Source organism: Aurantibacter crassamenti (genome assembly GCF_016811105.1).
In the GTDB taxonomy this organism is placed as follows: Bacteria; Bacteroidota; Bacteroidia; order Flavobacteriales; family Flavobacteriaceae; genus Aurantibacter_A; species Aurantibacter_A crassamenti.
In genome coordinates this window covers 887,126-1,117,811 of the sequence record NZ_JAFBGM010000001.1, presented here as the reverse complement: position 1 = coordinate 1,117,811, position 230,686 = coordinate 887,126, and the positions used below count along the sequence as shown (strand labels likewise).

The 230,686-nt window shown below is 34.6% G+C and carries 206 protein-coding genes (1 of these 206 only partly in view); 82 read left to right on the top strand and 124 right to left on the bottom strand.

Annotation, left to right across the window (positions count from 1 at the left end; genetic code table 11):
• Both JQC67_RS04650 and JQC67_RS04645 read left to right on the top strand, forming a co-directional pair.
• Nucleotides 1–132, top strand: the final stretch of a protein-coding gene (locus JQC67_RS04650; RefSeq protein WP_203251691.1) for a 1-deoxy-D-xylulose-5-phosphate synthase. 1,641 nt of this gene lie to the left of the window's left edge; only the last 132 of its 1,773 coding nucleotides appear in the window; its start codon lies off the left edge, out of view; the stop codon is at nt 130–132.
• Nucleotide 133: 1 nt separating this feature from the next.
• Complete coding sequence (locus JQC67_RS04645) at nt 134–1,261, top strand: DUF3078 domain-containing protein (protein WP_203251690.1); 1,128 nt, start codon at nt 134–136, stop codon at nt 1,259–1,261.
• 28 nt (nt 1,262–1,289) lie between these two features.
• Here the strand turns inward: JQC67_RS04645 and dgt are convergent, their stop codons facing one another.
• Complete coding sequence (gene dgt, locus JQC67_RS04640) at nt 1,290–2,633, bottom strand: dGTP triphosphohydrolase (RefSeq protein ID WP_203251689.1); 1,344 nt, start codon at nt 2,631–2,633, stop codon at nt 1,290–1,292.
• Between the two features lie 197 nt (nt 2,634–2,830).
• Between dgt and JQC67_RS04635 the strand changes: the two genes are divergently transcribed.
• From JQC67_RS04635 to JQC67_RS04625, 3 genes are all read left to right on the top strand, one after another.
• The gene (locus JQC67_RS04635) at nt 2,831–5,671 is read left to right on the top strand and encodes a TonB-dependent receptor (protein ID WP_203251688.1); all 2,841 of its coding nucleotides are present in this window, start codon (nt 2,831–2,833) and stop codon (nt 5,669–5,671) included.
• Nucleotides 5,672–5,710: 39 nt separating this feature from the next.
• Nucleotides 5,711–7,762 carry an MDR/zinc-dependent alcohol dehydrogenase-like family protein gene (locus JQC67_RS04630; protein WP_238934472.1) on the top strand — a complete coding sequence of 684 codons (2,052 nt, stop codon included), beginning with the start codon at nt 5,711–5,713 and terminating at the stop codon, nt 7,760–7,762.
• A 174-nt stretch (nt 7,763–7,936) separates the two neighbouring features.
• Nucleotides 7,937–8,332, top strand: coding sequence for a carboxypeptidase-like regulatory domain-containing protein (locus JQC67_RS04625; RefSeq protein ID WP_203251687.1), 396 nt, complete (start codon nt 7,937–7,939; stop codon nt 8,330–8,332).
• Nucleotides 8,333–8,402: 70 nt separating this feature from the next.
• Here JQC67_RS04625 and JQC67_RS04620 read toward each other — a convergent pair whose 3' ends face one another.
• Nucleotides 8,403–8,759: a toxin-antitoxin system YwqK family antitoxin gene (locus JQC67_RS04620; RefSeq protein WP_203251686.1), complete on the bottom strand. Its 357-nt coding sequence runs from the start codon at nt 8,757–8,759 to the stop codon at nt 8,403–8,405.
• A 353-nt stretch (nt 8,760–9,112) separates the two neighbouring features.
• On the opposite strand from JQC67_RS04620, the gene JQC67_RS04615 reads away from it, so the two are divergent.
• From JQC67_RS04615 to JQC67_RS04595, 5 genes are all read left to right on the top strand, one after another.
• Entirely contained in the window at nt 9,113–10,309 is a 1,197-nt protein-coding gene (locus JQC67_RS04615; protein WP_203251685.1) for a porin, read from the top strand.
• Between the two features lie 70 nt (nt 10,310–10,379).
• Complete coding sequence (locus JQC67_RS04610; RefSeq protein WP_203251684.1) at nt 10,380–12,680, top strand: inorganic phosphate transporter; 2,301 nt, start codon at nt 10,380–10,382, stop codon at nt 12,678–12,680.
• A gap of 136 nt (nt 12,681–12,816) precedes the next feature.
• Nucleotides 12,817–13,758, top strand: a complete 942-nt coding sequence (locus JQC67_RS04605; RefSeq protein WP_203251683.1) for a CAP domain-containing protein — start codon at nt 12,817–12,819, stop codon at nt 13,756–13,758.
• Between the two features lie 97 nt (nt 13,759–13,855).
• Entirely contained in the window at nt 13,856–14,305 is a 450-nt protein-coding gene (locus JQC67_RS04600; protein WP_203251682.1) for an STAS/SEC14 domain-containing protein, read from the top strand.
• Nucleotides 14,306–14,390: 85 nt separating this feature from the next.
• Nucleotides 14,391–15,560, top strand: a complete 1,170-nt coding sequence (locus JQC67_RS04595; protein ID WP_203251681.1) for a sialidase family protein — start codon at nt 14,391–14,393, stop codon at nt 15,558–15,560.
• 20 nt (nt 15,561–15,580) lie between these two features.
• On the opposite strand, the gene nadD is transcribed toward JQC67_RS04595, so the two are convergent.
• The 5 genes from nadD to JQC67_RS04570 all read right to left on the bottom strand — a co-directional run bounded on the left by nadD (nt 15,581) and on the right by JQC67_RS04570 (nt 19,701).
• On the bottom strand, nt 15,581–16,171 hold the full coding sequence (gene nadD, locus JQC67_RS04590) for a nicotinate (nicotinamide) nucleotide adenylyltransferase (protein ID WP_203251680.1): 591 nt from the start codon (nt 16,169–16,171) through the stop codon (nt 15,581–15,583).
• Nucleotides 16,171–16,764 (bottom strand): guanylate kinase, encoded by a 594-nt coding sequence (gene gmk / locus JQC67_RS04585; protein WP_203251679.1) that lies wholly within the window; start codon nt 16,762–16,764, stop codon nt 16,171–16,173. The genes nadD and gmk overlap by 1 nt, the downstream gene beginning before the upstream one ends.
• Nucleotides 16,764–17,621, bottom strand: coding sequence for a YicC/YloC family endoribonuclease (locus JQC67_RS04580; RefSeq protein ID WP_203251678.1), 858 nt, complete (start codon nt 17,619–17,621; stop codon nt 16,764–16,766). Before JQC67_RS04580 ends, gmk begins: the two co-directional genes overlap by 1 nt.
• Before the next feature lie 243 nt (nt 17,622–17,864).
• Nucleotides 17,865–18,635, bottom strand: coding sequence for a 3-keto-disaccharide hydrolase (locus JQC67_RS04575; protein WP_203251677.1), 771 nt, complete (start codon nt 18,633–18,635; stop codon nt 17,865–17,867).
• Nucleotides 18,636–18,648: 13 nt separating this feature from the next.
• Nucleotides 18,649–19,701, bottom strand: a complete 1,053-nt coding sequence (locus tag JQC67_RS04570) for a sugar phosphate isomerase/epimerase family protein (RefSeq protein ID WP_203251676.1) — start codon at nt 19,699–19,701, stop codon at nt 18,649–18,651.
• Nucleotides 19,702–19,854: 153 nt separating this feature from the next.
• On the opposite strand from JQC67_RS04570, the gene JQC67_RS04565 reads away from it, so the two are divergent.
• Both JQC67_RS04565 and JQC67_RS04560 read left to right on the top strand, forming a co-directional pair.
• Entirely contained in the window at nt 19,855–21,558 is a 1,704-nt protein-coding gene (locus JQC67_RS04565; RefSeq protein ID WP_203251675.1) for a GMC oxidoreductase, read from the top strand.
• Between the two features lie 71 nt (nt 21,559–21,629).
• The gene (locus JQC67_RS04560; RefSeq protein ID WP_203251674.1) at nt 21,630–22,100 is read left to right on the top strand and encodes an ASCH domain-containing protein; all 471 of its coding nucleotides are present in this window, start codon (nt 21,630–21,632) and stop codon (nt 22,098–22,100) included.
• Between the two features lie 78 nt (nt 22,101–22,178).
• On the opposite strand, the gene JQC67_RS04555 is transcribed toward JQC67_RS04560, so the two are convergent.
• The 4 genes from JQC67_RS04555 to JQC67_RS04540 all read right to left on the bottom strand — a co-directional run bounded on the left by JQC67_RS04555 (nt 22,179) and on the right by JQC67_RS04540 (nt 26,129).
• Complete coding sequence (locus JQC67_RS04555; protein WP_203251673.1) at nt 22,179–23,318, bottom strand: Gfo/Idh/MocA family protein; 1,140 nt, start codon at nt 23,316–23,318, stop codon at nt 22,179–22,181.
• Nucleotides 23,319–23,371: 53 nt separating this feature from the next.
• Nucleotides 23,372–24,601 carry a nucleoside permease gene (locus JQC67_RS04550; RefSeq protein ID WP_203251672.1) on the bottom strand — a complete coding sequence of 410 codons (1,230 nt, stop codon included), beginning with the start codon at nt 24,599–24,601 and terminating at the stop codon, nt 23,372–23,374.
• A 10-nt stretch (nt 24,602–24,611) separates the two neighbouring features.
• Nucleotides 24,612–25,055, bottom strand: coding sequence for a DinB family protein (locus JQC67_RS04545; protein WP_203251671.1), 444 nt, complete (start codon nt 25,053–25,055; stop codon nt 24,612–24,614).
• Nucleotides 25,056–25,133: 78 nt separating this feature from the next.
• Nucleotides 25,134–26,129 carry a sugar phosphate isomerase/epimerase family protein gene (locus JQC67_RS04540; protein WP_203251670.1) on the bottom strand — a complete coding sequence of 332 codons (996 nt, stop codon included), beginning with the start codon at nt 26,127–26,129 and terminating at the stop codon, nt 25,134–25,136.
• Nucleotides 26,130–26,339: 210 nt separating this feature from the next.
• Between JQC67_RS04540 and JQC67_RS04535 the strand changes: the two genes are divergently transcribed.
• Genes JQC67_RS04535 through JQC67_RS04525 form a run of 3 tightly spaced genes read left to right on the top strand, consistent with a single transcriptional unit; the run spans nt 26,340 to nt 29,635 of the window.
• Nucleotides 26,340–28,058 carry a GMC oxidoreductase gene (locus JQC67_RS04535; RefSeq protein WP_203251669.1) on the top strand — a complete coding sequence of 573 codons (1,719 nt, stop codon included), beginning with the start codon at nt 26,340–26,342 and terminating at the stop codon, nt 28,056–28,058.
• Nucleotides 28,058–28,705 carry a gluconate 2-dehydrogenase subunit 3 family protein gene (locus JQC67_RS04530; protein WP_203251668.1) on the top strand — a complete coding sequence of 216 codons (648 nt, stop codon included), beginning with the start codon at nt 28,058–28,060 and terminating at the stop codon, nt 28,703–28,705. The genes JQC67_RS04535 and JQC67_RS04530 overlap by 1 nt, the downstream gene beginning before the upstream one ends.
• Before the next feature lie 12 nt (nt 28,706–28,717).
• Complete coding sequence (locus JQC67_RS04525) at nt 28,718–29,635, top strand: hydroxypyruvate isomerase family protein (RefSeq protein WP_203251667.1); 918 nt, start codon at nt 28,718–28,720, stop codon at nt 29,633–29,635.
• A gap of 70 nt (nt 29,636–29,705) precedes the next feature.
• Here the strand turns inward: JQC67_RS04525 and JQC67_RS04520 are convergent, their stop codons facing one another.
• Nucleotides 29,706–31,190, bottom strand: a complete 1,485-nt coding sequence (locus JQC67_RS04520) for a vanadium-dependent haloperoxidase (protein ID WP_203251666.1) — start codon at nt 31,188–31,190, stop codon at nt 29,706–29,708.
• Nucleotides 31,191–31,419: 229 nt separating this feature from the next.
• On the opposite strand from JQC67_RS04520, the gene JQC67_RS04515 reads away from it, so the two are divergent.
• Entirely contained in the window at nt 31,420–32,100 is a 681-nt protein-coding gene (locus tag JQC67_RS04515; protein WP_203251665.1) for a LytR/AlgR family response regulator transcription factor, read from the top strand.
• Here JQC67_RS04515 and JQC67_RS04510 read toward each other — a convergent pair.
• Nucleotides 32,075–34,717, bottom strand: a complete 2,643-nt coding sequence (locus JQC67_RS04510; protein ID WP_203251664.1) for an ATP-binding protein — start codon at nt 34,715–34,717, stop codon at nt 32,075–32,077. The genes JQC67_RS04515 and JQC67_RS04510 overlap by 26 nt on opposite strands.
• A gap of 203 nt (nt 34,718–34,920) precedes the next feature.
• On the opposite strand from JQC67_RS04510, the gene JQC67_RS04505 reads away from it, so the two are divergent.
• The gene (locus JQC67_RS04505; RefSeq protein WP_203251663.1) at nt 34,921–36,078 is read left to right on the top strand and encodes a hypothetical protein; all 1,158 of its coding nucleotides are present in this window, start codon (nt 34,921–34,923) and stop codon (nt 36,076–36,078) included.
• A 7-nt stretch (nt 36,079–36,085) separates the two neighbouring features.
• Here JQC67_RS04505 and JQC67_RS04500 read toward each other — a convergent pair whose 3' ends face one another.
• The 10 genes from JQC67_RS04500 to JQC67_RS04455 form a co-directional block, all read right to left on the bottom strand.
• Nucleotides 36,086–36,757 (bottom strand): GNAT family N-acetyltransferase, encoded by a 672-nt coding sequence (locus tag JQC67_RS04500; protein ID WP_203251662.1) that lies wholly within the window; start codon nt 36,755–36,757, stop codon nt 36,086–36,088.
• Entirely contained in the window at nt 36,754–37,107 is a 354-nt protein-coding gene (locus JQC67_RS04495; protein WP_203251661.1) for a hypothetical protein, read from the bottom strand. Before JQC67_RS04495 ends, JQC67_RS04500 begins: the two co-directional genes overlap by 4 nt.
• A gap of 106 nt (nt 37,108–37,213) precedes the next feature.
• Entirely contained in the window at nt 37,214–38,581 is a 1,368-nt protein-coding gene (locus JQC67_RS04490; RefSeq protein WP_203251660.1) for a TrpB-like pyridoxal phosphate-dependent enzyme, read from the bottom strand.
• Nucleotides 38,582–39,270: 689 nt separating this feature from the next.
• Entirely contained in the window at nt 39,271–41,220 is a 1,950-nt protein-coding gene (locus JQC67_RS04485; RefSeq protein ID WP_203251659.1) for an autotransporter outer membrane beta-barrel domain-containing protein, read from the bottom strand.
• A gap of 56 nt (nt 41,221–41,276) precedes the next feature.
• Nucleotides 41,277–41,756, bottom strand: a complete 480-nt coding sequence (locus tag JQC67_RS04480) for a T9SS type A sorting domain-containing protein (RefSeq protein ID WP_203251658.1) — start codon at nt 41,754–41,756, stop codon at nt 41,277–41,279.
• Nucleotides 41,757–41,952: 196 nt separating this feature from the next.
• The gene (locus JQC67_RS04475) at nt 41,953–42,876 is read right to left on the bottom strand and encodes a class I SAM-dependent methyltransferase (protein WP_203251657.1); all 924 of its coding nucleotides are present in this window, start codon (nt 42,874–42,876) and stop codon (nt 41,953–41,955) included.
• Nucleotides 42,877–42,886: 10 nt separating this feature from the next.
• The gene (locus JQC67_RS04470) at nt 42,887–43,111 is read right to left on the bottom strand and encodes a hypothetical protein (protein ID WP_203251656.1); all 225 of its coding nucleotides are present in this window, start codon (nt 43,109–43,111) and stop codon (nt 42,887–42,889) included.
• A 348-nt stretch (nt 43,112–43,459) separates the two neighbouring features.
• The gene (locus JQC67_RS04465) at nt 43,460–43,675 is read right to left on the bottom strand and encodes a hypothetical protein (protein ID WP_203251655.1); all 216 of its coding nucleotides are present in this window, start codon (nt 43,673–43,675) and stop codon (nt 43,460–43,462) included.
• Between the two features lie 308 nt (nt 43,676–43,983).
• Nucleotides 43,984–44,328: a hypothetical protein gene (locus tag JQC67_RS04460; protein ID WP_203251654.1), complete on the bottom strand. Its 345-nt coding sequence runs from the start codon at nt 44,326–44,328 to the stop codon at nt 43,984–43,986.
• A 590-nt stretch (nt 44,329–44,918) separates the two neighbouring features.
• Nucleotides 44,919–45,062 carry a hypothetical protein gene (locus JQC67_RS04455; RefSeq protein ID WP_203251653.1) on the bottom strand — a complete coding sequence of 48 codons (144 nt, stop codon included), beginning with the start codon at nt 45,060–45,062 and terminating at the stop codon, nt 44,919–44,921.
• A gap of 344 nt (nt 45,063–45,406) precedes the next feature.
• On the opposite strand from JQC67_RS04455, the gene JQC67_RS04450 reads away from it, so the two are divergent.
• Nucleotides 45,407–46,141, top strand: a complete 735-nt coding sequence (locus JQC67_RS04450; protein WP_203251652.1) for a LytR/AlgR family response regulator transcription factor — start codon at nt 45,407–45,409, stop codon at nt 46,139–46,141.
• A gap of 54 nt (nt 46,142–46,195) precedes the next feature.
• Complete coding sequence (locus JQC67_RS04445) at nt 46,196–48,124, top strand: tetratricopeptide repeat-containing sensor histidine kinase (RefSeq protein ID WP_238934471.1); 1,929 nt, start codon at nt 46,196–46,198, stop codon at nt 48,122–48,124.
• 6 nt (nt 48,125–48,130) lie between these two features.
• Here JQC67_RS04445 and JQC67_RS04440 read toward each other — a convergent pair whose 3' ends face one another.
• Nucleotides 48,131–48,700 carry a DUF3109 family protein gene (locus JQC67_RS04440; protein WP_203251650.1) on the bottom strand — a complete coding sequence of 190 codons (570 nt, stop codon included), beginning with the start codon at nt 48,698–48,700 and terminating at the stop codon, nt 48,131–48,133.
• A 120-nt stretch (nt 48,701–48,820) separates the two neighbouring features.
• Between JQC67_RS04440 and JQC67_RS04435 the strand changes: the two genes are divergently transcribed.
• Together JQC67_RS04435 and JQC67_RS04430 are read left to right on the top strand one after the other, a co-directional pair.
• Nucleotides 48,821–49,393, top strand: a complete 573-nt coding sequence (locus tag JQC67_RS04435) for a MarC family protein (RefSeq protein ID WP_203251649.1) — start codon at nt 48,821–48,823, stop codon at nt 49,391–49,393.
• Nucleotides 49,394–49,411: 18 nt separating this feature from the next.
• Complete coding sequence (locus JQC67_RS04430; RefSeq protein ID WP_203251648.1) at nt 49,412–49,615, top strand: hypothetical protein; 204 nt, start codon at nt 49,412–49,414, stop codon at nt 49,613–49,615.
• Here JQC67_RS04430 and JQC67_RS04425 read toward each other — a convergent pair.
• The 4 genes from JQC67_RS04425 to JQC67_RS04410 all read right to left on the bottom strand — a co-directional run bounded on the left by JQC67_RS04425 (nt 49,612) and on the right by JQC67_RS04410 (nt 53,189).
• A complete protein-coding gene (locus JQC67_RS04425) occupies nt 49,612–51,237 on the bottom strand; it encodes a S41 family peptidase (protein WP_203251647.1) in 1,626 nt (541 codons plus the stop codon). The genes JQC67_RS04430 and JQC67_RS04425 overlap by 4 nt on opposite strands.
• Nucleotides 51,234–51,677, bottom strand: coding sequence for a deoxycytidylate deaminase (locus JQC67_RS04420; RefSeq protein ID WP_203251646.1), 444 nt, complete (start codon nt 51,675–51,677; stop codon nt 51,234–51,236). The genes JQC67_RS04425 and JQC67_RS04420 overlap by 4 nt, the downstream gene beginning before the upstream one ends.
• An 83-nt stretch (nt 51,678–51,760) precedes the next feature.
• Nucleotides 51,761–52,345, bottom strand: coding sequence for a HupE/UreJ family protein (locus tag JQC67_RS04415; protein WP_203251645.1), 585 nt, complete (start codon nt 52,343–52,345; stop codon nt 51,761–51,763).
• Between the two features lie 109 nt (nt 52,346–52,454).
• Complete coding sequence (locus JQC67_RS04410; RefSeq protein WP_203251644.1) at nt 52,455–53,189, bottom strand: TerB family tellurite resistance protein; 735 nt, start codon at nt 53,187–53,189, stop codon at nt 52,455–52,457.
• 140 nt (nt 53,190–53,329) lie between these two features.
• Here JQC67_RS04410 and JQC67_RS04405 point away from each other — a divergent pair, with 140 nt between their 5' ends.
• The 3 genes from JQC67_RS04405 to JQC67_RS04395 all read left to right on the top strand — a co-directional run bounded on the left by JQC67_RS04405 (nt 53,330) and on the right by JQC67_RS04395 (nt 55,222).
• A complete protein-coding gene (locus JQC67_RS04405) occupies nt 53,330–53,740 on the top strand; it encodes a BrxA/BrxB family bacilliredoxin (protein WP_203253184.1) in 411 nt (136 codons plus the stop codon).
• Nucleotides 53,741–53,818: 78 nt separating this feature from the next.
• A complete protein-coding gene (locus JQC67_RS04400) occupies nt 53,819–54,547 on the top strand; it encodes a lysophospholipid acyltransferase family protein (RefSeq protein ID WP_203253183.1) in 729 nt (242 codons plus the stop codon).
• 9 nt (nt 54,548–54,556) lie between these two features.
• Entirely contained in the window at nt 54,557–55,222 is a 666-nt protein-coding gene (locus JQC67_RS04395) for an HD domain-containing protein (RefSeq protein WP_203251643.1), read from the top strand.
• Nucleotides 55,223–55,245: 23 nt separating this feature from the next.
• Here the strand turns inward: JQC67_RS04395 and JQC67_RS04390 are convergent, their stop codons facing one another.
• The 5 genes from JQC67_RS04390 to JQC67_RS04370 form a co-directional block, all read right to left on the bottom strand.
• Nucleotides 55,246–55,806 (bottom strand): porin family protein, encoded by a 561-nt coding sequence (locus JQC67_RS04390; RefSeq protein WP_203251642.1) that lies wholly within the window; start codon nt 55,804–55,806, stop codon nt 55,246–55,248.
• Between the two features lie 110 nt (nt 55,807–55,916).
• Nucleotides 55,917–57,497, bottom strand: a complete 1,581-nt coding sequence (locus tag JQC67_RS04385) for a hypothetical protein (RefSeq protein WP_203251641.1) — start codon at nt 57,495–57,497, stop codon at nt 55,917–55,919.
• A 21-nt stretch (nt 57,498–57,518) separates the two neighbouring features.
• A complete protein-coding gene (locus JQC67_RS04380; RefSeq protein WP_203251640.1) occupies nt 57,519–58,301 on the bottom strand; it encodes an enoyl-CoA hydratase/isomerase family protein in 783 nt (260 codons plus the stop codon).
• Between the two features lie 16 nt (nt 58,302–58,317).
• Nucleotides 58,318–59,733 (bottom strand): sensor histidine kinase, encoded by a 1,416-nt coding sequence (locus tag JQC67_RS04375; protein ID WP_203253182.1) that lies wholly within the window; start codon nt 59,731–59,733, stop codon nt 58,318–58,320.
• Nucleotides 59,734–59,882: 149 nt separating this feature from the next.
• A complete protein-coding gene (locus JQC67_RS04370; RefSeq protein ID WP_203251639.1) occupies nt 59,883–60,431 on the bottom strand; it encodes a CopD family protein in 549 nt (182 codons plus the stop codon).
• 151 nt (nt 60,432–60,582) lie between these two features.
• Here JQC67_RS04370 and JQC67_RS04365 point away from each other — a divergent pair, with 151 nt between their 5' ends.
• The gene (locus JQC67_RS04365) at nt 60,583–61,083 is read left to right on the top strand and encodes a DinB family protein (protein ID WP_203251638.1); all 501 of its coding nucleotides are present in this window, start codon (nt 60,583–60,585) and stop codon (nt 61,081–61,083) included.
• Here JQC67_RS04365 and JQC67_RS04360 read toward each other — a convergent pair whose 3' ends face one another.
• Nucleotides 61,084–61,653, bottom strand: a complete 570-nt coding sequence (locus JQC67_RS04360) for a TlpA family protein disulfide reductase (protein WP_203251637.1) — start codon at nt 61,651–61,653, stop codon at nt 61,084–61,086.
• Between the two features lie 85 nt (nt 61,654–61,738).
• Here JQC67_RS04360 and JQC67_RS04355 point away from each other — a divergent pair, with 85 nt between their 5' ends.
• The gene (locus tag JQC67_RS04355) at nt 61,739–62,662 is read left to right on the top strand and encodes an aldo/keto reductase (RefSeq protein ID WP_203251636.1); all 924 of its coding nucleotides are present in this window, start codon (nt 61,739–61,741) and stop codon (nt 62,660–62,662) included.
• Nucleotides 62,663–62,792: 130 nt separating this feature from the next.
• Here the strand turns inward: JQC67_RS04355 and JQC67_RS04350 are convergent, their stop codons facing one another.
• Nucleotides 62,793–64,169, bottom strand: a complete 1,377-nt coding sequence (locus JQC67_RS04350) for an MATE family efflux transporter (RefSeq protein ID WP_203251635.1) — start codon at nt 64,167–64,169, stop codon at nt 62,793–62,795.
• A 65-nt stretch (nt 64,170–64,234) separates the two neighbouring features.
• Nucleotides 64,235–65,266: a ferrochelatase gene (gene hemH / locus JQC67_RS04345; RefSeq protein WP_203251634.1), complete on the bottom strand. Its 1,032-nt coding sequence runs from the start codon at nt 65,264–65,266 to the stop codon at nt 64,235–64,237.
• A gap of 185 nt (nt 65,267–65,451) precedes the next feature.
• On the opposite strand from hemH, the gene JQC67_RS04340 reads away from it, so the two are divergent.
• Together JQC67_RS04340 and JQC67_RS04335 are read left to right on the top strand one after the other, a co-directional pair.
• Entirely contained in the window at nt 65,452–68,988 is a 3,537-nt protein-coding gene (locus JQC67_RS04340) for a TraB/GumN family protein (protein ID WP_203251633.1), read from the top strand.
• Nucleotides 68,989–69,015: 27 nt separating this feature from the next.
• Complete coding sequence (locus JQC67_RS04335) at nt 69,016–69,858, top strand: N-acetylmuramoyl-L-alanine amidase-like domain-containing protein (protein WP_203251632.1); 843 nt, start codon at nt 69,016–69,018, stop codon at nt 69,856–69,858.
• A gap of 4 nt (nt 69,859–69,862) precedes the next feature.
• On the opposite strand, the gene JQC67_RS04330 is transcribed toward JQC67_RS04335, so the two are convergent.
• Both JQC67_RS04330 and JQC67_RS04325 read right to left on the bottom strand, forming a co-directional pair.
• The gene (locus JQC67_RS04330) at nt 69,863–70,666 is read right to left on the bottom strand and encodes a ThuA domain-containing protein (RefSeq protein ID WP_203251631.1); all 804 of its coding nucleotides are present in this window, start codon (nt 70,664–70,666) and stop codon (nt 69,863–69,865) included.
• Nucleotides 70,667–70,737: 71 nt separating this feature from the next.
• Entirely contained in the window at nt 70,738–71,640 is a 903-nt protein-coding gene (locus tag JQC67_RS04325; protein WP_203251630.1) for an AraC family transcriptional regulator, read from the bottom strand.
• A 183-nt stretch (nt 71,641–71,823) separates the two neighbouring features.
• Here JQC67_RS04325 and hemA point away from each other — a divergent pair, with 183 nt between their 5' ends.
• The 16 genes from hemA to JQC67_RS04250 all read left to right on the top strand — a co-directional run bounded on the left by hemA (nt 71,824) and on the right by JQC67_RS04250 (nt 84,390).
• On the top strand, nt 71,824–73,089 hold the full coding sequence (hemA, locus tag JQC67_RS04320) for a glutamyl-tRNA reductase (protein ID WP_203253181.1): 1,266 nt from the start codon (nt 71,824–71,826) through the stop codon (nt 73,087–73,089).
• Entirely contained in the window at nt 73,086–74,684 is a 1,599-nt protein-coding gene (hemC, locus tag JQC67_RS04315; protein ID WP_203251629.1) for a hydroxymethylbilane synthase, read from the top strand. The genes hemA and hemC overlap by 4 nt, the downstream gene beginning before the upstream one ends.
• Before the next feature lie 30 nt (nt 74,685–74,714).
• Nucleotides 74,715–74,993 carry a four helix bundle protein gene (locus tag JQC67_RS04310; RefSeq protein ID WP_317198355.1) on the top strand — a complete coding sequence of 93 codons (279 nt, stop codon included), beginning with the start codon at nt 74,715–74,717 and terminating at the stop codon, nt 74,991–74,993.
• On the top strand, nt 74,977–75,078 hold the full coding sequence (locus tag JQC67_RS19230; RefSeq protein ID WP_394369444.1) for a hypothetical protein: 102 nt from the start codon (nt 74,977–74,979) through the stop codon (nt 75,076–75,078). The genes JQC67_RS04310 and JQC67_RS19230 overlap by 17 nt, the downstream gene beginning before the upstream one ends.
• 51 nt (nt 75,079–75,129) lie before the next feature.
• The gene (gene hemE / locus JQC67_RS04305; protein ID WP_203251628.1) at nt 75,130–76,161 is read left to right on the top strand and encodes a uroporphyrinogen decarboxylase; all 1,032 of its coding nucleotides are present in this window, start codon (nt 75,130–75,132) and stop codon (nt 76,159–76,161) included.
• A 36-nt stretch (nt 76,162–76,197) separates the two neighbouring features.
• Nucleotides 76,198–76,731 carry a GNAT family N-acetyltransferase gene (locus tag JQC67_RS04300; RefSeq protein ID WP_317198354.1) on the top strand — a complete coding sequence of 178 codons (534 nt, stop codon included), beginning with the start codon at nt 76,198–76,200 and terminating at the stop codon, nt 76,729–76,731.
• Entirely contained in the window at nt 76,728–77,633 is a 906-nt protein-coding gene (hemF, locus tag JQC67_RS04295; RefSeq protein WP_203251627.1) for an oxygen-dependent coproporphyrinogen oxidase, read from the top strand. The genes JQC67_RS04300 and hemF overlap by 4 nt, the downstream gene beginning before the upstream one ends.
• A 6-nt stretch (nt 77,634–77,639) precedes the next feature.
• Complete coding sequence (locus tag JQC67_RS04290) at nt 77,640–77,798, top strand: hypothetical protein (RefSeq protein WP_203251626.1); 159 nt, start codon at nt 77,640–77,642, stop codon at nt 77,796–77,798.
• Nucleotides 77,795–78,190 carry a YchJ family protein gene (locus JQC67_RS04285; protein ID WP_238934470.1) on the top strand — a complete coding sequence of 132 codons (396 nt, stop codon included), beginning with the start codon at nt 77,795–77,797 and terminating at the stop codon, nt 78,188–78,190. The genes JQC67_RS04290 and JQC67_RS04285 overlap by 4 nt, the downstream gene beginning before the upstream one ends.
• On the top strand, nt 78,187–78,825 hold the full coding sequence (locus JQC67_RS04280) for a hypothetical protein (protein WP_203251625.1): 639 nt from the start codon (nt 78,187–78,189) through the stop codon (nt 78,823–78,825). Before JQC67_RS04285 ends, JQC67_RS04280 begins: the two co-directional genes overlap by 4 nt.
• Before the next feature lie 21 nt (nt 78,826–78,846).
• Nucleotides 78,847–79,836 (top strand): porphobilinogen synthase, encoded by a 990-nt coding sequence (hemB, locus tag JQC67_RS04275; protein ID WP_203251624.1) that lies wholly within the window; start codon nt 78,847–78,849, stop codon nt 79,834–79,836.
• Nucleotides 79,837–79,880: 44 nt separating this feature from the next.
• Entirely contained in the window at nt 79,881–81,215 is a 1,335-nt protein-coding gene (locus JQC67_RS04270) for a serine hydrolase domain-containing protein (protein WP_203251623.1), read from the top strand.
• Nucleotides 81,216–81,252: 37 nt separating this feature from the next.
• A complete protein-coding gene (locus JQC67_RS04265) occupies nt 81,253–82,374 on the top strand; it encodes a CNNM domain-containing protein (protein ID WP_203251622.1) in 1,122 nt (373 codons plus the stop codon).
• Nucleotides 82,374–82,847, top strand: a complete 474-nt coding sequence (locus JQC67_RS04260) for a methylated-DNA--[protein]-cysteine S-methyltransferase (protein WP_203251621.1) — start codon at nt 82,374–82,376, stop codon at nt 82,845–82,847. The genes JQC67_RS04265 and JQC67_RS04260 overlap by 1 nt, the downstream gene beginning before the upstream one ends.
• Nucleotides 82,848–83,136: 289 nt before the next feature.
• A complete protein-coding gene (locus JQC67_RS04255; RefSeq protein WP_203251620.1) occupies nt 83,137–83,850 on the top strand; it encodes a 3'-5' exonuclease in 714 nt (237 codons plus the stop codon).
• A gap of 81 nt (nt 83,851–83,931) precedes the next feature.
• A complete protein-coding gene (locus JQC67_RS04250; RefSeq protein ID WP_203251619.1) occupies nt 83,932–84,390 on the top strand; it encodes an FKBP-type peptidyl-prolyl cis-trans isomerase in 459 nt (152 codons plus the stop codon).
• Between the two features lie 12 nt (nt 84,391–84,402).
• Here the strand turns inward: JQC67_RS04250 and JQC67_RS04245 are convergent, their stop codons facing one another.
• Entirely contained in the window at nt 84,403–85,377 is a 975-nt protein-coding gene (locus tag JQC67_RS04245) for an endonuclease/exonuclease/phosphatase family protein (protein WP_203251618.1), read from the bottom strand.
• A gap of 76 nt (nt 85,378–85,453) precedes the next feature.
• Here JQC67_RS04245 and hflX point away from each other — a divergent pair, with 76 nt between their 5' ends.
• Nucleotides 85,454–86,668 (top strand): GTPase HflX, encoded by a 1,215-nt coding sequence (gene hflX, locus JQC67_RS04240; RefSeq protein WP_203251617.1) that lies wholly within the window; start codon nt 85,454–85,456, stop codon nt 86,666–86,668.
• 755 nt (nt 86,669–87,423) lie between these two features.
• On the opposite strand, the gene JQC67_RS04235 is transcribed toward hflX, so the two are convergent.
• The 11 genes from JQC67_RS04235 to JQC67_RS04185 form a co-directional block, all read right to left on the bottom strand.
• A complete protein-coding gene (locus tag JQC67_RS04235) occupies nt 87,424–88,356 on the bottom strand; it encodes a DUF3078 domain-containing protein (RefSeq protein ID WP_203251616.1) in 933 nt (310 codons plus the stop codon).
• Between the two features lie 78 nt (nt 88,357–88,434).
• Entirely contained in the window at nt 88,435–88,941 is a 507-nt protein-coding gene (locus tag JQC67_RS04230) for a DUF2480 family protein (protein ID WP_203251615.1), read from the bottom strand.
• A gap of 23 nt (nt 88,942–88,964) precedes the next feature.
• Complete coding sequence (locus tag JQC67_RS04225) at nt 88,965–89,297, bottom strand: DUF59 domain-containing protein (RefSeq protein WP_203251614.1); 333 nt, start codon at nt 89,295–89,297, stop codon at nt 88,965–88,967.
• Nucleotides 89,298–89,381: 84 nt separating this feature from the next.
• Nucleotides 89,382–89,804 (bottom strand): SufE family protein, encoded by a 423-nt coding sequence (locus JQC67_RS04220; RefSeq protein ID WP_203251613.1) that lies wholly within the window; start codon nt 89,802–89,804, stop codon nt 89,382–89,384.
• A 71-nt stretch (nt 89,805–89,875) separates the two neighbouring features.
• Nucleotides 89,876–91,090 (bottom strand): aminotransferase class V-fold PLP-dependent enzyme, encoded by a 1,215-nt coding sequence (locus tag JQC67_RS04215; RefSeq protein WP_203251612.1) that lies wholly within the window; start codon nt 91,088–91,090, stop codon nt 89,876–89,878.
• Between the two features lie 96 nt (nt 91,091–91,186).
• Nucleotides 91,187–91,873: a porin family protein gene (locus JQC67_RS04210; RefSeq protein ID WP_203251611.1), complete on the bottom strand. Its 687-nt coding sequence runs from the start codon at nt 91,871–91,873 to the stop codon at nt 91,187–91,189.
• The gene (gene sufD / locus JQC67_RS04205) at nt 91,857–93,173 is read right to left on the bottom strand and encodes a Fe-S cluster assembly protein SufD (RefSeq protein WP_203251610.1); all 1,317 of its coding nucleotides are present in this window, start codon (nt 93,171–93,173) and stop codon (nt 91,857–91,859) included. The genes JQC67_RS04210 and sufD overlap by 17 nt, the downstream gene beginning before the upstream one ends.
• A gap of 96 nt (nt 93,174–93,269) precedes the next feature.
• The gene (gene sufC, locus JQC67_RS04200) at nt 93,270–94,022 is read right to left on the bottom strand and encodes a Fe-S cluster assembly ATPase SufC (RefSeq protein ID WP_203251609.1); all 753 of its coding nucleotides are present in this window, start codon (nt 94,020–94,022) and stop codon (nt 93,270–93,272) included.
• A gap of 6 nt (nt 94,023–94,028) precedes the next feature.
• Entirely contained in the window at nt 94,029–94,898 is an 870-nt protein-coding gene (locus tag JQC67_RS04195) for an N-acyl homoserine lactonase family protein (RefSeq protein ID WP_203251608.1), read from the bottom strand.
• Between the two features lie 13 nt (nt 94,899–94,911).
• A complete protein-coding gene (gene sufB / locus JQC67_RS04190) occupies nt 94,912–96,357 on the bottom strand; it encodes a Fe-S cluster assembly protein SufB (RefSeq protein ID WP_203251607.1) in 1,446 nt (481 codons plus the stop codon).
• Between the two features lie 40 nt (nt 96,358–96,397).
• Nucleotides 96,398–96,727, bottom strand: a complete 330-nt coding sequence (locus JQC67_RS04185) for a HesB/IscA family protein (protein WP_203251606.1) — start codon at nt 96,725–96,727, stop codon at nt 96,398–96,400.
• 229 nt (nt 96,728–96,956) lie between these two features.
• Here JQC67_RS04185 and JQC67_RS04180 point away from each other — a divergent pair, with 229 nt between their 5' ends.
• The gene (locus tag JQC67_RS04180) at nt 96,957–97,838 is read left to right on the top strand and encodes a glycosyltransferase family protein (RefSeq protein WP_203251605.1); all 882 of its coding nucleotides are present in this window, start codon (nt 96,957–96,959) and stop codon (nt 97,836–97,838) included.
• A 4-nt stretch (nt 97,839–97,842) separates the two neighbouring features.
• On the opposite strand, the gene JQC67_RS04175 is transcribed toward JQC67_RS04180, so the two are convergent.
• Together JQC67_RS04175 and JQC67_RS04170 are read right to left on the bottom strand one after the other, a co-directional pair.
• The gene (locus JQC67_RS04175) at nt 97,843–99,189 is read right to left on the bottom strand and encodes a hypothetical protein (protein ID WP_203251604.1); all 1,347 of its coding nucleotides are present in this window, start codon (nt 99,187–99,189) and stop codon (nt 97,843–97,845) included.
• Nucleotides 99,189–100,418 carry a choice-of-anchor B family protein gene (locus tag JQC67_RS04170; RefSeq protein WP_203251603.1) on the bottom strand — a complete coding sequence of 410 codons (1,230 nt, stop codon included), beginning with the start codon at nt 100,416–100,418 and terminating at the stop codon, nt 99,189–99,191. Before JQC67_RS04170 ends, JQC67_RS04175 begins: the two co-directional genes overlap by 1 nt.
• Before the next feature lie 199 nt (nt 100,419–100,617).
• On the opposite strand from JQC67_RS04170, the gene JQC67_RS04165 reads away from it, so the two are divergent.
• Nucleotides 100,618–102,075, top strand: a complete 1,458-nt coding sequence (locus JQC67_RS04165; RefSeq protein ID WP_203251602.1) for a Gfo/Idh/MocA family protein — start codon at nt 100,618–100,620, stop codon at nt 102,073–102,075.
• A 91-nt stretch (nt 102,076–102,166) separates the two neighbouring features.
• Entirely contained in the window at nt 102,167–103,216 is a 1,050-nt protein-coding gene (gene thiL, locus JQC67_RS04160; RefSeq protein WP_203251601.1) for a thiamine-phosphate kinase, read from the top strand.
• Nucleotides 103,217–104,324: 1,108 nt separating this feature from the next.
• Here the strand turns inward: thiL and JQC67_RS04150 are convergent.
• The 3 genes from JQC67_RS04150 to JQC67_RS04140 all read right to left on the bottom strand — a co-directional run bounded on the left by JQC67_RS04150 (nt 104,325) and on the right by JQC67_RS04140 (nt 106,670).
• Nucleotides 104,325–105,623, bottom strand: a complete 1,299-nt coding sequence (locus tag JQC67_RS04150; RefSeq protein WP_203251599.1) for an aminopeptidase P family protein — start codon at nt 105,621–105,623, stop codon at nt 104,325–104,327.
• A gap of 68 nt (nt 105,624–105,691) precedes the next feature.
• Entirely contained in the window at nt 105,692–106,270 is a 579-nt protein-coding gene (locus tag JQC67_RS04145) for a peptidylprolyl isomerase (RefSeq protein ID WP_238934468.1), read from the bottom strand.
• A gap of 100 nt (nt 106,271–106,370) precedes the next feature.
• Entirely contained in the window at nt 106,371–106,670 is a 300-nt protein-coding gene (locus tag JQC67_RS04140) for a hypothetical protein (RefSeq protein ID WP_203251598.1), read from the bottom strand.
• A 557-nt stretch (nt 106,671–107,227) separates the two neighbouring features.
• Between JQC67_RS04140 and JQC67_RS04135 the strand changes: the two genes are divergently transcribed.
• Together JQC67_RS04135 and JQC67_RS04130 are read left to right on the top strand one after the other, a co-directional pair.
• A complete protein-coding gene (locus JQC67_RS04135) occupies nt 107,228–108,184 on the top strand; it encodes a ThuA domain-containing protein (RefSeq protein ID WP_203251597.1) in 957 nt (318 codons plus the stop codon).
• 7 nt (nt 108,185–108,191) lie between these two features.
• The gene (locus JQC67_RS04130) at nt 108,192–108,578 is read left to right on the top strand and encodes a DUF2721 domain-containing protein (RefSeq protein ID WP_203251596.1); all 387 of its coding nucleotides are present in this window, start codon (nt 108,192–108,194) and stop codon (nt 108,576–108,578) included.
• Nucleotides 108,579–108,787: 209 nt separating this feature from the next.
• Here the strand turns inward: JQC67_RS04130 and JQC67_RS04125 are convergent, their stop codons facing one another.
• Both JQC67_RS04125 and JQC67_RS04120 read right to left on the bottom strand, forming a co-directional pair.
• Nucleotides 108,788–109,762, bottom strand: a complete 975-nt coding sequence (locus JQC67_RS04125; protein WP_203251595.1) for a succinylglutamate desuccinylase/aspartoacylase family protein — start codon at nt 109,760–109,762, stop codon at nt 108,788–108,790.
• Nucleotides 109,740–110,630 carry a RimK family alpha-L-glutamate ligase gene (locus tag JQC67_RS04120; protein WP_203251594.1) on the bottom strand — a complete coding sequence of 297 codons (891 nt, stop codon included), beginning with the start codon at nt 110,628–110,630 and terminating at the stop codon, nt 109,740–109,742. Before JQC67_RS04120 ends, JQC67_RS04125 begins: the two co-directional genes overlap by 23 nt.
• 178 nt (nt 110,631–110,808) lie before the next feature.
• On the opposite strand from JQC67_RS04120, the gene JQC67_RS04115 reads away from it, so the two are divergent.
• From JQC67_RS04115 to JQC67_RS04100, 4 genes are all read left to right on the top strand, one after another.
• The gene (locus tag JQC67_RS04115) at nt 110,809–111,471 is read left to right on the top strand and encodes a succinate dehydrogenase cytochrome b subunit (RefSeq protein WP_203251593.1); all 663 of its coding nucleotides are present in this window, start codon (nt 110,809–110,811) and stop codon (nt 111,469–111,471) included.
• A gap of 9 nt (nt 111,472–111,480) precedes the next feature.
• Nucleotides 111,481–113,493, top strand: a complete 2,013-nt coding sequence (locus JQC67_RS04110; RefSeq protein ID WP_203251592.1) for a fumarate reductase/succinate dehydrogenase flavoprotein subunit — start codon at nt 111,481–111,483, stop codon at nt 113,491–113,493.
• Between the two features lie 12 nt (nt 113,494–113,505).
• Nucleotides 113,506–114,252, top strand: coding sequence for a succinate dehydrogenase/fumarate reductase iron-sulfur subunit (locus tag JQC67_RS04105; protein WP_203251591.1), 747 nt, complete (start codon nt 113,506–113,508; stop codon nt 114,250–114,252).
• Nucleotides 114,253–114,363: 111 nt separating this feature from the next.
• Nucleotides 114,364–115,521 (top strand): methionine aminotransferase, encoded by a 1,158-nt coding sequence (locus tag JQC67_RS04100; protein ID WP_203251590.1) that lies wholly within the window; start codon nt 114,364–114,366, stop codon nt 115,519–115,521.
• Nucleotides 115,522–115,921: 400 nt separating this feature from the next.
• Here the strand turns inward: JQC67_RS04100 and JQC67_RS04095 are convergent, their stop codons facing one another.
• From JQC67_RS04095 to trhO, 6 genes are all read right to left on the bottom strand, one after another.
• A complete protein-coding gene (locus JQC67_RS04095) occupies nt 115,922–116,575 on the bottom strand; it encodes a CoA transferase subunit B (protein ID WP_203251589.1) in 654 nt (217 codons plus the stop codon).
• Nucleotides 116,576–116,610: 35 nt separating this feature from the next.
• Nucleotides 116,611–117,312: a CoA transferase subunit A gene (locus JQC67_RS04090; RefSeq protein ID WP_203251588.1), complete on the bottom strand. Its 702-nt coding sequence runs from the start codon at nt 117,310–117,312 to the stop codon at nt 116,611–116,613.
• A 62-nt stretch (nt 117,313–117,374) separates the two neighbouring features.
• Entirely contained in the window at nt 117,375–119,720 is a 2,346-nt protein-coding gene (locus JQC67_RS04085; protein WP_203251587.1) for a penicillin-binding protein 1A, read from the bottom strand.
• A gap of 1 nt (nt 119,721) precedes the next feature.
• Nucleotides 119,722–120,177 carry a gliding motility lipoprotein GldH gene (locus JQC67_RS04080; RefSeq protein ID WP_317198353.1) on the bottom strand — a complete coding sequence of 152 codons (456 nt, stop codon included), beginning with the start codon at nt 120,175–120,177 and terminating at the stop codon, nt 119,722–119,724.
• 25 nt (nt 120,178–120,202) lie between these two features.
• The gene (locus JQC67_RS04075; protein ID WP_203251585.1) at nt 120,203–121,492 is read right to left on the bottom strand and encodes a PSP1 domain-containing protein; all 1,290 of its coding nucleotides are present in this window, start codon (nt 121,490–121,492) and stop codon (nt 120,203–120,205) included.
• A gap of 178 nt (nt 121,493–121,670) precedes the next feature.
• Complete coding sequence (gene trhO, locus JQC67_RS04070) at nt 121,671–122,702, bottom strand: oxygen-dependent tRNA uridine(34) hydroxylase TrhO (protein ID WP_203251584.1); 1,032 nt, start codon at nt 122,700–122,702, stop codon at nt 121,671–121,673.
• A gap of 513 nt (nt 122,703–123,215) precedes the next feature.
• On the opposite strand from trhO, the gene recA reads away from it, so the two are divergent.
• From recA to JQC67_RS04045, 5 genes are all read left to right on the top strand, one after another.
• Complete coding sequence (gene recA / locus JQC67_RS04065; RefSeq protein ID WP_203251583.1) at nt 123,216–124,220, top strand: recombinase RecA; 1,005 nt, start codon at nt 123,216–123,218, stop codon at nt 124,218–124,220.
• Between the two features lie 120 nt (nt 124,221–124,340).
• Nucleotides 124,341–124,754 (top strand): hypothetical protein, encoded by a 414-nt coding sequence (locus tag JQC67_RS04060; protein WP_238934466.1) that lies wholly within the window; start codon nt 124,341–124,343, stop codon nt 124,752–124,754.
• A 45-nt stretch (nt 124,755–124,799) separates the two neighbouring features.
• Nucleotides 124,800–125,351, top strand: coding sequence for an RNA polymerase sigma factor (locus JQC67_RS04055; RefSeq protein ID WP_203251582.1), 552 nt, complete (start codon nt 124,800–124,802; stop codon nt 125,349–125,351).
• Nucleotides 125,352–125,420: 69 nt separating this feature from the next.
• Entirely contained in the window at nt 125,421–126,941 is a 1,521-nt protein-coding gene (locus tag JQC67_RS04050; RefSeq protein ID WP_203251581.1) for an outer membrane beta-barrel protein, read from the top strand.
• 132 nt (nt 126,942–127,073) lie between these two features.
• The gene (locus JQC67_RS04045) at nt 127,074–127,979 is read left to right on the top strand and encodes a class I SAM-dependent methyltransferase (RefSeq protein WP_203251580.1); all 906 of its coding nucleotides are present in this window, start codon (nt 127,074–127,076) and stop codon (nt 127,977–127,979) included.
• A 20-nt stretch (nt 127,980–127,999) separates the two neighbouring features.
• Here the strand turns inward: JQC67_RS04045 and JQC67_RS04040 are convergent, their stop codons facing one another.
• A complete protein-coding gene (locus JQC67_RS04040; RefSeq protein ID WP_203251579.1) occupies nt 128,000–128,740 on the bottom strand; it encodes a lysophospholipid acyltransferase family protein in 741 nt (246 codons plus the stop codon).
• A gap of 73 nt (nt 128,741–128,813) precedes the next feature.
• Here JQC67_RS04040 and trpS point away from each other — a divergent pair, with 73 nt between their 5' ends.
• Nucleotides 128,814–129,782, top strand: coding sequence for a tryptophan--tRNA ligase (trpS, locus tag JQC67_RS04035; RefSeq protein WP_203251578.1), 969 nt, complete (start codon nt 128,814–128,816; stop codon nt 129,780–129,782).
• A 12-nt stretch (nt 129,783–129,794) separates the two neighbouring features.
• On the opposite strand, the gene JQC67_RS19130 is transcribed toward trpS, so the two are convergent.
• Both JQC67_RS19130 and dprA read right to left on the bottom strand, forming a co-directional pair.
• Nucleotides 129,795–130,541 (bottom strand): FKBP-type peptidyl-prolyl cis-trans isomerase, encoded by a 747-nt coding sequence (locus tag JQC67_RS19130; RefSeq protein ID WP_203251577.1) that lies wholly within the window; start codon nt 130,539–130,541, stop codon nt 129,795–129,797.
• A 257-nt stretch (nt 130,542–130,798) separates the two neighbouring features.
• Nucleotides 130,799–131,902: a DNA-processing protein DprA gene (dprA, locus tag JQC67_RS04025; protein WP_203251576.1), complete on the bottom strand. Its 1,104-nt coding sequence runs from the start codon at nt 131,900–131,902 to the stop codon at nt 130,799–130,801.
• A gap of 116 nt (nt 131,903–132,018) precedes the next feature.
• Between dprA and JQC67_RS04020 the strand changes: the two genes are divergently transcribed.
• Both JQC67_RS04020 and JQC67_RS04015 read left to right on the top strand, forming a co-directional pair.
• The gene (locus tag JQC67_RS04020) at nt 132,019–132,990 is read left to right on the top strand and encodes an HU domain-containing protein (RefSeq protein ID WP_203251575.1); all 972 of its coding nucleotides are present in this window, start codon (nt 132,019–132,021) and stop codon (nt 132,988–132,990) included.
• 143 nt (nt 132,991–133,133) lie between these two features.
• The gene (locus JQC67_RS04015) at nt 133,134–133,649 is read left to right on the top strand and encodes an acyl-CoA thioesterase (protein ID WP_203251574.1); all 516 of its coding nucleotides are present in this window, start codon (nt 133,134–133,136) and stop codon (nt 133,647–133,649) included.
• Here the strand turns inward: JQC67_RS04015 and JQC67_RS04010 are convergent.
• From JQC67_RS04010 to JQC67_RS03895, 24 genes are all read right to left on the bottom strand, one after another.
• Nucleotides 133,646–134,482, bottom strand: coding sequence for an aldo/keto reductase (locus tag JQC67_RS04010; protein WP_203251573.1), 837 nt, complete (start codon nt 134,480–134,482; stop codon nt 133,646–133,648). The two genes, JQC67_RS04015 and JQC67_RS04010, sit on opposite strands and share 4 nt — an antisense overlap.
• 12 nt (nt 134,483–134,494) lie before the next feature.
• Nucleotides 134,495–135,679, bottom strand: a complete 1,185-nt coding sequence (locus tag JQC67_RS04005; protein WP_238934464.1) for a murein hydrolase activator EnvC family protein — start codon at nt 135,677–135,679, stop codon at nt 134,495–134,497.
• A gap of 40 nt (nt 135,680–135,719) precedes the next feature.
• Nucleotides 135,720–136,508 (bottom strand): DUF4292 domain-containing protein, encoded by a 789-nt coding sequence (locus tag JQC67_RS04000; protein WP_203251571.1) that lies wholly within the window; start codon nt 136,506–136,508, stop codon nt 135,720–135,722.
• A 14-nt stretch (nt 136,509–136,522) separates the two neighbouring features.
• Nucleotides 136,523–137,461, bottom strand: a complete 939-nt coding sequence (locus tag JQC67_RS03995; RefSeq protein ID WP_203251570.1) for a tetratricopeptide repeat protein — start codon at nt 137,459–137,461, stop codon at nt 136,523–136,525.
• Between the two features lie 52 nt (nt 137,462–137,513).
• Complete coding sequence (dut, locus tag JQC67_RS03990) at nt 137,514–137,948, bottom strand: dUTP diphosphatase (RefSeq protein WP_203251569.1); 435 nt, start codon at nt 137,946–137,948, stop codon at nt 137,514–137,516.
• 56 nt (nt 137,949–138,004) lie between these two features.
• Nucleotides 138,005–139,465, bottom strand: coding sequence for a lipopolysaccharide biosynthesis protein (locus JQC67_RS03985; RefSeq protein WP_203251568.1), 1,461 nt, complete (start codon nt 139,463–139,465; stop codon nt 138,005–138,007).
• Nucleotides 139,466–139,553: 88 nt separating this feature from the next.
• The gene (locus JQC67_RS03980) at nt 139,554–140,789 is read right to left on the bottom strand and encodes a TCR/Tet family MFS transporter (protein WP_203251567.1); all 1,236 of its coding nucleotides are present in this window, start codon (nt 140,787–140,789) and stop codon (nt 139,554–139,556) included.
• Nucleotides 140,790–140,955: 166 nt separating this feature from the next.
• A complete protein-coding gene (gene atpG, locus JQC67_RS03975) occupies nt 140,956–141,810 on the bottom strand; it encodes an ATP synthase F1 subunit gamma (protein ID WP_203251566.1) in 855 nt (284 codons plus the stop codon).
• A 70-nt stretch (nt 141,811–141,880) separates the two neighbouring features.
• Complete coding sequence (atpA, locus tag JQC67_RS03970) at nt 141,881–143,461, bottom strand: F0F1 ATP synthase subunit alpha (RefSeq protein WP_203251565.1); 1,581 nt, start codon at nt 143,459–143,461, stop codon at nt 141,881–141,883.
• 39 nt (nt 143,462–143,500) lie between these two features.
• Nucleotides 143,501–144,040, bottom strand: coding sequence for an ATP synthase F1 subunit delta (gene atpH, locus JQC67_RS03965; RefSeq protein ID WP_203251564.1), 540 nt, complete (start codon nt 144,038–144,040; stop codon nt 143,501–143,503).
• Between the two features lie 2 nt (nt 144,041–144,042).
• Entirely contained in the window at nt 144,043–144,543 is a 501-nt protein-coding gene (locus tag JQC67_RS03960) for a F0F1 ATP synthase subunit B (RefSeq protein ID WP_203251563.1), read from the bottom strand.
• 86 nt (nt 144,544–144,629) lie between these two features.
• Complete coding sequence (gene atpE, locus JQC67_RS03955) at nt 144,630–144,821, bottom strand: ATP synthase F0 subunit C (protein ID WP_091865249.1); 192 nt, start codon at nt 144,819–144,821, stop codon at nt 144,630–144,632.
• A 68-nt stretch (nt 144,822–144,889) separates the two neighbouring features.
• Nucleotides 144,890–146,017: a F0F1 ATP synthase subunit A gene (gene atpB, locus JQC67_RS03950; RefSeq protein ID WP_203251562.1), complete on the bottom strand. Its 1,128-nt coding sequence runs from the start codon at nt 146,015–146,017 to the stop codon at nt 144,890–144,892.
• A 119-nt stretch (nt 146,018–146,136) separates the two neighbouring features.
• Nucleotides 146,137–146,529, bottom strand: a complete 393-nt coding sequence (locus JQC67_RS03945) for a DUF6168 family protein (RefSeq protein WP_203251561.1) — start codon at nt 146,527–146,529, stop codon at nt 146,137–146,139.
• Entirely contained in the window at nt 146,529–146,759 is a 231-nt protein-coding gene (locus JQC67_RS03940; protein WP_317198352.1) for an AtpZ/AtpI family protein, read from the bottom strand. The genes JQC67_RS03945 and JQC67_RS03940 overlap by 1 nt, the downstream gene beginning before the upstream one ends.
• Entirely contained in the window at nt 146,737–147,213 is a 477-nt protein-coding gene (locus JQC67_RS03935; protein ID WP_203251560.1) for a bactofilin family protein, read from the bottom strand. Before JQC67_RS03935 ends, JQC67_RS03940 begins: the two co-directional genes overlap by 23 nt.
• 3 nt (nt 147,214–147,216) lie before the next feature.
• On the bottom strand, nt 147,217–149,772 hold the full coding sequence (gene porW, locus JQC67_RS03930; RefSeq protein ID WP_203251559.1) for a type IX secretion system periplasmic lipoprotein PorW/SprE: 2,556 nt from the start codon (nt 149,770–149,772) through the stop codon (nt 147,217–147,219).
• A 302-nt stretch (nt 149,773–150,074) separates the two neighbouring features.
• Nucleotides 150,075–150,812 (bottom strand): ABC transporter ATP-binding protein, encoded by a 738-nt coding sequence (locus tag JQC67_RS03925; protein WP_203251558.1) that lies wholly within the window; start codon nt 150,810–150,812, stop codon nt 150,075–150,077.
• Between the two features lie 26 nt (nt 150,813–150,838).
• Nucleotides 150,839–152,305, bottom strand: coding sequence for a DUF5687 family protein (locus JQC67_RS03920; RefSeq protein WP_203251557.1), 1,467 nt, complete (start codon nt 152,303–152,305; stop codon nt 150,839–150,841).
• Nucleotides 152,306–152,361: 56 nt separating this feature from the next.
• Entirely contained in the window at nt 152,362–153,063 is a 702-nt protein-coding gene (locus tag JQC67_RS03915; protein WP_203251556.1) for a hypothetical protein, read from the bottom strand.
• A complete protein-coding gene (locus JQC67_RS03910) occupies nt 153,060–153,707 on the bottom strand; it encodes a hypothetical protein (RefSeq protein WP_203251555.1) in 648 nt (215 codons plus the stop codon). The genes JQC67_RS03915 and JQC67_RS03910 overlap by 4 nt, the downstream gene beginning before the upstream one ends.
• Nucleotides 153,708–153,712: 5 nt before the next feature.
• Nucleotides 153,713–154,051: a PadR family transcriptional regulator gene (locus JQC67_RS03905; protein ID WP_203251554.1), complete on the bottom strand. Its 339-nt coding sequence runs from the start codon at nt 154,049–154,051 to the stop codon at nt 153,713–153,715.
• A gap of 150 nt (nt 154,052–154,201) precedes the next feature.
• Nucleotides 154,202–155,446 (bottom strand): RNA polymerase sigma factor, encoded by a 1,245-nt coding sequence (locus JQC67_RS03900; protein ID WP_203251553.1) that lies wholly within the window; start codon nt 155,444–155,446, stop codon nt 154,202–154,204.
• 4 nt (nt 155,447–155,450) lie between these two features.
• Nucleotides 155,451–155,798, bottom strand: a complete 348-nt coding sequence (locus tag JQC67_RS03895) for a YciI family protein (protein ID WP_203251552.1) — start codon at nt 155,796–155,798, stop codon at nt 155,451–155,453.
• 210 nt (nt 155,799–156,008) lie between these two features.
• Between JQC67_RS03895 and JQC67_RS03890 the strand changes: the two genes are divergently transcribed.
• The 6 genes from JQC67_RS03890 (at nt 156,009) to JQC67_RS03865 (ending at nt 161,455) form a co-directional block, all read left to right on the top strand.
• Entirely contained in the window at nt 156,009–157,058 is a 1,050-nt protein-coding gene (locus JQC67_RS03890; RefSeq protein ID WP_203251551.1) for a ferredoxin--NADP reductase, read from the top strand.
• A 237-nt stretch (nt 157,059–157,295) separates the two neighbouring features.
• Nucleotides 157,296–157,982, top strand: coding sequence for a TIGR04282 family arsenosugar biosynthesis glycosyltransferase (locus JQC67_RS03885; protein ID WP_203251550.1), 687 nt, complete (start codon nt 157,296–157,298; stop codon nt 157,980–157,982).
• Nucleotides 157,983–158,061: 79 nt separating this feature from the next.
• Entirely contained in the window at nt 158,062–158,397 is a 336-nt protein-coding gene (locus JQC67_RS03880) for an arsenosugar biosynthesis-associated peroxidase-like protein (RefSeq protein ID WP_203251549.1), read from the top strand.
• A 74-nt stretch (nt 158,398–158,471) separates the two neighbouring features.
• Complete coding sequence (gene arsS / locus JQC67_RS03875; protein WP_203251548.1) at nt 158,472–159,527, top strand: arsenosugar biosynthesis radical SAM (seleno)protein ArsS; 1,056 nt, start codon at nt 158,472–158,474, stop codon at nt 159,525–159,527.
• Between the two features lie 60 nt (nt 159,528–159,587).
• Nucleotides 159,588–160,556, top strand: a complete 969-nt coding sequence (arsM, locus tag JQC67_RS03870) for an arsenosugar biosynthesis arsenite methyltransferase ArsM (RefSeq protein WP_203251547.1) — start codon at nt 159,588–159,590, stop codon at nt 160,554–160,556.
• A 278-nt stretch (nt 160,557–160,834) separates the two neighbouring features.
• Nucleotides 160,835–161,455: a TetR/AcrR family transcriptional regulator gene (locus tag JQC67_RS03865; protein WP_238934462.1), complete on the top strand. Its 621-nt coding sequence runs from the start codon at nt 160,835–160,837 to the stop codon at nt 161,453–161,455.
• Between the two features lie 13 nt (nt 161,456–161,468).
• Here the strand turns inward: JQC67_RS03865 and JQC67_RS03860 are convergent, their stop codons facing one another.
• The 3 genes from JQC67_RS03860 to JQC67_RS03850 are packed head-to-tail and all read right to left on the bottom strand — an operon-like array spanning nt 161,469 to nt 164,080.
• On the bottom strand, nt 161,469–162,512 hold the full coding sequence (locus tag JQC67_RS03860) for a glycosyltransferase family 9 protein (protein ID WP_317198351.1): 1,044 nt from the start codon (nt 162,510–162,512) through the stop codon (nt 161,469–161,471).
• The gene (locus tag JQC67_RS03855; RefSeq protein WP_203251546.1) at nt 162,509–163,111 is read right to left on the bottom strand and encodes a DUF4254 domain-containing protein; all 603 of its coding nucleotides are present in this window, start codon (nt 163,109–163,111) and stop codon (nt 162,509–162,511) included. The genes JQC67_RS03860 and JQC67_RS03855 overlap by 4 nt, the downstream gene beginning before the upstream one ends.
• A 27-nt stretch (nt 163,112–163,138) precedes the next feature.
• Nucleotides 163,139–164,080 carry a DUF6427 family protein gene (locus JQC67_RS03850; protein ID WP_203251545.1) on the bottom strand — a complete coding sequence of 314 codons (942 nt, stop codon included), beginning with the start codon at nt 164,078–164,080 and terminating at the stop codon, nt 163,139–163,141.
• A gap of 80 nt (nt 164,081–164,160) precedes the next feature.
• Here JQC67_RS03850 and JQC67_RS03845 point away from each other — a divergent pair, with 80 nt between their 5' ends.
• Nucleotides 164,161–164,385: a DUF6341 family protein gene (locus JQC67_RS03845; protein ID WP_203251544.1), complete on the top strand. Its 225-nt coding sequence runs from the start codon at nt 164,161–164,163 to the stop codon at nt 164,383–164,385.
• Here the strand turns inward: JQC67_RS03845 and purD are convergent.
• The 4 genes from purD to JQC67_RS03825 all read right to left on the bottom strand — a co-directional run bounded on the left by purD (nt 164,380) and on the right by JQC67_RS03825 (nt 169,587).
• Nucleotides 164,380–165,651: a phosphoribosylamine--glycine ligase gene (purD, locus tag JQC67_RS03840; RefSeq protein ID WP_203251543.1), complete on the bottom strand. Its 1,272-nt coding sequence runs from the start codon at nt 165,649–165,651 to the stop codon at nt 164,380–164,382. The two genes, JQC67_RS03845 and purD, sit on opposite strands and share 6 nt — an antisense overlap.
• Nucleotides 165,652–166,010: 359 nt before the next feature.
• Complete coding sequence (locus JQC67_RS03835) at nt 166,011–166,997, bottom strand: UDP-glucuronic acid decarboxylase family protein (RefSeq protein ID WP_203251542.1); 987 nt, start codon at nt 166,995–166,997, stop codon at nt 166,011–166,013.
• 128 nt (nt 166,998–167,125) lie between these two features.
• Entirely contained in the window at nt 167,126–168,346 is a 1,221-nt protein-coding gene (locus tag JQC67_RS03830) for a glycosyltransferase family 4 protein (RefSeq protein WP_203251541.1), read from the bottom strand.
• Between the two features lie 161 nt (nt 168,347–168,507).
• Nucleotides 168,508–169,587, bottom strand: a complete 1,080-nt coding sequence (locus JQC67_RS03825; protein WP_238934460.1) for a DUF1972 domain-containing protein — start codon at nt 169,585–169,587, stop codon at nt 168,508–168,510.
• Nucleotides 169,588–169,751: 164 nt separating this feature from the next.
• Between JQC67_RS03825 and JQC67_RS19000 the strand changes: the two genes are divergently transcribed.
• The 3 genes from JQC67_RS19000 to JQC67_RS03810 all read left to right on the top strand — a co-directional run bounded on the left by JQC67_RS19000 (nt 169,752) and on the right by JQC67_RS03810 (nt 174,123).
• A complete protein-coding gene (locus JQC67_RS19000) occupies nt 169,752–170,948 on the top strand; it encodes an O-antigen ligase family protein (RefSeq protein WP_238934459.1) in 1,197 nt (398 codons plus the stop codon).
• Nucleotides 170,949–171,089: 141 nt separating this feature from the next.
• The gene (locus JQC67_RS03815) at nt 171,090–172,412 is read left to right on the top strand and encodes an MBOAT family O-acyltransferase (protein ID WP_238934458.1); all 1,323 of its coding nucleotides are present in this window, start codon (nt 171,090–171,092) and stop codon (nt 172,410–172,412) included.
• Nucleotides 172,413–172,431: 19 nt separating this feature from the next.
• Nucleotides 172,432–174,123: an alginate O-acetyltransferase AlgX-related protein gene (locus JQC67_RS03810; protein WP_203251538.1), complete on the top strand. Its 1,692-nt coding sequence runs from the start codon at nt 172,432–172,434 to the stop codon at nt 174,121–174,123.
• An 8-nt stretch (nt 174,124–174,131) separates the two neighbouring features.
• Here the strand turns inward: JQC67_RS03810 and JQC67_RS03805 are convergent, their stop codons facing one another.
• The 16 genes from JQC67_RS03805 to JQC67_RS03730 all read right to left on the bottom strand — a co-directional run bounded on the left by JQC67_RS03805 (nt 174,132) and on the right by JQC67_RS03730 (nt 192,164).
• Nucleotides 174,132–175,235 carry a glycosyltransferase family 4 protein gene (locus tag JQC67_RS03805; RefSeq protein ID WP_203251537.1) on the bottom strand — a complete coding sequence of 368 codons (1,104 nt, stop codon included), beginning with the start codon at nt 175,233–175,235 and terminating at the stop codon, nt 174,132–174,134.
• A 2-nt stretch (nt 175,236–175,237) separates the two neighbouring features.
• Nucleotides 175,238–176,425 (bottom strand): O-antigen polymerase, encoded by a 1,188-nt coding sequence (locus tag JQC67_RS03800; protein WP_203251536.1) that lies wholly within the window; start codon nt 176,423–176,425, stop codon nt 175,238–175,240.
• Nucleotides 176,426–176,445: 20 nt separating this feature from the next.
• Entirely contained in the window at nt 176,446–177,618 is a 1,173-nt protein-coding gene (locus JQC67_RS03795) for a hypothetical protein (RefSeq protein WP_203251535.1), read from the bottom strand.
• Nucleotides 177,619–177,776: 158 nt separating this feature from the next.
• Nucleotides 177,777–178,925, bottom strand: a complete 1,149-nt coding sequence (locus JQC67_RS03790; protein WP_203251534.1) for a CDP-glycerol glycerophosphotransferase family protein — start codon at nt 178,923–178,925, stop codon at nt 177,777–177,779.
• Between the two features lie 35 nt (nt 178,926–178,960).
• Complete coding sequence (locus JQC67_RS03785) at nt 178,961–180,232, bottom strand: flippase (protein WP_262896945.1); 1,272 nt, start codon at nt 180,230–180,232, stop codon at nt 178,961–178,963.
• A 16-nt stretch (nt 180,233–180,248) separates the two neighbouring features.
• Complete coding sequence (gene wecB, locus JQC67_RS03780) at nt 180,249–181,379, bottom strand: non-hydrolyzing UDP-N-acetylglucosamine 2-epimerase (RefSeq protein WP_203251532.1); 1,131 nt, start codon at nt 181,377–181,379, stop codon at nt 180,249–180,251.
• A gap of 19 nt (nt 181,380–181,398) precedes the next feature.
• On the bottom strand, nt 181,399–181,836 hold the full coding sequence (locus JQC67_RS03775) for an adenylyltransferase/cytidyltransferase family protein (protein ID WP_203251531.1): 438 nt from the start codon (nt 181,834–181,836) through the stop codon (nt 181,399–181,401).
• 15 nt (nt 181,837–181,851) lie between these two features.
• Nucleotides 181,852–183,669: an asparagine synthase (glutamine-hydrolyzing) gene (gene asnB / locus JQC67_RS03770; protein ID WP_203251530.1), complete on the bottom strand. Its 1,818-nt coding sequence runs from the start codon at nt 183,667–183,669 to the stop codon at nt 181,852–181,854.
• A gap of 5 nt (nt 183,670–183,674) precedes the next feature.
• Nucleotides 183,675–184,538, bottom strand: a complete 864-nt coding sequence (gene rfbD, locus JQC67_RS03765) for a dTDP-4-dehydrorhamnose reductase (RefSeq protein ID WP_203251529.1) — start codon at nt 184,536–184,538, stop codon at nt 183,675–183,677.
• Nucleotides 184,535–185,080 (bottom strand): dTDP-4-dehydrorhamnose 3,5-epimerase, encoded by a 546-nt coding sequence (gene rfbC / locus JQC67_RS03760; RefSeq protein WP_203251528.1) that lies wholly within the window; start codon nt 185,078–185,080, stop codon nt 184,535–184,537. Before rfbC ends, rfbD begins: the two co-directional genes overlap by 4 nt.
• On the bottom strand, nt 185,077–185,946 hold the full coding sequence (gene rfbA / locus JQC67_RS03755; RefSeq protein WP_203251527.1) for a glucose-1-phosphate thymidylyltransferase RfbA: 870 nt from the start codon (nt 185,944–185,946) through the stop codon (nt 185,077–185,079). Before rfbA ends, rfbC begins: the two co-directional genes overlap by 4 nt.
• Nucleotides 185,947–186,001: 55 nt before the next feature.
• Entirely contained in the window at nt 186,002–187,045 is a 1,044-nt protein-coding gene (gene rfbB / locus JQC67_RS03750) for a dTDP-glucose 4,6-dehydratase (protein WP_203251526.1), read from the bottom strand.
• Between the two features lie 16 nt (nt 187,046–187,061).
• Nucleotides 187,062–188,063: a hypothetical protein gene (locus JQC67_RS03745; protein ID WP_203251525.1), complete on the bottom strand. Its 1,002-nt coding sequence runs from the start codon at nt 188,061–188,063 to the stop codon at nt 187,062–187,064.
• Between the two features lie 12 nt (nt 188,064–188,075).
• Nucleotides 188,076–189,758 (bottom strand): DUF6909 family protein, encoded by a 1,683-nt coding sequence (locus JQC67_RS03740; RefSeq protein ID WP_203251524.1) that lies wholly within the window; start codon nt 189,756–189,758, stop codon nt 188,076–188,078.
• 28 nt (nt 189,759–189,786) lie between these two features.
• Nucleotides 189,787–191,289: a GH3 auxin-responsive promoter family protein gene (locus tag JQC67_RS03735; protein ID WP_203251523.1), complete on the bottom strand. Its 1,503-nt coding sequence runs from the start codon at nt 191,287–191,289 to the stop codon at nt 189,787–189,789.
• A 5-nt stretch (nt 191,290–191,294) separates the two neighbouring features.
• Nucleotides 191,295–192,164 carry a M23 family metallopeptidase gene (locus JQC67_RS03730; RefSeq protein ID WP_203251522.1) on the bottom strand — a complete coding sequence of 290 codons (870 nt, stop codon included), beginning with the start codon at nt 192,162–192,164 and terminating at the stop codon, nt 191,295–191,297.
• A gap of 212 nt (nt 192,165–192,376) precedes the next feature.
• Here JQC67_RS03730 and tatA point away from each other — a divergent pair, with 212 nt between their 5' ends.
• The 3 genes from tatA to JQC67_RS19225 all read left to right on the top strand — a co-directional run bounded on the left by tatA (nt 192,377) and on the right by JQC67_RS19225 (nt 195,854).
• Nucleotides 192,377–192,559 (top strand): twin-arginine translocase TatA/TatE family subunit, encoded by a 183-nt coding sequence (gene tatA / locus JQC67_RS03725; protein ID WP_203251521.1) that lies wholly within the window; start codon nt 192,377–192,379, stop codon nt 192,557–192,559.
• A 438-nt stretch (nt 192,560–192,997) separates the two neighbouring features.
• Complete coding sequence (locus JQC67_RS03720; RefSeq protein WP_238934457.1) at nt 192,998–195,529, top strand: OmpA family protein; 2,532 nt, start codon at nt 192,998–193,000, stop codon at nt 195,527–195,529.
• Between the two features lie 205 nt (nt 195,530–195,734).
• Nucleotides 195,735–195,854 carry a DUF6747 family protein gene (locus tag JQC67_RS19225; RefSeq protein ID WP_394369443.1) on the top strand — a complete coding sequence of 40 codons (120 nt, stop codon included), beginning with the start codon at nt 195,735–195,737 and terminating at the stop codon, nt 195,852–195,854.
• Between the two features lie 78 nt (nt 195,855–195,932).
• Here the strand turns inward: JQC67_RS19225 and JQC67_RS03715 are convergent, their stop codons facing one another.
• The 3 genes from JQC67_RS03715 to JQC67_RS03705 form a co-directional block, all read right to left on the bottom strand.
• A complete protein-coding gene (locus JQC67_RS03715) occupies nt 195,933–196,913 on the bottom strand; it encodes a DUF4837 family protein (protein ID WP_203251520.1) in 981 nt (326 codons plus the stop codon).
• A gap of 117 nt (nt 196,914–197,030) precedes the next feature.
• Nucleotides 197,031–198,722, bottom strand: coding sequence for a LysM peptidoglycan-binding domain-containing protein (locus JQC67_RS03710; RefSeq protein WP_203251519.1), 1,692 nt, complete (start codon nt 198,720–198,722; stop codon nt 197,031–197,033).
• Between the two features lie 153 nt (nt 198,723–198,875).
• Complete coding sequence (locus tag JQC67_RS03705) at nt 198,876–200,066, bottom strand: phosphoglycerate kinase (RefSeq protein WP_203251518.1); 1,191 nt, start codon at nt 200,064–200,066, stop codon at nt 198,876–198,878.
• Nucleotides 200,067–200,210: 144 nt separating this feature from the next.
• Here JQC67_RS03705 and JQC67_RS03700 point away from each other — a divergent pair, with 144 nt between their 5' ends.
• The gene (locus JQC67_RS03700) at nt 200,211–201,386 is read left to right on the top strand and encodes a DNA polymerase III subunit (protein WP_203251517.1); all 1,176 of its coding nucleotides are present in this window, start codon (nt 200,211–200,213) and stop codon (nt 201,384–201,386) included.
• 3 nt (nt 201,387–201,389) lie between these two features.
• Entirely contained in the window at nt 201,390–201,788 is a 399-nt protein-coding gene (locus JQC67_RS03695; protein WP_203251516.1) for a DoxX family protein, read from the top strand.
• Between the two features lie 73 nt (nt 201,789–201,861).
• Here the strand turns inward: JQC67_RS03695 and JQC67_RS03690 are convergent, their stop codons facing one another.
• The 7 genes from JQC67_RS03690 to JQC67_RS03660 form a co-directional block, all read right to left on the bottom strand.
• On the bottom strand, nt 201,862–202,368 hold the full coding sequence (locus JQC67_RS03690; RefSeq protein ID WP_203251515.1) for an OmpH family outer membrane protein: 507 nt from the start codon (nt 202,366–202,368) through the stop codon (nt 201,862–201,864).
• Nucleotides 202,369–202,674: 306 nt separating this feature from the next.
• Nucleotides 202,675–203,502, bottom strand: coding sequence for a class I SAM-dependent methyltransferase (locus JQC67_RS03685; protein ID WP_203251514.1), 828 nt, complete (start codon nt 203,500–203,502; stop codon nt 202,675–202,677).
• Nucleotides 203,480–204,028, bottom strand: coding sequence for a hypothetical protein (locus tag JQC67_RS03680; RefSeq protein ID WP_203251513.1), 549 nt, complete (start codon nt 204,026–204,028; stop codon nt 203,480–203,482). The genes JQC67_RS03685 and JQC67_RS03680 overlap by 23 nt, the downstream gene beginning before the upstream one ends.
• Before the next feature lie 78 nt (nt 204,029–204,106).
• Nucleotides 204,107–204,577 (bottom strand): hypothetical protein, encoded by a 471-nt coding sequence (locus JQC67_RS03675; protein ID WP_203251512.1) that lies wholly within the window; start codon nt 204,575–204,577, stop codon nt 204,107–204,109.
• Nucleotides 204,574–206,442, bottom strand: a complete 1,869-nt coding sequence (gene mnmG / locus JQC67_RS03670; protein ID WP_203251511.1) for a tRNA uridine-5-carboxymethylaminomethyl(34) synthesis enzyme MnmG — start codon at nt 206,440–206,442, stop codon at nt 204,574–204,576. The genes JQC67_RS03675 and mnmG overlap by 4 nt, the downstream gene beginning before the upstream one ends.
• A 3-nt stretch (nt 206,443–206,445) precedes the next feature.
• Nucleotides 206,446–206,865, bottom strand: a complete 420-nt coding sequence (gene ybeY, locus JQC67_RS03665; RefSeq protein WP_203251510.1) for an rRNA maturation RNase YbeY — start codon at nt 206,863–206,865, stop codon at nt 206,446–206,448.
• Nucleotides 206,858–210,331 (bottom strand): DUF4175 family protein, encoded by a 3,474-nt coding sequence (locus JQC67_RS03660; RefSeq protein WP_203251509.1) that lies wholly within the window; start codon nt 210,329–210,331, stop codon nt 206,858–206,860. Before JQC67_RS03660 ends, ybeY begins: the two co-directional genes overlap by 8 nt.
• A gap of 125 nt (nt 210,332–210,456) precedes the next feature.
• Between JQC67_RS03660 and gltX the strand changes: the two genes are divergently transcribed.
• Together gltX and JQC67_RS03650 are read left to right on the top strand one after the other, a co-directional pair.
• A complete protein-coding gene (gene gltX / locus JQC67_RS03655) occupies nt 210,457–211,959 on the top strand; it encodes a glutamate--tRNA ligase (RefSeq protein ID WP_203251508.1) in 1,503 nt (500 codons plus the stop codon).
• A gap of 130 nt (nt 211,960–212,089) precedes the next feature.
• Nucleotides 212,090–213,016 (top strand): SPFH domain-containing protein, encoded by a 927-nt coding sequence (locus tag JQC67_RS03650; protein WP_203251507.1) that lies wholly within the window; start codon nt 212,090–212,092, stop codon nt 213,014–213,016.
• Nucleotides 213,017–213,223: 207 nt separating this feature from the next.
• On the opposite strand, the gene JQC67_RS03645 is transcribed toward JQC67_RS03650, so the two are convergent.
• Entirely contained in the window at nt 213,224–214,909 is a 1,686-nt protein-coding gene (locus tag JQC67_RS03645) for a glutamine--tRNA ligase/YqeY domain fusion protein (RefSeq protein ID WP_203251506.1), read from the bottom strand.
• Nucleotides 214,910–215,180: 271 nt separating this feature from the next.
• Here JQC67_RS03645 and JQC67_RS03640 point away from each other — a divergent pair, with 271 nt between their 5' ends.
• The 3 genes from JQC67_RS03640 to JQC67_RS03630 all read left to right on the top strand — a co-directional run.
• Nucleotides 215,181–217,439, top strand: a complete 2,259-nt coding sequence (locus JQC67_RS03640; protein ID WP_203251505.1) for a T9SS type B sorting domain-containing protein — start codon at nt 215,181–215,183, stop codon at nt 217,437–217,439.
• A gap of 6 nt (nt 217,440–217,445) precedes the next feature.
• Nucleotides 217,446–219,533: a PorP/SprF family type IX secretion system membrane protein gene (locus JQC67_RS03635; RefSeq protein ID WP_203251504.1), complete on the top strand. Its 2,088-nt coding sequence runs from the start codon at nt 217,446–217,448 to the stop codon at nt 219,531–219,533.
• A 23-nt stretch (nt 219,534–219,556) separates the two neighbouring features.
• The coding region (locus JQC67_RS03630) for a SprB repeat-containing protein (protein ID WP_203251503.1) at nt 219,557–230,686 on the top strand (11,130 nt) is incomplete at its 3' end.

The window sequence follows — 230,686 nt, the reverse complement described above, 5'->3', positions numbered from 1 at the left end:
AATAATATTCACATTCTTGGCATAGAAGATGCGGTCTTTGAACACGGCACAACTGAACAACTTTATAAACTTGCTAAAATTGATAAAGCATCAATTAATCAATGTTTATTAGAACTACGAGAAACACTATAATATGTTGAAAAAACTTGCACCCATTTTTGTTTTATTACTTTGTCTTTCACAACTAACAGCACAAGAAACCCTTCCAGAAGATCAAAAAACAGATTCATTAAAGACAGCTCCATTTGCTATGGATACTACTTTAATTGACACAATAGTCATTAGAAGAATGCAATCTAGAATAAAGCAAAGGGCTGAAAGCGTTAACCTTCAAAATACCACCATATCATTCAAGAAAACAGAACCACTAAAAGAAGGCTACAAAAAATTTCAAGTCCCCACATTTTGGCAAAGTGTCAATCTCATTGGTTTAAATTTTAGTCAAGCTGCTTTTGTAAATTGGAATGCTGGTGGTAACAATTCTATTTCGGCACAAACCAATGCTCGTTTTGAGCGCAATTACAAGTTTAGATATTTTCAATGGGAAAATATTCTAGAAACTCGATATGGTATTAACCTACAAGAAGGTCAGAAAATCAGAAAAACAGATGATGCCATTAGAGTTAGTTCTACAGTAGGGTATCGCCGTGATACAATTAGTAATTGGTACTACTCTATGAAAGCTAATTTCAACACACAATATACCGATGGTTATAAATATCCTGACAGAGAAACTCCCATATCTAGGGTTATGAGCCCAGGTTACTTCTTCTTAGGTGCGGGTACATCTTATATTTCTGAGGATAGAAAATTCAACTTTTATGTTTCGCCCCTTACGGTAAAATCTACTTTTGTATTCGACCAAGATTTAGCTGACAAAGGTGCTTTTGGAGTCGAAAAAGCAGTGCTTGATGCCGATGGAAATATTTTGGAAGATGGTAAAAACATTTTTCTAGAAGTTGGTTTTTTAATTACTAATAATTGGGAAACACAAATTATGGATAATGTAGGTTTAAAACATAGATTGAATGCATATACTGATTATCTACAAAGTTTTGGGAATATTGATATTGATTGGGAATTGAACTTGAGCCTTAAAGTCAATAAATATATTGTAACAAGTTTAGGCACGCATGTTATCTATGATGATGATATTCTATTTGACCCCGTAAAAAACGACGCAGGTATCGTCATAAACGAAGGAAAACCTAAGTTACAGTTTAAACAACTTCTAGGGGTAGGTGTAGCTTACAACTTTTAAATTGGCCTAAATACTTTGAACAATTCAATTAAATTTCTAAGCCAGATATTTTTCTATGGATGTGCACAGCAGCACTATCAGACAAACTAGCTACGTAACAACAACAATTTAATAGTATGTTATAGATAGAAGCGTCTTCATTATGATACTGCTTCGGGAAGGTTTGCAGCATTAATTTATCATAATTAGAGGCCTGATTTTCTTTTTCTCTTATGAGTGCACCTGTGTAAACATTCAAAATATCTGAGATAATTTTGTATCCCGCTATTTCCTTTTCTAAAACTTCAGATGAACGATAAATCTTTTCAACGCTTAAAGAAATAATATCTCTTATCTGTGCCTCATATGTACTTTTATCTAGCAAGGAAACATCAAAATCTCCATTTAAGATTGCCTCTTCATTTTCTATAAAAATATTTACGGCATCGCCAATTAATGTACTTATGGCTAAAGCCCGTAAATAGCTTAAACGATCTGCTTTGAATTTAAGTGAATGATACTTTTTAGTATTGATGTTATTCTTTACTAGTTTAATCAAATACTCTAAAGCATATTCCTCAGAAATTAATCCAAGATTAATACCATCTTCAAAATCAATAATAGTATAACAAATATCATCAGCAGCCTCAACCAAAAAAGTTAATGGATGTCTCGCATAAGAAACATCTGCTCCATTTCTAGTTTGTTTTAAACCAAGCTCACTAGCGATATTTTTAAATGTGTCTTTTTCTGATTGAAAAAAGCCAAATTTTTTGTCGGCAATATGTTTGGTGGGCTTTTTCGGCAACGATTCTTTAGGATACTTCATAAACGCACCCAATGTAGCATAGCTCAATCGTAATCCACCAGCAACACCTTCTCTAGACTCAGTAAGCAACTTAAACCCATTAGCATTACCTTCAAAATCAATTAAATCTTGATACTCTTTATCAGATAAGACTGATTGGTATTTTTGACCATTTCCATTTTTAAAAAATTCACCAATTGCCTGTTCGCCACTATGGCCAAAAGGTGGATTGCCAATATCATGTGACAAAGCTGCAGCCGCAACAATGGCTCCAAAATCATTGAATCTATACCCGTGAACTTCACTTAAATGTGGATGCTTTTCTAGAATTTTTTTTCCAGCAATTCTTCCTAAACTTCTACCTACAACTGAAACCTCAAGACTATGTGTCAATCGAGTGTGAACAAAATCGGTTTTTGAAAGTGGAATTACTTGTGTCTTGTCTTGTAAACTACGAAAGGCAGAAGAAAATATAATGCGATCATAATCTACCTCGAAACCTAAACGAGTTTCATCTTGTTCTTTACGTAGTCTTTTATTGGTATCGCCTTGGCGCTTTAGAGAGAGTAACTCTTCCCAGTTCATTGAGAATAATTTGTATGCAAGATACATCTTTTTGCAGGTGTGCTAAAAAATTAAAAGCAACTACTTAACATTTTATTAATGTACTAACCTTTAGCTAACATAAATGCAATACACATTTAATACACACATCACACCACTTTTACAATACATGAGTTCTTTTGCCCCGGTATTTAATAACAAACGTAGTAAAAAACAAAATGAAGAAAATTTTAATTGGCCTGATATTTCTGGCCTTCGTCCATGTTACAGGACAAGAAACAGGTAGTATAGTAGGCACCATTACCGATAAAGAATATAATAACGAGCCCTTGCCATTTGCAAATGTGCTCATAAAAAGCACTACCATAGGCACAACTTCAGACTTTGATGGCTTGTATGAGCTGGCTAATATTGAGCCAGGCACTTACATTGTAGTTTACAGCTTTTTAGGTTATGAAACTGTAGAGGTTCCTGATGTAAACGTTGAAGCTGGTAAAGTAACAACCATTGACATACCTATGTCTGCTAATGAAGGTTTAGCATTAGATGAGGTAGTGGTTACTACAGTTGCTCGTAAAGATTCAGAAACCGCACTTTTACTTGATCAGAAAAGAGCTATTGAAATTAAAGAGAGTATTGGAGCACAAGAACTAGGTAAAATAGGTGTTTCAGATGCGGCAGCCGCCACTACAAAAATTTCTGGAGTAACTAGCAGCGAAGCTTCAGGCGATGTTTTTGTGCGTGGTTTAGGGGATAGATATTTGTTTACAACATTAAATGGCTTAACTGTGCCTTCAGACGATATCGATAAAAAAAATATCGATTTGTCGCTGTTCCCAACTAGAGTATTACAAAATGTAAGTATTAGCAAAACCTACTCTGCAACTGGTTCGGCCGATGAAGCTTCTGGGACTATAAATATTGCATCAAGAGAACTTAGCGGTTCAAGTGAATTAAGCATTGGTGTTTCAGGTGGCGTAAACAGTAACGTAGCTAAAAGTGGTGTTTGGAATAATTTTAAAGTGTCTCCGAATTCAAGAAATACTGATTACGGATTTTACGCTCAAAGCTTAAACACCCAAGACCTTATTACACAGCAAGGCTGGAATACGCTGCAACAAGAGACCCCAATGAACTATTCCTATTCTATAGCCGCTGGAAAAAAAATCAAAGAAAAATTGGCTGTATTCTTTACAGCATCACATTCGCAATCGCACGATTATAAAGAAGGATTATTTCGTCAATTCAGATCAAACTCTATTGATGACACCATTACTGATGCAACTACATACAGTAGAAAGGTGGTTAATACTGCTCTTTTAGACTTAGCTTTTTTCGCTAATGATAAAAACAAGATTAAGTCAAGTACATTCTTCGTTAACAAACTTGATGAAATTGTTTTTGAAGGTGGTCGTAACGGAGAAGCTACCATTTTTGAAGAAACTGCACCAGCTGAAGGTTTATTTCAATTCATACGTGATCAGAATACAAAACAAACACGTCTTATTGTTACGCAACTTTTAGGTACACACCGTTTCGGTGAAAAAAACACTTTAGACTGGGCTGGAGGATACAACCTACTTAATGCGGATGAACCAAACCGTATCAGAAATGAAGTAAACTGGGACCCTAATAATTCGGAGCCTGATTTTGATGTGCAATTGGCGCGAAATGGCGGATTTCAACAGCGAAAGTCTAGTCAAGAAATACAAGACAATGAATTCAATGGTTTCATCAAAGATGTTCATCAGTTTATTGATGAAGAGGATAAAACATTCAAAGTTGAACTAGGTGCATCGTATCGTACAAAAGAAAGAGATTTTAGTTCTCAATTTGTTGGTGTAGAAGAAAGAAGAACAAATACCATACACCCCAATTCAATCGATAATCTTGGCAGCATTTTTAGACAATCAAATTTCGATGCAGGACTTTTAGAAATAAACCTTTTAGGAAGTAATGCGAACGGAGAACGAAAAGATATCTACCTCGGTAATTTAAATTCTACAGGCGCATATGTTGATTTTAATTATGGTATCAAAAAATGGAATTTCGATTTAGGCCTGCGTTATCAAATTGATGATATCAGTGTAAACTATGACATCGGTAACTTAAACCCAAGAACTGGCGTAAGCGAACAAGATTACAACAATTTATATCCTAGTTTAAACATCAAATACTCGCTGAACGAATTGAATGCTTTACGTTTCGCTTTTAGCAAAACGATTACACTACCTGAATTTAAAGAGATAGCACCTTTTAACTATGTATCGCCTACGGGTCAAATAACACGTGGTAACACAGATTTGATTGCATCAACCAATATCAACCTCGATTTAAAATATGAATATTTTCCTTCGGCAGGTCAATTGGTATCATTTGCAGCATTTTACAAGGATATTGCTGACCCAATCAACCGCGTAAGAGAAAGAGGTTCTGCTGGTATATTCTCTTATTTCAATTCTGCTGAAAAAGCTGAAATTTTTGGACTTGAAGCGGAAACGAAATTAGACTTGATTAGCCCAATTACTAATGACGAAACTGGTGATATTTCGGGTTCTAATTTAAACTTGGTATTTAATGTTACAAGAATGTGGCACACACAAGACTTAAAAGAAGTTTATGACGATACTGGTCGACTTTTAAGAAGTTTTCAATACAAAGGCATTACCAAAACCGATTTACAAGGCGCATCTGATTGGATTTTCAATACAAGTCTAAATTTTGAATCTGCTAATGAAAATCCTTTTGCAGCATCATTAACAGCAAACTATGCTTCTGATAAAATTTATGCATTAGGGGTACCTACTGATCAAACTAACAGAGATATATTTTATGACGATGCTATCATAGAAAACGGCTTTGTAGTTGTGAATGCTTTGATTAGTAAAGAGCTTGGTGAACACTGGAAATTATCCTTAAAAGGTCAAAACTTATCGAATCCTGAAATCAAACAAACACAACTTATTAAGAATATCAATTCTGGTATTGAAAGGAATGAAACGGTTCTTTCATACAAATCAGGCATGGGAATCAGTTTAGGAGTCAACTATAAATTTTAAATACTAAAACAACAATTAAACCTTTAAAAATCAATTATTATGAAAATGAAAATCACAAAAATTTCCAAGGTTTTTATTATGGCCTTTGCAATTGCTCTTGCAAGCTGTAGTAGCGATGATAACGTTGTAGATCCAGGTCCAGACGCGGTAGACCCAACTTGTACTGATGGTATTAAAAACGGTGATGAAACAGGTATTGACTGCGGTGGTTCTTGTACCGCTTGCGAAGAAGAACCAACAGAGAATACAACCTTAAATGGTACGCTTACTGAAGATAGAACTTTAGATGCTTCTAAAACATACACATTAGACAAGAGTTTTAGTGTTGAAGCGGGTGCAACATTAACAATACCTGCAGGTACAACCATTAATGCATTGGTAGAAACTGGTGATGAGACTTCTACCTATATCGTAGTTCAAAAAGGTGGAAAAATTGATATTCAAGGTTCTGCTGCAGCACCAGTAACTATGCAATCTTCAGGTGGAAATTCTGGTGATTGGGGTGGTTTAGTTTTATTAGGTGATGCAACTACTACAGAAGGTATTGATGCTACTGCTGAAGTAGGTGACTTTAAATATGGTGGATCAACTGATAATGACAATTCAGGTTCAATTTCGTACTTAATTATCAAACACGCTGGTGCTCAAATTGATGCTGAATCGCAATACAATGGTTTAACATTATACGCTGTTGGTTCTGAAACTACAATTGAAAATGTTGCCATGATTGATGGTGACGATGATGGTGTTGAATTTTTTGGGGGAACAGTTTCTGCATCTAACCTTTATTTTGAAAACAACCAAGACGATTCTATCGATTGGACAGAAGGATGGAATGGTACTGTAACTGATGCCTATATTATTCACACAGAAGAAGGTTTCTCTACCGCTCTTGAAGGTGATAAGGCAAATGGAAATCCAATGTTTGTTAATTTAACAGCAATATCTTCAGTTGACGGTACAGCATTACAATTTAAAGCTACTTCAGGTGCAACTATTACTAATCTTTACTTAGAAGGTTATGCCACTTTAATAGACATGAAAGATGATGGTCCGTTAGCAAATGTTCAAATTGATGGCGCTGATGCTACTGTTGAAGGACCTTACACTTCTGGAACTAAAGTTGATATCGCAAAGTTTGATTGGGTTAACTCTGATACTGTAGTTGAACCACAATCAATCACTTTAACTGGAACTATTACTAGCGACATGACTTTAGATGCTGCTAATGAATACATTCTTGATAAAAGCCTTAGCATTGAATCTGGTGCTAAATTAACTATACCTGCTGGAACTACTATTAATGCATTGGTTGAAACTGGTGATGAAACTTCAACATATATCGTAGTACAAAAAGGTGCTCAAATTGATATTCAAGGTACTGCTTCAGCACCTGTTACTTTACAATCTTCTGGTGGAGAATCAGGAGACTGGGGTGGATTGGTATTATTAGGTGATGCCACTACCACAGAAGGTATAGATGCTACTGCGGAAGTTGGGAATTTTAAATACGGCGGTTCGAATGATACCGATAATTCTGGTTCTATTTCGTATTTAATTATCAAACATGCGGGTGCTCAAATTGATGCTGAATCGCAATACAATGGTTTAACATTATACGCTGTTGGTTCTGAAACTACAATTGACAATGTTGCAATGATTGATGGTGACGATGATGGTGTTGAATTTTTTGGAGGAACAGTTTCTGCTTCTAACCTTTATTTTGAAAACAACCAAGACGATTCTATCGACTGGACAGAAGGATGGAATGGTACTGTTACCAATGCATATATCTCACATACTGCTGAAGGTTTCTCAACTGCTCTTGAAGGCGATAAGGCAAACGGAAATCCTAAATTCGTTAACCTAACAGCAATTTCATCTGTTGATGGTACAGCTTTACAATTCAAAGCTACCTCAGGTGCAACAATAACAAACCTTTATTTAGAAGGCTATGCTACTTTAATTGATATGAAAGATAATGGGCCTTTGGCTAATGTTCAAATAGACGGAGCCGACGCTACCGTAGAAGGACCATATACTTCTGGAACTAAAGTTGACCTTACTACGTTTGATTGGGCTATAAACTAGTCGCAATTAAATACCACTGAAAGCCCTGCTGTAAAGCGGGGTTTTCTTTTTTATACCACGAAATTTTAATCTCTTAAACCAAACTTCTTAACCTTTTTACAACCTACTAGTAACTTACACCTAACTTTATCTTTACACTAGTACGTTTTCTTTGCAGCTTTAAATTTCAATGCAATGAAAATTTTATTAGTCTTCGCAACTCTTCTTTTCGCCACGAGTGTTTTTGCACAAAATGGAGCAATTAGAGGTACTGTACTTGATCAAGAAATGAATAATGAACCTCTTTTGTTCGCTAATATTTCATTAAAAGGAGCTAAATCTGCCGAACAAACTAACTTATTCGGAAATTTTGAAATTAATGATGTTGTTCCAGGCGAATATACTATTCAAATCAGCTTTGCAGGTTATGACACAAAAGAGATTCTGATTCGTGTTAAAGCAGACGAAACTACTGAAATACAAGAAACATTAACCGCTATTACGTTTGATTATGATGAAGTTTCGATGGAAACTACTATAAAAAACGAAGATAAAATTGTTGCTCTTTCAACTATTGCTGACAGAAAGTAACTTTAATAAAAACAAGGCATAAAAAAATCCGCTGCGAAACAGCGGATTTTTTTATGCCTTGATACTAAATTTAATTTTTACTAACTCGTGCAGAATTTTCTTTATTTATAACACTAGCAATTGCATTATCACTAAACTCAACTTCTTTCATAGAACCATCGTTCCAAAATTGCCATTTACCTGTTTTAACTCCGTTTACATAAGCTCCTTGTGAAACTTTATCTCCCTTATCATTATAACTAATCCAATCGCCATGTAATTTTTTGTCCAGATTAAATGTTCCTTGCTGACTAATTTCACCATTTTCATGATAATATGTAGCTTCAATTAAATTGGTTTCATTATTTAATTTCATCTCTTTTGCTTTTTGAGAAAAAGCTGAACTAGACACCAATACTATAGCAAGAATTAAAAGTATTTTTTTCATCACAATCTGATTTTTAATTTCAATATTATTTAAAGATAAGAATTAGATAATGTTCACACAACATTTTAGTAACATTAAATTTACATTGAAAACGCTAATATTTGATTATTAGTATATTACGAAAAAACTTAATCCATTAAATAATGATGATTAGCAATCAATCATACTAAAAAATTTAAGTATTCATAAATTAAAAGCATTGCTTAAATCAAATAAAATCTACTTATAAAGCACTTTTAGCAGCTATGTATAGCTGTATCTTGTAGCACATTCCATATTTATTTGACATATAATTTTAAATCGTAACATTTTGTAAACATTAATTTAACTTTGACAAAATGCAAAATTCGCGAATGAAGCTCAAGTATTTTTTCTTAGGAATTTTTCTGTCTTTTAATTTTTTGCTGCTTGCTCAAGAAACAAATGCACCTTCTTTCGGAAAGGGTTTATTTAGTTTAGTAGGCAAAGACAGTACTTGGACGATGAAAATTGGCACAAGAATGCAGTTTTTGACGGTTTCTAATTGGAGCGAAGGTAACAACGGAGGTTTAGTTGATCCGCAACAAAATTTTTCAATACGTAGAGCGAGATTAAAATTCGATGGTTTTGCATATTCACCAAAATTAAAATATAAAATAGAGCTAGGTCTTTCAAACAGAGACATTTCAGGCGCCTCAGCTTTCACTAGCAATTCTCCTAGATACATTTTAGATGGCGTTCTTATTTGGAACTTTCATGGCAATTTTGAGTTTTGGATGGGGCAAACTAAACTTCCGGGGAATATTGAACGTGTTATTTCGTCAGGCAATCTGCAACAGGTTGATCGCTCACTATTAAATAGCAGATTTACTTTAGATCGAGATCAAGGAATTCAAATAAGACATCATTTTAAAATAGGTGAGCAATTTATGATTCGTGAAAAATTAGCAATTTCGCAGGGTGAAGGCCGAAATATTACAAGTGGTAATCTTGGGGGTATTCAACACACTGCTCGCTTAGAACTTTTTCCGTTCGGAAATTTCAAAGCTTACTTAAGTAGTGATCACGCCAGAGTAACCACGCCAAAATTAATGTTAGCAGCTACTTTTGATCATAATAGAAATGCTGTAAAAACACGTAGCAATCAAGGTAGTTATATGGCAAATGATATTGGTTTCTACGAAACTGATATTAATACTATTTTTATCGATGCTATGTTTAAATACCAAGGATATTCTTTTATGGCTGAATATGCGTATCGAAATGCAGCTGACCCTATTGCCAAAAATTCAGATGGCACCCCAACCGGAGACATTGTACTAATAGGCAATGGTTTAAACTTACAAACTGGATATTTATTTTCTAACAACTGGGAAGTTTCAGGTAGATTTACCAATATAAACTTAGACGAAGATGTTACTGGGTTAAATCTTCAAAATCAATATACTCTCGGACTTTCTAAGTATATTGTTGGGCATAAATTAAAAGTTCAAACTGATGTCAGCCATTTATCTGAAAAGGATAGTACCAATGAACTTATGTGGAGATTACAAGTAGATATCCACTTTTAAATAATAACCTTTAGATAACATTGTACAACAAACAGTTATAGATATTTGCCAACATTTTTTCGACGTACCTATGGATAATTTTTACTTGTTGATGATAGTGGCTCTTGCAGTTCTTGCGATTGCCGATTTAGTTGTTGGAGTTAGTAATGATGCAGTGAATTTCTTAAACTCCGCTATTGGGTCAAAAGCAATTTCATTTAGAACCATAATGATTGTCGCTAGTTTAGGTATTGGCTTCGGAGCTATATTTTCTAGTGGTATGATGGAAGTTGCTCGTAAAGGTATTTTCAACCCTGGCGAGTTCTATTTTGATGAAATCATGTTCATCTTTATGGCAGTAATGATTACAGACATATTACTCCTTGATTTTTTCAACACCATAGGCATGCCAACCTCAACTACTGTGTCTATTGTATTTGAACTACTAGGTGCTGCAGTGGCTATGGCTTTAATAAAAATAGGAGCCGATAATGGTAGCTTTGCTGATGTAGTAAATTATATAAACACTACTAAGGCTACAGAAATAATTCTCGGTATTTTGCTCTCTGTGGTAGTAGCATTTTCAGTGGGTGCTCTGGTTCAGTGGGCCTCTAGACTTTTATTATCGTTCAATTATGAGAAAAAACCTAAATGGGTAGGTGCATTATTTGGTGGAGCTGCCTTAGCTGCAATAACCTATTTCATTTTAATGAAAGGTATAAAAGGTACTGCTATTGCAAATGAAAGCCTTGACATACTCAACGGACTTACAATTAAAGACTTTATTGAATCACATTGGATGTCTATATCAGCAGCAAGTTTTGTGCTATGGTCTGCTGTTTCTTATGCACTAGTAGAATATTTCAAAACCAATATTTACAAATTAATTATTGGCGTGGGCACCTTTGCTCTTGCTTTAGCATTTGCTGGCAATGATTTGGTAAACTTTATTGGTGTTCCTATTGCAGCTTGGCAATCATATGAGGCATGGCTTGCTTCTGGTGTTGATGCAACTGAATTTAGCATGGGCATTCTCGCCTCTAAAGTGCCAACACCCAACTTAATGTTATTCTTTGCAGGTGTTGTAATGGTCGTAACACTTTGGTTCTCAAACAAAGCTAAAGGAGTGGTAAAAACCTCAATTGACCTTTCAAGCCAGAGCGAAACTAAAGAACGTTTTCAACCCAACTTTCTTTCAAGAGGGCTAGTGCGATCTGCGATTGCGATTTCTAAATACACTGGCACTTTAGTACCAAATACATGGAAAGCACCCATAGATAAACAATTTGAAAAGCCTGTAATTGCTTTATCTAAAGATAGAGTTCATGAATTACCAGCTTTTGATATGGTACGTGCTGCTGTAAATTTAATGGTAGCAGGTATTTTAATTTCTATTGCTACATCATACAAATTACCACTCTCTACTACGTATGTAACTTTTATGGTTGCAATGGGTACATCACTTGCAGATAGAGCTTGGGGAGCAGAAAGCGCAGTTTACCGTGTTGCTGGTGTACTTAATGTTATTGGCGGATGGTTTATGACAGCCATAATTGCTTTTGTGGCTTCAGGGGTTATATTGACCTTAATTAGCTTTGGTAAAGGTGCTGCAATTGCCATATTATTATTTGTGGCTATTCTATTACTGGCAAGAAACTATATTAACTACAACAAGAAATCTAAAGAAATTAAAGAGGAGGATCAGTTACAAAGAGCTGAAAGTAGTTCTATACAAGGTGTAATTGAAGAAAGTGCAAGTAATATTTCTACAGTTATTAAACGTGCAAACAAAATTTATACGAATTCAATTAACGGACTTGCGACACAAGACTTAAACCTGCTTAAAAAGAACAAAAAACAAGGCGCTAAGCTTGCTAATGAAATTGACGGGCTACGCGACCATATTTTCTATTTTATTAAAAACTTAGATGAAGCCAGTGTAGGTGCAAGTAATTTCTATATAAATGCTTTGGCACATTTGACCGATATATCGCAATCACTTGAATATATTGGTAAGGTAAGTCACAAGCACGTAGACAATAACCACAAAAAATTAAAATACAATCAAATAAAAGAATTAAAGGAAATTGATCAAAAGCTAGAGGATATTTTTAATAATACTCAAGCTGCTTTTGATGCTCATTCTTTTGAACAAATCGGTGTTATTTTAGGCGGAAAACAAGAGCTTTTTGACCTTGTTTCACAAAAAATAGAAAAACAAATTGCACGTACTAGAACTGAAGAATCTAGTCCTAAAAACACAACTTTGTATTTTTCAATACTATTAGAAACTAAAGATTTATTAACAGCAACAACTAATCTGTTAGAGCAGTATTTTCAAGAACATGATAGTTCTATCACACCTGCTAAACCCGTATTACCAGAAGAATAGTTTACAAACTACCTTTTTAAATTCTAACGCTGTACCGAAAAAATTGAAGTTTTTGAGTATAAGGCCAGTTGCCCATTCATCGAAAAAATATCACTTTTTATAGATTAAACCGTTACCATAGCAAATCAATATCGCTATGTACCGCAATTTTCAAAGCTCTTTTTATATTCTATTTTTAGCTTTTGTTCTTACTTCATGTAGTAAAGATGAAGAAACAATAAATCCGCCAGAAATTGAAACTGATAATGTTGCTAGAGCAACGGCTAAACAACTTTATCAAGACCATTATATAGCTTCAAAAACTACTGCTTCAGACCCACAGTGGAATGGGGATTCTAACCATTGCAATGCAGGTACATTGGCTCAAAATACAATGTCAAAAATATTTCAACGTGTTCATTATTACAGAATGGCTGTTGGCCTGAATAATACTTTAACCGAAAATCAAGATCAAAGCGCTAAGGCGCAAGAGGCAGCTTTGATGATGAAAAGTAACCAGCAACTTGACCACTTTCCACCATCTAGTTGGTCATGCTACACTGAAGCAGGCAGTGAAGCAGCAGGTAAGTCAAACTTAGCAATGGCGAAAAACGCAGAAGCAGTTGATCTTTATATAAGCGAACCGGGTAGTTCAAATGGACCAGTAGGCCATAGAAGATGGCTACTTTGGCCAAGACTTAATTCGATGGGTGTTGGTAATTCTGACAATTCAAATGTTTTATGGGTTGTTGGCAATTCAGGATCCGCTCCAGCAGACGCCCCTGATTTTATCTCATGGCCACCAGCAGACTATGTACCAAGTGATTTAATATATCCTAGATGGTCTTTTTCTATAACCGGAGCAGATTTTAGTCAAACAACTGTTTCAATGGTTGATGAAATAGGTAATGCTATTGCTATAAACATGGAAGATTTAAATACATTATATGGCGACCCTACAATTGTTTGGCAACCACAAGGCATCAGCACTAATATTAGCGAAGACACCGCATACGTGGTAACCTTGAATAATGTTGAAATAAATGGTGAACTTGAAGATTTCGAGTATACAGTCATATTATTTGACCCTAACCGTTAATCTGTATTCAACCTTATTTCATCTATTATTTTTGCCCTTTCCCTTAGCTACATTTAGCTTGTAAGATTCATTTTAAGAAATATCAAACTTCCCTCGTTTGAGTGGATTATTGTATATTTCGGTGGGCATTAATATGACGATGGAAATAACAGCGAGCACAACTCAAGAACTTATTGCTGAGCACAATTTAGAAATAGGAAAATTCCTTTTTTATACGAACATTATAGTCGGAGAATTTCGCGAAGGTGTTCATGTAACTAAAGAAAATGCAATTGAACCTATTTATATTTCTCAAAAAATTTATGGTGAATACAAACCCATAGTTTATATCTCGCATCGGAAAAATTCTTATTCGATGGACCCAGTAGAATACAAAGAAGTTGTCGATTTATTTCCGAACTTTAAGGGTTTTGCTATTGTTTCTCAAAACAAATATCGTCGCATGATTGCATCCTTAGAAAAATTATTTATTAAAAAACCAATTGAAGTATTTGAAAATATGGACAGTGCTTTAATCTGGGCTGAAAAGCTTTTGAAAAAAGCTTAAGAAAGCAATTAATAGACTTAGTTTTTTTACCTTCAGGTTTTAGTTTTGACACATCTAGTATTTTGAATTTCCAATATTTCTTAAAATGAAAAATAAAAAATTGAGTACTACAGTGCTTTTTTCTACTTTACTACTTTTCATATACACGTCTAATTGTTTTTCGCAATCTGATAATAATTCAATTGTTCAAGATATTTCAAAAGACACTCTATCCCTTTCAACCCCGTTTTATTCGGGTATGAATGGGTACCATGCTTTTAGAATTCCAACCGTAATACAAACAAAGAATACTTTAATCGCTTTTGCTGAAGGACGTAAAAATTCTACCAGCGATTTCGGAGATATTGATATTGTTTACAGAAGATCTACTAATCAAGGTAAAACTTGGCAACCAATGCAAGTGCTATATGATTTAGATACAATGGCAGTTCAAAACCCAGTGCCTATTTATGTGAAAAAAGAAAATAAAGTAGTATTTCTCTTTAACACCACATCAATGAGTGAACACGATATATTGAATACGGATTATGAGCTAAAGGATGAACGAATGGCCTATATGACCGCTAGTTCTGACGAAGGAAAATCATGGGCACCAGTACAAAATATTACGCGGTCAGTTAAGCGAAAAGATTGGCGGTGGCATGCCATAGGCCCTGTACACGGTATTGAACTAAAGCACAGCGCTAATAAAGGTAGATTAGTAGTGCCAATTGCCATGAGCATTGCTAAAGGAAATAAAGCCTATTGTATGGCACTAGTCTATTCTGATGACAGTGGTAACACTTGGCAAATTGGTGCGGTAGATGAAAACTTAAAAGACGCTGTTCAAGCCAATGAAACAACAATAGCAGAATTACCTGATGGAAGAATATATATAAATACTAGAGACCAAAATGGCGGCTCAAAAGAAAAAAATAGAGGTGAAACTTTTAGTTTAGATGGCGGACTAACTTTTCAAGAACCTATTGTTGAATCTGATAAATTTCCAAGTCCGGTTGTGCAAGCGGCGCTTTTAAGTTGGAATGGGGACAAAAATCAAATTCTATTCTCAACGCCTTCCTCAAAAAATAAACGTGAGAACCTAGTAATTATGACTAGTAGTGATAACGTAAAAACTTGGAACACACTTTTCAAAGTGCACGAAGGTTATTCTGCCTACTCAGATTTAGTGCAAATGGATGAAAATACTTTAGGTGTTATTTACGAAACAGACGATTATAAAAAAATACGTTTTAAAAGAATTTCTATGAAGTAATAACTTCTTATTTTAAATTTTTAGGACCTATAAAAATTCATTTCGTCTAAATATTTCCAAACAGCTTCAGGCAATAACGGTCTTATATTTTTTCCTTCCTTATGATTTTTACGGATAAAAGTCGATGAGATTTCCATAATTGGTGCATTGACTTTATGAATCTTAGAATGCCCTTCAAAACGATGTTCTATTTTTCCTTCTGATATTCTAGGATAAACATATAGCTCATGATTTTCTAATATAACTTCATGGTTTTTCCATTTATGAAAACTCTTCAAATTATCTTCACCCATAATAAGACTAAACTCATAGGTGTCATCATAATTTTCAATAAGATGCGCTAAGGTATGTACCGTATAATTCGGTTGTGGTAAATCAAATTCAATTTTTGAAGGTTTTAATTTAGGATAGCCCTCAGTAGCCTCTAAAACCATCTGATAGCGATGATTGTCTTTTAAAAGTGATTGCTTGACTTTAAAAGGACTTTGAGGTGTTATTACAAACCACACCTCATTTAGATCAGAAAACTCTACCATGTGATTGGCAATAGCTAAATGACCTATGTGAATTGGATTAAAAGTTCCGAAATATAGTCCAACTTTCTTAGCCATTAATCGGTTGTTTCGGTCGTAGGCTCTTTAATAAAATCTAACACCAATTGCTTTGCTTCACTTAATGCGGTATCAAGGTCGTAGTTCTTTATAATTTTATCAAATTGTGGTGCCGTTGCTAGTTCAACTGAAGCCTTTGCAATGCGCATATTGATTTTATCTTCACTTTCGGTGCTGCGTTTCTTTAATCTTATTTTGAGCTCATCAACACTTGGTGGCTTAACAAATACAGCTAAAGTTTGATCCGGAAATTTCTTTTTTATTCGCAAACCACCGACTACATCAATATCAAAAATTACATTTTTGCCTTCTGCCCATAAGCGTTCAACTTCCGTTTTTAGAGTTCCATAAAAATTATCTCTATAAACCTCTTCCCACTCTAAAAATTCGTCATTTTTTATGTGATTCTTAAATTGAGAAATAGAAATGAAATAATAATGTTCACCGTGTTTTTCTTTCACCCGTCGCGCTCTAGAAGTGGCGGAAACTGAAAATGCCAAATTAAGTTCAGGTTGTTCTAACAAGTGCCTAACAATAGTAGTTTTACCACTACCTGAAGGCGCAGAAAACACTATAAGTTTACCCCCTTTCATTACAGTACGTTTAACATTTGTTCTTTTATTTTCTCAAGTTCGTCTTTCATTTGCACAACCACTTGTTGCAAAGGTGCAAAATTAGCCTTTGAACCAATTGTGTTAATTTCACGACCAATTTCTTGACAAATAAAACCTAGTTTTTTACCATTAGAATCAGCTGAATTAATGGTAGTCGAAAAATAATCTAAATGATTGGCTAACCGAACTTTCTCTTCAGTAATATCATACTTTTCAAGATAGTAAATCAATTCTTGCTCAAACCTGTTTGCATCAACATCAGCTTTTAAATCAACCATTGCCTTTTCTAATCGTTCACGAATTGAATCTATACGACCTACATCAATAGTAATTACTTCTTGTAATAGCAATTCAATGTTTTTAATTCGATGTATAAAATCATCTTCTAACACCTTACCCTCTTCTGATCTGAATTTATTTATCTCAGAAAGTGCTTCTTTCAATGAGGCTTGAATAACTTCATACTCTTCTTCATCAAGATCCTCACGTTCAGTTTTCATCGCCTCAGGTAAACGCAATGCCATTTCTAACAAGTGTATGTCATCACCGTCTGCGATAGCACTTAGCTGTTGCATATACTGCTTAACAACAGCTTCATTTACCACTGCTGAAGTTTCTGTTCCTGTTGATTCAACATACAATCCGAAATCAACCTTACCACGCTCTAAAGAACTTGCTATTACTTTACGTAATTCTAATTCTTTAGCTCGATAAGCTTGTGGCATTCGAGCATTTAAATCGAGGTTTTTACTATTCAAAGATTTAAGCTCAACGGTAATTTTTTTTGTAGGAAGTTGGGTAACATGTTTCCCAAAACCAGTCATAGATTGAATCATAGACAGTTATTAATTTTTAACAAAGATAGCTAAAATAGACACTTTACGCAGTAAACATAGGCGAATCAGGCAATATAGCTAAACCGTACTTCTAATAAATATTAAGGGTGAGATTTACAATTCTCTCACCCTTAAATTATGGTAATTATCATCAGGACACGAAACATCTAAAGATTTCGTATCATGCATCAATTTTTTAGTCTATTATATGATGTATTGAAATAATTTTGTGGGTGTTCAAAATTATAGCTCTTTAATTTTAATATTTCTAAACGCAACAACATCACCGTGATCTTGCAAGCCAATTTTACCAGTCTTTGCTTTTGCAAATCCATCCCAACCATCAAATTTTGAACCTTTTAACAAGGCATCTAATTCTTCTCCGTGAACAGGAAAAGTGGCTACTTCTACTCCGTTTAAAACCGAAGTACCCTTATTTGTATTGTGGTCAATTGTTATTACTGCAGTATTCCATTCGCCTACAGGTTTTGTAACGTCTTCAGATGGCGAAACCAAATCATATAACGCACCTGCCTGATGCGAAGTACCATTTTTACCATCGGGGTGTTTATCATTATCTAATACCTGAATTTCTAATGCAGAATGATAGGGTTGTTTATACTTAGCATCTTCAACTATTCCCCAAAATATACCACCATTACCTGTGTCCGAAATTTTCCATTCTAATGATAAAACAAAACTGGTAAATTCTTGTTTTGTGACAATATTAAAACTTTGCTTTTTTCCATCTGCATCTTTGCGTTCTTCGTCTGTTGGTGGATCAAAAACCATATTACCATCTATAATCTTCCAACTTTCAGGAGCATCACCACCCATATAGGCTTGCCATGCATCTAAAGAGCTCCCGTCAAATAAAGATATCCACTCTGAAGTTGCTTCTGCACTATCGCCCTCGTGTACTTCTTCAATTGCCTTATCAGCAGCTTTTTCTACTTTTTCTTTACAAGCCATACTAGTCAAAACTACCAAAGCAACTATCATTAATTTTTTCATGTATCGTATTTAATTATGTTCCTAAAATCTTTTTAAGCATTTCTTTATCTACTGCTGCACCTGCAAAATCATCAAAGGTTTTTTCTGTTGCCTCAATAATATGATCTTGAATAAAAATCGCGCCTTCACGAGCGCCTTGCTCCGGACTCTTTATACAACACTCCCATTCCATAACGGCCCAAACATCACAGCCGTACTGGGTTAACTTTGAGAAAATAGTTTTAAAATCTATTTGCCCATCACCTAATGAACGGTATCTTCCTGCTCTATCACCCCAATCATTATAACCACCAAAAGCTCCTTTTTTTCCTGTCGGATTGAATTCAGAATCTTTTACGTGAAACGACTTTATAAACTCATGATAATGGTCAATGTATTCGATATAATCTAATTGTTGTAAAACAAAATGGCTTGGATCATACAATATATTTACTCGTTTATGATTTCCGGTAGCTGCTAAAAATCGCTCAAAAGTATCACCGTCATGTAAATCTTCACCTGGGTGAATTTCATAACAAACATCAACACCTTCTTCATCAAAATGATTTAAAATTGGCATCCAACGTTTTGCTAATTCTTCAAAACCCATTTCTACCAAACCAGCTGGCCGCTGTGGCCACGGGTGCCATGTATGCCAAAGCAATGCGCCCGAAAAGGTAGCGTGAGCTTTAAGCCCCAATCTTCTACTTGCTGTTGCAGCTTTTTTAACTACATCTACTGCCCATTCAGTTCTAGCCTTCGGATTATTTTTCACCTTATCTGGCGCAAAATTATCAAACATTAAATCATAAGCTGGGTGAACCGCCACCAATTGCCCTTGTAAATGTGTTGATAGTTCGGTAATTTCTAAGCCATATGAATTTACCTTTCCTTTAAGCTCATCGCAATAGTCTTGACTTTCTGCAGCCTTATCAATATCTATGAGAAAACTCTCCCAAGTAGGTATCTGAATACCTTTATAACCTAGATCTGATGCCCATTTACACATACCATCCAACGTATTGAATGGTGCCTTACTATCTACGAATTGCGCCAGAAAAACGGCAGGTCCTTTAATTGTCTTCATTTTTAGTTACTTCTATTTATTAGTTGTAATCGAATTATAGTTGTGATGTTTTTAGGAATAAACCCTATATTTAGTTCTGAAAAATCCCCTAACTACTTTTTCTTTGGGAAGATATAAATATAGAAAAACCATAAGAAATAATACAATAAATTTATGATTCAAGATGAGCAGTATGATGCCATTGTGGTAGGAACTGGAATAAGTGGCGGATGGGCAGCCAAAGAATTATGCGAAAAAGGACTTAAAACTTTAGTGTTAGAGCGCGGTAGAATGGTAGAACATATTAAAGACTACCCTACTATGAATGATGACCCATGGGATGACCCGCTAAGAACTCGTTTTTCTTTAGAAGATGAAAAAAAATATCACATTCAACGGCGATTAAATTGGGCGCCTGATAATACTGATAAACACTTTTTTGTAAACGACCTTGAACATCCTTATGTACAAACCAAACGTTTTGACTGGATACGTGGCTACCATGTAGGCGGGCGTTCTCTAACTTGGGGCAGACAAAGTTATAGATGGAGTGACACTGACTTTGAAGCTAATAAAAAAGAAGGTGTTAGTATTGACTGGCCTGTTCGTTATAAAGATATTTCGCCTTGGTATGATAAAGTTGAAGAGTATATTGGTGTAAGTGGCCAAAAATTAGGACTCAAACATTTACCTGATGGTAAATTTCAACCACCCATGAAACTTAATTGTGTGGAAGAAGATTTTAAAGAGTCTGTTTCTGAAAAATTTGAAGACGGTCGAGTTATTACAATTGGTAGAACTGCACATATTACTGATCCTGATGCTAAAATAGAAGGTAGAACTATCTGCCAAAACAGAAATAGATGTAGACGCGGATGCCCGTTCGGGGGTTATTTTAGTAGTAATTCTTCTACGCTTCCAGCAGCTGAACGAACTGGAAACATGACGCTAAGACCTAATTCTATTGTACATGAGGTTATCTATGATGACAAAACAAAACTTGCTACCGGTGTTCGAGTGATTGACACCGAGACTCATGAAAAATTAGAATTCAAAGCAAAAATTATTTTCTTATGCGCGTCTTCAATGGCCTCTGTTGGTATTTTACTACAGTCGAAATCTGAGCGTTTCCCCAATGGGTTAGGTAACGATTCTGATGCATTAGGGCGTGGACTTATGGATCATCATTACAAACTTGGTGCGCGAGCTAAAGTAGATGGCTATTTAGACAAATACTATAAAGGTAGAAGAGCCAATGGTTTTTATATTCCGCGATTCGCAAACTTAGATGAGAAAACTAAAAGAAAGGGGTATTTGCGTGGATTTGGATACCAAGGTTCTGCAAGTAGAGCCGATTGGACAGAATCAGTAGCTGAAATGGGCTATGGCAAAGACCTAAAAGGTGAAATATTAAAACCCGGTAAATGGCAAATCGGAGTTACAGGTTTTGGTGAGTTTTTACCTTATGATGATAACAGAGTTACTTTAAGCGAAACCGAAAAAGACCAATGGGGTTTGCCACAATTAGATTTTGATGTTGAGTTTAAAGAAAATGAATACAACATGAGAAAAGACATGGTTTCTGATATTGTAGAAATGTTCAAAGCTGCCGGTTTTAAAGATATTGAGCCCTATGAAGAATCTTCATATCCGGGACTCGGAATTCATGAAATGGGAGGAGCCAGAATGGGTCACAGCGCTAAAACTTCTATCGTTAATAAGCATAATCAGGTGCACTTGGTGCCTAATGTTTATGTTACCGATGGTGCTTTTATGACATCGTCAAGTTGTGTGAATCCGTCTTTAACCTATATGGCCTTTACGGCTAGGGCAGCACAACATGCTGCCGAACAATTAAAAACTGGAAAATTCTCATAATAGCTAACTAACGCATACGTAATACCATTAAAAATTAACAATATTAATTAAACACAATACGTTTAGAATTCATGGAAAACACATCAGCCAACAATATGTGGGGGGATTATTTAAAAAATCACCTTGAAGACGTCTTTCATGAGGCTCCTAAAACCATACATTTTTGTGATAATGAAGAGGATGCTAATCAATGTGCTGAATTAGTAAAAAAAGGTATAAAAAGAGCAACTACAGATTCATTGCTTGGTCTTCAAAATCGTAAAGAAAGATTACCAAAAATTGGAGACTATGCTGTTGTTACAAATTGGGATGGAGAAGCACAGTGCATAATAGAAACCACGAAAGTTGTACTAAAGCCACTATTTAGCATAGACGAAGAATATGCTCAACTTGAAGGTGAAGGCGACAAATCATTAGCATACTGGAAAAAAACACATTGGGACTATTATACACGTGAACTAGCTCAATTTGGACGTCTACCTAGAGAAAGTATGATTGTGGTCTGTCAACAATTTAAAAAAGTTTTTGAACGTAAAAAATAACTTTATACATCTTGGACAAAAAAAGAAAGCCCTGCTAATTATATAATTAGCAGGGCTTTTAATTTATTAAATATTATTTTATTTAATAAGTTTTACCCAAGCATTGTTATTCTTGTTTGACTCAACTGTAGCTTCAATAAAGTTCATTCCACGAACACCATCTTCCATTGTTGGAAATTCACCATCGTCATACTTTTTACCTCTTATTGCTTTGGCTACGCCTAAATAAATATTGGCCATAGAATCAAAAATTCCTTCAGGGTGACCCGCTGGTAATTTTGTGCCTTCTAAAGACAATTTAGAGTTGTATGCATGACCAGGCTTATAAACTTGCATAGGCTGCGTATCGCTTTTCACATACAAGAAATTCGGATCTTCTTGATCCCAATGTAAAGACGCTTTAGAACCATAAATTGAAATTCCTAGTCCATTTTCATCACCTGTTGCTACTTGACTACTTCTTATCACACCTTTTACATGGTCATCCATACGAATCAATACTGTTCCGTCAACGTCCATTTTATTATCCTTATATAAATAATTAAAATCACAAAGAATTGACTTTATTTTAAGTCCGGTTGTGTATTCTACCAAATTAAAAGCGTGCACGCCTATATCACCCATGCAAGAACTGATACCTGCTTTTTTAGGATCCAGTCTCCAAACTGAAGAACGTTTCTTCTTATCATGAATAATTGTATTTATCCAACCTTGATAATACTTCGCATCAATCTTATGGATCTTACCTATAGCACCTGATTTTATCATTTCACGCATTTGACGCACCATTGGGTACCCAGTATATGTATGCGTTAAAGCAAAAACTTTACCCGACTTCTTATGTGCCTTTTGTAAAATTTTTGCCTCCTCTAACGATGTGGTCATTGGCTTTTCACAAATAACACTAAAACCATTATCTAATAATTTTTTAGCCATTGGAAAGTGCAAGAAATTTGGAGTAAGAACTGAACAAACCTGAATTCTTTCATCTTCTGGCAATTTCAACTCTTCTTCAACTAAGGTGTCAAAATCTTCATAAATTCTTTTTAGCGGCACATCTATTTCGCGTGCAAATGCCTTATTCGCCTTAAAATCGGGATTAAAACAAGCGCCAACTATTTCATAATTATCATTAATTTGAGAAGCTACTCTATGTAAAACTCCGATGAGGGAATCTCCGCCTCCTCCTAAAACTCCTAATCTTATTTTTTTTGGCATAGTACTAAAATATTTATGTTATTTAAATTGTCTGTTTAATTTGAAACCCAAGTTTATGAATTGTATTGTATCTCTTCGTCTTTAAAGAAAAACAAAAATATCATAAAAACGGCAGCTGCGAAAATTGCAGGAAAAATCCAGATTTCTTGCCAGCTATGTACATTGTCAGAAAGCAAGTATTTATCTGAAATTTTACCAGCAATCCAATATCCAATTAACATTCCTACCCCATAGGTAGCTAAAGTGATTAAACCTTGTGCAGCGCTTTTAACTTTCTCACCTGCCTTTGAATCAGTATAAATTTGACCCGAAACAAAGAAAAAATCATAACAAATACCGTGTAAAGCAATACCCATTACGATCATAAAAAACAAATCACCAGCATCACCAAAGGCAAATAAAATATATCGTATACCCCAGGCTAACATTCCGAAAAGTATTGTCTTTTTAAATCCATATTTCTTGAAGAAAAAAGGCAGAAGTAACATAAACATGACTTCTGAAATTTGCCCTAATGTTGCCCAAGTAGTAGAATTCTCTACTTTGTATTCTGTTAGAAAAAGACTGAGGTTTTGATAATAAAATGCTAGTGGAATACAGATTAAAACTGATGAAATAAAGAAGATCAAAAAATTTCGATCTTTTAATAATTTAAGCGCATCTAAACCCAAAATATCAGAGATACTGGCTTTTTCACCTTCCTTAGCAGTAGGTGGTGTTTTGGGTAATGTAAAACTAAACACGCCAAGAATAGCTGAAGCTACAGCAACCATTAAGAACGTATTTGATAAGGCTCCCTGACCAATATTCTCAATGGAATCCCACTTAAAACCAAAACTAATAACCCATCCAGCAATTATCCATCCGCCAGTACCAAATACCCGAACAAATGGGAATTCTTTAGCCGGATCTTTTAATTGTCTGAAAGAAATTGAATTTACCAAAGCCAAAGTTGGCATATAAACAATCATATAACCTAAAACAAAAGGATAAAAATGATCAAACTCAGTAACACATGACATTTGATACATGAGTATTGCACCGATAATATGCAATACGCCTAATATTCGCTCGGCATTGAAATATCTATCTGCAATTAACCCGACAATAAATGGTGCAATAATAGCTCCCCAAGATTGCGTAGAAAATGCCATACCCGTTTCAACACCTGTGGCATTTAAATTATGACTCAAAAAAGAACCTAAGGTCACAAACCAACCTCCCCAAATAAAAAATTCAAGGAACATCATTACCGAAAGTTGCGCCCTGATTTTTGGGATCATTTAATTTTATTTAGCGTTTATAAAAAACATAATCAAGGGGCAATGGCTCAATATCACTTTGCCGTAAACTCATCATTATTTGACCTCTATGATGCGTTGAATGATTAATAATATGGAATAAAATGTCTTGTAGCGTACTTGTAAATAAACGCCCTTGCGAATTTTCATAGTCAATTCTTACATCAAAATTATCTGCATTCGACGTAATATCAAAAGAGCTACGCTGATTCTCATAATGAATATCACTCCAATCTGAAATATCATGAATTTGCCATACATCAAACTCACTTTTTAAGCCTAGTGCTCTAACATTCCATATGTGATGTGCATTCAATAAATGTGAAAACAATTCATGGCTTTTTTCAGGCACATTTTCTTCACTAGAGCATAACTCAATGAGTTTTTTATTGCAATAAAAGTTATAATCGAAAAGCTGATTAAAAAAGGTTTTCATTTATAACTTCTATTTTTTTTACAATAAACCATTTCATAAAACAATCAATAACTCTTTGAGAATTCTATGCAAAATATATTAATTAACTTCTTTGGCTGCCTTAAGCAAAAGATCTCTTGTTGCAATAATACCAGCCTCTTCACTTAATTCTTTGCCTTCATATTCAACACCAATATAACCTGTATACCCAGCGTCTTTTACAATTTGCAGCATTTTTTTGTAATCAATATTAACTTCATTTCCTTCAGCATCAAATACGTTCGATTTAGCACTTACAGCCATTGCATGAGGCATCAATTCAGTAACACCCTTATATATATCATACATCTCTTCACAGTCCCAACTATCTTTTTTTCGAGTGATGCAAAAATTACCAAAGTCGGGTAAAGTGCCACAATTGTCCATATTTACCTCTTTCATAACAGCTGCATGCATTGCTCCATTTGAAGAAAGTCCACCATGGTTTTCTACCAAAATTTCAATATTTTTCTCTTTGGCGTACGTTGCCAATTGTGTTAAGCCATCTACAGAATTAGCATGCCACCTTGCTGGATCAGATTCACCGTTAAGATTTACACGTATTGCGTGACAACCCATAGCTGCAGCCGCATCAACCCACTTATAATGTCTTTCAACAGCAGCTTTTCGCTCAGCTTCATCACTTACGGCAAGATCACCTTGCCTATCAATCATGATTAAAACATTTTGCATGCCATGCTTTTTAGCTTCGGCATTTGATTTTTCAACAAACGCAGCCATAGCCTCTGGTGAATATTCATTATTTTCTAAATCAGCAGGATAAAGTTGACTTACATATTCCAAACCTGTAAAACCCCATTCTTTAGCCTTTTCAGCAAAAGTGTACGGATCTACTTTTTTATCATTAATCATATTATGAATTGACCATTGCGCTAAAGAGAGTTTGAAAAAAGGCTCAGCAGATTCATTGGCTACTGCTTCAACAGCTGTATTTTCAGCATCTTTCTTTTTCGCTTCTTTACATGAATATGTAATTGTTGCTATGAACGCTATTGCAATAATCGATTTAAACTTAAAAATGTTTCTTACTTGCATAATTGATTTAAAATGAGATTTAATTCTACCTCTTTGTGAGGCTATTTCTTTTTTTGAACTATTGATTTACAACACCGACTTATTTATTTTAAAGTACCTTTCTATGCTTGACATGCATTTAACGGTTTGTCGACTATTCAAAAGAGTTCAGGTTTAAATGTAGAAATTTAATTTAATATTTAATAAATTTAGACGATAAACAATTTATACATGAGTAAATTCTATTATAACGAAGAACAGGAGTCTTACGATGCAATTGTTGTTGGAACTGGAATTAGTGGTGGCTGGGCTGCGAAAGAATTGTGTGAGAACGGTTTAAAAACGTTAGTCTTAGAACGGGGCCGAATGGTTAAACATCGTGATGACTATGAAACCGCCAACAAAGACCCATGGGATTTTCCTAATGCCGGGCAGCCAACGAAAGAAATTATTGCAAAGCAACCAAAACAAAATAGAACGGGCTATACCACAAGTCAAGCGAACCACATGTGGTTCGTTAATGATTTAGAGCACCCTTATAATGAAATAAAACGTTTCGATTGGATGCGTGGTTATCACCTTGGTGGCCGCTCATTACAGTGGGGTAGACATAGCTATCGCTGGAGCGATATTGACTTCACTGCAAATAAAAACGATGGTATTGCCGTAGATTGGCCAGTACGTTATAAAGATATCGCGCCTTGGTACGATAAAGTAGAAACCTATATTGGAGTAACAGGTGAAAAACTCGGGCTAAAGCAGTTGCCAGATGGCCAATTCGAACCCATGATGCCTCATAATTGTGTTGAAAAACATTTTAGAGAGCATGTTAGTGAAAAATTAGATGGTCGAGTTGTCACTGTTGGGCGTACCGCTCATATTAATAGTGACAAACAATTTGATGGTGATGGTAGAACAAGGTGTCAATATCGAAACAGATGCATAAGAGGTTGTCCTTTCGGGGCGTACTTCAGCAGTTTGTCATCTACCTTACCAGCAGCTGAAGCAACCGGCAATATGACTCTTCGACCTGATTCTATCGTTCACGAAGTTATTTATGATGCCGACACCAAAAAAGCAACAGGCGTCAAAGTTATCGATAGGCTAACTAAAGAAACCTTTGAATTCAAGGCGAAAGTTATTTTTTTATGTGCATCGGCAATCGCTTCAACTTCAATTTTGATGCAATCGAAATCTGATCGCTTTCCGAATGGTATGGGCAATGATTCAGGGCAACTTGGTCAAAATTTAATGGATCATCATTTCCGAGTAGGAGCCAGTGGTAAATTCGATGGTTTCCACGACAAATATTATTCGGGCAGAAAACCAAACGGCGTTTATATTCCACGTTTTAGAAATATTGGCGGAAAAAGCAATCGAAAGGATTACATCCGTGGATTTGGATATCAAGGTGCTGCCAATAGAGGTAACTGGGAAGACTCGGTTGCTGAATTAGGTTACGGATCAGATTTGAAAAAAGCAATTCTTGAACCTGGTGGATGGAGTTTGGGACTAACTGGTTTTGGTGAGGTACTACCTTATGAAGACAATCGCTTTACATTAGATTATGACAAGAAAGATCAATGGGGACTGCCAACTGTTACATTCGATGCCGAGTTCAAAGAAAATGAATGGAATATGCGTAAAGACATGAAACAGTCTGCTGTAGACATGTTAGAGGCAGCTGGTTTCAAAGACATTACGCCATACGATAATCCTGGTGCACTTGGTCTTGGTATTCATGAAATGGGTACTGCACGAATGGGTCGCAATAGAAAAACCTCAGTTTTAAATGGCAATAATGCCGTACATGATGTACCGAATGTTTATGTCACCGATGGATCATTTATGACTTCAGCGGCATGTGTAAACCCATCATTGACATATATGGCTTTCACCGCCAGAGCTGCTAACCACGCAGTCGAACAACTTAAAAAAGGAAATATATAATGGATAGAAGAAAAGCACTCAAAAATATGGGCGCGGCTTTAGGTTATACCGTCGCCACCCCTACTTTATTAAGCCTAGTTCAAAGCTGTAAAGGTGAAAATGCTGTTACTTGGACACCTGATTTTTTATCAGCAGAGCAAGGTTCAGCAGTGACCAAATTGGTTGATATAATTCTTCCGGCTACAGACACTCCTTCTGCATCAGAACTGCAAGTTCATATTTTTATCGATAAATTTTCGAATGAAGTATTAGATAAAGAAGAGCAAGATTTCTTCAGAATGTCTATGGATAAATTTCTAGCTAAAGCTTTAAATAATTCTGGTAAAGAAAAAGCTAGCAATTTAGGCTCCGAAGATTTAGAAGCAATATTAGCTAGTTCTTTAAAAATATCTAAGGAACAACTAACTCAGAACGAAGAAGCTATTTCAGAATACAAAAAGACTGTATCCGAAGGTGGTAGCGCCGAATTAAATGATGATACAGCTGCATATGCTTTTGCAAGCAATTTACGAGGAACCACTATATGGGGTTATAAAACGTCTGAATATGTTGGTGAAAAAGTATTAAAATATCTTCCAATTCCAGGTGGGTATGTTGCCTGCGGAGATCTTCAAGAATTAACAGGCGGTAAAGCTTGGTCATTATAACCCTAACTAAAAATGAAAAGAAGAAGCTTTATTCAAAAAACTGCACTTACTACTGGTGCTATTTCCGTTAGTAGTGGAGTTTTTGCAAATCCTCATAGCGCAGAAACTATTGCTCCGCACAAATTCAATTTAAAATATGCGCCACATTTAGGCATGTTTAAAAATCTAGCTGGTGAAGACCCTATTGATCAAATTAATTTCATGGCTGATCAAGGGTTCACTGCTTTTGAAGATAATGGAATGATGAAACGCGATATTGCTATGCAAACCAAAATGGGTGAGACTTTAGCAAAACGCGGAATGACAATGGGTGTTTTTGTAATTGATAAAGGCGGTAATATGGCAAATACGCTTGCTGCCGGAAAACAAGAATATATTGATATCTTTTTAGATGGATGCAAAAAAGCTGTTGAAACTGCCAAACGTGTAAATGCTAAATGGATGACTGTTGTGCCAGGAGGTTTTGAAAGAAAACTACCTATTGGCGTACAAGATGGTAATGTAATTGAAGCTTTAAAAAGAGGAGCTGAAATACTAGAACCGCACGGTTTGGTGATGGTACTTGAACCGCTTTCAGATTCACCTGATTTATACTTACAAAATTCGGATCAGACGTATATGATTTGCAAAGGTGTAGACAGCCCATCATGCAAAATTCTTTTTGACATCTATCATATGCAAAAAACCGAGGGACATTTAATTCATAATATGGATTTAACTTGGGACGAAGTTGCATACATACAAATTGGCGATAACCCAGGTAGAAAAGAACCTACCACGGGTGAAATCAATTACAAGAATGTTTTCAAGTGGATTCATGAAAAAGGTTTCAATGGTGTTCTAGGTATGGAGCATGGAAACTCTAAAGAAGGTAAAAAAGGTGAACAGGCAGTTATTGATGCGTATAAGCATGAAGACGCTTTTATGTAAATAAATTTAAATTTCTATTAATAAGGAAACAGCTTCAATAAGAAGCTGTTTCCTTATTAATATTATGATTTTAATTACCGGTTTCCCCCAATAGTTTTAAATATTTTTTATAGTTATGATGAGCTATTTTACGGCCAAGTTCTAAACCTTCTAAATTATCAGCCTGTATATGATAACCACCCATAACTCTCGATATTCCTGCCATTTCAGCTGTTTGAGTAAATGTAGGAAACTTAAGCACTACTGGTTTACCTAAGTTTTTAGGCTCTGTAAGCGCGCCAGGAATTAGCTCTACTTCTACACCAAACTCTTCTGCACCAGTAAACAATTTCAAGGCTTCGGCGCAGCCTCCACTTATTGTACTATGACCAGATACATAACTCGGAAATGGAGGACATAAAAAAGAATCAGGAGAATAAGGTCTCCACTCTTCCCCTTTCATTTGTACCATTCCACTTTCAGGGCCACCCCAAGCATATATAACCTGATCTTGATAATATTTATGAACAAGAGCATAAGGTCGCGCGAAATCATAAAACATTTTAGAATCCCAACATGCTATAAATCCATCCATTGCTACGGATTCTACTAAAAAATACATTTTTACGTCTTGATCCAATGTATGTTCATCTCTTAATGAAACGTCTTGAGCAAATTTAAGCCAATGCCCGGCCTGCTGTACGGATTTCGGCCCGTCTCTCATAAATTCTACTAAAGCTTTATTTTCTGGTGTAAGAGTGGTTTGTAAATCAATTACTTGCTTCACCTCTTTTTCCAATTGTTCAGAACCAATCATTGGTGGTGGTCCGGGTCTAAACTGATTGGCAGATTCTAAAAAAAGTGGTTGTACTTCTTGCCAATAAGGTGTCAAACAACCAGGATCATATTTAGAACCATTCTCGTCGATAAAGTATTTTGGCTGCCATCTATTGATATCGATATTGGTATCAACGTCATTAACTGGTGTATAGCCACTATAATCAAAATAGGGCTGACCATTAGAACCAGGCACCTCTCCATATTGATTTGAACCATCATTTTTGCGTATGTTGATAACCCATTGTGCTGCCAAATTTCCGATACCTTCTGGTGTGTTAGGATTTATCGAAGTATTATCTGGATCAAGACCCAGTGCTAACATCTTATTCTTAAACATTGTGCTGTCCGAAAAATAGTATTCTCTCAATGCTCCGTATGCAGCATAACTAATAGCAATTTCCTTATTTTTTAATGTCATTTCACTTTTGGGGCGGCGTTCGACCTCTTTAAGATAAACTGGAGTGGCATTTTCATCAAATCGCGTCCAGGCATCGAATATAGCCGTGAAGATTAATGCTAGATAGCGCGAAGTTATTGTTGGTCTAGGCTTAAACCTATCGGTATCATTAGCCGTTGCCTCTAATGCAATATAGCCCCATTGATAAGCAACGTTATCTTTTCCTTTAGGCTCTACTTTTGTAGCTATATTTAATTGTTTTCGATTAACTTCCCTAGCCGATATAGGAAGAATATAAAATAATGAGCAAAAAAACAATACTATAATATTTATTTTCATTACAACTATAATTTAGTTTTCAATGATATACATTTATACTATAATAAAGTCAGGCATTACATGAAATTATCTTATGGGTTGATGAAACGTTTATTTTGTTAGATGAACCAATAAATTTAGATAAAAACTTAACCAAAAGATTGTGCTCATTAAAACACTTTCTAAAGGTATTTTTAAATAGATGTCCTTATTGTAAAAAATAAATTATAGTTGTAATGAACATAAAAAGATGAATTGCCTTATTGTAGATGATGACCCTTTAATTTGTGATTTGTTGGAGCACTTTTGTAGTAAAGTCGACGGAGTGAACAACGTTACTATTGCTATGTCTGGTTTTGAAGCTGTAAACTTTATTAATAGTGCTCGTTATGATATTGTGCTTCTTGATTTTGATCTTCCAGACATCACAGGTAAAGATATTTTAAACGTTATTACCACACATTCAGCTGTAATTATGGTGACTTCTCACAGCGATTTTGCTTCAGATTCTTATAATTATGAACAAGTGGTAGACTACTTAGTTAAACCCATTGATTTTTCCCGATTTTTTAAAGGAATTCAAAAAGCCCAAAATTATCTTTCCAAAAGTGTTCAATTTGAATCTAGGTTATTTGTTAAAGAGGGTAATAAGTTGGTAAAAATAAAATTTGAAGAGGTAAAGTATTTCAAATCTGAAGCCAATTACATTGCAATTGTAACAGAATATAAAAAATTACTTACGTTAATGACATTGAAAGATCTTGAACCTCAATTACCTAGTTTTTTTCAAAAAGTTCATCGCTCTTACATTGTTAACCTAAACAAAGTTGATGTAATAAATAATCGTTCAATTGAAATTGATAAAGACCATATTCCTGTAAGCCAGCGTTACGAAAATGAACTGTTTAAAAAGATTGACCGGTTGAATTGAAATATTTCTCACTTCGAATACAACAAAGATAATATGAGAAAATATTGATTATTGCTTGCTGATCTTCAATTTTTAGAGCGTTTATGTTATTCGGTAATATTTCCCCGAGTTCTGTCAATTTCATAATCTTGATATGCGCAATCAACTTGTGCAAGATAGCATCCCATTCTTTTTGATCTTTTGACGAAATGGCATTCTTAATACGATAAAGATATGTAGTGAACTCTTCTTGAAGTAATAAAAGCACCTTACCAATCTTATCTTGATTTTTATCATAATTTTTGTAAATCATTGAAAATACAGGAGCATTATACTCATTACTTCCCAAAATTCTATATACCGTATCTTTAAAAACGTCTATATCAAAAGGTTTTTGAAAATGAATAGTGCTAATTGGATCCATTATTTCTGACTCTAATGCAGAAACCAAAATAAGCGGACATTTAATTTTCTTTAACTCTATAAATTCAGTAAGTATAGGCAATATGCTCCCCCCTTCTAACATTAAGTCACTTATTATAAGATCTGGAGGGTCATTCTCTACCACACGTATAGCTTTTTCCACATTATTTGTGTGATTTAATGAAATACAATCATCATTTAAAACGTAACTCATTAGATCAATGGTTGATGAATCATCTTCAATGTATAAAACGCTATACACAGTTTTCAATTGCGGAAAATAAGTTTTGCTCGCAATTTTAAAATCGACTTTTGATTCTTTAGAAATTATTAAAGGGATTAGTACTTCAAAAGTAGAGCCTTCATTTTTTCTACTTAAAGCTTTTAAGGTTCCTCCAAATAACTCTGTTAATTGTTTTACTATCGAAAGTCCTAATCCGTAACTTCCATATCTTCCAGAAAGGTCTTCTTTTTCACGAAAAAATCTTTCATTTATTCTTGCAAGGTTATCTGAATGTACTCCAATACCAGTATCTACTACTTTAATCTGCAATGCTTCGGTTTTATGTAAAACTATTTTAGCCTGTAAACTAATACTACCTACTTTAGTATATTTAATAGCATTTACAACCAGATTAGTAACAATTTGCGATAATCTTAAGGGATCTGTCATGTAACTTTTTGCACTAATTTCTTTATCTACCTCAAGATTGAAGATCAGACCTTTCTGTATTGCCTCATATTCATAACTAGCATGAACATCTTTTAAAAGTTCTTTTATATTAGTAGATTGATACGATATTTGTAGTTTACCCTCTACTAACTTTTGATGATCCAATACGTCATACACTAATCCAGCTAAATTATTTGCACTTCTTTCAAGCGAATTGATAATGGGCGACTCAAGTTCTTTGGGCGATTGTTTTTTAAGTAATTGTGTAAGTCCTAAAATGGTGTTAAGTGGTGTTCGCATTTCATGACTCATGTTCTGTAAAAACTCCTCTCGTTGATTTTTAGCATATTGTTCTTTCTGCAGAGCAGTATTTAATGCCGAAACATTCATATCAATTTTCGATTTCATTCTCGAAAATGTATTTGCCAAAATTCCTATTTCATCTTTACGATTTACCGGTAACCCTATATCTTCAGAGCCCCCCTTGTCATAATTATCAATGGCCTTAGTTACCTGTTTAATTTTCTTTGAAAAAATATTTGTAAACAAATATGAAACTATTAGTGAAAAGATACAGACTAAAAATAAGGTCTTCAAACTATAGATACGAACGGCCTTGGCACTTTGTAGTAGTACGTTTTGCTCAATTAATGAAATTAAATAGATGTTTCTTTTACCTTGAAAATATTTTAATTGTTTTACATTACTTAAATAGACATTACCAATTGTGTTTTTAATATCTCCAAAATAATTTTCTGAAGAAAATATTTTTTTTTTGGATATGGTAAAATCCTTAAAAAAATTATGTCCAGTTTTGGTCTGTAGACCAAATCGTATTTTAGTCTCTGGTGCATATAAATATTGCCCTGTACCATCTACAAGTAATTGTTGAGATTCTGTTCCTGATATTTTCTCTAACGTATTAAATAGTGAGCTTAAATCGACATTGATAATTAAAATGCCCATAATCTTTCCATCGATATCAAAAACAGGACTTGCAGTTCTTAAGGTTGGAGTTGGTGGATTACTAATAACCCCATATTCTTCGTTTAGATTTATCTTAGAGAAATACAGTTCACCTTTGTTTATTTTAATGGTTTCCTTAAAATAAACAAGATTTCCTTTCTGTTGTAATGTTTTGGGTTCGAATATTTCTCCATTTTTTTTATCGAAGCGGATAATTTCTTGACCGTTATTTTTAACACCTATCAATCGTATCTGAAAATATGACTTCTTATTTTCAAGTGTATTACGAAAAAGTTCATTGATGTCTGCAATTGTTTTTACGGAAGGAGAATGTATATAATTTTTTAGCGTAGGACTAGATGCTAAAATTCCCATATCGTTAGAAACTTCACTTAACAAAGCAAAAAACGCCTGTTCAGCAAGCTCAGACGCATTCATGACTCGGTCTTGGGCATAAGAAACAATGACACTAGAAGCTTTTCTAAATACTAAATATCCAGTCAAAAGAATGCAAAATACGAGCAAACCTGTGAAGAAAAGTGCGAAACGACTAACTATGGAATACCTAAATTTCATTGGTCAACAACTAGTAATAGAAAAATATACCAATTTAGGTTTTATTTGAACCGTAAGCAAAAGAAGTAAAAAGTGTACTGTAAGAAAGAATACCCATCAATCAAAATTTAGATTTCATCAGTTAGTGCCCATCATTCGTGGATTAAATAATTTTTATGTCTGGTTAATGAATAGTATTGTGAAACTCAAAATCATACCGATATATGCTCCACTCCAAATTCAAATTTTTAATAGTAGTAGTTCTATTTGCATTATTTTTCTTAAACCAAGTCACAGCTCAAGGCTGTGTTGCAATTCGACATTTTTCATCATGTGTTGGCAATAGTCTTGAAAATAATCTTTTAAATACTGGGGACATACAAATTGGTATGAACTACAGGTATTTTAAGTCTTTTCGACATTTTAGAGGTTCAGAAGAAGAACCCGATAGAATTACTAACAACAGTGAAGTAATCAATAATTCGCACGCTTGGGATTATTTTATAACTTATGGTATTACTAATAGGGTTTACACTAGTGTGACGATACCTACAGTTATAAATACAAGGTCTTCGCTTTATGAGCACGGTAGAGAAGAACGTAATACTACTTTTTCTAGAGGACTGGGTGATGTTCGTTTGGGAGTAGGTTATTGGTTGTTAGACTTGGAAAATCATCCTAACGGGAATTTAGCTTTAGGATTAGGAGTAAAATTACCTACAGGTAACTTTAATGCTTCGGATATATTCTACAATGTAGGCCCAAATGAAGAACCACAAGTACGGCCTGTAGACCAATCAATTCAACCAGGTGATGGTGGTTTTGGACTAACTTTAGACTTACAGTTCTACCATAAAATAGTCTCCAACTTATTTGTCTATAGTAGTGGTTTCTACTTAATAAATCCAAGAGAAACAAATGGCATTCGAACCTTTCGAGAAACGCTCAACCCTATTCTACAAAATGAGGCTATAATGGCCGTACCTGACCAATATTCTGTACGACTAGGATTAAGTTATAGTTTGTCTAATACGATATCAACTTCTTTAGGGTCTCGTTTCGACTGTGTTCCAGTTAAAGATTTAATAGGAGGTAATGAAGGCTTTAGAAGACCAGGAAACGTAATTTCAATTGACCCAGGTATTGGATATATGAAAGGAAATTTATCATTAAATTTAAACATCCCTTTAGCATTTCATAGAAATAGACCTCAAAGCATTACAGACAGGCAGACCGAATTACTTACAGGAGAACCTAGAAACGGTGATGCTGCTTTTGCTGATTATGTAATAAATTTTGCGGTTTCTTACCGAATCTCTAACAACAAAATAAAAATAGACCCATCTCTACAAGAACAATTTAAAAAGAAAGTACAAAAATAAACCTTTCTTATCCCTTCGTTATTTTGGCTAATTTTTTCTTTGAAAACGAAATAACCTTTCTAGGCGTAACACCTTTTAAAAAATCTACAGTTTTTCGGGTTTTATGCTTGGTTCTTTCCCAGTTTAGACTCTCTCCTTTTCTCAGTAAATCATAAGAATACAATAAACTTTTCTCTCCTTTGAATTGATACTTATAATCATACTCTCCCCATAAAAGATGAAACTTTTTACCTCCTTTTTCAAGAAAATGTTTGATGGTCAAATAAAGGTTTACTTGACCCAAGCGATAATAATCATATGCAGGGTCATGTGATATGATATGAAAATACAATTGAGTACCTACTACTGTATTAATAATAACAGAAGCCACCTTGTTTTCTACAATTATTCGAGAAACAAAACCATGTGCTTTAACACGTTCAATCATTCGTCTATTCATTTCAGCATTCAAAAGTGAGACCTTACCTTTTTTCTTCATTCTTTGTTGATTCAAATCAAAAGCCTTTTCTATTATCTCTACAGGTACATTTTCTTTCTCATAGAAACTGACATTAAAATCAGAGAAATCTCTTTTTAACCTATTTATAGAACTATTTATATTTCGCTTAATGTTCTTACCAAGAACGGCACGGTATGAAGGTAAATCTTGGGGTAAATCAATAATATAATCATCATTCATTTCTGTAGTATACGAACTAAACTCCTTTGAATTAATATTAGAGTATTGCTTTTGAAATGAAATTTTACGAAGACAGTTTTACTGAACAAGTTTATCACCGAATCATCAATATCACATAATTGATTAATTACCTCAATCTTGTTCTTATTCGTGCCAAACAAAATAACATCGGTAACTTCTTCTTTTTCATTTAGAACTGAGAAAGTGAATTTTTTCTGTTCCCCATAACTTATATTACCAAAATCAGCAACAGCATAAGAACTCTCATAAAGCCTTTCTAATTCAGGTAATGATTGATTTACTTGATAAGGTTCAAGTAAATATTTTGATGTTTTTAAATAATTCCCCATAATACATATCAAGTTTTAATTAATATCACGGGGAACTATCTTAAGGGGAACTATATCATACGGGGAACAATTTTATTAATACTTTTTTATTTACACTACGCTTGTTCTAACTCGGAATTTCAGGTGTATTTAATCGTGCGATTGACGCATTAATTTCTTCTTGTGATAATTCGTGTTTTACAATTTTACCATCAAAATAATCATCATATGCTTTCATATCAAAATTACCATGACCGCATAAGTTGAAAAGAATTGTTTTAGAAACACCTTCTTCTTTACATTTTTTGGCTTCAGCAATGACAGTTGCGATACCATGAGTTGCTTCTGGGGCAGGTATAATGCCTTCCGTTCTAGCAAAAAGCACCCCCGCTTCAAAAACTTCTAAATTATCATGCGCTACAGCTTCTATTAATTTATCCTTTAATAATTGACTAACAATTACCCCTGCACCATGATAGCGTAATCCACCTGCATGTATAGGCGCCGGAACAAAATCATGACCTAAAGTATACATAGGTAATAAAGGTGTCATGCCACCTGTATCGCCAAAATCATATCTAAATACACCTCTTGTCAGTTTTGGGCACGAAGTGGGTTCACTGGCAATACAACGAATGTTTTTGCCTTCTTCTAAATTCATTCGCAAAAACGGAAACGCTAGGCCAGCAAAATTTGAACCACCACCAAAAGGAGCAATTACAATATCAGGCATATCGCCTGCCTTTTCCATTTGCTTTATTGCTTCTTGACCAATAATGGTCTGATGCAATTTTACATGGTTTAAAACACTGCCCAGAGCGTACTTCGTATCTTCTCTTTGTGCAGCCATTTCTACAGCCTCTGATATAGCAATACCTAATGAACCAGGACTATCAGGATTTTCAGCTAATATTTTTCTACCTGCTTCAGTTAAATTAGTCGGAGAAGCAAAAACATTTGCACCCCATGCATTCATCATTGATTTTCGATATGGTTTATGGTGATATGAAAGTTTCACCATATAAACATCGCATTCTATTCCAAAATGCTGACAAGCAAAACTCAAAGCACTACCCCATTGCCCAGCACCAGTTTCTGTTGTAATACGTTTTACGCCTTCTTGCTTGCTGTAAAACGCTTGCGGAACTGCTGTATTCGGTTTATGAGAACCTGACGGACTTACACCTTCATATTTGTAATAAATCTTAGCAGGTGTGTCTAACGCCTTTTCTAGTCCATAAGCTCTATACAAAGGAGTGGGTCGCCATAGTGAATATAAATGTCGAACCTCATCTGGAATAGTTATCCACTTTTCAGTACTGACTTCTTGTTCAATTAACGCCATAGGAAACAATGGCGCTAATGCTTCTGGCCCTATTGGTTCAAGCGTACCCGGATTTAAAGGAGGTAATGGCTTGTTGGGCATGTCAGCAACTATATTATACCAATTCTCAGGAATATCATGTTCTTCAAGGATAAACTTTCTTGTTTTCATTTTTCTTCTATTAAATAAGTAATTCAGATATAAATGGTTCTGATAGTAATTTACCTCAAAAAATAAAAAAATATGCAATTCAACGAGTGATTTTTACATCAAAATACCTTTTATCGAATTTATTGACCGTTTTCGACATACGACATACTAACGAGATAAGATACATCTGAAATCGTCCGTTGTGTATCTGTAACCTCTTATACTATTCGATATGACCCCTTATCTATTATTAACCGTTTATGTATTATTACTTTTTGTTGGAAGAATGTATTACCGTAATTTTTCGAAATCCCAATCGAAAAATAACTCGCAATTACGAGAAGCTTAAAAACATAAAATATCGTTAAAAAGCACATTTTTCCGTTTTAGTGTAATTTTGATAAACTATTTTCGTTACTTATACGTATATAGTTTATCAAATTACACCTAAACATGGACAATTATCTAGTTATTTTAATGATTTACATCGCTGCCTATATGTTTTCTTTAGTGCTGCGCCCTTACCTTAAAAAGTAATTTTAAGGCTTAAATCATTTATTATTGTTCTTAAATACACTAAATATTTAAGAAAATTTATTTGTTTACCACTACTTGCATGAAGTTTGTCCGCTTCAATTTTTATTTGCCTCCTCTATTTTTTATTATTTTTTTAATCAAGCTTATTTAGAAAGGCGCTGCTCTTTTACTTGTTACTCTTTATATATTACAAAAGAAAAATGTTTGCCTAATGGTGCAGCATTAGTGTCAAAAGTAAATACTGCCATATAGCCGCTATTTATACCAGAAGTAATAAAGCCTGGTTCTCCACCAAGTATTGTAGCCACCGCTGTGGTTGCATTTGCAAAACTTTCCCCAGGTATGCTTAACGCATATTGCCCATTCCCAAATACTTGTACCGTAAAATTACCGCTACCACTACTAATGGCACCTGAAGCTCTTATAACACCATACGCCAAAGGAATCATATTAGCATTTCCAGTACTGGAACTATGTAGCTCTCCAGAAGTTTTTACATCACCATTTACATCTAATTTAGCACTTGGATTTACAGTACCAATGCCTACATCACCATTAGCCACTACAGTTAATTTCGGTGTAGCTGCTGTAACCAGGTGCACTTTGCCAGTACTATTTGAAGTGCCAGTACCAAAATCCATATCCTTATTTCCTGAGTAAACTCCAGAATACCCAATATATCCTTCAGATGTATAGTAACTTAACCAATTTCTTGCGCCTGCACTTTCTAGTTTTAATAAATTATTTTGGCCATTACTATTTACATGCAAATTCACATCTGGATTATCTGTACCTATTCCTACATTACCGCCATTAAAATAAATATCTCCACCATTGTCATTCCAAAGCGCACCGCCCCCACCACCAGTTTCATCTGTACCTGCAACCCAATTACCTAGGGCAGCATCCCATTTTGCTACTTGTCCGTCTACTGTGCCAACAAGACCATCAACAATACCATCATCGCCCACTAACAGTCCGTGCCGGGTTGTTCTATTAAAATAATCTTTTAAATCAACGCTTCCCGTTCCATTTTCTATAGTCAAAACATCATCGGTAAGCACAAGATTCTGATTGTCGGTACCACCCGGTGGAACGATAGGTGCTAAATCTATGGTTGAGCCATCACTTATCGTCAATTCTGTGCCACTCAAGCTTATATCTTGTATTTCGTTATTCGGATCCGCATCTGCATCATCACCTGCATATGCACTCAAATCAACAGAACCAATACCATTTTCAATAGTCAAGACATCACCGGTTAATATCAGATTTTGATTATCTGTACCGCCCGGTGATACAATTGGTGCTAAATCAATTGTAGATCCATTACTTAAACTTAATTCCGTCCCACTTAAACTAATATCCTGTATTTCATTTGTTGGGTCAGCATCAGCATCAATTACACCGCCTGTTGACAGTTCATCAATTGCAGCTTGAGCTGTAGTTGCTGCCAAACCTGAAGTAGAATTATCATAGGCAACCTCAGCTGCATTTTGGTCATCGGTACCTCCTCCGCTTTCGCCAAGTTTACCATCAACATATGTTTTTATTGCTTTTTGAGTAGGCACAATATTATCACTGTTACCACCTAAAGTAATATCTGTAGAAAACTCATTTATTGCTGCGCCATTTAATAATGAAAAATCTTTTGAGGCATAAAGCGACCCCGTTATAAAAACATTACCCTCATTTTTATTCTCTATATCATTACCTGCAATATGCCACTGATTATCAGCAGAACTTAACGCATGTGGTACGGCCATCAATTCGGTGGTTCCAATTTCATTGCCGTTAATAGAAACAGTTGCATAAGTTGCAAATGCACCCCAAGGTAAATCACTATAATTACCGATGAGGGTGTTTCCATTACCAATCAATAAACTAAAAACACCATTAGCATCTGTTGTTAAACTATGAGACTCTTCATATGAGGTCTCTGACGTTTCTCCAAATTTTAACTTGACCCCAATAATCATTGGTTCACCACTCATTAAGGCGCCATCGGCATTTCGAGCAACACCCTGGTAGTTGATAAATTTCTTTTGGGCTTCTTGACCGATAGCCATCGCACCAAAAAGCATTGTAATTAATAAAATAATTGAAGTGTAGACTTGTTTCATGATTCTTAGCTTTTACCCCTTCTGACTTCCGTATTTAGAAGAACTCATTTGGGCGGTTATCTTTTTATGACTTTAAATAATTTTTCTTCTAGTTCGTTTTCGATGGTCAACTTTAGTATATACACGCCTTGAGCCAAATGGCTAACATCAATTTTATGCTGAATTTGGGTTGATTCTACTTTTTTCTTGAGTGCCATTTTACCATTAACAGCAAACATTGTTATGCCGTAAACAGCATTATTATTTGTTTGAATATTTAGCTCATTTATCATAGGATTCGGATAAATCACTATTCCGGCGAGTTCTTCAACAGCAGTTATAGGTTCAACAAATAATGAGCCTGCCCAAAAACCTTGATCTATTGATTCGTTTTTGCTGACAAACCCTACTATTGGTTCGCCTATTGTAAAACTGATTGTATAATTGTTGTTCGATAATTCAATACCACCATTACTGGCTGTACTCTTTGCCATTGTCTGCGCAATAATCAAATTGGTAGTTATTAAAAAGACGAAAGTGAGTAGTAGTTTCATCATAATGTGTATTTATTTTCTCTTTCATGTTAGAAAAGAAAAAAGGTTAACACTATATAAAAAAATGATTCTGATAATAAAGATTGACCTTAATTTATTGCCATTAAAAAAGCCAAAAAGAAGTAAAACACCCTCCTTTTTGGCTTAGCGAACGAACCAATTAATTTTTCTAATTTACCATGTATATGGTTCCGTTATATTATTCAATTTTAAGATGTAAAAACAAATTTACAGCTAGTTTTTCCTGACCAACTTTTATTTGGCTATTTAAAAAACCTGCTTCTTTGGCTAATTCTTTTAATTGCTTTTCTGTTCTGTGGATAAGATGCCAATCACCCATAATTTCCATATAATTTCTACTCGGATTATTATCAAGATTGAAATTCCCAACGATTATTTCGCCACCAGGCAACAACCAGTTTTTGAATCGACTTAGCAAAAGTAAAAATGCACGATCATTCATATAATCAAAAAGCCCGGCTGTCCATATTACATCAAACTTCTGGCTATTTTCATATCTAAAAATATTGCTATGCACAAATTCAAGAGAATCTAAATAATCTGTATTCAAACCTCTTGAATAGGCTATTGCGTAATCATCAATTTCAACACAGGTAGTTTGAACGGATTTGCCATTAGGAAGATTCATATACATCTCTAACAGTTCCCTTCCCGGACCGCTCACAACATTGAGTAGTTTTAGATTTGAATTTTCAGCACTCTTACTAGTCATGAACTTTTTAAAATATTCTTTTCGATTTCTAACAGCACATGGTGCCGATTGCTTTTGAAAATAATCGTCCCATATTCGATACCTAGTATTTCGTGTTTTGTAACCTGTATAAATTTTATCAAGCAACATAAAGTCACCAGGGTAACCATACGGTTTTCGAAGGCCATGGCCCTGTAATGTTTCTGCCAAAAAATTCTTATCAAAACAGGTGCTAATTTCTAAAATATCTGAATTTTGAATGGTACCATTTTGTAATTCTTGACCTACTTCTAACAATAAATCATTTAGCTTATCAAAGCGGTCGTTGCTCCAGTTTCCTTTTTTTACGAAACGTTTTAAAGTTTCCAAAAGAATTTCCGATCTATCTTTTTTATGTAGTATTGCTAGCATGACTTAGAGTTTAATTATTATTAAAATTTTTAAATCTGAAAATCTCTATTGCGTCAATTTCAAATGCCTTTTTTAAATCACGTACCATTTTATGTGTAACATAGCCAATAAGTAGCACAACTTCAGTACTCGCAAAAAACCAAGAATTTATGCCTGCTGTAATTTTAGCTAAGGGTTCAACAAATAATAGTGTAGTATTTAATAGTAATATTACAAGTATAACAGATGTTTTCATAGCTTTAGAATTAAGGTTATTTATTAGTTTTATTTCAATTCAAAATCAAATTTAGGCAGGTTAAAAAGCTTAAAAACGCAATAGATGATAATACGGCGTACACAAAAAAAGTCTTCATTTTCACCATGATTTATGAATTAATGTTCTCAATTAAAAAAGGTTAACACTCGGGGGAAAGAATTTAAAAATACCTTGTAACAATACAGACACAAAGTAAATACAAGATGCTCTTTTATGCTCTTAATTTGTATGAATGGTAATAGATATTGTATTGTTGGTTTAACAAAACCTTCACACTTTACCAATACATCAATTTTAAGAACAATTGACTGTTCGTTTTATTTAAAATCACTTATTACGAACTGGTAATTTAGAAACTGCCAAAATTGAATCGGATTCAACTTCATTATAAATTTCGTCTATATCAAAACAAACTTCTGGGTTGGTAACACATGTTGCCAAACATAATTCCGGGTTTCTCTCGCAACCTTCAGGATCATTACATGCTATTAAATTTGACAATAAGCCGGTAACAAAAAATGTTAGAATAATTCTTGTTTTCATAATTGAATAATTTAGATTAATATTTAATTTAACTTAAGACCATCAAACGTTAATACTTGTTATTACTAAAGTGCACTCTTACTAAATGCGCTCAATCACATGTTTTTTATAATTCGCAGTTTCTAATTGACTGCACTTTAATCGTAGGGCACAGTTTGGAGGAAAGAATCTAAATTTAGCTTTTAACTATACATAAACAATTTAAATACAAGGTTTTAGAAGACAACTCTAAATTGTATGAATGGATAATAAAATTGTATCGTCGGCAAGCGAACAGTTGTAAAAATGCTAAAACTAAAGCACACGCATTAGCTATTACAATCTTCACTATCAATTTCAGCTTTTGCCTCATTTATCTCTTGATCAAATTCACTTCTATTGGCTGTAGGTACACAATCATAGATATTTTCTAAAGCATCTAAATACGCTTTAGCTGCATTTTTATAATCTGCGCAAGTTGACACATTAGGATTTTCGTTATATGCTGTTGCGGCGGCTGACCATACTTGCAATTCATTTGTATATTGTGCAGCCCAATTGCCATCGTAACAATTGCCAAGTGGATTTAATGGATTGTCCTTACTACAACCAAATGTTAACATTAAAGCTAATGTACACCCAACAAGTAGCGTTTGTCTTTTGATACCTTTCATGATTATTATTATTTAGTTAAACAATTAATTTTAATAGTATTTCTTTCTCAGAAAGACTTAACAAACATTAATGTTAGAAAACTATAATTAGGTTAACATTTTAAATAAATAATTTTTCACTATAAAAATGGGTATCCCGAAAAATTAGAGAATTAAAAGTTTAATTGGAGTTTGAAACTATTGATTTGTAGTTCGATAATGAACAAAAAAAAGTCGAATTTAAAATTCGACTACCTATTAAATAAGTTGATTTTTTAAATGATACCGCCAAGCCGTACGGCCTTTCTGATGCATCGATTTCGATATACCTCAAATGGTGCTGACTTAGGTAGTTCCCCCGAAACCTATAATCGAACAAACACCAAAACAAACAAGTTTGGTTTGGCGCCCATAATGTGGCAATTCATCAGATGGTCAAACACATGTTCTTAATCATAACATGATTCTAGACCGTACCTAGTTGGATTGGCAGTTCCATAAATATCTTACAAAAGTGCAATACCCCATCATGCTACTCATGGGGAACTCAACTTTCTAGTTTCTCTAAATTACCGGGGGGAATTTCAAAAATACATATTTTTAAAAATGTATTAATCTTTAAAATCACCCATTTCGTCATTAATTTCATTAATAGCCATCATACTTTCGGTCATTGCTACTTCTCTATTTTCAATAAACATTGATAATATCAAGGCTACTACAAGCACTGCTAACATTATTATGCATTTCTTCATTAGACCATTTATTAGTTCTTAAAAACTAAAATTTAGTAACACAACCAGTGTCAAAACCAACAACTTACATTAGTACTAAGTTAAAAGAAGCTAATTCGCACACTATTTTATATTGTGTAAATGGGTCTTTTTTCTGTATGAATGACACAAATCATTACCCAAATTTGAACATTATTATAAACCGAACAATTCGATTATAATACTTTGTAAGTAAAGGACTACTTTTTTTCCAATTTTAGCTGTTTTTCTACCAACTATACCAAAATCACCTCAATTGGTACATCTTTTAAAAATATGAAAAAAGGTAACTTTATTTTTGTTTATCTTTCTCTAAAGTATATCAGATGATAAACGCGGTAATCGTTGATGATGAAATAAAGGCCCTACAAAGCCTTACTTGGGAGCTCACCAATTTTAGCGATGAAATTAATGTGAGCGCGTCGTTTACAAATCCGCATGAAGCACTAGATTATTTAGATAGAAATACACCTGATTGCTTATTCTTAGATATTGAAATGCCAAAAATGGATGGTTTTCAATTCATTCAAAAATTAAGAAATAAAGAATTTCCAGTAGTCATTACCACCGCTTATAATCAATACGCAATTAAAGCATTGAAAAATGAAGCCATTGATTATCTATTAAAGCCCATTGATACAGATGATTTAAAAGACACCATAATTAAAATAAAAAAGTACAACAAGAAGAATTTCACTGTTGAAAAACTCGATGAGATTTTAGTGAATTTTAATGCGAATACCATTCATAAGAAGATTACTATAAATACAGATGGTAAATTACTATTCTTAGAAAGTGAAGAAATACTTTATGCTGAATCTGACGGAAATTATAGTACAATTTACTTAGTAGATGGTCATAAAATTGTACTAACTAAAAAATTGAAAGAGGTAAACGATTTGTTACCTCTAGATTCATTTTTTAGAATCCATAATTCATATATAATTAATCTTCAAAAGGTTAAAGAATTTCTCAAGACTGATGGTTATGTTGTACTAACTTCAAATCACAAAATACCTGTTTCACGACAAAAAAAATCAGATTTTCTTGATATGATATAATTGCCATTGGCTAATTAAACAAAACCTATGGTAGTAAAATCAAAACCGTTTCAAATGTTTCCCTTTAAAAATCTCTTATTTTTCTTAGTACTCCTTGTTTATATAAAAGGGCATTCGCAGCTGATACCTGAAACATTTCAAAAAACGGTCGATAGTGTTATTTCAATACAACCTCAAACTTATTTAGATCTTGAACACATTCTAGGATCGCATCAGAAAGACACCATTCTTATGCGCTATTTAGCGAATACAGCTGCTAAAAAAAAATATCTAATAGGTCAAGCCTATGCCCTAAACCATCTTGGTAGAAGGTATCGAAATTTATCAGAATATTCGAAAGCATTGGTTCTTCATAAAGAAGCGTTAGAAGTGGCAACCGAAGCGAATAGTCTTGAATTCAAGGTATATAGCTTAAATATGCAAAGCGTTGTTTTTCGCAGAACAGATGCTATAAAATCGGCTTTAGATTACAGCCAAGAAGCACTAGAATTGGCTGAATCAGTTAAAGAACCTTCGGTAGGAATCAGAAGAAGCATTAATGTTTCATTGAACAATATTGGCAACATTTATAGAACTTTAGAGCAATATGATCTCGCTATTGAAAATTTTCAAAGATCATTAGAATTAGATGAAGAGTTGGGTAACAAGCTAGGTTTGGCAATAAACCATCAGAACATTGGGGAATGTTATGAGGCTCAGGGCAAATTGGAAGAGGCACTAATGCATCATCGAACTTCTTTAGCCTATAACGAAGAAATTGATTCAGATAGAGGCAGAATAATCTGCAAGTACAGCATTGCCCATATTTATGTGCATGAGGGTAATCCTCAAAAAGGTCTTGATTTACTTGAGCCGCTGCTTCCTGGCGCGAAGAAATTGGGAGACATTGAAATACTTACTGCTTTACAAATAAATATTGGCTGGACATTAATATACCTCGATCGACATGAAGAGGCCAAAACTTACCTTTTAAGGAGTATAGCGTTGGCGCATAAACATAATATACCAAGTGCATTGTCTGAAGCAAATGCATATCTATCAAGCTTATGGATAGAATTAGGTGATTTTGAAAAAGGTCTCAATTACTTTAAAATTTACAAGCAGTACGATGAGCAAATATCTAATGATCGAAACTTACGCTACGTCACCGATGTAATCACACGTTATGATTCTGAAAAAAAGAGTAGCCAAATACAACTTTTAGCTCAAGAAAATGAACTAGTAAAATTAGAACTCAAAAAAAATAAAACTGTTCTTCTTATTAGTGGAATTGCCTTAGCACTGCTTGCTGGTATTTTTTATATTCTCTACCGACAATATCAGCTTAACAATGAAAAGAAAGTATTGACCTTAGAACAAAGTATGTTGCGAAGTCAAATGAATCCACATTTTTTATTCAATTCGTTGAATTCAATTAAGCTTTATATTATAAATAATGAACAAAAAAATGCCGTTTATTATCTCAATAAATTTTCAAAACTTATTCGTAAAATTTTAGAATCTTCTTCTTTAAAAGAAATTCCTTTAGCAGAAGAACTAGAAACGGTTGAATTATATATGAACATTGAAAACATTAGATTTTCTAATGAAATTAATTTTGTAATCACAATAGATGAAGCTGTTGACCCTCATTTAATTAAAATTCCTTCTATGATTTTACAGCCTTTTTTAGAAAATGCGCTTTGGCACGGACTTTCTTCTAAAGACGGAGAAAAAAATATAATATTAGTTGTAACAAAAGAAGAAAACGAATACATCAACATTTCAATCACTGATAACGGAATTGGCCGTGAGGCTGCTGAAAAACTAAAAGAAAGTAAAGTTCTAAAGCGAAAATCAGTCGGTATTGATATTACTAAAGAACGACTGGCAAATTTCTCAAGAGATTACCAAAATTCATTTAATGTAGAAATGATTGACTTATACGATGATGATGGAATAGCTTCAGGCACAAAGGTGGTGTTGCATTTACCAACGGTATAATACGAATTACGAATTCAACTCTTCAGCTACCTTTTCAAGTTCAGCATACCATACTTTGCCAAACTTACGTATCAACGCCTCTTTTACAAATTTAAATATTGGCACTTTTAGCTCTGCCCCTAATGAGCATGCCGGATCACAGATTTCCCATTTGTGATAATTAACAGCAGTTAGCTCAGTATATTCACGTACCCGTACCGGATACATATGACATGATACTGGCTTTTTCCACGGTATGGCGCCTTGATTATATGCCTCTTCTATGCCACATTTTGTAATGTTCTTTTCATCAAAAATGACATAAGCACATTCACTTTCGTTAACCAAGGGTGTTTCCCATTCGCCATCGTCTCCTTTTACAAAAGCTCCTTGATCTTCAATAGCAGCTATTCCTTCAGGTCTTAAAAAAGGCTTAACACGAGAATAAATATCTACAAGAATCTCGGTTTCTTTGTCTTCTAATGGGGCTCCTGCATTACCATCTATACAACAAGCACCTTTGCATGCATTAAGATTACAAACAAAATCTTTCTCTATAATTTCTTCCGAAACAATGGTTTTTCCTATCTGGAACATATTCATGTAATAAGAAAACAAATATACTTTTTTATAAAGTTAACGCCAGTAAAAGATTTCTGTGAACTGCTAATCTACGTTTAGTTTATAACGTAAATTTGCAGCGTTAAAAATAGTGTTATGCGTTTTGATTTTAAAGAGGTAATTACGGCGAGTATGGTGCTTTTTGCGGTCATTGATATTTTAGGAAGTATACCTATTATCATCGGACTTAGAGAAAAAGTTGGGCATATAAAATCTGAAAGAGCATCTCTTGTTTCTGCAATAATTATGATTGCTTTTCTATTTGTGGGTGAACGAATTCTCAACCTTATTGGTATTGACGTTAATAGCTTCGCCGTTGCAGGTTCATTAATTATTTTCTTTTTAGCACTAGAAATGATTTTAGGTATATCGCTTTACAGAGATAGTGAACCTGAATCAGCATCAATTGTACCGATAGCTTTTCCGTTAGTAGCTGGCGCTGGTACTTTGACCTCAATTCTTTCATTACGTGCTGAATTTCAAGTTCAAAATATTATTCTAGCCATTTTACTGAATACAATCTTTGTTTATCTGGTACTAAAATCTTCAGGTAGAATTGCTAAATTGTTAGGAACAGGTGGTGTAAATATTATTCGAAAAGTTTTTGGTGTTATTTTATTAGCAATAGCTGTTAAGTTATTTGCTGCAAATATTAACGAGTTATTTTAATCTCAAAAATCTAGTGATATGAGTAAAATCTTGTCAATTGTTTTAATTGTATTAGCCTTTGCATTAATTATCTACAATGTAACAATGGTTAATTTTGAAAGTCCATTAGAAGGTAATAGTATCATTGCAATAATTGGCATTGTGGCATCGCTTTGCGCTATAGTTTTGCTTTTGATATACATGACATCAAAAAAAATAGAAAAGAAAATTAATGAGAATTAATTATTAGCTTCAATTAATGCTGCATCACCTTGCTGAACCGTTGGGTTATCAAGTTCTAAAACCTTTTGCAACATTGAATCTTCAGCACTTTTAATTTTAGCGTGTAGGTTTTCATCAAACAATTGTTCAGCTAAGGCTGCCTTTAAATATAGTTTGATGCTATCTTCAAAATCATAGAAATTCATATTTAAATTTCTAGAAATTGAATATTGAACAAACTCATTGAAGAGTATGTCATCTATTTTAAAATCATTAATATATTCTGCTTTTGAAAAACTACTGTAATCTTGACGATGCGTATCTAAATGCTCAAAAATAAAGAAGGATAAAAACCCTAGGTTATCCATGCTTTCTACTGCTTCTTCTTCATTAGTACCAATAGACACAAATACATCAGGGATTATTCCACCCCCACCATAAACCACTTTACCCTTTGGAGTAGTGAATTTTAATGAATCAGCAACTTTTATACTATCCGCAGAAATCATTTCACCATTGCTGTAACGCTCATTAAAGTTCATATGATAATCTTTATTCCCTTTGGCATAATCTCTTTGTATGCTTCTTCCTGTTGGCGTGTAATACCTAGATACTGTAAGTCTCACAGCAGAACCATCACCTAAATCCATTTCACGTTGCACAAGACCTTTACCAAATGAACGTCTTCCTACAATAGTACCTATATCATTATCTTGTAAAGCACCTGCTATAATTTCACTTGCAGAGGCTGATCTTTCATTAATTAATACATAAACGGGTTTATCTTCAAAGCTACCATCATCAGTTGCATGAATTTTATTGATTTTTCCTTTCTTATTCTTAGTAAAGAGAATCAACTTCCCATCTTTTAAAAACTCATCAGCCATTTGTTCAGCTATGCCTAAATAACCGCCAGGATTATCTCTCAAGTCTAACGTTAACTTTTTAGCGCCTTGCTTTGTCAGCTTTTTAAGCGCCGCTTTAAATTCTCTAAAGGTAGATTCTGCAAAACGATTGATTTTTATATAACCAATATCATCAGTGAGCATAAAATAAGAATCAACACTTTTTATAGGTACGATATCTCGCGTAACTTTTACATCAAAAATTTTGTCTTCATCTTTACGATATACTTTCAAATTTACCGCTGTACCTTTCTTACCTTTTAAGCGTTGAATGATCATGTCATTCGGCAAATTCTTTCCATAAAGTGTATCTTCATCGGCCATTAAAATTCGATCACCAGCCTTGATTCCCCTTAGAGAACTAGGACCATTTGCAATAGTTCTAATAACTGAAATGGTATCTTTATATGTATAAAAATTAACCCCAATACCAACAAAATCTCCTTTCATATTTTCAGAGACTTTAGTCATGTCTTTTTCTGAAATATAAACAGAGTGTGGATCTAATTTTTCTAGTATTTGATTTACAGTAACATCTACAATACTATCCGTATTAATCTCATCAACATATTCATAGTCGATGTAATCAATAAGTCGATTGAGTTTATCTTTTTTTGAATTGGTGGTAAAAAGTTTTTCTGGAGTATCAGTGAAATGCAATTTTCCACCAACAAATATACCGATTGCAAGAGCTGCAGCGATAACAGTTGGCCAAATGTAATTGTTTTTATTACTCATGTTTTTTCAACACTATCAATTACCGGAACATAATCTAACTGTACGCCCGCTTTTTCTAAAAATTGTAATCCTGAATTATCTTTATATGCTTTATGATATACTACACGTTTTATGCCAGATTGATGAATCAACTTACTACATTCTCTACACGGAGATAATGTAATATAAAGCGTAGCACCTGCGCAAGATTGCGTTGAAGCTGCAACTTTACTAATAGCATTTGCCTCAGCATGCAATACATACCACTTGGTATAACCCTCTTCATCTTCACAATGATTCTCGAAGCCTGTTGGTGTACCGTTATAACCATCTGAAATAATCATTCGGTCACGTACAATTATTGCTCCTACTTGCTTTCTATGACAAAAGGATAGTTTACCCCATTCTTTAGCCATGCGTAAATAGGCCCTGTCATATTTTACTTGTTTGTCAATTCTCATTTGTATGTGCTGTAAAGCATTAGACTAAGATACCGGCTTTGAATTAGCCTTACAACCATATTCAAATAATATTAAGTGAACTACTACCAAGGAAACGTTTCAAATAGCATTGGTATTGTAACTAGAAACAATAAAATTGAGGCACCAATGATATAAAATGACCGTTCTACTAACAATAGTGTTTGTACAATGTGTGCCAGCTCTAAAACAGCTAGAATTATGATTATTTGAGAAAACTCAATACCTGTAGCAAAACCAAGCAACGAAGTTAATTTGTCAGTCTCCTCAGCCATTAACATTCTAAAATAGTTTGAAAAACCAAAACCATGAATCAAACCAAAGAAACCTGCTGCTAAAAAATGAAGTACAAAAGTGCCATTTTCATTAGTAGATTTGGCAAAAATGATATTAAATACTGCGGTTAAACAAATTGTCACCGGAATTAAGAATTCTATTAATGTGGTATCCATAGTAACAATGCCATAAACTGACAATGCCAATGATGTACAATGAGCTACCGTAAATAATGTCGCGAGCAGCAATACTGACTTCCAATTCTTAAAAACAAATGGTACGGTTAAGGCAGCCAAGAACAAAATATGATCATATGCCGAAAAATCGAGCACGTGCCAAAATCCTAATTCTATGTAAAACCAAAAATTTTCCATCCTCGTTCACTGTTTAACACAAGACTGTGCATAGAACACCTAAATTACGGCAGTAAAGAATTCAATAAAAATAAATACTTTGAACGACGTACTTGTCACTGTGAAATACTTACAAACCTCTTTCTGCCTGAATGGTTTCGTAGGCTTTCTGTACTTCTTTAAACTTCTCTTCTGCTCCTTTTTTAATAGCCTCATCTTGCGTATTTACGCGGTCTGGGTGATATTTCTTGGCCATTGTTCGGTATGCCTTCTTAACTTCAGCATCAGTAGCTGATTTTTGAATGTCTAATATTTTATATGAATTGTTGGCCGATTTAATAAACATAGCCTTTATACTCTCGAAATCACGTAACGATACACGTAAATAACCAGCAATCTCACGTATTTTATTAACCTCAGGTGTACTTACACTACCATCAGCCTGGGCGATGCCAAACAAAAAATGCAATAATTGCAAACGAACTTCATAACGCGTGCGTTGCGTCATAAAAGCACAAATACGTTGTGCAGATATTTCTCTCTTTTTGTTTACTTCGTTGAAAGTTCTAAAAATGGCATTGGACTTTTCTTTGCCGTAGGTGCTCACAAAATATTGTCGCACGTAATCCATTTCACTCTGACTAACCTTACCATCAGCCTTAATAACTATTGAACACAAAGACAACAAGTTCAATTCAAAATCAGCTGGCGACACACTTTGCCGAGTCATATCACTAAAAATAGACTTAGCACCGCCTCCACTAGAACTCATGTTATCAAAAAAACTACCCAATAGATACCCCACAATTGCGCCTGGAAAACGAAAAACAAAGTAACCCAATATAGCTGCAAACCACTTAATCATTAAAATAAAATTTGACCAAAGATAAGCCCGATACAACTCCCTCACAAGAGACAATTTATAATTGAGAATGAAATGTTAAGGTTCACCCATGTAATACGACAAATTAAGTATCTTTGAAATCGCTTATAAAAACAAAACATATGTATCCTGCAGAATTAGTAAAACCAATGAGAGAAGATTTGGCCTCAGCCGGATTTGAAGAATTATATACGGCCGATGCGGTCAAAAGTGCAATCAATCAAGATGGTACTATTTTAGTTGTTGTCAATTCAGTTTGTGGCTGTGCTGCTGCTAACGCTAGACCAGGAGCTAAAATAAGCCTTCAGAATGCTAAAAAACCTAACAATCTTGTTACCGTTTTTGCTGGCGTTGATACTGAGGCGGTTGATATGGCAAGAAGTATGATGTTGCCTTTTCCTCCGTCATCACCAAGCATGGCGTTGTTTAAAGATGGTGAATTAGTTCACATGATTGAACGTCACCACATTGAAGGTAGACCAGCTGAAATGATAGCTGAGAACTTAATGGAAGCTTATAACGAATTCTGTTAAGACTCAATCACACTCAAGATGAGTGTAGAAAAATTATACAAAAACCGTTTCTCTCGAAGCGGTTTTTTATTTTTGGGTATGCAAAAAGTATTAGCCTACATTTTAACACCTATATTCATTTTTTTCTTCGGATTAATACTTTTAGTGTTTCATCCGATACAAATGTTTTGCCACAAACTTATTGGTTATAAAGCTCATGGTTTTTCAGTAGCGCTTATGAATCGCTGCCTTATGCTATGCACAAATCTACTAGGTACTAGCTATTCTTTTAAAAATAACAATAACCTACCCACTGACAGACCACTGATTATTGTTGCCAACCACCAGAGTATGTTTGATATTCCTCCGATAATTTGGCACATGCGAAAACATCATCCCAAATTTGTAAGCAAACAAGAACTTGGTAAAGGCATACCTAGTGTTTCGTATAATTTGCGTCATGCAGGATCAGTTTTAATAGATCGAAATAATAACAAACAAGCCCTAAGAGAGATTGCCAAACTCGGCCAGTATATAGAAAAACACAAAAGAAGTGCGGTAATATTTCCTGAAGGTACCAGAAGTAGAGATGGCCAGCCACAAAACTTTCGCCCTACCGGACTCAAAATTCTCATGAAAACAGCTCCATCTGCATTAATAGTACCCATTAGTATTAATAATTCGTGGAAATTATTACGTTATGGCAAATTTCCCATGGGCATTGGTAATCACTTAAAGTTTAAAGTTCACCCTCCTTTAGAAAGGTCTGAAGACCTTGATGATTTCATAATTCAAATTGAACGTAAAGTGGTTTCTAGCATTGAATAAAATCTTAAAATGAGCGATTCTGACATTATAGATCAAACTATACTCTTTGTAAAAGAAACCTTAAAGAATGCTGAAGGTGGGCATGACTGGTTTCATATTCAGAGAGTCTACAACAATTCATTACTTATTGCAAAGGATGAAAATGTAGATATTTTAGTAGTAGGCTTAGGCGCGTTATTACATGATATTGCCGATGCAAAATTCTATAATGGTGATGAAACTATTGCCCCCAAAATGGCCAAAGATTTCCTAAAGTCTTTAAATGTACCTAAGAAAACCATTGACCATGTTGTAAAAATTATTGAAAATTGCTCTTTTAAAAATAGTCTTACCAAGTCAAAAAAACCATTCAGTTCAAATGAACTGTTTGTAATTCAAGATGCTGATCGTCTTGATGCTATTGGTGCAATTGGAATTGCTAGAGCCTTTAATTATGGTGGATTTAAAAACAGGAAACTCTATGATCCTGACATAGCACCAAACCTCAACATGACTAAAGAAGAATACAAGAAATCTTCAGCGCCTACCATTAATCATTTCTACGAAAAACTGCTTCTTTTAAAAGACAGTTTAAAAACGCATGCTGGAAGAAAACTTGCCGAAAAGAGGCATCAATTTATGTTGGATTACCTTGAACAGTTCTATGGCGAATGGAATGGCAAACCTGGATTCTAAGCAAACCCTGACACAATCGAATTTTAAAAAGCATATCCTGCAAAAACTTGAAAAACATTGTTTTGATTGGTGCCGTTATACGTTGCATCATTATTGACGTTCATAATACCTTTATTGTAACGCAAGCCCGCGAAAAGATTGTCACCAATTTTATAGGAAGCGCCTATACCAAATGCAATGTCTAAACTTTTAAAATCTTCTTTAGCAGCATTTGTTGAAAGTAATAGTCCAACCAATGGCCCTGCTTCAGCACTAAGACCTTTAATTACATAATATTTAGCCAGAACTGGCAAATTGACGTAATCTAAGTTTAAATTGTTGCCTGAGCCGTAATAAGACCATTTACTACCTTGTGAAGAATAGAGAAGTTCAGGCTGAACGGCCATTTTTTCTGAAATAGGAATTTCAACAACACCGCCGATATGAAAGCCAACTTTAGAACTTATGCCGCCAAGACTTGCATATGAATTTCCGCCAATAGATGCAAGATTTAGTCCTCCTTTAACGCCAAAAGCAAAATCTTGTGCTGATACAGATACAATAGTCAAAAAGGTGAATGCCACCAAAATAGATAGTTTTCTCATAATTCTAGTTTTAATATTTTATTTGACTGTTAGTGTTTAAACTTCTAAAAGGTTAACACTACAGTGAAAATAAAATCTAGAATACTTACTATGACGTATTAGAGATACAACTATTTTGAAGCTCCAATAGCGGAAGGCTTAAACCCTACTTTTACTAGTTGCTTTTTTGTACCACGTTTTGCGTAGAAAAGCAACTGATCTTTATCAGTATTAATTAATGGTATGTTGACCATTAGCGGCAATCTTGCTTCTTTGTCATCAATTAGTTTTTCAAAACTGATTTTTCCGTTTTCATCAAGTTGAATAGTGAATATATTGCGGTTTCTACTTAACCCTTGTTTGAATAACAAACGTTCACCTGACATTAACTGCGGATTTTCAGCTGAAGTTGCGATAAAGAAATAGGTCTTACCTTCTTTTACATATGAACTGTATGATGCATAAGCACCATCACCTTGAGTTACTTCTGCCTTATTTATATTTCGAACCCAAACTATATCACCTGAGGCATTTAATTTAGCCGAAACAATATCATTATGATGAAAGCGCTCAACTTTTACTCGGCCACCACTAGAATTAGATTGCACGCTATTGGTAACAAAAAACTCTTCAGCATTAAACAGTATTGAGCCATCATTAGTAATACTTAAGTTTTTAAAAACGAGATTCTTAATTTCCTTATCCCCTTCACGACCAAACTTGTCATTCATAAATTGATCTGAAAACGGATTGTATTTTTTTGTTTTAAGTTCAAGTGTTAATGGGTTCATTTCAAAATAAGACAGCCCATTATAACGATCATCTTTTCTGTCGGCATAGAAACCAACACAAAATAATTTTCCGTTTTTCATGATGGGTTTTAAACCTTCAGAAAACCTACTAAAATCATCAAAAGACTGAGTTAAGGCACCGTTTCTGGTGATTTGTATCATCTCATATTGAAACTTACGTTCTTTAGCAGTAAAACGTCTTTTCTTAAAATATGCCTTACCAACAATATATACCTCATCTAAATCTTGCGAAAAAACAACGTTCTCAAAAGAATAGTTCTTTTCTTCAGCGGTTTCAGAGAAATCGTACGTCATTAATTTATCAAGACTGGCATTGTATAGATGAATTAAATGCTGATCAATTTTACCTTTCTTAAAATGGGTACTGATAACAAAAGCTGATTTTTCATCATTAAATAATACCGATGACGTAAAACCTGATGTAAATTTTCGATTGTAATAATTTCTACCTAAAGGCTCTCTAACTGGGTCTGATTTTATTGATAATATTGTTTCTTCAGTAAAATTAAATTCATCCATCGGACTTCTATGCACTACATAATCATAAGATTCAGTACCGATATTATAATCTAAAAACAATAAATAAATTTGACCATTTCGCACATAACCTTCTACAAAATTAGAATTCTTGAGTTTATAATTAAACTCCGAAACTAAGTTAAGATCTTTGTCATAGTTTTCAATAAAATAACCTTTTGGTCGCAATACCATGCCGGTATAATAGGCTCGCACTAAAAGAGTACCACCTGACTCGTTATCGCCTATAGTTAAAAGGTTAGAGTATTTATACCTGTCGTTATATTTTTCGCCAAAAGTATATTCTAAAGGGATTTCTTGTGCATTAGAAACACAATAAATTGCAAGTAAAAGTATCAGGGCAATGCCTTTTCGTAATTTCATAAGTAGGTGCTTTGGTTGTTATTATTCTCCGGGAAATTCTGCTTTTCGCTTTTCTAAAAATGCAGTAGTACCTTCTTCAAAATCAGCGGTACCAAAACATTCTCCAAAGGCTTCAATCTCAGATTTATAACCGTTCACATTAGTTTTAAAACCAGCATTTACTACTTTTATTGCATGCGAAATGGCAACTGGAGAATTATTTGCAATTTTTTCAGCAATTTCTATACAATGAGGCAACAAATCTTCTTGTGAAACAACATGATTAACTAGACCATAATCAAGCGCGCTGTTTGCATCAATCATGCTAGCTGTCATAATCAATTCCATTGCTCTACCCTTGCCAATTAATTGTGGCAAACGTTGCGTACCTCCGTACCCAGGTATTAAGCCTAACGAAACTTCGGGTAGCCCCATTCTTGCATTATCACTAGCAATTCTAAAATGACATGCCATTGCTAATTCAAGTCCACCACCAAGTGCGAAACCATTTACGGCTGCAATAACCGGAGTAGAAAGATTTTCAATAAAATCGAATAATATCTTATGTCCGTTAGCGGCCAACTCAGCACCTTCATCAATTGAAAAATCTGAGAACTCAGAAATATCAGCACCTGCCACAAATGCCTTTTCTCCACTACCCGTTAAAATAATTACTAAGGTATCTTTCTCGGCATCTAATTCTTCAAAGGCTTCATGCAATTCTTGAATAGTTTCACTATTTAATGCATTTAATTTCTTTGGACGATTAATAGTCACAATTGCGGTAGTATCATCGTATTCTACTGACAAATTTTTATAGCTCATCTGAAAAATTTTCTAATTAAACTTTAGGTGATTTTGGAAAACGCACTGTAAAAATAGTTTCAATTCCCTCTCGTGATTCTACTTTAATATCACCTTTATAGGTTTCAACAATATTTTTAACCATACCCAAGCCAAGACCCATGCCACTTGATTTTGTGGTGAATTTAGGTTCAAATATTTTTTCTTTTAATTCTTCGGCAATACCAATTCCGTTATCGGCCACAGCAATTTTTACCATTTCATCTTCTGATGAAACAGTTACTGTGATGTTAGGGTTTTCAACTTCTGGCATAGCCTGAATAGCATTTTTAACCAAATTAGTTACAACTCTAATAAGCTGAGTACGGTCTAATTTGGCAATAATTTCGTCCTCTTCAGAATGAAAATTTATATAATTCTCATTAAAAATATCCAACGCAAGTTTTATAATTTTAACCACATTTAGCGTTTCATTTTGCTGTGCTGGCATTTCAGCAAAATTTGAAAATGCAGAAGCTATATTACTCATTATATCTATCTGTTGAATCAGTGTTTTAGAATACTCTGCAACTTTAGATTCAACATCTGGATCGTTAGGGTCAAATTTTCGCTCAAAACTCTGAACGCTTAAACGCATAGGTGTGAGTGGATTTTTTATTTCATGTGCCACTTGCTTTGCCATTTCACGCCAAGCTTGTTCACGTTCACCTCGCGCTAATTTGGCTGCACTTTGTTCAAGCTCATCAATCATGGCGTTGTATGACGTAATTAAATTACCAATTTCTTCACTTGGGTTCTCTACAAATATCTTTTGATTATGCGCTGTTAAGTCCGTATTCGTTAACATATCTGACACGGTTTGCAAAGACCTTGTAATATATTTTGAAACAAAATAAGCCGAACCAATGGCAATTATCATCATTAACAAATACACCCAAGCCAAGCGTATTAAAAACTCTCTTAGTTCTTTATCGTTAAAAGAATTGTCTTCAAAGTATGGTAAATTTAAAATACCAATAGGCTTGAATTTTAAATCATTGATATAAATATAAGAGGCTTGGTAACGATCACCAACAGCAGTATTATGCTCAACATATCTTTTGTCAACGCTAGTTTCAAGGTTATTTAACACCTCTGGATTTAAGCAAGTAGAAATGGAATCATTTTCAAACTGTGTCTTAGAACTTTTTATCAGTTGACCATCTAAGTCGTAAATATTGAAATTTACATTTTGCACATCGGCAATGCGGTAAATTTCATCTCTAAAAATATGATTCAAATTCTCAGTAGTAACAGGGTAGGTAGTTTGCTGTAAAGTATAGCTTACACTTTGCTTGATTTGATTTTCCTTTTTAACCAAACGAACCTTATGATAATCAATGTTTATCTCACGAAACTGGTAAATAGTAATGCCCAAAATCAAAACAGAAGCAATGACCACCAACAAAATCATGGTAACAAATATGCGCGATCGAAGTGAGAATTTTTTGAACAAGCTAAGGACTATTTGAACTCAAAGGTAGCAAATATCAAGCCATTATAAGTTCAAACCTAAGCATCACATATACCTTCAAATAGCAATAACTACAAATGATGAACTTTCTAAGCCTCAGGATTTTTTTCGCGAATTCTCTTGTAGAGCTTAATGGCCAACATCAAAATAACAGCAAAAACAAATATACCAATAACACCATAAATCCAATTAAGAGCACTTCGCAATGTCACCAAGAATATTATTGCGAAAAGAATAAGTGTAGCGCCTTCGTTCCAGATACGCATGAAATTAGAAGTGTATTTAATTTCATTGTGTTGTAATTGTCCAAAAATTTGGTGTGTTTTTAAATGGTAAATAAGTAATAATACCACGAAAGCCAGTTTCACATGCATCCAAGGTTGTTCTAATAATTGTGGCATTAAAATTAGAAGACAAACGGCAAACAGAATTGCCAAAATAGCCGAGGGCCACGTAATAATGTACCACAAGCGCTTAGACATTAATTGCAACTGCTTTGATAAAATTTCTTTTTCTGGGGATGGTTTCTCTGAGGCCTCAATATGATAAATAAATAATCGTGGAATATAGAACAAGCCTGCAAACCACGTTATCACGAAAATTAAATGCAGAGCTTTTATATAATTATAGTATTCCATTAATATGCTACACCAGCTGATTGAAACTGAAACACAAAGGTAAGAAATGATTTGGGGCGTTTTTAATAGAATTCATTTGCCAGAATTACACCTATTGTAAATTGTTATTTGCCTGATTATTTTTAATTTAGAGGAAATAGTCAAAAATTAAATGTCGCAACAAGAAATTTGGCTTAGTGGCCCCATTCCAGAAATACCAGCACTTTTACAACCAGCAGCGCATGCATTATTACAATCGGTTCGTGAAGTTAAAGAATACCTACTTGACTTTCCGGAAGATAAACTTTGGGAAACTCCTTTTAATAGAGCTGCTGTTGGGTTTCATTTGCAACATTTAACAGGTGTTTTGGATCGTATGCTAACCTATGCTCAAGAAAAATCCCTTTCTGAAGAACAATTCAATTTTTTGAAAATTGAGAAAAATTCAAAAGTTAAAAAAACTTCTACCGAAATGATTACTGCATTTGAGCTCAAAGTAGACGAAGCATTAAATTATTTCAAATCGATACCCGAAAATACACTAACAGAACTCCGTACTATTGGCCGCAAAAAATTACCATCTACGTTAATCGGATTACTTTTTCACGCAGCTGAGCACAGTCAAAGGCACGTAGGGCAATTATTAGTAACAGTAAGTGCGCTAAAAGCGTAATTATTTACTTTCTTTAGCCGCATTTAAAACTGCTCGTACATTCGTGCTATTCCAATCCGCGGCTCCAGTTTCTTTAATAAGTATTTTACCTTTTTTATCAATTATATAATTTGTGGGTATGCTACGACTAATTAATTTATCTGGCGCCTCCATTTTTGGAATATAAACTGGCAAATCATAGGCTTTTTTTTCTAAAAATGCACGTACTTTTTCAGGATTTTCATTGGTCAAAAGAAGAAAATTAACTTTGTCGCCATAATCTTCATGCAATTCTACAATACTTGGTAATTCTGCAATACATGGAGGGCACCATGTAGCCCAATAGCTAATAAAAGTAACCTCACCTTGCCCTACTTCAACCGCATTTGCATCACCATTAAGTTTAGTCAATTGATATGTAAAGGGTGGTAATTGGGCCTGATCTTCTTGATTTAATACAGATGGTGAGAAAACAAAAACTCTAACTTTATTTACAGCGACTTGTAAAGCTACCCGTGTTTGCGGAATAATAAGCAAGACAATAAAAATGGCAAAAATAATATTGCTGACTGTCAGGTGTTTCTTTTTCATTAACTTTTATAATTAGCACAAAAATACGATACGTTTTTTCAAAAATCTGATTATTTTAAGGGACTGAAATACAAACCATTACATTATGAACTTTTCACGAAGAGAAATAATACAACTATACGGACTAGCAGGATTAGGTTTAATTGCTGCACCCACATTACTCTCATTTTCACCACAAGAGAAAATGCAACAACGAAGTATTCCAAGTTCTGGGGAAAAAATACCCATGGTTGGTTTAGGCACTTGGCTCACATTTGATATTGGAAATTCGATTGATGAGTTAGAAATAAGAAAACTAGTATTGGCTGAAATGTACAACTTGGGTGGCACTGTCATAGATTCTTCGCCGATGTACGGTAGTTCTGAAACCGTAGTTGGCAAAACTTCAAGTCAACTCGATAGTCAAAACCAATTATTTTATGCTACAAAGGTTTGGACATCAGGCAAACAATCTGGCATTGACCAAATGAATTCATCCATGAGAAAAATGCAGCGTCAGAAAATGGACTTGATGCAGATACATAACCTAGTAGATTGGAAAACCCATGTAAATACATTACGTGCTTGGAAAGATGAAGGAAAAATTCGCTATTGGGGCTTAACACATTATGTAGATTCAGCACACCCAACTTTAGAGCGTATTATAAAATCTGATAAGCCTGATTTTGTCCAATTCAATTACTCCATAAATTCTAGAAATGCCGAGAAATCACTGTTTGATACATGTAAAAAAAATGGCACCGCAGTCATAATCAATCAGCCTTATGATAGCGGTAATTTGTTTTCAAAAATTAAAGGAAAACCATTACCAAGTTGGGCTTCAGAATATGCAATCTCTAGTTGGGGCCAATACTTCCTTAAATTTATTTTATCAAATGAAGATGTTACTTGTGTTATTCCGGGCACCTCAAACCTAAAACATCTAATAGACAATATGGGTGCGGGTTATGGAGCTTTACCCAACAATTCAGCAAGAGAAAAAATGGCGAATTATCTTAAAAATTTGTAACCGTAAATTAATTTGACAATAATTAAAAAATCTTAAATTTTGTTTCATACTTATTTTCACATCTGCACTATTACGTGACAATAATGCATCACAACATTAACTTATGCATTATAAACAACTGAAAAGCACGTCATACCAACGTCTTATCAATTTCACGCTTCAAGTAAAAACCTGTAACAATGGTAGATAATACATCTGAAAGCGGGAAAGAAATCCATATTCCGATTTCGCCATAAATATTAGGCAAGGTCAAGATTAATGGTATAAAAAAGATTCCCTGTCTTGTTAAAGTGAGAAATAACGCAGGTTTGGCTTTTCCGATTGCTTGAAAATAGGCGGCACCAATTAATTGAATAGCAATTATAGGTGTAGCAGCGAAAACTAAACGCATTGCACTTGGCATATGTTCAAAAACATAGGCGTTAATTTCCAATTCAACCGCAGGTAGACCTTCTTTAGTACTCAAAAAAAGCGCTGCTATTTCTACGGGAAAAATAAATAAACCTATAAAAACTATAGTTCCTAAAATTGATGCATACTTTATTGACGTATAAATACTTTCTTTGACTCGGTCATATTTATTAGCTCCATAATTAAAACCTGCAATAGGCAAAAAACCCTGTGTAATTCCGAAAACCGGAAACAATGCGAACATTAGCATTCTGCCAATTATTGCATATACGGTTACCATTGCTTCACCGCCCAAACCAAACAGTATATTATTTAATATTAAGTAAACAACACTTACTGCAGCCTGTCTGGCAAGGGTAACAACACCTAATGCACTAATTTCTTTTAAAATAACACCACTGAGCTTAAAGTGCGAAAAATCAATTTTGAGTTCAGAGTTTTTCGATAGAAAGAAATAAAATATATAGCAAAATGAACACAAATAAGCCCCTGTAGTTGCCCAAGCTGCACCTGCCATGCCCCAATCAAAAACATTTATGAACAGAAAATCCATTAGTATGTTTCCTATGGATGGAATAATCATCGCAATCATGGCAAACTTTGGTTTTCCTTCAGCCCTGATTACTGTATTACCCATCATGGTCAATGCCAATAAGGGAACACCATATAATACAATCTTGTAATAAACCTTAGCGAGGTCAAATATTTCGCCTTTCCCTCCAAATGCAGGAATAAGAGTGTCAACAAAATAGAGACCTAAACTGACCATTACTACAGTAACCAAAATGGTCAATGTAATTTGATTACCAAAGGTTAATAAGGCCTTTTTAGTGTCATTAGCCCCTAAAGCGCGTGAAATTATACTAGAGCCACCAACACCAATTGCCATACCTAATGCAGCAATAAAAAAGGATACAGGTAAAACTACGTTAATCGCCGCAATTGCAATTGGGCCAATCCAATTTCCAACAAAAATTGAATCTACAAGAATGTTCAACGACATTACAAGGATACCAATAGCTGCTGGTATTGATTGTCGTATTAGTAATTTGCTGATTGGCTGTGAACCTAATTCGTCTGAAGTTGTATTTGACATTTAAGTTCGACTTTTACGGCTAACTCGTTACTATTTGAAATTGAAAACTGGTTTTGGCTAGAAAACTAAACTGGCAAAACACCTTCTTTTTCCCAATCATTCACCCACTTAGCCATAACCTCAACCCATGCATCACCGTCATTCAAACATGCAATATGTCTATATTGACCACCACCGGCTTCTTGAAATTGCTCTTTACCTTCCATAGCTATTTCTTCTAATGTTTCTAAACAATCTGAAACAAAAGCGGGAGTAATTACTGCTAAATTTTTCTTTCCTTCTTCAGCTAAACGCACAAATTCAAAGTCAGTGTATGGCTTTAACCATGGGTCGTTAGGCAATCGTGATTGAAAAGAATTACTAATTTTATCATCAGGCAAACCTAAATAGGCTTGTACCTTTTTTGTAGTTTCAAAGCATTGATGACGGTAACATGTATTATGCGCAACAGAATTTGTATTGCAGCAACTGCCGTCAATTTTGCAATGAAAACGTGTTGGATCACTTTTGCGAATATGTCTTTCAGGAATGCCATGATAAGAAAACAATACGTGATCATAATCAAAACCTTCTAAGCCTTCTTTAATGCGCTCTGAAAGCACTTTAATAAAACCTTCATTCTTGTAAAAAGCGGGCAAGGTCGTCAAGTTCATTTCTGGAAAATGTGCTTGTTGCACCTCCATGGTTTTAACAACCACTGTTTCAAAACTAGACATTGCATAATGTGGATATAAAGGCACCAACAAAACCTCATCAACGCCTTTATTTTGGAGTTCTTGTAAGGCTTTTTGTATGGTCATAGTTCCATATCGCATACCCAATGCTACTGGCATTGTCGTTTGCTTTTGAACTTTTTCTGTAAATCGTTCAGAAATTACAACTAAGGGCGAACCTTCTTTCCACCAAATTTTAGCATAGGCTGCCGCTGATTTTTTGGGTCGTGTTCTTAAAATTATACCGCGAACGATAATATTTCTAAGCCAATTTGGTACATCAATCACCCTTTCATCCATTAGAAATTCATCTAAATAGGGTTTTACATCTTTCGCTGTTGGACTCTCGGGAGATCCTAAATTTACAAGTAGTACGCCTTTCACAATTATATCGCTTCTTTTACGGGTGTAAAAATACTACTTGTAGCCAAATTCCGTTAAAATAATTCGAAGCATTATTGATAGCATAATAAGAAATGGTTATAATAGATTTATTTGACCATCGTTTATTAATTAACTATCTGTTGTAATAAGCAACAAAACCGTCTTTTTACCTCGGGAAAATCTATATGCAAAAGAAGATTACACTAGTACTGTTGTTATTTGTGGCCGGACTTTCGGCACAATCAAATGACTCTAATGGTTACAATTCAGCCAATAGTCTTCTTTGGGAAATTTCTGGTAATGGGTTAACGCAATCTTCATATCTGTACGGCACAATGCATGTAAGCAAACGTATTGCCTTTAGATTGGATGATGTTTTTTATGAAGCCTTAAACAAAAGTGAGGTGGTGGCTCTTGAATCTGACCCAGACACATGGCTAGAAAAATCTGATAATTATGGTGGAATGGGTGTTGGCTTTAACTCTAGCGGATTTTACACCTATCCGTTTGTAATAAAAAATCCGAAGAAAGAAGAAATAGGGGCGTACCTGTCATTTGAAGATCGACGAGTTAACAACATTCTGTACCGAACAAATGAGAATTCTCAAAATTTTGAAGAAGAAACGTATCTTGATATGTTCATTTATCAAGCTGGTAAAAAATTTGACAAACCTGTAGTTGCCTTAGAAGACCTTGAAGAATCAGCAGCTCTAGTTGGCAGAGCTAGTCTCAATGCCATGAAGCAAAAGCCTGACGAGTGGCTGCAGAAAAAAATGCAAGAACAGGACCCGATGAGCCTGTTACAAGACGCGTATAGAAATAGAAATATCAACTTACTTGATTCTATTGACAATGCGATGTACACCAAGCATTATTTAAAAAACATGCTGTATACAAGAAATAGAAATATGGCCAACCGGCTTGATTCGGTAATGCGTATTTCTAAAGTATTTACTGGTATTGGTGCCGCACACCTACCTGGCGAAAGTGGTGTAATTTCTATGCTACAAAAAATGGGTTACACTGTAAAGCCTTTAACCTCTAAAGCCACTCAAAAAGGAAAACGCTTAAAAGAGATGTTTGAGACGAAAATCAAACAAAATGGATACAAACCAACTGGCCCTGATGATGATTTTTTCACAATAGACTTACCTAACAAACTATACCCGGTTGCTGAATATTCGAGCACCACCTATATTTCACCTGACCTAGCCAACGGAAGCTTTGTGATGGTAAATAGAATTCCAACCTTTAAATATCTGAAACAAGACGATGTTTTTTCACTTGATGCAATAGATAAATTATTATTTGAGAGTATTCCAGGGAAAATAGAGAACAAAACTCGAATTAAAAAAAATGGATTTGAAGGTCTTGACATTAAGAATAAATTAAAAAATGGAGACCACCAGCGTTATCAAATCTTTATGACTCCACTTGAGATTATTATCTTTAAAATGGGTGGAGATGGTGATTTTGTATTGCAACATTCAGATACCATTTTTAACAGCATAAAATTTAGAAAACCCAATAAAAAACAAAGCACAGTAGCATCTGCATTCAAAGATTTTGAAGTCACACTACCTTCATTATATAATTTTAAAAACCGCTTAAGAAACGGCGACCGTTTTATTGAAGGTTATGATTCAATTTCAAAATCGTACTATTTTCTTCGAAAAACTACACTAAACGATTTCAATTTTATTGAAGAAGATTCATTTGAATTAAAACAAATTCAAAAACGTTTTTATCAAGATTTAAAACTGAAACCCAAGTATAATGAAATTCATGAAAATTCGCTTACTTCAAAAGCAGCCATTGATTCAGTTGAACAAATAAACATCTATTTAAAAACAACATTTAATCGTGGTGATTATTATCTCATGGGTCTAGTATCCCAAAATGAAAAGGAAGTTGAACCTTACTTCAATTCACTAAAAATTAAAGAACCCATTTATCTTGATGAATTTCAAACCGTTCAAGATACTGCAATGCTTTTTAGTACAGTATCAAATGTAAAGCCACCAAAGTTTGTAGAGAATTCGAACAACTATTACACTGGCATTGAGAAGCCAAAGCACTACGAATCTTTCAATAAAAAATCAATCTATCAAAATAAGAATAATGAAGCTATAACGGTTGAATTAAATAAGGCTCATGATTTAATGATGCTACCCTCAATAGATTCACTTTGGTCGATTCGAAAAAAAGTACATACCTATAATAAGTTCAACATCTATAAAGAAAAAGATACGACTTATGCTGACGGCTATCATGAACTGCAATTAACATTAATAGACACAGCAAGTTCAAGGGGTATATTGATTAAAAATATAATAAAAAACGGACTCGCATATGAGCTTAAAGCACAGGTAGATACACTTCAAAAACCAAGTAAATTTGTTTCTGAATTTTTTGACAATTTCAAGCCAATTGACACATTAATTGGTAAGTCTATTTTTGCAGATAAGACCGAAACATTCTTTAAAGCATTACGTGAAAACGATAGTATAATTTTTGAAGCTTATGATTTAATTTCATTTAAAAACAAAGATGTTGACTCTTTAAAATATTATATCGAGAATTTTAAATTTAAAGACGACATAAAACACATACAATCTTTTCTTATTCAAAAACTTGGAAAACTAAACGACCCTGAAGGAATTGATTTCTTTAAAAAATTCTACGCCAAATCATATAATAACGCTGATGCACAAACCAAAATATTAAAATCGGTCACTAAAAATGCCGATGCCAATTCTGTTAAGGTTTTACTGGCTTTATTATCGCAAGATTTACCATTAACAAACAACAGACATGAAATAACCCAAATATTTAGGCCATATATGGATAGCCTACCTATGGCCAAAAAGTTATATCCTGAATTATTAGATTACAGCACTATTGAAGAATACAAGTCTCCGATCTTCTCACTTTTAGCACGATTAGTAGAAAAGGAAATTATTAAACCTAAGAGCTATAAAAAGTTTCGCAAACAAATTTTAAACGACGCCAAAATACAATTGAAACGTCAATTGGGTAAAACCAACAACTTTGGAAACACTAGTGTTTCTTATGCAGAATCTAGAAATGTGCCAAATACGATTTTAGAAGATTATGCTGTATTGCTCTTCCCTTTTATTGACGAAAAGGATATGACGCAATTCTACAACCGCTTGCTTTTAGTGCAGAATCTACGCATTAAAACAACCTTCTTAGCACTATTAGCTAAAGAAGAATTAGAAATGCCTGCAGGTATGCTAAATGATATAGCACAAGATATAAATGGCCGTTTATTTCTATTCAACAAACTGAAAAAAATAAATAAACTTAACCTATTTCCTAAAGCTTATAGAAATGAGCAAGCTATGGCAGAGGCAAGTATTTATGAATATGCTTATTTTGACAAAAAACAAGATTCTATAGTTTTTGTAGATGAAAAACCACTCACATATCGTGGAAAAGCATACACAGGATACTTCTTTAAAACACGTAACAATCAGGAATACGATAAAAATTTTAGCATGAATTTGGTGGTTTTTGAGAAAGGAAAACCGCTATCAACAAAACCGTTCTATAAAAATTCTGCAATGCGAATTGAAGATACTGAAACCGTAAAAGAATCTGTCGGGTTTGTGATTGAAGAGTTTCAGCTGAAAGACCGAAACCGAGCAGAAGTTTATCGTCCGAATGGATATGGATTGTACGGGTATCATGGGTATTAATTCATTATTTTTATGCAATTCAAAACCATGAAAAATATTACAGCTTCTTTCTTCTTCCTTATTTTCTCAGCAATTTGTTTCGCCCAACAAATAACATGCTCTCCTGCTGACAAAGAAGCTTTCGAAAATAAAACCATCGAAATTGATGGGTTTTTAGAAAATGACTTTGGAAAAACTATAGTAGCAATTGGAAAAACTTTTATAGGCACACCCTATGTGGCAAAAACATTGGAAATAGGGAAAACCGAATCGCTAGTAATTAATTTGCATGGCCTCGATTGCACCACTTTTGTTGAAAATGTTTTGGCTTTTGGTTTACTTTTAAAGGAAGGGAAATCGAACTTTAATTCATTTACAAAACTATTAGAAACCATACGGTATAAAAATGGCACACTCGATGGTTACGGCTCTAGACTACATTATTTTTCAGAATGGATTGAAAACAATCAGGCAAAAGGACTTGTTAAAAACATTACCAATGAAATTGGCGGTACCGAATTAAAAAAAGACATTAATTTTATGGGTACCCATCGTGAGCTCTACCCATTTTTAAAAGATGATTCCAATTTTGAAAAGATTTTAGCGACTGAAAAAGAGCTTGCAAAAAGAACATTTTGTTATGTGCCACAGGATCAAATTGCAGCCAATGAACATTTGATACAAACTGGAGATATTATTGCATTAGCTACTTCAATAAACGGTCTCGACGTAACCCATACCGGAATCGCTACCCGTGAAAAAGATGGTCGTATTCATCTTTTACACGCCTCTACGGGTTCAATGGAAGTTGAAGTTTCCAAATTACCGCTAGCAGAATATTTAAAAGGTATCAAAAAGAATATTGGAATTTTGGTGGCACGACCGCTTTAAAAATCTATTCCCGACCAAGGCAATAGGTAATCCCTCCTAGCAAGTGTGTTCTAAATTCTGATAAATCATATACCGCCTCTTCATGGCCTAAACCTGTGTAAAAAGAACGTCCACCATCAAATTCATGATACCATGCGATTGGGTGATTTGTGCCATTGCTTCCACCAGAATAGGTAGATTCATCTAAATTCAATAAAACATTAATATTAGAGTTGAAATCCTTGAAATTATACCATTCATCAGTAACCATCCATGAAGTATTTAAATGGTTTGTGGCTACATGTGTTAGGTCTTTTAGTGCTATTGTAGCTTGCTGTACTTCCGGATGATCTAAAAAGTAGGCACCAACCAATTGACCGTACCATGGCCATTCAAATTCTGTATCAGTAGCAGCATGTATACCCATAAAACTTCCGCCGGCTTGAATATAATTTTCAAATACTTCTTGTTGTACATCATTCAAAACATCCCCTGTTGTATTTAAGAAAATTACAAGTCCATATTTATTAAGATTAGAGGCTGTAAAAAGTGAATTGTCTTCTGTGTTTTCAATAACTAAGTTATTGTCTAAAGCAATTGATTCTATGGTTTCAATACCCTTTTCGATAGAAGAATGTCTGAAGCCAGTAGTTTTATGAAATACTAGTATAGAATCTATAGCTACGGAAACATCTAAAGAATCGATTTTTCCAATATTAGCTTTCTCTAATACCGATTCTGTAATTAGCAATAAGTCATTGTCTTTTTGGCAACCAATTGTAGAAAAAAGCACTACAAATAGTACTAAAAAATGTTTAAGGGGGAACATAGATATGATTTCAGGTGTGCAAAAATATACTACCCGAATGAACAAGTCTACTATAACACGTCAATATTATGTTAATTCGAAGACATCACATACTTCTTAGGCGTTGTACCATATTTCTTTTTAAAAGCCGAAATAAAATGACTTGCCGTGCTATAACCAACGCGCAACCCTACCTCATTTACATTGTGCTGCCCTGTTTCAAGCATTTTTCGGGCGTATTCCATTTTGTAATCAAACAAAAAGCTATAGACCGAATCGCCATAAATTTGCTTAAATCCTTCTTTGAGCTTTTTAAGACTAAGACCAATTTCTTCAGAAAGTTCTGCCAAGGTTGGTGGCTCTGCCATTCTTGAAATCATAATTTCTTTTGCCTGGCGGATGCGACGAACATTATCTTCATCTACAAGAAACGGACATTGCTCAATATCAGCATCATCACTTTTATTAAAATACAATGAGATTAGTTCATACACCTTTCCCTTGATATATAAAGTTTTGATTGAAGGATGCAAATTATAATTTATCAACTGACTTAGAATCACTGCAATTGCAGGTGAAACTTTTTCTTGCGCATAATATTTCTTCTCTTTATTATCGGCACTTAAAAAAGGGATATAATCAGCTTCAGAAGAAAACAATGAATGAAATTTTCTTATCGTCATTACCACTGAAACCAACCATGAATTTGCATTTAATTCTAAATTTAAGGGCAAATCTACTTGGGTATTATAAAGCAATAATGAATTCTCTTCAGAAACCTCTAAGGCGTATCTATTATCATTGAAAATGAACTTAGCACTACCTTTTAAACAAAAGTGAAACTGTATAAATGAGCTGTCTATTTCACGCGTAACCTTTTGAATACTAGACTCATCGTTTTGTAATTTTAAAACAAAAAAACCATCATCTATCAATACTTCTTGAAACGAACCTTGAGCGACATTTTTAACATCGAGTAAGCCTTCTTTCTTCATGACATTTATTTAGAAACGTTCTAAATAGGAATAGTCCAAAACGTTGTATTTCCTACAAAAATAAAGGATTTCAACGTATTTTTATCCAAATACAACTAAAAAAACCCATATCGATACTTATTGTTCCTCTAGCGTTATTTTTAAAAGATGAATGCATCTATTTTTGCTTCCGTTCACAACTACATGAAAGCGTACCACATTTCAAAACATAGTTCATTCTATACCATCGGCCTTAACTATAAAAAAGCCGATGCAGCCATTCGTGGTAAATTCAGCCTAAATGATACTGCCACAAATAATTTGTTGGTTCAAGCCAAAGAATTAGGTTTAGATGGCATTTTAGCTACCTCAACTTGCAACCGTACTGAGCTTCATGGTTTTGCGCAGCATCCGTTTCAGCTTATAAAACTACTTTGTGATAATACAAAAGGTTCGGTTGAAGAGTTTCAAGAGGTTGCTTATGTTTTTAAAAATAATGATGCCATAAGTCATTTATTTAGAGTTGGGACCGGACTTGACAGTCAGATTTTAGGTGATTTTGAAATTATTAGTCAATTACGATCAAGTTTTAATCGATCTAAAAAACACGGACTCGCAAATCCATTTATAGAAAGACTTTGCAATTCAGTTATTCAAGCCAGTAAACGTATTAAAAATGAAACGGAAATATCTTCGGGTGCAACTTCTGTAGCATTTGCTTCGGTGCAATACATTCTTAAAAACGTTCCGGATATATCTGAGAAAAATATTCTTTTATTTGGTACTGGAAAAATTGGCAGAAACACTTGTGAAAACCTAATAAAACACACTAAGAACAATCATATCACCTTAATCAACAGAACTAAAGGCAAGGCTGAAAAAATAGCTGGAAAATTTAATTTAGTGGTGAAAGATCACGGTGACTTACAAACAGAAATTCGCAATTCAGATGTGTTGATTGTTGCCACAGGCGCGCAATCACCAACTATTTCAAAAGAATTAATTCATACAAACAAGCCACTTTTAATTCTTGACCTTTCTATACCGAAAAATGTTTCTGATGACGTTTCAGAATTAGAAAATGTTAATTTGATACACCTAGATCATCTTTCTCAAATGACCGATGATACCCTAGAGCGAAGAAAACAATTTGTACCTCATGCTGAAACAATTATTGATGAAGTCAAAGGTGATTTTAGTCAATGGCTTGAAACTAGAAAATTTGCGCCGGTCATCAAAGCTTTGAAACAAAAGCTAAACACAATGAAAGACGAAGAGCTTGATTATCAATCGAAAAAAAGCTCTGATTTTGACCATCAACAGGCTGATGTTATCTCTGCTCGTATAATTCAAAAAATTACAAAGCAATTCGCAAATCATCTTAAAGGCGATAATGTTGATGCTGATACAAGCTTAGAACTTATTCAAAAAGTATTTCAACTAGAACTTGATCCAGTTACCAGCAAATGAGTAAAACCATACGCATAGGCACTCGCGATAGCGAATTAGCCTTATGGCAAGCAAACACCGTTAAAAACCAACTAAAAAAACTTGGCTTTCTCACCAAAATAATAAAGGTGAAATCTACAGGTGATTTAATTCTTGATAAGCCACTACACGAACTTGGTATAACGGGCGTTTTCACAAAAACTTTAGATGTTGCCATGCTTAATGGTGATATTGATATTGCGGTACACTCCATGAAAGATGTGCCTACGGTTTTACCTGAAGGAATTGTACAGGCTGCCGTTCTAGAAAGAGGAAATCATTTTGATATTCTTGTTTTTAAAAACAACGAAGAATTCTTAGGACATCGTGATGCAGTTATTGCTACCGGAAGTCTTCGCAGAAGAGCACAATGGCTCAATAGATACCCAACCCATTCGCTGGTAGATTTGCGCGGCAATGTAAATTCACGCATGCAAAAACTAACCGACAATGATTGGAACGGTGCTATTTTTGCAGCAGCTGGCTTAGAACGAATTGGCATTGAACCCGAAAACACTATTGGTTTAGGTTGGATGCTTCCTGCACCGGCACAAGGAGCCATTATGGTAGTTGCCATGCAAGACGATGAATACGTGCGAGAAGCATGTGCTGCGTTAAATCACGAACCAACTGAAATTTGTACGCGATTAGAGCGTCAATTTTTAAACAAATTAGAAGGTGGTTGCACCGCCCCTATTGGTGCCTTAGCTAAAATTTCAGAAGAACAAGAAATTACACTTCAAGGTGTTTTGTTAAGTGTTGATGGCGGCAAAAAACTAGAAGCTGAACTATCTGCACCTTTAGGCAAACATCAAAATCTTGGATTTGATTGTGCTAATAGTATTTTGAGCAGAGGCGGAAAACGTCTCATGAGTGAAATGCAAAAAGCTGACTTAAAAAATAATGCTGAAAAAGCAGGTATTTTTTCAACCAAAAAATTAACGCATGACCAGTTGAGTCGGGTTAATGATGGTTTACATATAGATTCTGAAGATTTTATAAAAATTAGTCTTAATCGTATTTCTGCGGCTACCTTAAAGCAAGAATATAAAAATGTGGTCATCACCAGTCAAAATGCTGTTGATGCTTTATTAAAGAATATTTCTGCCGAAGAATTACAGTTCAAAAATATTTATTGTGTTGGCAGAAAAACAAAGCGTTTAATAGAAAAACGTATTGGCCCTGTAAAACACAGTGAAAGAAATGCTAAAAAATTAGCTGCTCACTTGGTCGATTTCTTAGAGGGAATTGAAATAACCTACTTCTGCAGTAATATCAGAAGAGATGATTTGTCTGAAATATTAACGGCAAATAATATTCAGGTTAATGAACATGCTATTTATGAAACAAAACATTCAGCCCAACTTCTTGACGACAATGTAAAAGCTGTTATTTTCTGTAGCCCTTCAGCAATTGAAAGTTACTTATCCAAAAATAAAGCGGACAAGATTGCCTACTGTATTGGCGAAACAACTGCTGCTGAGGCGCGAAAAAGTTTTGATGATGTTCGCGTGGCAAAGATTCCAACTGTTGAAAGTCTTATTGACTTGATTAATGAGGATTCTGTTGGCCATTAGCTGTTAGCTGTTAGCTGTTAAATAAAAATTATGAGAGATTTTAGAAAACTAGATATCTGGAATAATGGAATTGAAATAGTAAAACAGATTTACATAATTTCTGAAAAATTACCTGCTGTGGAAAAATTTGGCTTAAAAAGTCAAATAACGAGAGCAGCCATCTCAATACCTTCGAATATCGCAGAAGGTTGTAGTAGAAATAGCGAACTAGAATTTAAACGTTTTTTTAGAGATAGCTATTGGGTCACTTTTCGAAGTAGAAACGCAGTTAATTATTATAACAGAATTAAAATTGATTTCTTCGACTGAAGCAGAATTGGAAAGCGTTTTTAAACTTTTAAGGAAAGAAGGAAAAATGATTAATAGTTTAATTTCAAAAATAAAAAACAGCTAAGACACAATGGCTAATTGCCAAAGACTAAAAGCAAAATGCTATTTATACGATATGATAAAAAACGATTTATTTCTTAGAGCATTAAAAGGTGAAACCGTTGAAAGGCCACCTGTTTGGATGATGCGTCAAGCTGGGCGATATCTTCCTGAGTTTATGGAAATCAAAGCGAAATATGATTTCTTTACAAGATGCCAAACTCCAGAATTAGCATCGGAAATTACAGTTCAACCTATCCGAAGATATGGTATGGATGCTGCTATTTTATTTTCTGATATTTTGGTGATTCCTCAAGCAATGAATATTGAGGTTGAAATGAAACCAAATTTTGGTCCGTATTTACCTAATCCTGTTCGTTCACAAAAAGATGTTGATCAAGTTATCATTCCAGACGTGCATGAATCATTAGATTATGTTATGCAGGCTATAAAGGCTACCAAAGAAAAATTAGAAGATGAAGTACCTCTAATTGGTTTTGCAGGATCACCATGGACAATTCTTTGCTATTGTGTACAAGGCCAAGGCAGTAAAACCTTTGATAAGGCTAAAGAATTCTGTTTTACACAGCCGGATGCCGCACATCAATTATTACAAAAAATTACAGATACGACAATAGCTTACTTAAAAGCAAAAGTAAAAGCCGGTGTTAATGCTGTACAGGTTTTTGACTCCTGGGGAGGAATGCTTTCTCCTATTGATTATCAAGAGTTTTCTTGGAAATATATACAACAGATTGTTGATGCATTAAAAGAGGAAGCACCCGTAATTGTTTTCGGGAAAGGTTGTTGGTTCGCATTAGGCGATATGGCAAAATCTGGTGCTTCTGCATTGGGTGTCGATTGGACATGCTCAGCTAGAAATGCAAGATATTTAACTGGTGGAAATATTACATTGCAGGGTAATTTTGATCCTTCTAGATTACTTTCACCTCCTGCAGAAATCAAGAAAATGGTCACTCAAATGATTCATGAATTTGGTAAAGACAAATACATTGTCAATTTAGGCCATGGTATTTTACCTAACATTCCGGTTGAAAATGCTAAAGCATTTATTGATGCGGTAAAAGAGTACCAGCCCCTATCTTAATTAGCAAAATACTATTTGGTATAAAATTAAAATATAGTGATTGTTCAATTTCAAGAGTACGGAATAGATAGCATACACGAAAAATACGCCTGGCGAATTTGTGATTTGATGGTGACAAACGCTGAACGTTTCAAACGGTACTTTCCGAAAACTTTAGAACAAAATCGCACTCCTGATTTATCAAAATATTTTGTTGAGAAAAAGCTTAAACAATTCAACAAAAAAGAGGAATTTCTTTTTGTGCTGAAAGAAATAAAAGATCGCAAAGTCATCGGTTTAGTCTATATCAAAGAAATTGATTGGATCACAAAACAAGCAGAACTAGCGTATTGTATCGACTATAAATACAACGGAAAAGGCATCACCACTGAAGCAGTGAAATATCTTTCTAATTTTGCTTTAAAGAATCTTGAACTCTTATCGCTTCAAATAATCGTTCACGAATCTAATTTAGCCAGCATAAAAGTGGCTGAAAAATGTGGATATATTTGGACTAAAAAATTACCAAAAGAACATACTACACCTAATGAAAAACCATTAGATATGGAACTTTATGAACTATACAAATGAAAGATAAATTCTACGCATATATTCAAAACCTTCAAAATCAAATTACTTCAAAACTTGAAGAAATTGATGGAGAAGCAACTTTCAAAGAAGATAAATGGACACGTGCCGAAGGCGGTGGTGGTCATTCTCGTGTAATCGAAAATGGAGCCGTTTTTGAAAAAGGTGGTGTAAATATTTCTGCAGTCCATGGAGCTTTACCTGAAAGTATGCAAAATTATTTCGGAGTTAAAGATGCTGATTTTTTCGCATGCGGATTGAGTTTAGTTATTCACCCTAAAAACCCAATGGTTCCAACAGTTCATGCTAATTGGCGCTATTTTGAAATGTATGATAAAGCTGGCAATATCGTGGATCAATGGTTTGGTGGTGGACAAGATTTAACCCCGTATTATTTGTTTGAAGAAGATGCTACTCATTTTCACTCAATTTGCAAAAAAGCCTGTGACGCACATAATTCAGATTTCTACAAAACATACAAAAAGAAATGTGACGAATATTTCTATAACGCGCACAGAAATGAAGGTCGTGGTGTAGGTGGCCTATTTTTTGATTATTGCAAGGCTACTGATGATATGTCGATGCAAAATTGGTTCGAATTTGTATCAGAGGTTGGTGATAGTTTTATAGATGCCTACGCGCCAATTGTTGAAAAAAGAAAAGAATTAGAATACACTTCTGTACAACGAGATTGGCAAGAAATACGACGTGGGCGTTATGTAGAATTTAACTTAGTACATGACAAGGGCACCTTATTTGGCCTTAAAACCAATGGGCGAATTGAGAGCATCTTAATGAGTCTTCCATCTCATGTACAATGGCGTTATAATTATCATCCTGAAAAAGATAGCGAAGAAGCTAAATTAATTGAAGTGCTTCAAAATCCGAAAGAATGGGTTAAATAGGTTAGCATGGCTAAAAAAGGGAAAGCAAAAAATACGGTAAACAAAGCGAAGCATACAAAGCTTTTGAACAGAAAAAAGGCCAAACTTAAAAAAGAACAGGAAACAAGAAAAGAGCGATTAAAGGCAATTGCTCAAATGAAACTGCCAAAAAATGAAAACTCTTGAGTACTTCTAATTGTTTCTGTGGTTCGCCATCTAACTATGCTAGTTGCTGCGGTAAAGTGCATTCAAATATCAACAATGCAGTAACAGCTGAACAATTAATGCGCTCGAGGTATTCGGCTTTTGTACTTGCAGATGGCAACTATTTAATGAAAAGCCATCATTCTTCAACACGGCCTTTAAAAGATAAAAAAGCAATAGTAAATTGGGCTAAATCGGTTACTTGGGTTAAACTTGAGGTTATTGCTAAAACAAAAGGCAAAGCTGAAGATGATGAAGGTACTGTTACGTTTGATGCCTATTACTATGAAAATGGTAAATTAGAGGTCATTCACGAAAAATCAGCTTTTAAAAAAGAAAACGAACATTGGACATATTTAGGCTTGGCAAAATGAAATTTTTTAAAAGTGTTTTAGTTCTTGCTTTCACTGGCATATTCTTAATTGGATGCCAACCGAAATACGGTAAAAGTGAAATTGAAATAATCTTCACCCCAGACACTTTAAATGTTGGCTATACCTATTGGTGGCCAGAATCTGGACCATTTATTGGCAATTGCGGCGAAGAACTCTCTCTGGTATTTACAGGTATTGTTAAAAAAATAGACGCCACAACCGATGAAGCTGGCCCATTATACACTTCTCAAAATGGTATTGTTGAAATTGACAAAATATTTAAAATCAAAGAAATTGGCCAAAACACCTATGCCAATCAAAAGTTTTTTACATCAGATTGTTTTAATGAATCAGGATTGAAAATAGGTGACAGAGTTCTGGTTGTCTGTTATGATTATGAAAATGATTACAGTATTCCTGGCGGAAAATCAATTCTAAAAGTCGCGTCATTAGATGACCCATTAATCACTTCAATAAGAAAATATATTGATGCTGATGAGAACCCTTTGGACTTGAAAAATGACACTGGTCTCTGGGCTACATATAGCCTTGGACGTTCATTAGAACGAATTATTGCATGTACAAATGAAACAGAAAAAGCAAATGTCGTGAGCGAAACAGAAGGGAATGAGTAACTTTATAAGATAATATTGATTATGTATCCATTACGAAGAAATAGAAGACTAAGAGCGAATAGTTCAATTCGAAACCTTGTTCGTGAAACAACAATAACTCCCAATGATTTTTTGGTGCCACTTTTTGTTGTTGAAGGCAAAGGAGTACGCGAAGAAATCGCCTCAATGCCCGATTATTATCGATTAAGTCTTGACAATTTAGAAAAAGAAGTCAAAGAGCTATGGAATATGGGGCTTTGTGCTGTTTTACTTTTTGTAAAAGTACCCGACAATCTAAAGGATAATTTTGGCAAAGAAGCTTTAAATGCCAACGGATTAATGCAATTAGCCATTAAAACGGTGAAAAATGCTTGTCCGGATATGTTAGTAATGACAGATGTTGCCTTAGATCCTTATTCTATATATGGTCATGACGGAATTATTGAAAGTGGTAAAGTACTAAATGATGAATCTGCTGAATTTTTAGCAAAAATGAGTGTTTCTCATGCACTTGCTGGTGCTGATTTTGTTGCCCCTAGTGATATGATGGATGGTCGAATTCAAATTATTCGAGAATCTTTAGAAACAGAAGGTTTATTAGACACTGGAATAATGAGCTATAGCGCAAAATATGCGAGTGCTTTTTATGGCCCTTTTCGAGACGCTTTAGATTCTGCTCCAGTAGATATGGTTGATATTCCAAAGGATAAAAAAACATATCAGATGGATTTTGCCAATCGTGAAGAAGCAATTCGCGAAACTAGAATGGATATTGAAGAAGGTGCAGATATTGTAATGGTTAAACCAGGACTGTGCTATTTAGATATTGTAAGAGATATTAAAAATACGTTTGATGTACCCGTAGCTGTGTATCAAGTTTCAGGGGAATATGCAATGCTGAAAGCTGCTGCCGAAAAAGGATGGCTTGATCATGACGCTGTAATGATGGAACAGATTACAGCAATTAAAAGAGCTGGCGCAAATATTATTGCAAGCTATTTTGCAAAAGACGTTGTGAAATTGATTGGGTAAGATTATTAAAAATTCATAAATATCTTTACCGAAATGTTATTAAAATGAACAAAATACTATTTATACTAATTGGTTTATTATCAATAAGCCTACTTGCTCAAGAAGGGGCAAAAACCCAATTAAATATTGGCGTATCCGATGAACTCGCACCAGGATTTATTTCCGAGGTAGGATTAGATTCGACCTATATCTATCAAAAGGTAGATTCAATAATGACTTTAGGTATTCAAAAAGAGGCCTTCCCCGGAGCACAATTATTGGTAGCTAAAAACGGCAAAATTATCTTTCATGAAGCTTATGGTTATCATACCTATGATAGTATTCAACCTGTTGCCTTAAATGATATTTATGATTTGGCATCGGTGACAAAAGTTACTGCGGCTTTACCTGCATTGATGAAACTACATGGCGAAGGAAAACTAGATTTAGACAAACCTTTTAGCACGTATTGGAAACCTTGGCAAAAGAAAGCAGACAAAAAAGATTTGACAGTAAGAGAAATTCTCGCCCACCAAGCGGGGTTAACTCCATATATTATCTTTTTAAATGAAATAATTAAAAAGAATGGCAAACTCAAAAAACGATGGGTTCGTAATCGTCAAAATTCTAAATACAATAGTCTTGCCTATGAAAATTTATACATCAGCAAACGCTTTAAAAAGAAAATTTATCGTGAAATAAGCAAATCTACTGTTGCCAATGAGAAAAAGTACAAATATTCTGGACTCACGTTTTTGCTTTATCCGCAAATCGTTGAAAACATAACAGGTGTTGAATATTCGAAATATTTGCGAACTAATTTCTATGACCCATTAGGCAACACTACCATGGGATTTAATCCGAAAACGAAAGGATTTTCCAACAAAATTGTTCCCACTGAAGTTGATACTATTTTCAGACATACTTTAACTAAAGATTGGGTACATGATGAAAATGCAGCATTGATGGGTGGTGTTTCTGGTAATGCAGGATTGTTTGCAACTGCAAAAGACTTAGCTCGTTTGATGCAAATGTACATGAATTATGGTGTTTACGGAGGTAAAAGATATCTTGAAGAAGCCACCGTTAAGGAATTCATTCGAGTACAATACCCTGAAAACGAAAATAGAAGAGGTCTTGGATTTGACAAACCACTTTTAAACAATTCAGAACTACTACTTAAAGACTCATATCCAGCACCTCAGGCTAGTGCCGATAGTTTTGGTCATTCTGGTTTTACAGGTACTTTTATTTGGGCGGATCCAAAGAATGAAATGGTCTTTATTTTTCTCTCAAACCGAGTAAATCCATCAAGAGATCATCGAAATATTTATAGGCTAAACATCAGAACCGCACTAAATTCGGTTTTTTATGAAGCTGAAGAAGCTATCCCAAATTAGTATTTTTCTTAGTACATTCGTGTTATAAAACCACCGCATGGGTCTGCTGATTTTTTTCGCAATAGTTTCTGTCTTTTTTTCTTTTCTGTGTTCTATATTAGAAGCAGTGCTACTAACTGTAAATCCAACCTTTATCAATATCAAGAAAAAGGAAGGTAAAGAATATGCTACCACACTTGAAACACTTAAAAAAGATGTAGATAAACCCTTAATCGCCATATTAACACTAAATACCGTAGCACATACAGTAGGCGCAATTCTTGTGGGCGTACAGGCAAAAGTTGCCTATGTAGAAATATACGGTAGTGTCACAAAATCTTTTTTTGGAATAGAATTTACTGAAGACCTCATGGTTGGTGTAGTATCTACCATTATGACTATTTTAATCTTAGTAGCTTCTGAGATAATTCCTAAAACCATCGGCGCAACGTATTGGAGACAATTGGCCAATTTCACTGCAAAGACGCTTAAAATAATGGTCTTAATTTTAAAATGGACAGGTTTACTTTGGATTTTACAGCTTTTTACAAAATTAGTAGGTGGCAAAGGCCATCATGGTAGTGTTTTAAGTAGAGATGATTTTAGTGCAATGGCTGATATCGCGCATGAAGAAGGAGTATTTGAAAAATCAGAATCTACCATTATAAAAAACCTATTGCGTTTTGATGAAGTGATGGTAAAAGACATTATGACACCGCGTACGGTTATGAAGATTACCTCAGAAACGAAAAATATACGCGATTTTTTTGATGAAAACCCAAAAATGCGCCATTCTAGAATTCCTGTATACCATGAAAAAGTAGATAACATTACTGGCTATGTACTTAAAGACAATATACTTGAAGAATTAGTTCAAAATAATGATGATATCGCTTTGTCTGAAATTAGGCGAGAATTATTGATTACTAATAGAAATACACCTATACCTGAATTATTTGGCACCCTAATCTCTAAACGAGAACACATAGCGCTTGTTGTTGATGAGTTTGGTTCGGTTAGCGGTTTAGTTACTATGGAAGATGTCATTGAGACCCTCTTAGGACTTGAAATAATGGATGAGAGCGATAATGTTGCCGATTTGCAGCAGTTAGCTCGTAAAAATTGGGAAATAAGAGCTGAACGTGCTGGCATCGTTCATAAAAGCACTAAAAAAGAGTAATGGAAACCGCTTATATTAAAACTCCCTTGGGTATTGCAAAAATTCTTGGTGATGCTGACGGACTTCAATCCATTATCGTTTTAAATAATGAAGAAACCGTAACAAAGGTTATTCCTGAAGAATTAGAAGAAGCTGTTTATCAACTTAATGAATATTTTGAAGGAAACAGACAGCAGTTCGATTTAGATTTAAATCCGCAAGGAACCGATTTTCAACAAAAGGTGTGGCAAGCACTTTTAGATATTCCCTTCGGAAAAACAACTTCTTACTTAAATCTATCAAAAACTTTAGGTGACGTAAAAGCTATTCGTGCAGTTGCATCGGCAAATGGAAAAAACCCGCTATGGATTGTTGTACCCTGTCACAGAGTAATTGGCAGCGATGGATCTTTAACGGGCTACGCCGGTGGTTTGCATCGCAAAAAATGGCTTTTAGAACATGAAAGTCCCGCCAAACAGCAATCACTCTTCTAAATTTTACAAACTGCTTGGTTTGTTCATTGTATACTTACTCGTAAAATATTCCACAACAAACTGTTCGTCGATAAAACCCCATAATACATAGCCTTTTTCAATATTTTTTCACAAGAAAAACAACTTAAAACCGACCAGCCAGTCGGTAATCTATCTTTAGTCATAATTGATTAATGACATGAGAAACATCTAATAAAGGTGAACTAAAAAATAGCTTTTTACATATCACAGCACATATTTTGTATCTTGTTTTGCATAAAATTTCCTAAAAAAGACGCTACATTAAGCCATGATTCAAAAACTGAATTTAGAACATATTCTATTTCTTGATATTGAAACCGTTCCTGAAAAAGAAGGTTTTGATGAGCTCGATGATGAGCTAAAATCACTGTGGGAACATAAAACCAAATTCCAACGAAAGGATGAATTTACAGCTGAAGAGTTTTATGACAGAGCGGGTATTTGGGCTGAGTTTGGTAAGATAATTTGTATTTCAGTGGGGTATTTTAAAATGGAAGGAGACACAAGAAGCTTCAGGGTGACTACTTTTCATGGAACGGAAATCAAACTGCTTAAAGAATTCAAAAATCTGATAATTACGCATTTCAGTGCTGCTCGGCACCTTTTATGTGCCCACAATGGTAAAGAGTTTGACTTTCCATATATCGCAAGGCGAATGATTATAAATGGTATTGATTTGCCTTATAAACTAGATTTATTTGGTAAAAAACCATGGGAAGTAGCTCATTTAGACACTATGGATTTATGGAAATTTGGTGATTATAAAAATTACACTTCGTTAAAATTAATGACTAAAGTACTCGGTATTCCATCTCCAAAAGATGATATTGATGGCAGCCAAGTGCGTGATGTTTTTTATGAAGAGAACGGCACTGACCGTATTATAGATTATTGTGAAAAAGACACCATTGCTGTCGCACAAGTACTTCTTCGTCTACGTAATGAACCCCTATTATCTGCTGATGAGATTAAGCGGGTTTAATTTTAACAACTTTCAATTAACAACTTATTCATTTTTAAAGTTTTGCTTTATCTATATTTGTCTTCCAAAAAAAACACTGTTATGAAATATGCTGTTTCCCTCCTAGTAATTATTTTAAGCTTCTCTTGTGCCAATGACAAGAAAACGGAACAAATTGATTACACTGAACAAAACGAAAAAGAAATTATCGCTTATATTGCTGAGAATAATTTAACTGCCCAAAGAAGTAATAGCGGTCTTTATTATGTTATTAATAACCCGGGCGCAGGTGAACAACCTACCGCAAATTCAACTGTAACTGTTGCCTACAAGGGTTACTTTCTAGACAAAACGGTATTTGATCAAAGTAGTGCAGAAGGTGCCACTTTCAGCTTACAAAGAGTCATTAGAGGTTGGACTGAGGGAATAACCTATTTTAAAGAAGGTGGTAACGGTATTCTTTTAGTACCATCTCATTTAGGGTATGGCAGTTCTAACAGTAATGGAATTCCGGGTGGTTCAGTACTTGTTTTTGATGTAAGCTTACTCGCAGCAAATTAAAGACTATTCTGCCTATTTATTGTATTTCAGCTGAATGTATACTGGAAAGTGGTCACTATAACCGCCTACGTATTTACGACCAACATATGTGCGATACGGTGAACCAGTGTATTTCCCTTTTATTTCTTTTAAATATTTTTCATCAAAAATATTGGCATGCGCAAAACTGTGGGTTCCTTTTTCATAATTGAAAAAATTATGCGAAAACAGAATCTGATCAAATAACAACCATGATCTTTTATAATTGGCACTACCCCGTTCTCCGGTCAATAACTTTTCCATTGGGTTATATAAAGTACTTTCTGCCATTAAGGTCTTTATACTATCTTCAAATGGACCGTCATTAAAATCACCCATAATGATATAATTCGGGTCTACTATTTCACTTTCTATTCGTGCCATGAACTCTCGTATTGTTTCAGCAGCTTTAACCCGCTTAAAACTTGTTTCTCGGTCACCATCGCGTCTAGAAGGCCAATGATTTACAAAAACATGTAACTCTTCTCCATTAAGCTCTCCTTTTACATACAATATGTCTCGTGTAGTATCTCGAACCCCATTTTCTTCATAAATGAGTAATGTAATTGGTTCTGAATGCAAAACCTTAAAACTTGGTTTATGATAAATTAGTGCTGTATCAATACCACGTTCATCCGGCGAATCGTAATGAACAAAACCATAATCTATAGCTCGCAAGGGCTCAGCATCAATCAAATCTTGCATCACCATTTCATTCTCAACCTCAGCTACACCTACTAAAACAGGTGCACTATCAGAAGAATTCTTGCCAATCTCTGATATTGTTTTTGCCAATTTATAAAGCTTACTTTTGTATCTCTTCTCTGACCATTTTTTGAAGCCTTTAGGTGTGAAATCATCGTCTAAAGTATTAGGGTCGTCTTTTGTATCAAAAAGATTCTCGAGATTATAAAAAGCAATAGTACTAAGCGAATTAACCTTCTTTCGCTTTAGAAAAGATAAAAACATTTACTGATTTGTATTTGATGGCTGTCAAAAGTACGAAATCCAAGGTATTGATTAGATTTGTAGTAGATAAATAGGTATGCTAGAAAAGAAAACAATAGAATATGAAAGGGCTATATTGATAGGTGTTATCAATAGAGAACAAAGTGAAGAAAAAGTTAGTGAGTATTTAGACGAACTTGAATTCTTAACTTTTACTGCCGGTGGCGAAGTTACCAAGCGTTTTGTACAACGTGTTGATGTACCAAATCCTAAGACTTTAATAGGAAGCGGTAAAATGATAGAAGTTGAAAACTACGTAAAAGAGAATGATATTGGTTCAGTAATCTTTGATGATGAACTTACGCCAGCACAGCAAAAGAACATTGAAAAGATATTAAAGTGTAAGATTCTGGATCGAACAACATTAATTCTTGACATTTTTGCGCAACGTGCACAGACTAGTTATGCGCGTACCCAAGTAGAACTTGCGCAATACGAATATCTTTTACCTAGACTGGCAGGACTTTGGACACACTTAGAACGGCAAAAAGGTGGAATTGGAATGCGTGGCCCAGGGGAAACTGAAATAGAAACAGATAGACGTATTGTTCGTGATCGAATTTCATTATTAAAGCAAAAATTAAAGAAAATCGATAGGCAAATGGAGACCCAACGTGGCAATCGAGGATCCTTGGTTCGTGTTGCTTTAGTAGGATATACTAATGTTGGCAAATCAACACTAATGAATGTAATTAGCAAAAGTGATGTGTTCGCTGAAAACAAGCTTTTTGCTACTCTAGATACGACTGTAAGAAAAGTGGTAATCGGCAATCTTCCTTTCTTATTAAGTGACACTGTAGGATTTATTCGCAAACTACCCACTCAATTGGTAGAGAGCTTTAAAAGCACCTTAGATGAAGTTCGTGAAGCTGATTTATTATTACATGTTGTTGATATATCACACCCGCAGTTTGAAGAACATATTGAATCTGTAAATAAAATTCTTGCAGAAATTAAAAGTGCTGACAAGAAAACGATAATGGTCTTTAACAAAATAGACATGTACGAGCATGAAACTATTGATGAAGATGATTTAATTACAGATAGAACCAACAAACACTTTACCATTGAAGAATGGAAAAAGACTTGGATGGAGAAAATTGGTGATCGTGCACTTTTTATATCCGCTTTAAACAAAGAAAATTTAGATGAGTTTAGAACGCGAGTGTATCAAGAGGTAAGAGATATACATGTTACACGTTTTCCGTATAATAATTTTCTTTACCCTGAGCATTTAGATCAATATGAGTAGCAACATTTTAAACATTTAAGTGCGTTTCAACGAAGAAATTTACCGTTCATATTTTTCACAACATTGAGGGCCTAGTTCACAACAATAATTTAGTGCAACTCAAAAACTGACATATATTTACAGTGTAATTAAGTGATAGTGTTTACCCCAAATCAAACCTTGAACTTAACCTATTAAAAAAAATGATGGTTTCCCCAAAACCTGACTTTTAACCTACTGAAAGTAAGACCCAATCTTACGAAAACCTACTTAACTAAAAAAAACGCCCCTTTACTGGGGCTTTTTTTATGCTTGATTATATTTTTTAATTAGAATGACACTTATTATTACTACAAATTAAATCAAGCGATATAGCACTTTATAGGTAGTTCATCGAAGAAAATTACCCTTCATAAATTACACAACATTATACGTTTGTTTCACAACAATAATTTAGTCACATTCCAAAACCACCATACATTTACAAAGTAATTAAGCACTAGGCTTTACCCCAAATAAAGTCAAAACCTTAAAACGAAATTCAAAGCGCCTTTTTCCCCAAATCGGAACTTTACAATAATACAAACCAACTTTATCCAAACCTACTTGAAGAAAACCCCGACCAACCATCGGGGTTTTTTTATACCTAAAAATAGATGGCCACATTATACTTGAATCGTTTTATGGTAGCGTCAAGTTTAAAGCGTTTCTATAAAACAAAAACGTCCTGCATATTGCAAGACGTTTTTCATTTTTGATACTATTTTCTATTGGTCTTAGAAAGCATAGTTGATACCAAACAACCAATACGATTGTATCTCATTATCAATACTTTCAAAAGTTGCTGTTGGATCTAAAACTGGCGCTTTGTTCACAGCGTAGTCAAGTGCTTCTTGCTTGTTGTTTCTTAAACCAAACTCAAAACCTAGTCCTATACCGTTCCATAAAGTATATCCTAAAGAGTTAATCCATGTCCAGTTAGAAAGGTCACTACTCTTATAACTTTGAAAGGTTGAAAAATTGGTCTTGAAATTAACCGCACCAATTTGTCTTGTATAATCAGCTACTATTTTAGCACCTAAAGAAGATTCATAAATTGCATCATTCTTGCTAAAAACAAAGTTGTAGTTCAAAGGGTGAATAACAACTACTAAATCAGTAATTGGTGTCCAAGTAGCACCTAAACCAAGGTCTAAATAACCAGGATCATTGAAGTTGTTTAAAACTGTTGTTCTGTATTCACCAAGACCTGAAATAGCAAAATTCTTACTTAATTTTCTACCATAAAGCGAGCTGATGGTAAAAACGTCAGTTGTTCCACTGAAACTATCGTCATCAGTAGCAACATCTTTGTTATCTAACTTAACCCATTGTAAGTTAATGTTTCCTGAATTTCTCCAGAAGAATTTCTCGCGATCTAAGTTTGCGAAACCGTTTACAGTAACACCTATGTTTCCTGCTGAGTTATTTGGTTTTCCTTGAGAGTACCAATTACTAAAACCTGATAAGTTTGCACCTATAGTACCAAATGCACCTTTTTTCCATCCTGGAAAAGCATCTATTTGACCTTGTAAGGCATCAACTCTACTTTGAATATCAGCTACAGAATCTTTTTTAGTTGCCTGTTCTGATTTAAGCTCTTCTATTGTTTGACCAGAGACTGTAATAAAAGTCAAAGCGGTAATTAGGGTAAATACTACTTTTTTCATTTTTTAATGTTTAGTGTTCTTGTATAGATTAAGACCCGCAAAAATACAAATTGTCACTATTTCACACACAAAAAGCTATTATTTTCTTTTAAAAAGTGGCACAGAAGAACATGCTTCACCATACATAATTGATTTTGCAAACTCTTGAAGAAGTGCTGTAACAAGCAAATAGGCATTTGCAGGAACTGGCTTATTACTACAACCTTTTATAATGACAGGTTTGTCTCTAAACTCTGAAAAATCAAGGTTTTGAAGTACATCTTGATACAAAGAAGTCTCTAATGATTCTAAGCTACCTTGTGTAATTTTTTTAGCAAATGGTTGAAGGTGCGTAGTAATTAACATATAAGCCCAGCCCGGTACTATTGCATCTGTAGAACAATAAAGCGCTACATACGAATCTTGATATTGTTGCCAATTGTGTTCAGAGATGTACGTTCTAAACTCTTTTTCTTTAACAATTATTCCTTCGTACAGCCAGTCTTTGATATCTAGGTGCACCCTTTTACCTTCAAGATAATAATCTTCAAGGTTAAAAGTAATCAGCTTACTTTGTGCTACGCGATTAATTATTTCTTCAGCCATTTTATGGAAGAGTTACAAATTAATTAAAGGAAACCAAGCTCTAGTTTGGCCTCTTCACTCATTAATTCTTGTGTCCATGGTGGGTCAAAGGTAATTTCAACATGAGCATCATTCACCAAATCTAACGACTTAACTTTTTCTTCAACCTCTGCTGGAAGTGATTCTGCTACCGGACAATTCGGAGATGTTAAGGTCATCAATATTTTCACTTCGTTATCTTCATTTACCATAACATCATATATCAGCCCTAGCTCATACACATCAACAGGTATTTCAGGGTCATAGATAGTCTTGAGCACCCGCACTATCTTCTCGCCTAATTCTTCTGTATCTACGGTTGTTGTTTCTTCGCTCATCTTTCTTAAATTTAATTTTTACGTGTCAATTCAATCATTCCAATTACATAAAAATGAAACAGAATTGTCAACTCTAAATCTACTTTAATTTAGTTGTGTTTGATATGCAATAGCATATAATTTTAATTGCTTAATCATACTTACCAAACCATTCGCTCTTGTTGGTGACAAGTGTTCTTTCAAGCCAATTTCATCAATAAACGCAGTATCTGCATCAATTATGTCTTGCGGCTTTTGATTGCTATACGAACGTATTAATATTGCTATTATACCTTTTGTAATTATGGCATCGCTATCTGCTGTGAAAATCAATTTATCATCATCAAGTTTTGCATGTACCCAAACTTTACTTTGACAACCTTTAATAATATGATCTTCAGTTTTATATTTCTCATCAATTAAGGGCAATGATTTACCCAAATCAATCATATATTCATAGCGCTGCATCCAATCTTCGAACATAGCAAACTCGTCTATAATATCATTCTGAATATCTTTAATCTTCATGCGTTAATTTTCTACAAAAATACGATAAGAATAAGTGGTAATCAATTCTTTAAGTTAAGGATAACATAAAGCTACTGCAGCATGTTTTTAGCTCTTTGCACACCTTCAACTAAGACATCAATTTCTTCTTTGGTATTGTAAAAACTAAAACTAGCTCTTACCGTACCTGGAATTTTATAGAAGTCCATTATTGGTTGCGCACAATGATGACCGGTACGAACTGCAATTCCTAGTTTGTCTAAAATTGAACCAATATCGTACGGATGCAATCCATCTATATTAAAAGAAATTACACCTGTTTTGTTTTTAGCTGTTCCGTAAATTTTAAGGCCTTCAATTTCTAACAACTTCTCTGTCGCATACTGCAAAAGCTCATTTTCATAGGTTGCAATTGCATCAAAACCAATAGCATTCATATAATCTAAAGCAGCACCAAAAGCAATTCCTCCGCAAATATTTGGTGTTCCCGCTTCAAACTTATGCGGTAAATCTGCATAGGTTGTTTTCTCAAATGTTACTTCTGCAATCATTTCACCACCACCTTGATATGGAGGTAACTTTTTTAACCAATCTTCTTTACCATACAATATGCCTACACCTGTAGGGCCACAAATCTTATGTGCTGAAACTGTATAAAAATCTACATTTAATGCCTGCACATCAGCAACCAAATGTGGTGCTGCTTGAGCACCATCAACTAATACTGCGGCGCCAACTTTATGCGCCATATCAATAATTTCTTGAATAGGATTTATAGTACCCAATGCATTAGAAACATGATTGCAAAAAACCACTTTTGTTTTCTCAGAAAGTAATTCTTGATATACATTCATCAACAATTCACCTTCTTGATTCATTGGAATCACCTTTAGAATAGCTCCAGTTTTTTCAGCAATCATTTGCCAAGGAACAATATTTGAATGATGCTCCATTGCAGAAACAATGATTTCATCTCCTTTTTTCAATAGCGAGGCAAAACCATTTGCAACTAAATTAATGGCATCAGTGGTACCCGATGTAAATATGATTTCATGCGCATGAGCGGCATTGAAATGCTTTTGTATTTTCTGTCTTGCTTGTTCGTATTTGTCAGTTGCCTCTTGTGATAAAGAATGCACCCCTCTATGAATGTTAGCATTGTAATTTGAATAATAATCAACAATACAATTAATCACCTGAATTGGCGTCTGTGAAGTTGCTGCATTATCAAAATACACCAAGGGTTTATTATTAACCTCTCTTGATAATATTGGAAAATCGTTACGAATTTTTTGCACATTGAACATAGCAAACTTTTTGGAGTGTAAAGATACTTACAAAGCAGTAAAAATTTGGTAAAATAGGGTTAAGATCCCCTTTAAATCACATAAAACATTGTGAATTTAAAGAAACAAATAATTAACAGAAAGTTGAATTGATGCGTTATAATTCTGAAGATTACCTTCAATACCATTAAGCCGATTTCTTAGACCAACATAAAACCTAGGTGATATTGAAAGTTGGTCACTTAATACAAAACCTACACCTACAGCAACACCATAATCTAATTGATAATCACCTGAAATTTTACTTTTAGATGTAGCATTTGCACCATCTAATTCATCTAGATTCTTGATTTTTGTTACTTGATTTAAGAGAAAACCAAACTGTGGACCAAATTCAAGCCAATAACTTTCACCAACTTCAAATTTTCCTAAAATTGGTACAGTCAAAAAATTCAATTGCACATTAGTTCGGTAATCATTTTCATTACCACTAGAGCCTTGATTTTGAATGGAGCTTAAATCTGTACTAAATTGAAAACCTTGTGAAGAATAAAGTAATTCTGGTCTAAAGGAAAACTTATTTGAAAAATCAACTTCAAGATAAACACCACCATGACCTGAAAGCCTAAACTTCATGCCATTAGTTAAATCACCAACAATTGAAGAATAGTTCAAACCGCCTTTTACACCAAATTTAGCCTCTTGAGCACCTGTTACATTCGGAATTAATGTCAACAAAGTGAACAACAAAAAGGCATTTAAAATCTTGCCCTTGTATTTGGTGTTCTTAAATATCAAACCCAAGATTTACGCCTAATTTTTTGGCGATTAACTTGTTGATTCTTGCCTTCAATTCAGGTATACGTACACTTTCAAGTACATTGTTTGCAAAGGCATACATTAGAAGTGCCCTTGCTTCTTTCTCAGGAATACCCCTTGACTGCAAGTAAAAAAGCGCATCTTCATCTAACTGCCCAATAGTACAGCCGTGTGAACATTTTACATCATCTGCAAAAATCTCTAACTGAGGTTTTGAATTGATAGTTGCCTTATCACTAATTAGAACATTATTATTCTTTTGAAAAGCATTTGTCTTCTGAGCAATTTTATCTACTATAATTTTACCATTGAAGACACCTGTTGATTGCTCACCATAAATACCTTTATAATCTTGATGACTTTCACAATTTGGCTGAATATGGTGCACCAAAGTATGGTGGTCAACATGTTGCTTTTCACCTAAAATGGTAACACCTTTCATGGTAGAGTCAATATACTCGCCGTTTTGGTAAAAATTCAAATTGTTTCGAGTCAATTTTCCACCGAAGGAAAAAGTATGCAATTTGACTACACTTTTATCTTTTTGATCGATATACGTATTATCAATCATTGAAGCTGTACTCACATTATTCTGTACTTTGTAAAAATCAATAATTGCATTTTTAGCTGCAAAAATTTCAGTAACTGAATTGGTTAGCACTTCATTTGAAGTTAAGCTCTGATGTCTCTCAATAACTTGAAGCTCTGCATTTTCTTCAACTATAATTAAGTTTCTAGGTTGCAGCATTAAAGTTGCTTCATTACCTGTTGCAAAATGTAAAATTTCTACAGGTTTTTTTGGCATTTTATTTTTGGGGATGTAAATATAGGCTCCCTCTCTACTAAATGCAGTATTCAATGAAGTTAACGATTCGTCTTTGGCTGCAATTTTATTGAAATACACATCAATAACTGCCTTATACATTGGCTTTGTTAAAGCCGAGCTCATCAAACAGATATCTACACCATCATGTGTGGTTTCTGATAAATAAGAGCTATAAATACCATCAATGAATACAATCTTATAGGTATCTATCTCATGAATAAAATACTTCTTGACATCTTTATATTCAATCGTATTTTCTTCTTTCGGAAAAATACTGAAATCTACTTTTTGTAAACTATTTAATGAAGTGTATTTCCACGCTTCATTCTTTTTGGTTGGAAAACCTTTTTCCTCAAAATTCTTTATCGCAGATGAACGAATATCATGTACCGGATGATCTACATCAACATTGTTCTCAAACGCCATAAATGACGATATCAACTTCTCTTTTAAATCCATAATTCTCTCAATGTCATTTCCGTCACAAAGACGAAAATCTTTTTAATTTACTCAAAGGTTATTTTTGGTTTTCCGCTTTCACGAAATAGCAAATTGCTAAACTGCTTGCTCCTGTTTCAACCAATCATATCCTTTTTCTTCAAGCTCATGAGCTAATTCTTTACCACCAGACTTTACAATTTTACCATTATGTAATACATGAACAAAATCAGGTACTATATGTTCAAGTAAACGCTGGTAATGTGTAATTACAATTACTGCATTGTCTTTGCTTTTTAATTTATTAACTCCATTTGCTACAATACGCAATGCATCAATATCTAAACCAGAATCGGTTTCATCTAAAATGGCCAATTTAGGTTCTAACATTGCCATTTGAAAAATCTCATTTCTCTTCTTCTCACCACCTGAAAAACCTTCATTCAAAGAACGCGACAAAAACTTGCGATCTATTTCTAACAACTCTGATTTCTCACGAATTAGTTTCAACATTTCATTTGCCGGCATATCTTCTAAACCTCTAGCTTTTCTAGATTCATTAATAGCCGTTTTCATGAAATTAGTAACAGAAACACCAGGAATTTCTACGGGATACTGAAACGATAGAAATATACCTTTGTGAGCTCTTTCTTCTGGTGCATCATCTTCAAGGTCTTCACCATCTAGTTCTACAGAACCTTTAGTAACCTCAAACTCTTCTTTACCTGCAATTACAGACGCTAATGTACTTTTACCTGAACCGTTAGGCCCCATTATGGCATGTACCTCACCGGCATTTACAGTTAAGTTGATACCTCTTAAAATTTCTTTATCATCTACACTTGCATGCAAGTCATTAATTTTCAACATCTTACTTTAGTTTAAATATTTTGGTGCCACTGGCATTTTTTCAAAATCTTCTTTTTGGTGCTGTAAATAAACTTTTGCGCCTTGTTCTTTGGCAAAGGTTTCAAAAGCATCCATACTTTTTAAGGTTTGATCTACATCAGAATTAAAAACAGGCACACGTTTGTGTTCTCTGCTCTCATATAAGTGATACAAATCACCACTCAATAAAATCGGTCCGTTTTTGGCTAAATCAAGAAACAATACCTGATGCCCTGGTGTATGCCCTGGCATTGATTTTATAACAACGGTGCCATCACCAAAAACATCATGATCACCATTGAGTTTTTGAACCTTAGTTAATTCTTTTATGGCATTATAGTTATCTGCATTGTTCTTCTGGCTTTCATCGCTAGTTATAAAATCATATTCTGATTCTTGAACTAACCATTTAGAATTTTTAAGCACATTAGCATGACCACTGTGATCAAAATGTGTGTGCGAAAGCGCGATAAAATCAATATCATCAACAGTCATATCAATCGATTTTAGCTGATTTACTAGTGAATCATTTCTTGACACCGTAAATACACCACTAGGATCTGTAAAGTCTGGTTGACCCACTAACATTTCTGGTAAACCGGCATCCCACATTAAATTACCTTTTGGATGCTGAATTACATAAAAGGCATCTGAAAATTCTTTCGTCTGACCTTTATAAGCTGTGTCTTGGGCAAAAACCTCAAGATTATTTACGAATACGGTACCGCCACTAAAAGTGTATAATTTTACTTCAGTCTTTTTTACTTCTTTTGCAACTGCCTCGGTGTTTTCCTTTTTTGCATTCTTGCAGGAAAAAGCCAGTGCAACTACAAGTATGAATAACAAGTACTTTTTCATTATCATCAATTTGCTAGCCTACAGAACCTTCTAAGCTTATTTCTAATAATTTTTGCGCCTCAACAGCAAACTCCATCGGTAATTTATTTAGTACTTCCTTACTAAAACCATTAACTATTAATGCGATTGCTTTTTCAGTCTCTATACCTCTTTGATTACAATAGAAAATCTGGTCTTCACCAATTTTACTGGTAGTAGCCTCATGCTCAATTTGCGCTGTTTTGTTTTTCACTTCAATGTATGGAAAAGTATGTGCGCCGCACTCATTACCCATTAACAAAGAATCACATTGCGAAAAATTTCTAGCATTTTCAGCCCTACTGTTGATTTGCACCAAACCACGATAGCTGTTTTGAGATTTACCAGCAGAAATACCTTTTGAGATTATAGTGCTTCTTGTATTCTTACCAAGATGTACCATTTTAGTACCTGTATCTGCTTGTTGATAATTATTGGTGACTGCAATTGAATAGAATTCCCCAATAGAGTTATCGCCTTTCAAAATACATGAAGGATATTTCCAAGTAACAGCAGATCCAGTTTCAACCTGCGTCCAAGAAATTTTAGCATTATTCTCGCACAAACCTCTTTTCGTTACAAAATTATAAACTCCACCTTTACCCTCTTTATTACCAGGGTACCAATTCTGTACCGTTGAGTATTTTATTTCAGCATCATCTAAAGCAATTAACTCTACTACGGCAGCATGTAATTGATTTTCATCTCTAGAGGGCGCCGTGCATCCTTCTAAATAACTTACATAACTACCTTTATCTGCTACAACAAGCGTACGCTCAAATTGACCCGTACCACCTTCATTAATTCTAAAGTACGTAGAAAGCTCCATTGGGCAACGCACTCCTTTAGGAATATAACAGAAAGACCCATCTGTAAATACAGCCGAATTAAGTGCTGCATAAAAGTTGTCTTTCTTAGGCACTATGGTACCCATATATTTCTTTACTAAATCTGGATGCTTTTGAATTGCCTCAGAAATAGGCATAAAAATAATGCCCTTTTCTGCTAGTGTTTTTTGAAAAGTAGTTGCAACAGAAACAGAATCTACTACTATATCTACAGCAACGTTTTGCAACTTCTTTTGCTCATCTACAGAAATACCCAGTTTACGATACATCTCAAGCAATTCTGGATCTACATCGTTTAAAGTTTTGTTAGGGTCTGCCTTTTTTGGAGCAGAATAATAACTTATGGCCTGAAAATCTGGTTTTTCATAGTGAACATTAGCCCATTCTGGTTCTTCCATTTCTTGCCAAGCACGAAACGCATCAATACGCCAATCGGTCATCCATTGCGGTTCATTCTTTTTCTTAGAAATAGCAACTACAATATCCTCGTTCAGACCTTTTGGTAAAGTATCTGACTTTAAATCAGTGTAGAAACCATATTCATATTCTTTAGTCTCTAATTCTTTTTTTAATTCCTCTTCAGTATACGCCATAAATTTTCAATACGTTAATTGACAATTAGCAATTAACAATTTATAATGAAAAACTCTCACCACATCCGCAGGTTCGCTGCGCATTTGGGTTATTAAATACAAAGCCTTTACCATTAAGCCCACCTGAATAATCTAAAGTGGTACCCACTAGGTATAAAAAGCTTTTTTTATCTACTACTATGCGCACGTCATTGTCTTCAAAAACTTTATCAGTTTCATTCAGTTGTTTGTCAAAATCTAACTCATATGACAAACCACTACAACCGCCGCTTTTAACGCCAACTCGCACATAGTCTTTTGAAGCATCATAACCACCTTCGGTCATAAGACTTACTACTCTATTTTTTGCTGTTTCTGAAACTTGTATCATTATCTGGTATGATTCTAAATAGCTTACAAATATAGTTTATTAGTAGGGTTTTACCGCATTTACTTACATTATAATAATGCATGTGATTATAGACTTTCTCTATATAAATAACTTGTGTTTTAATTCCCTGAACCAGTAGCTGTATTTTACTCTTACTAATGACCATCTACTACCCCTTCAAATTCAAGTAAATTTGAGTATTTTTGAGCACTCTCATTAATAATTCTCCATGAAAATAGCTGGATTCTCTTTTGTTAAAAACGCAGTTCTATACCAATACCCTATTGTTGAAGCTATTCGTTCAATTCTTCCATTATGTGATGAATTTGTTATTGCTGTAGGGGAATGCGAAGACGGCACACTTGAGTTAATACAAAACATGAATGAACCTAAGCTCAAAATCATTGAAACCGTTTGGGATGAAAATATAAATAACGAAGTACATGTTTTAGCTGCTGAAACAAACAAAGCTTTTGAACAAATTTCAGAAGATATGGATTGGGCGTTCTACATACAAGGTGATGAGGTTGTTCATGAAAAATACCTTGACACCATTAAGGCTAACATGTTAAAATACAAGGATAATACTAAGGTCGACGGACTACTTTTCAACTATTTACATTTTTATGGTTCTTATGATTATGTGGGCACTTCATCTAATTGGTACTCACATGAAATAAGAGTAGTGAAGAACAAACCAAATATTTATTCGCATGGCGATGCGCAGGGTTTTCGAAAAAACGATAATGAAAAACTAAAAGTTAAACCTATTGACGCCTACATTTATCATTATGGGTGGACCCGCGAACCTGAAGCCTTAAAAAGAAAACAAACCAATTTTTACTCACTTTATAAAGGTGAGTTTGGAAAGCCTAAAGATTTTGATAAATCTTCAGTAGTATTTGAATACGAACATTTTGTGAATGCGGTTGAGCGTTTTCAAGGCACACACCCAAAAGCGGTAGCCAAATTGATAGAAAAAAGAAATTGGCAGTTTGACTATGATATTACAATGAGTAGAAAAAGCTTAAAAGACAAGACTAAAGAATTTCTAAAAAAGTATTTGGGTATCAATGCCTATTATACTAATTACATTATTTCAAAAGATTAGTGTGTTACTTTATTTTAATAAGTACCGCATCAGTCATACCTTTATTTGATACGCCAGGAAAATCTTGACTTAATGTTTCACCAACAAGCATTATACTACCATCTTGATTTTCAATTACATCAAAACCATAATCTAAGTCAGTACCGCCTATTGATTTTTGCCATTCTAGCTGACCATTCGCATCAGTACGAATAGCCCAAATATCATTTTCGCCAGCATTTTCAATAGCATCACCATCTGTACTTTTAGAATTTCCAATAATCATAAATCCGTTATCCGCTGTTAAACACAACTCTTCAGCCAATTCAAAACGAGAACCTCCAAATGAATTTTCCCATTGTAGCTCCCCTTCATCATTTAATTTAATCATCCAAATATCAGATTCGCCATTGTTCTTACCAACATCTAAATCTGCACTTATGGTTTGCCCCGTAATAGCATATCCACCATCATGGGTATTCACAATGTCATAAGCACGATCAATGCCGCTACCGCCATACGCATGCTCCCAAATAAAACCTCCATTTTGGTCAATTTTTACTATCCAAAAATCATAACTACCCCTGTTAATTGTAATATCAAAATCATTACTCTCAGTGAAACCCGCTAAAACAAAACCACCGTCATTTGATTTTACCACACCGTAAGACCTATCATTATTACTTCCCCCAAAATACTTACGCCATTCAACATTACCATTTGCATCAAGTTTGGTTCCCCAAAATTCACCAACACCATGCCTTGTGAGTAGTTCGCCCTTTTCTGCATAACCATCTTCTCGAGCAGCAGTAATATCTAAAAATCCTGTAAAAAACAACCCGCCATCATCGGTCTGAATTATATCATAAGAATGATCGTGACCTGAAAAACCAAAACTCTTTTCCCATAAAATAGTCCCTTGACTATCTAGGCGAATAATCCAATTATCATGAAAACCTTCGTTATTACTGCCATCACCGTCAGCGCTTTGAGCATAACCAGTTAGCACATATCCGCCATCGCTAGTTTGCATAATACTTTGACCAATGTCTTCACCACTTCCGCCATAGGTTTTACTCCATTGTAAGTCCCCTAATGCATCTAATTTTAATACCCAATAATCTACAACAGGATTGGTTTTATCGGAGATATCACCATCGGTACTATTGCTAAAGCCTAGAATAGCAAATCCTCCATCATTTGTTGAAATTATTGATCTTGCGGTATCTGTACCTGAGCCACCATAACTCTTAATAAACTCTATTTCCCCTAAAAAAATAGGTTCAGAAGAATTTATATCTTCATTGAATTCAGCATCTTTTGAACATGAAAACAGTACCAAAAATAAAAAGGAGTAAAGGAGTTTTTTCATCAATTCGATTTCTTGACTACAAACAAACCTCGGTCTATATCACTTATCAGAATCTTACCACTTGAGAAGTACGGATAAACACTCCACACCCCATTAAAAGCAGCATTGTCAGTATTTGGATGCGAATCGAAATAACCTACTTCAACAATATTTTTATCTTCAATATTCGAAATATCAAGTACGCGTAAACCCGCAGTGTAATTGGCTAGAAAAAATTCATTTCCCAAAACATACCCGTTATGATCTATTGCCGCAGTAGGACCTAAATATGTGTCATGCAAAACTGGGTTGTCTAAATCTGAAAAGTCAAAAATTAAGGTGCGAGAATTAAATCCGAAATTTGTCTCATCAGTTTCATCACCTAAAATAAAATACTTTTGATCTTCAGTAAACCAACCTTGATGGGTATAGCTAAAATTATCATAAGTAATAGTGCTAATCTCTTGAGGATTATCTTTATCGGTAACATCAATAATTGCTACTCGATCTTCATTGGCACCTATATAAATTTCTTTACCCGTATAATCTGAATCTGGCCCAATATAACTTATAACCTGAGCATCATGAGTATACCCATTTACTGCATGACCACCTGCAGCCATTGGCTGTTTTGGATTCTGAATATTTACAAAATGCCCTCCACCGCCAAAAGTTGAGGTTCCAACCGCATAGGCAAAACCAGATTCTTCATTAATAACAATATTATGTGCATTTCCGAATTCTGTATAATTGACATCAGCATCAAATGTCTGAGGCGGACTTGTTACATCCCGTAGACGTGTGAGATCAAAAACTTGCATGCCGTGATTTCTTGCTTCAGATACTATGAACGCATGATTCTGATAAACTTTTACATCTCGCCAAGAAATAGCAACAGTGGCAGTAGGCAATTTGCCGATATAGACTAAATTCTCATCATCGGTAATATCTACAAATGCAGTACCGTTATCAAGGCCCATTATAGCATATTCTTTTCCGGTATCGGGATCCGTCCAACCCCAACAATCATTTCCCTTTGCTGCATCAAAATTTGCAAGGGTAATGTTGCCTACCTGATCATAACCATCGCAAGGGTAAACTCCGGCAAGTCCGTTTTCACAAGGCACCATACCTGTTTGCTCAACGGGAATAATATCATTTTCGTTTTCTGATTCTAAAATGATAGCATCATCATTTGAACAGCCCACAATTATTTGAACAAAAAACGCAAGTAACATACATTTTTTCATAGCGTAAATATTTCTTTTTCATTATAAAGATACTGTTTTAACAAGTTTAAATACCTTATAATCTTGTCAAGATTCTATCATATTAGTAGTAAATAGCACAAAAATCTATCACATATTTAAACTATTTTAGCAATTGTGAGAATTCAAACTAATAATATACCTTAATCTTTACTGATTAAATCAACTAACAAATTGCATTATGAGTAAGAAGTATAGCAAATTAAAAAATGATTCGCGCCGTAAATTTTTGAAAAATACCGGATTGGCGTCAGCCGGATTTATGATTGTACCTCGGCATGTATTAGGTGGCCCAGGTTTTGTTGCCCCTAGTGACACTTTAAATATCGCTAGTATTGGTGCAGGAGGAAAAGGAAGAAGTGACATGAATTCCTTTGCCGAAAGCCCAAACGTGCGTATCGTATCAATGTGTGATGTTGACGACAGACAGGCTATAGAATCAAGAAAAAATTTCCCAAAAGCTAGTTATTACAAAGACTTTAGAACAATGCTCGATGCTGAAAAAGACAATATCGATGCTGTTTCTGTATCTACTCCAGATCATAATCATGCTGTTGCTGCATATAAAGCAATGGAAATGGGTAAGCATGTTTATGTACAAAAACCCTTAACTCATGATATTTGGGAAGCAAGAATGCTTACCGAAGCCGCTGCAAAATTTAAAGTAGTAACCCAAATGGGTAACCAAGGTGGGTCTGGTGATGGGGTTCGAAAAATGAAAGAGATTTATGATACCGGAATTATTGGTGATGTACATACTGTAAAATGCTGGACTAACCGTGCTATCTGGCCACAGGCGTTAGAAACACCAACAAAAAAGAATAAAATACCGAAAGGTCTTGATTGGAATTTATGGCTAGGCACAGCAGAAATGCGTGATTATAATGATGCTTACTTACCATTTGATTGGCGTGGCTGGTCTGACTTTGGCACAGGTGCCTTAGGTGATATGGCTTGCCATATTATGGATCCAATTTATAGAATCCTTCCTATATTATATCCAAGCTCTGTTGAATGCAGCGTATCAGATTCATTTAAAGGTAAATTTGAAACTGCTAATTATCCAAAGAGTTTTCCTAATTCAAGTAAAATACATTTAAACTACCAAAGAACTGATGGTATGGGTAATGTAAAAGTTACTTGGATGGATGGTGGATTAATAGCCGAACGACCAGAAGAAATGGGCGATGATGAGCCTATGGGCAACTGGGATGGTGGCGTTCTATTTATTGGTGATAAAGGAAAATTATTAGCTGATTGTTATGGTGCCAACCCAAGGTTACTTCCATTAACCTTAAATGAGCAATTTGAAGTAGAAGAAACTATTAAACGTGTACCGGAAGGCCATTATTTACAATGGGTAAATGCATGTATGGCAGGTTACGGAAACGCAGAAACTAGTTCTTCTTTTGATTATGCTGGTCCGTTTACTGAAAGTATTTTGATCGGAAACTTAGCATTAAAATCATATTTTGAAATTGACCCAACAGCTGAAAACAAAGGCTTCTGGGGTGGCGGATCAATGTATCACGGTAGAAAACGTTTACTTTGGGATGCTGAAAATATGAAAGTTACCAATTTTGAACCTGCTAATAAATATGTAAAACGTACTTACAGGGATGGTTATTCTGTAGGATAGAAATTAACAATATCATTTCTAAAAAACCGAGACTTTAAAGTCCCGGTTTTTTTATGCTCATTATTTTGCATATACTGCTTACTTTTGCCAAATGTTAGAAGATAAAAATCAAGAGCGTACTTCATTGGAGCAATTAGGTGAATTCGGACTAATAGAACACCTGACCCAACATTTTTCAATTGAACAAAAATCTACTATTAAAGGTATTGGTGATGATGCCGCTGTTCTTGACTTTGGAACAAAAAAAGCAATAATTAGTACTGATTTACTTGTTGAAGGCATACATTTTGACCTCAGCTATATGCCACTAAAACATCTGGGCTATAAAGCAGTGATGGTAAACCTTTCTGATATTTATGCCATGAATGCTGAAGCTACTCAAATTACAGTTTCTATTGCAGCATCAAATCGATTTCCAGCAGAAGCACTTGAAGAATTGTATGCCGGAATTCATCAAGCTTGTAAAACTTTCGGAGTTGATTTGATTGGCGGTGACACTACTTCTTCACTTACTGGTTTACTGATTAGCATTACCGCAATTGGTGAAGCATCCGAAGAAAAAATAACCTATAGAGATAAAGCAAAACCAAATGATTTACTTGTAGTTTCTGGTGATCTTGGTGGTGCTTATATGGGCCTACAAGTTTTAGATAGAGAAAAAGAAGTGTTTAAGGTAAACCCCAACAATCAGCCTGATTTAGAACCGTATACTTACATTGTTGAGAGGCAATTGAAACCTGAGGCTCGAAAAGATATTGTCAAACTTCTAAATGAGCTAGAGGTTTTACCGACAGCAATGATTGATATAAGTGACGGACTCTCTTCAGAGATTCTTCATTTATGTAAAAACAGTGCAGTTGGTTGTAATTTATTTGAAGAAAAAATTCCGCTTGACCCAACTGTTATTGCTGCTTGCGAAGAATTTCAAGTAGACAGTACTATGATTGCTCTCAGCGGAGGTGAAGATTACGAATTGCTCTTCACAATTGACCAGAATGATTTTAATAAAATAAAAGGAAACCCAAGTTTAACTGTTATTGGCCATATGACTGAACCTTCTGAAGGGTCTCATTTAATAACTAGAGCCAATACTAAAATACCACTATCTGCGCAGGGTTGGAATTCATTTAATAAGTCTTAAAATATATCTTGTAAAAACAAAAACCTCGACTTTAGAAGTCGAGGTTTAACTGCTGTTAGGCAGTTGCAAAATAACCAGATAATTGAACTTTAGTTACTGCATAAAAATGCAGTATTCGGTAAAAATATTCCCGAAAATCAAGGGCATTTCCCATATATGACGGTTGTGGGGCGAACGACGGTCAAGAAGAAGGGCGCTTACTTAAATTTCCAGGAATATAACTAGAATCTTCTCTAAAAATAGATGAGATTATTATTGCCATAACATAACTAGGCTACCTGTTGCTGTGAAGCCTGATGTCTTTTTCTGTAAATACTTTCTAAGGTGTGATTAATGTCTTGAAGTTCTGGTGTAAGGGTTGATAAATTACCACTTACATCTGTAGTGACTTCTCTTTCACAGTGAATGCATTTGTACTCTTTAATGTGCAGTGTAACTTTTTTGGAGACAGAGTAGTGATGTCCAAAAATGCTGCAAAATAACTTTTTCATGCTAAGTAGGTTTTGGTTACTAATTCATCATTGGGGATGCTAAACTAGTTGCTTAAAAATGTATTAAACCTTTCGATTTTGAAATACTTTTATAGAACGCATGTATACTTCTTTTTATTGGCTCTAGAAGTTCAATATTGTTGCTTTTTCGATGAACGACATTTTATTCGATGAACAACTCATTTTTAGGGGTAAAATAGACAGATAAAATGATTTTTGTAAATCAACTGGTAAATCAGTCACATAAACTCTGTTCTTGGACGATGAAATTTTGCGTTATCGTTCAATCAACGATGCATTTCACTCCATACTTTTAATTCTGAAGAAAAAAAGCTTCACTTTCAAGGTAGATTCTGGTTCTAATTAAAACTTGCAATTAGCTTATACCTATTTATCGTTTTCACTAATGAAAGACATCAAAAGGATTGACATATAATAAGGTTGTGTTATGAATGTAGATATTCTGAAAAATGTTCTTGTTTTAAAAGCTCCCAATCTTTCACTAGACTATATATCATATCAGTCTTCTCCGCTTGCAGCTATATAATTGTTTCTAACTACGCCTTCTTTAAGTGCATATAATTTTTCAATTGCAGCAATTCGATATTCATTAGCAATTAATTTGCACTATTCATCAACTGTTCAATCTCATCAGCTTCTATTGGAATATTCGCCATTAAATTGAAAGGCTCACCTTGCTCTTGAATCACAACGTCATCTTCAAGTCGAACACCCATTTGCTCATCAGGAATATAAATACCTGGCTCAACAGTAAAAACCATATTGGCTTTCATTGGCGTTTTTAGCTCACCGTAATCGTGTGTATTTAAACCAATATGATGACTTGTACCGTGCATGAAGTATTTCTTGTAGGCAGGCCATTCTGCATTTTCATTTTGAACATCAGCTTTATCAAGTAAACCTAAACCTAACAATTCAGAAGTCATTATTTTACCACATTCTTTATGGTAATCTGCCCAAATAGTACCGGGCACTAACATCTTTGTTGCCTCATTTTTTACACGAAGCACTGCGTTATACACATCTTTTTGGCGCTTGGTAAAAGTACCATTGACGGGTATGGTTCGTGTTAAGTCACTTGAGTAGTTCGCGTACTCTGCTGCAACGTCCATTAAGAGTAAATCACCATCTTTACATTGTTTGTTATTTTCAAGATAATGTAGCACATTGGCATTAGCTCCAGAAGCTATAATAGGTGAATAAGCAAAACCTTTTGAACGGTTTCGAATAAACTCGTGTAGCAATTCAGCCTCTATTTCGTATTCCCAAACGCCTGGTTTTACAAAACCTAGTAATCTTCGAAACCCCTTTTCAGTAATGTTACAAGCAGTTTGCATCAGTTCAATTTCCTCGGGTTCTTTTACGCCTCTAATTTTTTGTAAAATAGGATTGCTTCTAGCAACTTGATGTGCAGGAAAACCGCTCTTCACTTTTTCAATAAAACGGGCTTCTCTTGTTTGTGTTTCTACCGCCTGTCGATAATGCTCGTTTGTATTTAAATAAATGGTTTCTGCTTCGGTCATTAAGTCAAAGAAGATTTTATCAAAATCAGATAACCAATAAATTGTTTCAATACCTGAGACCTCAGTAGCTTTTTCTTTAGTCAATTTTTCGCCTTCCCAAATAGCAATATGCTCGTTTGTCTCTCGAACAAAAAGCACCTCTCTATGTTTCGTTGTATTCGCCTCAGGAAAAATCACCAAAATAGTTTCTTCTTGATCCGCACCACTCAAATAAAATATATCTCTATGCTGTTCAAACGGCAATGTGCTGTCTGCACTAATCGGATAAATATCATTTGAATTAAATACCGCAATGCTCTTCGGCTTCATTTGTGACATGAATTTTTTGCGATTCTTTTTGAAAAGGCTGTTCGAGATTATATCGTATTTCATAGTGCTATATTCTTAACTCCAAAATTAAGAAAACAAAAGCGCTCTATAGAATTATATGTTAGGTAGAATTAATTCTTAAAATCAGGATACAACTTACTGAGTTCAACCTCATCAAGCAAGATGATATTTATATCTAAGGATATTGGAACCATTGGTTCATCTTTTGGGTCACGATTTACAGCAACAATCGTATCAACTATATCCATACCTTTTATAACTTTTCCGAATACCGTGTAATCTCCATCTAAACGATGTTCACCTTCTTTATTTTGTACGATATAAAATTGACAACGGGCAGAAAGCTTACCTGGATTATCATCTCTACCTGCACCCAGAGCACCATAAGCATGCCGAAGCTTATCATTAAATTCAGGTTCTAATAAATACTTGGGATCCTTAAATCCGTCAGGTGTATCTGGGCAACCACCTTGCGCCACGAAATCAGGAATTACACGATTGAAAGTCAAAGAATCCCAATATCCATCTTTTGCTAATTGTATAAAACTAGCTTTGTGATTTGGTGTTTCATCATGCAACCAAACTAAAACCTCACCAAACGATGTTTTTATTTGTCCTATTTCATATGTATTCTGAGCTACACAAGAGCCTAATACTGATATCATTAAAAGTGAAAATAAAGCTCTCATAGAAGTACTATTTATATAATTCAAATATAGTTTTTTCAGAAAAGGCATAAAAAAACCCCAACATTACAGATGGGGTTTCTTTAATTATATTATAATTAGGTTATTTAGCCATCGCATTTTTAATTGCTCCGACAATAGCCATTACTACACCACCACCAACACCACCACCTGCGACGCTACCAAGCAAACTAGCAACATCTAAACCTCCTTCAGCACCAGCCGCAGCCGCACCTCCTACGCCAAGCATTCCTAAAAGTGAACCGCCTACTCCGCCGCCCAGAATACCTGCGATAGAATTACCAACTGTGCCCAGTGATAAATTCTTTAGTAATTTTCCGGCTACGTTTCCGCCTAAAGCACCGGAAACTAATTGAATGATTAATGGTAAATACTCTTCCATTTTTTAGTTATTTAATTGGTTAATGTTGAATAATTTAACACTTTTTTGATCAATATGCCAATATTGATAATATAATTTTATCAACTTGAAAATTTTAGGAGTTATAATTATGAGGGCTGAGTAGTTGATAATTATGCAAACCCAGAAAAACCGATTTACTAAAAGGATATTATGTTGCTGAAATATTTGGCAATGGAAAAACAAAACCAATAACCTTTGAAATCGAATAAATTTGGAGATTGGTTCGCATAATAATACACCAAATAGTTTCTTCTAATTAAAAATTAAATCACGCCTCTACGTGGTATTCACCCCTAAAGGATTAGCGAGCTTATTTTTTAAAACTGCTGAATACATTTATAGCAAATGGCCTTCGAATTCAAATTAGATTATTGCTACATTTTGAAGTTTTGGGTGAAAAATATAAAAACAACGATTCTCGCTCAGAAGAAGAGGTCTGGATTCCTATTAAACCACTTTAATTGTGTTTATAAGGAATAAACCCTAAATTAGAAATTCCTTTTAAATATTTTACGTTTAAAAATCTAAAGAACAGAATGAAAAATAAGATTAAAATATTAGTGCTGAGTCTTACTGTTTTAGCCACTATGGTTGTGACCGCTCAAGAGAAAAAACAGATAATTAAAACATTAATTGTAGATGGTCAAAACAACCATGTACAATGGCCAAAAATTACCCATTTACTTAAAGAACAAATGGAAGCTACGGGTTTATTTACTGTTGATGTAGCTCGATCAGCCTATACATGGCAAGGCAAAGAATTTATTTCTGAGTATCCAATTGACGGATTACCAACTACTATTGCCTTAGAAAAACCTAAAACTGATCAAGATTTTAATCCAGATTTTTCAAAATATGACCTAGTTATTTCAAACTTTGGATGGAACGCTGCACCTTGGCCAGAGGCAACTCAAAAGAACTTTGAGAAATTCATTGCTGAAGGTGGTGGCTTAGTTGTTTTTCATGCAGCAGATAATTCATTTCCAAAATGGGAAGCATATAATAAAATGATTGGCTTAGGCGGATGGGGTGATCGCACTGAAAAGGATGGCCCTTATGTTTATTACAACGATGCTGGTGAATTGATTAGAGATAATTCTCCAGGTAAGGGAGGTTCACACGGCCCTGAATTAGAATATCAAATTAAAATACGAAATACAGAGCACCCAATTACAAAAGGCATGCCCGAAGTTTGGATGCATACAAAGGACGAGCTTTATAACAGCTTAAGAGGGCCAGCGGAAAACATGGAAATTATTGCGACCGCCTATGCCGAACCTACAAGCAGACATGAACCTGCTTTAATGGTTTTAAACTATGGCGATGGTCGTGTTTTTCATAATATTATGGGTCACATTGATTACTCTGTAGCCTGTGTTGGGTTTTTAACTTCAATGCTACGTGGTGCTGAATGGGCGGCTACTGGTGAGGTAACTCAGGCTATTCCGGACGATTTCCCTACGGCTAATAAGTCTAGTTCAAAAAAGTTTTAAACCAGAAATGGAATTAACACTTAGCATTCCTGCTTTACTATTTCCGGCTATTTCATTAACGATGTTGGCGTACAATGCCCGTTACTTGGCAATAGCAGCGCTTATTCGTCAATTACACCAAAAGTATCAAGAAACAGAATCTGCCTCAATACGCCTACAAGTCAAAAAACTCAACAGACGATTAACCATAATTAAGAATATGCAGGCTAGCGCTATTGCAAGCTTTTTGCTTGCCGTAATCACAATGGCGTTAATTTATTTGCAGTTTTCATATTGGGCTAATTTAGTTTTTGGAGTTAGCCTTTTAGCGCTAATGATATCTTTAGTTTTAAGCTTAATAGAAGTGCAAATTTCCACAAAAGCTCTGGCTATTCAATTAAAGGATATGGAATAGTGCGTAAAAACCACAACCGACCGAACAGTTTGTTTTTGTATTTCTTTTAAAGAGGTTGCTATTTCATAATTCGGTTTTGAAACCCCAAAAAATCGGTTAAAAGCATAAAACAGGGTAGTCTACTTTTAAAAGCTAAAGTTACAAACTAGATGGTCTAAAAATAGTAGAACTATACATTCATAAATGGTACTTTATTTTATAAATAAGCTCTACAAAGAGGCCATACCTACATGAAAAAGAGCCTCGCCTTGATTGACAACAGCTTGATGGTTCACACAACAGATAAAACCATTAAAAGGCGCTTTAATTTGTTTCGTTCTTTTAGCAAAAGTATCAGTAACAATGCCTAATACTTGCCCTTTTCTAATTTCACTTCCGTTGGTGATTTTAGGAATAAACATTCCCGCAGTTGGCGCACGAAGCCATTTTCTATTGGTTAAGTGAATTGTTTTATTTCGCTCAACTTTTGCGGGCTCTACACTTAAAATCATTTCCATATGCTTCATCACATTAAGAACACCTTGTATACCCTCAAGAATTGAATATTCATCAAAACGCATGCTCTCACCTGCTTCAAAAACAATAGTAGGTTTGTTCGATCGATACGTAGCATTTCGAAATGACCCTTTAATTAATTTGGATGAGAATGAAATTGGAGCATTAAAAATTTCCGCAAGCTCTGCGCTTTGAGCATCTTCTGCAGTATATCGTATTTGCGGAAAATTGTGTCGCTGCCCTCCACCTGTGTGCAAATCAATTCCAAAATCGATTTGATGCATAACCTCAGCAACATAGTGATACGCAATACGGCTTGCCATAGAACCTGTTTTGGTACCGGGAAAACTGCGATTAACATCTTTACCATCTGGCACATCTCGTGAATAATGAATAAATCCGAAAATATTGAGAATTGGCACTGCAATTACTGCTCCTTTCACCACATTAAACCGCTTTTCGGCCAACATACGACGTACTATTTCAATGCCATTAATTTCATCACCATGTAAACCGGCTTGAACTAGAAGTGTAGGACCAGGTTTTTTACTGTTGAATACGTAAACGGGAATATCAATCAAAGTTCCGGTAGGAAGGCGATCAATGGTGATTTTTAATAGTTTACTTTCTCCTGGTGATACATTTTCTCCACCTATGGTAATTGTTTTATTTTCCTCTTTTACGTCCATTTCGCTCTACGTAGTATATTATCTCTTTTGCAATATTGACTCCTGTTGCCGCCTCAATACCCTGTAAACCTGGAGAAGCATTTACCTCAATAAGTAGAGGCCCGTTTTTTGACCGTATCAAATCAACACCTGCTACGCCCAAATCCAACTGCTTAACAGCTTTTAATGCAATTAATTGTTCTTCTCTTGTTGGTTTTATCTCCTCTGCATCACCACCGCGGTGCACATTAGATCGAAATTCACCAACAGCACTCAAACGCTTCATACTGGCAACTATTTTATCACCAACCACAAAAATTCTAATATCTTCACCGTTACTTTCGGCTATATATTTTTGGATGAGAATACTAGTATCTAACTTATAAAAAGTGTCTATAATTGATTTGGCTGATTTTTCAGTTTCCGCCAAAATCACACCCAAACCATGAGTGCCTTCTTGTAATTTTATTATAACCGGAGCGCCTCCTAAAAATCTAATTTGCTCTTCAATATTATCAGGATTAATTGAAAATAAGGTTTCAGGTATCGGAATTCCATTTTTGGCCATTATCTGCAGCGTGCGAACTTTGTTTCTAGCACGATTAATACCTAAGGCACCTGCAGTACTAAAAACACCATTCATCTCAAACTGCTCAACTATAGAAGCTCCGTGTTTGGTAACTTTTGCACCAATTCTGGGTATTATAGCATCAAACTCTTCTGAAATGTTCTCTTCGCGTAAATATATATGAGGTTTGCCATCCCCTAATTTCACGGAACATTTTGTGTGATCTATCTGCTCAATATAATGACCACGATTCTCTGCTTCATCAGCAATTCTCTTCGTAGAATACACATTCATACTGACGGAAAGTAGTCCGATATCCATGGAAAAATAGATTTGTATTTAGCTGATGTTTTAAAATATGAAGATCGTTCAAAAATATTACAAAGCCAATATCCGATACTTTATTCTTTAAACTCCTTCTAAATACTGCACTAAAAGTGATTAAAACTTGGTAATAACTTACCCTTGACTTACTTTTGATAAGCTAAAATTTTAACAAATGAGTGGATTGATAAAATCTTCAATAGCCCGCAAAGTAGTGATGGCACTTTCCGGACTTTTTCTGGTCTTCTTTTTAGGTCAACATTTATTCATCAATTTAACCGCAATTATTGACCCCGACACGTTTAACACCTTGTCGCATTTTATGGGATACAACCCATTGGTTCAATTTATTTTACAGCCCGTGCTTATTGCTGGCGTGGTTATACATTTTATTATGGGTTTTGTGTTAGAACTACAAAACAAAAAAGCTAGAGGCGTAAAGTATGCAAAATATGGTGGTAGCACCAATGCGTCTTGGGCTTCAAGAAATATGCTTATTTCAGGTGCGGTTATACTTGCCTTTCTTGGATTGCATTTATATGATTTTTGGTTTCCAGAAATGGCATATAAATACATTGAAAGCAACCCAGAAGATGCTACACGCTATTTTCCAGAACTAGCTCACAAATTTCATAGCCCTGTAAGAACTGGTGTATATTGTTTAGCATTTGTTTTACTTATGCTACACTTATGGCATGGTTTCTCATCAGCTTTTCAAAGCATGGGAGTGAACAACAAATACTCAACAGGACTTAGAAAATTTACACAGATATACGCAATAGTCATTCCATTAGGGTTTATTGTAATTGCTTTATGCCTTCATTTCAGTCACTTATAAAAAATACGCATGGCTTTAGATTCTAAAATACCAAAGGGTCCATTAAAAGATAAATGGACAGATTATAAAAATCATATCGACCTAGTAAATCCGGCAAACAAGCGTAATATAGATGTTATTGTTGTTGGTACTGGGTTAGCTGGTGGTTCTGCTTGTGCAACATTAGCAGAATTAGGCTATAACGTAAAAGCATTTGCTTATCAAGATTCACCACGTAGAGCGCATTCAATTGCAGCACAAGGTGGAATTAATGCCGCAAAAAATTATCAAGGAGACGGCGATTCTTCATATCGTTTATTTTATGACACCGTAAAAGGTGGTGATTACCGTTCTCGTGAGGCTAACGTTTATCGTTTAGCTGAGGTTTCTTCTAATATTATTGACCAATGTGTAGCACAGGGGGTTCCCTTTGCACGTGATTACGGTGGGCTACTTGATAACCGTTCTTTTGGCGGGGTTTTAGTTTCTAGAACGTTTTATGCTAAAGGACAAACAGGCCAACAATTATTATTAGGTGCATATTCTGCTATGAACCGTCAAATTGCACGTGGTAAGATTGAAATGTTCAATCGTCATGAAATGTTAGACGTTGTAAAAGTAGATGGTAAAGCAAGAGGAATTATTGCTCGTAATTTAATTACTGGTGAAATTGAACGCCATTCAGCACATGCTGTAGTAATTGCTTCAGGCGGATACGGAAATGTTTATTTCTTATCTACTAATGCCATGGGATCTAATGCAACTGCTGCATGGAAAATTCATAAAAAAGGAGCGTATTTCGCAAATCCTTGTTATACTCAAATTCATCCTACTTGCATACCACGTTCAGGTGATTATCAGTCTAAATTAACATTGATGTCAGAATCATTGCGTAATGACGGACGTATTTGGGTACCTAAGAACATAGAAGATGTAATGGCAATTAGAGAGGGTCGTAAAAAACCCACTGATTTGTCTGAAGAAGAAAGAGATTATTACTTAGAAAGACGTTACCCAGCTTTTGGAAACTTAGTGCCACGTGACGTTGCTTCAAGAGCTGCTAAAGAACGTTGTGATGCAGGTTACGGTGTAAACGCTACTGGTGAAGCTGTATACTTAGATTTTAAATCAGCTATTGCTCGTTACGGAAAAGAGCAGGCAAAATTAAATCATATTACAAATCCTTCGGAAGCAAAAATATACGAATTAGGGCAAGCTATAGTAGAAGCAAAATATGGCAACCTATTTCAAATGTATGAGAAAATTGTAGATGAAGACCCCTATAAAACTCCGATGATGATTTATCCAGCAACACACTATACTATGGGTGGTGTTTGGGTAGATTATAACTTAATGACAACAGTTGATGGCTTATACTGTATTGGCGAAGCCAATTTCTCAGATCATGGTGCAAATAGACTTGGCGCCTCTGCTTTAATGCAAGGTTTAGCTGATGGATATTTTGTATTGCCTTATACTATTGGTAATTACTTATCTAATGATATTAGAACTGGTAAAATACCAACCGATACTAAGGAGTTTGAAGAAGCTGAAAATGAAGTAAAAGAACGCATCAACTTTTTTATAAATAATAAGGGAGAACATTCTGTTGACTACTACCACAAGAAATTAGGTAAAATTATGTGGGAGAAATGTGGAATGTCTAGAAACGCTGAAGGCTTGAAAGAAGCGATGGCAGAAATTAAAGCTTTACGTGAAGATTTCTGGAAGAATGTTAAGGTACCTGGTACTGAAAACGAAATGAACCCTGAACTAGAAAAAGCTGGCAGAGTAGCTGATTTCTTAGAACTAGGTGAATTGTTTGCCAAGGATGCTTTAAACAGAAATGAATCTTGTGGAGGGCATTTTAGAGAAGAGTCTGTTGAATTAGATGGCTTACAAAAAGGTGAAGCAAAACGTAATGATAAAGATTATGCATACGTAGCTGCTTGGGAATACAAAGGAGAACCTGCTGCAGCTGTTTTACACAAAGAAGAGCTAGAGTTTAACGATATTGAATTAAAACAACGTTCATACAAATAAAGGAAAGACATCATGAACTTAACGTTAAAAATATGGCGACAAAAAGACGCCAACGCTAAAGGAAAAATGGTTGACTATAAAGTAACCGATATTTCTGAACATATGTCATTTCTAGAGATGATGGATGTTTTAAACGAACAGTTAGTTAATACCGGCGAAGAACCTGTAGCTTTTGATCACGATTGTAGGGAAGGTATTTGCGGTATGTGCTCAATGTATATAAACGGAAAACCACATGGCCCAGACAAAGGCGTAACTACTTGTCAGTTACACATGCGAATGTTTAAAGATGGCGATACTATAGTTATAGAACCTTTTAGAGCTGTAGCCTTTCCTGTAATTAAAGATTTAGTAGTAGACAGAAGTTCTTTTGAACGTATACAACAGTCTGGCGGTTTTATCTCAGTAAACACTTCTGGGAATACTCAAGATGCAAATGCAATTCCTATTGCAAAAGAAGCAGCAGATAAAGCGATGGATGCTGCTACTTGTATTGGATGTGGCGCTTGTGTTGCTGCATGTAAAAATGCCAGCGCAATGCTATTTACTTCTGCAAAAGTTTCACAATACGCCTTATTACCACAAGGCCAGGTAGAAGCTGTAGAGCGTGTACAAAATATGGTACGTCAAATGGATTTAGAAGGTTTTGGAAACTGTACCAATACCGGTGCTTGCGAAGTTGAATGCCCAAAAGGTATTTCATTAGAAAATATAGCAAGAATGAATCGTGAATATTTAAGCGCTAGCGTTAAAGGATAATTTATCCAATCAAACTTTTATATAAATCCCAAACTCATTAAGAAGTTTGGGATTTTTTTATTCTGAAAAACTAGTAACTTTAAGCGTCTTTCTAATAGCAGATTTAAAATAATGGATTCGATAAAAAACACTTCTCCTTCTAAATTACCAAATGTAAAAACCACCATCTTCACTACCGTAGGCAATCTTGCTAGAAAACATAATGCAACTGATTTATCACAAGGATTTCCGAACTTTCCTGCTGACCCGGTTTTACTAAACCTTGTATCAAAGGCAATGAAAGAAGGACACAATCAATACGCGCCAATGGAAGGTCATTATCGGCTGCGTGAAATAATTTCTTCTAAAATTGAAACACTACATAACAAAAAATACGACCCCATTAGTGAGATAACCGTAACCGTAGGTGCTACACAAGCAATTTACACGGCAATTACAGCATTTGTTCACAAAGGAGATGAAGTTATAGTTATTAAGCCCGCTTACGATTGCTATGAGCCTGCCATCGAAATTAATGGAGGTATTCCTGTATATGTGCAATTAGAAAGTCCTAATTACACCATTGATTGGCAACTTTTTAAAAAGAAGATAACCAACAAAACTAGAATGGTTATCATTAATACTCCGCATAATCCAACGGGGCGAATTTTTACCAAGGATGACATGCTACAACTACAAGAGATTCTTAAAAATACGAATATCATAGTTGTGAGTGATGAGGTATATGAGCACATAGTTTTTGACGGTCAAGAACATCAAAGTGCTTCTCGTTTTGATAATTTGGCTTCAAGAAGTTTCGTATGCGCCTCTTTTGGAAAAACTTTTCACGTTACTGGCTGGAAAATGGGCTATTGTGCAGCCCCTGCAGAATTAATGCATGAATTTAGAAAAACACACCAATTTGCTGTGTTTTGCGTAGATCATCCTGCACAAAGAGGTATTACAGAATATTTAAAAAATGAACAAAATTACCTTAGCCTAAATAACTTTTATCAAGAGAAACGAGATTACTTTTTATCACGATTAGAAGATTCTAAATTTAAATTTACTCCGTCTCAAGGCACCTATTTTCAACTTTTAGATTATACAGAAATAACTAATGAAACTGATGAAGATTTAGCCAAAAGACTAATAATAAATCAAAAATTGGCAAGTATTGCTATTTCATCATTTAATGAAAACAATCGTCAAGATGGTGTTTTGCGTTTTTGTTTTGCTAAGAAAAAAGAAACCCTAGAGAAAGCATGTGACATATTATGTCAGCTTTGACCATTTCCAAAACTAGATTACTTTTTGCAAATTCATACACTTTAGAGCATTTATAAAACAAAAAAAAGCCATGCTTTGGGGAACATGGCTTTTTTTGTTTAAATTTTGTATTTAAAGCATAAATAGTTTTCGAGTCAATGTTAATAGTCCACTAAAAAAATCATTTTTGTAAACTTGTATTTCTTTCTCTGCACTAACTCGGTTCAATTTAGATCTCATAACGGTAAGTAGGTTTTTTTAAGTCTTCTGATGGTTCAGTTTGGGGATCGACTTTTAATTAATTACAATGTAAATCTACTTTAATATAACCTTACAACTAAATTTATGTTGTCAAATACACCGTAAATGTTGTGAAAAATATGAACGGTAAATTTCTTCGATAACCCGCATCGATGAAAAGCTATATTGCCATTTCTGGCACTTCTGAATCAATAGTCAAATCACCTTCAGTTGCGGCCTTAATCTCATCAACTGATACCCCTGGTGCTCGTTCTAATAGCAAAAACCCATTTTCAGTCACTTCTAATACCGCTAAATTAGTAACTATCTTAGTTACACAACCAACACCAGTTAAGGGCAACGTACATCTCTTAAGAAGTTTTGACACACCTGCCTTATTGGTATGCATCATTGCTACAATAATATTTTCTGCAGACGCAACTAAATCCATAGCACCACCCATACCTTTTACCATTTTTCCTGGAATTTTCCAGTTCGCTATATCACCATTCTCAGCGACCTCCATAGCGCCTAAAATGGTTAAATCAACATGCTTACCTCTAATCATGCCAAAACTAGTAGCTGAATCAAAAAATGAAGCTCCGGGCATTGTTGTAATTGTTTGTTTACCTGCATTAATTATATCAGCATCTTCTTCACCTTCAAAAGGAAAAGGTCCCATACCTAAAACCCCATTTTCACTTTGAAACTCAACATCAATATCATCTTGAACAAAATTAGCAACAAGCGTAGGTATGCCAATACCTAAATTTACATAGTAGCCATCTTTTACTTCTTTTGCTATGCGTTTTGCAATTCCGTTTTTATCTAACATAATTTGAAAATTGTAAGTGTAAAGAATGTTAATTATTACCCTCTTGTTCTAACAGTGCGCTGTTCAATTCTTTTTTCATAATTACTGCCTTGAAAAATACGCTGTACAAATATTCCTGGCACATGAATATTATTTGGATCCAATTCACCTACCGGAACCAATTCTTCAACCTCAGCAACCGTTATCTTTGCCGCACCGCACATGCACGGATTAAAATTTCTTGCTGTACCCTTAAAAACAAGATTACCTGCTGCATCGCCTTTCCAAGCTTTTACAAATGCAAAATCGGCCTTAAAAGCCTCTTCTAAGATGTACATTTTACCATTAAATTCTCTTGATTCTTTACCTTCCGCTACTTCGGTCCCGTATCCTGCAGGTGTATAAAATGCTGGAAAACCTGCTTGTGCCGCTCTACACTTTTCCGCCAACGTGCCTTGAGGAGTTAATTCTACTTCAAGCTCACCACTCAACATTTGGCGTTCAAATTCATCATTCTCGCCAACATAAGAAGAAATCATTTTTTTTATTTGATGCTTTTGCAAAAGCAAACCCAAACCAAAATCATCAACCCCTGCATTATTAGAAATACAGGTAATGTTTTCAATTCCCAATCGCACCAACTCAGTGATTGCATTCTCAGGTATTCCGCACAAACCGAAACCACCCAACATAAATGTCATACCATTTTTGACCCCAGATAGCGCCACTTGAACATTATCTACTTTTTTTGATATCATATCTCAACAATATTGAGATATTAAGGTACGTGTTATTTACTAAAACGGGAAATCTTTTTTAACTAGAAATCTAAATCTTCTAGCTCTTCATCGGGTTGATTATCTTCTGTTTGCTCATTAACTACTTTTGAACAGTCAACCTCAATAGAAAGATTGTCTGGCCTTTCAAAATCTTCTTCAGAAATGCCTAAATCTTTATTCTTATAGTTCTCTTTCATGTATAAACCCCAAATCGGAAGTGCCATTGAAGCCCCCTGACCATAGGTAATAGTTTTGAAATGTATTGATCGATCGTCACCACCAACCCATACACCAGTAACTAAGTTGGGAACCATGCCCATAAACCAACCATCGCTATTGTTTTGCGTAGTTCCTGTTTTACCAGCAATTGGATTTGTAAATGCGTATGGATATCCAGTTATGATTTCATCATACTCTTTTTTCCATTTATTTACTCCGGTAGTACGCAAACGGGTTCCTGATCCACCTTGGGTAACACCCTTCATTAAATCAACCATCGCATAAGCCACATCTTTACTTAAAACATCTTTTGTTTCAGGCACATATTCATAAAGTACAGTTCCGTTTTTATCTTCAATACGTGTAACCATCACAGGCTTCACATAAACACCTTGATTTGCAAACGCACCATAAGCCCCTACCATTTCATATACATTTACCTCAGCTGTACCTAACGCAATTGCAGGTACTTCAAGAATATCTCTTGTTACACCCAAATTCTTAACTATAGACACTACAGATTTAGGACCTACTCTATCCATCAATTGAGCCGTAATGGTATTCTTAGAATTAGCTAAACCTTCTTTAAGCGTATACATATTACCTGAATACCTTCCTTCAGAATTTTTAGGACACCAAGCCTCCATATTACCATGCTTACCCGCTTCAATACAATATTGTGTATCTGGCAACTCATAACAAGGTGACAAACGTAATTGATCTATTGCGGCTGCATAAACAAATGGTTTAAAAGTTGATCCCGCTTGACGTGTACCTTGTATGACATTATCATATTGAAAATGTTTGTAATCAATACCACCTACCCATGCTTTTACATGACCAGTTTGTGGCTCCATTGACATCATTGCCGTTCGTAAAAATGCTTTGTAATAACGGATAGAATCCATCGGAGTCAAAATGGTATCTTTCTCGCGTGTCTCACTCTTCCAATCAAAAACGGTCATTTCAGTTTTTACATCAAACGATGCTCTAATATCTGCTTCAGATTTACCAGCGTCTTTCATCATACGCCATCTATCTGAAGTTTTCATTGCTTGATTCAAAATTTTATCAATCTCTTCTTCTTCTACATCTAAAAATGGAGCTGTTTTATTTCGATCTGGTGTATTCTGATGAAAGAATTCGGCTTGTAGTTTTGCCATGTGAGCTGAAACAGCGTCTTCTGCGTTTTGTTGCATTCTAGAATCTATGGTGGTATAGATTTTTAAACCATCTAAATACAAATTCCACTTGTCTCGCTCACCTTCCATTGCTGGCTTAGGGTTTTTAGCTATCCAACGATTCATAAATCGTTGTAAATTCATTCTGAAATATGTAGCAATTCCTGCACTATGTGATTCAGGATTGTAATTGATATTCATTTCAAGAGCCTGAAGCGAATCTTTCTGACTCTCTGTAATAAAATCATATCGTGCTAATTGAGATATAACTATATTTCTTTTGTTAAGCGTCTGTTCTGGCCGCCTTAATGGATTAAAATAAGATGAGTTCTGTAACATACCTACGAGCATGGCAGATTCCTCAATTTTCAATTGCATTGGCTCTTTACCAAAATATATTCTAGATGCAGAACGAATTCCGTCTGCATTATTTCCGAAATCATAGTTATTCAAATACATTTTTATGATTTCTTCTTTGGTGTAGCTTGTTTCTAAACGAGTTGCTAAAACCCACTCTTTAGCTTTCTGCTTTAATGTTTCAAACTTATTTCTCGACCGTACACCTACAAAAAGTTGACGTGCCAATTGTTGTGATATAGTACTTGCGCCTCCCCTTTTTCCTAGAAAAAATGCCGCCCTCAAAGTTCCGTACCAATCAATACCTGAATGTTCTCTAAACCGAATATCTTCACTTGATAATAATGTATTTACCAAATTCTCAGGCAAATCTTCATAATTTACTGGGGTTCTATTATCGTCTAAATAGAATTTACCCAATAAGTCGCCATCGGAAGAAATAATTTGAGATGCTAAATTTGTTTGTGGATTTTCTAAATACTGGTAGTCTGGCATATCACCAAAAAAGCCCCATGAGGCACTAAGAAAAACAAGTGCGACTAATGCGACACCTGAAATAAACAAAATCCAAAACCACTTGATGAATTTGAAAAAATTGTTGGGCTGTTTTTTTTTAGCTGCTTTTGCCATGTTAATTCGATATACTTTTTTCTATTTCAAAACCTACATCTGTGATACCCTCAAGATTGACAACCCCTTCAACTGCACCATTGGCTCTCATTGCATGTGATAACTGTAAGGTATATACGCCTGAAGTTGGAAAAACGATGTCTTCTTTATACCATAATTTATTTTCTTTTATGCTACCATAACCTTTACCTAGCCATGTACCATCAGGCATTGTCATTTCATATTCTAAAGTATCTCTAACACTTTCACCACTAGGAAAATTCAATTCTGCTATCAAAAACAAATTATTATAGGCAAATGTCTGATCGTTTCTAATATTGATAAACATATTGTATTGCGCTGTAGAATCTAGGCCTGAAAAAGTATACTCAACAATACTATCTTTCGGCCAACTACCATTTTGGGTGCTCTTAAAATCTGATTTAACCGTAGCCGTATTACAAGAATGTAATATCACGAAAATAAAACTAAAGACTAGCAACCTAAGCATCTTTTGGCCTTCTTTTTTTGTTATTTCTTCTTTTCTTATTGTTGGCATTGGGGGTAGAACTCTTGTTAGCATTATCACCTTGCTTAGCGCTATTGTTTCGTTGACCTTTGTTGGATTGTGGCTTGTTAGCATGCTGATTTTTATTCGCAGGCTTTCTTTTTCGGTTCTTATTTCGATTGCCAGATTTTTTCGGCCTATCAAAACGAGTAAGACTATCTTGCCCAACCACATTTTCAAATACCACTTTTTCTTCAACGATATTTTCTACAGCATATTCTTCTAGGCTTGCAACTTTTTCTTTCTTCTTATTCTTCTCCAAAATCTCAATTACTTGATCTTTTGAAAGTGTATGCCAATTGGCTGGTTCGTCCTTATACGAAAACCATAATGTCTCCTTAAAAATATCTGTTTTTTGACAAAAGGCAATTCCTTTTTCGGTTTGCAACTTGGTATCTTGAGAAGGGAAATCTTTTAATGCATCTAGATACAAATCAAGTTCATAATTCAAACAACATTTTAACTTTCCACATTGGCCAGCTAATTTTTGCGGATTCAATGAAAGCTGCTGAAAACGAGCTGCAGAAGTACTTACCGACCTAAAATCTGTAAGCCATGTTGAGCAACAAAGTTCACGGCCACAAGACCCAATACCACCTAAACGTTGTGCTTCTTGTCGATATCCTATTTGGCGCATTTCAATACGAATACCGAAAGCTTTAGCCATATCTTTTATCAATTGACGAAAATCTACGCGTTCATCAGCCGTATAATAAAACGTTGCTTTAGAACCATCACCTTGAAATTCAACATCTGAAATTTTCATCTGAAGCTTTAAGATAATTGCCATTTCACGGGCTCTTTTCTTAATCTCTTCTTCACGGTCACGGCATTTTTGCCATTTATCAATATCGCCTTGAGAGGCTTTTCTATATACTTTAGGAAGCTCTTTGTCTTTGTGGTCTACCTTTTTACGTTTCATTTGAACTTTTACAAGTTCACCAACCAAAGTAACCATTCCAATATCATGACCTGATTCGGCCTGAGAAGCAACAATATCACCAATTGATAATGAAAGATTTTCAGTATTACGGAAGAATTCTTTTCTACTGTTTTTAAAACGTACTTCTACACAATCAAACAATTTAGTTCCGCCTGCGGGCGCCATGTTTGAAAGCCAATCAAATACTGTCAATTTATTACAACCATCAGAGCCGCAAGTACCATTGTTCTTGCATCCACGAGGTTGCCCGTCGCTACCGGTCGCACAACTACTACAACCCATATTTTATATCTTGATTGCGAAAAATCGAAAGATTTTTTCGCGCAAAGGTTCATACTTTATCTCAAACGTAAAGGTAATGATTTTTTAACGCGCTATGAAGTAAGTTAATTTGTGCGAATTGCTGTTTGCCCAAATATTTTAGCAAACGACATATTAAGTTCTATTTTTATTCTATTGACTATTTTTTAAATTTTAGAACTTCTGACCTTCCTTTTTTAAATATTTTATTACTAGCTCCTTTACCCTTTCTTAATTTTTTCTGCTCTTCAAAAGGTAAAGCATGCACCTCTTTACATTGATCTGAACAACATTCATTCATCTTATTTGCACAAGAATCACACTGAATAAACAAGAGATGACAGGCCTCGTTTGCACAATTCACATGGGTGTCACAAGAAGCTCCACATTGATGACATTTTGATATAACATCATCAGAAATACGCTCGCCCCGACGATGATCAAAAACAAAATTCTTTCCTATAAATTTATTTTCTAATCCCTTATTATTTACCTGCCTTGTATAATCAATGATACCGCCTTCTAACTGATAAACTTGCTTAAAACCCTTATGTTTATAGTAGGCACTGGCTTTTTCACATCGAATACCACCAGTACAATACATTACTAGTTTTTTATCTTCTTTATGTTCTGCTAAATCATTTTCAATTTCATCTAATGAATCACGAAAAGTATCAACATCAGGAGTAATGGCATTTTTAAAATGACCTATTTCGCTTTCATAATGATTTCTCATATCAACCAAAATAGTATCTGGGTCTTCAATTAATTCATTGAACTGTTCTGCACCTACATGAATACCTTTATTGGTAACATCAAAAGTATTGTCGTTCAATCCGTCAGCAACAATTTTATTGCGCACTTTAACCTTCAACTTTAAAAAAGATTTGTTGTCTTGTTCGATAGCAATATTCAAACGAACATTTTCTAAAAATGAAATGCTATCTAAATGTTTTTTAAAAGACTCAAAATTAGTAGCTGGTACCGAAAGCTGAGCGTTAATACCCTCATGAGCAACATAAATTCGGCCTAAAACATCAAGTGCATTCCATTGAATAAATAGATGATCTCTGAAGATCGACGTGTTGCCGATGTGTGCATATTGATAGAAAGAGATTGTAAGACGCTCTAAACCCGCCTCTTCAATAAGCGTTGCTCTTTCTTTTGCACTTAACGTATTGTACAGTTGCATGCTATACTAATTTATTAAGTTAAAGAATATATTTTTGCCGTTAAGACTCGTCAAAGATAAAATAAGCGTAAGAAAACCCTAAATTTTAAGCCTGAAATTGGTTGAATAAAAAAAGAGCCTTGATATTATCAAGACTCTTTTTGGTCACCCCTTTTAATGTTTTCTTTTTCATATACTAAATTGCAAAAGGGAAAATGACCACCATTGCTCATTGTACGTACATATCGATTCTGGCTTTAGCTATTTGACCTCTTTTAAAGCCAACTAAATAGAAATTAAGACATCTATCAATACAATGAAAGTTTGAGTTAGTTCAAATTATAGATACCATAATATAGAAAAGGTTGCGTCAAAATGAATTAATTGATTTAATTCTACTTCAATTGCCTATAAAAAAAATTGAAAATCGAAGTAAAACACAAAAGAGGTGAATAACTTTTTAGATAATGCCTTCTATGCGGTAGCATTGTGCCAAAAGATGTAGTATTTTAGCCTTCCACAAAATGAAAATCTATGAGCAACGAGAAAGAAGCAAAACTAAAAGCCCTAAAACTAACATTAGACAAACTTGACAAAACCTACGGAAAAGGTGCTGTCATGAAAATGGGAGATAAAGTTGTTGAAGACGTAGAGGTGATTTCATCTGGCTCTTTAGGTTTAGATATAGCTCTCGGAGTAGGTGGTTACCCACGCGGAAGAGTTATAGAAATTTACGGTCCTGAATCATCAGGTAAAACAACCTTGACTTTACACGCAATTGCTGAAGCTCAAAAAAATGGTGGCATCGCTGCTTTTATTGATGCAGAACATGCCTTCGATCGTTTTTATGCACAAAATCTAGGTGTAGATATAGATAATCTAATTATATCTCAACCAGATAATGGTGAACAGGCATTAGAAATTGCTGACAACCTAATTCGGTCAGGCGCAATTGATATTGTAATTATTGATTCTGTTGCGGCTTTAACACCTAAAAGTGAAATTGAAGGTGAAATGGGAGATTCAAAAATGGGCTTGCATGCGCGTTTAATGTCTCAAGCATTAAGAAAATTAACGGGTTCAATAAGCAAAACAAATTGCACAGTTATATTCATTAACCAATTGCGTGAAAAAATTGGTGTAATGTTCGGTAACCCTGAAACAACAACTGGTGGTAATGCTTTAAAATTTTACGCATCAGTTCGTTTAGACATCAGAAGATCTACACAAATTAAGAATACTGACGGTGGAGTATTAGGTAACAAGACTAGAGTAAAGGTTGTTAAAAATAAAATTGCGCCTCCTTTTAAAACTACTGAGTTTGACATCATGTATGGTAAAGGAATTTCTAAACTAGGTGAAATAATTGACCTTGGGGTGGAATTCGAAATTGTCAAGAAAAGTGGTTCTTGGTTTAGCTATGGCGACACCAAACTAGGTCAAGGCCGTGATGCTGTTAAGGCTTTATTAGGCGATAATCCTGAACTTATGGATGAGCTTGAAGGAAAAATAAAAGAAGCTATTAGCGCACTTGCCTAATACAATTTACTACACATAATTAATACTAAGCACTCTTAATTAAAAAAGAGTGCTTAGAAATTCTATTCAAAACGCAACCAAACACTTATATTTTCATCTTATAACATAAAATACTATGTTATGAAGAAGATGTATGTATTCATCTTGCTGGTTGCAATAGGCTTAACTACTGCTTCATGTTCTAAGGATGAAAATGACACCATTGAATTTAAGGCTTTACAAATATCAGAAGTAGAATTGCCAGAATCATTTTCACTTGGCAACACTTATGAAGTAAAAGTTATATATTCAGCTCCGGATGGCTGTACTTATTTTGAAGGCTTTGATGTTACTCAAAAAGACACAACCATAAGAGAAGTTTTTGCAATTGGCTCAAGAAATATTGACAAACAATGTGATCAGGCCGTTACAAATCACGAAGAGAGCTTTTTATTTAAAGTAGTTCATGACCAAGACTACCTTTTTAAATTTTGGCAAGGCCAAAACACCGAAGGTGAAGCGCAATTTTTAGAAATTGAGGTTCCTGTAAATTAGTCGGAAAACATTTCGACGAATACGACCTTACCAATACTAGCAAATTTGAGTCTGAAAGTACTCATAGATAATTGTAAAAAAGGCAACAGACAAGCCCAAGAGCAATTATACCGGCAATACTCTGGTATACTGTTCGGTATATGTCTTAAGTATTCGCGTAATAAAACAGAGGCTGAAGACAATTTACACGACAGCTTTATGACTATTTATGAAAAAATTGGGCAATTCAAAGCTCAGGGCTCATTTGAAGGATGGCTGAAAAGGATAACTGTAAATACTGTACTTCAGAAATACCGAAAAGAAGAACATTTAAATATTGTTTCTGATAATGCAGAAGAAGTTGTTGAAGTTGACTCTGAGTATTCAAATATACCGCTTGAAACGCTATTGCAGTACATACAAGAGTTGCCCAATAAATATAGATTAACATTCAATCTTTATGTATTAGACGGATACTCACATAAAGAAATAAGTTCATTATTAGGCACATCAACCGGAACATCAAAATCAAACCTTGCGAGAGCAAGAGTGATATTAAAAGAAAGAATAGAAACAGAAATTGCAAAGGCAATTATCGGAATTTTGATAATTGGCTAGTTCAAATTGTATTGAAATGTTCTCAACCGGCATTTCAATTAAGAAAAACACAAACTAATTCATTGCAAAATGAGCAAAAAAAATATTGATAATCTATTTCAAAAGAAGTTGAAAGACTTTAATGAAATACCCGAAAATCGTGTCTGGAATTCAATTTCAGATTCGTTAGACAAGAAAAAATCACGCAAAGTAATTCCGTTTTGGTGGAAACTATCTGGCGCTGCAGCCCTAATTGCTGTGCTTTTTACAGTATTTAATTCATTGGATGATAAAAATACAGTTACGCCAGTTATTACTGATACAGAAAATGTTAATCCTCAAAATACTACAAAAGAAGAGGCTACAAAAACAATTCAATTTGAAGAGTCAAAAGAAGACCAAATTGAAATTGTAAACACTGATGCTTCAGAAATAAAGTCAGAGACTTATTCTGATGAAAATCAAGAATCTGACAATACAATTGCAAGTCAGAATACTAAACAACAAGATTTTATTACAACAAAAGAGTCAGAAGCTAAAGCCTCACAATTTGCAACGGCAAATTCAGAAAAAACAAGTGATCAAAATGCATCTATTGATAGAACTAGCACTAAAAACACTTACGCCAATAACATTGATTCAAACGATGCAATTGCAAAAAATAATATGGTCGATAAATCAGAAGAAAACTTAAAAACTGAAGCAAAAAAGAATTCATCTAATGAACTTTTGAACGGCAGCAGTTCTATTGAAGAAGGTGTAGCAAGTTTGCCTGAAGACGACAAACAAGAGGAAAATTCTATTGATGGTCAGAAGAAATCAATTTTTGACGAAATTGAGAAACAAACTGAAGATGAAGAAGAAGCTCTGGCTGAGAATTCTACAAGCAAATGGTCAGTTGGTGCAAACTTAGCTCCCGTTTACTTTAACTCTTTTGGTGAAGGATCTTCAATCGACCCTTCTTTTAATTCAAACTCTAAATCGGGCGCAGTTAACATGAGTTATGGCCTTTCTGTTGCTTACAACGTCTCTCATAAATTGAGTGTTCGTACCGGAGTGAATAAAGTAAATTATGGTTACAACACCAATGAAGTAGAATTTTCAGCATCATTACAAGGCTCATTGTCTAGCCGTCTGAACAATGTGAATTATACCCAATCAGCAGAAAATGTTGTAGTGGGAAATAAGTCAGAGAATATTTCAAGTTTAGCAAACAGATCTTCAGACGTTATTGCGAATAACATCTCAAGAAATGGAGTAATGGCTCAAGAATTTGGGTATATAGAGGTTCCTGTTGAACTAGATTATGCAATCATTGAAAATCGTTTTGGCGTAAACGTAATAGGCGGTGTAAGCACCTTGTTTTTGACTAATAATTCTGTTGCCTTAAATGGTTCAGATGAAATTATTGAATTGGGCGAAGCCAACAACTTGAACAACATGAATTTTAGTACTAATGTCGGTTTCGGTCTTAACTACAAATTCACGCCAAAAGTAAGATTCAACGTAGAACCTGTTTTTAAATATCAGTTGGGTACTTTTTCTGACACTTCAGGTAATTTTAATCCGTTTTCTATTGGTGTTTATAGCGGACTTAATTTTAAGTTCTAACAAATAATGGCCGATTCTTGATAACAGCTACTTTAAACAAAGTAGCTCGACCAATGACACCTACTTCCTAGAACATTTATTTTTTCTGAATTTAATTATTGTATTTTCCATCACCTTAAAACCAACAAGTTGATGAAAAGCAGAAAACCAATCTTCTCTAACTTTCTATTAAATAGCACCCGTACACTCCTTAAATTCAGAAAGCTAAAACCAATAAACAAATTTCGATTGGGTCATTTTTATTCACCAGTTGTTTCCAAAATCGATTTAGACAGTTACGAAGACAATATTTGGCCTAAGAATCTACCCGAAGACATACAAGGAATTGAGTTACAACCAGAACAACAAAAAACGCTACTAGCTGATTTATCAAAATATTACAACGACATTCCATTTACAGTAGAAAAGTCTGACAAGTACCGTTATTACTACAAAAATGGCACATACTCATATACGGATGCAATTGTATTGCACTCTATGATTCGATATTATAAACCCAATCAAATTATAGAAATAGGATCAGGGTTTTCATCTTCTGTCATGCTAGACACTAGAGAACAATTTGCTCCAGAAATAGATTTGACTTTTATTGAGCCCTACCCGCAATTGCTTTACAGTCTTTTTAAGGAAAACGATAAAAAAAACTGTACTATTTTTGATTCTGGAGTGCAATCTGTACCACTAAAAGAATTTAAAAAACTACAGGCCAACGATATTCTTTTTATTGATAGTAGTCACATTTCTAAAACCGGAAGTGATGTAAATTACGAGCTATTTGAAATTTTACCTAGCCTTGCTTCCGGTGTAATAATTCACGTTCATGACATGTTCTACCCTTTTGAATATCCGAAAGAATGGGTTTACGAAGGTCGAAATTGGAATGAACTATACCTCATCCGCGCATTTTTAAGCTACAATCAAGATTTTGAAATTCTTTTGTTTTCGCATTATATGCACACCATGCACCAATCAGCCTTTGAAAAAATGCCTTTGAGCTATAAAAATAAAGGTGGGAATTTATGGTTGCGGAAAAAGTAAAATCTAATAAGCATCCCTATCTACATACTTTTGAGCTCATTTAAAATAACCGTTCGCACCTGTTCTCGAAGCATTACTTTATCAGATTCATCCAAAATTCCGGTTTCAACAAAGCGATGAATTTTTGCTCTGATTCGCCCAGGACCACCACTTAAAAAGGTAAATGAAAATCGTTTTTTATTGTCGTAAAAGGTGATGGGTACTATTGGAATTTTATGCGCAATTGCCATTTTAAAAGCACCATCTTTAAAAGTATCTAACACTATACTTTCATCTTCTGGAACACCACCTTCCGGAAAAATACAAATACTAAGACCTTGTGCTAAACGTTTTTGAGCTCTTCGGTAAACCCCTGTTCTACTACCACTATTATTGCGATCTACCATTATACATACTCTTTTGAAGAAAAAACCGAAAAGTGGAATTTTAGCCAACTCTTTTTTACCAACAAAAACAAATGGATTTCTACTCAAATGCAACATCAACATAATATCAAGCATACTTGTATGATTCGCTACAAGCATATAACTTTTACCTTTCACTAATTTTTCCTCTTTAGCAACCTGTGGCGGGCAACCCATGCCGTACAAAATAGGACGTGCCCACAAATTTCGAGCCATCCAAAAAAATTGCGGATATGTGCTTTCACTCAAAGTAAAGAACAGCAAAAAAGGAAAGAAAAGTATAATTGGTACTGCCACTAAAATATAAAACCAAATACGGTAAAGCGAATAGCCAATAATTTTGATTAACTGAAGCATGAAATCAAAAGTAGCAAATTCATAGAGTTATTTGCGATTTGTTTTACCTTTGTCTCTATCTCAAAATTAACTGATGGCACGCATTTTAACTGGAATTCAAAGTACCGGAACACCACATTTAGGAAATATACTTGGCGCAATTATGCCTGCAATTGAAATGGCAGCAGCACCCAATACTGAATCTTTCTTATTTATTGCAGATATGCATTCAATGACCCAAATTAAAGATGGTGAACAATTGCGCAATAACACCTATGCAACCGCTGCAACATGGTTAGCTTTCGGCCTCGACATTGAAAATACTGTTTTCTACCGCCAAAGTGATGTTCCACAAGTTGCAGAGTTATCATGGTATCTTAGCTGTTTTTTTCCATATCAAAGATTAACACTTGCTCATTCTTTTAAAGATAAAGCAGGCCGCTTAGAAGATGTAAACGCTGGTTTATTTATGTATCCAATGTTAATGGCCGCAGATATTCTTATTTATGATGCGGAAATAGTTCCTGTAGGGAAAGATCAATTACAACATATTGAAATCACCAGAGATGTAGCTTCTCGTTTTCATGCACAAATGGGTGAAACGTTTGTTTTGCCAGAAGGCGAAGTTCATAAAGAGAACAAATATATACCCGGTACCGATGGGCAAAAAATGAGCAAGAGCAAAGGCAATCTTATCAATCTTTTTCAGTCTGACAAAAAACTGAGGAAACAGATTATGGGAATCAAAACAGATAGCACTCCCATGGAAGACCCAAAGGATCCTGAAAACGACAATGTATTTGCCTTGTATAAACTATTAGCCAACGAGACACAAATTGAAGAAATGCGACAAAATTACTTGAATGGCAATTATGGTTATGGTCATGCCAAACAAGCTCTTTACGAGGTTATTATGGATAAATTTGGTGCCGCACGTGAAAAGTTTGATTACTACATGAATAATAAAAATGAAATAGACGAGGCTCTTGCACTGGGAGCGGCAAAAGCTAGAACTGTTGCTGATGGCGTACTCTCAAGAGTTCGAACTAAAATTGGCTATTAAATTTATAGCATTTTAATCAATACTTAATAACTCCACTTCAAAAATCAATGTAGAATAAGGAGGTATCTCACCGCCACCTGCACCTCTAGCGCCATAACCTAATTCTTGAGGTATAAACAATTTCCATTTTGAACCAACTGGCATTAACAACAAGGCCTCTGTCCAACCTTTAATTACTCCGTTTACACCAATACTTAGGGGCTCGCCACGCTCTACAGAGCTATCAAATACTTTTCCATCAATCAACATACCCGTGTAGTGCACTTGAACCCCATCTGTTGCTACAGGAATTTGCCCATCACCATTCTTTATGATTTCATATTGTAGACCACTTGCCGTTGTAACTATATTCGCATTTTTTTTATTTTCAGATAAAAACAGCTCCCCTTCAGCAGCCTTTGCCTTTGTTGCCTTTTCTATAGCTTCTTGAATTAATCCTTGAGCAGCTTCAGGTGTCATTTTTTCTTGCCCTAACATAATATCTTCAACAGCACTTGTAAATGAATTATATGACAACGAATCAAAGCCAAGGTTTTTTAATGTACCACCCATACTTACACCAAAAGCGTAACTAAAATTCTGAAATTCATCAGTCAGGTCTACTACTTTTTCGGCTTTCATTTGATCAACTTCTTGCTGCATTTCTAGTGCTTTAGCTTTCAATTGCGCTACTTGTGCTATCAATTCTTTTTTCTTTTGAGAAAACCCTAAAGTACTTACCAATAGTGATACAATTATTAAGTATACTGCCTTATTCATTTGATATTATTTTCGTGCGAAAATAGTTAAAATTGAGCTATTTCAAGTGAAAGTATAATTTTGTTAAAACCAACCAATCGGTCTGTTATAGAAGAAGATTTTCGCTTGAAAATCAATAATTACGACGATTCAAGCCAATCTTTCATCGTCTAAATACACTAATTACTTTGAGAAAAGTATAAAATAAAAAACTACAGACTCAGTGGTATGTATGAAAATTGTCTTGCTTCATTAAAAACATGTTACTATGACGAAATTTATATCGCCTCAAAGAGTTTTCCGGGTAGTGGTCTAACAACACCTTTCATTTCCATATTTAAAAGTGTTGATGAGACTCTAAAAACTGGCATTTTGCAATCAAGTGAAATTACATCTAACAGTTGTTTTCCTTCTTTCTGTAAATAGGAATAGATTAATTTCTCTTCTGGATCTAATTCAACGAATAACTGTTTTTGAACTACGTTTGATTTTTTGTTCTCTAGCTGCCATCCTAAATTATAAATTAAGTCAGCCGCAGAAGTCAACATTTGAGCTTTTTGTTGTTTAATTAGATTATTACAACCAACACTAAACTTATCATGGGTTCGTCCCGGAACTGCAAAAACATCTCTATTGTAGCTATTTGCAATATCAGCTGTTACCAAACTACCTCCTTTTTCTGCAGATTCTATTACTATTGTTGCTTCACTCATGCCTGCAATAATTCTATTGCGCTTTAAAAAATTTTCTCTTTCTGGGTTACTTGTGCTCCAAAATTCAGTAAAAAACCCGCCGTTTCTCTCAACATCAGCCATATACCTAGCATGCGCCTTCGGATAAATTTGATTTAACCCATGCGCTAAACACCCAATAGTTTGCAAACCATGCTTTACCGCAGCTCGCTGGGCACAAATATCTACTCCATACGCAAAACCACTAACAATAATTGGATTTAAGGGTGCAATTGCCGCGATAAACTCTTCGCAAAAAGCCATCCCATAACTCGTAATTTTTCTAGTGCCAACAATACTAATTAGTTTTTGCTGTTTTAAATCAATGTTTCCACGCTTAAAAAGCATAATCGGCCCATCAATGCAGTGCTTTAAATATGTCGGAAAATTAGGCTCCATAAAGTACACACACCCTATTTCATTCTTTTTAATAAACTCATATTCCGCTTGGGCTGCCTCAAGGTGTTCTGTATCAAAAAGACCTTTTAATTTATAGTTTCCTACGCCATCAATTTTCTGAAGTTTGTGCAACTTTTCGTCAAAAACTGCCCCCGCACTTCCACAAAAAGAAATCAACTTTTTAGCAGTAACATCACCAATATTTGGTACGTGTTGTAACCGTAGTAACGCTATAATTTCTTTTTCTTTCATCAAAAAATCGCTAAACTATTGGCAATTAGTTATCCACAAAATACACCTTTTTTAATGTTAATAAAAAGCAAATTTGAGTGACGAGAGGCGCAATAATTTTTCGATATTTGCAATATATGGTACTAGAACACTATATTTCTGAACTTTTATATCGTTACAATTGCGTAGTGGTACCTGAATTTGGCGCTTTTCTTACCCAAAGAAAATCAGCTGGACTTCATAAGACTTCAAATACCTTTTATCCGCCTTCTAAAACTCTTTCATTCAATAATCAATTGACTTCAAATGACGGTTTATTGGTTTCTTATATGGCGAATGCCGAAAACGTGAGTTATGAAGCCATGTTAAAAAAGGTGACAGAAACTGCCAATGAATGGAAAGCTAGTTTATTACAAGGCAATCGAATTACATTAGAAAATATTGGCGTTATTTGGTTGAATAGCGAACAGAAAATGCAGTTTCAGCCTTCTGATAAAATAAACTATCTCACTTCTTCTTTCGGTTTATCAACTTTTGTTGCCGCACCTGTTACTCGAGAAGTTTTAAAAGAAGAAGTTCAAGAATTAGAAGAAAGAATACCTTTTATCATCACACCAGAACAACGTGAAACGGTTTCTTTTAGACCTTATTTAAAATATGCCGCTATATTTTTGTTAGCTCTTTCTGTTGGATTTACAGGTTACCGTACGTTCAATGAAATGAAATACAATAAGCAGGTTGCCTTTGAAGAAGCACAAGTACAAGTTTCTAAAACTATTCAAGAAGCAACATTTTTTGATACTTCACCTCTTGAATTACCAGTTTTAGAATTGGAAGCTGAATCTGTAATAAATCCGAGTTTTGATCCAAAATCTCCTGAGAAAACCCATCATATTATTGCGGGTGCATTTCGATTTGAGAAAAACGCGCAACGAAAAATTCGTCAATTAAAGCGCAGGGGTTATAACGCTGCCTATCTTGGCACAAATGACTTCGGTTTACACATTGTTACTTATGAAAGCTTCAAAAACCCGCAAGAAGCTTTAAATCATCTTCAGCAAATTAGACGAACGCAATCAAAAGATGCGTGGTTAAAGTCTGTTAAGTAATTAATTGGTTGAAAATTATCTTTTCAAGAGTTAGCTTTCTTTAAAAAATGCAATCCTAATCATTAAATCTATAGCTCTTAAAAGCCAAGCTATTTAGCTGCTTTCTATTTTAAGCCATTATCTTTGCCTTTAAAATTAATCACATGGAATCTAAGAATCCTAGCCAATCACGTACAACCATGACCGATATGGTTTTACCAAGTGAAACAAATCCTTTAAATAATTTATTTGGAGGTGAATTGTTGGCACGTATGGATCGCGCGGCTAGTATTGCAGCACGTCGTCATAGTAGACGAATTACTGTAACTGCCTCAGTAAATCATGTGGCGTTTAATCAATCTGTACCTGTAGGAAGTGTTCTTACCGTTGATGCAGCCGTCTCCAGAGCATTTAGAACTTCTATGGAAGTTTATATTGATGTTTGGATGGAAGACCGGTTCACAGGCGAACGCTCAAAAGCCAATGAAGCTATTTATACGTTTGTTGCCGTTGATGAAGCCGGTAAGCCCACAGAAGTGCCCGTACTAGTGCCTGAAACTGCATTAGAAATAGAACGTTTTGAAGGCGCTTTACGCAGAAAGCAATTAAGCCTTGTACTAGCCAATAAAATGAAACCCAATGAAGCTACCGAATTGAAAGCACTATTTACAGCTGACTAAAAATCAAAATTGTCAGGATCCGGACCAATGCGTTCGTTTCTATCAAAATTATCTAACTGTGCAATATCTTCTTTGCTCAGTTCAAAATCGAAAATATCTGCATTTGAAATAATTCGTTCTTCATGAACGGACTTAGGAATAGTCACAACTCCCTTTTGCAAATTCCATCGTAAAACGATTTGAGCAGGAGATTTTCCATACTTTTCAGATAATTCTTTGCAAATATCTAGCTTAAAAAGCTTCCCTTGCATGAATGGTGACCAGGCTTCATATCGAATACCTTTAGAAGTACAAAAATCTACCAAATCTTGATTTACCAAATATGGATGAAATTCTACCTGATTAACCATTGGGGTAATCTCTGAATCTTGCATAAGATCTTCTAAATGATGTTTCATAAAATTACTAACACCAATTGCGCGAATTCGTTTCTCACGATATAATTTTTCGAGCGCTCGCCACGTATCTTTATACTTTCCTTTTACAGGCCAATGAATTAAATATAAATCAAGATATTCTACATCTAATCTTTGAAGCGTTGCCTCAAAAGCCTCTAAGGTACTTTCATAACCTTGATCATTATTCCACACCTTACTAACAACGAAAATATCTTCTCGAGCTACAGAACTCGCCTTAATTCCTTTTCCTACTCCCTCTTCATTCGCGTAAACTGATGCCGTATCAAGATGACGATAACCGAAATCTAACGCACATTTAACTGCATTAATAACCTCATTATCATTATCAGCCTGATATGTGCCTAAGCCCAAATATGGTATTTTGACCCCATTATTCAGTTCAAAAGTGCCCTGTAAATCTGTGATATTTTCCATTTCTACTCGAATTTATAGTTGATACACCCAATCTTCTGGGTTTAGTTTTTCAGTGTCTTGATAAAGATAAAACTTTAATCGCGTTTGACCATTTAAACGATTGGTTGCAACTTTACCCAATTCTGTCTTAGCTGCAACAACATCACCTTTCTTTACAAATAAAACCGAAAGATTGTAATACGTGCTGATATAATTGCCGTGTTTAAGCGTTACGCCGTTATTTCCGCCCGGAACGCTCATTATAGCAATTACTTCACCTTGAAATATTGCTCGCGCCCTTGTGCCTTCTTCTGTGGTAATAATTACACCGTTACTTTCGTGCTTAATTTCAGGATAAACCGCATCTTCATAAATTCCGAAACCCTGACTTTTAATACCTTTATCTACAGGCCAAATCAACTTTCCTTTGTTGGCTGCAAAATTATCAGCTACTAAAGAAGCTTCTGGTGTTAGCACAAATTTATTAGAGATAACCGATTTCTTCCCTTCTTTTTCATTTTTTGCATTTGATGATACAATAGCTGCACGAATTAAAGCCTCTATTTGTTGGTCTATTTTCTTTGTTTCCTTTTTCTTTTTCTGAACCTCAGCCGCATACTGACTTTCATTTTTTCGAATACTCGCCAAAAGTTCTTTTTGAACTTTTATCTCTTTCATAATCTCACCTTTGGCTTTTTTGTTGGCAGCAATCAATCGATCTGCTTTTTTTCGCTGTTCGGTAAGAGCAAGATTTCTTTCTGACAACTCATCGGTTTTTGACAAAATAGCCAAACCTTGTGATTTACGATAATCAGTGTACTGCTTTATATACTGCAGCCGCTTCATAGCTTGTACAAAGTTCTCTGATGATAATAAAAACATTAAGCGACTCTGTTGCGTTTTGCTCTGATACGACTTTTGAATAAGTGAAGCGTATTCGTCTTTTCGCTCTTGTAGCTCTTTCTTTAGTATAGAAATACTTTCAATATTCTCATTAATCTCAATATTCAAAGCCTTACTTTGCTTGTTTGTTACATCAATAAGTTCTTGACGTACTTTTATTTTTTTGTCAAGCGCTTCCATCTGATCTAGAACATTACCACGTTCTTTTTTTTCCGCAAAAAGCAAACGATTAATATCTTCTATTTCTTTTTGAAGTGCCTCACGCTTTGCTTCTAAATTTTGTTGATCAGTAGATTGCGCATGAGCGCCTGCCATAATAAACAGCACTAAAAAACAAAAAATAATATTGCTTTTTTTAGAAGTCATTCTTAGTTAAGACGATTTCTTTAAATCCATCTGGAATTTTATATGGAAAGCGTAATTCTTGGTCAAACTCTATATTACGGTATGCAATATCAATTACGTTTCTATTATCTTTTTCAATGGCAACAATTTTTATTTCGTTGGGTAAAATCCATTTGTTGATTTTCTGATAATTTTTGTAATTGATATCTAGCAGCCTTTTACGAAGCGGTTGTGATATTTGTTGCGCCGACATTTTAAAATTCTTGGGCTCAATTTGAAAAAGTGTTTTAAAAAGAGTACCCACATCTTTTGGCTTTAACTGATAATTTTCATCAGCTACAGATACCATATATGTTTCGGCCTTTAAATTGAAAAGTGCTTGCCCCAAGAGCAAGTTTTGTACTTTATCAAAATCAAGCTCTGTTCCTAGAATATTACTTAAATAAGAAAAATCACCATCAAAATATTCATTATCTAGCTTATTATAAAAACTAACCCGATTTGGCGTTATATAAGCTTTAACAATTCCTAAAGGTGCACTAATCCAAATGGCTTTATCTTTTTCTATTCTTAAGCTAACGGTAAGACCCTGAGAACCATCGCCATCTGAATAATCTATTTTCAATTTTCCGGCCAAGGTTTTGAAATCAAGCTGATTCAAATAATGCTGTCTAATTACATTTTTAGCAGACATTTTACTATTTAAAGTGCCATCAGTAGCTAATTTATTGGTTCCGCATGAGCTCACTATAATTAGTAGAATAAATAGTACAACTCTATTTTTCAATTCAATTACCATACATCACTTAAAAATTAAAATCTGGGTTTTACTTTGCTAAGATACATATTCGCCTTTACTGAATTACCTATTGCAGTATATGCTTCAGCCAATTGAGAATAGATTTTATTTGCTAGTTCATCATCATCTAACAAATAATCAATCCCTGCTTCAAGCACATCAATAGCCTCTTTATGCTTCCCTATTTTGATTAAGGAAAATCCGTTAGCATAATAAAAATAAGGTTGTAAAGGATAATTGTCTAGAGCTTCTTTACTTAAGCTTAATAACTGCGTATTACTATCCGCAAGAATTAAACTTTCAATTTCAGATTTATAAGCTATTGAAACATTCTTATCATCTGTGTTTTTACTTTTTATTTCTGAAGATTTTGGCTTTGAACCTACTCTTTTAATAGCACTATTAATTTTAGATTCAAGTTCTTCTGTAAAAGTTGAAGCATCTAACGGACCTAGTATTTCAAGTGCCTTTTCATATTTTTTCTGCTTGTAATAAATCAAAGCTAGATTCTCTTTTAAATTTTTATCTGAAAAAGACAATTGAGATTTGATGCTTTCAATAGTGTTGCCTTGCTTTTGCACCAACGTAACTAAAGTATTTAAATACCACAGATTATCAGGCTCTGAATTTACTGCGATGATTGCATATTCTTGACCTGCAACAAATTCAATGTTTAAGAGATAAGCTTTTGCTAATTCATAATCAACCACACTATTATTGGGCTGTAACTGTTTGCATTCTAAAAGCAAATTAATTGCCCTATCGTAGTTTTCGATTCCCTTTTGTTTTAAGGCTTCGAAAAAATTCTCTTGAAAAGCATCTGAATACTCTTCTAAAAAAACTTCAGCACTTTCTTCTACATCAATATCAGGCGATTCTTCTTGGGCATAGATAAGCTGTGGAATCGAGATGAATCCGAAAACACATATTAAATAAAAAGTTGCCTTTTTCATTATGACTAATTAAAATCTTTCAATCATATTAGTTTACCGAAACTAAGATTCTCTACTTCACACCAGTACTACCAAAACCACCTTCACCTCTAGCCGTTTCAGAAAGTTCTTCAACTTCGATAAACTCGGCACGTTCATGCTTTGCAATAACTAATTGCGCAATGCGTTCTCCATTTTCAATAGTAAAAGGTTCGTTTGATAAATTAACTAAAATTACCCCAATTTCTCCTCTATAATCAGCATCAACGGTTCCTGGCGCATTAAGCACCGTAATTCCCTTTTTCGCAGCCAAACCACTTCTAGGACGTACTTGTGCTTCAAAGCCCACAGGAAGCTCTATGAACAACCCTGTTTTAATGATAGCACGCTCTAAAGGTTGTAACGTTTGTGCAGTAGTAATATTGGCTCGTAAATCCATACCCGCAGATGCACCAGTTTCGTAATGTGGTAAAGCGTGAGCAGACTTATTTATTATTCTAATATTCATTTGTTCGTATTTATATATCATCGGTTATGCCAAATTGAATTTAAGGCATCGTTAATTTATTTTTTCAAAAACACTTTTCGTAGCATTTCATTTTCCATTTTATAAACTAAAGCTAGAAACAATCCTAAGAATAGTGTGCCCACAATCATATTTCGATTGAAAACATAAAATGACAATGCTGAAAACAATATTGAAACGCCTAGATAAAATAGTATTTTTCTGAAATTATATGGAATAGGATAATGTGATTTTCCGATATAATATGATAAAACCATCATGCTTCCATACGCTAAAACAGTAGCAATTGCAGAAGCCATATAACCTAGCGCTGGAATTAATGCAAAATTTATACCTATTGTTATAATCGCCCCTATAACCGAAATGAAAGCGCCATATCGCGTTTTATCAGTAATCTTATACCACACTGATAAATTATGATAGATGCCCAGAAAAAAACCACCTAAAAGAATAAGGGGTGTAACTTTCATAGCATCCCAATAATCAGAATTAGGAATAAACATAACTTTTAGTAAATCAGCATAAACAATTACGGCAAGTAAAATAATACTCCCCAGAACCACAAAATAGTTAGTAATCTGCGCATAGGCCCGTTGTGGATTTTCAGTGCCAGCATGACTGAAAAAGAATGGCTCAATTCCCATTCTAAAAGCCGTTGCAAATAAGGTCATAAACATGCCTAATTTGTAACAGGCCGCGTACATACCGGTTTCACTGTCTGCAACATCTTCTGGAAGCAACCTTTCTAGCAAAATTTTATCAAATACTTCATTGATGGTAAATGCAATACCAGCAACCAAAACTGGCCAAGCATATTTGAACATTTGTTTCCAAAGCGAAATATCGAAATTATAGTTACTTTTTAAATATAGTGGCAGCATTAATGCTAATGTAATTGCACTAGCTACTAGATTAGAAATAAATATATACGATATTTCATAATCTGGAATGTATATCGCACTTAAGAAACCAGTAGAATTATCTTCTGCAATACTTGGCAGCATTAGCAAAAAGAAAACATTTAAACCCAAATTAATTACCACATTAACTATCTTAATAATGGCGTATTTCATGGGGCGCTCATTAGCTCTTAACCAAGCAAAAGGTATGATTACAAATGCATCTAAGGCGATAATTGCAATTGCATAGCGAACAAACCGAACATCAAAATTAGCAGCGCTTGCCATGGAATTTTGGAAAAGAAGTGCAATTACGATGAATAGTATTGTTGTTGCTAAAATTGAAATTAAGGAAGTTGACACAACCTTTTCTTTATCATCCGCTTTGTTATAAAACCTAAAAAAAGCGGTTTCCATGCCGTAAGCCAAGAAAACGTTGAAAATAGCAATCCAAGAAAAAATTACACTTATTCTACCGTAACTAGTTGTTTCTAAAACACCCGTATACAGCGGTAATAATAAAACATTGAGCACACGCGGAAGCACAGTTGCTAAGCCATAAATGGCAGTTTGCTTAAAGAGTTTTTTAAGTGGATTCAAAAGTGCTTTTGTTTACAGTTTCAAAAGTACCGAATTAGGGACTGTTTTTACACACTTGAAACAAAGTTTCTATAAGACAGTATTATTGTCATGCTTCAATTTCTGTTGCTGGCTCTACATCAATTTTTCGCATAGCACTAATAGCAAAAACAAATGCAGCTAATAGTAATATAGCTGCCAACGCATACGGTGCCCCTGGAAAATAAATATCTGTATCAGGTCGAATAAAATAATAAAACACAGGTGAAAATATCAATTGTCCGAAAATTGCAGTTAAACTTACTAAGCCTGTGATAGCCCCTTGCAAATTACCCTGTTCTTTTTCTGAAACTTCATTTGAAATAACTCCTTGTACTGTTGGACCCGCTATTCCACCAAAAGCATATGGAATTAAAAAAGCATAAAGCATCCATGGTTCTTTTGCAAAAGCAAATAGAAACATGCCAACGGTCCAGAAGAAGAAGCCGATGATTATAACCTTACACTTACCAAATCTTTTAGTTAAAACGCCCACTAGAAAACCTTGAACTATAGCAACCAATAGGCCCACAACCATTAATGAAATTCCAATTTCCTTCGGACTCCAATCATATCGCTCAATGCCATAATACGCCCATGTAGATGGCAATGCTTGCCCTGCTAAGTTTGCCAAGAAAAACGCAAGTATTAATAGCAATACACCCTTATAATTTCTAAGACTAACCAATGAAACACCAGGAATCATTTTAGTAAAATTAATTGGCCTTCTATTTTCAAGAGCTAAAGATTCAGGCACCAAAAACCATCCGAAGACAAAATTTAAAAACGTTAACCCAGCCGCAATATAAAATGGTAATCTGATATCTATCTCACCAAAAAAACCACCGATACCCGGACCAATAATAAATCCCAAACCGAAAGCAGCACCAATTAACCCGAAATTCTTTGCCTTATTTTCTTTTGTACTTACATCAGCAATATAAGCTGATGCTACCGTAAAACTTGCACCAGTAATACCTGCCAGAAATCTTCCTAAAAACAACCAAGCTATAGTTGGTGCCCATGCATGAATTAAATAATCGATACTCAAACCCAATAAAGCAATTAACAATATTGGTCGTCTACCATATTTATCTGAAAACTCACCTAATACAGGTGAGAATAAAAACTGCATACCGGCATATGCTGTAGTTAACCACATGCCATAAATTATGGCCATATGGGTGCCTTCTCCCGTCAACTCCATAATTAAATCAGGAATAATTGGTAGAATGATGCCGATACCTATTACGTCTACTAGAACCGTAATAAAAATAAATAGCAAGGCTGTTTTGCTTGACTTCATGGTGATGATAAAAGTCGATTAAAAACGACTTTTAGATTAATTTACTTTTACTAATTTAATGTACTAAAAAACAAAAAACCTCACTTTTCAGTGAGGTTTTATTTTGGCTTCACTATTGTTCTGCCTAATTATTTTGTGCTTTTACTATTATATAATTTGACTACGTCTAATTATTTAATGCTTCAGCCCCTCCAACAATTTCTAATATTTCATTAGTAATTGCCGCTTGTCTTGCTTTGTTATAAGTCAATTTTAACTGATCTCTAAGCTCTGTTGCGTTATCCGTTGCCTTGTGCATTGCTGTCATACGTGCTCCGTGCTCACTAGCAAATGAATCACGAATACCTTTATACAACATTGTCTTTAACGACTTTGGAATCAACTGCTCAACAATTTCAGGTTTTGAAGGTTCAAAAATGTAATCTTTACTTGAAGCTTCACCACCTGCCATTGGTACAATTGGCAAAAATTGCTCTGTCATTATGATTTGAGTGGCAGCATTCTTAAACTTGTTATAAACGATGTCAATCTTGTCATAAGAACCATTGGTGAACTTTTCCATTAGTTCTTCAGCAATACTAGCTACATTTTCAAAGTTCAAATCTTCATAAACTGCACTGTGGTTGGCTATAACACTATACTTTTTACCCAAAATATCATTTGCCTTCTTACCTATAGCAACAATATCAACTTGCTTACCAGCATATGTTTCTTCAACCAATTTGGAACTTTGCTTGATGATATTAGTATTAAAAGCACCACATAAACCTCTATTTGAAGTAATGGCCACTACTAATACTTTTTTCACCTCGCGTTGATCAGAAAATTTGTTACCCGCCTCAAGACTACTGCTTAAGTTTTGTAACAATTCTGTCAATTTATTTGAATAAGGACGCATTGCAGTAATAGCATCTTGAGCCTTTTTCAATTTGGCTGCAGATACCATTTTCATGGCACTAGTAATCTGCATGGTTGATGAAACCGATGCTATCCTATTCCGTATTTCCTTTAAATTTGCCATCCTTTGTTAGTCTATAGTAATTAGCCCTTCGTGTTTAAAAATTCTTTTGCTTCTTACTTTTTGCGCAATACTAATTTCTATACTTTCCTGAAAGATCCTTTGCAACAGCTGTTAATGTATCGATAACCTCATCAGTCAGTTTTCCTGATTTCAAAGTATCCAATACATCTCTGTGCTTCGCATTCAAGAACTCGATATAATCGCGTTCAAATTCTTTTACTTTTTCAACTGGCACATCACGTAACAAGTTTTTTGAACCTGCATAAATGATAGCAACTTGATCTTCAACAGTAAATGGATCGTTTTGTGCTTGCTTTAAGATTTCAACGTTTCTACGTCCTTTTTCAATTACATTCAACGTAGCAGCATCTAAATCAGAACCAAACTTAGCAAAAGCTTCCAATTCACGGAATTGTGCTTGATCCAGTTTCAATGTACCTGCAACTTTCTTCATTGATTTAATCTGCGCATTACCACCAACACGAGATACAGAAATACCTACGTTAATTGCAGGTCTTACACCTTGGTTGAATAAATCTTGCTCTAAGAAAATCTGACCATCCGTAATCGAAATTACATTGGTTGGAATATAAGCCGAAACGTCACCTGCTTGCGTTTCAATAATCGGAAGTGCTGTTAAAGAACCACCACCTTTTACCATTGGTTTTAAAACTTCTGGCAAATCGTTCATGTTCTTTGCAATTTCATCATCATTGATAACTTTTGCAGCACGCTCTAATAATCTAGAGTGAAGGTAGAATACATCACCAGGGTACGCTTCACGACCCGGTGGTCTTCTTAATAAAAGTGATACTTCACGATAAGCTACTGCTTGCTTTGATAAATCATCATAGATAATTAATGCTGGGCGACCAGTATCACGGAAGTACTCACCAATAGAAGCACCTGCCATTGGAGCATATACCTGCATAGGAGCAGGATCAGATGCGTTGGCAGCAACTATAGTTGTATAAGCTAAAGCGCCTTTATCTTCCAATACTTTTGCAATACCTGCAACAGTAGAAGCTTTTTGACCAATAGCTACATATATACAATAAACAGGCTCACCTGCATCGTAAAATTCTTTTTGATTTAATATGGTATCAATACAAACTGTTGTTTTACCAGTTTGACGGTCACCAATAACAAGTTCACGCTGACCTCTACCTACAGGAATCATCGCATCAATTGCCTTAATACCAGTTTGTAATGGCTCGGTTACAGGCTCACGGAAAATTACACCTGGCGCTTTACGCTCTAGTGGCATTTCATAAGTTTCACCAGCAATGGGTCCTTTACCATCGATTGGAATACCTAATGTATCTACAACACGACCAACAATACCTTCACCCACTTTAAGTGAAGCAATACGCTGTGTACGTTTTACAACATCACCTTCGCTTACACCACGAGATGGGCCTAACAATACAACACCAACGTTATCCTCTTCTAAGTTCAAAACGATACCTTCTAGGCCGCCTTCGAATTCAACAAGTTCGCCATATTGCACGTTTGAAAGTCCGTATACACGAGCGATACCATCACCTATTTGCAATACAGTACCCACTTCGTCTAAAGAGGCCTCAGCTTTGAAACCTGATAATTGTTTTTTTAAGATTGCTGATACCTCAGCGGCTTTTACTCCTGCCATTTTTCTAGATATAAGTCTTAGGCGTCTTTGCCTTAATTATTATAAACTCGTTGCGAATTCTCGCTTTAAATTACTCAATTTGTTTGCTATACTAGCATCATATTGTAAATCGCCTACTCTAAGAATAAAACCACCAACAATACTCTCGTCAATTTTATTTTCAAGCACTACCTTATTACCAGTCATGCTTTCAACTTTCTTTAATATTTTCTTTTCCATATCAGCAGTTAAAGCTACTGCGGTGGTAACAAAAGCTACACCCTCGCCTTTTAACTGCTCATTTAAGATGATATACTTTTCAGCAACTTCATTTAATAATGAAACTCGCTTGTTGTCTATTAACATGCTGATTAAACCTTCTGAAATAGCATGACTTCCTTTAAAAACTTCTAAAAGAACTTGCTTTTTATCAGAACCCTTAATTACAGGACTTGCCAACATCTCACGCAATTCAGCACTGTCTGAAACAGTTGCGATAATTGAGCGCATATCTTTTTCAATAGCATCAGTTGCCTTGTTATCAACTGCAAGATCTAAAATCGCTTTTGCGTAACGTATTGCCGCTCTTGAATTGCTCATTCTTAGTTCAATTTGATATCACCCAACATTTCATCAACCAATTTCAATTGCTTGTCTTTGTTTGAAAGTTGTTCTTTAATCACTTTTTCAGCAATCTCTACTGATAGATTAGCTACTTGACTTTTAATTTCAGCTACTGCAGCTTTCTTTTCACTTTCAATTGTAGCTTGTGCTTGCTTGATCATTTTATCAGCCTCAACATTTGCAGCATCTTTTGCGTCTTCTACAATTTTATTCTTCATGTCACGCGCATCTTTCATCATTGCTTCGCGCTCTGCTCTAGCTTCTTTTAATAGCTTTTCGCTATCAGCCGTAACATTTTGCATTTCTTTTTTAGCCTCTTCAGCTGCAGCTAAAGCATCCTTGATACCATCTTCACGCTCATTAACTGCGCTCAATATTGGTTTCCATGCAAATTTCCACAATAAGAAAAGCAAAAGGCCAAACAATAATGTTTGCCAAAAAAACAGTCCAAATGAAAACTCTTCTATTAATTTTTCCATTTCAAATTACTTTTTAAAACTTTTAATTTTTAAATAAAGCAACAGCTACAACCAACCGTTGAAGCTGTTACTTAAAAACATTAGAATTATACTGCGAATAATGCAGCAAATCCAATACCTTCAATAAGTGCAGCAGCAATTAACATTGCAGTCTGAATCTTACCATAAGCTTCTGGCTGACGTGCTATAGCATCCATTGCTGAACCACCAATTTTACCGATACCGATACCTACACCGATTACCACTAAACCTGCACCTACCATTACTGGAATTTCCATAATATATATAGTTTAAAAATTAAAAATTCAATTTTACTTCTGGCAATACTATTGCCATTTTATTCACATTATAAATGTTGAATCTCACCTTCATGCTCTTCAGCATGCGCGTGTGATTCACTAGCAAAACCAAAATATAATGCTGACAACATTGTAAAAATATATGCTTGTAATAAGGCTACTAAAATCTCAATCAAAGATATAGCAAACGCTAAACCAAATGACAGTGAACTTCCTAACCAGCTTTTAAATATAAACATCAATCCTATTAAACTCATTAATACAATATGACCAGCCTGCATATTTGCATACAAACGTATCAATAATGAAAATGGCTTAATGAATATACCTAGTACTTCAATTGGTATTAAAATTGGATATAAAAGCAGTTTACCATACCAAGGAAGTGTATCTCCTAAAGGGTCAAAAATATGTTTCCAATAATCTTTTGTACCTGTAAAATTGGTGAAAAGGAAAGTTAACAAAGCCAATGCAAATGTTATTGCTATATTACCCGTAACGTTAACGCCCAATGGTGTTAAACCAAAAATATTCAGAAACCAAATAAAGAAAAATATAGACAACAAATACGGCATGTACTTCTTGTACTTTTCTTCGCCAATATTTGGCCTTGCAATGTCATCTCTAATATAAAGTATAATAGGCTCAAAAAAGCGACCAGCTCCTGTTGGTATTCCGCTATTTTTCGCATAAGACTTAGCCAAACCACTAAACAAAAAGAACATTAACAAACATGTGATAAAAATCATCACCACACTTTTCGTAATCGAAAAATCAATTGGCTTTTCATTTACCGGGTGATGCGCCTCATCATAATTGATAGTTCCCTCAGCATCTGTCTTGTAAATTTTACTATGATACAACTTATAGTGACTACCATCAACCTCAACTATTTCTTCACCGTGATGAAATTTGGAAGATGAAAAGACTTTTAAACCATTGTCCCATAAGATTACAGGCAATGGAAATCCAACATATACGTGCTCGTGTTGTTCGTTTGTATAAGAATACAAAGAAAAGTCATGTGAATCTTTAAGGTGATGCTGAACGTACTCCTTAATTTCGGTTTTAAGGTCTTTTTTTGGCTCGTCAGAAGCAGTGGCTTCTTTAGCAAACGAACTTGCACAGAAAAGCAGTGCAGCTACCAAAAGGAATTTTGTAAAGTCTATACGCATATTGCTCAAAAATAACGGTCCCTAAAAATCGCTGCAAATGTACGGCATTCTTCTAAAAATAAAAAAGCATTTTGAAATGTTTATTTTTCTGCTATTAGAAGTGGTCAGAATACAGCAAATTAATCCAATTTTCGAAGCATTTTGGCCATATAAACGGTTTCAAAAAACAGACATATAACATATGGCACAAAAAAAGCTGCAAACTCTATTCGGCTCATATCGCCATCCAATTTATAGGAAGGGTAAAAAATCGTAAAAAAGAATATGAATTTTAAAAAACTACCTGCCATAAATAGAAAACCTATGTAGTCTTTTAATCGGAATCTATATTTATATAAAGAAAGATAAATAATAAGTGCTAGCCCAACATTAGTGATATAGGATAAAACTATTTTACTGCCAAAAACCGGTAACTCAGCATTATCTAGAACGTAGATATGAATAAGAAAGACTAAACTTAAAGTCAGTATTAATAGAAGAACAAACTGAACTACGTGATTTAATTTTGGCATCAATACTTTATTCGTTTTAATTGACGCAAAACTACCCAAATTGCAATTGCCACACCAGCTAGTGTGGCAAAAGCCGTAAAAATTCTTTTTTCATTTTGATAATGCGAGTCTAACCAAAGCCCACCTTTAGCTGCCAAAAAGATTATGGCACCCATTTCAATGCCAATACCAGAAAGCATTGCCACATTTTTCAGATTTGATCTTTTCTTAAGAGGCTTTTGCTTTTTCACTTCCTGAATTTGAACTACCAAAAGAAGACTTAAAGCCACTTGAGGCTGAACTGCTAGAACTTGAGGCAGTAGTTGATGCTGTAGACGAGCCACCTCTACCTTTCATAGAACACGAAGCATTAAATGCAGCACCTGGTTCTACAGCCAATTTTGTAACTGTTACAGTACCTTCAATTACCGCTGAAGACTTTAATGATAACAAATCAGACACAATCAATTCACCGTTGAAGCTACCATCAATATCGGCATTTACGCATTCAACTTTACCTTTGATTAAGCCATCTTTACCAATCACTACCTTACCGGTGGTTTTTAGATTTCCATCTAATTTACCGTCAATTCTGAAATCAGCTTCAGAAACGATATCACCTTTAATTCTTGTATTCTTTTCTATTCTGTTGGGTTGTCCTCCTATTTCGTTCATAGTTCTAGGTTTTTGTTTATCTGAAAACATTATTTATTGTTTTGGGGTTAAATTGTAAGCCTTATATTCAAGTAGGTTTTTATGTACCTGTATTATTTTATAGTGAGCCGATAAAATAACGAAATTCTCTTCATTTATCTTGTATTTCTTGTTAATTTTTAGCAATTCATCAAAGCCTAGTGCGAAGTCTTTTGACTTAAATCCGTGCACTATTATAAATTGATTTTCTAAATCATAAATATCTTTTGAAACTATGTTGCTATAATTTACATCTTTTAAAGCAAATTCTAATTTCTCTTTCAGGGCTAAAGCACTTTCATTGTCATGTCTTTTATATGGATAAACCACTTTCCAATTTCCAGCACCTGGCACTTCTTTTACTGCTGAGAAATCTTTTTCTGCTAGCTTTGGTAGTTGCTCAGAAATCATTTCTTCTGCTTTTTTACCTTCTGGATTATTCGGATAGGTCAGTGCCACATAATTTAAGGCCTCTTTAAACGATTCATATCCATTTAACCTACCCAAAGCATTTGCTTTTAGCATTTCAAATTTTGGCACTATTGGGTCTCCAGTATACTTATTTATATTTTCTTCAGCACCAGTTATCGTAGCCAAAAACTGCTGATCTTTATACTTTTTATAAAGCGCATCATATCGTGCATCAGGACTATCACTATTATCAGCTAAAACTGCCTGCGGATTCAATAATATTTCAGCATACCGTGAATCGGCATGATTGGTAATGATGTTATTTTTCATTTCAGCAGCCAACGGACTTCCTTCTTCTTCATATATTTTATAAAGATTGTATTTTGACGGAAGCACCAATCGCTCTTCTGGTTCTGATTTTAAAACATCTTCAAGCTTTCCGGAAGCTAAAAGGTTTTCTTTAAACTTTTCTTTATAAATCAAACCTAGTTGATAATTGGCAAAATTTCTACCTGTATGTAGACTGTCAATTACCTTCCCATCCATAGGTATTTGATTTAAATAATATTCAACTGAATATATTTCATCATTTGAAGGTGCTGCAGAAATACTATCATTAGCTACTAGCGCTGCATCATCTGCTACCGTAGGAGCAATTTTACTTTTGTTTGACCAACGCCAATCATCTTCTAATTCACGTTCACCCCATCGACCTCTAAAATCAGTTTGACCATAACCCAAACTAGTAATGTTATAGAAATAGAACTTTCCCTTATTTTCTTTACCACCTTTAGTTTCACCAAATGCAGCAAACCCCGCATTTCTAATTTTTTCTTCTTTTTTAGCAGCTTCTTCAGCCTTTTGTTTTAATTCTGCAATATGTTTTTCAAAATATGTAAACTGCTCACCGTCTGACATGTTATAAAGTCCAATAACACTATCGGCATATTGCACAATATCTTCATACTTTATAACATCTTCTAAATTATCAAACTTCTTCTTTGTTGCTCGATACTTTTTAGTATTCTCAGTTAGGTTTGTCAATACACTATCATAATATGCACCGGCAGCCTTATATTCATTATTATCAAAATTATATTCTGCTAAATTCTCATAATTAAGCGCGTTTAGTTTTGGCTGGTTTTGTGTTGCACGCAATGATTTATTAAAATATGCAATTGCTAAATTATCCGTTTTATTCTCAAGATGGTATTCAGCAATTTGTCGAAAAATTATATCTAAAAATGGTCTATTCTCACGATTCTCTTCTAACTCTGTTAGGTATTCTAACAATTCTAATTCGTTTTCAGATGTCAATTCAGTATTCTTGATTTTCTGAAGATGCGCATTAATCATATAAACCCTAGGTGATTTTCTATTTAAATCTATCACCTTATCAAAAGCATAGTTGGCACTATCTTTATGACCCATTTGATTATACAACTGACCAATGATATAATAATATCTGCCTTTCTCAGGATTCTTCTTCGTGTAATACGAAGCAGTTTTCAAGTTCTGTATTGCAGTGTCTATCACCTGTAAGTTGATATATGCTTGCGCCATCATTGCTCTAGCATCTGCATAATCTTGATCTTTTAAAGATTCAAACTTAAAAAGTCGTTTAAAATTCTTTATGGCGAGCTCTTCATTTTCTAGGCGAATATTTACTTTTTCACGCCAAATATGAGCTTCGTTTAGCTTATCGCTGTAATTATATTTATTAAGGATGTAATTAAAAGATTCTAGCGCCGGAATATACCTTTGGTCAAAATAACGCGCTTTACCTAACAATAGAAAAGCTTCATCAGTCTGCGGATTTCGCTCTTCGTCTTTTATATCCATACTATGTTTTTGTATGGCTTTAGTAGCTTTCTCTTCCGCTATTATAAAATTCGGATTGTTATCTTCTGAGTCTAATTTTATTTCTTCAGTAACCTCTAATCGCTCTACAGGCAAGACCTCCCAATAATCATCTTTATACTCTAGATTTAATTGTTCACGGCCTTCTTCAAAAGCAATATTACCATTATACAATACATTGTATTTGGTATTTAGCGCATGCCAATTTCGGTTAATAAATGCGTCTTTTTTTGTAGAACACGCGTTAAAAGCGAGTCCTGCAAAAATACAGAGCAACAATAATTTATTTCGAAGGTTCAAAGTTGTACAATTTCGTATAATAGCTAAACTAAAAAACAACGGGAATATTATGTATTTGGTCGATAAAATGTTGAACTACTTGACACTTGTAATATTCTAACATGATTCGGCAACAGGCTTTTTACCGACTAGCTGGTCTTTAGTATTTCTTTATGGATGGACAAATACCCTGAAAAGACACTTTCAATAGCTAAATTTCACTTTTCATCGAAGATTGTTTAATTCAAGCATCGTGACAATAACACGATAAAAACTACATGGTCTAAAAGTGAACTATTTTTGAATTGTGGTGAATAGAAAAATTACTCTTCTTCAGAAGTTGCTAATATCTCTTTTGATTCAGCTGAGCCGCCAAAAAAGCTTTCGAGCTCATGTAATGTTTCTGCAGATGTTTGAATGTCTTTTACAACCTCACCTTTATTCAAAACTACAATTCGATCACAAACTTCAGTTACATGAATTAAGTCGTGACTTGAAACTAGTACTGTAACTCCTTTTTTATCAGCCAAGTCTTTAATTATTGCCTTCAATCGTATTTGTGTGGTAGGATCTAGATTAGCAAAAGGTTCATCTAAAATTACGACTTCAGGACCCCCAATAAATGAGGCGACAATGCCTGCCTTCTTTTGATTCCCCTTTGATAAATCACGTAGATATTTCTTTTGACCTAGAATTTCATCATGAAAAAAATCTTTGAAATTTGCCAAGAGCGCATCAATATCGGCCTTATTACACCCGCGCAATTCTCCAATAAAATAGAAATACTCTTCAGGTGTGAGGTAACTGATCAAAAAAGACTCATCAATAAAAGAAGAGGTAAAGGTTTTCCAATCTTCACTTTCACTTACTAAAATACCATTGCTTTCAATGCTACCAGAGGTTGGTTGAATTAAATCAAGCAACAAACTAAAAAATGTAGTTTTACCAGCACCATTATTACCTACCAGACCAAAGCTTTGCCCTTTCAGAATTTCTAAATGTGGAATATTTAAAACTTCTTTGTTTCCGTATTTCTTGGTGAGTTGCTGTACTGTTATCATAAAAATATATGTTGAAAAATCGCTTACTAATTATTTTCGCTAAAACCGGCAATCATGCCATATTTCTTACTTCTATATATCGATGTAATTTTATCTAACAGTTTATTTCTAAAAGCTAATCCTATCAATCCTAAAACAGCTAAAGCAGCAGTTGCAACCTCAAAGGAAATAAAGAAATCAAACAAAAAATAGATTAAACAAGGCAGCACCATTAATGGTAGTATTACTAAAAACTGTGTTGCGCTTGCACCCTGCATATTACCCAAAGCGCTTTTTTGTAAATCAATTCGCTTTTTATTTCTTGATCCAAAAAATAAAACGACTGGTACATTTACTCCTAAATTGTAAATAGCACAAGCAAAATTTATGGCTAATGCTTGCCAACCGAAATAAACATAGGGTATTGACAATAAAAACATAACTACGATACTCACATAAATAAGACCTGCTTTTGAATCTAAGTATTTGCGCATTGGTATATTTTGAGCCATTAACATGGTATAATATTCGCTATCCCATGCGGGAATAAATTGCCCAAAATTCACCATAAAAATTCCCGTGATAAAAATTCCGACAAAGGCAAATATTGCTGAAGTGCTACCGTAAACATCTTGGCTATAAAAAAACAAGCCATATAAAATCATTAAAAGCGACATAAAGACTTGCGTCTTAGTTCGTTTATTTCGCCAAATGAGTTTTAAATCTAATTGTAGAAATGGTGCAATGCTGCCAAAACGTTTCGTCCAACCTAATTCTGCTGTTTCTGCTTCTTTAACTTGTTCTTTTACAGCTGAATCGAGGTATAATTTATTCCGAAGAAAACGATAGTTCACTGCATAAGTCAAAATTGCTAGTACTAATGGTATTATTGCCCAAATAGGATTAGCATATAACTGGTAAAAAATATTACCGAAAATCTCTTGTATAGGATACAATTGAAAGTAATCAACGGCATAGAATGTGATTAACACCAATAAAAGGCCTAATAAAACCTTGTCACTCTTGTTGATTATAAAATTTAAAAAATTGATAAACTGCGAAATACATGCAATTACAAATAACCAAACCAAAACGTTTAATGCAGGATACCCTTTTATCAATAGCACTATGCCAAACGGCACAAATAAGAAGAGTGCCAAAAAGTTAAAGAATGAAAAAGCAGACCGACCTAATATGTAATGTACAATGGAGTCCTTTTTTATCGACATCAACAAAAAAGGTTTAATATCTATAACAGGTAGTTTTTGCATAAAATATCGAAAAACCAGTTCGCCCAAGATCCAGTATAAGAAATACGAACTCACTTTTAGCATTGGGTCTACACCTGGAAACGTTTTTTCTAAGATAAAAAACAAGCCTACCCCCATTAAAACCAAACAAGCCAGCATATAAATACCAAAGAAAATCATGATGATTTTTATAGCAAGACTTTTACCTAAAGATGAAGATCTGAAAAATGCTTTCCATTGCAGACTGGCAAAACGTTTAAACATAGTGATTGGCTCTTTATACTGATGTTAGTGTAGGCTACTTTATAATTGTTACAGGTTTAAGCAATTTTATATTCGGGGTAAGTTTCTTTTAAAAGTTCTTCTACTTTTTGAGGGATGATATAAACCATTATAAAGCACAGAGCCAAATAACAAATTATAAAAACAGCTAAAGCAAATTGAACATATACATTATCTAGCCAAATTCCTTTTGTTGGAAATGCGTTTAAAAAGTGAACAGGAATAATAATAAACTGCAAAGCATCTCCATATTGAAATATTTTTTCTTCTAGCATGCATCTTTTATGTATACCTATTTTTGCGCGATATTTCTTTTTATTAACTAACGCTTTAATTAGCATTACTGAAGCACTTACCAGTAAAACCCCCAAAACAAAATACATTTTATACGCTGTTGAAATTAATTGAAGCACATTAAATACAATGAAAATACCTCCAGCTAAAAGTAGCACTTTTGGAAGTTTAAAGTAGTCTTTGTAAAAACGAAAAATAAGTTTCCAATACCGCTTTTCCATAGCCCATGAGCGCTTTTTAATAACGTCAGCAAAACCAAAAACTCCAAATTTTTTAAATTCACGTAATTGTGCTTCTTTATAGCTACGCTCAGGGTATTTTTGCCATTGCTCCTCAATGCCATTTGCCAAATGATCTACCAACTCAGTTTGTAAATCATAATGTTCTACATAATGTTTTCGAACAAAAACAAACAAATCTTCTATTTGGTCGGCGGTTAGTTTCATACCATTGAAGATTTTAAAAATTCATACTCCTTTAGACCTCTTTTACGTTTTGTTTGAACTTCGATTAATGCAGCGATATTAACTATTAAGGCAATTGTAAAGTACAATGTTGCGCAATTCGGATGGGTCTGAAATATTGATTCTAAAATTCCAACAACATACATAAAAATATTTGGCAGACTATAAATATTAATTAATGTGGAAATAGAAAGCATCTTACTTTCTTTTTTTGACCGTATGCCCCAAAAAATCATATCTACATATTGAAATAGCACAACTCCAATAAAAACCCAGAACATACTATTGTTCATTAGTACAGAACCATATTCTGCTTTTATAGAAATGAGAATTGAAAGCCATACAAGTAACACTCCATAAAAGGGTGGCGTTTTAAAAAAAGACAAGACCCTTTTTAATAATGATTTCTGATAACCCCAATGAATTGAATTTGCTCTTTTTTCTGCAATTACTCTACACCAAGCTGTTCTTTTTCTAAGAAAAGATTCAAGATCAGGATAATGTTCCATTGATTGATATTCGGTAACCAAATGGTCAATTAACTCATAGCGTATATCGATATACTTGATTCCTTTTTTAATCAAATACTTGTCTATATTTAATATGTCTTCTTTGGTTAGCTTCATAGTACTTACTTAATACTCCAGTTTGGGTTTACCAATTGTTGCATACTGCGAATAAATTCTTCGAGCTCTGCCAAACGATTTACAGTTTCTTTTTCACCTGCTTCAGTCAATTTATAATATTTGCGCAAGCGATTATCAACCTTAGCAACCTCAACATCAAGCAAACCTTCTGCCTCTAATTTATGTAAAGCCGGGTACAAAGCTCCTTCTGTAATATTTAGCTCACCTTTGGTTAAATCCTTTACTTTTTGGGTAATCTCATAACCGTACATTTTACCCTGTTCTTCTAACAGTTTTAAAATGATAGTGTTCAGACTTCCTTTATATAACTTTGAGTTTGCCATTAAAAAAATACTTGTTTTTTATCTCGCGGAAGCGATATTTTTATTTACAAAAAATTGTTTTTGACTGCGCTTGAACAGACAAATTGAACAATCTGATGAAATAAATATATGCATAAAATTCTTATGCATAAGAATTTTATGCATATATTTTCAATTTGAAGCCTGTAAAAGATTTTTCTTTTTAAGCAGATACGCCTTTTCTAAGGCATTTGAAGTTTTAGTTATGGCTTTTTCGTAGAAAGCTATTGCAGCTGGCATAGCTCCCATTTTTGCATAATATTCTGCATAACATCCGTAATACAAATACTGCCGTTGCCCAAGCTTGTCGTATTTGATGCTCTCTAATATATCTTTGGCATCGTTTAGTTTATTCAATTGTATTGTGACTATTGCTTTATTTAAAAGCGCAAAGTCACTGGGTTGTATTTCATATAATTTATTGTAACAATGCAAAATAATATTCCAATTGGTATCTTCAAAAGTCACTGCTTTTACGTGCTCAAAAGCGATGGTGGCTTCAAAATGATATATTGAAACATCTTTATATTCAGCAGATTTGGTTAATGCATTTTTAGCTAATTCTATCATAGGTACATGCCATTTATTTCGATCCTGATTTCTAATATCAACAATCTCGTTATCACTATTAGTTTTACTCTCTAATCGCGCTGCATGAAAACACATCAACGCAAAAAGTGCATACATACTACCTGACCTAAACTTTTCCTTTTTTAACAACAATTTACTCAATCGAATTGCTTCACCACATAAGTCTTCGCGAATCAAGTTATCAGCATTTGTTGAATGAAAGCCTTCGTTAAAAGTTAAATAAATTACCTCCATTACCCTTGTAAGTCGAATTTGTAATTCGTGCGGAGCTGGAAACTCAAATTGAATATTATTAGCAACAATTGCCGCTCTAGCACGCTGTAGTCTTTTTGTAATTGCGTCTTCACGCGTTAATAATGCTGCAGCAATTTCTTTGGTGCTAAAACCGGAAATTGTTTTTAAGGCAAATGCTATTTGTTCTTGTGGTTTTAAACTGGGATGACATGCCACGAAAATCATTCGTAACTGACTGTCTTCTATCTCGTGGTCTAAAAATAAATCGCTAATGGGAATTGAAACAGTACCGGCACTTACTTGTTGATGTCGATTTTTTTCAGATTTTAAACTACGCAACAAATCTATAGTTCTATTCTTTGCTACTTTAGTTAGCCATGCTTCAGGATTATCAGGACGTTGATTTCTCCATTGCAAAGTAGCTTTTATAAATGTGTCTTGAACAGCATCTTCTATTGTTTCAATATGTGCTAATCCAAAAAATCGGGTTAAAATAGCAACCATCTTTCCATAATGATGCCTGAAAAGATGGTCGATAATTTTATGTTGCATTAATCTATTTGTTAAACACCATTACTTCACGTATTTCAACAGTACCACCCAAATCATAATCTGGATAATCTTGTGCAATTTCTACTACTGCAGCTGCACTTTCAGCTGAAACAATATAGTAACCGCCAATTAACTCTTTACTATCAGCAAAAGGTCCATCGCTTACAGTTCTGTCCTTACCAATAACCCGTTTTACAGTTGGTACTAATGCATCGCCTCCTTTAACAATGCCTTGCGCAGCCATTTTCTCATTCCAAGTAAACCATTTACCCATACGCTCTTGCAATTGCTCTGGCGAAAGGCCTAACTCTTGATAATCGGCTCCAATAAAAATCATCATAAAATCTTTCATGTCTTAATGTTTTTAAATTAATAATATGTTTTGCCCTTATGACGTAACCGAAACAAATAGCAAGACAATTTTAAAACTTTTTTTCACATTACTTGTAAATTTCCATGCAAACAGGCGAATTTCTGCGCATTGAGGGTATTATTTCTTCATTTCCAATTTTAATTCGTGTTTTCAATGCCTATTTTTGCAATCCGTTTTTAAATAATAGTAATGGCTCAATTTCATTCGCTTAGCATTAAGCACATAAAACCTTTGACAACAAGTTCTGTTGCAATCACATTTGAGATTCCTAAAGATTTATTGCAAACCTTTGATTTTATTCCTGGGCAATACATCACCATAAAAAAGGAAATCAAGGGCAAAGAATTAAGACGCGCTTATTCAATTAGCTCTTCGCCAAAAAAGGACTGTATCACAATCGGCGTAAAAAAGGTAGATAAAGGTGGATTTTCAGATTTTGCCAACACCAAATTAAAGGCTGGAGATGTACTTGAACTTATGCCACCTGAAGGGCGATTTGTATTTAGCCCAAATTCTAATAAAACAAATATTGCTGCTTTTGCTGCCGGAAGTGGTATTACGCCCATAATGAGTATTGCTAAGAGTGTTTTAAATAGCAACCCCAGTAATAAATTTGTTTTAGTTTACGGTAATAAATCTAGTGAAGACACTATGTTTTATACTGATTTGGTAAAATTACAATTAGAATATTCTAATCGGTTTTTTATTTATTTCACCAACAGCCAAACCCGTGAAGAAGATTCATTGTTTGGCCGCATAGATGTATCTACAGTGAATTATGCTTTGAAAAACAAGCATAAAGACATCAATTTTGATGGTTATTATCTTTGTGGTCCTGAAGCCATGATCAACCTAGTTTCAGACACTTTAAAAGAAAATGAAGTTCATGAAGATAAAATTCATTTTGAATTGTTCACTAGTACTGAAATCTTAGAAGAACTTCCTAAAAGTGTCGACGGCAAAACCGATATCACTATTGTTCTTGATGACGAGGAATTCAATTTTTCTATGGATAAAAAGGCAATTGTTCTAGATGCCGTTCTTAAAGAAAATATTGATGCACCATATTCTTGTCAAGGTGGGGTTTGTAGTAGTTGCATTGCTCGAGTTACTGAAGGAAAAGTAGAAATGGTCAAGAATCAAATATTAACCGACAGTGAAATTGCTGAGGGTTTAATTTTAACATGTCAAGCTCATGCTATTACTCCATCTGTTAAGATAGATTATGATGATGTATAATCTTATTATTGATCGGTTTCAATAGACTTATACCACAACTCACAACTTTAGCAAAAGCAAACTAACTGATGAGACTATTTTAGTTATTTTTTCAATTTAAAAGCTGAATAGACTCATTACCAAACTATAACGATATAGTTTTTTGCTTCATTAAAAGTCAGATGTAATTTAGTTCAGTCAAAATAATACTGCCAATTAAACATATTTTGTCGTATTTTTATCACAACAATTAGTTTAATGAGTCAGAAATTAGTGCAATCAACCGCCATTTTAATTTTTTCTCGGTCTTCTCAAGAAGATGCGATTAAAAAGAATATTTCTGGTGGTGCAAAACTTTTTGATGCACTTAATGAACACTTCTTAATAAAGGTTCAAAATACCGGTTTACCGTATTTTTTTATAAACGGGGAAAACCAACATGGTGATACCTTTGGGGAACGATTTAGCCACGCCGTTGAAAGCGTTTTCAATAATGGTTATGATAATGTCATTACTATTGGTAACGACAGCCCTAGGTTGAATGAAACAATTATTAAAGACGCAGCCCTTCAATTAACAAAGAATAACACCATAATAGGACCTTCAGTTGACGGAGGGTTTTATCTTTTAGGAATACACCGTTCAAACTTTGACCGAGAGAAATTTGAAAATTTATCTTGGCAAACACCCAAAATAGTTCGTGAAATTCAAAAAATATTGGAAGCTAAAGATAGAAAATACAGTGTTTTCTCTACTTTATTTGATATTGATTGTCTTTATGATCTTAAGATTTTTATAAGCCAAGACAACTCCTGTTCAAAAAGGCTTCATGATATAGCGAAAGATATTTTTGACTACACTATTAGCAAGTATCTTTTTGTTGATATCATTGACGAACAACTTTCTTCTACCCCAACATTGAACAAGGGATCTCCCGTTCAATAGATAATTAAAAATACATTTTCACATTAATTATACCTATTCGGTATAATCTCTCTATTTATCAATTTTTAAACATAATAAAATGGCAAACCCATATTATGATGCTGCCGATTTGCGAAAATTCGGAAAAATCACAGAATGGAGCGAAGAGCTCGGTACTAAATTTTTTGAATACTATGGTAAAGTGTTTGAAGAAGGAGCACTTTCTGCTCGCGAAAAATCATTAATTGCACTTGCAGTAGCGCATGTTGTTAAATGCCCATATTGTATTGATGCATACACCAAAGACGGATTAGAAAAAGGCATTACTAAAGAAGAAATGATGGAAGCCGTACATGCTGGGGCTGCCATTGAAAGTGGCGCCACTCTTGTTCACGGCGTACAAATGATGAACAAGTACAATAAGTTATCAATGTAATTTGACAATTAATGCATTTCTGATTGTTTTTCTATTTCTAGCGACAAACAATGAAGAACTCACAATGAAAATTCATGGCAACAAAATCTTTGAAAGCAAGAGACAATGAACTTGCAATAAATAACAAGCAATTAGAAATTTTGAATGGAGGCATTTTTGCAGAAGGCGAATTGCCTTACTTCAAAGATAAAATTGCTGACATTGGTCAATTTCCATTGCGCCCAAAGAAATTAGAAATACTTCAAATTAACGTGGGTTATATGTGTAATCAGGTTTGTGAGCATTGTCATGTTGACGCTGGGCCTGATCGTAAAGAAATTATGACTAGAGACACTATGCAACTCTGTCTTGAGGTAATCAGAAATACAGGTGCCCATACATTAGATTTAACTGGTGGGGCTCCAGAAATGAATCCTGATTTCAGATGGTTTGTAGAAGAGTCAGCAAAAGCCGGAATAAAAGATTTTATTGTGCGCTCAAACTTAACCATCATTCGGGCGAACAAAAAATATTATGATTTACCCGAGTTCTTTAAGAAACATAATATTCATGTTATCTCTTCTATGCCCCACTATACAAAGGGTAAGACAGATAAACAAAGAGGTGATGGTGTTTTTGACAAATCAATAAAAGCATTACAAGAATTAAATACCGTAGGGTATGGAATGCCAAATAGCGAGCTTCGTTTAGATTTGGTATATAATCCTTCAGGGGCATACTTACCTGGCGACCAATCTGCAATGGAGCGCGATTTTAAAAAAGCTTTGAAAGAAGATTTTAATATCGACTTTCATAATTTATTTGCGATTACCAATTTACCTATAGCACGATTTTTAGATTATTTAATAGCATCTGAAAATTACGAAGACTATATGTACGCTTTGGTTGAAGCATATAACCCAACCGCGGTTGAAAATGTAATGTGTACAAATACAATTTCAATAAGTTGGGATGGATGGCTTTACGATTGCGATTTTAACCAAATGCTAGGCCTTAAGGTAGCAAGCAGTATAAAACATATTAAAGATTATAATGAAGATGTACTAAACGATAGAAATATAATTATTTCTCAACATTGTTATGGGTGCACTGCTGGCGCAGGAAGCAGCTGTCAAGGTACAGTTACGTAAATTCTATTCTTAACAAGCATCTTCAAATTAAATGAGAAGTAAAAATTAACAGATATAATTATGAGTTATTTAGAAGCTACAAATAATCTTTATAAAGAAGCGGCATTGACTCCTGATGTTGGCTTATGTTGTACCACCAATCCTATTTGGGAATTACCAGGATTGAAAATTCCGCAGATAATGCAAGAGATGAATTATGGCTGTGGTAGCACTGTACACGCCAGAGACTTATCTAACAACCCTAAAATGTTATATGTTGGTGTTGGTGGCGGTATGGAACTTTTGCAATTTGCATATTTCAATCGACAAAAAAATGGTGTTGTTGGTATTGATGTGGTTGATGAGATGTTAGAAGCAAGCCGAAAGAATTTTAAAATCGCTGAAGAAGAAAATGACTGGTTTAAATCTGAATTTGTCGATTTAAAAAAGGGAGATGCCATGAATTTACCTGTCGAAAGCGAAAGTATTGATGTTGCTGCGCAAAATTGCTTATTTAATATTTTTAAAGCTGATGATTTAAAACGAGCTATTGAAGAAATGTATCGCGTTTTAAAACCACAAGGCAAGTTAGTTATGAGTGACCCAACCTGCGAACAACCGATGAATGACACCTTACGAAATGATGACCGCTTGCGTGCGCTTTGTTTAAGCGGAAGCCTTTCTATAAAAGAATACGTAAAAGCATTGACCGATGTAGGTTTTGGGACCATAGAAATAAGAGCGCGAAAACCGTATCGCATTTTAGACCCTGTTCATTATCCTACAGATGAACTAATATATATTGAGTCAATTGAAGTTGCAGCAATAAAAGACCCAATGCCAAGTGATGGGCCTTGCATATTTACTGGTAAAGCTGCCATTTATTACGGAAGTGAAGACTATTTTGATGACAATAAAGGTCATGTTTTGGTAAAAAACCAACCTTTAGCGGTATGCGATAAAACGGCAGGTGCATTAGCTGCACTTAGCAAAAATGACATTTTTATTAGTGATTCTACTTTTCATTATGATGGTGGTGGTTGCTGCTAATAAACTAAATCTTAAACCGTATTATCACATAAATAGTACGGTTTTTTTATGCTTAATATTAGGATTAAACCATCGGGCAGGAGTTGATTTTTCTTCCCATTTTCCTTTTATCGGATGTATTGACCGACTCGTCGGTTTGTAGAATTTACAAGTCTAAAAATTATGGTCAAATATTCATTTTCATCGATTATTTCTACCACATAACGTTTCACTAAAGAAATAGCATCAGTTCAAGGGTTCTATATATAACCAAACAGTTGGTTTACTTAAATCTTGAAATGATGCAGAAAAATATTAAACGCATGGCAACCATGCAAAGAATGCAAGTTACTGGTCTTGAACTTTTTTATAAAAATGGATTCTATAATACAAGTGTAGATGATATTTTAAAAGAGCTAGATTTATCTAAAGGTGCTTTTTACTACCATTTTGATTCTAAAGAAGATTTTTTTATTCAAATAATAGAGAACTTATTGGTGCGTAAAGTATACAGCATGCTTATTGAGCCAGTTGAAGGACACTCAAATACTACTGACCTTATTATGAAGTGCTATGATGATGCCTTAGAAACGGCCGTTCATAATGAAATGGATTTCGGATTTGTTCTTGGCAACTTTATAGGTGAATTTAATGGTAGAAATCCAAAAATAATGAAACACTTAAATGATATCATTAGAATTTGGGAAGTAAACCTTGTCTCTGTTATACAACGCGGCAAATTTGAAGGTCATATTGATCGTCATGCTGATGCAGAGGGTGTAGCATTGTTTATTATGAGTTCTTTTATGGGTGTTCGTACTTTAATGGTTGAAACTGCACCTAGCGCACGAAAATACAGGTTTATGTCTCAATTAAGAGTATTTTTAAAATCGATTGAGAATAAGCAACCTGTATTGTAGAAGGTCTATTAGATTAGCTAAGTAGTTCATTGATACTCTGAACAATTTCAGTTGGACTAATAGCTTCCATAACGCGTTCATATCCTTTAGGCACTTTGTTTCCGTAAACCGAAGTTGGTATTAGTGGATAAGCTCCTCGATCAGCCATTAGTGATTTATTTTTTCCATAATTAAAAGGATAAAACCCTGCATAGGGGTGGGTAACACCCCATAGTGTAACTACAGGAATACCATATATTGCAGCTAAATGACCATTTCCGCTGTCCATGGCAAGCATCACATCTAAGTTTGAGATTAACGCAAGTTCTTCCTTAAAAGATAATTTTCCGGCGCAATTTGTTCCATTTTCAAATTTAGCCTCAAAAGCATTCAGCTTTTCTATTTCATCCTTACCACCTCCGAAGAATAAAAGTTGGTAAGCGTTGTTTTTATTGAGCTCTTCAATAACCTCTTCCATTAATTCAATAGGATACATTTTGCCTTGAAAAGCCGCAAAAGGGGCTATTCCTATTTTAATTTTAGCTGGTTCACTCAGTAAATTATCAGTAAAATCTGAAAGTGAAATTCTTTGAATGGGCATTACTTGTGCCAAATCTAAAGAAAAACCAAGCGCATCAAATACATCTGCATACCGTTGATGTGTAGATTTTAAAGGCCCATGAAATTTTTTGTTTTTTAACGATGTAAGCGCCTTTTTTTCAGTTCTTCCTTTATCTAATTGCTCAAATGGAATATCTGTAAAGCTAAAATATCGGCGTAAAATATTACTTCGAAGCACATTATGTAAATCGGCAACAGCATCTATATTCAAACTTCTAAGCTCTTTATACAAGCGCCACAAGCCAAAAACGCCTTTATGCCTCCCTTTTACGTCTGCAGCATACATACTAACATTAGGAATCTGCTCAAAAATAGGTTCGAAAAAAGCTCGTGTTAAAAAAGTAATTTTAACATTGGGATATGTTCTAGTAAGCGCCGTTAATACAGGAACTGTCATTGCGACATCGCCCATAGCAGAAAGTCGGATTACTAGAATATGCGAGACGTCTTTTTTCACTTGGTGCCACGAAGAACTGGGTTTAATTCTTCATCATTATACATTTTCATCTGTTTATAGACCTTCATGTATTTTTTACCTGATTCTATATCTGATATCAATTGATCTATAGCTGTAGAAAGGTCTTTCTTTTGCTCTAAAAGCACATTTAATTTTTGCGCACATTTCTCTTTATGCTCTAAAGCAGCATCTTTTCGTTCTGCTTCTTCACGCATATGATAAATTTTTAATGCCAAAATAGAAAGGCGATCAATGGCCCAGGCGGGGCTTTCCGTATTTATAGTTGCGGTATCCTTTATTTCAACCGATTGGTATTTTTTAAGAAAATAACCGTCAACATACTCCACTAAATCTGTGCGATCTTGATTACTTGCATCAATTTTACGCTTTAAGTCTAAGGCTGCAACTGGATCAATATTTGGATCACGAATAATATCTTCATAATGCCATTGTACGGTATCTATCCAGTTTTTTCGATAAAGTAAATGATCGATTTCATCCACATTATACGGATTACTAAAATCTTGATACACATCATCAATGATATGATACTTGGCAATACTTTCTTCAAAAATTGAAAATGCGTGTTCGCTAAACATAATTGACTTCTTTTGACAAATATAGCTTTATTTGATAAGTATTATATCCGCAGCAAACACCAAAAATGGGACAAAAATTGACACCATTAATACAATTTCTTTGATGTTGGGTTTGTTAATTGATTCAACATAGTTGGTCAAGAAAACAACCGCTGGAAAAAAAGTAAGCATTAATGGGTGACTTTCAGTACCTGAAAGCAGTATTTCAAGAACGAGTCCAATAACGAAAGAAAGCGCTACAAGACGCAGCGTTACTATTTTTCCGACCCCCACTTTTGATAATTTAAAAAATGACATTAAACCGGTAATACATATTAAAATCATATAAATCACTCGTTTGGCACTTTTAACAATATCCATAAAACGAGACGACTTAAAGTCAAATTCAAAATTGTAGTGCTCCCAAAGCAAATCTTTATTGCCTGATAATATTGTAATTGCGTAGGCAATCATAAAAAAAGTGAAGACACCCGCAAAAGGCACCATCCAATTTCTAATATTTTTTGGCTCATAAATATATATAGCGATTAGCACTAAAGCCAAATACAAAACGGCCCAATCATAACATAAACTTGCTACCATAACCCATATTGTAGCATCAAAAACCTTGAGTTTAATATTTTTTAATGATCGTAGACTTATTAACCTTCGCAATGCTAAAAGCATACAAAAACTGGCCCCTATTGCATAATTGTCAGCCAATGATTCTGGAAAAACGACCATCAAAAGCACATAAAATAATATTGCAAATGAATTTAAGCCAGTCATCTTATTTCTTTTGACTATAAAGTTTACCAAAACAAAACTAACCATCAACACCCCTAAAACACCCACCTGAAGTAGTGTTTGAGCAATGTTAAAGCCATTCTCAAACATGTAAAACTGTATCAACCAATAAAAAAAGAAGAGAAACGTTAGAACAATAATAAAATTTATTGGCTTAGTTTTCCCAAAAATGCTTTGAATCATCTGAGGATTTTATACTTTTGTGTTCAAATATAGTCAATACACAGAGCTTCTTGAAGAGCTCTAATTCAAAATAAAAAAATATGTGGCGTTCTTTTTTCGAAGGTATTAATGATTTATTTGTAAACGTTCTGTTTATGCCTTATGATTTTTTCCGTTTTATGGAGAATTGGTGGGCAGCAAATACTGTAAACTGGATACTTGCAATTATTGGTATGGTAGCTTTCGTCTACTGGATGTTGCAGTTAAAGCAATATGACGATAATAACGAAGAAGACAAAAGCATTAGTTCGCACTCGTACTTATAAATCGAACCCAATATCTTTACGATAATTGATCCTATCAAAATGTAGTTTTTCTATATTTTCATAGGATTTTTTTAGTGCTTCTTTAAAATCATTACCGTAGGATGTCACTGCTAAAACCCTACCACCGTTAGTTACTACTTTATCATTTTCAATTTTGGTGCCAGCATGAAAAACTATTGAATCTTCAATTGTTTCAAAGCCAGTTATTTCTTTTCCTTTTTCATACGCCCCAGGGTAACCACCTGAAACAGCCATAACCGTAGTAGCTGTGCGCTCATCAATCTGCAAATCAATGGAATCTAGTTTTTGCTCAGCAACGGCTTGAAACACTTCAACTAAATCATTTTTAATACGTGGAATCACTACCTCGGTTTCTGGATCACCTAAACGAACGTTATATTCAATTACAAACGGATCATCACCAACTTTGATTAATCCTATAAAAATAAACCCTTTGTAGGGGAGCGAGTCAGTCTTGAGTCCTTCCACAGTCGGTTTAACGACTCTCTCGTGGATTTTATTCATAAAATCAGCATTAGTGAAGGGAACCGGAGAAATCGCTCCCATACCTCCTGTATTTAAGCCTGTATCACCTTCGCCAATTCGCTTGTAATCTTTTGCCGTTGGTAAAACCTTATAACCTTCGCCATCTGTTAACACAAAAACACTCAACTCAATACCAGATAAAAACTCTTCAATTACCACTGTAGTACTGGCCTTACCAAACTTTGCATCTTGAAGCATTGCTCGTAATTCTTGTTTGGCCTCTTCTAAATCATTCAATATTAAAACACCCTTACCTGCGGCCAAACCGTCTGCTTTAAGAACATATGGGGCTTTTAGCTTTTCCAAAAAAGAATAGCCATCTTCAAGATTATCTACTGTAAAACTTTCATAAGCAGCGGTTGGAATATTATGCCTTACCATAAATTCTTTTGCAAACTCTTTACTGCCCTCAAGCTGTGCAGCTGCTTTTTGCGGACCGATTACAGGTATGTTGACCAACTTATCGTTATTTAAAAAATAATCATGAACACCATTTACTAATGGGTCTTCTGGGCCAACAACAACCAAATCAATAGCATTTTTCAGAACTACTTCTTCAATTTTTTCGAAATCGTTTACACCAATCGGAATATTTTGAGCAATTGAAGCGGTACCAGCGTTACCTGGTGCAACAAATAAGTTTTTACATTTTGAGCTTTGATTGAGTTTCCAAGCTATTGCATGTTCGCGACCACCTGAACCAAGAATAAGAATATTCATTTTGTAGAAAATTTAGGCAAAAATAATCCTATTCAGAATAAATGCGAACTGGGCTCAACTTTATTTTGAAAACTTTTAAAATTTAAGCTACTATTTGTGGCAAAAAAGTAAGAAATCGACTGTTTTACCTTTTTAGATTATACGCCATAATAGATTCAATTCAAAACACCTTATTTTGTAATAAAAGTCTGTTAACACGACAATTTACTAGGCTTCTTAAAAATCGTATACGATTTTAATAACATTACATAGCCGTATATTTTATGGTAACTGAACCCAATTTTAGGTGGGGTCATAAAAAATAATGGGTTTTGGAATTAAAATTCCAAAACCCATTAAAACAATTCTAAAATACTTATCTAATTCTTGTTTCTATCAGCGAAATCTCTATGTTCTGTCTTTAATAAATCTTCTTGTGACAACGATTTAAAATACTCAAAGGTTTTCCTCATTCCTTCTTCTCTTCCAACTTTTGGTTCCCAACCTAAAATACTTTTAGCCTTAGAAATATCTGGTTGACGTTGCATTGGGTCATCTTGCGGTAGATCTTTGTAAATAACTTTTTGATCTGTACCTGTGAGTTTAATAATTTCCTCTGCAAAATCACTAATTGTAATTTCATGCGGATTACCAATATTAACCGGGTTACTATAATCACTCATCAATAAGCGATAGATACCTTCCACCTCATCATCAACATAGCAAAATGAGCGTGTTTGTGAACCATCACCAAAAACGGTTAAATCTTCACCTCGTAATGCTTGCCCCATGAATGCCGGAATTACACGACCGTCATTTAATCGCATTCTAGGTCCATATGTATTAAAAATACGGACGATACGCGTTTCTACTCCGTGAAAACGATGATAGGCCATAGTAATAGACTCCTGAAAACGTTTCGCTTCATCATAGACACCTCGTGGACCGATTGTATTTACATTGCCATAATACTCTTCTGTTTGTGGGTGTACCAGTGGGTCTCCATAAATCTCTGAAGTAGATGCTATAAGAATTCTTGCATTTTTTTCTTTGGCTAAACCTAAAAGGTTGTGTGTACCCAAAGCCCCTACTTTCAACGTCTGAATAGGTATTTTTAAATAATCTATAGGACTTGCAGGAGATGCAAAATGTAATATATAATCTAAATCACCGGGTACGTGAACAAATTTTGTTACATCATGATGATAATACTCGAAGTTTTCAAGTTTGAACAAATGTTCAATATTCTTTAAATCACCTGTTATTAAATTATCCATCGCAATGACGTGGAAACCTTCCTTTATAAATCGGTCGCAAAGATGTGACCCTAAAAATCCGGCTGCGCCAGTAATTAAAACTTTCTTCATGGTGTAATTAAGATAAAATGGGTTCTTCTATTATATTAGGAAAGTAAATGTAAACGCGAAATAAAATCCTACAAAATAATATGGCTTAAAAACAAAGATATTGGGCAAAGTGTCAATTAACAACCTAATTAATATGTTCTTTCATTTTCAGACTCAACATCATCTTCATAAACGTTGTGCTTATGATCATTTTTGTCTTTGAGTTTTCCATTACTCTTAGCCTCGTTAGTTTTCGTTTTACTTTTAATTTTATCAACCTGCCTTCTCAACAATATTTTCTGTTTCATTGTTGTGAAGTTATAGTTATACTTAAAAAATATATAACCCAATAAAATAACTACGGAAACAAGCATTATAGCTAATCCAAAATTCTTTGCCGTACTTCCTAAAACAATAAATAACATCACAAACATTAGGTTGAAACAACCAATAATGAAACTAGCCTGTTTATGACTTAAGCCCCAATAATCTATCAATACATGGTGCGTATGATTACGATCCGGAGAAAAAGGTGCTCTTTTATTAGCAATTCGAATGGCAAATACCCTAGCTGTATCAAAAAGAGGAACGATAAGAATACTTATAGCAATTAATGGTGCATTTTCAAGCAAAAAAGGTATTTCAGTATAATCTTGTGGTTTGAGTGCTAAGAATTTTAATGTAAGTATACTTATTACAAACCCAACCATTAATGAACCTGTATCACCCATGAATATCTTCTTATCTGAAGATAGATTAAAACCTAAAAAAGCCATTAGGCTTGCATTCATTGTAATGGCCAACAAAGCAAAAAAGTATTCTTCACTTAAATAAAATATAGTGGTGTAAATTACCATTATTACCATACCTACCACAGAGGCTAAACCATCAATACCATCAATAAGGTTATATGAGTTAATAATGGTTAACATCATAAAACCAGCAATTACGAGATACAGATAATATGGTATTTCATTAATATTTAAAAAACCATTAAGTGAACCTATAACAAAGCCTGGATTAACCAAAATAAATGCAACGGCGAATACTTGCGCAATAAGCTTAGCGCCTGGAGAAATAACAACCAAGTCATCTTTAAGTCCAACAATAAATAAAATTGTTAAACCAGGAATAATATATATAGCCTCATCAAACACATCTCGATCTCTAATAAAGAAAAGTGCAAATATTAGCGTATAAAAAAAGGATACTCCACCAAGAGTTGGCGTTCGTTTGGCGTGAGAACTACGCCCATTTGGATCATCTGTAAGCCGCCTATACTCAACAACGTTAATAATCTTTGGTATAGTCAAGTAAGTCAGCATAAATGCGCCCAATGAAAGTAATATGGCTGTTTCTAGAAAAAACACAGGATAAGACTATTTGTTATGATTATTCTTACAGAAAATTCAAGTTACGTCAAAGTTATGGAAAAGCGGTTCAATTTCAATCTTTTAAACTTATAGAAAATCCATTTTTAACCACACCACTATTATTTCAAACTTTGATTACACCTCATAAAATAGATTATTTAAGCACTAAAAAGGGCGCTATATTTCTGGCTTATTATTTTCCATGTATAGTGCTTATATGCTAATTCTTTCATCGATTCTGCAATCAGCTTTTGTTGCCTTTCATCGTTTTCTATTTTATTTAGCAACACTTCCATTTCTTGCGCATCTTTAAAATAAATTGCCTTATTGCCGGTTGTAAATCGATTATAATTAACATCGAAAGCAATTATTGGTAACCCAAGATACATCGCTTCTACCAATGAAGGATTTGTACCTCCTGCACTGTGGCCATGTATGTATAAATGGCAATTACTTCTTAATTCATTTAGTTTTTGCTGGTCATAAATTGGGTTTACTATAAAAATATTTTGAAAATCGCCAAATTTCTTCTTTAAGTTTTTTCCATAGTCACTATTTTCCCAATTACCTACTATAACAATATTCAGTAAGGTCTTACTAAAAGCCTCTAAAATTATATGAATATTATTCTCTGGCTCTATTCGGCATACTTTAAATGCATATTTATCAGGAATATTAAGTGCTTTTCTAGAAGCAATATTAACTGGCTCATGAGAGACATGGTCTGCTCCATAGGCAATTAAAACTGAATTTTTACCATATGAATTTTTGACATGCTCTGCAATACCTTGATTATCTACAACAGTAAAATGACTTGAACGTACTGCAATTTTTTCCTGTAACTTTAAATACCATTTTGCAAAACCATTCCATTTATCACGCTTCCATTCAAGACCATCTATATTGGTAATTATCTTTTTTCTAGAAAACAATCGAACAAACGGTATCATAAATGCACCACTAACCCCTAAAACAAGCAAAGTATCTGCATAAAAAAAAGCATGAAAAATGGACCAAACATCATAAATTATACTCGAACTACCATTAGCGCTTAACGGTAAAAATTTAAGTCTTGCTCCTAGATGAGTTTTCTTTCTTTCTTTACCATATTGCGGAGCACTGCAATAAACTGTAAATTCATAATTTTTATTGAGCTCTTTTACTAAATACTCGGCCAAAGTCTCGAAACCACCATATTTAGCGGGTATACCTACTGTACCTATTATTGCAATTTTCAATATATGCTTTTTAAATTATGACTATTCAAAATATATTTAAACATGAATGTTAGCTACTTAACTTGTAATACACCTTAGCAGACCTATAATATTAAGTCAATTCATACTGGTAGACTACCAGTATTTATAATAATTCTTTAATTTCACCCCCAAATTACACAGCTATGTGGCTAGAAAGGCTAAAAAATGTTTCCTTATTATTTCTAGTTGTCACCATACCCTTTGCCAGACTTTATAATATTAATTCTTACGCAATTGCTCTTTTTGTAATTACCTTTTTACTTTCTGCCAAAAAGAAAAATTTTAAACCTTCTCATTCTTGGCTATTAATTGCCTATTATCTACTAATTTGCATTAGCGTTTTATTTATAGATCAAGCTGATTCTCTAGTAAACATTTCTAAATATGTTCCACTACTTTTAATACCGGTCGTAATATTTTTTATTGATTATAAAAAAATAGCCCTTACTGGTTTTGTTTACAGCGTTGCATTTGCGAGCCTTATTTCACTTATTTATACCTACGTAAAAAGTAAAGGGTACATTTTTTATTTTCATAACCCTACAGAAATAATAGATCTTCAAATTAACTATCTGAGCATTTTTATATGCTTTGCCTTAGCTGTATTATATGACCAAATTCTGAAAACAAATATAGCCAAATTGAGGCACTACATTTTAGTTCCTTTTTTCTTTTTTATCCTCGCCATTCTATTTAATCGTACCGGTATTATAACAAGCATTTTAGTAACAACTTACTTTGTTTTACTATATTTTAAGAAACAAGGAAATTTAAAATTCATTATGGGGTTTATTATTTTATTTTGCCTAATAATGAGCTACATTTTTACCAGACCCATTGTTAGACAAAAATTTAGTGAAATAATCAATCAAGATTTTGTAGGTGAAACCGACTATTCTAACGGAATTAGCAGTAGGCTGCTTTCATGGCAATGTAGTATAGAAAACATTAAAGGTGCAGGCTTTTTCGGATATGGCATAGATAAATCTACAATGATTTTAACCGATTGTTATAAATCAAAATTAAGTGTCAATTCAATTCAATATACTAATGAATATAATTCGCACAATCAATTTCTACAAACTATCATGAATTTTGGCATTCTAGGATTACTACTTTTACTTTCTATTTATGGAGGATTACTTTATGTGGGGATAAAAAATAAAGATTCATTACTAATATTCTATTTTATAATCTTACTAATATTTGGCATGACAGAATCATTTTTGATACGGCAATGGGGTTTGGTTTTTTTCGCTTTTTTTACGCCATTTCTATTTTTAAAACATGCATCGATTAGAGGTATTAAACCAAATGAAACCTCAACTGATATTAACTGATTACACTTATACATTTGTAATATTAAAAACATAACCCATTACTAAACAATGGTATTTAGCTCTACAGTTTTCATCTTTCTATTTCTACCTTTTGTACTGGGCGTCTATTTTTTAATAGACAAAAAACTTCGAAACCTTTTCTTGTTAATAGCTAGTCTGTTTTTTTACGCCTGGGGTGAAGGTGTGCTAGTATTGCTAATGATGGGTTCTATTGGAGTAAATTATATTGTTGGCCTGCTAATAGATATAAGCAATAAAAAATTACAAACAGACAAATCTAATATCTTCTTAATTATTGGTGTCACCCTAAACCTTTTGGTACTAATTTATTATAAATACATACATTTCATCTTTGAAAATCTTGCTTTTTTAGACATAAAATTAAGTTTTGACACCACTAGCGTTACACTTCCTATAGGTATATCTTTTTTTACGTTTCAGAGCATCTCATATTTGGTTGATGTACACAGAGGGTCAGTTGAAGGCCAACGGAGTATTATTAACCTCGGAATGTATATTGCGCTTTTTCCTCAACTAATTGCCGGCCCTATCGTAAGATACATTGATATCTCTAAAGAAATAGAAAACAGAAAAGTAACATCACCATTATTCAAAGAAGGTATCAGCCGATTTTTAATTGGTTTTGCGAAAAAAGTAATTATAGCCAATAACATGGGATTTATTGCTGATAAAATATTTGACGTTCCTGTTGCTGATTTATCTTCATCATTGACTTGGATAGGAGCTGTATGTTATTCTTTACAAATTTATTATGATTTCTCTGGATACTCTGACATGGCAATAGGTTTAGGAAAAATGTTCGGATTTAACTTTAAAGAAAACTTTGAACACCCATACATTTCTAAATCAATAAAAGAGTTTTGGCGCAGATGGCATATCTCCCTTTCTTCTTGGTTTAGAGATTACCTCTATATTCCACTTGGGGGAAATAAAAAAGGAAAATATAGAACATACGTAAACCTGTTTATAGTTTTCTTATTGACTGGACTATGGCATGGTGCTAGTTGGAATTTTATTATTTGGGGATTGTTTCATGGTTTTTTTCTAATACTTGAAAGAATTGAGCCATTTAAATTGTCTTCAAAATTTAATGTTCTTAAAAGAATTTACTTATTACTCGTGGTCATTGTAGGTTGGGTCATATTTAGAGCTGAAAATCTGTCATACGCCGTAGAATACATAATTAGAATGTTCGCTTTTACTGATGGAAATTATACCTATCCGTATTTATTCTTAAACACTTATGTTCTTACACTATTATCATTCGGAATTCTATTCGCGACTCCATTAAGAACATTTTTGGTTGAAAAGATAAAAATTATAGTGCCCAATAAAGTATGGGCAGTTGCTATAGAAAGAGGTGTTTATCTCTTGCTATTTCTATTCGCACTTATGGAACTAGCGCAAACCACTTATAATCCATTCATTTACTTTAGATTCTGATATGATAAAAAAATATAGCTTGACTTTTATTATAGCAACCTTAGTGTTTTTTGCCGTTAAGTTTCTATTGGGTTCACTTAATTCAAAACCCGAAGAATTAATGGTAAAACTGGATGCAATAGTTTTGGCAGATGACACATTTCAACTTTTTTACCTTAACAATAGTGCCAAAGTATTTAACGAAAAACAGAGCGTAATCAGTCAAGTAAAAGGTGATTCTTCTATTCAAACCATACGCTTTAAATTACCACAAGACCACACTATTAATAAATTTAGACTTGATATTGGTATAAATCGTAAACAAAAACCAATTCAAATCTCATCGTTTACAGTAGCAAATGAGTATGATTCTATTGCTTATGATATTTCAAAAAAATTTAATAAAAACCTTTGTATTATCGAACATAATGGAAAATTTGCAACTAAAATAGTTTCTAATAGCTACGACCCATTCTTTACATCAAATTTTAATGTGAACGCTACTATAGTGGCATTAACTAGCGAAAAGGCTCTTGTAAATAATATTGTGACATACTTAATTTCTTTAGTTTTTGCTTTGTCATTTCTTCTCTCAGCAACTTTAAATAATTTTAGTTTAAATCGATTTACGCCTAACGCCTATATTCTACTTTTCGTTTTAATAATAGTTACACCTCAATTAGCCAAATTATTCGAATCAGAAGTAGAAACCGGAAACGAAAAAAGAAAGTTAGCAGAAAAACCAGAATGGTCTTTTAAAGAAAGTTATCCTAAAGCATTTGAGGCATATTACAACGATAATTTCGGACTACGACCGTTCCTAATTAATTGGTCAAGTAAATTAAAAATTAGATTTTTTAAAGATTCTCCAAAACCCGAATTGGCACAGTTTGGCAATGATGGGTTTATCTTCTTCAATGAATATGAGGAAAAAAGTGGTGGAATATACTCTAGTTATTCAAACACAAACCTGGCATCTGAAAAAGAACTTGAAAAAGCATTGCTCATGCATACTAAGCTAAAAAATGATTTAGCTGCTAAGGGCATCGAATATGTTTTTGGTTTTTGGCCTAATAAGCACTCCATTTATAACGATTTGCTTCCGTACACCATGAAACTGCAGGTAGCAAATGAAACATCACTTGCTGACCAAACAGTTTCTTACTTTGAAAAAGCTAAACTGCCTATGTTTGACGTTAGACAAGATTTGTTAAAAAACAAAAATAAAAAGCAGTTGTATTATAAATTTGATTCTCATTGGAATGCAAATGGTGCTTATGAGGCATATTTGGCTTTTTGCGAGCAAACTTTTGAACAACTTGCGCTTAAACCTTTTCCAATTGAAGACTTTGAGATAAGTTATTCTAAGGTTAAAAAAGGGGATTTAACTGATTTAATGGGAATTGATAGTATACCGAATTACTACGATGAAAAGCCTATTTACAAGTTAACCAATAGTGATAAAAGATATCATTTTATATATCCTGGAGGTATCTATAAAAATGCCTTTATAACTGAAAACAAAAATTGTGGAAACAATAAAACCGCATTAGTTTTTAGAGACTCATATGGTGCTGCTATGATTCAATTTTTATCACTCCATTATGCTAAAGTCATATATATTGGAAAAAGTAATGTAGATATGTATTGGGTTAATAAAATCAACCCAGATGTAATTATATTAGGCGTTGTTGAACGGCGTTTACCTTATATTTTAGATATGGTAGAATAGCATCAACATTATATCATATTATACCCTTCTAAGGTCTTTCTTGCAGTTTCTTCCCAAACATATTCTTTAAGAATTTTGTCTTTTAAACCATTATCAAAAGGCTTTGAATACGCCGTATCAATCGCCTTACTAATAGAGTCTACATCATCAGGTTCACAGTAATAGGCATAATCTTCAAAATAGTCGCGTGTATCACCTTTCTCTGTGATTACAATATTGGTTTCCATAGCCGCCGCCTCTAGAGAAGACAACCCTGGTGTTTCCATCCAACTTATTAGGGCATGTACTTTTGCCAATTTATAATAGATAGGTAATTTGTGGTGCGGTATTGGTCCTGTAAAATAAACATTGTCACCTGCAGTCTCGTGAACAGCATTGGTAAATGCAGGATCATTTTTTGTTTCGTTACCAATTAATACCAATGGGTATCGATTACCTACAGCTTTTATCAAATTTAGTGTAGACTTTCTGCCTTCAATTCTAGCCACTGAAAGAATACAATCTTTATACTTCAACATAGCTTCTTCAATGCTATCTTCAGAAACGGTTGCAGGATTAAAAAGTTTAGTGTCAACAGCGTTTGGAACTACCACAAAATTATAATTTTCCAATTTATATTCACCAGCTACTCTTTTCATTTCTGACAAAGAATTGGGTAAGAAAACATCAACCTCTTCTGTAACTTTTTTTGCCAATCGATAGTATCCACGAAAAAGCATGTAATATACACCCTTGTTCATTCTACCATCTTTTAAGTGTCTTAAAAAAGTTTTTATATAATTAATAGTATAAGGTGATAGTACATTGGCAACCTTTTGGGCAAAACCACCCCTAGCTTTTCTTTCAAACTCAGTATAAAGCCCATAAATTGTAGAAAGTGCTACCTTCTTATTGTGCTTTTTTGCGTGCTTGATTTGCATATAAAGCTCTTGTGGATCCATTAAGTTAAACAAATGAACTATATCATAACCCGTTAAATCTGGTTCTAATTCGATACTTATATCCACCTCAACACCCAATTTTTCAAGATACTCTTTAGTTTTTTCAATTTGCGTAGTATCACCTCCAGGGGCAGAATACAAATTACTTCTTGATTGGAATAAAACCTTCATAATTAAATTTTCAATTTTGCAATAAATATAAAAGCAACACAAAGTATAAATTGCGGGACTAGAAAGAAAAGACCAGGAGCCACAATACCACCAACAGCAAGGCGTGAAAAATTCAAACTGAATAACACAAGTATTACAAACCAGCTCAATTTACCGCTTCGAACAACTATTTCATATATAAATCCAGCAAAAGTTCCTAAAAACATTGCGTGTATTAGAATTCCTAACCATCCAAAGTTCATATAAGCCTCTCCGGGTGAAGTAATAGTCATTCCTTCTCCTTCAAATTCCAATTGATATCTTTCTTTTAAAACCACACCGGTGAATCCATTCTCATGAAGGCCTATTGTCATTCCTAAATCACTTAACACTGTTTGGCCATAATAATACCCATCATTTTCATCAGTGTTGTAGACAATAGCCTCTAAATTACTAACATTAACCGCTGTTGTCCATGCTGTTGAGCCTATAGCTCTAAATGAAAACTCACCAGTATGTCGATAATACCCAAGTATTGATAAGAAAATAATAAACAGAATGCCAGTTACAATATACTTAAAAGACACTCCTTGCTCATTAAGGTATTTCTGTGTAAATATCAGGTAAGCCAAAAAACAACTAACAACTAAATACGCTGCCGGGCCTCTAAACCCAATACCCATTACAAAAAAAACGCCTATCAAAAGATAAACAATGGTAATTGGCTTTATTTTGTTCAAAACAAATTTTTCTATAGCAAAGCGATAGACCAAACTAACACTAATCAAGGCGTTACCAATTAGTATATACTTACCCAATCCCGCTTTTGCCCCCACTCTAGCGCTTTCTAAATTATCCAAAAAAATAGGAATGGTTTTCATTTTGATTAAATAAATGAATAGATAGAGAGCAACACCAGCCAGAAAGAACAAATAAAATGCACGTTTCCAATGTTTTATGTCCATTCTTACATTGGGTATAACATCTTTTAATTTAGGAAAGGTTTTAACCAACAGAAAGTTTGGTGCAAAATGTGCCGCTATAAGAAACGTCGCCAAATAAACAAAAAGTAGCGCATTGGTCTTAAGTGTGGTTTCAAAAAAAGGAAAATAATTTTCTAAAAAAAAAGGATAAAGCATTAAAAAGAACACAAAGGCAACCAAGAAGAAAATCGCCGGATGCAGTACATTAAAAAGTCTAATTTTTCTCACGTACCGATATTCTTATATTCTTAATTTTCGGCCAAGTTAGCTTCATTATACATTAATTCCAAATCATTCAATAGAGTTGTACTAGTAATATTATGTATCATTCTATAATGATTTAAAATGGTTGCTTTTTCAAGATTAACGTCAAGTGAATGGGTTGGTGCCATGAGTGCCATATCATTAATTATATAAGGCCATGGAAGCCCTTGAACGTTTTGATATCTAATCTTAACATAAAGTTGCAGAACACCATAATCACTCCATAATAATTCATTATTCAAATATGACCCAGCATAATATAAATTTCTAACTTCTTGATCTCGAAGAAGTTTAATAAAATCTGGAGGTGTTATTTCACGACCGTTGAACTCTAGGATACCTTTTTTTACTGTACCATAATTAACTTTAAGTCGTAAAAGCTCATTCTTCAAATTTTCTATATCTACATTGTATTCACTATTTTCAAATAAAATCACAAAATTGTTGCCTGCTCTAGCTTCTTCTTTAGTCTTGGCATAAATGTCAACAATTGTTTGCTGGGGAAATTCAAGGTCATTTGCGTCGTTTTCAACTATACCAACATTATTTTTCTTGAGCAAGGCTAAAGATGATTCCTTCATTTCTTTGGTAAAGGATAAAACACCCTCTTCTAGCACAAAAATCTTGAGATTTGATTTGCGCTTTTTTATGTTAAAAATACCATTTGGTTTGTCAAGAACACAGTGAAAAGTATCAAAGCCAACGTAAAATAGGTTTTCAATTTCATGCTCGTTAAGATAACCATCCATTACATCAAGATCATAGAAATGGACACCTTCTTCAATAATCAACAAATTTTCATTTTGAGGCTCTTGAGAAGGAGCATATATAACTTTAGAACCCATAGCATTAAACTCTTCAATTAAGGGATTAATGTTATTTATGGTCAATGTGTCTAAAAATTCATTTTTCCAAACATCTATAAGAACCAAAGCACTTCGTTCGGGAATTATTCTAGTACTTTTAAAAGTATCGGTATAACTATTTGTATTTTCATCAAACTTTGAAATCGAATAATAAATAAGTTCGCCTGCTTCCAACTCAGTTAGACCTTCGGTCAAATCATCATATTCCTCATCCAAACTGCAACTTAATAGAACAAAGCATGCCGCCCAAACAAAGAAGTGTTTTCCGAAAATAAAAGGATTTGGTGTCATTTTAATATTGATTTACAATCTTAAAACTAAGATTCTTAATCTGCCATCTAAAAATGACAAAGTTACTTATTTAGCTACTGTTATCTTATATAACACCTTAGTATTGGTAATATTGTTATGTTTTGTTCTTGGTTTATCATTTTCTAAAAGCGTTTTTCTTAATCTTTACGTAGCGTATTTATAAACCTTTCTATCTCAATTGAACTATCGATTGTATTGAATTTAAACTTATCATATGTACCAGCCACTAATTGTTGGTCGTGAAATAATGTTACTAATTCAGAAGAATTGGTGGCTATTGTTGTTCCTATTTCTTCAAAAGAAAAATAAAATCCACCATTTTCTGCAACATATTCATCTAAATCAAAGATGTAAGATATTATTGGTTTCCCAGTTAACATAAAATCAAACATGATTGAAGAATAATCAGTGATGAGTACATCTGCTACACATAAAAGGTTCTGTGTATCTTGCTTAGAAACGTTAATTACATTATCAAGCGATTTGAAAAAATGATCATCAAAAATACTGCTATCTAGCGGATGAGGCTTAAACAATATTACTTGTCCCTGATCTTTGTTGAGCTTATTATTAATTTCAATTAATGACTGTTTTATTTTATCGGTTGACCGATCATTATTTCTAAAAGTAGGCGTGTATAATATTTTGTATTTATCGCTAATTTCTTGAAAGTTAAGATTAACCTCTATTGTTGTTTTTACTTTATTGTTATTTGAAGCTTGATAGATTAGATCTGTTCTTGGCTGTCCTAGAGATTTTATCTTAGCTTTATGTAACCCCATGGCTTTTTCAAAAATAAAGCTAGTATTAGGCGAAGCTGAAATAAAATAATCCCATCTATCATAAGGCAATTTTCGCCCTGAATTTTGTAACCTCTTTATCCATTCTTGCTCTTTCAAAGAATCAAAACCAATTTTTTTTATGGGGGTGCCATGCCACAGATTGATTACAACAGCCCTTTTAGGCACAACAGGATAAATATCTTTGATGTTATGAGATATAAAGAATAAAGGAGCCCGAACAATAGACCAAAATGCACCTAAACTCCATCTATATTTACAACTATAACCTTGTTTTCTTAAAATCTTCACCTCATCACGGTTTGAAGAAATCCATATTGGTCGATAAAACTGATGGTTTTGAAAATGTATAAATAAGAATTTTGGATTATCTGAAAAACTATGAAAACCTGTACCAAAAAGCACCATATGTTTATTCTTCGGAATAAAAGCGCAGAGAAAACCAAAAACTATCTTCTCAAATAAAAATAAGGCAAATCGTTTCATTTCAGTTTTTGATACTATATTAAAGTCTATTTGATTCAGTTAATTTTTATGTTTTGTTTTAGTTCTTTTTTTAATTTTTTAACCCCTATCAACCGAATGGTAAGCACTATTAATTGCGTAAATAATAATAAATATACTATTCGATGAACAGTCAAATAATTATACAAGACTATTAATAAAGTAACATGAAACAAAGAAGCAAACACTACACTATAATTTGCATACTTTTCTTTACCTAAAGCTCCAAGTAGAGGGTACCCAATCATTACAGCGGGTACGTAAATTACAGTAAGCACACATAGCAACCTTAATAAACTTGCACTTTCAACAAAATCAGACCCAAAAATTAATACTACTATGTTCTCACTAAAAAAGTAAACGCCAGTTGCAACTAAAGTGTTTATCAATAGTACCGCTATAAAAATCTTTTTAAATAATTTTAGATCTCTATTTTTTGCCATGTATGGATATAAAGAATCTCCTAAGGGTGCATAAACTACTGTCATAGCCATGAAAATTTTCTCAGCAGCACCAAAAATTCCTGCAAAATAATTGCCTAGTGCAAGACCCGCAATAAAAGTATTACTCGAAGTATACAATGCGGCAGCTGATCGAGAGAAAAAATACTGTGTACTATTACCAAGTAGTCTTTTTATTTCTACTTTATCTGGTTTTCTAAATTTTACATCAAAATAATGAAATGCCAAGTAGATTGAAAACAAGCCGCCAATAACAAAACCAATAGAATATAACAAAGGCACCTTAAAATAATCTTCTTCTGTCTTTATTATCAAAAATATCAAAGCTGTAAACAATCCTTTAGCAACAACATTTACCCGTGTCATATACTTCATGTTCTCCATTCCTTGAAAAAACCAAATTGGATTTAAGACTTGGCCAATAACAATTCCAAAACCAAAAAGATATGCCAATTTATGATCAGACAATGCTTCGACTGAAAACACACAAATAACTAAAAGCAAAAATGCTATAAGCACCAAGACCAATTTAATGTAATAGATATTACTAAAAATTGAATCGATTTTTTGTTTATCCTCTCTATAAATAGAAACATCTTTAGTGGCAGAAAGATTGAAGCCATAATCACAAAGCACGAACAAATATTGCATTACTGCATATACCATTAAAACAACACCATACTTCTCTGCTCCTAACACCCTACCCAAATAAGGTAGCGTTAAAAAAGGTAATACCAAATTAATACCCTGCAATGAAAATAAAGAAACAAAATTCTTGAACAGCTGGTTCTTACTAAACCTTTGGTATATGTTTTTTATATGGAACAATATAGAAATTCAAGATTTATAGTTGGTTTTGAATAAAATTTACAATGCTTTCACAAGCTTTGCCATCCCCGTATGGGTTATGTCGCAAACTCATTTCATTGTATTTTGTTTTACTATTTAATAGTTCTTCTGCTTCCTTTACTATCTTTTTTGTGTCAGTTCCTGTTAAAATTACAGTGCCTGCTTCAACAGCCTCTGGTCGTTCTGTTGTATCACGCATCACCAAAACTGGTTTACCGAGACTTGGCGCCTCTTCTTGTACACCACCACTATCTGTAATAATTAGAAAACTACGATGCATTAACCAAACGAAACCAGGATACGAGAGTGGTGCGATTAACTTAATATTATCAACATTCTCCAAAATTCGATAAACCGGTTTTTGGACGTTAGGGTTCAAATGTACCGGATAAATTATCTGAACATCATCATGTTTCTGAGCTATTTCACTTAAGGCATTGCAAATGTCAATAAAACCCTGACCATGATTCTCACGTCTATGCCCCGTTACAAGAATTAACCGTTTCCCAGGGTTTAAAATACTCTTTAATTTTTCTATTTCTGGATTTACATAATCAGCATGCATTACCCTCTCAACACTAAGTTGTAAGGCATCTATTACTGTATTTCCGGTTATAATAATATCTGATTCTGCGATGTTCTCTTTAAGAAGATTTTGACGCGCTGTAATGGTTGGAGCAAAATGGAAATCTGCCACACGACCAGTTATTGACCGATTCATTTCTTCTGGGAAAGGAGATTTTTTGTTAAATGTTCTCAGGCCTGCTTCAATATGACATACCTGCGCACCAGAATAAAATGCAGCAATACTTGAAGCCATAGTGGTTGTTGTATCACCGTGTACATAAACATAATTGGGTTTAAAATCGTCAAGAACACTTTTAAGGCCTGTTATAATGTCAGCCGTTAAAGTAAAAAGATTTTGATTCGGCTTCATAAGATTCATATCGTAGTCAGGCGTAATATCAAAAAAATCAACTACTTGATCAAGCATTTCACGATGTTGCGCTGTAATACACACCTTAGTTTCAAAAACTGATGAATGCTTTTCAAATTCCTTAACTAAAGGAGCCATTTTAATGGCTTCAGGTCTTGTGCCAAAAACAATAAGATTTTTTACTTTCATGTATTGTAGATATTAACGCTTAGCCTCTTAAATCTTTTAAGGCCTGATTAATCAATGTAGAAGAGGTTCCTTTGGTATATGGAAAATAAACAATCTTAACTCCTACTTCTTTAAACTTATCATCTAACTCTTGCCATTTTTCAGTTTCAAACCAATCATCACCAACGAACATAATATCAAATTTTAAACGTTGCCACATTTTAAATTTATCCATGTCATTTTGCGGCACAACCGAATCAACTTGACGAATATTTCGTACAATCTCCATACGCTCTAAATGTGGAATAACTGATTTTTTGTTTTTATAGGCCACTAATTCATCGCTTGTAACCCCTACAATTAATTTGTCGCAAAGTCCTTTTGCGTTTTTAATCAAATTTAAGTGTCCGATATGAAACAAGTCGTATACACCTGAAGTGTATCCAATTACAATTTTTTCATCTCCTCTTTTATACATTTTGATTACTTTTTATTACCATCTCCATTCTTTTGAAAAATACTGTCTTTTAAATAGTTCAATATTAAGAAACATCCATAATATTTGTCCTGCCCTAGTTTCTGTTTTACTTTTTGATATCAATTCTTCAATTACTCCGGGTTTCAACCAAGAACTTTTCGTTAATAACTTCCGAGCCATTTCCTCTAAGTTCTCAAACCATTGCGTTAATGGTACTGGAAAACCTACTTTTTTCCGGGTTATGGTTTCATCGGGTAGATATTTATACGCTATTTTTCTAAGCAAATACTTAGGAGTGTCTAGCTCTTCACTATATTCATCTGCGCATTGTTGCTTAGCAGCGGCTTTTGACTCTTCATTAATCCACTTTAATTTGAGTACATAAGGTATTTCATTATAAGCATATTCAATGAGTTTATGATCTAAAAAAGGTACTCTTGCCTCAACAGAAGTTTGCATTGTTGTCATATCAACTCGCTGTAATAAGCCTTTTACATGGTAATTATGAAAAAAACGAAATACATTTTCTTCATTTGCAGTATTCTCAAATTCTAATTGTATTTGTTTATCAAATTCTTCTCGATATTTTGTTGGAGTCGTAATTAGTTGATCTCGCATTTCTCGAGGAACATATTCATATTTATTCATCAAATAAGAATAAAAAGACTGATCAATCTCTTCATTTTCATAATCAAAAGGAGCTCTAAAAATTCGTCCATAACCACCCATTAATTCATCTGCCCCTTCACCTGATAATACAACTGTTATTTTCTCTTTTAATTTAGAAGACATTACTGCTAAGGGGATTTCATTTGGCACACCTAGCGGCGCATCCTTGAAACCTATGAGACGTTCCCATTGGTTCATGTAATCTGATTTCTGCATCAACAATTCGTGATGTACTGTATGGTATTTATCAGCAATTTGTTGTGCGTAAGAGAATTCATTGAGCTCTTCAAAACCAATTGTGTAAGTGTTTACAGCATCTACTTTTTCGAGTGCTGTTATAGCTGTAATTAAGCTTGAGTCAACACCGCCGCTCAAATAGGTGCCTAATGGAACGTCAGCAATGAGTCTATATTTAATTGCTTTTACCAACTCTTCTTCAAATTTTTCAGCAATGCTATCTTCATTAAATTCGGTAGCTGTATTAAAAGCTGTTGGAAGGTTCCAGTATATGGTTTCAGTAACCGACAAATCACCTTTAACTGTTAAATAGGTACCTGGTTGAATCTGATAAATATTTTCAAAGAATGTATATGGTGATCTAATATATCTATTCGCCAAATACTCGTCTACAGCTAATTCATTGAATTTAGCTTCAACTAAACCACTAGAAAGAATACCTTTTATCTCAGATGAAAACACAAGGTTCTGATTGTCTTTATAATAGTATAATGGCTTTATTCCTAACCTATCTCTTACCAGAAAAAGCTCTTTGGTTTCAGAATTAAAAAGTGCAATAGAAAACATTCCATTCGCAATTTCTAAGAACCAATTCAAACTTTTTTCTTGCACCGCAGCAAGAATTACCTCAGTATCTGAATCAGAAGTAAATGTATAATTTAGTTCATTTGCTATTTCTTGAAAATTATAGATTTCTCCATTGAAAACAATATGCCAAACACCACTTGAAGAATGCATAGGCTGGTTCGCAATTTCACGTAAATCTATAATACTTAAACGCCTATGACCTAAAGCTAGTTTTTGCTCAAACGTATAGAATGCCCCAGAATCTGGACCTCTGTGTGCTATAGATTCATTCATTATGTCAATACGTTTTTCAAGCCTATCAACAGCGTCTTTACTATAAATGCCAGTTATTCCACACATTTATTCTACTTATTATTTTTTATAATATTCATACATTTCTTTAAACTGTCATGCCAATGCGGAATTTCAATCGATAGTGTCTTTTTTATTTTGGATTTATCCATCACGCTATATGCGGGTCTTTTTGCAGGCGTCGGATATTCCTCTGTTTTTATTGGAAGTATCTTGCAAATCAAATCACCTTCTTTCATTATTGCCAATGCAAAATCATACCAGCTAGCGACACCTTCATTACTGTAATGATACAGACCATATGCTAAACTATCTTCACGAATAAATTTTACAATTAATTGAGCCAAATCACCAGCATAAGTTGGTGTGCCTATTTGATCACATACTACATTAAGATTATCTCGTTCTGACCCTAATCTAAGCATTGTTTTCAAAAAATTATTTCCATATTCAGAATATAACCATGAAGTTCTTATGATTAAACACTCTTCAACTTCATTGATAGTTTCTTGCTCGCCCTCTAATTTTGTTACACCATAAACGCTTACAGGGTTGGTCTCATCTTCTTCAGTACAAATTGTTCCTTTTAAGCCTTCAAAAACAAAATCTGTTGACACTTGAATAAACTTTGTCTTGTTTCTCTTAGATGCGCGTGCTAAAAATTTTGCTCCAATTACATTTACTGCTCTAGCAATTTCAATTTCTGTCTCTGCCTTATCTACCGCTGTATATGCAGCACAATTAATGCACCAATCAGGTTTGTTTAGTTGGAAAAAACTATTGACTGCATTTTCATCTGTAATGTCTAAATCTTCTATATCAATAAAATTGAAATTATAATCATGAAGATCTTGAACGGCATCTTTTATGCAGCTGGCTAATTGCCCATTGCCACCAGTGATTATTACATTTTTCATAACCTAGCATTCTCTAAAGTTGGCAATACTTGATCCTTTTCAGATACAATAAGTTGCTCGTGCGGTAATTTCCAATCAATATTTAATGTAGGATCGCTAAATATAATTCCTCCTTCAGATTCCTTATTATAATAATTATCACATTTGTAAAAAAACTCTGCCGATTCACTCAAAACTACAAACCCATGCCCAAAACCTTTCGGTATAAAAAATTGTTTTTTGTTCTCAGAACTTAATTCAACAGCTACGTATTCTTTATAGGTTGGTGAGTCTTTTCTTAAATCTACTGCAACATCAAGCACCGTACCACTAAGTACTCGTACTAATTTAGACTGCGCATATTCTCCTATCTGATAATGTATTGCTCTTATAACCCCTTTTACAGAATAAGATTGATTGTCTTGAACAAAATTAATTTCAGAACCAATTGCAGAATTAAATCTCAAAGCATTAAAAGATTCCATAAAATAGCCTCTTTCGTCTTCAAAAATCGCCGGTTCAATCACAAAACAGCCCTTTAGTTTTGTTTCTTTAACTATCATTGATGCTTACTTAATATGCCCAATAAATTCTTTCCATAACCGCTTTTCATAAGAGGTTCTGCCAAGGCTATAAATTGCGCTTTATCAATAAAACCCATTTCATAAGCAGCTGCTTCTATTGCACCTATTTTAAGGCCTTGTCTTTCTTCAATAACCTCAACAAATTGGGAAGCTTGCATTAAAGATTGAAACGTACCTGTATCTAACCATGCAGTTCCTCTATCTAAAATACTAACGCTTAACTTTCCTCTTTCTAAATAAACCTTATTAATGTCAGTAATTTCTAACTCACCCCGCGGGCTTGGTGGAATGTTCTTGGCAATTTCTACAACGTCATTATCATAAAAATAAATACCTGGAACTGCATAATTTGATTTTGGTTCAATTGGCTTTTCCTCGATACTTATTGCTTTTCCTTCTCTGTCAAATTCAACAACGCCATAACGCTCAGGGTCATGTACACGATAGGCATATATAATACCACCTTCTGGATCATTATTAGATTGCAACAATTTTGCAAGGCCGGATCCGTAAAAAATATTGTCGCCTAACACCAATGCAACTTTGTCTTTACCAATAAAATCATCACCAATAATAAAAGCTTCTGCTAACCCGTTTGGAGCTTCTTGCACCGCATAAGAAAAGTCACAGCCATACTTTTTACCATCTCCTAATAAATCACGAAATAAGGGTAAATCTTTGGGTGTTGAGATAATTAAAATCTCACGAATTCCGGCATACATTAAAGTTGACAACGGATAGTATATCATCGGTTTGTCATAAATGGGCATCAATTGCTTACTAACCGATAAAGTCAGTGGGTGCAAACGAGTACCTGAACCTCCTGCTAGAATAATTCCCTTCATTCTGTCTCTATTTTCTCATTGCTATCTCAAATCTTCAAATAAGACAGCATCCGAATTAATTATACATTTTTTGGTAATATTCCTGATATGAACCTGAAGTTACATTGTTCAACCACTCTTCATTATTCAGATACCAATCAATAGTTTTTTCTAAGCCTTGTTCAAATGTCACTGAGGGCTCCCAGCCTAACTCTTTATTGATTTTGCCTGCATCAATAGCATAGCGTAAATCATGCCCCGGACGGTCTTTCACATAAGTTATCAGCTTTTCTGACGTGCCCTCTGACCTGCCTAATTTAACATCCATTTGTTGGCATAGAAGTTTTACTAAATCAATATTTTGCCATTCATTAAAACCTCCAATATTGTAGGTTTCATGATTTCTTCCTTTGTGAAACACTAAATCAATCGCTCTTGCATGGTCTTCCACAAAAAGCCAATCACGTGTATATTTTCCATCACCATATACTGGTAATGGTTGATTTTCGATGATATTATTTATAAATAAAGGAATTAGCTTTTCAGGAAAATGATTTGGCCCATAATTGTTTGAGCAATTTGTAATTACGTAAGGCATACCGTATGTTTCGCCATATGCTCTTACAAAGTGATCTGAACTTGCTTTAGAAGCAGAATAAGGAGAATTTGGATCATATGCTGTTGTTTCTAAAAAAAGCCCATCTGCACCCAATGAACCATATACCTCATCTGTGCTTACATGATAAAATCTTTTCTCAGAAAAATCATCTACCCAAATTGCTTTTGCTGCATTTAACAAATTTACTGTTCCAAAAACATTGGTTTTTACGAAAGCTAAGGGATCTGTAATAGAACGATCTACATGAGATTCTGCTGCTAAATGAATAACTCCGTCAAATTGATAGGTATTAAATATTTCGTTTATGTAGTTCGCATCAACAATATCCCCTTTTAAAAAATGGTAATTAGATGATTTTTCAACATCACGTAAATTTTCTAAATTACCAGCATAAGTCAAAGCGTCTAAATTGTAAATGTTATGTTGCGGATGGTTTTTTACAAACCTTCTTACGACATGCGATCCAATAAAGCCAGCACCTCCTGTTATTAAAATATTCATGTTCTAGGTATTAATGCTATTTTATTTCTAATGATCTTCTGTTGAGATATGCTATTAAAGAAACTAGAAAAAATAAACCAACTAACAACAATGGAATCAACACAAAATTCAAATTCAAAAGCTGCTTTTTAACTATATGTGTTTTTCCAAGATTTAATATACTAATCGGCAATTTCTGTTCAATTAGTTCAATTTGCTTTACCTCATTTTCTTTAACTAATCTATTTTTGAACATGAGCAAACTAGGTATATTTAAGCCATTTTCACCCTCTAACAAAACCAAACTCTGTCCCGTTGAATTTTGATTTAGATTTAAGCTCTCGGAAAATTTCGATACTAAATCATCTATTTGTTTTATTAAGCCGTTATTCTGCTCAATTCTTAATGTAGCATTGTGAGAATAAGCCTTTTGAAGTTCAATAAAATGTTGATTTGAATTGATATATGCTAATATTTTAGAAACGTACTCTTCACCTCTTTTAGGATTTTTATGTGTAAAAGTTATACGATGTGTTCGTATACTCTTTTTCAACACTTCAGACTTAACAACATCAATTACAAAATCATTCTCCTTGTAATTTTGTAAAATTTCTAAATACTTATTGTCTTCCTCTGCTTTTAACCTTTTATCTTCAACCTCTTCTTCAATAGGCTCAATTTCAATCTTGAACTTTTTGAGCAGATTTACGTCAATGTCTAATGCTTCGAAAAAAGCGGTATCATTTGCAATTACTTTTGATTTAATTTCCTCAACTACATCATAGAGATAATCTTTACTTTCAAAATTGGGCAAAACAATAACCTCTGTCTGTTGTTTATCTTCAACAAACGAGTTTAATAAAAAACCTATGCCTACACCAATAATTATTAATGCCGCTAGTTTTATAGCATTTCTTTTAAAGAATAGGAATATGCGTAAAATCCCTCTAAAAACTCCATTTAAAGCTTTTTTTACTAATTGAAGTAATTGACTTAAGTCAATTTCGTCTGAAGAAGAAGGTGAATTGTTTGGTTGCATTTGTTATCTAGGTTATGAGTTGAAAATTTGAGTTAATATTTTGTCTGTAATCAAATAAGTTGGCTTAACGCCGGTTGTTCCTAAGCCGCCTGAAGCCAATGTGCTTCCTGTTTCTAAAGGATTATCAGAAGCATAGTACGCATATCTCACTTTGACGTTTTCACGAATGCTTTTTCTAATTTTAGAAGCCGATTGTATTGCTTTTTGATAATGAACGCCTTCCATTTCAAGTCCAATAACATTCCATGTAGACTTATGAAAGAATTTCAATATGTCTTTATTTTGCAATGATGTGCCCAAAACCGTTATCATAGAACCTTCAAAAACTTTTAATCCGTAACCTTCAAAATCAGCCGCGCATAATTCATTCTTAAACGGGTAATTGTCTGCTGTACCTTCAAAAACATGAGCTGAAGGAATCATTATATCGCCTTTTCCTCCTTCTAGAATACCCGCTTTACCCATTATTGATATAGAAGCAATATTTAAAAAAATAGCATCTTTTTTAACTTTGTGTGGTTTTAATAACTCATCAATAGTTTCAAAAGCTTGCTCTCCAAATGCGTAATCCATTACAAAGATAACAGGTTTTTCTTCATCTGGAATGTCATTCGAAAGTTGATAACAACAAGCATCATCACCTAATCTAGCTAGGTCAAAAATCTGGACATCTATATTAGTGCCTGATTTATCATCTACACTGATCATTCCGTTCTTATTTGCAAGCTTTAAAACCTTGTCTCGTAAATTACTATTTTGTGTAGAACTTAGCGTTTCATATATCTCAAGCGAATTATTACTAGAAAATTCATTTTCAAGAGCTTTGGCGGCATATAGTGTATTCATAACACTATGCATATTTGCACTGATGATATGAATTGGCCTTTTTAAAAGGTTATGTTTCGCTAAAGTTTCTTTAATAGTATTTGCCCATTTCTCGCCATGAATATGATGGCCTAATCGCTCTCTTAGCAGCGAACTAAACGTTATTGTTCTTTTATCACCATTAACCTCTTCTTCTATGGTCAATTTACCTAACCAATAAATGATTTGAAGAAACCGCTCAGGGTTATCAGGCGTTGCAAACTGCTCATGAACAGCTAATATTTCAACAAATGAACGTCCTAAAATATTTGCAGTATGAATCAAGGCTACTTCTCGTTCTGCCTGATTTAATTCTTTCTTATTGACAGCACTTTCTAATTTAACCCAATCACGAATAGTCTTCTTTGTATCTTCAATAAGAACACGTTTACAAATCTTTTCTGATTCAACAAACAAGAAAGTTAAATGTGTTAGAATATCATAAATATCTGAACGCCCACGCGTAATTTCAATATTCATTTGTTCGTCATCAATTCGATAACAATTTCTTCTTCTTTTTGGTGGTACTATTGGTTTGAAATGTGAGTCACTATAACCTTCATCTGAAGTTAAATTGATAAATCGACATTGCTCTATACCTTCTGGAAGCCTTTCTAAAACGTATACCAGACCTTTTAACTCAGCTTTTTCCTCTGCTATAGACCCATAAATTTCAGGGCGTAATAACAAAAGTGCATTCTTTATGGCTTCACCAGAAACACCGTTTGGCTTGTAGAAACCACGATTAAAAAGATGCCGCATAGTTATATACAGCCTTTCAATTGCATTGGTTGATTCTTGGGCTCGTGTGGTTATCGATTCTTTCCCCATTCAAGAGTTTCGGTTAAAATTACAATTATTATTGTTGAATTTGGAATTTACGCAGGGCATCTGCAACCTTTCTATCATTACCCAAACGCTGCACTTTGTTCTGACCTCCTAATTTTCCTACAGATTTCATATAATCTTGAAAACCACCTTTTTTAATTTTAGTAACCTTTAAAGTTTGAAGAATTTTGCCATCAATCAAATCAAAATAATAACTGTTCTGTTTTTGTAATGATGCATCTATAACTTCAATAAACTTTGTTAGGTTTTCTGGAATTTCTTCAAATTCTACCAGCCATTCATGAAACGGCAATTCTTCACCTTCAGGCGTAATTTGAGGTGCTACCGTAAACTCATTAACCCTGGCTCCTGTAGTTTCAATTGCCTCTTGCATTGCCTGTTCTACCTCTTTGGCTATTACATGCTCACCAAAGGCTGATATAAAATGCTTTATGCGTCCTGAGACTATTACTTTAAAGGGTTTCAAAGAAACAAACCGAATGGTATCTCCCAAATTATATGCCCACAAACCAGCATTTGTTGAGATAATCATAGCATAATCAACATCAAGTTCAACCGCTTCAATAGTTATCCTATTGATAGTTCCTTCAAGAAAATCACTAACCTTTACAAACTCGTAAAAAATTCCTGAATTCAACAATAAAAGCATTCCCTTTTCTTGCTGAGAATTCTGATATGCAAAAAAGCCTTCGCTTGCCGGAAACAACTCTATACTATCTACCTTTCTACCAATTAATTCTTCAAATTTAGCTCGATACGGTTCGTAATTGACACCGCCGTAAATAAAAAGTTGAAAATTCTTGAAAAGCTCACCAACTTTTTTCCCTTGATTATCTTTTAACTTTTCAAAATACATTTGAACCCATGAAGGAATGCCAGCAATCACAGTCATATCCTCTTTTACTGTTTCATCAACTATTGCATTCACTTTAGTCTCCCAGTCTTCAATGCAATTAGTTTCCCAACTTGGTAAACGATTTTTTTGTAAATAATTTGGAACATAATGTGCCGATATTCCCGATAACCGACCAACTTTAATTCCATTTTTTTCAACCATTTCAGGACTTCCCTGAAGGAAAATCATTTTTCCGTCAACAAAATCTGAATTACCAGTTTCATGTATGTAATTCAATATGGCGTTTCTTGAAGCATCTACTTGATTCTTTATTGATTCCTTTGTAATCGGAATATATTTCACCCCTGAAGTAGTACCGGATGTTTTGGCGAAATACAAGGGTTTGCCAGGCCAAAGAACATTTTCTTTACCTGCAACAACCTGCTCAACATATGGTTTGAGCTCTTCATAATCACGTATTGGAACGTTTTTTACAAAATCAGAATGTGATTTGATGGCACCAAAACTGTGATCAGCCCCGAATTTTGTGTTTGATGCATTTGAAATTAATTGCTCAAACACATTTTGTTGTGTGTTTATTGGGTCGCTTACCCATTTGATTGTCTGCTTAGCAATTATTCTAGCAAAAATTTTAGCGGCAATAGATTTTATAGACATTTCTTTTAATTAAAATCAATAAAATCTTGAGGGTTAACCGGTGCTCCATTGTTCCAAAGTTCAAAATGCAGGTGTGGGCCAGTTGTAAGTTCACCTGTGTTACCCACAGACGCAATTACTTCACCAGACCGAACCAATTGACCTTGACTTTTACTTAAAGAACCATTGTGCTTATAAACACTTAAAAGCCCCTCATCATGTTCAAGAATAAGAACGTACCCGGTTTCTGCCGTCCATTCTGAAAAAATAACTATTCCGTCAGCCACAGCTTTTACGGGAGTATCTTTTATGGCCACTACATCAACAGCATAATGCCTATTCTCTGAGTCATATGCTTGGGTAATTGTTCCGGTTACAGGTGTAAACAAAGCAAAACTTTCTCTGCCCGATGAAGCCTCAAAAAGATTATACTTGTCTTCTAAAGCAACCTCAGCTCTTAACAGAGAATCTTCCTTAATCGGAGTTAAATCAACAGATGCGGGATCTAGTTTAAATTTTTCGTACAGTGAATCTCTATTAAATTCGGTGTTCTCAATGTCACCTTTTAGAACCATACGAATATTATCTAAATACTTATTGGTATAATTTAATGTTCGCACCAAAGAATCTGTTTTATAGGTAAGCTCAGTAGCTTCACGCTTTAATTTAGTTGAAGAATAACCTGGTATATATTCACGCAAAGGGGTAAACGCTATCAATAATGTTGTTAGACCAATTAAGCCTACAATACAAAGGGTTCCGGTGACAAAAACGTTTAGCCGACTTAACTTAAAAGAAATTTTTTCTTCAAAAGTACTTTCATTAAGTATTACCAAACGATACTTATGCAGTAGCTTTCGCTTGATTTCTTTTCCTTTTTTCTTCTTTTTCGCCATACGTAACAAAGATAATGTATGTATTCAATATCAAGTAAAATCAGCTCAAATTTGTGATTATCAAGGTGAAATTGAATATTCAATTATAGTGAAGTTACACATCAATTTTAAACAATTCAATAAATGTTAGTCTTTGCTTAACATTAACAACTTATCAATAGTTCTGTTGTAGAGATTTTTGTACATTTGTTTTTCAATTAATCATTAAGAATATGATAGCTTCGAATATCTTTTTAGCAATAGGGCCATGGCAAATTGGCATTGTAGTGCTTGTAGTTCTTCTTCTTTTTGGAGGAAAAAAAATTCCAGAATTAATGCGCGGCCTTGGTAGTGGCATTAAAGAATTTAAAGATGCATCTAAAGAAGATGAAACACTAGAAGAAAATAAGGAATAGTATTTTTTCTTTTTTATTATAATATTTACGCCCTTTTTAGGGCGTTTTTTTTGTGCAAAATTTCCAAAACGACATTTTTTATTTCCTCCAGAATTGTACCCGAATCACCAAAATATTACCATTTGTCGGCTATTTCAAGAATTTTATAGTCGTTTTTTAATTCATGCTAAATATCAAACCACTTCATTATTTGTGAAAGCCTATATCAATTGAGCTTAAGAGTACTATTTTTTATACGAAACCCTTATAATTTACGTTTACTATAAACGACATTATTTTTTGAAAGAATTTTATTTAATTCAGTTTCTGAATAAATTCAAAAATAATTGATAAAGCTAATTGTAAAACATAAACAAATTGAGTCCATTGAAATGTGTCTTTGGCTTCAAAATTACCCTAAGAAATAAAAACATCTTAGCCTTTTAAATAACCCAAATCATGAAAAAGCTTTTTTCAGCCTACCTACTACTTTTCGCATTTGTGCTTTCTGCCCAAGTTGATCAATATAACCAAATGAATGCTCATGCGTTAAGCGCAAACCTTATGTTTGACGACAGTAATATTCCAGATTCTTATGCCTCTGTATTTTCTCCAGTAGAAGAAACATTTGAAGAAGCTGCAGCTAAAAACAATATTACATATAGAACATTTAGCTCTCTACCTTCAACTCCAAATGGCTATTATATGGTTACGGGTAGCTATAGTAAGGATCGCAAAAGAGACGACGCTTTAAAAAAATTAAAAAGAAAAGGCTTTGCACCTGGATCAGTACAAAACCCAAAAACAGGACTTAGCTATGTTTATATTGAATATCAATCTGATTGGAAAAAAGCTATTGAAGTATGTACAAGTAATTTTGACGACCGATACACAGATCAAATTTGGGTCATGCAAGTTAAGTATAGTGAAGAGCCTATTAATCTTCCTGAAGAAGACACTGACATCGACATCGCTTCCTCTTCAGACCTAGACCTAGACTTAGCTCAAACAAGTTCAAATGATTTAGACCTTGATTACAATGAGCCTACTCCAACAAATACTCTAAAAGAGAACGTTAATAAAAGCAAACTAATTCAAAAGGCAGATTATTATTTTGAAAAAATGTGGTATGCTGAAGCGGCTGAACTATATGAAGAAGCACTTTTGAAAGGTGATAAAAATTATTCAACTGAAATTATACAAAAAGCAGCCGATTCTTATTATTATAATACAAATATGGAAAAGGCATACGAATGGTATAATATTCTATATGAAAATCATGGTAAAGACTTATCAGCAAATAACATATTTAAATACGCTCATACTTTAAAAGGCACCGGTAAATACGGAAGATCAAAAAGGTTGATGCGCCTTTATAATAAAAAAGTTGAAAACGATCCTACATTAGCAGCAAGCTTAGAAGCTGAAACAATGCCAAATGAGGTGTTGTTAGACAATATTTTAGCAACAGTAAATGATAATGTTGATCTTAAAAACTTATCAATCAATACTGAATATTCTGAATTCTCACCTATGTTTCTTGATTCAACTCAGGTTGTTTTTGCTTCGGCACAAGATTCTTCTTTCTTTAATACCAGAAAGTATAAATGGAATGACCAACCCTACTTAGACTTATATGTTGCCAAATTAAACGAAGAGTCGCATGACTTGAAAGATGCAATTAAATTTTCGAAAAAAATTAACACCAAGTATCATGAAGCATCAGTTGCTTTTTCTCCTGATAATACTACCATGTACTTTACTAGAAACAATTATGGCAAAAAACTTAAACGAGATATAAACGGAATTAACAATCTTAAAATATACAGATCTACCAAAGTTGGAGACGAGTGGTCAGAAGCCGTTGAATTACCTTTTGATAGTGATGATTATTCAACCGGTCACCCAGCATTAAGCCCAGACGGAAAACAATTATATTTCATTTCTGATATGCCTGGTACTATTGGTGAAACTGATTTATTTGTTGTTGATGTCTTAGAGAATAATACGTATTCTGAACCAAGAAATTTAGGTCCAGAAATAAATACTGATAAACGCGAAATGTTTCCTTTTTTCAATGGAAAAAAATTATACTTCTCATCTGACGGCCACACAGGTCTTGGTGGTCTAGATGTTTTTGAAGCAACCTATAATGAAGAAGATGGTTTTGGTGAACCAACAAACATTGGTCAACCTATAAATAGTAATAAAGATGATTTTTCATATATAGTTGACGAAGAATCTCATAAAGGATTTTTTGCATCGAACAGAGAAGGTGGAAAAGGCGATGATGACATCTACTCTTTTGAAAATCTAGTATTAGAAGAAGTGCCTACAAATATCAATGCAATTGCTGGAGTTGTAACTGAATTAATTACAGGTAATATTATGCCTAAAACTCTAATTGAGTTGTTAGACGAAAACAATATTAAACTTAAAGAAATTGAGAGTAACGTAGATGGCAGCTTTATATTCGAAGACTTAGATAGTAATACAAAATATAATATTCGTGCCAACAAAAATCAGTACTTTGAAAGTGTGATAGCTGCAAACACAACAGAAAATGACACAATTACGACTGATATCGCTTTAAAGCGTTTAGAAGAGCTTATTGCAGTTGAAGATGGCATTAAAAAGCTTAAAACTGAAATGATTCACTTTGATTTTGACAAGTCTTATATACGTACAGATGCTGCCGTAGAATTAGATAAAATGGTTGCTGTGATGAATGAATATCCAAATATGGTCATCAAAATTGAATCTCATACAGATTCAAGAGGTCCACGTGCATATAACGAATACCTTTCTGATAAAAGGGCAAAATCATCTAGAGATTACCTTATCAAACAAGGTATTGCTCCAGAACGTATAGAGAGTGCTATAGGATATGGTGAAAGCCGTTTAATAAATGAATGTGATGGTTCTGTTAGATGTACTGAACAAGCACATTACCTAAACAGACGTTCTGAATTTATAATTACGAAAATGTAAACAAACTAAAAACATTATAAACTAAGGCCACCTATGGGTGGCCTTTTTGGTATACTTATATGAAATTTAAATGATACTATTATTGTAATTCAAGTCTTATAAAGCGCTACGCAACAAAATCAAATAGCTACACAACAAAGTCAGCTATTAAAAACACAAAGCCTGTAATTATGAGTTATACTTAAATAAAACCCAATGTCTTACCATGAAAATCGGCATACTTAATAAAGACGTTTACAATGAGGCATTAAAAGATCTCAGTCATTACTTATTAAGCTCTTATGTAAAGGCATTTTTCTGGTTCAAATTTCACAATGACCTATAAACTTATTTGAAATCAACCTAACCCAAAAAAGCCCTGACGTTAAATCGTCAGGGCTTTTGGTTTTATTTAAAGCGATTCTTAATCGAACTTCGCAGAACGTATAATTGCCTCTAATTCAAACATATAATCTCGTTTATTAGCTGAAGGAGCAAAAGTAAAGCCTTCTAGAACAAGTTTTCTGCCGTTTTCTTTGTCATTAATTATGTAGGAGACAAATGGGCCTGCCATTGGAAAATTCTTAATATCCCAAATACCTCTTACTTCAACCGCTTTCTTAGCTCCTAATTCAGTAGCAAAAACATGAGGAGCAAATGCAGGATCACCGCGCATGTGCGTTATTTTACCCGGCACATCTGGCCCTGGTATATACACTGAACCTATTGAATCTCGCAGACGAACAATATCCGCTACAAAAGTAGAATCGTTACTAAAACTGCTTTCTGGCAATTCATAAGCAATCACATTCATGGTTCCTTTTGGTATTTGAGTTTCCATCCAAACAAAATTATCTTCCTGCTTAACAACTTTAAAAGCAGCCGGCATTGTTAAGGATACGCCAAACTTATCTTTCAGCACAGTTTCTTTACTTAAAGAGCCTTTAAATCTTTTTTGTGCTTCAGTTATTTCAAGAGCTTTAAATGCAGCAATTATTTCTTGTGCCTTTGCATCTAGGTTTGCAATTATTTCATCTTCTGTATGCCCCTTTATCACTCCTATTTTCTGAGGTGAAGCATAAAGATCTGTTTTAACGTGGCCAATATTTAAGGTGTCTTTTTCTACAAAAAGAACAGCCCTCATGTTACGTATTGTTCCTGTAAAAACGGCGGGTGGCACATGATTAATCGTAAAAATAGGCTCATCTAAGGTCAGACCTACTGCTGATGCGGCAAAATATTCTCGTATTTTATCACCTACTTTACCTTGCCATAGCTGATTGTCTACAACAACGGCAATAGTATTGATGCCACCAATAGAATCTGGCAAGTACGTTTGTTTTTTGCCCTCTTTACAAGAAAGAATTATGGCGAATAAAAAGATAAAAACTCCTAGTTTTTTCATGTGTTTCAAATTGGATGGTTTTGTTGGTATTTCAAGATAATGAAATGCTACACGCAGTACCACAAAAACAGTTCCAATTTAAGCTTTAACACAAAATATTATTTGCATTTAGCTTTTCTAAGAAGAACACTCACAAAGTTTAAGCTTTGTTCCTGGCTTTAATTTACTGGTACTAAGTTTGTTCCATTTTTTCAAATTATCAATGGTAACGTCTGGATATTGACGCGAAATCGTCCAAAGTGAATCACCTGAACGCACTGTATGCACTTTGGTGCCAGGAGGAAATTTTACTGGTGTTTTGGCAACAGCTGTTGTTGTTTTTCTTGCTGTAGTACTAGCACCACTGTTTCTTGGGTATATTGTAAGACGTTGACCAACACTTAAATTGTTACTTCTTAACCCGTTCCATTGTTTTAATTGGCTCACACGAACACCGTATCGTTCTGCAATCTTACCTAAAAAATCACCGCTTCTTACCCTATATCGTATGCGATCTGATTCTGCTTGTTTTACTAATTTTGGTAACGGACTTTCCTTACTTTCCAATTCTTTCTTAACATGGGTATAGATTTGTTCTTCGTTATTAACAAACTTACCCATAGCCTTTTTAGGCAAGCGTAAAGCATAATCTTTTCCTTTTACATAAGGAATCACCTTTAATTTATATGAAGGATTTAACACCTTTAGCTCTTCTACACTAACGCCTACTAACTCAGAAATTTGATCAAAAGTGATAAGGCTTTTTACATGAACTGTATCGGTTTCAAAATAAGGCCTATCAGCCTTTTTCCCTTTAAGACCATGCTCTTCTGCATATTCAAAAATATACATGGTTGCTAAAAAAGCAGGTACATACCCAGCTGTTTCTCGTGGTAAATTGCGACGAATATTCCAATAATTACGGTGACCACCTGATCTTCTAATTGCTTTATTAACATTGCCTGGACCTGAATTGTAGGCCGCTAAAGCTAAATCCCAGTCGCCAAAAATTTGATACAGCTTTGAAAGAAATTTTGCGGATGCCTTTGTTGATTTAATAGGATCACTACGTTCATCTACATAGCTTGTAACATCTAGTTTATATTCTTTACCTGTAGCGTACATAAATTGCCATAAACCTGTAGCACCAACTCTAGATTTTGCTCTCGGGTTTAATGCAGACTCTACTATTGAAAGATACTTCATCTCTAACGGAATGTCATGACGATCAAATTCTTCTTCAAAAAGCGGAAAATAAAATTGACTCACAGTCAACATACGCTCCATAAGCCCACGTTTTCGTGTTAAGAATGATTTTATAAGGCTTTCAAGTGATTTATTATAAATTACATTAAAAGGAGTTTTTTCGTTTAACTTTTGAAGCCTAGCCTTTAAAGAGTCTGTAGGCAAATCATAAATATAAACCTCTTCTTCAACAGCAACTGGGTTACCATCAATAACAGTATTAGAAGCAATGTTAATTACCTCTTCTTGCATTTCTTCAAAAAGACCATTTGACTCATATAATTCACGCATCCAAAGACTATCATACAGTGCGGCCAATGCGTTGTCTTTAAGGTCATATTTACTTTTGCTTACTCCTTGCGTTAATACAAATGGCGTTTCTTGATCAGATTCTGCATCCATTTGATCCATCTGCTCAACATTCTGCATATCAATATCAAGAGTGTCTGAAATGGTATCCTTGACTGCAATTAGCTTTTCTGATAAAACAGTGGTAGCTGTAGAATCTTTCTCTTGAGCCAGTAGACTTGAGAATGAAATAAGGAAAGAAAATAGTACAAAAAATATTTTTGCTCTTGAAACCATGAATCTTTTTAAATTATTGGAGGAAAACGAAAATCGCCTTTTTTTCGCAAACCATAAAATTCTAAACTGTTAAACCCGTTTTGTGCATTAGAAATTCATAACAAATATCTGTATAACACAAAACGGGTAAAACCTATTTAAAATTGCTTATTCTTATTTAAGAATTGCAGCGATACCAGGTAATGTTTTACCTTCTAAACTTTCAAGCATTGCACCACCACCGGTTGATACATAACTAACTTTGTCTTGAAATCCGAATTGTTTTACAGCGGCAACTGAATCTCCACCACCTACTAATGAAAAAGCACCAGCTTTAGTTGCTTCAACAATGAAATTGCCAACTGAAATTGTACCGTTTGCAAAATTTTCCATTTCAAAAACTCCTACTGGGCCATTCCATAAAATGGTTTTAGATTTTAAAATAACCTCTTTAAAATTAGCCAAGGTCTTTGGTCCGGCATCTAACCCTTGCCATCCGTCAGGTATTTTATCAACATCTACTGTTTGTGTATTTGCATCATTACTAAAATCATCTGCGGCTATTACATCAACAGGAATATGAACCTGAACACCTTTTGCTTCTGCCTGCTTTAAAATCTCTAAAGCCAGTTCCATTTTGTCATCCTCACAAATTGAGTCTCCTACTTTACCTCCCTTTGCTTTTATAAAGGTATACGTCATACCTCCACCTACTATCAAGTGGTCTACTTTATCTAATATGTTTTCAATTATAGTAATCTTAGATGAAACTTTCGCACCTCCTAAAATAGCTAAAACTGGTTTTTCACCACTCGCCATTACCTTGTCAATAGCTTCTATTTCTTTCGCCAATAATTGTCCGAAGCATTTACTATCATCAAAAAACTGAGCAACAATTGTTGTTGATGCATGCGCACGGTGTGCAGTACCAAAAGCATCGTTTATGTAAACATCACCCAATTTCGAAAGCTTCTCAGCAAAGTCTTGGTCACCTGAAGTTTCTTCAGAATGAAAGCGAAGATTTTCTAAAAGCAAAACTTCACCTGGTTTTAAATCAGCAGCTGCTTTTTCTGCAGACTCACCAATACAATCTTCAGAAAATTTTACCTGAACACCAACAACCTCAGACACTTTATCTGCAATGTGTTTTAATGACATATCAGGGTTTCTCTCACCATTTGGCCGACCTAAGTGACTCATTAATATAGCAGATCCACCATCTTCTAGTACTTTGATGATTGTAGGTTTTGCAGCCTCTATTCTATTGCTATCAGTAACATTAAAATCTTTATCTAAGGGCACATTAAAATCTACACGGATTAATGCTTTTTTATTCTCGAAATTAAAATCATTTAGGGTCTTCATTGAACATCTATTTTTTAGAAAAAACAAATGTAAAGATTTATGTACTTACATTGCTTTAAGGAACTCCTTTTTCTTCAACATACATTATGTATTTGAACTACTTAACAGCCAAATAGGTTCAATTAAATCAAGTATATTTGACCCATGCGATTCTCAGAAATCTTAGGCCTCAACCATATTAAAAATCATCTTGCATCAAGTGCTGATGCGGGTAGAATTTCGCATGCACAATTATTTATTGGCCCTGAAGGTAGTGGCACTTTAGCCATGGCGCTTGCCTATGCGCAATATATTATTTGTGAAAACACTAACGGTGAAAATGCTGATGGCAATGAGAGTTGCAACCTTAAATTTGGCTCATATACGCACCCTGACATGCACTTTGCTTTTCCGGTAGCAAACTCTGATAAAATAAAAAGTCATGCGGTTAGCGACCATTATATTAGCGAATGGCGCCAATTTCTAAAAGAACAGCCTTATGGCAATTTATTTGACTGGTATCGATCTGTTGGCATTGAAAAGAAACAAGGTCAAATAGGTGTTGATGAAGCTCAAGGTATAGTTAAAAAGCTAGCTCTAAAATCATATGAAGGTGGCTTTAAAGTGATGCTTATTTGGATGGCGGACAAGATGAACATTGCTGCTTCAAACAAACTATTAAAATTACTTGAAGAACCGCCAGAAAAAACAGTTTTTATATTGATTGCTGAGGATGAAGAGCAAATTATTCAAACAATCAAATCACGATGTCAACTACTGCATTTCCCGCCACTATCAGAAGAGGTTATTGCAAATGCACTTATTGAAAAGGGCCTACAAAAACAGGAAGCGATGCGTTTAGCGCATGAAGCAAATGGCAATTTCAATAAAGCCATTGACTTAATGAACAATGATTCAGAAGACTTAATTTTTGAAAAGTGGTTTGTTCAATGGGTACGAAGCGCATTTAAAGCCAAAGGCAATAAAGCTGCTATTCATGATTTAATTTTATGGAGTGAAGAGGTTGCAAAACAGGGGCGTGAAACACAGAAGAATTTTTTAAATTATTGTCTTTCGGTAATGCGACAAGCCCTATTAATTAATTATGGTGCTGATGAATTGGCGTATATGAAGATTCAGGTTGACAATTTTCACCTTGAAAAATTTGCGCCTTTTGTTCATGAAAATAACATCATGAATATTGTTGAAGAACTTGAAAGCGCAATTTATCATATAGAGCGTAATGGTAACGCCAAAATCATTCTAATGGATCTTTCTATAAAACTTACACGCTTGCTACATAAAGCTCCTCACAGCGCTAATACAGCCTCAAAATCATAAGCAATGAATCATCTAACAAATCACCCAACTGAAATTATTTTACTTGTATTTGCAATCATCACTTTTTTACAAAGCGGATTGGATAAAATATTTGACTGGAACGGAAACCTATCTTGGCTAAAAGGTCATTTTAGCGAAAGCCCGTTTAAGAACATTGTACCAATATTATTGGCAACCATTACCCTTATTGAAGTAATAGCTTCAGCGCTGTGTGTAATAGGAATGATACAACTAATATCAAGCGGCACCAAAACAATGGCCCTGTATGGAGCAATACTTTCTTCGATTACGCTTTTAATGTTGCTTTTCGGACAACGAATCGCAAAAGATTATGTTGGCGCACAAACCATAGTAATTTATTTAATACCTACTGTAGCGCTCGTTTACCTCTTAAAAGCCTAATAGAATATCTTTTTTCAAAACAAAAAAACCCCGACCGTTAAGTCAGGGTTTTTTTTATGAAATAGAATAATTCTTATTTCTTGTATTTATCATTCAGTAGTTTAACAACTTCATCGGTCACATCATTTGCTTCAGTACCATATAAAACACTACCACCATCACCGCCACCTAAAATATAAGAATAGCCTTTTGATTTTCCGTACCCTTTGATCTCTTTCTTAACTGTACTTATAATACTGTCTAAGATAGTTTGATTAGCAGCTTGAGCCACCTGTGCCTCTTGTTGTAATTGTTGACCTAAAAATTGACCTTTTTGCTGAAGAACACCATATTCTTCTTGCGCTTTCTTTTGAGACATGCTCTGAGACTTCGTTTGAAAAGCTTGCATTTCTAATTGATAAGCCTGAGACATACTATCTCTTTTTTTTGTCAAAACGTCTTCATCAATTTTAAACTTAGCATCAGCGTCAATTTTCTCTTGATACTCTTCCATCAATCTTACGTTATCAACATAAGCAATTTTAGTTTGCTCACATGATGCGAACAAAACTAAAACTAGAATCAAAACTACATTTTTCATATTCTTAATTTTAATTGTCTTTTCCGCCCAAACGGAAAACATTAATTTCTTTAGTGCTCATTTTTAAGCTCGGCAAAAATAGGAAAGCTTTTTGAATACCTAAGAATCTTGGTTCAATAATTCGTAATTAACAAAATCCTGGCAATTTTTTACTATAGACAAAAACAATCATAATTATGATTGGTAATAAATAACAACTATAGACAATAAGCCCTTAAAACAGTATTTATTTGAAGGATTTGAGCCACGAAATATAATTATTCATCTGCAGTTGTAAAAATGCGTTAAATCGCTTTAAATTAGAAATTAAGCCTTTTTGATGATATAAATCAAAGAAGAGTACTCTTTTGTAAATAATGCAGAAACGTTAGAACAAAGCCCTCGAAAAATACCTTTTACAAAACCCAGCCTACTACCTTTATATTTTTCTGATAACAGTGAAACATAAAAGGAATCAAAATATAGCGGTTTTGTTTCTACAACTTCCATTTGGTATTTAGCAAATAGTCTTCGCATACCTTCTTTAGAAAAATGCCAAAGATGCCTAGGCACATCATAAGCAGCCCAGTTTTCTTTATAATACTTTGCATCGTAAGATTTATAATTTGGTACAGCAATAACTATGGTACCGTTTTCCTCTAACAAAGAAATCATCTTTAAAATTTGATTTTCAAGATCTGCTAAATGCTCTAGTACATGCCAGAGTGTTATCACCTGATATTTGCGATCCATAACAGACTCTAATTCACTACTAAGATTAATTTCTTTTTCAGAAGCTTTGCCCCTAGCGCGCCAGCTGGGCTCTACACCAAAAACTGCCCATCCTTTTTGTTTGGCTACCACCAAAAAATCTCCAGTACCCGCACCAACATCCAATAATGACTTATCATCTTTAACAAAACAGCTAATCAATCTAACCTTTAAAACCAGAGAGAACCTTTTAACAATCTGATAAATTTTATCAGTAACTGTTCGGCTTGAATCGGTATGCGAAATATAATTATCGCTCTTATAATATTTATCTAAATCTTTTGGCTGCGGACGCGTAATTAGCATATCTAACTCCTCGTTGTGGTGCAATTCAAACTCCTCGCCAGTTACAGAATGGTCTTTAGTTTTTAAATACAAGCTCATTATAATTATTAGTGATCAGATACTCTTGTCTTAGGTTGCTAAGGTAATTTAAAACCGACTCTCTTGAAAGCGCATTTGACGAAAGACAATCCTTTTCTATATCACTGTACACTTCTATTGCAATATAATAATTATCTCTTCTGATTTCAACTGGTTCGGCTTGATTTTCATCTTCTAAATTTAAAGCCGCATTCACAACTTGCTCAAACAAAACTGGCATAAAATTCACACTTTTATCTGGAATATCTACTTCATAAAAAGCGAAGAAATATTCTTGCCCCGAAATATTAATAGGAATATCATCATACACATCTATATCATTTAATTGATACTTAGAATTTATATAAGCATAAAATTCACCTGCCTGTTTTGAATCTTCAAAAATATACATTTGTCGTTTGGGCAAACTACGCTTAAACTTCTTTCCCTTTGACACTTTGTAGGTGTCAATATCTGGTGCAATTCTTAGCGGAATGCACGATTGAAAAACAAATAAGCAAAGTGTAAAAATTAAAATTCTATACATGGCTATTGACGGTTGAAGTTGCCCTTACCAATATCAAAAATCAAGCCAATTAAGATTTTGTTCCACGTGGAACATTTTTTATTTTTTAAGCTCAACTTCTAATAATTTAGAAAGCTCGGTAGCCCTTAATTGAGCTTTCTTCAAAGATTTAGTTCTAAATAACGTAAAATGTTTTCTCCCTGAAAAAAATCGAATTACCCAGCTATCTCCTGACCTTTCTTTACCCATTGCAGCTATAGGACCCCATTCCGCATTCTGCTTATGTATGGCTGAAAAAACAGTAATATATTCAGGATAATCTATTTTCAATTTGCTCTTAAACAATGTAAATCCGAACATTTTAAAGTGTCGCCAGTTTTTAAAATCAACTGCTATCTCATAAGAAATTGAATAACCAAATAACACCAAAACCATGAGAATCAAAATAGCTATCTGACTTGTAGAACTCTTATTTTCATAAAATAAATTTGCGCCAATAACTAAAAGCATTACTCCTAAGATAGGAGCTATAATAGGTTTTTTTTGTTTAAAGTAAAGCGAGCTTTTCATCTACCCATATAAACTAATAAAACACTTATATCTGAAGGTGAAACTCCACTAATTCTTGATGCTTGAGAAATAGAAACGGGCTGTATTGCTTTTAACTTTTCTCGTGCCTCATAAGACAAAGATTTAAGTTTAGAATAATCAAAATTATCAGGAATTTTAATGTTCTCTAGCCTAGTTAGTTTATCTGCATTGTTTTTTTCCTTAGCGATATAACCCGAATATTTTACCTGAATCTCTGTTTGTTCTAACACCTCTCTGTCTAACTCATTTTCTGCAACAAAACCTGAAACAGATTCTAATTGAAGCATATGATCCATTGTTACTTTAGGCCTCGAAAAAACTTTAAACATTTTATCTGACTGTTTAACTAAAGCAGAATCTACACTTTCTAAAATTGGATTAATATCTTCAGGAAGCACACTTGTCTTTCTAAAGAAATCTATAAAAACATCAGACTCTTTTTGCTTCTTTTCCATTCTTCGAAGTCGTTCTTCTGAAGCTAGACCAATTTCATATCCTTTTGGCGTTAAACGCAAATCAGCATTATCTTGACGCAATAAGGTTCTATATTCTGCCCTAGATGTAAACATTCGATAAGGCTCTTCTGTACCTTTCGTGATTAAATCATCTATCAAAACACCAATATAAGCTTCATCGCGAGTTAATATTAAAGGTTCTATTTCTTGTAATTTCAACGCCGCATTAATACCAGCCATTAAACCTTGTGACGCTGCTTCTTCATAACCAGTAGTGCCATTTATTTGACCCGCGAAATATAAATTATCAACCAATTTTGTCTCTAGCGTATGTTTTAACTGCGTAGGTGGAAAATAATCATATTCAATTGCATAACCAGGCCTGAAAAATTTAACTTTTTCAAAACCAACAACAGATTTTAGCGCTTTATATTGAACATCTTCTGGCAATGAAGTTGAAAATCCATTTACATATACCTCTACCGTATTCCATCCTTCTGGTTCAACAAATATTTGATGACTATTCTTATCAGCAAAACGATTAATTTTATCTTCTATAGAAGGACAATACCTTGGACCAATACTTTTTATTCGACCATTAAACATTGGAGAACGATCAAATCCTTCACGCAAAAGATTATGCACCAATTCACTCGTATGCGTCATATGACAATCACGCTGATTTTTTAAAAAGTTGGTTTCTAAATAAGAAAACTTTTCAGGTCGTTCATCACCAGGCTGAACGATCATTTTACTATAATCTAAAGAACGCCCATCGACTCTTGGGGGAGTTCCCGTTTTCATTCTTCCACTTTCAAATCCAATTTCAGTAAGCTCTTCAGTTATTCCGGTTGCAGCTTTTTCTCCGGCTCTACCACCTCCAAATTGCTTTTCACCAATATGAATTAAACCATTTAAAAACGTGCCATTAGTTAGCACCACAGCCTTACTTCTAATTTCAATACCCAATGAAGTTTTTACTCCAACAACTTTGCCTTTTTCAATGATTAACCCTTTAACCATTTCTTGATAAAAATCACAATTAGGGGTGTTTTCTAATGCCATTCGCCATTCCTCAGCAAATCTCATACGATCACTTTGCGCACGCGGACTCCACATTGCAGGCCCTTTTGATTTGTTAAGCATTTTAAACTGAATTGCAGACTTATCGGTAACAATTCCACTATATCCACCTAATGCATCAATCTCTCTAACAATTTGCCCTTTCGCAATACCACCCATTGCAGGATTACATGACATTTGCCCGATATTTTGCAGGTTCATTGTAACCAATAGGGTCTTTGAACCCAAATTAGCGGCAGCGGCAGCGGCCTCTGCTCCTGCATGACCTCCTCCTACAACAATTACATCATATTCTTCTCCAAACATAGTCTATTGTTCCACGTGGAACATTTTTATTTTTTCTTCTTCCTTTTCCCGCATCATAACACTTTCCTCTGCTGTTTTATCTTTATATCCAATAATATGCAAAACTCCATGTGCCATTACCCTTAATAATTCATCTTCAAAAATAACACCCAAATCTTCTGCGTTATCCGTAACTCTTTCAACCGATATAAAAATATCTGCTACTATATCACTTCCAACCGCATAATCAAAAGTCAAAATATCTGTTAATGTATTGTGATTCAGATGTTTAATGTTTAATTCTAACAAATAGCTATCATCACAAAAGATATAATTTATTTGACTTATAGTCTTGCCCTCAGACGAAGCAAGATTATTTAGCCAACTTGAATAATTCTCTTCTTTATCAAGCTTAAAATCTGTCTCGTAATGGTATTCAATCATCTTTTTGAAAATACTGCTTCACCTTATTTCGGTAATTCTGCAGCAAAGGTAGGTCTTGTCTATTTAAAATCTCAATTTCATTGCGGTAATCCTCTAAAACTGCGGGTTTTGTCGTTATAGGGTTCTGGAAGTTCTCTTGATTTGATTTACTTTCACGCTCTTGTTTTTTACCTTGCTTTAAAGCAGCATTTTCAAGCTTTAACAACTGATGTTGTATCGTATTCATTTTATTTTGTGTTCGCCTAGTAACACCATTTTCTATAAGATCATTTTCAAAATCTTCCATCTGTTTTAACAACTTCTTGGCCAGGTTTTGATCACTACTATTAATCATGTCTTTAAGTTGATTTTCCAATTGCTGACGAATCATTTGCTGTTCCTTATAAATTTCATACAACTCTTGCAACTCCTGCTCACTCGGCTGAACCTGTCCTTCACCACCTTCTTGGCCATTACCCTGTCCGCTTCCTTTTTTACCTCCTTCACCCTGCTTTTCTCCAGCACCATTTTCACCCATCTGCCCATCTTGACCTGAACTTCCTTCTTTTCCTTCTCCCTTTTCTCCACCCTCTCCGGGCTTCTTACCCTCACCCTGCTTACCTTCTTCGCCCTGACCTGGCTTGCCTTGGCCAGATTGACCCATCTGATCCATTTTTTCTTTTAATTCACCTTGTCCTTTTATAATATCTGGTAATTGAAATTCTTGTCCTTCACTTTGCCCCTGACCCTGACCCATCTGCATACTTTGTTGCATATTCTCAAGTATTCGAGCTAGAAAATCAGCCAAACTATTAGAAGCACTTAAAACATACTTCTGATATGAAACACCTTGAATTAAACGACTTTCTGCCATACTTTCAAGGGTTTTATCCATATTGTAATAAACCTCTGTGATTTGCTCATTAACAAACTCTGAAAGCTCTGCTCGCCTTAATGACAAGGCAAACAAACTATCATCTACATGTTCAAATAATCCTTTTAATTCTTGTTGTTTTCTAATGTTTCCTGAAAAATGTGCAGACTCATTATCAACCTCTTTTAGCTTGTCATAAAGATTTTCTTGTTTGAATGAAAACGTCACTAAGTTGTCTAAGATTTGTCTCAACATCTCTGCATCTTCAGCAGCACCTGATTTACCACCTGCTGCAGAAGATGATTGTTGTAACTGTTCAGACATTTCTTGCATCTTTTGAGCGGCAGACTTTTGCTTTTGAGCGGCAGTCTTACTTGCTTTTTCCTTTGTTTCCGAATCAGAAGACTCATCTAACCCTTCGTGCTTGTTAATCTGCTCTAAAGCATCATTTTGATCTTGTTTAACAGCTTCTTCTTTTTCTTTATCTATAGACAATTCTAGTGGTTTTTTAAGCGCAGCATTGTCTTTCTCTAATTCATTTAAGTCTTTTGCAATCTCTTTGAAATCATCATTTAGTTTCTGCTGTTCTTTATTTGAAAAATCTTGACCAATTTTAATATCTGTCAAATAATCTTGTCTTTTACTAAGCTTCTCAAGGTCTTTTGCTAGCTGTGAAGCCTTTTCAGTTACATAATACCGTTTGGTCAATTCTAGCAATTGATCTAGATTACGCTCACTATTCTTTTGCTTATTTCCAATCTCTTCCAAACGTTTTGCTAGCTCCTCCTTGTTAATCTTATCTGCTACTTTTTGAAGTTCTTCTAATAATTTCTCATTTTTCTTAGCTTGAATTTCTTGCCGCTCTAATCGTTCTTTAAGCATTTCACTTAATTCATCATTCTTTTCTGACTTATTTAAATTTTCTTTAAGCTGCTTACTAAATTTTTGCATTAAGCTTTCTTGCCGCTCTTGTTTCTTAAGAAAGTCTTTTACTTGGCTTTTATCATTAAAACTTAAACTATTCTTCTCTTTTTGTTCCTTACTTATATCCTCTAAAGTTTCTTTTTGATCTTTAAAATTTTCCAAAGACCTATCCATATTATCTAAAATAGATTCTTGAAACTCTAATTGCTTGTTCTTCAATTGATCAACATCTAAGACAGCAACCGTAAACACTTGGCTTTTACTTGATTTTCCTCCACGTATTGCATCATTATCTACAGCTTCAAAAAAGAAACTATAATTTTGTCCCTCTTCTAGTTCCAAACCCGAAGGAAATGTGTAATAACTTTGATTAAAATTAGAATTGGGATTACTCAATAGCACTCTGATCTTCTTTTCATCATCAGCTTCAGTATAATAAACTATGTTGATACTGTTTAGTATATAATCATCTGTTGCTTCTATATTATAATAGGAAAGATTAGGGTTTATTGAATCTAAAAACTGTTGTGCTCTAACTTTTGGATACTCATCTTTTACAACCTCAAAGGCATATGCTAGCTTTTCATAGTTTTCAACATTACTATTTGATGTAACCAATTCATATTCTAAATCTGAATAAATACTTTTTGTAAATTCAAATGAATTATCTGACTTGTTAAAAGCAATACTAGTGTCTTGAGCCACTAAATGCACACGTTCAGTGTTATTTCCTATAATTTTCCATTTCACCTGCGTTCCTTCAGGCAAAATTGCACTACCCGTTCCTTTCAAAACTTCGGATGTTCTCTTTATATAATTTGGATAATCTAATTCAATTTCAAAATTTTGAATAGCAGGAGTTTTTAAGACATTTAAACGGTAGTTTTTTGACCTAAATCCATTAGCAATGAAATAATAGTCAATTGAAAGTAAAGGAGGGCTTAAAGAGTATTGAAATCCATTCTCATGACGTTCCATCAACAACTGTTTACCGTTAATCACAACAAAAACAACGTCTGGACGTACATCTCCAATAGTTGTAGCTAAAATCGTATACGATTTAGAATCTAAAACATCACGCTCTTCTGAGAGCAATTTAAAAGCAAATGGAGCGGGTTTTTCATAAACAAGATCATAATTCACCACACGCTCATAAGTGCCGAAAAACGAGCTTAAATTACCTGAAAACCACACTAAGAGAAACAGCAAAATCGGCACAATTAAGTATCTCATGTATTTTAGGTTTTCACTAAAATCTACCGCAGTTTTAAAGGCTACTGAATTTAAACTATCTGACCTTTGATTTATACTAGCAACCAACAATTCTGATTGTTCTTCATCTTCAACCAAATCTAAAAGATTTAACAGCCTATCATTAACTTCAGGAAAATGTTTTCCTATTAAAACAGATGCATGTTTATTCGTAATTCCCTTTTTTAGTTTAAACAAATAAAACAATGGTATAGCAATAAAGCTATAGAGTAGAATTACTACAGCTGTCATAAAAAACAGAAACAACACCAATCGACCGGTTGACCCTAGCCATAGAAAATACTCTACACCGAGGGTTACAAAGAAGAAAATAACACCCAACACCATAAACAATAATACCCCCTTTAAAAGCAGCTTTGTGTAATACCGCTTAGTAAATTGATTTAATTGTTCTAGAATTTGCTGATAACTGCTCAAATTGACAACTTTTTTAACAATATAAACTATGCTGTAAATTTAGCTAAGAAAAATTTGTTAAAAAGCTTTAATGATATGATTTACGGTCATTTTCAACATGTATCTTTGCGTTCTAAAATATTGAGATGAGTAAAACAGTTAGAGTTCGATTTGCCCCCAGTCCTACCGGTGCATTACACATAGGTGGTGTAAGAACCGCGTTATTTAATTACTTATTTGCAAAAAAACATAACGGTACTTTCCTTCTACGTATTGAAGACACTGATCAAAATAGATATGTTGAAGGTGCTGAAGAATATATTATTGATGCCTTAAACTGGTGTGGTATACCCTATGACGAAGGAATTAACAAAGAAGGCAACTGCGGACCTTACCGCCAGAGCGAACGAAAAGAACTTTATAAAGCTTATGCAGAACAACTTATAGAAAGCGGTAATGCATATTACGCTTTTGATACTACTGAGTCTTTAGACCATCACAGAAAAGATCATGAAGCTAAGGGGAAAACCTTTATATACAACTGGCATAACCGATTAAAACTTGAGAATTCTTTATCACTTTCTATAGCTGAAACATCTGCTAAGATTAAGCAAGGAATACCATATGTTGTGCGTTTTAAATCTCCTCAGGATCAAAAATTGCAGCTAAACGACCTTATTAGGGGACAAATAGAGATAGACACTAACATACTGGATGATAAAGTGCTTTTTAAATCTGACGGTATGCCCACCTATCATTTAGCAAACATTGTTGATGACCATTTAATGGATATAACTCATGTTATTAGAGGAGAAGAATGGCTGCCATCTTTAGCCTTACATTATCAACTGTATAAGGCTTTTGGATGGGATGCACCTGAATTTGCACATTTGCCTTTAATTATGAAACCTACTGGTAAGGGCAAATTAAGCAAACGAGATGGAGACAAATTAGGTTTTCCTGTATTTCCATTATCTTGGAATGATTCTATAGGCTATAAAGAAGCAGGATATTTTCCTGAGGCTGTTATTAATTTCTTGGCACTATTGGGGTGGAACCCTGGAACAGAACAAGAGATATTTAACTTAGAAGAACTTATTGAAACCTTTGATTTAAAAAGAGTTAACAAGTCAGGCGCACGGTTTGACCCAGACAAAACCAAATGGTACAATCAACACTATTTGCAAAGCAAATCAGACAAGGAACTCGCTCAATTGTACTTACCAATTTTAGCAAACAAAACTATTACCCAGCCTGATATAGCACAAATAGAAAAGATTGTATCACTTATTAAAGAACGTGCATCTTTTATTACTGATTTTTGGGAACTTTCGGACTACTTCTTTAATTCACCTGAAAACTATGCGGAAAAAGCAGTAAAAAAACAATGGAAAGAAGATACACCCCAATTAATGCAAACAGTAAGTGCATTGATTAATGATGTTGAAACCTTTTCATCAGACCAAATAGAAACTGTAATAAAAAATTGGATAACGGAACAAGAATTATCTTTTGGTAAAATTATGGCTCCACTACGTCTAATTATAGTTGGCGATATGAAAGGACCGCATATTTTTGATATCATTGAAATGATAGGCAAACAAGAAAGTATTGATCGTATTAAAAAAGCAATTAAACTTTTAGGTTAACTCATTAGCCTTAACTAATAACCTTTGCTGTGTACATTTAAAAACACTAATTGTAACAATCTTGTCGTAATTGATACACATATACGATGACTTTTCGTAAATTCAATAAATTAACTAAATATCAAAGCATATGGGTTCATTTTTTATTATACCGTTCATTTTTTTTGGAGTAATAATCCTAATATCTTCATTCTTTATTGTAAAACAACAAACCGCCGTTATTGTTGAGCGTTTTGGAAAATTTCACAGTATTAGACAATCAGGACTTCAATTGAAAATTCCACTAGTCGATCGTATTGCAGGAAGGTTAAGTCTTAAAATTCAACAATTAGATGTAATCATCGAAACAAAAACATTAGATGATGTATTTGTTAAATTAAAAGTTTCTGTACAATACAAAGTAATTCAAGATAAGGTGTATGATTCTTTTTACAAATTAGATTATCCTCATGAGCAAATTACATCTTACGTATTTGACGTTGTAAGAGCTGAAGTTCCAAAAATGAAATTGGACGATGTTTTTGTAAAGAAAGACGATATTGCTATTGCAGTTAAAACAGAATTAAATGAAGCAATGTCTGGTTATGGGTTTGACATTATTAAAACCTTAGTTACAGATATCGATCCTGATGGGCAAGTAAAAGAAGCCATGAACAGAATTAATGCTTCTGAACGTGAAAAAATTGCCGCTCAGTTTGAAGGTGATGCTCAACGTATTTTGATTGTTGAGCGCGCTAAGGCTGAAGCTGAAAGTAAGCGTTTGCAAGGACAAGGTATTGCTGATCAACGAAGAGAAATTGCACGAGGCTTAGAAGAATCTGTAGAGGTTTTAAATAAAGTAGGTATCAATTCTCAAGAAGCATCTGCTTTGATTGTTGTAACGCAACATTATGATACTTTACAATCAATTGGACAAGAAACAAACAGCAATTTAATTTTACTTCCGAATTCTCCTCAAGCAGGTAGTCAAATGTTAAATGATATGGTTGCTAGTTTTACAGCCAGTAACCAAATTGGTGAGGCAATGAAAAACGCAAAGCCAAAAAAATTAAAATAAAAGCTTATAAACAAAAGAAAGGGCTCTAGCATAACTAGAGCCCTTTCTTTTGTTAAATACTTATTTTAAGAATCATTAAGCAGGTTTTGTCTAAAAACCACAATACACCTCAAAGATTAATAAAAACGACGTCTACGAGCACTATAAGAGCTTAGTTTTAATAGAAAATACCAATTGATATATAATTTTATATAAACATATTTTATTTCAGTTTTTCTCTTGAATTTTAGCCCAAGAATCGCGTAAGCCCACTGTTCGATTAATTACTAACTTTTCTGATGTTGAATCTTTATCAACACAGAAATAACCTAGTCGTTGAAATTGTATACGATCTTCAGGTTTGGCAGCTTTTAAACTAGGTTCTAAATAACCTGTAATCGTTTTTAAAGACTCTGGGTTAACGAAATCCATAAAATCTTTGTCTTTATGCGTATCCGGACTTTCATCTGTAAACAAACGATCATACAGCCTTATTTCAGATGTTAAAGCATGCTTTATAGAAACCCAGTGTAATGTGCCCTTTACCTTTCGCAAACTTTCTTCTGTTCCGCTTCCACTTTTACTTTTCTCATCATAGGTACATTGCACTTCAATTACATTGCCCTCTTCATCTTTTGTACAACTTTCTGCTTTAATAATATATCCATTTTTTAAACGAACCTCTCTGCCGAGCTTTAAACGAAAGAATTTTTTATTAGCCTCTTCCCTGAAATCAGCCTTCTCAATATATATTTCTCTTGAAAAAGGAACTTCACGAGATCCAGCAGCCTCATCTTCAGGATTATTCTCTGCCGTTAACCATTCTTCTTTTCCTTCAGGATAATTCGTAATAACAATCTTTAAAGGATCTAGTACGGCCATAACACGTGGCGCAATTTTATTTAAATGCTCACGCACATGAAATTCTAAAAGTGAAACATCTATTAAATTCTCCCGTTTAGCAATGCCAATTGTATCAGCAAAATTCCTAATAGATTCAGGAGTATAACCTCTTCTTCTTAGGCCCGAAATGGTAGGCATTCGTGGGTCATCCCAACTATTAACTACATTTTGCTCCACTAGCTGCAACAGTTTACGTTTACTAACTACTGTATGACTTAAGTTTCTTCTAGCAAACTCACGTTGCTTAGGTCGCACTTTATTTTCTTCACAAACCTGATCTAAAAACCAGTCATACAACTCTCGATGAGGCAAAAATTCTAAAGTACATAATGAATGAGAAACTTGTTCTATATAATCGCTCTCACCGTGTGTCCAGTCGTACATAGGGTAAATACACCAATCGGTATTTGTACGATGATGCGCCTTATGTAACACGCGATAAATGATAGGGTCGCGCATTAGCATATTTGTTGAAGCCATATCAATTTTAGCTCGAAGAACATGTTCACCTTCTTGAAACTTTCCATCTTTCATCTCTTGAAATAATTTCAAGTTTTCTTCAACAGAACGATTTCTATAGGGTCCATCTACTCCTTCTTCGGTGGGCGTACCTTTTTGCAGTGCCATTTCCTCAGAACTTTGGCTATCTACATAAGCCTTGTTTTGTTTAATTAAATCTATTGCCCAGTCATACAATTGTTGGAAATAATCTGAAGCATACCGTTCAGTATTCCATTCATAACCAAGCCAATGAACATCACGCTTTATAGCGTCTACAAACGCCTGTTCTTCCTTAGCAGGATTGGTGTCATCAAACCTCAAATTAACTGGCGCACTATAGCGTTCTCCCAAACCAAAATTTAAACAAATTGAACTTGCATGTCCAATGTGTAAATAACCATTGGGTTCTGGTGGAAAACGAAAGCGTAAATCACTTTTAGAAAACCCTTTTGCTAAGTCTTCTTCAATGATATGCTCTATAAAATTCAATGCCTTTGGACTATCACTCATTACTGAATTTTTTTGGAAGCACAAAGGTAGCTAAAATGCTTGTACGTGTAGGAACAAAAGTGCCAAGCATACAGATTTCACTATTTCACAACGTTTTTAGGGTACGCCACAACATTAAGTTCTACAGCCTATAATTATATGACATATTTGTTGTTGAATACTATGGGCACGAGAACTTTTAACAAATTCTCACTAAAATAACCAAACAAATAACGTTTGCTCAACGACCCCAATCGAAGAACAAACAGTAGTATTTAAACTACATCTACTTATGAGACCAAATAAATACAACGGCGTACAGCTTATCTTGTTAGTCTTCATGCTGCTCGGATCTTTTCAGGTTTCAGCACAGATTATAGCAAATTTAACGGTAGTGCCTGCAGACAATCCTGATACAGGTGGTGGTGCTTGGGATAAAATATGCGCGGGTAACAACGGTAATTTTAACCAATATTTTGCTAATGCACAATTTGATGGCGCATCAAATGCTGGTAACCAATGGATCCTAGAACTTTCAGATGCAACGGGTGACTTTACAAACCCTGTAGAACTAGCAACTGCTTCTGATGATGCTGTCGTTAAAAGTTCAGGTCGAGGATTTGAATTTTCGATTCCAACAGATACTCGTGGAGCAGGATACAAATTGCGTGTTCGTAGTACCGACCCTCTAGCTTCAGCTGAAAGTGCTTTAAGCTACAGTATGTATTATATGGATTTTGTATCTAATCTAACCATTACACATGACGGAAGTACTTCACCTCAAGCTTCAATCATTAGCACAGACCCCATCACACTATCTGTAGTGAACTTAACCAATCCAAATACCTATCAGTATCAATGGTACAAAGATTTAACCTTATTAGTTGGTGAAACAGGCCCGACATTAAATGTTACTGAGGGCGGAATGTACTTCGCACAAATTGATTATGGTGATTGTTCTGATAACGGTACAACGCAATCAAATATGCCTGATGTATGTATTGGTGCAGTAGGAGGGAGCACTAGTATTAACCCGCCAAGCAAAACAGCCTTATGTTCAAGTGATACAGAAACATTATCAGTTTCTACTGCTTTAGGCTCGCCTTCATATCAATGGTTAAAAGACGGAGTTGAAATTGCTGGCGCTACAGCAGCAACATATGTTGTTGATGGATCTAGCCCTTCATTTGAAGGTGATTACCAAGTAAGTGTTTCTGAAAGTGGAAATTGTCCTGAAATCTCAGCCGCTATAACCTTTACTAATTCTGACAATTTTACAATAACTAGAGTTAACGATGCTAACCTTGTATTATTACCGGGCGATACTGAAACATTAAGTATCACCACTAATGCAACTTCTCCTACCTTTCAATGGTATAGAAACAGTAGCCCAATTGCAGGTGCAACTAATATTTCATTTGATGCAACCCAAGAAGGTAGCTATTCTGTTGAAGTTACACAACCAGCTGGTTCGTGCCCTAACCCAACAACTATAATTTCTGAAACTACAGAACTGGTTACTCCTTCATCATTTGAATTAGTAATTGTGTATGGTTCAAGTTATACAGCATGTGTTGATACAAATGTGACACTAGATATTGATACAATAAACGCAGTATTGTCTGACGGAACAACAATTGATGTTACAAGTGACGTACAATCTGGATTTACATATCAATGGACAAGAAATGGTTCAGATATAAGTGGAGCAACTTCTAGTAGTATAAGTGTAACGGATACCTCTGAAAATGGAAATTATACTATGAATGGAACATTGAACTCGTATAATCCAAGTTCAAATAGTCTTACGGTGCAATTATTGACAAACGAAACATTAGCAATTACTAGCACAAGCACAGTTTATTGTAGCGCATCTGACACCTTAACTATTAGCACTTCTACTGATTTGACAGGAGAAAGTTTTCAATGGCAATTAGATGGCACTTCTATCAATACAACTGATGCAGCTCTAAATGTTACCCAACCTGGCACATACCGTTTAGTAATTGACAAAAATGGATGTGATTTAATATCGAACGAAATAGCAATTACACCACTAGACCCAGAGCTAATTACACTTGACCCTGATGGAACTCTTGTTTTTCCTGAAGGCACAACAAGAACAGTAACAGCAAGCGGTGGTACAGGGTATCGTTGGTTTGATGCAAACAACATTGAGCTAAGCAATACTAATAGTGTAGATATAGAACTTGAAGGTGATTATATCCTCATAGCAAATATTGACAATTGTGAAATTACAAGACAATTTTCAGCTGAGTATTTAGACACATTTAAAGTGCCCAATGTTATTACTCCAAACGGAGATGGTTTTAACGACCAGTGGGTATTACCGAACTCCTATTCAAACAAAACTGATGTCACTGTTACTATTTATAAAGAAAATGGTGAAGAGGTATTAAACATTCAAGACTACAAAAACGACTGGCCAACATCAACTGTTGCTTTTCCAACACAAAATATGGTCTTCTACTATGTAATAAAGAATGCATCTGAAACATTAAAACAAGGTACCATTACAGTCATACGATAACCTACCATGAAACAAGTAAAACACATATTTCTTCTTTTGATGATGGCTTTGACCTTCACGAACGTGAATGCGCAAGAAGATGAACCACTTTTACCATATAAAGTGGCTCCACAAAACTTATTAAAATTCAACAGGTTCTTAATAAACCCAACGTTTTCAACTGTACAAGAGGATAAATCATACATAAATTTCTTCCATAGAAACCAATCAGTACAATTTAACAACAATGATCAAACCTATTTTGTTAGTTATAGCGGTAGAATAGGGGATAGAAACGGGCTAGGATTGAGTCTATACAGTCAGAAAAAAGGTTTGGTTTCAAATATTGGAGTTCTTGCAAACTATGCATATGGACTCAAACTAAGCGACAAGAGCAACTTTACCTTTGGTGCTAATTTAGCCTATTACAATACTGGTTATAATCAAAACTCTGCCAACCCAATAGACCCTAATGATCCTTTGTTATTTGGTACAGATGATAGTAATGTGCTTTCATTTCAACCTGGTTTCAATCTTTCTTATAGCCGATTTGATTTTGGTGCATTTGCTGAAAACCTGTTAGACTACAATTTAAAAACAAGTAAGCAATTAACTGATTTTGCAGACAAAACATACTCAGCTCACCTACAATATACTCAACCTTTTACTAACGGTTCGGGTATTATGGAAAACGCTAGGTTAATGCCCTTAGCCAGAGTGCGCTTAAATGCACAAAATGGCCCAACAGTAGAAAACCAACAAGATATTTCTTATGGTGGAGGAATGATTTTAGATCTACCAAAACTTGGGTGGTTACAAGGTGGCTATGATAGCTTTTATGGTGCATCTGCTGGTGCTGGTTTTAACCTAAACAAGCGTCTATCACTAGGTTATAATATGGAAAAAGGTTTTGGAACCGATTTCAACAATCTTGGTGTCACACATGAAATTTCATTTGCATACTCATTCACGCCGAATTTGACGGAAGACCGAGTAATGCTTGAAGATAATGAAGATGACTTAGTTAATGAAGACGAACTAACTACTGATGATTTAGCTACAAATGAAGAAATTGAAAAGTTAAAAAAGAAGCTTGAAGAGAACGATGCAATTATAGCAGAATTAATGTTCAGACAAGATTCTTTAGAAGCCAATCGTCAAAAAGATTTAGAAAGACGTTTTAACATGGTTATGAAAATGGTTCGTAATGAAACCAATGGAGAAAGACCAGACTTAGAAAAAAGAGCAGAAGACATGTTCTTAACAGGTCAAGACAGGCCTGCATTAGCACAAAACAATACTGGCAATGACGGCTACAAACCAAACAGTATAAATACGTCTCAAGACAACAATTCTGGCCCAAATTACAGCAATGATGTCATTCAAAAGAAAGATGCAGTTGTAACCACACAAACAAACGATTATGACCAAAGCGCTAAACCTGTCAAGAGTAGAAAGTTTAGAAATCTTGAAGGTGTTACTGATGGTTATTATGTTGTTGCGAATGTATATAAAGGAGGTCAATACATGGACAAGTTCATGAACAACCTATCAAATAAAGGACTAAGCCCTGACTACATAGATAACCCTAATAATGGTTTAAAATATGTTTACTTAAATCGTTATGACACTTGGGAAGATGCACTTAATGCACATCAAAGCCAAATGAATGGTGATTACGATGGTGACTTGTGGATAATGAATGTAGATAACAAATATTCTAACGAAGCTTATGCTTCAAACGTTGACAAACTAAAACAGAAAGCAGACAAGTATGGTAATAATCAATTACAACAAAATGTAATTGTTCAAGACAAACTAACTAAAAACAAACTTGATGCTAAAACCTATGATTTAGATGGTGTTGGATCTGGTTACTACATTATTGCAAATGTTTTTGCAAGTCCAAAAAACGCCAAAAATTTTGTACGTATTCTTAACTCTTATGGCTTAAGTGCTAGTTACTTTATCAACCCTGAAAACAATTGGAGATACGTTTATTTAAAAAAGCATGAATCGTGGAACAATGCCTTGATTTCTTACTATTCTAAAATAAATGATTCGTATGAAGACAAAATGTGGATAATGCGGGTAACACCAAATTTATTGACCTAACTAGCTAATAACTCAAAGACAAAATGACCAAATCTTTAACCAAAATATTATTGCTTTCTCTTTTTCTGTTGCTGTCTTGGGCAGGAACAGCTCAAGAATACAATGACTTTGAAGTTCGCTACCAAAACAATATTAAAGGTGACCTTACATTTATCGCCAATAATATTGTCAATAGAGATGGCGGCACGGGATCAACCGAACCTGAAGATGCATATAACACAACTGGATCTAGCTCTACCTACAATGATTTGTTCGATATGCAGTATATCGATGTAGACTCTGACCCAACAACCTTTAGCTCAAGTTCAGCAACGTTTAATTTTCCAAATGCTACATGTAATTTAATACGTTATGCTGGTCTTTATTGGTCCGCAACCTATCCAAGCGAACGTACAGGTCAAACTGTTGGCACAAATAGGCAAAATGATTTTAATCAAGTTCGACTTCGGCTTCCCGGCTCTGCAACATATCAAAATATAACAGCCGATGAAGTGCTTTTTGATGGTTTTACAAGTGGCGATGCTGCTGTTCGTTTAAATAGTCCATATGCTTGTTATGCAGATATTACTCCTTTAATAACTGCCCTGGGCGACCCTACTGGTGAATATACTATTGCAAATGTTAGATCTGTTGTTGGCTCCCTTTCACCAGGTGGTGGTGCGGCCGGTGGTTGGACTTTAGTTGTAGTATATGAAAACCCTAACCTTAGCGGTAAATTAATTACAACATTTGATGGTTTTGCTAGAGTGCGAAGCGAAAATCCTATTGTAAATATAAATTATAGTGGCTTCAACACAATTCCAGTTGGTCCAGTACGTGCAAACATTGGTGTAGCAGCCTTAGAAGGTGATAATAGAATAACAGGTGACAGATTGCGAATTCGTGAAACTGCGGCTGACCCATATACCCAAATAAGTAATGGAGCAAACCCTGGAAACAACTTCTTTAATAGTAATATCACATTAAACGGAACAATTACAAATAACAGAAACCCTAATAGTGTCAACACATTAGGATATGATACGGATATTTTATTACTAAACAATCCGGCAAACTCTGTTATAGACAATAATGCTACTCAGGCAACATTTCAGTTTAGAAGTACTGGTGATCAATACTACCCTTTCTTTAATTCTTTCAATGTTGAAATCCTAGAGCCAGACATCGTTTTAGAAAAGCGAGTAGAAGACATAGCAGGTAATGATATTACTGGACTAGGTGTAAATCTAGGGCAAATACTTGATTATGTTTTGACTTTTCAGAATATCGGAAACGACGATGCAGATAATTACACAATAAGAGATGTTTTACCGCTCAATGTAACACTTGATGAGCTAAATATGATCCTACCAACAGGAGTTACGTATACTTATACTCCTGCGAACAGAACCATTTTATTCTCTATTCCAAATAATATAGTAGAAGAAGGAGATACACCTCGCTCAATACGAATGCGAGTTCAAGTAGCCGAAAATTGCTTTGATTTTATTGATGCCTGCTCTGATTTAATTCAAAACTTAGCATACTCTACCTATCAAGGCGTAATAAATAACAATGTAATTTCTGATGACCCTAGTGTAACTGATTTTAACACGTGTGGATTTGTTGTTCCTGGAGCAACAAATTTCTTATTAGATGACTTGGCTGATTGTAATTTCAGAAGAACTGTGCAATTGTGCGGTGATAGTATTGTATTAGATGCTGGTGATAATTTTGATGATTATGTTTGGGTCAGCGATGATAACAATAATGGTCTTTTTGATGCAACTGATACCGTCTTAAATGATGGTGACCCTGATAACGATGCAAGCACAATGGTTGTTAGCGCAACGGGTACTTATATAGTTGATAAAATTGTTGCAGATCCTTGTAAAGGATTTAAAGAAATATTTGATGTAGAACGATTTGGATCTACACAAACAAACCCAATTGTAGATTGGTTTAATACAACAAACGGAGATGCGGACCCAACAAATGATGTACAAGGTCAAATTGTACAATGTAGTGTAGACGGAGATTTACTACCTGAAATCTTTCTTTGTGGTAACAATGACTCACAGCTAATCAATATCAATATTAGTGATGCGCAAAGCATTGAATGGGAAATTCTAAATGAGAGTAGTTGTTCTGCAGCCCCAAATGGTTGTGCCAACAAAAATCAAACTTGCGCATGGACTCAAGTGCATGAAGGCAGTGATTATACTGTAAACACAGCAGGAAAATACCGATTGGTAATAAACTATCAAAATGGTTGTTTTAGTCGTTTTTACTTTGATGCCTACCAAAACAGCTTAGACATTGAGTACAACAAAAATGATATCATTTGTACAACAGATGGTAACATTACAATTACCAACTTAGGCGCAAATTACGGTTATCAATTAGTTGATATTACAAATAATTCTATCGTCGTGCCTTTCAGCGCAAATAACGGTCCTAGTTTTGATTTTGCAACAGGCGAAAGTGGGTCATACCGAGTAGATGTAGTACAATTAGATGGTTCTGGTAATCCAATTGATGGGGCTTGTATATTTAGCACACCAGAAATCGGAATAATTGAGCGTGATTTTCAAGTAGAAATTGAAACAACACCAGCAAACTGTAACAATCAAGGTACCATAAAAATTGACGTTCTAAATGTTGAGCCAAACTATTCTTACACTCTTAAGTTAGCCGATGGAACCTTAGTTGATGATGAAACAGCTCAACCTGACAATACTCACACTTTTAATGTGAACGCAGGTGACTATATTATTGAAGTTGCAACTGATGAAGGTTGTTTTGACACTCAAAACATTACAGTACTTCGTACTCCAGACCCTGTATTAACGGCATTAACAACTGCTAATATTGGTTGTACTGCTGGCACAATAGACTTAACAATTACCGGAGGTGTTGGCAACCCAGATTTTAACTACGCAATTTGGAGTAAAGATGGAACTCAATTATATGCCAATGTGGGCGCAATACCAGGTGGAGCATATCAAGTTGAAGAAACTTTTACTTTTGGATGGAGAGATACCGATGATGATGGTATAGAAGAATATTTTCCAGGAGAAGCAGGAGATTATGTGTTCGTTGTTGTTGATTCAAACAACTGTTTTGCATTCTCAAATGAAGTTACTATTGAAGACAGAGGCGCTCTTACAATTGATTCCATTACAGAAACACAACCATCATGTTCTGGTACAAATGACGGCGCACTAACAATTAACATTTCAAATGGGGTGGGGCCTTTTCAATATAGTATTGATAATGGCGCGACATACCAAAGCACACCAAACTTTGTAAATTTAAGCGCAGGCCCATATAACATAAGAGTTCTAGACAGCTCTGGATGTGATGTAACAGACACTCATGACCTCTCTGAACCTTTTCCTTTAAGTGCTTCTGCTGGTGTCTCTAGAGATGCCTCATGTGACCCAAGTGGTGCTGAAGTTAGAATAACTAATGTTGTTGGCGGTACACTGCCTTACTCGTATAGTTTTGATGGTGGTGCTACTTTTGGAGCATCCACAACCGCAGTATTACCGCCAGGTACTTATACAGTAGTTGTTAGAGATGCTTCATGTGACTTTCCTATGACCGTTACTGTAGAAGACGCTCCCACACCTCCTGTTGTAACCCTAACACCAGAAGTAAATTACAACTGTGATGGTAGTGGTGTAATAACAGCTACACCTGATGTTGCTACTTACGATTATACATACGAATTAGATGGGGTTTTAAATACTCCTCCAACAAGTAATATTTGGGATAATGTTGCACCAGGGACCTATACGGTTCGCACCAATTACGTATCTCAAACACCACCTACGCCAAGTCTTTTATTAACAGAAGATTTTGGTTCTGGCGAGACAATTCCTAACCCAAATACAACTGGTTACTTTTATGAAAACCAAGTAGATGATACATCCCCAAGTGGTGCTCCTATTGATAACGGTCGTTTTATTAATGACTATGAATATGCAGTTACTGATTCTATTGCTCGTCCATTTGGTTCATGGTTAAACCCAATTGACCACACCTCGGGCACAAGAGATACTGATGGTCGTTACTTAGTTATTAACATCGGTGCACCGACACCAGGTCAAGTTATCTATCAAAAAACAGTTAACGACATTATAGATAATCAGCCAATTAGTGTTTCCTTATGGTTAATTAACTTGATGAGAAGTGGAAACAATAGAATAGCTCCTGACTTAACAATTGAACTTCGTCTACCAGGCACCACTACAGTGGTAACATCTGCAAACACAGGAAGCGTACCTGAAAATAATTCATGGAACGAATATGTTCTTGCTTTAGACCCTGGTGCAAATTCTTCTTTAGATTTAGTAATAACTACAAACGAAAGTGAAATTAGCGGTAACGATGTTGCTATTGACGATATAGCCGTTTATCAATCACCTGAAGTATGCCCAAGATTTGTGGAACTTCCTGTTGTTGTTGAAGCTGGTAGAACTTTTGAGGCCAACATTACTGCTGTTTCTGAAGTTAGCTGTAATGGCGAAGATGATGCAACTATTACTTTTGAAACTGAAAATTTCGATGCCACTGCCGGTTTTGAATATTCTATTGATGGTGGTGCATTTATTGTTTCAACAACAACTCCTGTTACTACATCGACACCTCTAAGTGCTGGTGCACATACAATAGTAATTAGAAAAGTAGATGATCCTAGTTGTTCTGTTACACTCAATCAAGACATAGACGAGCCTGCTGCATTAATTGCAGGAGCTACTATAACAACACCACTTACGTGTACAAACGGTGGTGCAACTATCACCGCAAGTGCGACTGGTGGCACTCCAACGTATACTTATCAATTGGAGGACACCTTAGGAAATCCAATAGCTGGATACGACTTTATAACTAACGGTTCAAACACTGTATTTACAGGACTTGCCGCTGGTGATTATATCGTTCAAGCAAGAGATTCAAACAATTGTTCTGATCCAATTAACACTGTACTTACAATAGACCCAACAAATGCAGTTGAATTTACACTTGCTCCAACAACTTGTTATTCAGGTGCGAATGATGCTAGTATTCAGGTTGATGTAACTAATGGCAATGATGATTATACCTTTAGTATAAACGGAAACCCATGGGTAACACCAACTCCACTTACTTCAACCACGCATACCTTCACAGGCTTAGCTAACGGAACCTACACTATTAATGTACAAGATGGTTCTGGTTGTATCGGGGTGTTACAAACGATTACAATTGAGCCACAATTAACCATTACGGCTACTGCACCAAACATTACAGCTTGTGCAACGGAGACTGATATTTCAATAACTGCTGCTGGCGGTGATGGTAATTATGTGTATGCTGTTGTGCCTAATGCTACAACCCCTACAGCTGGTGACTTTGCAACTACCAATCCTGTTGCTGTTAATGCCGCTGGTGATTATGATGTACACGTAAGAGATAATGACGGTAACACTGGTTTCTGTACTGCTATCTATACAATAACAATCGTAAAAGATGCACCTATTGCTATCACTCCAACACCAACTCCGGTTACTTGTTTTGGTGCTGCTGATGGTGCAATATCAATAGTTGTTGATTCTGGAGGAAGCGCTCCTTTTCAATATAGTATCGATAATGGTGTAACTTTTCAAGTAGGTAACAACTTTACAAACTTGTCTGCAGGAACATATCCTGTAGTGATTCGTGACAACAACAATTGTGAATCTTTACCGGTTGATGTTGAGGTAACTCAACCTGATCAATTGGTTGCTGAAGCCACTATTACTCAAAACTATACTTGTCTAGTATTAGGCGAAATTACTGTAGGTAGCATAACACCTACTTCAGGTGGTTCTGGTGATTATCAATACAGCATAAATGGTGGTGCTTGGACCGCATCAACAACTGGTGGTGCTGTCTTTACTGATTTAACTGACGACACCTATAGTATTCGTGTACGTGATGCTAATGCTATCTCTTGTGATATTACCTTAGCTGATATTATTATAGCTCCATTACCAACCGAACCAACAATCACTACTTCTATTACTTATAATTGTGACGGAACTGGAGAAATAACTGTTTTACCAAATGACCCATCTTATACTTATAATATTGATGGAGGTACTTTTCAAGCAACAAACACCTTTAGCAATGTAGCTGTTGGCAACCATACAATTGTTGTTAATTACGGTAGTGACTGTACTGTTGATACAACTGTAATTGTTGAAGACGGAAACGCTTTTGAAGCTTCTATAACTGCCTTTGAAAACCTTGATTGTAACACTGATAACAGTGGTACAATAACTATTACCGCTGACAACTTCGGTGCTGGTGGCTACGAATATAGCTTAGATGCTACAACTTTTGTTGGGCCTTTTACTGCTGATGAACAAATTACTGGTCTTAGTGCTCAAGCCTACACCATTACTGTTCGTGATGTAGATAACCCTATTGTAGGTTGTGTGGTTGTCTTAAATCAAACACTTACAGAGCCTACTCCTGTTGTAACAACAGCAGCAATTACCGAAGAATTTACTTGTAATAATACAGGTGCAACAATAACAGCAACCGCTACAGGAGGAACGCCTTCTTATACCTATCAATTAGAAGACGGTATAGGCGGCATAATTACTACTTATCAAGCTGGTACTACTTTTACAAATTTAGCTGCGGGTGATTACATTATTAGAGCTCAAGACACAAACCTTTGCTCAGACCCTATTGATACCGCCATTACTATAGTTGCGCCTGTAAGCCCTACTTTTACAGTTACTCCTACAGCATGTTACTCTGGTGCTAATGATGCCTCAATTGTAGTTGATGTTACCTCTATTCCTGGTAACGGTGGTTTCCAATTTAGCATTAACGCTGGTCCTTGGACGACTCCAACACCTACTACTGATACAACATATACTTTTGATAGCCTTGCTAATGGCACTTATACCATCGATGTAAGAGATGCTTATGGATGTACTGCTGCTCAACAAACGATTACGATTGAACCACAATTAACCATTACGGCTACTGCACCTAACATTACAGCTTGTGCAACGGAGACTGATATTTCAATAACTGCTGCTGGCGGTGATGGTAATTATGTGTATGCTGTTGTGCCTAATGCTACAACCCCTACAGCTGGTGACTTTGCAACTACCAATCCTGTTGCTGTTAATGCCGCTGGTGATTATGATGTACACGTAAGAGATAATGACGGTAACACTGGTTTCTGTACTGCTATCTATACAATAACAATCGTAAAAGATGCACCTATTGCTATCACTCCAACACCAACTCCGGTTACTTGTTTTGGTGCTGCTGATGGTGCAATATCAATAGTTGTTGATTCTGGAGGAAGCGCTCCTTTTCAATATAGTATCGATAATGGTGTAACTTTTCAAGTAGGTAACAACTTTACAAACTTGTCTGCAGGAACATATCCTGTAGTGATTCGTGACAACAACAATTGTGAATCTTTACCGGTTGATGTTGAGGTAACTCAACCTGATCAATTGGTTGCTGAAGCCACTATTACTCAAAACTATACTTGTCTAGTATTAGGCGAAATTACTGTAGGTAGCATAACACCTACTTCAGGTGGTTCTGGTGATTATCAATACAGCATAAATGGTGGTGCTTGGACCGCATCAACAACTGGTGGTGCTGTCTTTACTGATTTAACTGACGACACCTATAGTATTCGTGTACGTGATGCTAATGCTATCTCTTGTGATATTACCTTAGCTGATATTATTATAGCTCCATTACCAACCGAACCAACAATCACTACTTCTATTACTTATAATTGTGACGGAACTGGAGAAATAACTGTTTTACCAAATGACCCATCTTATACTTATAATATTGATGGAGGTACTTTTCAAGCAACAAACACCTTTAGCAATGTAGCTGTTGGCAACCATACAATTGTTGTTAATTACGGTAGTGACTGTACTGTTGATACAACTGTAATTGTTGAAGACGGAAACGCTTTTGAAGCTTCTATAACTGCCTTTGAAAACCTTGATTGTAACACTGATAACAGTGGTACAATAACTATTACCGCTGACAACTTCGGTGCTGGTGGCTACGAATATAGCTTAGATGCTACAACTTTTGTTGGGCCTTTTACTGCTGATGAACAAATTACTGGTCTTAGTGCTCAAGCCTACACCATTACTGTTCGTGATGTAGATAACCCTATTGTAGGTTGTGTGGTTGTCTTAAATCAAACACTTACAGAGCCTACTCCTGTTGTAACAACAGCAGCAATTACCGAAGAATTTACTTGTAATAATACAGGTGCAACAATAACAGCAACCGCTACAGGAGGAACGCCTTCTTATACCTATCAATTATTAGATACAGCAAACACAATTATACGACCTTATCAAACGTCTAACGTATTTACTAATGTTACCGCCGGTGACTATATAGTAGTGGCTAGAGACGCGAATGGTTGCGAAAACCCTATAAATACTTCAATATTAATTGTAGCTCCTGTGGGTCCAACATTTACGTTAACGCCTACTGCTTGCTACTCTGGTAATAATGATGCTTCAATTATAGTTGATGTTACCTCTATTCCTGGTAACGGTGGTTTTGAGTTTAGTATTAATGCAGGGCCATGGATTACTCCATCGCCAGTTATTGCTACTTCATATACATTTGACAGTCTGTCTAATGGCACATACACTATAAATGTAAGAGATGCTTATGGATGTATTGGCACTCCTGAAACAATTACTATAAACCCCGCCTTAGTCGCTGTAGTTGATGTAGTTGATATAACCTGTGCTGATGGCTCAATAACTGTTAATGCTTCTGGAGGAGATGGTTCATACGAATATGCTTTTGTGCCTACTACTACAAGTCCAGCTGGATTATTTGGAGCAAGTAACACGTACACAGTAACCACAGGAAATGATGGTATATATGATGTGTATGTTCGTGATAACTCTGCTGTATCACCTTTTTGTGAATATGTAGAAACTGTTACTGTTAACCCAGCTACGCCATTAACCATCACAGCTACACCAACGGATCCATTATGTCATGATGGTGTGGGGTCAATTGAGGTGGAAGTTACTTCCGGAGACAATCCATATACTATTCAAATAATTGACTTGGATAACGGTGGTGCTTCAGACCAAACAGATACAAATGTTCTTGTTGCTATCACAAATTATTACAACTTAGCAACCGGTGACTATACAATTATCGTTACTGATTCTAACAATTGTTCAGTGACTGAAACTCCTGTAACAATAAATAACCCAATTGAGCTTATAGGAGATGTAACACCAATTCTTCCTTCAGCTTGTGGTAGCGTAGACCCTAATGATTACGGTTTTCAGTTTGTTGGATATCCAACTACATACCCTGCAGGTACTACTATTCAGTTTAGTGCTGATGGAGGTGCTACTTGGACAGGTGATGACAGTGTGCCTGGTACTAGCGACCAATTAATGGGTTATATTTCAGGAACTAATGTTTTTCCATCGATTCGAACGATGGTTGGCGGTGTAGAAGTTTGTAGAACTGACTTGCCAAGATATACCATTCCATATCCTTTGGATGACCTTGATATAAGTATTTCTACCGTAGTTGTAGCTTGTAATGAGCTTCAAGTCACCGTACAAGGTACGGCTGGAGTTCCTAATTATGAATACACATACACTGACGACCCAGCGAACTTTGTAATCGGTGCAGCAGTTTGGACAGCTCCGGTACCAGGGGCACATACATGGACAGGTTTAGTGCCAGGAAGAACATACGTTTTTTATGTACGTGATTCAACTGGGTGTATTCGCCAAAGTAATGTCAATGTAAATGATATTACTACAAATCCGTTAGAAATAACTGCTACTTATGAGCCCTCTTGTTCTGGTGCCAATGATGCAGAAATCACCTATACTATCACTGATACAGATGCTACTTCACACCCAAGTATGCGTTGGGAGTTTTATGATGCTGATACAGGTGCGTTGATTCAAACCAATGCTGGTCATCCGACAGCAATACCTGCTGCAACAACAATTACTGTAACAGGTTTAGCACCGGCAGAATACTACATTGTTGTTACTGAAGTTGATGGTGGCGGAGCTGATGCCTGTGTTTCGGGTAGCGAAAACTTATTAGTTGAAGAATTAAACCCAATTACTGCGAGCTTATCAAAGTTAAGTGATATTAGTTGTAACGCACCAGGATTGATTTCTGTGGACAATATCAATGGCGGAGGAGGAACATTTACCTATACCGTAACAGGACCCGCTCCTTTTTCAACAATTACAAGCACCTCAGATAACCCAATTTCAATTCCTGCGAACTCACCTGCAGGAGCGTATAATGTTACAATTACAGATCAATATGATTGCTTTACTGATTTAGGGCCAATTAATTTAGACCTTACTCCAAACCCAACTATTGATTCAATGGTGGTTGATAATTGCGCTTCTCCTACATCATTAACTATAGGAGCTACAAGCACTGCAGCACAAATTTTATACTCTATTGATGGGGGAACAACTTATGAAGATAATGGTGGTGTATTTAACAATCTAACACCTGGTAATTACAACATTGCTATTATTGATAGTAACGGCTGTATGGATACAGATACGTTAGATATCTACCCTGTTTTGGAAGCGAATGTAACCTTAACCAAGTTATTAGATTGTACGGCTTCACCAGATGCAGAAATAACTATTGATGTAACATTTGGTTCTGGTAGTTATGATTATGAAATATCTAACGGATTAGGAAATGTCGTTTCAAGAACTACATTGCCTAGTAACCCATTCGTGTTTCAAACAACAGTGCCTGAAACCTATACTATTACCATTTATGATGATAATACTTCTAGCCCAGAATGTAACCGAATATTTACAATTCAAGTTCCACCGGCTATCGTTCCAGTATTAGCAATTGACACCTTTACAGATGTTACTTGTAATGGAGCTAATGACGGTACAATTTCTGTACGGACCACTGACACTAGGTCAACTCCATACACCTTTGAAATTATCTCTGGTCCTGGTACTTCTGGTGCGGTAACTTATCCTATAGCTGCCAGCTCTTCAACAAATACAAGTGCTGTATTTACAGGTCTTGAAGGTTTAGTAACTCCTGGTATTACATATACCATTAGAGCTACTGGTGCTAACGACTGT

Excerpts from the sequence above, each read along its gene's own strand:
- JQC67_RS04645 (WP_203251690.1), top strand. The coding sequence starts at position 134 with ATGTTGAAAAAACTTGCACCCATTTTTGTTTTATTACTTTGTCTTTCA.
- dgt (WP_203251689.1), bottom strand. The coding sequence starts at position 2,633 with ATGAACTGGGAAGAGTTACTCTCTCTAAAGCGCCAAGGCGATACCAAT.
- JQC67_RS04635 (WP_203251688.1), top strand. The coding sequence starts at position 2,831 with ATGAAGAAAATTTTAATTGGCCTGATATTTCTGGCCTTCGTCCATGTT.
- JQC67_RS04630 (WP_238934472.1), top strand. The coding sequence starts at position 5,711 with ATGAAAATGAAAATCACAAAAATTTCCAAGGTTTTTATTATGGCCTTT.
- JQC67_RS04625 (WP_203251687.1), top strand. The coding sequence starts at position 7,937 with ATGAAAATTTTATTAGTCTTCGCAACTCTTCTTTTCGCCACGAGTGTT.
- JQC67_RS04620 (WP_203251686.1), bottom strand. The coding sequence starts at position 8,759 with ATGAAAAAAATACTTTTAATTCTTGCTATAGTATTGGTGTCTAGTTCA.
- JQC67_RS04615 (WP_203251685.1), top strand. The coding sequence starts at position 9,113 with ATGAAGCTCAAGTATTTTTTCTTAGGAATTTTTCTGTCTTTTAATTTT.
- JQC67_RS04610 (WP_203251684.1), top strand. The coding sequence starts at position 10,380 with ATGGATAATTTTTACTTGTTGATGATAGTGGCTCTTGCAGTTCTTGCG.
- JQC67_RS04605 (WP_203251683.1), top strand. The coding sequence starts at position 12,817 with ATGTACCGCAATTTTCAAAGCTCTTTTTATATTCTATTTTTAGCTTTT.
- JQC67_RS04595 (WP_203251681.1), top strand. The coding sequence starts at position 14,391 with ATGAAAAATAAAAAATTGAGTACTACAGTGCTTTTTTCTACTTTACTA.
- nadD (WP_203251680.1), bottom strand. The coding sequence starts at position 16,171 with ATGGCTAAGAAAGTTGGACTATATTTCGGAACTTTTAATCCAATTCAC.
- gmk (WP_203251679.1), bottom strand. The coding sequence starts at position 16,764 with ATGAAAGGGGGTAAACTTATAGTGTTTTCTGCGCCTTCAGGTAGTGGT.
- JQC67_RS04580 (WP_203251678.1), bottom strand. The coding sequence starts at position 17,621 with ATGATTCAATCTATGACTGGTTTTGGGAAACATGTTACCCAACTTCCT.
- JQC67_RS04575 (WP_203251677.1), bottom strand. The coding sequence starts at position 18,635 with ATGAAAAAATTAATGATAGTTGCTTTGGTAGTTTTGACTAGTATGGCT.
- JQC67_RS04570 (WP_203251676.1), bottom strand. The coding sequence starts at position 19,701 with ATGAAGACAATTAAAGGACCTGCCGTTTTTCTGGCGCAATTCGTAGAT.
- JQC67_RS04565 (WP_203251675.1), top strand. The coding sequence starts at position 19,855 with ATGATTCAAGATGAGCAGTATGATGCCATTGTGGTAGGAACTGGAATA.
- JQC67_RS04560 (WP_203251674.1), top strand. The coding sequence starts at position 21,630 with ATGGAAAACACATCAGCCAACAATATGTGGGGGGATTATTTAAAAAAT.
- JQC67_RS04555 (WP_203251673.1), bottom strand. The coding sequence starts at position 23,318 with ATGCCAAAAAAAATAAGATTAGGAGTTTTAGGAGGAGGCGGAGATTCC.
- JQC67_RS04550 (WP_203251672.1), bottom strand. The coding sequence starts at position 24,601 with ATGATCCCAAAAATCAGGGCGCAACTTTCGGTAATGATGTTCCTTGAA.
- JQC67_RS04545 (WP_203251671.1), bottom strand. The coding sequence starts at position 25,055 with ATGAAAACCTTTTTTAATCAGCTTTTCGATTATAACTTTTATTGCAAT.
- JQC67_RS04540 (WP_203251670.1), bottom strand. The coding sequence starts at position 26,129 with ATGCAAGTAAGAAACATTTTTAAGTTTAAATCGATTATTGCAATAGCG.
- JQC67_RS04535 (WP_203251669.1), top strand. The coding sequence starts at position 26,340 with ATGAGTAAATTCTATTATAACGAAGAACAGGAGTCTTACGATGCAATT.
- JQC67_RS04530 (WP_203251668.1), top strand. The coding sequence starts at position 28,058 with ATGGATAGAAGAAAAGCACTCAAAAATATGGGCGCGGCTTTAGGTTAT.
- JQC67_RS04525 (WP_203251667.1), top strand. The coding sequence starts at position 28,718 with ATGAAAAGAAGAAGCTTTATTCAAAAAACTGCACTTACTACTGGTGCT.
- JQC67_RS04520 (WP_203251666.1), bottom strand. The coding sequence starts at position 31,190 with ATGAAAATAAATATTATAGTATTGTTTTTTTGCTCATTATTTTATATT.
- JQC67_RS04515 (WP_203251665.1), top strand. The coding sequence starts at position 31,420 with ATGAATTGCCTTATTGTAGATGATGACCCTTTAATTTGTGATTTGTTG.
- JQC67_RS04510 (WP_203251664.1), bottom strand. The coding sequence starts at position 34,717 with ATGAAATTTAGGTATTCCATAGTTAGTCGTTTCGCACTTTTCTTCACA.
- JQC67_RS04505 (WP_203251663.1), top strand. The coding sequence starts at position 34,921 with ATGCTCCACTCCAAATTCAAATTTTTAATAGTAGTAGTTCTATTTGCA.
- JQC67_RS04500 (WP_203251662.1), bottom strand. The coding sequence starts at position 36,757 with ATGAATGATGATTATATTATTGATTTACCCCAAGATTTACCTTCATAC.
- JQC67_RS04495 (WP_203251661.1), bottom strand. The coding sequence starts at position 37,107 with ATGGGGAATTATTTAAAAACATCAAAATATTTACTTGAACCTTATCAA.
- JQC67_RS04490 (WP_203251660.1), bottom strand. The coding sequence starts at position 38,581 with ATGAAAACAAGAAAGTTTATCCTTGAAGAACATGATATTCCTGAGAAT.
- JQC67_RS04485 (WP_203251659.1), bottom strand. The coding sequence starts at position 41,220 with ATGAAACAAGTCTACACTTCAATTATTTTATTAATTACAATGCTTTTT.
- JQC67_RS04480 (WP_203251658.1), bottom strand. The coding sequence starts at position 41,756 with ATGATGAAACTACTACTCACTTTCGTCTTTTTAATAACTACCAATTTG.
- JQC67_RS04475 (WP_203251657.1), bottom strand. The coding sequence starts at position 42,876 with ATGCTAGCAATACTACATAAAAAAGATAGATCGGAAATTCTTTTGGAA.
- JQC67_RS04470 (WP_203251656.1), bottom strand. The coding sequence starts at position 43,111 with ATGAAAACATCTGTTATACTTGTAATATTACTATTAAATACTACACTA.
- JQC67_RS04465 (WP_203251655.1), bottom strand. The coding sequence starts at position 43,675 with ATGAAAACAAGAATTATTCTAACATTTTTTGTTACCGGCTTATTGTCA.
- JQC67_RS04460 (WP_203251654.1), bottom strand. The coding sequence starts at position 44,328 with ATGAAAGGTATCAAAAGACAAACGCTACTTGTTGGGTGTACATTAGCT.
- JQC67_RS04455 (WP_203251653.1), bottom strand. The coding sequence starts at position 45,062 with ATGAAGAAATGCATAATAATGTTAGCAGTGCTTGTAGTAGCCTTGATA.
- JQC67_RS04450 (WP_203251652.1), top strand. The coding sequence starts at position 45,407 with ATGATAAACGCGGTAATCGTTGATGATGAAATAAAGGCCCTACAAAGC.
- JQC67_RS04445 (WP_238934471.1), top strand. The coding sequence starts at position 46,196 with ATGTTTCCCTTTAAAAATCTCTTATTTTTCTTAGTACTCCTTGTTTAT.
- JQC67_RS04440 (WP_203251650.1), bottom strand. The coding sequence starts at position 48,700 with ATGTTCCAGATAGGAAAAACCATTGTTTCGGAAGAAATTATAGAGAAA.
- JQC67_RS04435 (WP_203251649.1), top strand. The coding sequence starts at position 48,821 with ATGCGTTTTGATTTTAAAGAGGTAATTACGGCGAGTATGGTGCTTTTT.
- JQC67_RS04430 (WP_203251648.1), top strand. The coding sequence starts at position 49,412 with ATGAGTAAAATCTTGTCAATTGTTTTAATTGTATTAGCCTTTGCATTA.
- JQC67_RS04425 (WP_203251647.1), bottom strand. The coding sequence starts at position 51,237 with ATGAGTAATAAAAACAATTACATTTGGCCAACTGTTATCGCTGCAGCT.
- JQC67_RS04420 (WP_203251646.1), bottom strand. The coding sequence starts at position 51,677 with ATGAGAATTGACAAACAAGTAAAATATGACAGGGCCTATTTACGCATG.
- JQC67_RS04415 (WP_203251645.1), bottom strand. The coding sequence starts at position 52,345 with ATGGAAAATTTTTGGTTTTACATAGAATTAGGATTTTGGCACGTGCTC.
- JQC67_RS04410 (WP_203251644.1), bottom strand. The coding sequence starts at position 53,189 with ATGATTAAGTGGTTTGCAGCTATATTGGGTTACTTTGTTTTTCGTTTT.
- JQC67_RS04405 (WP_203253184.1), top strand. The coding sequence starts at position 53,330 with ATGTATCCTGCAGAATTAGTAAAACCAATGAGAGAAGATTTGGCCTCA.
- JQC67_RS04400 (WP_203253183.1), top strand. The coding sequence starts at position 53,819 with ATGCAAAAAGTATTAGCCTACATTTTAACACCTATATTCATTTTTTTC.
- JQC67_RS04395 (WP_203251643.1), top strand. The coding sequence starts at position 54,557 with ATGAGCGATTCTGACATTATAGATCAAACTATACTCTTTGTAAAAGAA.
- JQC67_RS04390 (WP_203251642.1), bottom strand. The coding sequence starts at position 55,806 with ATGAGAAAACTATCTATTTTGGTGGCATTCACCTTTTTGACTATTGTA.
- JQC67_RS04385 (WP_203251641.1), bottom strand. The coding sequence starts at position 57,497 with ATGAAATTACGAAAAGGCATTGCCCTGATACTTTTACTTGCAATTTAT.
- JQC67_RS04380 (WP_203251640.1), bottom strand. The coding sequence starts at position 58,301 with ATGAGCTATAAAAATTTGTCAGTAGAATACGATGATACTACCGCAATT.
- JQC67_RS04375 (WP_203253182.1), bottom strand. The coding sequence starts at position 59,733 with ATGATTTTGTTGGTGGTCATTGCTTCTGTTTTGATTTTGGGCATTACT.
- JQC67_RS04370 (WP_203251639.1), bottom strand. The coding sequence starts at position 60,431 with ATGGAATACTATAATTATATAAAAGCTCTGCATTTAATTTTCGTGATA.
- JQC67_RS04365 (WP_203251638.1), top strand. The coding sequence starts at position 60,583 with ATGTCGCAACAAGAAATTTGGCTTAGTGGCCCCATTCCAGAAATACCA.
- JQC67_RS04360 (WP_203251637.1), bottom strand. The coding sequence starts at position 61,653 with ATGAAAAAGAAACACCTGACAGTCAGCAATATTATTTTTGCCATTTTT.
- JQC67_RS04355 (WP_203251636.1), top strand. The coding sequence starts at position 61,739 with ATGAACTTTTCACGAAGAGAAATAATACAACTATACGGACTAGCAGGA.
- JQC67_RS04350 (WP_203251635.1), bottom strand. The coding sequence starts at position 64,169 with ATGTCAAATACAACTTCAGACGAATTAGGTTCACAGCCAATCAGCAAA.
- JQC67_RS04340 (WP_203251633.1), top strand. The coding sequence starts at position 65,452 with ATGCAAAAGAAGATTACACTAGTACTGTTGTTATTTGTGGCCGGACTT.
- JQC67_RS04335 (WP_203251632.1), top strand. The coding sequence starts at position 69,016 with ATGAAAAATATTACAGCTTCTTTCTTCTTCCTTATTTTCTCAGCAATT.
- JQC67_RS04330 (WP_203251631.1), bottom strand. The coding sequence starts at position 70,666 with ATGTTCCCCCTTAAACATTTTTTAGTACTATTTGTAGTGCTTTTTTCT.
- JQC67_RS04325 (WP_203251630.1), bottom strand. The coding sequence starts at position 71,640 with ATGAAGAAAGAAGGCTTACTCGATGTTAAAAATGTCGCTCAAGGTTCG.
- hemA (WP_203253181.1), top strand. The coding sequence starts at position 71,824 with ATGAAAGCGTACCACATTTCAAAACATAGTTCATTCTATACCATCGGC.
- hemC (WP_203251629.1), top strand. The coding sequence starts at position 73,086 with ATGAGTAAAACCATACGCATAGGCACTCGCGATAGCGAATTAGCCTTA.
- JQC67_RS04310 (WP_317198355.1), top strand. The coding sequence starts at position 74,715 with ATGAGAGATTTTAGAAAACTAGATATCTGGAATAATGGAATTGAAATA.
- hemE (WP_203251628.1), top strand. The coding sequence starts at position 75,130 with ATGATAAAAAACGATTTATTTCTTAGAGCATTAAAAGGTGAAACCGTT.
- hemF (WP_203251627.1), top strand. The coding sequence starts at position 76,728 with ATGAAAGATAAATTCTACGCATATATTCAAAACCTTCAAAATCAAATT.
- JQC67_RS04290 (WP_203251626.1), top strand. The coding sequence starts at position 77,640 with ATGGCTAAAAAAGGGAAAGCAAAAAATACGGTAAACAAAGCGAAGCAT.
- JQC67_RS04280 (WP_203251625.1), top strand. The coding sequence starts at position 78,187 with ATGAAATTTTTTAAAAGTGTTTTAGTTCTTGCTTTCACTGGCATATTC.
- hemB (WP_203251624.1), top strand. The coding sequence starts at position 78,847 with ATGTATCCATTACGAAGAAATAGAAGACTAAGAGCGAATAGTTCAATT.
- JQC67_RS04270 (WP_203251623.1), top strand. The coding sequence starts at position 79,881 with ATGAACAAAATACTATTTATACTAATTGGTTTATTATCAATAAGCCTA.
- JQC67_RS04265 (WP_203251622.1), top strand. The coding sequence starts at position 81,253 with ATGGGTCTGCTGATTTTTTTCGCAATAGTTTCTGTCTTTTTTTCTTTT.
- JQC67_RS04260 (WP_203251621.1), top strand. The coding sequence starts at position 82,374 with ATGGAAACCGCTTATATTAAAACTCCCTTGGGTATTGCAAAAATTCTT.
- JQC67_RS04255 (WP_203251620.1), top strand. The coding sequence starts at position 83,137 with ATGATTCAAAAACTGAATTTAGAACATATTCTATTTCTTGATATTGAA.
- JQC67_RS04250 (WP_203251619.1), top strand. The coding sequence starts at position 83,932 with ATGAAATATGCTGTTTCCCTCCTAGTAATTATTTTAAGCTTCTCTTGT.
- JQC67_RS04245 (WP_203251618.1), bottom strand. The coding sequence starts at position 85,377 with ATGTTTTTATCTTTTCTAAAGCGAAAGAAGGTTAATTCGCTTAGTACT.
- hflX (WP_203251617.1), top strand. The coding sequence starts at position 85,454 with ATGCTAGAAAAGAAAACAATAGAATATGAAAGGGCTATATTGATAGGT.
- JQC67_RS04235 (WP_203251616.1), bottom strand. The coding sequence starts at position 88,356 with ATGAAAAAAGTAGTATTTACCCTAATTACCGCTTTGACTTTTATTACA.
- JQC67_RS04230 (WP_203251615.1), bottom strand. The coding sequence starts at position 88,941 with ATGGCTGAAGAAATAATTAATCGCGTAGCACAAAGTAAGCTGATTACT.
- JQC67_RS04225 (WP_203251614.1), bottom strand. The coding sequence starts at position 89,297 with ATGAGCGAAGAAACAACAACCGTAGATACAGAAGAATTAGGCGAGAAG.
- JQC67_RS04220 (WP_203251613.1), bottom strand. The coding sequence starts at position 89,804 with ATGAAGATTAAAGATATTCAGAATGATATTATAGACGAGTTTGCTATG.
- JQC67_RS04215 (WP_203251612.1), bottom strand. The coding sequence starts at position 91,090 with ATGTTCAATGTGCAAAAAATTCGTAACGATTTTCCAATATTATCAAGA.
- sufD (WP_203251610.1), bottom strand. The coding sequence starts at position 93,173 with ATGGATTTAAAAGAGAAGTTGATATCGTCATTTATGGCGTTTGAGAAC.
- sufC (WP_203251609.1), bottom strand. The coding sequence starts at position 94,022 with ATGTTGAAAATTAATGACTTGCATGCAAGTGTAGATGATAAAGAAATT.
- JQC67_RS04195 (WP_203251608.1), bottom strand. The coding sequence starts at position 94,898 with ATGAAAAAGTACTTGTTATTCATACTTGTAGTTGCACTGGCTTTTTCC.
- sufB (WP_203251607.1), bottom strand. The coding sequence starts at position 96,357 with ATGGCGTATACTGAAGAGGAATTAAAAAAAGAATTAGAGACTAAAGAA.
- JQC67_RS04185 (WP_203251606.1), bottom strand. The coding sequence starts at position 96,727 with ATGATACAAGTTTCAGAAACAGCAAAAAATAGAGTAGTAAGTCTTATG.
- JQC67_RS04180 (WP_203251605.1), top strand. The coding sequence starts at position 96,957 with ATGAAAATAGCTGGATTCTCTTTTGTTAAAAACGCAGTTCTATACCAA.
- JQC67_RS04175 (WP_203251604.1), bottom strand. The coding sequence starts at position 99,189 with ATGAAAAAACTCCTTTACTCCTTTTTATTTTTGGTACTGTTTTCATGT.
- JQC67_RS04170 (WP_203251603.1), bottom strand. The coding sequence starts at position 100,418 with ATGAAAAAATGTATGTTACTTGCGTTTTTTGTTCAAATAATTGTGGGC.
- JQC67_RS04165 (WP_203251602.1), top strand. The coding sequence starts at position 100,618 with ATGAGTAAGAAGTATAGCAAATTAAAAAATGATTCGCGCCGTAAATTT.
- thiL (WP_203251601.1), top strand. The coding sequence starts at position 102,167 with ATGTTAGAAGATAAAAATCAAGAGCGTACTTCATTGGAGCAATTAGGT.
- JQC67_RS04150 (WP_203251599.1), bottom strand. The coding sequence starts at position 105,623 with ATGAAATACGATATAATCTCGAACAGCCTTTTCAAAAAGAATCGCAAA.
- JQC67_RS04145 (WP_238934468.1), bottom strand. The coding sequence starts at position 106,270 with ATGAGAGCTTTATTTTCACTTTTAATGATATCAGTATTAGGCTCTTGT.
- JQC67_RS04140 (WP_203251598.1), bottom strand. The coding sequence starts at position 106,670 with ATGGAAGAGTATTTACCATTAATCATTCAATTAGTTTCCGGTGCTTTA.
- JQC67_RS04135 (WP_203251597.1), top strand. The coding sequence starts at position 107,228 with ATGAAAAATAAGATTAAAATATTAGTGCTGAGTCTTACTGTTTTAGCC.
- JQC67_RS04130 (WP_203251596.1), top strand. The coding sequence starts at position 108,192 with ATGGAATTAACACTTAGCATTCCTGCTTTACTATTTCCGGCTATTTCA.
- JQC67_RS04125 (WP_203251595.1), bottom strand. The coding sequence starts at position 109,762 with ATGGACGTAAAAGAGGAAAATAAAACAATTACCATAGGTGGAGAAAAT.
- JQC67_RS04120 (WP_203251594.1), bottom strand. The coding sequence starts at position 110,630 with ATGGATATCGGACTACTTTCCGTCAGTATGAATGTGTATTCTACGAAG.
- JQC67_RS04115 (WP_203251593.1), top strand. The coding sequence starts at position 110,809 with ATGAGTGGATTGATAAAATCTTCAATAGCCCGCAAAGTAGTGATGGCA.
- JQC67_RS04110 (WP_203251592.1), top strand. The coding sequence starts at position 111,481 with ATGGCTTTAGATTCTAAAATACCAAAGGGTCCATTAAAAGATAAATGG.
- JQC67_RS04105 (WP_203251591.1), top strand. The coding sequence starts at position 113,506 with ATGAACTTAACGTTAAAAATATGGCGACAAAAAGACGCCAACGCTAAA.
- JQC67_RS04100 (WP_203251590.1), top strand. The coding sequence starts at position 114,364 with ATGGATTCGATAAAAAACACTTCTCCTTCTAAATTACCAAATGTAAAA.
- JQC67_RS04095 (WP_203251589.1), bottom strand. The coding sequence starts at position 116,575 with ATGTTAGATAAAAACGGAATTGCAAAACGCATAGCAAAAGAAGTAAAA.
- JQC67_RS04090 (WP_203251588.1), bottom strand. The coding sequence starts at position 117,312 with ATGATATCAAAAAAAGTAGATAATGTTCAAGTGGCGCTATCTGGGGTC.
- JQC67_RS04085 (WP_203251587.1), bottom strand. The coding sequence starts at position 119,720 with ATGGCAAAAGCAGCTAAAAAAAAACAGCCCAACAATTTTTTCAAATTC.
- JQC67_RS04075 (WP_203251585.1), bottom strand. The coding sequence starts at position 121,492 with ATGGGTTGTAGTAGTTGTGCGACCGGTAGCGACGGGCAACCTCGTGGA.
- trhO (WP_203251584.1), bottom strand. The coding sequence starts at position 122,702 with ATGCAACTGTACAATACGTTAAGTGCAAAAGAAAGAGCAACGCTTATT.
- recA (WP_203251583.1), top strand. The coding sequence starts at position 123,216 with ATGAGCAACGAGAAAGAAGCAAAACTAAAAGCCCTAAAACTAACATTA.
- JQC67_RS04060 (WP_238934466.1), top strand. The coding sequence starts at position 124,341 with ATGAAGAAGATGTATGTATTCATCTTGCTGGTTGCAATAGGCTTAACT.
- JQC67_RS04050 (WP_203251581.1), top strand. The coding sequence starts at position 125,421 with ATGAGCAAAAAAAATATTGATAATCTATTTCAAAAGAAGTTGAAAGAC.
- JQC67_RS04045 (WP_203251580.1), top strand. The coding sequence starts at position 127,074 with ATGAAAAGCAGAAAACCAATCTTCTCTAACTTTCTATTAAATAGCACC.
- JQC67_RS04040 (WP_203251579.1), bottom strand. The coding sequence starts at position 128,740 with ATGCTTCAGTTAATCAAAATTATTGGCTATTCGCTTTACCGTATTTGG.
- trpS (WP_203251578.1), top strand. The coding sequence starts at position 128,814 with ATGGCACGCATTTTAACTGGAATTCAAAGTACCGGAACACCACATTTA.
- JQC67_RS19130 (WP_203251577.1), bottom strand. The coding sequence starts at position 130,541 with ATGAATAAGGCAGTATACTTAATAATTGTATCACTATTGGTAAGTACT.
- dprA (WP_203251576.1), bottom strand. The coding sequence starts at position 131,902 with ATGAAAGAAAAAGAAATTATAGCGTTACTACGGTTACAACACGTACCA.
- JQC67_RS04020 (WP_203251575.1), top strand. The coding sequence starts at position 132,019 with ATGGTACTAGAACACTATATTTCTGAACTTTTATATCGTTACAATTGC.
- JQC67_RS04015 (WP_203251574.1), top strand. The coding sequence starts at position 133,134 with ATGGAATCTAAGAATCCTAGCCAATCACGTACAACCATGACCGATATG.
- JQC67_RS04010 (WP_203251573.1), bottom strand. The coding sequence starts at position 134,482 with ATGGAAAATATCACAGATTTACAGGGCACTTTTGAACTGAATAATGGG.
- JQC67_RS04005 (WP_238934464.1), bottom strand. The coding sequence starts at position 135,679 with ATGGCAGGCGCTCATGCGCAATCTACTGATCAACAAAATTTAGAAGCA.
- JQC67_RS04000 (WP_203251571.1), bottom strand. The coding sequence starts at position 136,508 with ATGGTAATTGAATTGAAAAATAGAGTTGTACTATTTATTCTACTAATT.
- JQC67_RS03995 (WP_203251570.1), bottom strand. The coding sequence starts at position 137,461 with ATGAAAAAGGCAACTTTTTATTTAATATGTGTTTTCGGATTCATCTCG.
- dut (WP_203251569.1), bottom strand. The coding sequence starts at position 137,948 with ATGAATATTAGAATAATAAATAAGTCTGCTCACGCTTTACCACATTAC.
- JQC67_RS03980 (WP_203251567.1), bottom strand. The coding sequence starts at position 140,789 with ATGAAGTCAAGCAAAACAGCCTTGCTATTTATTTTTATTACGGTTCTA.
- atpG (WP_203251566.1), bottom strand. The coding sequence starts at position 141,810 with ATGGCAAATTTAAAGGAAATACGGAATAGGATAGCATCGGTTTCATCA.
- atpA (WP_203251565.1), bottom strand. The coding sequence starts at position 143,461 with ATGGCAGGAGTAAAAGCCGCTGAGGTATCAGCAATCTTAAAAAAACAA.
- atpH (WP_203251564.1), bottom strand. The coding sequence starts at position 144,040 with ATGAGCAATTCAAGAGCGGCAATACGTTACGCAAAAGCGATTTTAGAT.
- JQC67_RS03960 (WP_203251563.1), bottom strand. The coding sequence starts at position 144,543 with ATGGAAAAATTAATAGAAGAGTTTTCATTTGGACTGTTTTTTTGGCAA.
- atpE (WP_091865249.1), bottom strand. The coding sequence starts at position 144,821 with ATGGAAATTCCAGTAATGGTAGGTGCAGGTTTAGTGGTAATCGGTGTA.
- atpB (WP_203251562.1), bottom strand. The coding sequence starts at position 146,017 with ATGCGTATAGACTTTACAAAATTCCTTTTGGTAGCTGCACTGCTTTTC.
- JQC67_RS03945 (WP_203251561.1), bottom strand. The coding sequence starts at position 146,529 with ATGCCAAAATTAAATCACGTAGTTCAGTTTGTTCTTCTATTAATACTG.
- JQC67_RS03935 (WP_203251560.1), bottom strand. The coding sequence starts at position 147,213 with ATGTTTTCAGATAAACAAAAACCTAGAACTATGAACGAAATAGGAGGA.
- JQC67_RS03925 (WP_203251558.1), bottom strand. The coding sequence starts at position 150,812 with ATGATAACAGTACAGCAACTCACCAAGAAATACGGAAACAAAGAAGTT.
- JQC67_RS03920 (WP_203251557.1), bottom strand. The coding sequence starts at position 152,305 with ATGTTTAAACGTTTTGCCAGTCTGCAATGGAAAGCATTTTTCAGATCT.
- JQC67_RS03915 (WP_203251556.1), bottom strand. The coding sequence starts at position 153,063 with ATGAAACTAACCGCCGACCAAATAGAAGATTTGTTTGTTTTTGTTCGA.
- JQC67_RS03910 (WP_203251555.1), bottom strand. The coding sequence starts at position 153,707 with ATGAAGCTAACCAAAGAAGACATATTAAATATAGACAAGTATTTGATT.
- JQC67_RS03905 (WP_203251554.1), bottom strand. The coding sequence starts at position 154,051 with ATGGCAAACTCAAAGTTATATAAAGGAAGTCTGAACACTATCATTTTA.
- JQC67_RS03900 (WP_203251553.1), bottom strand. The coding sequence starts at position 155,446 with ATGCAACATAAAATTATCGACCATCTTTTCAGGCATCATTATGGAAAG.
- JQC67_RS03895 (WP_203251552.1), bottom strand. The coding sequence starts at position 155,798 with ATGAAAGATTTTATGATGATTTTTATTGGAGCCGATTATCAAGAGTTA.
- JQC67_RS03890 (WP_203251551.1), top strand. The coding sequence starts at position 156,009 with ATGGCTCAATTTCATTCGCTTAGCATTAAGCACATAAAACCTTTGACA.
- JQC67_RS03885 (WP_203251550.1), top strand. The coding sequence starts at position 157,296 with ATGAGTCAGAAATTAGTGCAATCAACCGCCATTTTAATTTTTTCTCGG.
- JQC67_RS03880 (WP_203251549.1), top strand. The coding sequence starts at position 158,062 with ATGGCAAACCCATATTATGATGCTGCCGATTTGCGAAAATTCGGAAAA.
- arsS (WP_203251548.1), top strand. The coding sequence starts at position 158,472 with ATGGCAACAAAATCTTTGAAAGCAAGAGACAATGAACTTGCAATAAAT.
- arsM (WP_203251547.1), top strand. The coding sequence starts at position 159,588 with ATGAGTTATTTAGAAGCTACAAATAATCTTTATAAAGAAGCGGCATTG.
- JQC67_RS03865 (WP_238934462.1), top strand. The coding sequence starts at position 160,835 with ATGATGCAGAAAAATATTAAACGCATGGCAACCATGCAAAGAATGCAA.
- JQC67_RS03855 (WP_203251546.1), bottom strand. The coding sequence starts at position 163,111 with ATGTTTAGCGAACACGCATTTTCAATTTTTGAAGAAAGTATTGCCAAG.
- JQC67_RS03850 (WP_203251545.1), bottom strand. The coding sequence starts at position 164,080 with ATGATTCAAAGCATTTTTGGGAAAACTAAGCCAATAAATTTTATTATT.
- JQC67_RS03845 (WP_203251544.1), top strand. The coding sequence starts at position 164,161 with ATGTGGCGTTCTTTTTTCGAAGGTATTAATGATTTATTTGTAAACGTT.
- purD (WP_203251543.1), bottom strand. The coding sequence starts at position 165,651 with ATGAATATTCTTATTCTTGGTTCAGGTGGTCGCGAACATGCAATAGCT.
- JQC67_RS03835 (WP_203251542.1), bottom strand. The coding sequence starts at position 166,997 with ATGAAGAAAGTTTTAATTACTGGCGCAGCCGGATTTTTAGGGTCACAT.
- JQC67_RS19000 (WP_238934459.1), top strand. The coding sequence starts at position 169,752 with ATGTGGCTAGAAAGGCTAAAAAATGTTTCCTTATTATTTCTAGTTGTC.
- JQC67_RS03805 (WP_203251537.1), bottom strand. The coding sequence starts at position 175,235 with ATGAAGGTTTTATTCCAATCAAGAAGTAATTTGTATTCTGCCCCTGGA.
- JQC67_RS03795 (WP_203251535.1), bottom strand. The coding sequence starts at position 177,618 with ATGACACCAAATCCTTTTATTTTCGGAAAACACTTCTTTGTTTGGGCG.
- JQC67_RS03790 (WP_203251534.1), bottom strand. The coding sequence starts at position 178,925 with ATGAAACGATTTGCCTTATTTTTATTTGAGAAGATAGTTTTTGGTTTT.
- wecB (WP_203251532.1), bottom strand. The coding sequence starts at position 181,379 with ATGAAAGTAAAAAATCTTATTGTTTTTGGCACAAGACCTGAAGCCATT.
- JQC67_RS03775 (WP_203251531.1), bottom strand. The coding sequence starts at position 181,836 with ATGTATAAAAGAGGAGATGAAAAAATTGTAATTGGATACACTTCAGGT.
- asnB (WP_203251530.1), bottom strand. The coding sequence starts at position 183,669 with ATGTGTGGAATAACTGGCATTTATAGTAAAGACGCTGTTGATAGGCTT.
- rfbD (WP_203251529.1), bottom strand. The coding sequence starts at position 184,538 with ATGAAAAATGTAATAATCACTGGTGGCAATGGGCAATTAGCCAGCTGC.
- rfbC (WP_203251528.1), bottom strand. The coding sequence starts at position 185,080 with ATGATAGTTAAAGAAACAAAACTAAAGGGCTGTTTTGTGATTGAACCG.
- rfbA (WP_203251527.1), bottom strand. The coding sequence starts at position 185,946 with ATGAAGGGAATTATTCTAGCAGGAGGTTCAGGTACTCGTTTGCACCCA.
- rfbB (WP_203251526.1), bottom strand. The coding sequence starts at position 187,045 with ATGAATATTTTAATAACAGGAGGTGCTGGCTTTATTGGATCGCATGTC.
- JQC67_RS03745 (WP_203251525.1), bottom strand. The coding sequence starts at position 188,063 with ATGCAACCAAACAATTCACCTTCTTCTTCAGACGAAATTGACTTAAGT.
- JQC67_RS03740 (WP_203251524.1), bottom strand. The coding sequence starts at position 189,758 with ATGGGGAAAGAATCGATAACCACACGAGCCCAAGAATCAACCAATGCA.
- JQC67_RS03735 (WP_203251523.1), bottom strand. The coding sequence starts at position 191,289 with ATGTCTATAAAATCTATTGCCGCTAAAATTTTTGCTAGAATAATTGCT.
- JQC67_RS03730 (WP_203251522.1), bottom strand. The coding sequence starts at position 192,164 with ATGGCGAAAAAGAAGAAAAAAGGAAAAGAAATCAAGCGAAAGCTACTG.
- tatA (WP_203251521.1), top strand. The coding sequence starts at position 192,377 with ATGATAGCTTCGAATATCTTTTTAGCAATAGGGCCATGGCAAATTGGC.
- JQC67_RS03720 (WP_238934457.1), top strand. The coding sequence starts at position 192,998 with ATGAAAAAGCTTTTTTCAGCCTACCTACTACTTTTCGCATTTGTGCTT.
- JQC67_RS19225 (WP_394369443.1), top strand. The coding sequence starts at position 195,735 with ATGAAAATCGGCATACTTAATAAAGACGTTTACAATGAGGCATTAAAA.
- JQC67_RS03715 (WP_203251520.1), bottom strand. The coding sequence starts at position 196,913 with ATGAAAAAACTAGGAGTTTTTATCTTTTTATTCGCCATAATTCTTTCT.
- JQC67_RS03710 (WP_203251519.1), bottom strand. The coding sequence starts at position 198,722 with ATGGTTTCAAGAGCAAAAATATTTTTTGTACTATTTTCTTTCCTTATT.
- JQC67_RS03705 (WP_203251518.1), bottom strand. The coding sequence starts at position 200,066 with ATGAAGACCCTAAATGATTTTAATTTCGAGAATAAAAAAGCATTAATC.
- JQC67_RS03700 (WP_203251517.1), top strand. The coding sequence starts at position 200,211 with ATGCGATTCTCAGAAATCTTAGGCCTCAACCATATTAAAAATCATCTT.
- JQC67_RS03695 (WP_203251516.1), top strand. The coding sequence starts at position 201,390 with ATGAATCATCTAACAAATCACCCAACTGAAATTATTTTACTTGTATTT.
- JQC67_RS03690 (WP_203251515.1), bottom strand. The coding sequence starts at position 202,368 with ATGAAAAATGTAGTTTTGATTCTAGTTTTAGTTTTGTTCGCATCATGT.
- JQC67_RS03685 (WP_203251514.1), bottom strand. The coding sequence starts at position 203,502 with ATGAGCTTGTATTTAAAAACTAAAGACCATTCTGTAACTGGCGAGGAG.
- JQC67_RS03680 (WP_203251513.1), bottom strand. The coding sequence starts at position 204,028 with ATGTATAGAATTTTAATTTTTACACTTTGCTTATTTGTTTTTCAATCG.
- JQC67_RS03675 (WP_203251512.1), bottom strand. The coding sequence starts at position 204,577 with ATGAAAAGCTCGCTTTACTTTAAACAAAAAAAACCTATTATAGCTCCT.
- mnmG (WP_203251511.1), bottom strand. The coding sequence starts at position 206,442 with ATGTTTGGAGAAGAATATGATGTAATTGTTGTAGGAGGAGGTCATGCA.
- ybeY (WP_203251510.1), bottom strand. The coding sequence starts at position 206,865 with ATGATTGAATACCATTACGAGACAGATTTTAAGCTTGATAAAGAAGAG.
- gltX (WP_203251508.1), top strand. The coding sequence starts at position 210,457 with ATGAGTAAAACAGTTAGAGTTCGATTTGCCCCCAGTCCTACCGGTGCA.
- JQC67_RS03650 (WP_203251507.1), top strand. The coding sequence starts at position 212,090 with ATGGGTTCATTTTTTATTATACCGTTCATTTTTTTTGGAGTAATAATC.
- JQC67_RS03645 (WP_203251506.1), bottom strand. The coding sequence starts at position 214,909 with ATGAGTGATAGTCCAAAGGCATTGAATTTTATAGAGCATATCATTGAA.
- JQC67_RS03640 (WP_203251505.1), top strand. The coding sequence starts at position 215,181 with ATGAGACCAAATAAATACAACGGCGTACAGCTTATCTTGTTAGTCTTC.
- JQC67_RS03635 (WP_203251504.1), top strand. The coding sequence starts at position 217,446 with ATGAAACAAGTAAAACACATATTTCTTCTTTTGATGATGGCTTTGACC.